Annotated in this window: 211 protein-coding genes and 5 tRNA genes (1 of these 216 cut by a window edge); 122 read left to right on the forward strand and 94 right to left on the reverse strand. The window is 64.4% G+C overall.

Annotation, left to right across the window (positions count from 1 at the left end):
- Together AC1Q5W_RS08985 and AC1Q5W_RS08990 are read left to right on the forward strand one after the other, a co-directional pair.
- The coding region (locus AC1Q5W_RS08985; RefSeq protein WP_492704146.1) for a glycerate kinase type-2 family protein at nt 1-1,116 on the forward strand (1,116 nt) is incomplete at its 5' end.
- An 80-nt stretch (nt 1,117-1,196) separates the two neighbouring features.
- Nucleotides 1,197-1,868 carry a Crp/Fnr family transcriptional regulator gene (locus AC1Q5W_RS08990; RefSeq protein WP_492645284.1) on the forward strand — a complete coding sequence of 224 codons (672 nt, stop codon included), beginning with the start codon at nt 1,197-1,199 and terminating at the stop codon, nt 1,866-1,868.
- 7 nt (nt 1,869-1,875) lie between these two features.
- Here AC1Q5W_RS08990 and AC1Q5W_RS08995 read toward each other — a convergent pair whose 3' ends face one another.
- Genes AC1Q5W_RS08995 through AC1Q5W_RS09005 form a run of 3 tightly spaced genes read right to left on the reverse strand, consistent with a single transcriptional unit; the run spans nt 1,876 to nt 4,672 of the window.
- The gene (locus tag AC1Q5W_RS08995) at nt 1,876-3,174 is read right to left on the reverse strand and encodes a TRAP transporter large permease (protein WP_492645285.1); all 1,299 of its coding nucleotides are present in this window, start codon (nt 3,172-3,174) and stop codon (nt 1,876-1,878) included.
- Between the two features lie 14 nt (nt 3,175-3,188).
- Nucleotides 3,189-3,668: a TRAP transporter small permease gene (locus AC1Q5W_RS09000; RefSeq protein ID WP_492645286.1), complete on the reverse strand. Its 480-nt coding sequence runs from the start codon at nt 3,666-3,668 to the stop codon at nt 3,189-3,191.
- Nucleotides 3,665-4,672: a sialic acid TRAP transporter substrate-binding protein SiaP gene (locus tag AC1Q5W_RS09005; RefSeq protein WP_492645287.1), complete on the reverse strand. Its 1,008-nt coding sequence runs from the start codon at nt 4,670-4,672 to the stop codon at nt 3,665-3,667. The genes AC1Q5W_RS09000 and AC1Q5W_RS09005 overlap by 4 nt, the downstream gene beginning before the upstream one ends.
- A 345-nt stretch (nt 4,673-5,017) precedes the next feature.
- Between AC1Q5W_RS09005 and AC1Q5W_RS09010 the strand changes: the two genes are divergently transcribed.
- A complete protein-coding gene (locus AC1Q5W_RS09010) occupies nt 5,018-5,623 on the forward strand; it encodes a hypothetical protein (RefSeq protein ID WP_492645288.1) in 606 nt (201 codons plus the stop codon).
- Between the two features lie 7 nt (nt 5,624-5,630).
- Nucleotides 5,631-6,356: a hypothetical protein gene (locus AC1Q5W_RS09015; RefSeq protein WP_492645289.1), complete on the forward strand. Its 726-nt coding sequence runs from the start codon at nt 5,631-5,633 to the stop codon at nt 6,354-6,356.
- Nucleotides 6,357-6,476: 120 nt separating this feature from the next.
- On the opposite strand, the gene xdhB is transcribed toward AC1Q5W_RS09015, so the two are convergent.
- Together xdhB and xdhA are read right to left on the reverse strand one after the other, a co-directional pair.
- Nucleotides 6,477-8,798 carry a xanthine dehydrogenase molybdopterin binding subunit gene (xdhB, locus tag AC1Q5W_RS09020; protein WP_492645290.1) on the reverse strand — a complete coding sequence of 774 codons (2,322 nt, stop codon included), beginning with the start codon at nt 8,796-8,798 and terminating at the stop codon, nt 6,477-6,479.
- Entirely contained in the window at nt 8,795-10,279 is a 1,485-nt protein-coding gene (gene xdhA, locus AC1Q5W_RS09025) for a xanthine dehydrogenase small subunit (protein ID WP_492645291.1), read from the reverse strand. The genes xdhB and xdhA overlap by 4 nt, the downstream gene beginning before the upstream one ends.
- A 114-nt stretch (nt 10,280-10,393) precedes the next feature.
- On the opposite strand from xdhA, the gene AC1Q5W_RS09030 reads away from it, so the two are divergent.
- The 4 genes from AC1Q5W_RS09030 to AC1Q5W_RS09045 are packed head-to-tail and all read left to right on the forward strand — an operon-like array spanning nt 10,394 to nt 15,127.
- Complete coding sequence (locus AC1Q5W_RS09030; protein WP_492645292.1) at nt 10,394-11,935, forward strand: ABC transporter ATP-binding protein; 1,542 nt, start codon at nt 10,394-10,396, stop codon at nt 11,933-11,935.
- Nucleotides 11,922-12,992 carry an ABC transporter permease gene (locus tag AC1Q5W_RS09035; protein WP_492645293.1) on the forward strand — a complete coding sequence of 357 codons (1,071 nt, stop codon included), beginning with the start codon at nt 11,922-11,924 and terminating at the stop codon, nt 12,990-12,992. The genes AC1Q5W_RS09030 and AC1Q5W_RS09035 overlap by 14 nt, the downstream gene beginning before the upstream one ends.
- Nucleotides 12,992-13,912, forward strand: coding sequence for an ABC transporter permease (locus tag AC1Q5W_RS09040; RefSeq protein ID WP_492645294.1), 921 nt, complete (start codon nt 12,992-12,994; stop codon nt 13,910-13,912). The genes AC1Q5W_RS09035 and AC1Q5W_RS09040 overlap by 1 nt, the downstream gene beginning before the upstream one ends.
- 60 nt (nt 13,913-13,972) lie before the next feature.
- Nucleotides 13,973-15,127, forward strand: a complete 1,155-nt coding sequence (locus tag AC1Q5W_RS09045) for a BMP family ABC transporter substrate-binding protein (RefSeq protein WP_492645295.1) — start codon at nt 13,973-13,975, stop codon at nt 15,125-15,127.
- Between the two features lie 42 nt (nt 15,128-15,169).
- Here the strand turns inward: AC1Q5W_RS09045 and AC1Q5W_RS09050 are convergent, their stop codons facing one another.
- Together AC1Q5W_RS09050 and AC1Q5W_RS09055 are read right to left on the reverse strand one after the other, a co-directional pair.
- Complete coding sequence (locus AC1Q5W_RS09050) at nt 15,170-17,545, reverse strand: penicillin-binding protein 1A (RefSeq protein WP_492645296.1); 2,376 nt, start codon at nt 17,543-17,545, stop codon at nt 15,170-15,172.
- A 31-nt stretch (nt 17,546-17,576) separates the two neighbouring features.
- A complete protein-coding gene (locus tag AC1Q5W_RS09055) occupies nt 17,577-18,521 on the reverse strand; it encodes a prenyltransferase (protein WP_492645297.1) in 945 nt (314 codons plus the stop codon).
- A 47-nt stretch (nt 18,522-18,568) separates the two neighbouring features.
- On the opposite strand from AC1Q5W_RS09055, the gene AC1Q5W_RS09060 reads away from it, so the two are divergent.
- Together AC1Q5W_RS09060 and AC1Q5W_RS09065 are read left to right on the forward strand one after the other, a co-directional pair.
- The gene (locus AC1Q5W_RS09060) at nt 18,569-19,708 is read left to right on the forward strand and encodes a patatin-like phospholipase family protein (protein WP_492645298.1); all 1,140 of its coding nucleotides are present in this window, start codon (nt 18,569-18,571) and stop codon (nt 19,706-19,708) included.
- A 28-nt stretch (nt 19,709-19,736) separates the two neighbouring features.
- Entirely contained in the window at nt 19,737-20,375 is a 639-nt protein-coding gene (locus tag AC1Q5W_RS09065) for a hypothetical protein (protein ID WP_492645299.1), read from the forward strand.
- A 39-nt stretch (nt 20,376-20,414) separates the two neighbouring features.
- Here AC1Q5W_RS09065 and AC1Q5W_RS09070 read toward each other — a convergent pair whose 3' ends face one another.
- From AC1Q5W_RS09070 to AC1Q5W_RS09100, 7 genes are read right to left on the reverse strand one after another with little or no spacing between them, the layout of a single operon-like run.
- Nucleotides 20,415-21,986 (reverse strand): cytochrome D1 domain-containing protein, encoded by a 1,572-nt coding sequence (locus AC1Q5W_RS09070; RefSeq protein ID WP_492645300.1) that lies wholly within the window; start codon nt 21,984-21,986, stop codon nt 20,415-20,417.
- Nucleotides 21,983-23,140, reverse strand: coding sequence for a heme d1 biosynthesis radical SAM protein NirJ (gene nirJ / locus AC1Q5W_RS09075; protein ID WP_492645301.1), 1,158 nt, complete (start codon nt 23,138-23,140; stop codon nt 21,983-21,985). Before nirJ ends, AC1Q5W_RS09070 begins: the two co-directional genes overlap by 4 nt.
- A 52-nt stretch (nt 23,141-23,192) precedes the next feature.
- Entirely contained in the window at nt 23,193-23,678 is a 486-nt protein-coding gene (gene ahbB, locus AC1Q5W_RS09080; RefSeq protein WP_492645302.1) for a siroheme decarboxylase subunit beta, read from the reverse strand.
- Nucleotides 23,675-24,124, reverse strand: coding sequence for an Lrp/AsnC family transcriptional regulator (locus tag AC1Q5W_RS09085; RefSeq protein ID WP_492645303.1), 450 nt, complete (start codon nt 24,122-24,124; stop codon nt 23,675-23,677). The genes ahbB (AC1Q5W_RS09080) and AC1Q5W_RS09085 overlap by 4 nt, the downstream gene beginning before the upstream one ends.
- A 3-nt stretch (nt 24,125-24,127) precedes the next feature.
- On the reverse strand, nt 24,128-25,177 hold the full coding sequence (ahbB, locus tag AC1Q5W_RS09090) for a siroheme decarboxylase subunit beta (protein WP_492645304.1): 1,050 nt from the start codon (nt 25,175-25,177) through the stop codon (nt 24,128-24,130).
- A 4-nt stretch (nt 25,178-25,181) separates the two neighbouring features.
- On the reverse strand, nt 25,182-26,414 hold the full coding sequence (locus tag AC1Q5W_RS09095) for a cytochrome D1 domain-containing protein (RefSeq protein ID WP_492645305.1): 1,233 nt from the start codon (nt 26,412-26,414) through the stop codon (nt 25,182-25,184).
- Nucleotides 26,372-26,704 (reverse strand): c-type cytochrome, encoded by a 333-nt coding sequence (locus AC1Q5W_RS09100; protein WP_492645306.1) that lies wholly within the window; start codon nt 26,702-26,704, stop codon nt 26,372-26,374. The genes AC1Q5W_RS09095 and AC1Q5W_RS09100 overlap by 43 nt, the downstream gene beginning before the upstream one ends.
- Before the next feature lie 149 nt (nt 26,705-26,853).
- Here AC1Q5W_RS09100 and cobA point away from each other — a divergent pair, with 149 nt between their 5' ends.
- From cobA to dcd, 5 genes are all read left to right on the forward strand, one after another.
- The gene (gene cobA, locus AC1Q5W_RS09105; RefSeq protein ID WP_492645307.1) at nt 26,854-27,666 is read left to right on the forward strand and encodes a uroporphyrinogen-III C-methyltransferase; all 813 of its coding nucleotides are present in this window, start codon (nt 26,854-26,856) and stop codon (nt 27,664-27,666) included.
- Nucleotides 27,667-27,675: 9 nt separating this feature from the next.
- Entirely contained in the window at nt 27,676-28,713 is a 1,038-nt protein-coding gene (locus tag AC1Q5W_RS09110) for an adenosine deaminase (protein WP_492645308.1), read from the forward strand.
- A gap of 94 nt (nt 28,714-28,807) precedes the next feature.
- Nucleotides 28,808-29,911, forward strand: coding sequence for a BMP family ABC transporter substrate-binding protein (locus tag AC1Q5W_RS09115; protein WP_492645309.1), 1,104 nt, complete (start codon nt 28,808-28,810; stop codon nt 29,909-29,911).
- 31 nt (nt 29,912-29,942) lie between these two features.
- Complete coding sequence (guaD, locus tag AC1Q5W_RS09120; protein WP_492645310.1) at nt 29,943-31,265, forward strand: guanine deaminase; 1,323 nt, start codon at nt 29,943-29,945, stop codon at nt 31,263-31,265.
- Between the two features lie 95 nt (nt 31,266-31,360).
- On the forward strand, nt 31,361-31,933 hold the full coding sequence (gene dcd / locus AC1Q5W_RS09125) for a dCTP deaminase (protein ID WP_492645311.1): 573 nt from the start codon (nt 31,361-31,363) through the stop codon (nt 31,931-31,933).
- A gap of 15 nt (nt 31,934-31,948) precedes the next feature.
- Here the strand turns inward: dcd and AC1Q5W_RS09130 are convergent, their stop codons facing one another.
- On the reverse strand, nt 31,949-33,340 hold the full coding sequence (locus AC1Q5W_RS09130; RefSeq protein WP_492645312.1) for an HD-GYP domain-containing protein: 1,392 nt from the start codon (nt 33,338-33,340) through the stop codon (nt 31,949-31,951).
- A 287-nt stretch (nt 33,341-33,627) separates the two neighbouring features.
- Between AC1Q5W_RS09130 and AC1Q5W_RS09135 the strand changes: the two genes are divergently transcribed.
- Entirely contained in the window at nt 33,628-35,097 is a 1,470-nt protein-coding gene (locus AC1Q5W_RS09135; RefSeq protein ID WP_492646165.1) for a DEAD/DEAH box helicase, read from the forward strand.
- On the opposite strand, the gene AC1Q5W_RS09140 is transcribed toward AC1Q5W_RS09135, so the two are convergent.
- Nucleotides 35,089-35,946 (reverse strand): symmetrical bis(5'-nucleosyl)-tetraphosphatase, encoded by an 858-nt coding sequence (locus AC1Q5W_RS09140; RefSeq protein WP_492645313.1) that lies wholly within the window; start codon nt 35,944-35,946, stop codon nt 35,089-35,091. The genes AC1Q5W_RS09135 and AC1Q5W_RS09140 overlap by 9 nt on opposite strands.
- Before the next feature lie 24 nt (nt 35,947-35,970).
- On the opposite strand from AC1Q5W_RS09140, the gene AC1Q5W_RS09145 reads away from it, so the two are divergent.
- Nucleotides 35,971-37,269: a hemolysin family protein gene (locus AC1Q5W_RS09145; protein WP_492645314.1), complete on the forward strand. Its 1,299-nt coding sequence runs from the start codon at nt 35,971-35,973 to the stop codon at nt 37,267-37,269.
- Here the strand turns inward: AC1Q5W_RS09145 and AC1Q5W_RS09150 are convergent.
- A complete protein-coding gene (locus AC1Q5W_RS09150; protein WP_492645315.1) occupies nt 37,253-38,023 on the reverse strand; it encodes a YdcF family protein in 771 nt (256 codons plus the stop codon). The two genes, AC1Q5W_RS09145 and AC1Q5W_RS09150, sit on opposite strands and share 17 nt — an antisense overlap.
- Before the next feature lie 154 nt (nt 38,024-38,177).
- On the opposite strand from AC1Q5W_RS09150, the gene AC1Q5W_RS09155 reads away from it, so the two are divergent.
- From AC1Q5W_RS09155 to AC1Q5W_RS09165, 3 genes are read left to right on the forward strand one after another with little or no spacing between them, the layout of a single operon-like run.
- Nucleotides 38,178-39,182 (forward strand): TRAP transporter substrate-binding protein, encoded by a 1,005-nt coding sequence (locus AC1Q5W_RS09155; protein WP_492645316.1) that lies wholly within the window; start codon nt 38,178-38,180, stop codon nt 39,180-39,182.
- A 13-nt stretch (nt 39,183-39,195) separates the two neighbouring features.
- Nucleotides 39,196-39,792: a TRAP transporter small permease gene (locus tag AC1Q5W_RS09160; RefSeq protein WP_492645317.1), complete on the forward strand. Its 597-nt coding sequence runs from the start codon at nt 39,196-39,198 to the stop codon at nt 39,790-39,792.
- Nucleotides 39,789-41,075, forward strand: coding sequence for a TRAP transporter large permease (locus AC1Q5W_RS09165; protein ID WP_492645318.1), 1,287 nt, complete (start codon nt 39,789-39,791; stop codon nt 41,073-41,075). The genes AC1Q5W_RS09160 and AC1Q5W_RS09165 overlap by 4 nt, the downstream gene beginning before the upstream one ends.
- A 73-nt stretch (nt 41,076-41,148) precedes the next feature.
- Here AC1Q5W_RS09165 and AC1Q5W_RS09170 read toward each other — a convergent pair whose 3' ends face one another.
- Entirely contained in the window at nt 41,149-41,511 is a 363-nt protein-coding gene (locus tag AC1Q5W_RS09170; RefSeq protein WP_492645319.1) for a hypothetical protein, read from the reverse strand.
- A 49-nt stretch (nt 41,512-41,560) separates the two neighbouring features.
- Entirely contained in the window at nt 41,561-42,418 is an 858-nt protein-coding gene (locus AC1Q5W_RS09175) for a DMT family transporter (protein ID WP_492645320.1), read from the reverse strand.
- A 119-nt stretch (nt 42,419-42,537) separates the two neighbouring features.
- Between AC1Q5W_RS09175 and AC1Q5W_RS09180 the strand changes: the two genes are divergently transcribed.
- The 6 genes from AC1Q5W_RS09180 to AC1Q5W_RS09205 all read left to right on the forward strand — a co-directional run bounded on the left by AC1Q5W_RS09180 (nt 42,538) and on the right by AC1Q5W_RS09205 (nt 47,117).
- Entirely contained in the window at nt 42,538-43,257 is a 720-nt protein-coding gene (locus AC1Q5W_RS09180; protein ID WP_492645321.1) for an AzlC family ABC transporter permease, read from the forward strand.
- A complete protein-coding gene (locus tag AC1Q5W_RS09185) occupies nt 43,250-43,582 on the forward strand; it encodes a branched-chain amino acid transporter permease (RefSeq protein ID WP_492645322.1) in 333 nt (110 codons plus the stop codon). Before AC1Q5W_RS09180 ends, AC1Q5W_RS09185 begins: the two co-directional genes overlap by 8 nt.
- 10 nt (nt 43,583-43,592) lie before the next feature.
- A complete protein-coding gene (locus tag AC1Q5W_RS09190) occupies nt 43,593-43,781 on the forward strand; it encodes a hypothetical protein (RefSeq protein WP_492645323.1) in 189 nt (62 codons plus the stop codon).
- Nucleotides 43,782-43,860: 79 nt separating this feature from the next.
- Entirely contained in the window at nt 43,861-44,499 is a 639-nt protein-coding gene (locus AC1Q5W_RS09195; protein ID WP_492645324.1) for a DUF1353 domain-containing protein, read from the forward strand.
- Nucleotides 44,500-44,630: 131 nt separating this feature from the next.
- Nucleotides 44,631-45,476, forward strand: coding sequence for an MBL fold metallo-hydrolase (locus tag AC1Q5W_RS09200; protein ID WP_492645325.1), 846 nt, complete (start codon nt 44,631-44,633; stop codon nt 45,474-45,476).
- A gap of 327 nt (nt 45,477-45,803) precedes the next feature.
- A complete protein-coding gene (locus AC1Q5W_RS09205; RefSeq protein WP_492645326.1) occupies nt 45,804-47,117 on the forward strand; it encodes a tyrosine-type recombinase/integrase in 1,314 nt (437 codons plus the stop codon).
- 513 nt (nt 47,118-47,630) lie between these two features.
- On the opposite strand, the gene AC1Q5W_RS09210 is transcribed toward AC1Q5W_RS09205, so the two are convergent.
- Genes AC1Q5W_RS09210 through AC1Q5W_RS09225 form a run of 4 tightly spaced genes read right to left on the reverse strand, consistent with a single transcriptional unit; the run spans nt 47,631 to nt 49,308 of the window.
- On the reverse strand, nt 47,631-48,620 hold the full coding sequence (locus AC1Q5W_RS09210) for a hypothetical protein (protein WP_492704149.1): 990 nt from the start codon (nt 48,618-48,620) through the stop codon (nt 47,631-47,633).
- Nucleotides 48,621-48,626: 6 nt separating this feature from the next.
- Nucleotides 48,627-48,842 carry a hypothetical protein gene (locus tag AC1Q5W_RS09215; protein WP_492645328.1) on the reverse strand — a complete coding sequence of 72 codons (216 nt, stop codon included), beginning with the start codon at nt 48,840-48,842 and terminating at the stop codon, nt 48,627-48,629.
- A complete protein-coding gene (locus AC1Q5W_RS09220) occupies nt 48,839-49,051 on the reverse strand; it encodes a hypothetical protein (RefSeq protein WP_492645329.1) in 213 nt (70 codons plus the stop codon). The genes AC1Q5W_RS09215 and AC1Q5W_RS09220 overlap by 4 nt, the downstream gene beginning before the upstream one ends.
- Nucleotides 49,048-49,308, reverse strand: a complete 261-nt coding sequence (locus AC1Q5W_RS09225; protein WP_492645330.1) for a hypothetical protein — start codon at nt 49,306-49,308, stop codon at nt 49,048-49,050. The genes AC1Q5W_RS09220 and AC1Q5W_RS09225 overlap by 4 nt, the downstream gene beginning before the upstream one ends.
- Nucleotides 49,309-49,602: 294 nt before the next feature.
- On the opposite strand from AC1Q5W_RS09225, the gene AC1Q5W_RS09230 reads away from it, so the two are divergent.
- The 5 genes from AC1Q5W_RS09230 to AC1Q5W_RS09250 all read left to right on the forward strand — a co-directional run bounded on the left by AC1Q5W_RS09230 (nt 49,603) and on the right by AC1Q5W_RS09250 (nt 54,122).
- Nucleotides 49,603-51,171: a phage/plasmid primase, P4 family gene (locus AC1Q5W_RS09230; protein WP_492645332.1), complete on the forward strand. Its 1,569-nt coding sequence runs from the start codon at nt 49,603-49,605 to the stop codon at nt 51,169-51,171.
- Nucleotides 51,172-51,432: 261 nt separating this feature from the next.
- Entirely contained in the window at nt 51,433-51,690 is a 258-nt protein-coding gene (locus AC1Q5W_RS09235) for a hypothetical protein (RefSeq protein ID WP_492645333.1), read from the forward strand.
- A 222-nt stretch (nt 51,691-51,912) separates the two neighbouring features.
- Nucleotides 51,913-52,986, forward strand: a complete 1,074-nt coding sequence (locus AC1Q5W_RS09240; protein WP_492645334.1) for a phage major capsid protein — start codon at nt 51,913-51,915, stop codon at nt 52,984-52,986.
- Nucleotides 52,987-53,174: 188 nt separating this feature from the next.
- Nucleotides 53,175-53,636, forward strand: a complete 462-nt coding sequence (locus tag AC1Q5W_RS09245; RefSeq protein ID WP_492645335.1) for a terminase small subunit — start codon at nt 53,175-53,177, stop codon at nt 53,634-53,636.
- A gap of 63 nt (nt 53,637-53,699) precedes the next feature.
- On the forward strand, nt 53,700-54,122 hold the full coding sequence (locus tag AC1Q5W_RS09250) for a hypothetical protein (protein WP_492704151.1): 423 nt from the start codon (nt 53,700-53,702) through the stop codon (nt 54,120-54,122).
- Nucleotides 54,123-54,230: 108 nt separating this feature from the next.
- Here AC1Q5W_RS09250 and AC1Q5W_RS09255 read toward each other — a convergent pair.
- From AC1Q5W_RS09255 to AC1Q5W_RS09280, 6 genes are all read right to left on the reverse strand, one after another.
- Nucleotides 54,231-54,306: transfer RNA gene (locus AC1Q5W_RS09255), tRNA-Thr, on the reverse strand.
- 28 nt (nt 54,307-54,334) lie between these two features.
- Entirely contained in the window at nt 54,335-55,354 is a 1,020-nt protein-coding gene (locus tag AC1Q5W_RS09260) for a class 1 fructose-bisphosphatase (protein WP_492645337.1), read from the reverse strand.
- A gap of 22 nt (nt 55,355-55,376) precedes the next feature.
- Nucleotides 55,377-58,082: an aminopeptidase N gene (pepN, locus tag AC1Q5W_RS09265; RefSeq protein WP_492645338.1), complete on the reverse strand. Its 2,706-nt coding sequence runs from the start codon at nt 58,080-58,082 to the stop codon at nt 55,377-55,379.
- Complete coding sequence (locus tag AC1Q5W_RS09270; RefSeq protein ID WP_492646166.1) at nt 58,066-58,752, reverse strand: HAD family hydrolase; 687 nt, start codon at nt 58,750-58,752, stop codon at nt 58,066-58,068. The genes pepN and AC1Q5W_RS09270 overlap by 17 nt, the downstream gene beginning before the upstream one ends.
- 2 nt (nt 58,753-58,754) lie before the next feature.
- Nucleotides 58,755-59,859, reverse strand: a protein-coding gene (gene prfB / locus AC1Q5W_RS09275) for a peptide chain release factor 2 (RefSeq protein WP_492645339.1) whose coding sequence is annotated in 2 segments (ribosomal slippage) — nt 58,755-59,777 and nt 59,779-59,859 — 1,104 coding nt in all. Because the reading frame shifts where the segments join, the coding sequence is not laid out codon by codon here.
- A 79-nt stretch (nt 59,860-59,938) separates the two neighbouring features.
- The gene (locus AC1Q5W_RS09280) at nt 59,939-60,841 is read right to left on the reverse strand and encodes an alpha/beta fold hydrolase (protein WP_492645340.1); all 903 of its coding nucleotides are present in this window, start codon (nt 60,839-60,841) and stop codon (nt 59,939-59,941) included.
- A 26-nt stretch (nt 60,842-60,867) separates the two neighbouring features.
- Between AC1Q5W_RS09280 and AC1Q5W_RS09285 the strand changes: the two genes are divergently transcribed.
- Nucleotides 60,868-62,673, forward strand: a complete 1,806-nt coding sequence (locus AC1Q5W_RS09285) for an acetate--CoA ligase (RefSeq protein WP_492645341.1) — start codon at nt 60,868-60,870, stop codon at nt 62,671-62,673.
- Nucleotides 62,674-62,695: 22 nt separating this feature from the next.
- Nucleotides 62,696-63,760 (forward strand): aldo/keto reductase, encoded by a 1,065-nt coding sequence (locus tag AC1Q5W_RS09290; RefSeq protein ID WP_492645342.1) that lies wholly within the window; start codon nt 62,696-62,698, stop codon nt 63,758-63,760.
- A 13-nt stretch (nt 63,761-63,773) separates the two neighbouring features.
- Here the strand turns inward: AC1Q5W_RS09290 and AC1Q5W_RS09295 are convergent, their stop codons facing one another.
- Nucleotides 63,774-64,706: a LysR family transcriptional regulator gene (locus AC1Q5W_RS09295; protein WP_492645343.1), complete on the reverse strand. Its 933-nt coding sequence runs from the start codon at nt 64,704-64,706 to the stop codon at nt 63,774-63,776.
- Between the two features lie 201 nt (nt 64,707-64,907).
- Between AC1Q5W_RS09295 and AC1Q5W_RS09300 the strand changes: the two genes are divergently transcribed.
- The 3 genes from AC1Q5W_RS09300 to plsY all read left to right on the forward strand — a co-directional run bounded on the left by AC1Q5W_RS09300 (nt 64,908) and on the right by plsY (nt 66,708).
- Nucleotides 64,908-65,453, forward strand: coding sequence for a DUF4148 domain-containing protein (locus AC1Q5W_RS09300; protein ID WP_492645344.1), 546 nt, complete (start codon nt 64,908-64,910; stop codon nt 65,451-65,453).
- Nucleotides 65,454-65,526: 73 nt separating this feature from the next.
- The gene (locus AC1Q5W_RS09305; RefSeq protein WP_492645345.1) at nt 65,527-66,018 is read left to right on the forward strand and encodes an aminoacyl-tRNA deacylase; all 492 of its coding nucleotides are present in this window, start codon (nt 65,527-65,529) and stop codon (nt 66,016-66,018) included.
- A 51-nt stretch (nt 66,019-66,069) separates the two neighbouring features.
- Nucleotides 66,070-66,708, forward strand: coding sequence for a glycerol-3-phosphate 1-O-acyltransferase PlsY (plsY, locus tag AC1Q5W_RS09310; protein ID WP_492645346.1), 639 nt, complete (start codon nt 66,070-66,072; stop codon nt 66,706-66,708).
- A gap of 40 nt (nt 66,709-66,748) precedes the next feature.
- Here the strand turns inward: plsY and AC1Q5W_RS09315 are convergent, their stop codons facing one another.
- Genes AC1Q5W_RS09315 through AC1Q5W_RS09325 form a run of 3 tightly spaced genes read right to left on the reverse strand, consistent with a single transcriptional unit; the run spans nt 66,749 to nt 68,859 of the window.
- On the reverse strand, nt 66,749-67,717 hold the full coding sequence (locus tag AC1Q5W_RS09315) for an HD-GYP domain-containing protein (protein ID WP_492645347.1): 969 nt from the start codon (nt 67,715-67,717) through the stop codon (nt 66,749-66,751).
- Nucleotides 67,718-68,374: a retropepsin-like aspartic protease family protein gene (locus AC1Q5W_RS09320; protein ID WP_492645348.1), complete on the reverse strand. Its 657-nt coding sequence runs from the start codon at nt 68,372-68,374 to the stop codon at nt 67,718-67,720.
- A complete protein-coding gene (locus AC1Q5W_RS09325; protein WP_492645349.1) occupies nt 68,374-68,859 on the reverse strand; it encodes a YajQ family cyclic di-GMP-binding protein in 486 nt (161 codons plus the stop codon). Before AC1Q5W_RS09325 ends, AC1Q5W_RS09320 begins: the two co-directional genes overlap by 1 nt.
- Before the next feature lie 121 nt (nt 68,860-68,980).
- Here AC1Q5W_RS09325 and murB point away from each other — a divergent pair, with 121 nt between their 5' ends.
- Both murB and AC1Q5W_RS09335 read left to right on the forward strand, forming a co-directional pair.
- The gene (murB, locus tag AC1Q5W_RS09330; RefSeq protein WP_492645350.1) at nt 68,981-70,051 is read left to right on the forward strand and encodes a UDP-N-acetylmuramate dehydrogenase; all 1,071 of its coding nucleotides are present in this window, start codon (nt 68,981-68,983) and stop codon (nt 70,049-70,051) included.
- A 44-nt stretch (nt 70,052-70,095) separates the two neighbouring features.
- The gene (locus AC1Q5W_RS09335) at nt 70,096-71,088 is read left to right on the forward strand and encodes a complex I NDUFA9 subunit family protein (protein ID WP_492645351.1); all 993 of its coding nucleotides are present in this window, start codon (nt 70,096-70,098) and stop codon (nt 71,086-71,088) included.
- A gap of 54 nt (nt 71,089-71,142) precedes the next feature.
- Here AC1Q5W_RS09335 and argG read toward each other — a convergent pair whose 3' ends face one another.
- The 3 genes from argG to AC1Q5W_RS09350 all read right to left on the reverse strand — a co-directional run bounded on the left by argG (nt 71,143) and on the right by AC1Q5W_RS09350 (nt 73,274).
- Nucleotides 71,143-72,486, reverse strand: coding sequence for an argininosuccinate synthase (argG, locus tag AC1Q5W_RS09340; protein ID WP_492645352.1), 1,344 nt, complete (start codon nt 72,484-72,486; stop codon nt 71,143-71,145).
- A 73-nt stretch (nt 72,487-72,559) separates the two neighbouring features.
- The gene (gene ppnP / locus AC1Q5W_RS09345; protein ID WP_492645353.1) at nt 72,560-72,886 is read right to left on the reverse strand and encodes a pyrimidine/purine nucleoside phosphorylase; all 327 of its coding nucleotides are present in this window, start codon (nt 72,884-72,886) and stop codon (nt 72,560-72,562) included.
- Between the two features lie 37 nt (nt 72,887-72,923).
- Nucleotides 72,924-73,274: an ArsC family reductase gene (locus AC1Q5W_RS09350; RefSeq protein ID WP_492645354.1), complete on the reverse strand. Its 351-nt coding sequence runs from the start codon at nt 73,272-73,274 to the stop codon at nt 72,924-72,926.
- Between the two features lie 38 nt (nt 73,275-73,312).
- On the opposite strand from AC1Q5W_RS09350, the gene folC reads away from it, so the two are divergent.
- The 10 genes from folC to AC1Q5W_RS09400 all read left to right on the forward strand — a co-directional run bounded on the left by folC (nt 73,313) and on the right by AC1Q5W_RS09400 (nt 81,292).
- On the forward strand, nt 73,313-74,623 hold the full coding sequence (gene folC / locus AC1Q5W_RS09355; RefSeq protein WP_492645355.1) for a bifunctional tetrahydrofolate synthase/dihydrofolate synthase: 1,311 nt from the start codon (nt 73,313-73,315) through the stop codon (nt 74,621-74,623).
- Nucleotides 74,624-74,637: 14 nt separating this feature from the next.
- Nucleotides 74,638-75,414, forward strand: coding sequence for an SPOR domain-containing protein (locus tag AC1Q5W_RS09360; RefSeq protein ID WP_492645356.1), 777 nt, complete (start codon nt 74,638-74,640; stop codon nt 75,412-75,414).
- A gap of 15 nt (nt 75,415-75,429) precedes the next feature.
- A complete protein-coding gene (locus tag AC1Q5W_RS09365; protein WP_492645357.1) occupies nt 75,430-75,915 on the forward strand; it encodes a CvpA family protein in 486 nt (161 codons plus the stop codon).
- A gap of 14 nt (nt 75,916-75,929) precedes the next feature.
- Nucleotides 75,930-77,429, forward strand: coding sequence for an amidophosphoribosyltransferase (gene purF, locus AC1Q5W_RS09370; protein ID WP_492645358.1), 1,500 nt, complete (start codon nt 75,930-75,932; stop codon nt 77,427-77,429).
- A gap of 14 nt (nt 77,430-77,443) precedes the next feature.
- Nucleotides 77,444-78,667, forward strand: a complete 1,224-nt coding sequence (locus tag AC1Q5W_RS09375; RefSeq protein ID WP_492645359.1) for an O-succinylhomoserine sulfhydrylase — start codon at nt 77,444-77,446, stop codon at nt 78,665-78,667.
- Nucleotides 78,667-80,070, forward strand: a complete 1,404-nt coding sequence (gene gltX / locus AC1Q5W_RS09380) for a glutamate--tRNA ligase (RefSeq protein ID WP_492645360.1) — start codon at nt 78,667-78,669, stop codon at nt 80,068-80,070. Before AC1Q5W_RS09375 ends, gltX begins: the two co-directional genes overlap by 1 nt.
- A 63-nt stretch (nt 80,071-80,133) precedes the next feature.
- Nucleotides 80,134-80,209, forward strand: a tRNA-Ala gene (locus AC1Q5W_RS09385).
- 34 nt (nt 80,210-80,243) lie between these two features.
- Nucleotides 80,244-80,319: transfer RNA gene (locus AC1Q5W_RS09390), tRNA-Glu, on the forward strand.
- Between the two features lie 93 nt (nt 80,320-80,412).
- Nucleotides 80,413-80,489: transfer RNA gene (locus AC1Q5W_RS09395), tRNA-Asp, on the forward strand.
- Nucleotides 80,490-80,653: 164 nt separating this feature from the next.
- Nucleotides 80,654-81,292, forward strand: coding sequence for a response regulator (locus AC1Q5W_RS09400; RefSeq protein WP_492645361.1), 639 nt, complete (start codon nt 80,654-80,656; stop codon nt 81,290-81,292).
- A gap of 23 nt (nt 81,293-81,315) precedes the next feature.
- On the opposite strand, the gene AC1Q5W_RS09405 is transcribed toward AC1Q5W_RS09400, so the two are convergent.
- Complete coding sequence (locus tag AC1Q5W_RS09405; RefSeq protein WP_492645362.1) at nt 81,316-83,436, reverse strand: acetyl-CoA hydrolase/transferase C-terminal domain-containing protein; 2,121 nt, start codon at nt 83,434-83,436, stop codon at nt 81,316-81,318.
- Between the two features lie 110 nt (nt 83,437-83,546).
- Between AC1Q5W_RS09405 and AC1Q5W_RS09410 the strand changes: the two genes are divergently transcribed.
- From AC1Q5W_RS09410 to AC1Q5W_RS09440, 7 genes are all read left to right on the forward strand, one after another.
- Nucleotides 83,547-84,845 carry a replication-associated recombination protein A gene (locus AC1Q5W_RS09410; protein ID WP_492645363.1) on the forward strand — a complete coding sequence of 433 codons (1,299 nt, stop codon included), beginning with the start codon at nt 83,547-83,549 and terminating at the stop codon, nt 84,843-84,845.
- Nucleotides 84,846-85,067: 222 nt separating this feature from the next.
- Nucleotides 85,068-85,997: a branched-chain amino acid ABC transporter permease gene (locus tag AC1Q5W_RS09415; protein ID WP_492645364.1), complete on the forward strand. Its 930-nt coding sequence runs from the start codon at nt 85,068-85,070 to the stop codon at nt 85,995-85,997.
- A gap of 13 nt (nt 85,998-86,010) precedes the next feature.
- Nucleotides 86,011-87,093 carry an ABC transporter permease subunit gene (locus AC1Q5W_RS09420; protein ID WP_492645365.1) on the forward strand — a complete coding sequence of 361 codons (1,083 nt, stop codon included), beginning with the start codon at nt 86,011-86,013 and terminating at the stop codon, nt 87,091-87,093.
- 64 nt (nt 87,094-87,157) lie between these two features.
- Entirely contained in the window at nt 87,158-87,928 is a 771-nt protein-coding gene (locus AC1Q5W_RS09425) for an ABC transporter ATP-binding protein (RefSeq protein ID WP_492645366.1), read from the forward strand.
- A gap of 48 nt (nt 87,929-87,976) precedes the next feature.
- On the forward strand, nt 87,977-88,696 hold the full coding sequence (locus AC1Q5W_RS09430) for an ABC transporter ATP-binding protein (RefSeq protein ID WP_492645367.1): 720 nt from the start codon (nt 87,977-87,979) through the stop codon (nt 88,694-88,696).
- Between the two features lie 47 nt (nt 88,697-88,743).
- Nucleotides 88,744-89,601, forward strand: a complete 858-nt coding sequence (locus AC1Q5W_RS09435) for a DMT family transporter (protein ID WP_492645368.1) — start codon at nt 88,744-88,746, stop codon at nt 89,599-89,601.
- A 130-nt stretch (nt 89,602-89,731) separates the two neighbouring features.
- Entirely contained in the window at nt 89,732-90,115 is a 384-nt protein-coding gene (locus AC1Q5W_RS09440; RefSeq protein ID WP_492645369.1) for a hypothetical protein, read from the forward strand.
- Between the two features lie 68 nt (nt 90,116-90,183).
- Here the strand turns inward: AC1Q5W_RS09440 and AC1Q5W_RS09445 are convergent, their stop codons facing one another.
- The gene (locus AC1Q5W_RS09445) at nt 90,184-91,236 is read right to left on the reverse strand and encodes a CDP-6-deoxy-delta-3,4-glucoseen reductase (protein ID WP_492645370.1); all 1,053 of its coding nucleotides are present in this window, start codon (nt 91,234-91,236) and stop codon (nt 90,184-90,186) included.
- Between the two features lie 47 nt (nt 91,237-91,283).
- Here AC1Q5W_RS09445 and AC1Q5W_RS09450 point away from each other — a divergent pair, with 47 nt between their 5' ends.
- Entirely contained in the window at nt 91,284-92,204 is a 921-nt protein-coding gene (locus AC1Q5W_RS09450) for an NAD-dependent epimerase/dehydratase family protein (protein WP_492645371.1), read from the forward strand.
- Here AC1Q5W_RS09450 and AC1Q5W_RS09455 read toward each other — a convergent pair.
- Nucleotides 92,201-92,911, reverse strand: coding sequence for a phosphatase PAP2 family protein (locus AC1Q5W_RS09455; protein ID WP_492645372.1), 711 nt, complete (start codon nt 92,909-92,911; stop codon nt 92,201-92,203). The genes AC1Q5W_RS09450 and AC1Q5W_RS09455 overlap by 4 nt on opposite strands.
- Before the next feature lie 116 nt (nt 92,912-93,027).
- On the opposite strand from AC1Q5W_RS09455, the gene AC1Q5W_RS09460 reads away from it, so the two are divergent.
- Genes AC1Q5W_RS09460 through AC1Q5W_RS09485 form a run of 6 tightly spaced genes read left to right on the forward strand, consistent with a single transcriptional unit; the run spans nt 93,028 to nt 98,086 of the window.
- Entirely contained in the window at nt 93,028-94,131 is a 1,104-nt protein-coding gene (locus AC1Q5W_RS09460) for a nucleotidyltransferase family protein (RefSeq protein ID WP_492645373.1), read from the forward strand.
- Nucleotides 94,132-94,163: 32 nt separating this feature from the next.
- Entirely contained in the window at nt 94,164-95,237 is a 1,074-nt protein-coding gene (gene rfbB / locus AC1Q5W_RS09465; protein WP_492645374.1) for a dTDP-glucose 4,6-dehydratase, read from the forward strand.
- A complete protein-coding gene (gene rfbD, locus AC1Q5W_RS09470) occupies nt 95,234-96,154 on the forward strand; it encodes a dTDP-4-dehydrorhamnose reductase (protein WP_492645375.1) in 921 nt (306 codons plus the stop codon). Before rfbB ends, rfbD begins: the two co-directional genes overlap by 4 nt.
- Nucleotides 96,141-97,049, forward strand: a complete 909-nt coding sequence (gene rfbA / locus AC1Q5W_RS09475) for a glucose-1-phosphate thymidylyltransferase RfbA (RefSeq protein ID WP_492645376.1) — start codon at nt 96,141-96,143, stop codon at nt 97,047-97,049. Before rfbD ends, rfbA begins: the two co-directional genes overlap by 14 nt.
- Nucleotides 97,046-97,594 (forward strand): dTDP-4-dehydrorhamnose 3,5-epimerase, encoded by a 549-nt coding sequence (gene rfbC / locus AC1Q5W_RS09480; protein WP_492645377.1) that lies wholly within the window; start codon nt 97,046-97,048, stop codon nt 97,592-97,594. The genes rfbA and rfbC overlap by 4 nt, the downstream gene beginning before the upstream one ends.
- A gap of 48 nt (nt 97,595-97,642) precedes the next feature.
- Nucleotides 97,643-98,086, forward strand: a complete 444-nt coding sequence (locus tag AC1Q5W_RS09485; RefSeq protein ID WP_492645378.1) for an META domain-containing protein — start codon at nt 97,643-97,645, stop codon at nt 98,084-98,086.
- 14 nt (nt 98,087-98,100) lie between these two features.
- Here the strand turns inward: AC1Q5W_RS09485 and AC1Q5W_RS09490 are convergent, their stop codons facing one another.
- The 3 genes from AC1Q5W_RS09490 to AC1Q5W_RS09500 all read right to left on the reverse strand — a co-directional run bounded on the left by AC1Q5W_RS09490 (nt 98,101) and on the right by AC1Q5W_RS09500 (nt 101,635).
- On the reverse strand, nt 98,101-98,676 hold the full coding sequence (locus tag AC1Q5W_RS09490; RefSeq protein WP_492645379.1) for a hypothetical protein: 576 nt from the start codon (nt 98,674-98,676) through the stop codon (nt 98,101-98,103).
- Between the two features lie 30 nt (nt 98,677-98,706).
- Entirely contained in the window at nt 98,707-101,415 is a 2,709-nt protein-coding gene (mgtA, locus tag AC1Q5W_RS09495) for a magnesium-translocating P-type ATPase (RefSeq protein WP_492645380.1), read from the reverse strand.
- 135 nt (nt 101,416-101,550) lie between these two features.
- Nucleotides 101,551-101,635, reverse strand: a tRNA-Leu gene (locus AC1Q5W_RS09500).
- Nucleotides 101,636-101,677: 42 nt separating this feature from the next.
- Between AC1Q5W_RS09500 and cysM the strand changes: the two genes are divergently transcribed.
- The 3 genes from cysM to AC1Q5W_RS09515 are packed head-to-tail and all read left to right on the forward strand — an operon-like array spanning nt 101,678 to nt 103,337.
- Nucleotides 101,678-102,580, forward strand: a complete 903-nt coding sequence (gene cysM, locus AC1Q5W_RS09505) for a cysteine synthase CysM (protein WP_492645381.1) — start codon at nt 101,678-101,680, stop codon at nt 102,578-102,580.
- Nucleotides 102,577-103,107, forward strand: coding sequence for an NUDIX domain-containing protein (locus AC1Q5W_RS09510; protein WP_492645382.1), 531 nt, complete (start codon nt 102,577-102,579; stop codon nt 103,105-103,107). The genes cysM and AC1Q5W_RS09510 overlap by 4 nt, the downstream gene beginning before the upstream one ends.
- A 2-nt stretch (nt 103,108-103,109) precedes the next feature.
- Nucleotides 103,110-103,337, forward strand: a complete 228-nt coding sequence (locus AC1Q5W_RS09515) for a sulfurtransferase TusA family protein (RefSeq protein ID WP_492645383.1) — start codon at nt 103,110-103,112, stop codon at nt 103,335-103,337.
- 69 nt (nt 103,338-103,406) lie between these two features.
- Here AC1Q5W_RS09515 and AC1Q5W_RS09520 read toward each other — a convergent pair whose 3' ends face one another.
- Nucleotides 103,407-106,289 carry a valine--tRNA ligase gene (locus AC1Q5W_RS09520; protein WP_492645384.1) on the reverse strand — a complete coding sequence of 961 codons (2,883 nt, stop codon included), beginning with the start codon at nt 106,287-106,289 and terminating at the stop codon, nt 103,407-103,409.
- A 185-nt stretch (nt 106,290-106,474) separates the two neighbouring features.
- On the opposite strand from AC1Q5W_RS09520, the gene AC1Q5W_RS09525 reads away from it, so the two are divergent.
- Nucleotides 106,475-106,861 (forward strand): YkvA family protein, encoded by a 387-nt coding sequence (locus tag AC1Q5W_RS09525; protein ID WP_492645385.1) that lies wholly within the window; start codon nt 106,475-106,477, stop codon nt 106,859-106,861.
- Between the two features lie 26 nt (nt 106,862-106,887).
- Nucleotides 106,888-107,280 (forward strand): DUF488 domain-containing protein, encoded by a 393-nt coding sequence (locus tag AC1Q5W_RS09530; RefSeq protein ID WP_492645386.1) that lies wholly within the window; start codon nt 106,888-106,890, stop codon nt 107,278-107,280.
- Here AC1Q5W_RS09530 and AC1Q5W_RS09535 read toward each other — a convergent pair.
- Entirely contained in the window at nt 107,269-108,441 is a 1,173-nt protein-coding gene (locus tag AC1Q5W_RS09535; protein ID WP_492645387.1) for a flavin monoamine oxidase family protein, read from the reverse strand. The genes AC1Q5W_RS09530 and AC1Q5W_RS09535 overlap by 12 nt on opposite strands.
- A 9-nt stretch (nt 108,442-108,450) precedes the next feature.
- Between AC1Q5W_RS09535 and AC1Q5W_RS09540 the strand changes: the two genes are divergently transcribed.
- Nucleotides 108,451-109,176, forward strand: a complete 726-nt coding sequence (locus tag AC1Q5W_RS09540) for a type 2 periplasmic-binding domain-containing protein (RefSeq protein ID WP_492645388.1) — start codon at nt 108,451-108,453, stop codon at nt 109,174-109,176.
- On the opposite strand, the gene AC1Q5W_RS09545 is transcribed toward AC1Q5W_RS09540, so the two are convergent.
- From AC1Q5W_RS09545 to AC1Q5W_RS09585, 9 genes are read right to left on the reverse strand one after another with little or no spacing between them, the layout of a single operon-like run.
- Complete coding sequence (locus tag AC1Q5W_RS09545) at nt 109,173-109,601, reverse strand: hypothetical protein (RefSeq protein WP_492645389.1); 429 nt, start codon at nt 109,599-109,601, stop codon at nt 109,173-109,175. The two genes, AC1Q5W_RS09540 and AC1Q5W_RS09545, sit on opposite strands and share 4 nt — an antisense overlap.
- Complete coding sequence (locus tag AC1Q5W_RS09550) at nt 109,598-109,924, reverse strand: hypothetical protein (RefSeq protein ID WP_492645390.1); 327 nt, start codon at nt 109,922-109,924, stop codon at nt 109,598-109,600. The genes AC1Q5W_RS09545 and AC1Q5W_RS09550 overlap by 4 nt, the downstream gene beginning before the upstream one ends.
- Nucleotides 109,924-110,394: a hypothetical protein gene (locus AC1Q5W_RS09555; protein ID WP_492645391.1), complete on the reverse strand. Its 471-nt coding sequence runs from the start codon at nt 110,392-110,394 to the stop codon at nt 109,924-109,926. The genes AC1Q5W_RS09550 and AC1Q5W_RS09555 overlap by 1 nt, the downstream gene beginning before the upstream one ends.
- Nucleotides 110,391-111,167, reverse strand: a complete 777-nt coding sequence (locus AC1Q5W_RS09560) for a hypothetical protein (RefSeq protein ID WP_492645392.1) — start codon at nt 111,165-111,167, stop codon at nt 110,391-110,393. Before AC1Q5W_RS09560 ends, AC1Q5W_RS09555 begins: the two co-directional genes overlap by 4 nt.
- Before the next feature lie 3 nt (nt 111,168-111,170).
- Nucleotides 111,171-112,358 carry an MFS transporter gene (locus AC1Q5W_RS09565; RefSeq protein WP_492645393.1) on the reverse strand — a complete coding sequence of 396 codons (1,188 nt, stop codon included), beginning with the start codon at nt 112,356-112,358 and terminating at the stop codon, nt 111,171-111,173.
- A 12-nt stretch (nt 112,359-112,370) separates the two neighbouring features.
- Nucleotides 112,371-114,170, reverse strand: a complete 1,800-nt coding sequence (locus tag AC1Q5W_RS09570) for a Vgb family protein (RefSeq protein ID WP_492645394.1) — start codon at nt 114,168-114,170, stop codon at nt 112,371-112,373.
- A 23-nt stretch (nt 114,171-114,193) separates the two neighbouring features.
- Nucleotides 114,194-115,015, reverse strand: coding sequence for an SDR family oxidoreductase (locus tag AC1Q5W_RS09575; protein WP_492645395.1), 822 nt, complete (start codon nt 115,013-115,015; stop codon nt 114,194-114,196).
- A 2-nt stretch (nt 115,016-115,017) separates the two neighbouring features.
- Nucleotides 115,018-115,989, reverse strand: coding sequence for an SDR family oxidoreductase (locus AC1Q5W_RS09580; RefSeq protein WP_492645396.1), 972 nt, complete (start codon nt 115,987-115,989; stop codon nt 115,018-115,020).
- On the reverse strand, nt 115,986-116,912 hold the full coding sequence (locus tag AC1Q5W_RS09585) for a bile acid:sodium symporter family protein (RefSeq protein ID WP_492645397.1): 927 nt from the start codon (nt 116,910-116,912) through the stop codon (nt 115,986-115,988). Before AC1Q5W_RS09585 ends, AC1Q5W_RS09580 begins: the two co-directional genes overlap by 4 nt.
- 168 nt (nt 116,913-117,080) lie before the next feature.
- Here AC1Q5W_RS09585 and AC1Q5W_RS09590 point away from each other — a divergent pair, with 168 nt between their 5' ends.
- Nucleotides 117,081-118,046, forward strand: coding sequence for an AraC family transcriptional regulator (locus tag AC1Q5W_RS09590; protein ID WP_492645398.1), 966 nt, complete (start codon nt 117,081-117,083; stop codon nt 118,044-118,046).
- Nucleotides 118,047-118,115: 69 nt separating this feature from the next.
- A complete protein-coding gene (locus tag AC1Q5W_RS09595; protein WP_492645399.1) occupies nt 118,116-118,547 on the forward strand; it encodes an acyl-CoA thioesterase in 432 nt (143 codons plus the stop codon).
- 21 nt (nt 118,548-118,568) lie between these two features.
- On the opposite strand, the gene AC1Q5W_RS09600 is transcribed toward AC1Q5W_RS09595, so the two are convergent.
- Nucleotides 118,569-118,949, reverse strand: a complete 381-nt coding sequence (locus AC1Q5W_RS09600) for a GNAT family N-acetyltransferase (RefSeq protein WP_492645400.1) — start codon at nt 118,947-118,949, stop codon at nt 118,569-118,571.
- A 143-nt stretch (nt 118,950-119,092) separates the two neighbouring features.
- Here AC1Q5W_RS09600 and prpF point away from each other — a divergent pair, with 143 nt between their 5' ends.
- Nucleotides 119,093-120,268 (forward strand): 2-methylaconitate cis-trans isomerase PrpF, encoded by a 1,176-nt coding sequence (gene prpF / locus AC1Q5W_RS09605; RefSeq protein ID WP_492645401.1) that lies wholly within the window; start codon nt 119,093-119,095, stop codon nt 120,266-120,268.
- 52 nt (nt 120,269-120,320) lie between these two features.
- Entirely contained in the window at nt 120,321-121,025 is a 705-nt protein-coding gene (locus tag AC1Q5W_RS09610; RefSeq protein ID WP_492645402.1) for a histidine phosphatase family protein, read from the forward strand.
- Nucleotides 121,026-121,103: 78 nt separating this feature from the next.
- On the opposite strand, the gene AC1Q5W_RS09615 is transcribed toward AC1Q5W_RS09610, so the two are convergent.
- On the reverse strand, nt 121,104-122,036 hold the full coding sequence (locus AC1Q5W_RS09615; RefSeq protein WP_492645403.1) for a MaoC family dehydratase: 933 nt from the start codon (nt 122,034-122,036) through the stop codon (nt 121,104-121,106).
- A 40-nt stretch (nt 122,037-122,076) separates the two neighbouring features.
- Between AC1Q5W_RS09615 and yaaA the strand changes: the two genes are divergently transcribed.
- The 3 genes from yaaA to queF are packed head-to-tail and all read left to right on the forward strand — an operon-like array spanning nt 122,077 to nt 124,675.
- Nucleotides 122,077-122,865 carry a peroxide stress protein YaaA gene (gene yaaA / locus AC1Q5W_RS09620; RefSeq protein WP_492645404.1) on the forward strand — a complete coding sequence of 263 codons (789 nt, stop codon included), beginning with the start codon at nt 122,077-122,079 and terminating at the stop codon, nt 122,863-122,865.
- A gap of 26 nt (nt 122,866-122,891) precedes the next feature.
- On the forward strand, nt 122,892-123,815 hold the full coding sequence (locus tag AC1Q5W_RS09625; RefSeq protein ID WP_492645405.1) for an alpha/beta fold hydrolase: 924 nt from the start codon (nt 122,892-122,894) through the stop codon (nt 123,813-123,815).
- A 5-nt stretch (nt 123,816-123,820) separates the two neighbouring features.
- Entirely contained in the window at nt 123,821-124,675 is an 855-nt protein-coding gene (gene queF / locus AC1Q5W_RS09630) for an NADPH-dependent 7-cyano-7-deazaguanine reductase QueF (RefSeq protein WP_492645406.1), read from the forward strand.
- 11 nt (nt 124,676-124,686) lie between these two features.
- On the opposite strand, the gene AC1Q5W_RS09635 is transcribed toward queF, so the two are convergent.
- The 3 genes from AC1Q5W_RS09635 to AC1Q5W_RS09645 all read right to left on the reverse strand — a co-directional run bounded on the left by AC1Q5W_RS09635 (nt 124,687) and on the right by AC1Q5W_RS09645 (nt 128,581).
- A complete protein-coding gene (locus AC1Q5W_RS09635) occupies nt 124,687-127,284 on the reverse strand; it encodes a sensor domain-containing protein (RefSeq protein WP_492645407.1) in 2,598 nt (865 codons plus the stop codon).
- A 111-nt stretch (nt 127,285-127,395) separates the two neighbouring features.
- Complete coding sequence (locus AC1Q5W_RS09640) at nt 127,396-128,253, reverse strand: enoyl-CoA hydratase-related protein (RefSeq protein ID WP_492645408.1); 858 nt, start codon at nt 128,251-128,253, stop codon at nt 127,396-127,398.
- 40 nt (nt 128,254-128,293) lie between these two features.
- On the reverse strand, nt 128,294-128,581 hold the full coding sequence (locus AC1Q5W_RS09645) for a hypothetical protein (RefSeq protein ID WP_492645409.1): 288 nt from the start codon (nt 128,579-128,581) through the stop codon (nt 128,294-128,296).
- Between the two features lie 167 nt (nt 128,582-128,748).
- On the opposite strand from AC1Q5W_RS09645, the gene AC1Q5W_RS09650 reads away from it, so the two are divergent.
- Nucleotides 128,749-129,204, forward strand: coding sequence for a DUF1569 domain-containing protein (locus tag AC1Q5W_RS09650; protein ID WP_492645410.1), 456 nt, complete (start codon nt 128,749-128,751; stop codon nt 129,202-129,204).
- 17 nt (nt 129,205-129,221) lie between these two features.
- On the opposite strand, the gene dinB is transcribed toward AC1Q5W_RS09650, so the two are convergent.
- From dinB to AC1Q5W_RS09665, 3 genes are all read right to left on the reverse strand, one after another.
- A complete protein-coding gene (dinB, locus tag AC1Q5W_RS09655) occupies nt 129,222-130,436 on the reverse strand; it encodes a DNA polymerase IV (protein WP_492646167.1) in 1,215 nt (404 codons plus the stop codon).
- A gap of 58 nt (nt 130,437-130,494) precedes the next feature.
- The gene (locus tag AC1Q5W_RS09660; RefSeq protein WP_492645411.1) at nt 130,495-130,974 is read right to left on the reverse strand and encodes an anti-sigma factor; all 480 of its coding nucleotides are present in this window, start codon (nt 130,972-130,974) and stop codon (nt 130,495-130,497) included.
- A 72-nt stretch (nt 130,975-131,046) separates the two neighbouring features.
- Nucleotides 131,047-132,201, reverse strand: coding sequence for an alpha-hydroxy acid oxidase (locus AC1Q5W_RS09665; RefSeq protein WP_492645412.1), 1,155 nt, complete (start codon nt 132,199-132,201; stop codon nt 131,047-131,049).
- A gap of 162 nt (nt 132,202-132,363) precedes the next feature.
- Here AC1Q5W_RS09665 and AC1Q5W_RS09670 point away from each other — a divergent pair, with 162 nt between their 5' ends.
- Nucleotides 132,364-132,693, forward strand: a complete 330-nt coding sequence (locus tag AC1Q5W_RS09670) for a cupredoxin domain-containing protein (protein WP_492645413.1) — start codon at nt 132,364-132,366, stop codon at nt 132,691-132,693.
- A 20-nt stretch (nt 132,694-132,713) separates the two neighbouring features.
- Nucleotides 132,714-133,544 carry an FTR1 family iron permease gene (locus AC1Q5W_RS09675; protein ID WP_492645414.1) on the forward strand — a complete coding sequence of 277 codons (831 nt, stop codon included), beginning with the start codon at nt 132,714-132,716 and terminating at the stop codon, nt 133,542-133,544.
- 19 nt (nt 133,545-133,563) lie between these two features.
- Here the strand turns inward: AC1Q5W_RS09675 and AC1Q5W_RS09680 are convergent, their stop codons facing one another.
- Nucleotides 133,564-133,812, reverse strand: a complete 249-nt coding sequence (locus AC1Q5W_RS09680) for a DUF6566 family protein (protein WP_492645415.1) — start codon at nt 133,810-133,812, stop codon at nt 133,564-133,566.
- A 160-nt stretch (nt 133,813-133,972) separates the two neighbouring features.
- Between AC1Q5W_RS09680 and AC1Q5W_RS09685 the strand changes: the two genes are divergently transcribed.
- A complete protein-coding gene (locus AC1Q5W_RS09685) occupies nt 133,973-134,365 on the forward strand; it encodes a universal stress protein (protein ID WP_492645416.1) in 393 nt (130 codons plus the stop codon).
- A gap of 33 nt (nt 134,366-134,398) precedes the next feature.
- Here the strand turns inward: AC1Q5W_RS09685 and pbpC are convergent, their stop codons facing one another.
- Complete coding sequence (gene pbpC / locus AC1Q5W_RS09690) at nt 134,399-136,645, reverse strand: penicillin-binding protein 1C (protein ID WP_492646168.1); 2,247 nt, start codon at nt 136,643-136,645, stop codon at nt 134,399-134,401.
- A 124-nt stretch (nt 136,646-136,769) separates the two neighbouring features.
- Here pbpC and AC1Q5W_RS09695 point away from each other — a divergent pair, with 124 nt between their 5' ends.
- Complete coding sequence (locus AC1Q5W_RS09695) at nt 136,770-137,870, forward strand: NADH:flavin oxidoreductase (RefSeq protein WP_492645417.1); 1,101 nt, start codon at nt 136,770-136,772, stop codon at nt 137,868-137,870.
- A gap of 26 nt (nt 137,871-137,896) precedes the next feature.
- On the opposite strand, the gene AC1Q5W_RS09700 is transcribed toward AC1Q5W_RS09695, so the two are convergent.
- Nucleotides 137,897-138,256, reverse strand: coding sequence for a DUF1304 domain-containing protein (locus AC1Q5W_RS09700; RefSeq protein ID WP_492645418.1), 360 nt, complete (start codon nt 138,254-138,256; stop codon nt 137,897-137,899).
- An 84-nt stretch (nt 138,257-138,340) separates the two neighbouring features.
- On the opposite strand from AC1Q5W_RS09700, the gene AC1Q5W_RS09705 reads away from it, so the two are divergent.
- Complete coding sequence (locus AC1Q5W_RS09705; RefSeq protein ID WP_492645419.1) at nt 138,341-138,997, forward strand: TetR/AcrR family transcriptional regulator; 657 nt, start codon at nt 138,341-138,343, stop codon at nt 138,995-138,997.
- Here the strand turns inward: AC1Q5W_RS09705 and AC1Q5W_RS09710 are convergent.
- A complete protein-coding gene (locus AC1Q5W_RS09710) occupies nt 138,968-144,937 on the reverse strand; it encodes an alpha-2-macroglobulin family protein (RefSeq protein WP_492645420.1) in 5,970 nt (1,989 codons plus the stop codon). The two genes, AC1Q5W_RS09705 and AC1Q5W_RS09710, sit on opposite strands and share 30 nt — an antisense overlap.
- 172 nt (nt 144,938-145,109) lie before the next feature.
- Nucleotides 145,110-146,561: an argininosuccinate lyase gene (argH, locus tag AC1Q5W_RS09715; protein WP_492645421.1), complete on the reverse strand. Its 1,452-nt coding sequence runs from the start codon at nt 146,559-146,561 to the stop codon at nt 145,110-145,112.
- A 38-nt stretch (nt 146,562-146,599) separates the two neighbouring features.
- Between argH and AC1Q5W_RS09720 the strand changes: the two genes are divergently transcribed.
- On the forward strand, nt 146,600-147,643 hold the full coding sequence (locus AC1Q5W_RS09720) for a histidine kinase (protein ID WP_492645422.1): 1,044 nt from the start codon (nt 146,600-146,602) through the stop codon (nt 147,641-147,643).
- A complete protein-coding gene (locus AC1Q5W_RS09725; protein WP_492645423.1) occupies nt 147,640-148,404 on the forward strand; it encodes a LytR/AlgR family response regulator transcription factor in 765 nt (254 codons plus the stop codon). The genes AC1Q5W_RS09720 and AC1Q5W_RS09725 overlap by 4 nt, the downstream gene beginning before the upstream one ends.
- A 12-nt stretch (nt 148,405-148,416) precedes the next feature.
- Here the strand turns inward: AC1Q5W_RS09725 and ppc are convergent, their stop codons facing one another.
- Nucleotides 148,417-151,239: a phosphoenolpyruvate carboxylase gene (gene ppc, locus AC1Q5W_RS09730; RefSeq protein ID WP_492645424.1), complete on the reverse strand. Its 2,823-nt coding sequence runs from the start codon at nt 151,237-151,239 to the stop codon at nt 148,417-148,419.
- 61 nt (nt 151,240-151,300) lie between these two features.
- Here ppc and hemC point away from each other — a divergent pair, with 61 nt between their 5' ends.
- From hemC to AC1Q5W_RS09755, 5 genes are read left to right on the forward strand one after another with little or no spacing between them, the layout of a single operon-like run.
- Nucleotides 151,301-152,227, forward strand: a complete 927-nt coding sequence (hemC, locus tag AC1Q5W_RS09735) for a hydroxymethylbilane synthase (RefSeq protein ID WP_492645425.1) — start codon at nt 151,301-151,303, stop codon at nt 152,225-152,227.
- A 10-nt stretch (nt 152,228-152,237) separates the two neighbouring features.
- A complete protein-coding gene (locus tag AC1Q5W_RS09740) occupies nt 152,238-153,035 on the forward strand; it encodes a uroporphyrinogen-III synthase (RefSeq protein WP_492645426.1) in 798 nt (265 codons plus the stop codon).
- A complete protein-coding gene (locus AC1Q5W_RS09745; RefSeq protein ID WP_492645427.1) occupies nt 153,032-154,090 on the forward strand; it encodes a uroporphyrinogen-III C-methyltransferase in 1,059 nt (352 codons plus the stop codon). The genes AC1Q5W_RS09740 and AC1Q5W_RS09745 overlap by 4 nt, the downstream gene beginning before the upstream one ends.
- Nucleotides 154,091-154,092: 2 nt before the next feature.
- Nucleotides 154,093-155,370: a heme biosynthesis protein HemY gene (locus AC1Q5W_RS09750; protein ID WP_492645428.1), complete on the forward strand. Its 1,278-nt coding sequence runs from the start codon at nt 154,093-154,095 to the stop codon at nt 155,368-155,370.
- A 30-nt stretch (nt 155,371-155,400) separates the two neighbouring features.
- Complete coding sequence (locus AC1Q5W_RS09755) at nt 155,401-156,480, forward strand: GGDEF domain-containing protein (protein WP_492645429.1); 1,080 nt, start codon at nt 155,401-155,403, stop codon at nt 156,478-156,480.
- Nucleotides 156,481-156,567: 87 nt separating this feature from the next.
- Here AC1Q5W_RS09755 and AC1Q5W_RS09760 read toward each other — a convergent pair whose 3' ends face one another.
- Nucleotides 156,568-159,537 carry an Rne/Rng family ribonuclease gene (locus AC1Q5W_RS09760; RefSeq protein WP_492645430.1) on the reverse strand — a complete coding sequence of 990 codons (2,970 nt, stop codon included), beginning with the start codon at nt 159,535-159,537 and terminating at the stop codon, nt 156,568-156,570.
- A 541-nt stretch (nt 159,538-160,078) separates the two neighbouring features.
- Here AC1Q5W_RS09760 and AC1Q5W_RS09765 point away from each other — a divergent pair.
- The 4 genes from AC1Q5W_RS09765 to AC1Q5W_RS09780 are packed head-to-tail and all read left to right on the forward strand — an operon-like array spanning nt 160,079 to nt 163,238.
- Nucleotides 160,079-161,092 carry an RluA family pseudouridine synthase gene (locus tag AC1Q5W_RS09765; protein ID WP_492645431.1) on the forward strand — a complete coding sequence of 338 codons (1,014 nt, stop codon included), beginning with the start codon at nt 160,079-160,081 and terminating at the stop codon, nt 161,090-161,092.
- A 36-nt stretch (nt 161,093-161,128) separates the two neighbouring features.
- The gene (locus tag AC1Q5W_RS09770) at nt 161,129-161,809 is read left to right on the forward strand and encodes an HAD family hydrolase (protein ID WP_492645432.1); all 681 of its coding nucleotides are present in this window, start codon (nt 161,129-161,131) and stop codon (nt 161,807-161,809) included.
- A 15-nt stretch (nt 161,810-161,824) separates the two neighbouring features.
- Nucleotides 161,825-162,199, forward strand: coding sequence for a Rieske (2Fe-2S) protein (locus AC1Q5W_RS09775; RefSeq protein ID WP_492645433.1), 375 nt, complete (start codon nt 161,825-161,827; stop codon nt 162,197-162,199).
- Between the two features lies 1 nt (nt 162,200).
- The gene (locus AC1Q5W_RS09780; protein ID WP_492645434.1) at nt 162,201-163,238 is read left to right on the forward strand and encodes a S49 family peptidase; all 1,038 of its coding nucleotides are present in this window, start codon (nt 162,201-162,203) and stop codon (nt 163,236-163,238) included.
- 37 nt (nt 163,239-163,275) lie between these two features.
- On the opposite strand, the gene AC1Q5W_RS09785 is transcribed toward AC1Q5W_RS09780, so the two are convergent.
- Nucleotides 163,276-164,070 carry an SAM-dependent methyltransferase gene (locus tag AC1Q5W_RS09785; RefSeq protein WP_492645435.1) on the reverse strand — a complete coding sequence of 265 codons (795 nt, stop codon included), beginning with the start codon at nt 164,068-164,070 and terminating at the stop codon, nt 163,276-163,278.
- Complete coding sequence (locus AC1Q5W_RS09790) at nt 164,067-164,681, reverse strand: Maf family nucleotide pyrophosphatase (RefSeq protein ID WP_492645436.1); 615 nt, start codon at nt 164,679-164,681, stop codon at nt 164,067-164,069. Before AC1Q5W_RS09790 ends, AC1Q5W_RS09785 begins: the two co-directional genes overlap by 4 nt.
- A gap of 25 nt (nt 164,682-164,706) precedes the next feature.
- Between AC1Q5W_RS09790 and AC1Q5W_RS09795 the strand changes: the two genes are divergently transcribed.
- The 22 genes from AC1Q5W_RS09795 to nagZ all read left to right on the forward strand — a co-directional run bounded on the left by AC1Q5W_RS09795 (nt 164,707) and on the right by nagZ (nt 183,903).
- Nucleotides 164,707-165,255 (forward strand): YceD family protein, encoded by a 549-nt coding sequence (locus tag AC1Q5W_RS09795; RefSeq protein WP_492645437.1) that lies wholly within the window; start codon nt 164,707-164,709, stop codon nt 165,253-165,255.
- 108 nt (nt 165,256-165,363) lie between these two features.
- The gene (gene rpmF / locus AC1Q5W_RS09800) at nt 165,364-165,546 is read left to right on the forward strand and encodes a 50S ribosomal protein L32 (protein ID WP_007873878.1); all 183 of its coding nucleotides are present in this window, start codon (nt 165,364-165,366) and stop codon (nt 165,544-165,546) included.
- Between the two features lie 110 nt (nt 165,547-165,656).
- On the forward strand, nt 165,657-166,682 hold the full coding sequence (gene plsX, locus AC1Q5W_RS09805; protein WP_492645438.1) for a phosphate acyltransferase PlsX: 1,026 nt from the start codon (nt 165,657-165,659) through the stop codon (nt 166,680-166,682).
- A gap of 27 nt (nt 166,683-166,709) precedes the next feature.
- Complete coding sequence (locus tag AC1Q5W_RS09810) at nt 166,710-167,687, forward strand: beta-ketoacyl-ACP synthase III (RefSeq protein WP_492645439.1); 978 nt, start codon at nt 166,710-166,712, stop codon at nt 167,685-167,687.
- A 54-nt stretch (nt 167,688-167,741) separates the two neighbouring features.
- The gene (gene fabD, locus AC1Q5W_RS09815; RefSeq protein ID WP_492645440.1) at nt 167,742-168,692 is read left to right on the forward strand and encodes an ACP S-malonyltransferase; all 951 of its coding nucleotides are present in this window, start codon (nt 167,742-167,744) and stop codon (nt 168,690-168,692) included.
- On the forward strand, nt 168,689-169,435 hold the full coding sequence (gene fabG, locus AC1Q5W_RS09820; protein ID WP_492645441.1) for a 3-oxoacyl-ACP reductase FabG: 747 nt from the start codon (nt 168,689-168,691) through the stop codon (nt 169,433-169,435). Before fabD ends, fabG begins: the two co-directional genes overlap by 4 nt.
- Nucleotides 169,436-169,539: 104 nt before the next feature.
- Nucleotides 169,540-169,779, forward strand: a complete 240-nt coding sequence (gene acpP / locus AC1Q5W_RS09825; protein WP_087496857.1) for an acyl carrier protein — start codon at nt 169,540-169,542, stop codon at nt 169,777-169,779.
- Between the two features lie 135 nt (nt 169,780-169,914).
- Nucleotides 169,915-171,159 carry a beta-ketoacyl-ACP synthase II gene (fabF, locus tag AC1Q5W_RS09830; RefSeq protein WP_492645442.1) on the forward strand — a complete coding sequence of 415 codons (1,245 nt, stop codon included), beginning with the start codon at nt 169,915-169,917 and terminating at the stop codon, nt 171,157-171,159.
- Between the two features lie 23 nt (nt 171,160-171,182).
- Nucleotides 171,183-171,647 carry a hypothetical protein gene (locus AC1Q5W_RS09835; protein WP_492645443.1) on the forward strand — a complete coding sequence of 155 codons (465 nt, stop codon included), beginning with the start codon at nt 171,183-171,185 and terminating at the stop codon, nt 171,645-171,647.
- Nucleotides 171,644-172,267 (forward strand): RNA polymerase sigma factor RpoE, encoded by a 624-nt coding sequence (gene rpoE / locus AC1Q5W_RS09840; protein WP_492645444.1) that lies wholly within the window; start codon nt 171,644-171,646, stop codon nt 172,265-172,267. The genes AC1Q5W_RS09835 and rpoE overlap by 4 nt, the downstream gene beginning before the upstream one ends.
- Before the next feature lie 11 nt (nt 172,268-172,278).
- Nucleotides 172,279-172,896, forward strand: a complete 618-nt coding sequence (locus AC1Q5W_RS09845; protein WP_492645445.1) for a sigma-E factor negative regulatory protein — start codon at nt 172,279-172,281, stop codon at nt 172,894-172,896.
- The gene (locus tag AC1Q5W_RS09850) at nt 172,893-173,897 is read left to right on the forward strand and encodes a MucB/RseB C-terminal domain-containing protein (RefSeq protein ID WP_492645446.1); all 1,005 of its coding nucleotides are present in this window, start codon (nt 172,893-172,895) and stop codon (nt 173,895-173,897) included. Before AC1Q5W_RS09845 ends, AC1Q5W_RS09850 begins: the two co-directional genes overlap by 4 nt.
- Nucleotides 173,898-174,010: 113 nt before the next feature.
- The gene (locus AC1Q5W_RS09855) at nt 174,011-175,438 is read left to right on the forward strand and encodes a Do family serine endopeptidase (RefSeq protein WP_492645447.1); all 1,428 of its coding nucleotides are present in this window, start codon (nt 174,011-174,013) and stop codon (nt 175,436-175,438) included.
- 484 nt (nt 175,439-175,922) lie between these two features.
- A complete protein-coding gene (gene lepA, locus AC1Q5W_RS09860; RefSeq protein ID WP_492645448.1) occupies nt 175,923-177,731 on the forward strand; it encodes a translation elongation factor 4 in 1,809 nt (602 codons plus the stop codon).
- Complete coding sequence (gene lepB, locus AC1Q5W_RS09865; protein ID WP_492645449.1) at nt 177,731-178,696, forward strand: signal peptidase I; 966 nt, start codon at nt 177,731-177,733, stop codon at nt 178,694-178,696. Before lepA ends, lepB begins: the two co-directional genes overlap by 1 nt.
- Nucleotides 178,697-178,709: 13 nt before the next feature.
- Entirely contained in the window at nt 178,710-179,063 is a 354-nt protein-coding gene (locus AC1Q5W_RS09870; RefSeq protein WP_492645450.1) for a DUF4845 domain-containing protein, read from the forward strand.
- A gap of 16 nt (nt 179,064-179,079) precedes the next feature.
- Nucleotides 179,080-179,751 (forward strand): ribonuclease III, encoded by a 672-nt coding sequence (gene rnc, locus AC1Q5W_RS09875; protein WP_492645451.1) that lies wholly within the window; start codon nt 179,080-179,082, stop codon nt 179,749-179,751.
- Between the two features lie 80 nt (nt 179,752-179,831).
- A complete protein-coding gene (gene era, locus AC1Q5W_RS09880) occupies nt 179,832-180,791 on the forward strand; it encodes a GTPase Era (protein WP_492646169.1) in 960 nt (319 codons plus the stop codon).
- On the forward strand, nt 180,778-181,530 hold the full coding sequence (recO, locus tag AC1Q5W_RS09885; protein WP_492645452.1) for a DNA repair protein RecO: 753 nt from the start codon (nt 180,778-180,780) through the stop codon (nt 181,528-181,530). Before era ends, recO begins: the two co-directional genes overlap by 14 nt.
- A gap of 2 nt (nt 181,531-181,532) precedes the next feature.
- Complete coding sequence (locus AC1Q5W_RS09890) at nt 181,533-182,279, forward strand: pyridoxine 5'-phosphate synthase (RefSeq protein ID WP_492645453.1); 747 nt, start codon at nt 181,533-181,535, stop codon at nt 182,277-182,279.
- Nucleotides 182,276-182,707: a holo-ACP synthase gene (gene acpS, locus AC1Q5W_RS09895; RefSeq protein ID WP_492645454.1), complete on the forward strand. Its 432-nt coding sequence runs from the start codon at nt 182,276-182,278 to the stop codon at nt 182,705-182,707. Before AC1Q5W_RS09890 ends, acpS begins: the two co-directional genes overlap by 4 nt.
- Nucleotides 182,708-182,799: 92 nt before the next feature.
- A complete protein-coding gene (gene nagZ / locus AC1Q5W_RS09900) occupies nt 182,800-183,903 on the forward strand; it encodes a beta-N-acetylhexosaminidase (RefSeq protein ID WP_492645455.1) in 1,104 nt (367 codons plus the stop codon).
- On the opposite strand, the gene AC1Q5W_RS09905 is transcribed toward nagZ, so the two are convergent.
- The 4 genes from AC1Q5W_RS09905 to AC1Q5W_RS09920 form a co-directional block, all read right to left on the reverse strand.
- A complete protein-coding gene (locus AC1Q5W_RS09905; RefSeq protein ID WP_492704155.1) occupies nt 183,873-184,496 on the reverse strand; it encodes a 4'-phosphopantetheinyl transferase family protein in 624 nt (207 codons plus the stop codon). The genes nagZ and AC1Q5W_RS09905 overlap by 31 nt on opposite strands.
- A gap of 25 nt (nt 184,497-184,521) precedes the next feature.
- Entirely contained in the window at nt 184,522-188,556 is a 4,035-nt protein-coding gene (locus tag AC1Q5W_RS09910; protein WP_492645457.1) for a Pls/PosA family non-ribosomal peptide synthetase, read from the reverse strand.
- Nucleotides 188,557-188,562: 6 nt separating this feature from the next.
- Nucleotides 188,563-188,790 carry a hypothetical protein gene (locus AC1Q5W_RS09915; RefSeq protein ID WP_492645458.1) on the reverse strand — a complete coding sequence of 76 codons (228 nt, stop codon included), beginning with the start codon at nt 188,788-188,790 and terminating at the stop codon, nt 188,563-188,565.
- Nucleotides 188,791-188,922: 132 nt separating this feature from the next.
- Nucleotides 188,923-189,519 (reverse strand): hypothetical protein, encoded by a 597-nt coding sequence (locus AC1Q5W_RS09920; protein WP_492645459.1) that lies wholly within the window; start codon nt 189,517-189,519, stop codon nt 188,923-188,925.
- Nucleotides 189,520-189,658: 139 nt separating this feature from the next.
- Between AC1Q5W_RS09920 and AC1Q5W_RS09925 the strand changes: the two genes are divergently transcribed.
- The gene (locus AC1Q5W_RS09925; RefSeq protein ID WP_492645460.1) at nt 189,659-189,871 is read left to right on the forward strand and encodes a DUF3820 family protein; all 213 of its coding nucleotides are present in this window, start codon (nt 189,659-189,661) and stop codon (nt 189,869-189,871) included.
- Nucleotides 189,872-189,895: 24 nt separating this feature from the next.
- On the opposite strand, the gene AC1Q5W_RS09930 is transcribed toward AC1Q5W_RS09925, so the two are convergent.
- The 3 genes from AC1Q5W_RS09930 to lysS all read right to left on the reverse strand — a co-directional run bounded on the left by AC1Q5W_RS09930 (nt 189,896) and on the right by lysS (nt 195,380).
- A complete protein-coding gene (locus tag AC1Q5W_RS09930) occupies nt 189,896-193,189 on the reverse strand; it encodes a PAS domain S-box protein (RefSeq protein WP_492645461.1) in 3,294 nt (1,097 codons plus the stop codon).
- Nucleotides 193,190-193,250: 61 nt separating this feature from the next.
- Nucleotides 193,251-193,790, reverse strand: coding sequence for a YgjP-like metallopeptidase domain-containing protein (locus AC1Q5W_RS09935; RefSeq protein ID WP_492645462.1), 540 nt, complete (start codon nt 193,788-193,790; stop codon nt 193,251-193,253).
- Nucleotides 193,791-193,832: 42 nt separating this feature from the next.
- Entirely contained in the window at nt 193,833-195,380 is a 1,548-nt protein-coding gene (gene lysS, locus AC1Q5W_RS09940) for a lysine--tRNA ligase (protein ID WP_492645463.1), read from the reverse strand.
- Nucleotides 195,381-195,532: 152 nt separating this feature from the next.
- Here lysS and AC1Q5W_RS09945 point away from each other — a divergent pair, with 152 nt between their 5' ends.
- Entirely contained in the window at nt 195,533-196,099 is a 567-nt protein-coding gene (locus AC1Q5W_RS09945; protein ID WP_492645464.1) for a YggT family protein, read from the forward strand.
- Nucleotides 196,100-196,118: 19 nt separating this feature from the next.
- Here the strand turns inward: AC1Q5W_RS09945 and accD are convergent, their stop codons facing one another.
- From accD to AC1Q5W_RS10030, 17 genes are all read right to left on the reverse strand, one after another.
- Nucleotides 196,119-196,991, reverse strand: coding sequence for an acetyl-CoA carboxylase, carboxyltransferase subunit beta (gene accD / locus AC1Q5W_RS09950; RefSeq protein ID WP_492645465.1), 873 nt, complete (start codon nt 196,989-196,991; stop codon nt 196,119-196,121).
- Nucleotides 196,992-197,018: 27 nt separating this feature from the next.
- Complete coding sequence (trpA, locus tag AC1Q5W_RS09955) at nt 197,019-197,843, reverse strand: tryptophan synthase subunit alpha (RefSeq protein ID WP_492645466.1); 825 nt, start codon at nt 197,841-197,843, stop codon at nt 197,019-197,021.
- 2 nt (nt 197,844-197,845) lie between these two features.
- Nucleotides 197,846-199,105: a tryptophan synthase subunit beta gene (gene trpB, locus AC1Q5W_RS09960; protein WP_492645467.1), complete on the reverse strand. Its 1,260-nt coding sequence runs from the start codon at nt 199,103-199,105 to the stop codon at nt 197,846-197,848.
- 3 nt (nt 199,106-199,108) lie between these two features.
- Entirely contained in the window at nt 199,109-199,807 is a 699-nt protein-coding gene (locus AC1Q5W_RS09965) for a phosphoribosylanthranilate isomerase (protein WP_492645468.1), read from the reverse strand.
- A complete protein-coding gene (gene truA, locus AC1Q5W_RS09970; RefSeq protein WP_492645469.1) occupies nt 199,804-200,586 on the reverse strand; it encodes a tRNA pseudouridine(38-40) synthase TruA in 783 nt (260 codons plus the stop codon). Before truA ends, AC1Q5W_RS09965 begins: the two co-directional genes overlap by 4 nt.
- 46 nt (nt 200,587-200,632) lie before the next feature.
- Nucleotides 200,633-203,275 (reverse strand): motility hub landmark protein FimV, encoded by a 2,643-nt coding sequence (locus AC1Q5W_RS09975; RefSeq protein WP_492645470.1) that lies wholly within the window; start codon nt 203,273-203,275, stop codon nt 200,633-200,635.
- 205 nt (nt 203,276-203,480) lie between these two features.
- The gene (asd, locus tag AC1Q5W_RS09980) at nt 203,481-204,617 is read right to left on the reverse strand and encodes an aspartate-semialdehyde dehydrogenase (RefSeq protein WP_492645471.1); all 1,137 of its coding nucleotides are present in this window, start codon (nt 204,615-204,617) and stop codon (nt 203,481-203,483) included.
- 95 nt (nt 204,618-204,712) lie between these two features.
- Complete coding sequence (gene leuB, locus AC1Q5W_RS09985) at nt 204,713-205,783, reverse strand: 3-isopropylmalate dehydrogenase (RefSeq protein WP_492645472.1); 1,071 nt, start codon at nt 205,781-205,783, stop codon at nt 204,713-204,715.
- A 34-nt stretch (nt 205,784-205,817) separates the two neighbouring features.
- A complete protein-coding gene (gene leuD / locus AC1Q5W_RS09990) occupies nt 205,818-206,468 on the reverse strand; it encodes a 3-isopropylmalate dehydratase small subunit (protein ID WP_492645473.1) in 651 nt (216 codons plus the stop codon).
- Nucleotides 206,469-206,473: 5 nt separating this feature from the next.
- Entirely contained in the window at nt 206,474-207,922 is a 1,449-nt protein-coding gene (leuC, locus tag AC1Q5W_RS09995) for a 3-isopropylmalate dehydratase large subunit (protein ID WP_492645474.1), read from the reverse strand.
- Between the two features lie 109 nt (nt 207,923-208,031).
- Nucleotides 208,032-209,342, reverse strand: coding sequence for a citrate synthase (gltA, locus tag AC1Q5W_RS10000; protein ID WP_492645475.1), 1,311 nt, complete (start codon nt 209,340-209,342; stop codon nt 208,032-208,034).
- A 10-nt stretch (nt 209,343-209,352) separates the two neighbouring features.
- Complete coding sequence (locus AC1Q5W_RS10005; RefSeq protein ID WP_492645476.1) at nt 209,353-209,637, reverse strand: FAD assembly factor SdhE; 285 nt, start codon at nt 209,635-209,637, stop codon at nt 209,353-209,355.
- A gap of 12 nt (nt 209,638-209,649) precedes the next feature.
- The gene (locus tag AC1Q5W_RS10010) at nt 209,650-210,354 is read right to left on the reverse strand and encodes a succinate dehydrogenase iron-sulfur subunit (protein ID WP_492645477.1); all 705 of its coding nucleotides are present in this window, start codon (nt 210,352-210,354) and stop codon (nt 209,650-209,652) included.
- Between the two features lie 25 nt (nt 210,355-210,379).
- On the reverse strand, nt 210,380-212,188 hold the full coding sequence (gene sdhA, locus AC1Q5W_RS10015; RefSeq protein ID WP_492645478.1) for a succinate dehydrogenase flavoprotein subunit: 1,809 nt from the start codon (nt 212,186-212,188) through the stop codon (nt 210,380-210,382).
- A gap of 36 nt (nt 212,189-212,224) precedes the next feature.
- A complete protein-coding gene (gene sdhD / locus AC1Q5W_RS10020) occupies nt 212,225-212,590 on the reverse strand; it encodes a succinate dehydrogenase, hydrophobic membrane anchor protein (RefSeq protein WP_492645479.1) in 366 nt (121 codons plus the stop codon).
- 52 nt (nt 212,591-212,642) lie between these two features.
- Nucleotides 212,643-213,086 carry a succinate dehydrogenase, cytochrome b556 subunit gene (gene sdhC, locus AC1Q5W_RS10025; RefSeq protein ID WP_492645480.1) on the reverse strand — a complete coding sequence of 148 codons (444 nt, stop codon included), beginning with the start codon at nt 213,084-213,086 and terminating at the stop codon, nt 212,643-212,645.
- Nucleotides 213,087-213,190: 104 nt separating this feature from the next.
- The gene (locus AC1Q5W_RS10030; protein ID WP_492645481.1) at nt 213,191-213,997 is read right to left on the reverse strand and encodes a GntR family transcriptional regulator; all 807 of its coding nucleotides are present in this window, start codon (nt 213,995-213,997) and stop codon (nt 213,191-213,193) included.
- A 190-nt stretch (nt 213,998-214,187) separates the two neighbouring features.
- Between AC1Q5W_RS10030 and AC1Q5W_RS10035 the strand changes: the two genes are divergently transcribed.
- The 6 genes from AC1Q5W_RS10035 to AC1Q5W_RS10060 form a co-directional block, all read left to right on the forward strand.
- Nucleotides 214,188-215,174 (forward strand): malate dehydrogenase, encoded by a 987-nt coding sequence (locus AC1Q5W_RS10035; RefSeq protein ID WP_492645482.1) that lies wholly within the window; start codon nt 214,188-214,190, stop codon nt 215,172-215,174.
- Nucleotides 215,175-215,177: 3 nt separating this feature from the next.
- Nucleotides 215,178-216,233, forward strand: coding sequence for an HpcH/HpaI aldolase/citrate lyase family protein (locus tag AC1Q5W_RS10040; RefSeq protein ID WP_492645483.1), 1,056 nt, complete (start codon nt 215,178-215,180; stop codon nt 216,231-216,233).
- Nucleotides 216,234-216,248: 15 nt separating this feature from the next.
- Nucleotides 216,249-216,824, forward strand: coding sequence for a hypothetical protein (locus tag AC1Q5W_RS10045; RefSeq protein WP_492645484.1), 576 nt, complete (start codon nt 216,249-216,251; stop codon nt 216,822-216,824).
- A gap of 64 nt (nt 216,825-216,888) precedes the next feature.
- Nucleotides 216,889-219,486, forward strand: a complete 2,598-nt coding sequence (acnB, locus tag AC1Q5W_RS10050; RefSeq protein WP_492645485.1) for a bifunctional aconitate hydratase 2/2-methylisocitrate dehydratase — start codon at nt 216,889-216,891, stop codon at nt 219,484-219,486.
- A gap of 87 nt (nt 219,487-219,573) precedes the next feature.
- Complete coding sequence (locus AC1Q5W_RS10055; protein ID WP_492645486.1) at nt 219,574-219,942, forward strand: DMT family protein; 369 nt, start codon at nt 219,574-219,576, stop codon at nt 219,940-219,942.
- Between the two features lie 90 nt (nt 219,943-220,032).
- A protein-coding gene (locus tag AC1Q5W_RS10060) for a DUF47 domain-containing protein (protein ID WP_492645487.1) crosses the window boundary here: on the forward strand, nt 220,033-220,453 show its 5' portion. The gene runs 227 nt beyond the window's last position; 421 of the gene's 648 nt are visible here — the first part of the coding sequence; its start codon is at nt 220,033-220,035; the stop codon falls past the right edge of the window.

Genomic DNA, 220,453 nt, shown 5'->3' on the forward strand with positions numbered 1-220,453 from the left:
GTGGTCACCCGCTACGGGCACACGCCGCCGCGCCCGGCCGGTGCGCCGGCGCCGCGCATCGAGATCGTGGAGGCGGCCCACCCGGTGCCGGATGCGGCCGGTCTGGCGGCAGCCCAGCGCATGCTCGCCCTGACCCGGGGGCTGCGCGCGCACGACCTGGTGATCTGCCTGATCTCGGGTGGCGGCTCTTCCCTGCTGACGCTGCCGGCGCAGTGGGAGGGGGGCGGCGTGTCGCTGGAAGACAAGCAGCACATCAACCAGGCCTTGCTGGCCAGCGGCGCCACCATTGCCGAGATCAACTGCGTGCGCAAGCACCTGTCCGGCATCAAGGGTGGGCGCCTGGCGCAGGCCTGTGCCCCGGCGCGGATGGTGACGTTGCTGATCAGCGATGTGCCGGGCGACGACCCGTCGGTCATCGCCAGCGGCCCCACGGTGCCCGACCCGACGACTTGCGCGCAGGCCCTGCAGATCCTGCAGCGCTACGGTATTGCGCTGACGCCCGACGTGCTGCAGCACCTGCAAAGCGGCGCGCTGGAAACCCCCAAACCGGGCGACGCCCACTTTGCCGACAACAGCGTGCACCTGATCGCCACGCCCCTGCAGTCGCTGCAAGCCGCTGCCGAGGCCGCCCGTGCCGCCGGTTTGCCCGCGCACATCCTGAGCGACGAGATGGAAGGCGAGTCCCGCGAGGTAGGGCGGGTGCATGCGGCGCTGGCGCGCGCGGTGGCGCAGCACGGACAGCCGTTTGCCAGACCCTGTGTGATCCTCAGTGGTGGCGAAACCACAGTGACCCTGCGGCCGCTGCCGGCGGGGGCCCCCAAGGGGCGGGGGGGCCGCGCGGGCGAATTCTGCATGGGACTGGCGCAGGCCCTGCAAGGCCAGGCCGGGGTGTATGCCCTGGCGGCCGACACCGATGGCATTGACGGCGTGGAAGACAACGCCGGCGCCCGGGTGGCACCCGACACGCTGACGCGCGCGCAGGCGCTGGGCCTGACGGTCGACAGCTGCCTGGACCGCAACGACGCCTGCGGCTACTTCGGCCCCCTGGGCGACCTGTTCACCACCGGTCCCACGCACACCAATGTCAATGATTTCCGGGCCATTCTGGTGCTGTAGAGGCCGGGGGCCGGTGTCCGTTAGTGAAGTTTGATCTTGCTCAAAGTCAATTGGGGGCGGCCGCGGCACAGTGTCCGACCATGAGCGCCATACAAACTCTCCTGTCCAGCTGCCCCGTTGAAACGGCCGCCAAGGGTACGGTATTGCGGCGGCGTACCGTCGAACTCGACGATGTGCTGTACATCGAGTCTGGCCGCGTGCTGACGGGCGTGATTGGTGAAGGTGATGAAGCCGACCTGATGGAGCACCAGTTGGGCGCTACGGAAGGCCCCAAATGGCTGAGCCTGCCGGCAGCCGTGCTGGATCGGCCCAGCGTGGTGGACGCCGTGGCCCAGACACCGGTGCAGTTCCGCCGGGTGCCGGTGGCGCAGTTCCGCGCCTGCCTGGATACCTGTGCCGAGAGTGCGCGCTCCATTCTGGGCGCCATGGCCCTGGCCCACCGCCAGCAAATCGAGCTCGCCGTCAGTCGCCTGGCCAAGGACGCCGAGGCACGCTGTGCCGAGTGGTTGCTGAGCCAGGCCCAGGACAGTGACAAGGGCGGCTGCTCGGTGCACCTGCAGCAGCGCAAGCGGGCCATTGCGGCCCATCTGGGCATTGCCCCGGAAACCCTCTCCCGCGTGCTGCGCCACATGCGCGAGCGCAGCCTCATCAGCGGCTCCGGCCGGGTGGTGAATCTGGTGGACCCCCGCGGCCTGCGCGCGCTGGCGGGCATCAGCGCGGCGCCCGCCCCCTGCGGCTGCGGCCTGGCCTGACTCCCGGTTACAGGGTCTTGTAGCCCATCGTCTGCGGCAGCCACAGCACGATCTGTGGGAACACCGTCATGGCGAGCAGCAACAGCAGCAGCATCACCAGGAAGGGCCAGCCCTCCTTCAGCATCTCGCCAATGGGAATGCCGGTGAGCGCCTTGGTGACGAACAGCAGCATGCCAAAGGGCGGGTGAATCAGCCCGATCATCATGTTGAGCACCACCAGCACGCCAAAGTGCACCAGGTCCACGCCCAGCAGCCGTGCCGCTGGCAGCAGCATGGGCACGAATACCAGCAGCAGCACCGAGACGTCCAGAAAACAGCCCAGCACCAGAAACATCACGTTCACCAGCAGCAGGAACTTGAGCTGCGACAGCTGCATGCTGTCGACCCACTGCGCCATGGCCTGCGGCACGCCCTCGGCGGTGAAGGCGTAGTTGAGCATGAAGGAGCCCGCCAGGATCAGGGTGATGACCGCACTGGCGCGGGTGGACTCCAGCACCACGTTCCAGAAGCTGCGCCAGCTCAGGGCCCGAAAGACCAGGGCCGCCAGGATCAGCGCATGCAGGGCCGCCACGGCCGCCGCTTCGGTGGGCGTGAAGATGCCGGAGTAAATGCCGCCCAGCAGCACGATGGGCATGGACAGTGGCAGCGCGCCGCGAAACACCAGGCCGGCCCACTCCGAGCGGGGCACCGGCTCGTCGCGCGGCATGTTGCGCCGCACGGCAATCACCTGCACCACGCCCATCATCAGCGCGGCCATCAGGAAGCCCGGCACCACGCCGCCCAGGAACAGGGCGCCCACGGAGGCCCCGGACACCAGCGCATAGATCACCATCGGAATGCTGGGAGGGATGATAGGCCCCAGCGTGGCGCTGGCCACCACCACGGCGCCGGCAAAACCGCGGGTGTATTCCGGCTTCTTGAGCATCTGGCGGATGGTCACCAGCCCCGGGCCGGCGGCATCGGCAATGGCGCTGCCGCTCATGCCGGAGAAGATCACGCTGACCAGAATGTCCACTTGCGCCAGGCCACCGCGCAGGCGCCCCACCAGGATGCGGCAGAAGTCGAACAGGCGCTCGCTCACGGTGCCGGCATTCATGATGTTGGCGGCAAACACAAACAGCGGGACGGCCAGCAGCACGTAGCTGTTGTACAGGCCGTTGCTGACCTGCTCGGCCACCAGGCCCAGATCCTGGTGCTTGACCAGCAGGTAGGCAAAGCCCGAGGCCAGCATGGAAAAGCCGATGGGCATGCGCAGCAGCATGCCTGCCACCAGCACGCAGACGAGAACGGTAATACCAAGGGTCATAGCAGCTTCAAAGATCAGAGTCGCAGTTCGGCGTCCAGTCCGACGCCGCGCACGGCCTGCCAGATGGCCCAGGCACTGCGCACCACCAGGGCGGCCATCAGCAGCACAAAGGGCAGGTACACCCACATCAGCGGCACGCCCAGCACCGGCGTGCCCTCACGGGCCATGAAATGCACGTAGTCCCAGCTGGCGGGCAGCCCCACCAGGGCCAGGCCGCCAATGAGCCCGTTGCCCACGATCTGCATGGCCTGGCGGGTGCGCCGGCCCACGCTGTTCCACACCAGGTCAAAGACCACGTGCTCGCGCTCGGGCACCATGACCGCGGCGGCCCAGAGGATGACCCAGATGTAGAGCACGACGGCCGCCTCGTCGGTCCAGGGCAGCGGCTGGTTGAAGCCGAAGCGCGCCGCGATCTGGATGATGAAGACGACAAACAGTGCCAGGAACAGGCCGCCGCCAACCGCGTTGGCAGCGCGTTGCAGCCAGCGGGTCATGAGCGGGTGGCGTTGATGCGCTCGACCAGGCCCTTGGGCCAGACCTTGGCGTAGTCCGAAGCCTGGTAGGTGGCCTGCACCGATTTGCGGAAGGCTTCCACATCGGGCACCGTGACTTTCAGGCCTTCCTTCTTGAAGAAGTCCACCAGCTGCGATTCTTCCTTGATGCGGTTCTCGTTGTTGTACACGGCGGCGGCCTGGGCCGCGGCGCTCACCTTCTGCCGCTGCGCCGGCGTCAGGGCGTGCAGACTCCGGTTCGAGATGGCAATGAACAGGCTGTCGACCAGGTGGCTGGTCAGCACGATCTGCTGCGTCACCTCGTAGAACTTGGCGGCGCGCACGCTGGGCAGCGGGTTGTCCTGGCCGTCAATGGTGCCGGTCTTCAGGCCCAGGTACACCTCGCCAAACGCCAGCGGCGTGGCGGTGGCGCCCAGGGCATTGCCCAGGAACAGCCATTCCTTGGAGCCCGGCATGCGCAGCTTGATGCCCTTGAGATCCGCCGGGGTCTTGACCGTGCGGGCCTCGCGCAGGTTGACCTGGCGGGTGCCCAGGTAGCAGGTGGACAGGGGGGTGATGTCCATCTTGTCGGCCACCGTCTTGAACAGCTCGGCGCCAATGGGGCCGTTGAACACCTTTTGCTGGTGCGCCGGGTCGCGCACCATGTAGCCGGCGGTGAACACCGAGAACTCGGGCACCAGCTTGGCAATGTCGAATGCCGAGACCGAGGTCAGCTCCAGATTGCCGCGCGCCATGGCGGTGGGTTCGGTACCCTGCTTGAACAGCGCACCGTTGAGGTTGATCTGCACGTCGAATTCGCCTGGCGCGCTTTTCTCCAGCGTGTCCTTGAACACGGTCCACATCTTGGCATGCCAGTCGTCCGGCACGGCCGGCGTGGAGATGCGCAGCACGGTCTTGGTCTGGGCGACCGCGGGCAGCGCCAGGGTGCTGAGGGCAGCAGCAGCGCCCAGCAGGGTGCGGCGCTTCAAGGAACGGGACGTTGGCATAGGGGGTCTCGGTGCAAAGGCGAGCGCACGGCGCACGCCGAAAACGAAACCCGCAGTGTATTACCGTTGGCTGACGGGGCAGCGGAAGCTGGCAATCCACAAGCTCACCCAATTGGGGGATAGGCAGGGCCTGTTTGAGCCGTCAAAATTGCGTGCAGCTAACTGCGGAGTTAGCTGGTTTATACCTGTATGCATTTCAGGCAGAACCGACGCACGCGAGGCAGCACGTGCCTTTCAGGGGGATGGAATGACCGGAATATCGAGTACGCGCCAGTTTATCGAGCAGATATTGCTCTACGCATTACGTTAAACGCTGAGCTAACCATCGGCAAAAAGGAGAGGTAAATGACAGAGCAGGTAAAGATTTCAATTAGTCTATCGTCGGGTGAAGTCACCATTGAGGCTCCCGCCTCGGCTTTAAGTGAAGTGTTTGATCGACTTGAGTCATTTGTTCCCCGTTTGCGTGAAATTGCAGAGAGCGCCCGGGAGCATGAAGAACCGCTGCCAGAAGCTACAAATATTTCAAGGGCAACTACCGAACCTCCGGCATCAAGCGTGGGAACGGAGACTACTAAGCAGGCGTCGCCAAAAAGACAAAAGGGTGGCAGCGGAAAGAATGAATCGTACAAGGCTGCAGATCTTGGCTTAACGCCAGAGCAGAGGACTGCTTTCAAGGAGTTCTACACATCCAAGGCGCCAGACAATCAAAGCGATCAGGTACTCGTGGTCATTTACTGGCTAATTCAAAATACTAGCCGCGAAAAGGTGACAATGGACGAGATATTCACTGGGCTGAGGACTGTGGGGGAGAAAATTCCTAAGCGAATCTCCTCTGTTCTTTCAAATCTTGCAATCGCAGCTCACATTTCCAAGGAGAGCAACGAGCCCCGACTTCTGCATGTTGGAGAAGATCACGTAATGCACAACCTCCCGAAACCAAAGAAAGGTTGAGCTGAATATGACCCGCGATGATCTTAAGGACATTCTTCATAATCCTAAATTGTCGCGTCTAGAGGTATTGGTAATACTCTTATCCGTCGATTCAGGCGACGTCCGTTCAGTTAAAGAACTCAAGGAGCTTGCCGCCTACGGTGGCCTTAGAAAAGCATCCGGATGGAATATTTCTGACATTCTTTCGCGTTCGAAAGGTGTCGCCGTCAGAACAAATGACGGCTGGGAACTTACGAAAGAAGGAAAGTCACTTGCTGCGTCGCTAGGTGCTGACTCTGGTCCGGTAGTGACCGCAAACGCCAGTCTTCGGAAGTGCCTATCATCAATTTCTTCACTGGAAGCTAAGGAGTTCATCGAGGAGGCAGTGAAGTGTCTAGAGGCTAGATACCTTCGTGCCGCTGTTGTGCTCTCATGGGTCGGGGCAGTTTCAGTTCTTCAACAGTATGTCGTATCAAACAAGTTGGTCGAGTTCAACGCTGAGGCGCTACGCAGGAATCCTGATTGGAAAGCTGCAAAAACCGCTGACGACATCGGAAAGATGAAGGAGGCAATCTTTCTAATGGTTCTCGAGACGATATCGGTCGTTGGGAAGAACACCAAGCAAGAACTCGAGGAGTGCTTGAAGTTAAGAAACGCTACTGGTCATCCAACCTCGTTGAGGTATGGTGAAAGCAGAGTGGCATCTCATATTGAGATACTCATTCTCAATGTCTTCTCCAAGTTCAGCGTCTAACAATTCGCTGCAGGTGCGACGGCCCTGACGGATCGCGGTCTGAGCTCAAACGTTAGCCCTAGGTTGAGTGTTCATTTGAAGCGGAACAAAAGACCATAATCAGTCGGTCCTGACCTCACCTCACCCCGCCAGCGCCCGCAACACATTCTCCGCAGTAGCCGGCGCCGTCAGCCGCACCGGCCTGCCATCTCCTACCGACGCAATCGCGTCGCGCAGCGCCTCGTACACGCTGATGGCCAGCATGAAGGGCGGCTCGCCCACGGCCTTGCTGCCAAACACGTTGTCCTCGCGGTTGGGCTCGGACCAGAGGTCGATCTTGAAGTGTTCCGGCACGTCGCCCGCCGTGGGGATCTTGTAGGTGCTGGGCGCGTGGGTGGTCAGCAGGCCCTGGTCGTTCCACACCAGCTGCTCGGTGGTGAGCCAGCCCATGCCCTGCACGAAGCCGCCTTCGATCTGGCCGATGTCGATGGCCGGATTGATGCTGTGGCCCACGTCGTGCAGGATGTCCACCGTGAGCACGCGGCTCTCGCCGGTGAGGGTGTCGATGGCCACCTCGGTGCAGGCGGCGCCGTAGGCGAAGTAGTAGAACGGCCGCCCGGTCAGGGTGGTCTTGTCGTAGTGGATCTTGGGCGTGCGGTAGAAACCGTCGCTCCAGAGCTGGATGCGGTTGGCGTAGGCCTGGGCCACCACGTCGTCGAAGCGGCGGGTGGTCTTGGGCGAGATGACCTGGCCGTCGTGGAAGCGGATGGCACCGGCGCCGCAGCCGTCCAGCCCGCACACAAACGCGGCCAGGTTGTCGCGCACGTGGCGCGCGGCAAACTGGGCGGCACGGCCGTTGAGGTCGGTGCCGCTGGAGGCGGCCGTGGCCGATGCGTTGGGCACCTTGCCGGTGTCGCTGGCCGTGCACAGCACGCGTGCGAACGGCACGCCCAGTTCGTCGGCCACGATCTGTGCCACCTTGGTGTTCAGGCCCTGGCCCATCTCGGTGCCGCCATGGTTCACCTGCACGCTGCCGTCGGTGTACACATGTACCAGCGCGCCGGCCTGGTTGAACAGCGTGGCGGTGAAGCTGATGCCGAACTTGACCGGCGTGATGGCAATGCCGCGCTTGAGCACCGGGCTTGTCAAATTCCATGCCGAAATGGCCTCTACACGGCTGCGGTACTGCGCAGACAGCTCCAGTTTTGATAGCAGAGGCTGAAGGATGTTGTCTTCTACCGGCATCTGGTAGTGGGTGGTGTCGCGCCGGGCGCCGGACCCCGGGATGGCCTCGTCGCTGTACAGGTTGCGCAGGCGCACATCCAGCGGGTCCATGTCCAGCGCACGGGCGATGTCGCCCATGATGGTCTCGATCACGATCACGCCCTGCGGCCCGCCAAAGCCGCGAAACGCGGTCTGGCTCTGGGTGTTCGTCTTGCAGCGGTAGGAGGCAATTTCCACGTCCGACAGGTAGTAGGCGTTGTCGGCATGGAAGAGGGCGCGGTCGGCCACCGGCCCGGAGAGGTCGGCACTGAAGCCGCAGTTGGCGGCCATCACCAGCTTGAGCGCGGTCAGGCGTCCGGTGGCGTCAAAGCCAGCGGTGTAGTCAAAGGTGAAGGGGTGGCGTTTGCCGGTGATGAGGAAGTCGTCGTCGCGGTCCAGCCGCAGCTTCACCGGGCAGTGCAGCTTGTGCGCGGCAACGGCGGCCCACACCGCCAGGTGCCCGGCCTGTGTTTCCTTGCCGCCAAAGCCGCCGCCCATGCGCCGGCACTCCACGCGCACGGCGTGGTTGTCCAACCCCAGGGCGTGGGCTACCCAGTGCTGCACTTCGCCGGGGTGCTGCGTGCTGCTGTGAATGAGCCACTGGTTCTGTTCCTGCGGCAGGGCGTACGCCACCTGGCCTTCTAGGTAGAAGTGCTCCTGGCCCCCCACTTCCAGCGTGCCGTCCAGGCGGTGCGGCGCGCCAGCCAGGGCGGCGCTGGCGTCGCCCCGGCGCACGAACACCGGGGGCAGCACATAGCTCTGGGCCGTGAGCGCGTCCCGTACGGTCAGGATGGCGGGCAGGGCTTCGATGCGCAGCGCAACTGCGCGTGCAGCGCGGCGCGCCTGCACCAGGCTGCGGGCGACCACCAGGCCGATGACCTGGCCAACGTACTGCACGGTGTCGACGGCAAACACCGGCTCGTCGCCGGCAAAGGCGGCCAGCATGGGGTCGCCCGGAATGTCGGCGGCCAGCACCACGTCCACCACGTCAGGCAGGGCCCGCGCGGCGGCGGTGTCCACGTCCAGCAGGCGGCCATGCGCCACCGTGGACAGGATGGGCGCAGCGTGCAGCGTGCCGCGCAGCTCGGGAATGTCGTCCACGTAGCGGGCGCTGCCGGCCACGTGCGCGGTGGCGCTCTCGTGCGCCAGGGCGGTGCCGCTGGCACCCCGGTGGAGTGGGGAAGCCGGGCGGGCCGTCATGGGGTGGCCTCCTGCGCCGTGGCGCAGGGGTGGAGTTGCTGCAGGTCGGTGGCAACCGTGCCCTGGCTTTCCAGCCAGAAGCGTTGCAGCAGGTTGCCCAGCACCGTGCGACGGTAGGCGCTGGAAGCGCGCATGTCGGACAGCGGGGTGAACTCTGCGCGCAGCACCTGCAGGGCGTGGTCCACCGTGGCCTGGGTCCAGGGCTGGCCCAACAGCGCAGCCTCGGTCTGGCGGGCGCGTGCCGGCGTGGCCGCCACGCCGCCGGCGCCGATGGAGGCGCGCCTCACCACGCCCTGGTCGATGTGCAGCGCCAGCGCCAGGCAGACGGCCGAAATGTCGTCTTCCCGCCGCTTGGACACCTTGTACACCCGCGCATATTCCGACGCCGTGGCCCTGGGTACCTTGACCCAGGCCAGCACCTCGTCGGGGCGCATCACGTTCTGGCGGTAGCCGGTGTAGAGGTTTTCCAGCGCCAGTTCACGGTGCCGCGGGCCTGCCGGGCTGTGGCGCATCAGCACCACGCTGGCGCCCAGGGCAACCAGCAGGGGCATGGAGTCGCCAATGGGCGAGCCGTTGGCCACGTTGCCGCCCAGCGTGCCGCTGTTGCGCACCGGCAGGCCGGCAAAGCGGTGGGCAAATTCGGCCAGCTGGGGCCGGTCGGCCACCAGGGCGGCAAAGGCGTCGGTCAGGGTGACGGCGGCGCCGATGGCGATGTGGTGCGGGTACTGCTCCACGCGGCGCAGCTCGGCCACGCGGGTCAGGTCCAGCACACGCCCGAATTGCCGCAGCTGCTTGGTGACCCACAGGCCGACATCGGTGCTGCCGGCCACCAGTTGGGCTTCGGGGTGGCCGGCGCGGGCGGCCAGCAGCTCGGGCAGTGTGCGGGGAGAAATATAGGCCGAATCGGCCTCCGATGCCCGCCCTTCCTGCGCAAGCAGCTGCAGTTTTGATAGCACTTCGGCCTCGTTGACGGGTGCGGCGGGCAGCGCCTGCATGGCCTGCGCGGCGTCCAGGATGGGGCGGTAGCCGGTGCAGCGGCACAGATTGCCCGACAGCGCCTCCTGGGCCTGCTCGCGGCTGATGGCCGTGCCGACGTGGTTCTGGTACAGGCCAAACAGGCTCATCACAAAGCCGGGGGTGCAGAAGCCGCACTGCGAGCCGTGGCCGTCCACCAGGGCCTGCTGCGCGGGGTGCAGCGTGCCGTCGGCAGCGGCTAGGTCTTCGGCGGTCCAGATGGCCAGGCCATCCACCGAATGCGCCAGCCGGATGCAGCTGTTGACGGCGCGGTACTGCAACCGGTCGCCGTGGGGCTCGGCGACCACCACGGTGCAGGCGCCGCAGTCGCCCTCGTTGCAGCCCTCCTTGGTGCCAGTGCAGTGCAGGTCTTCGCGCAGCACTTCCAGCAGGGTGCGCTGGGGGGCGACGGCGGGCAGGGTCACGACCTGGCCATGGCGTACGAATCGCAGGGGTTGTGTATCCATGGGCACTAGCATAGAGCACAATTTCACCCCTTGCAGGGGCTGGCCGGTGTGACCGGCATGAGCGTGTACAGTGAGCGCCTGCAACCCAAAACAACGAGCAGAATTTCCTCCAGCATGGCAATCCCCAGACTCCAATTAACGGGCATCACCAAGGCGTACCCCGGCGTGGTGGCCAACAGCGACGTGTCGCTGACCGTCATGCCCGGCGAAATCCATGCCGTGCTGGGCGAGAACGGCGCCGGCAAATCGACCCTGATGAAAATCATCTACGGCGCCGTCAAGCCCGATGCCGGCGAGGTGCGCATCAACGGCCAGGTGATGCAGATCCGCAACCCCAAGGAAGCGCGGGCCAACGGCATCAACATGGTGTTCCAGCACTTCAACCTGTTCGACACCATGACTGTGGCCGAGAACGTGTGGCTGGGGCTGACGCGCAGCTCGCTGGAGCAGGTCAGCGCCGCCATCCAGGGCAAGGCCGCCGAATACGGGCTGGACGTGGACCCGGCGCGCCCGGTGCATACGCTCAGCGTGGGTGAGATGCAGCGGGTGGAGATCATCCGCGCCCTGCTGACCCGCCCGGAGCTGCTGATTCTGGACGAGCCCACCTCGGTGCTCACGCCCCAGGCGGTGGAGAAACTCTTTGTGGTGCTCAGGAAGCTCGCCAGCGAGGGCTGCAGCATCCTCTATATCAGCCACAAGCTGCATGAAATCCGCGCGCTGTGCACCGCCTGCACCGTGCTGCGCGGCGGCAAGGTCACGGGGGTGTGCGATCCATCGCAGGAATCCAATGCCTCGCTGTCGCGCCTGATGATCGGTGCCGAGCCGCCCTTGCTGGAGCGCCGGGTGCGCCAGGCCGGTGCGCCGGTGCTGACGGTCAAGGGCTTGAGCTTGCCGCGCGAGGACCAGTTTGGTGTGGACCTGGACGGCATCGACCTGCAGGTGCGTGCCGGCGAGGTGGTCGGTGTGGCCGGCGTGTCCGGCAACGGCCAGAAGGAGTTGCTGTATGCCCTGTCGGGCGAGGACACGCGCGCGCCCCGGGGCAGCGTGCATGTGGGTGCGGTGGACGTGGCCGCGCTGCACCCGGGTCAGCGGCGCCAGCTGGGCCTGCACTTCGTGCCCGAGGAGCGGCTGGGGCGCGGCGCGGTGCCTACGCTGAGCCTGGCCCACAACCTGCTGCTCACGCGCACCGAGTCCGTTTCCATGCCCCGTTTTGCCGGTGGCTGGATCCGGCTGCGCCGGCTGGAGGCGCATGCGGCGCGCATCATCAAGCAGTTCATGGTCAAGGCGAGCGGGCCACAATCGGCCGCCCGTGCGCTGTCGGGCGGCAACCTGCAGAAGTTCATCGTGGGCCGCGAGATCGATGCCCAGCCCACACTGCTCATCGTGTCGCAGCCCACCTGGGGGGTGGATGTGGGCGCTGCAGCCCAGATCCGGGGGGAACTGCTGGCCCTGCGCGACGCCGGTTGCGCCGTGCTGATCGTGAGCGAAGAACTGGACGAATTGTTTGAAGTGTGCGACCGGCTGCACGTGATTGCACGTGGGCGGCTGTCGCCGTCGGTACCGGTGGCCGAAGCATCGGTGGAAAAAATGGGGGAATGGATGAGTGGTTTGTGGACGGCGGCCGATCAGGGCGGGGTGCAACATGCTCAAGCTTGAATCCCGGCCCCAACCTTCGCGCCTGTGGAGCTACGCCTCGCCTGTGCTGGCGTTGGCGTGCACAGTCGTCATCGGCGTGGTGCTGTTTGCGCTGCTGGGCAAGGACCCGGTGCGCGGCCTGCAGATCTTCTTCTGGGAGCCCATCCGCAGCGGCTATGCGCTCGGTGAGCTGGTGGTCAAGGCCACGCCGTTGCTGCTGATCGCGCTGGGCCTGGCGGTGTGCTTTCGCTCCAATGTGTGGAACATCGGCGCCGAGGGCCAGTACATCCTGGGCGCCATTGCCGCCAGCGGCATTGCCCTGCAGGCCGACAGCAGCACCGGGGGCTGGATTGTGGTGCCCGTGCTGTTGGCCGGTGTGCTGGGCGGCATGGTGTGGGCCGGCATCACCGCGCTGCTGCGCGACCGTTTCAACGCCAATGAAATCCTGGTGAGCCTGATGCTGGTGTACGTGGCCGTGCAGGTGCTGGGGTATCTGGTGTTCGGTCCCTGGAAAGACCCGATGGGCTACAACTTCCCCCAGACCAAGAGCTTCGAAGCCGTTACCCGCATTCCCCGCCTGTTTACCGGTTCGCGCATGAACATTGGGCTGGTGTTCGCCCTGCTGGGTGTGGCTGGCATCTGGGTGTTCCTGTTTCGCACCCGTGCCGGCTTTGCCCTGCAGGTGGGCGGGCTGGCACCGGCGGCGGCGCGCTACGCCGGGTTTTCCTCGCGCCGCGCCCTGTGGACGGCCCTGCTGATCTCCGGGGGCATGGCGGGCCTGGCCGGCGCGCTGGAGGTGGCCGGCCCCATCGGTCAGCTCACACCCTATGTGCCGGCGGGCTATGGTTTCGCCGCCATCATCGTGGCCTACGTGGGGCGCCTGCACCCGGTGGGCATGGTGTTCTCGGCCATTCTCATGAGCATGTTCTACATCGGCGGTGAGCTGGCGCAGTCGCGCCTGGGCCTGCCCAAATCGCTCACGGGCGTGTTCCAGGGGTTGCTGCTGTTTACCCTGCTGGCCTGCGACACCCTGGTGAACTACCGGCTGCGCTGGCTGGCCGATGGAGGAAAGAAATAATGGAAGCCTACGCATTGCTGATTGCGTCCACCCTCAATGCCGGCACCGTGCTGGCCATCGCCGCGCTGGGGCTGCTGATCAACGAGAAGGCCGGCATCGTCAACCTGGGCGCCGAAGGCATGATGCTGTGCGCGGCCATCGCCGGCTTTGCCACGGTGGTGCACACCGGCAGCGACAGCCTGGGTTTCGTGGCCGGTCTGGCCGCCGGGGCGCTCATGGCGGCGATATTCGGGGGGCTGGTGATCTGGCTCAACACCAACCAGTACGCCACCGGGCTGGCACTGAGCCTGTTTGGTGCTGGCTTTTCCGCCTTTGCCGGCATTGGTTACGTGCAGGCCAAGATTCCCGAGCGTCCCAGCTTTGCCGTGCCGTTCCTGTCCGACATTCCGCTGGTCGGCCCGGCGCTGTTTCGCCAGCATCCGCTGGTGTACCTGACCATGGCGCTCGTGGCGGGCCTAATCTGGTTCCTGTACCGCACCCGCTCCGGCCTGGTGCTGCGCAGCGTGGGCGAGAACCCGGAGTCCGCCCATGCGCTGGGCTACCCGGTGCGCTGGATTCGCTTGGGCGCCGTGGTGGTGGGCGGTGCGCTGTGCGGCCTGGCGGGTGCCTACATCTCCATCGTGTACACACCGCTGTGGACGGAGGGCATGGTGGCGGGCAAGGGCTGGATTGCGCTGGCCCTCACCACCTTTGCCACCTGGCGCCCGGCACGGGTCTTGCTGGGTGCGTACCTGTTCGGGGGCGTCACCATGCTGCAATTCCATTTGCAGGGCATTGGCGTGGAAATGCCCAGCCAGTTTCTGACCATGTTGCCTTACCTCGCCACCATCGTGGTGCTGGCCCTGATCTCGCGCAATCCGCGCTGGATTCGGATTAACATGCCAGCTTCGATTGGAAGGCCGTTTTACCCTGGCACCTAGACTTGTGGAATGCTGCCCCGGATTTTTCGTCCTTAACTGACCTTTCTAGAAGGAACTGACATGACCGATTTGCAAAAACGTGCGCTGCTGAAAGTGGCAGCGCTGACCGCTGTGGCCAGCGCTGCGCTGGTGGGTTGCGGCAAGAAGGAAGAGCCGGCACCGGCGCCCGCTCCCGCACCGGCTGCTTCGGCACCCGCGCCCAAGCCGGCACCGCTGAAAATTGCGTTTGCCTACGTGGGCCCGGTGGGCGACGGCGGCTGGAGCTTCGCCCACGACAACGGCCGCAAGGCGGTGGAGAAGGAATTTGGTGACAAGGTTGCCACAACCTTTGTGGAAAGCGTGGCCGAGTCGGCCGACGCCGAGCGCGTGTTCCGCGACATGGTGGGCCAGGGCAACAAGCTGATTTTCGGCACCACGTTTGGCTACATGGAGCCCATGCTCAAGGTCGCGGCCGACAACAAGGATGTGCATTTCGAGCACGCTACCGGCTACAAGACCGCCGAGAACATGAGCACCTATGACAGCCGCACCTACGAAGGCGCGTACATGGCAGGCGTGATTGCCGGCAAGATGAGCAAGACCGGCACGCTGGGCGTGGTGGCCTCGGTGCCAATTCCCGAAGTGATCCGCAACATCAACAGCTTCACGCTGGGTGCCCAGAGCAGCAACCCCAAGATCAAGACCAAGGTGGTGTGGGTCAATGAGTGGTTCAACCCGCCCAAGGAAACCGAAGCCGCCACCAGCCTGATCAACGGCGGTGCCGACGTGCTGTTCCAGAACACCGACTCGCCGGCCGTGCTCAAGACCGCGCAGGACAAGGGCAAGCGCGCCTTCGGCTGGGATTCCGACATGACCGCCTACGGTCCCAAGGCCCACCTGGCGTCTTCCATCATCAACTGGGGCCCCTACTACATCAAGACCGTCAAGGACGCGCTGGATGGCAAGTCGGTGAGCGGCCAGAGCTGGTGGGGCGTGAAGGAAGGCGCTATTGACATCGTGTCCATTGCCGACGACGTGCCGGCCGAAACCAAGGCCAAGGTCGACGAGGTGAAGGCTGGTCTGAAGGACGGCAGCTTCGTCATCTGGAAGGGCCCGATCGTGGACAACACCGGCAAGGTGCAGATTGCCAAGGACGCCGTGGCGGACGACAAGTTCCTGGGCGGCCTGAACTTCTACGTCAAGGGCGTGGAAGGCAAGATCCCCGGCGGCAAGTAAGCCGTACCGCGTCGCAAAAAAGGCCGCTTTCGAGCGGCCTTTTCATTGGGCGGACGGTGACCCTTGGGGGCGGATGTCCGGTGGCTCGGCCGGGGCGGCGTCGGCCTCGGGGGTGCTGGTTTCCTGTTGCAGCAGCTGGTCTATTTTTTCCTGCAGGGGATCGGGTTCGGTGGGCAGTTCGGGCGCAGCGGGTGCCGACGCCGGCGGCTGCGCAGCGCGCGGCGGTGCGGGGGCCTGGGCCGGGGGGCTGGCAAAGAGGTCCGCGATCCAGGCGCGGAATTGCCGCAACCAGCGCCGCAACGGGTTGCTGTCGGGTGGCTCCTCGAAGCGGGCGCGCGGATCGATGAGGCGTGCGTGCAGCGCCTTGCCGAAGAAGTCACCCACCATGGGCAGCGCGCTGTGGGCACCCTGGCCCCAGTAGTCGCTGCGCAGCGTGATGCGGCTGTCATCGAACCCGACCCAGGCGCCGGCCACGAGCTGCGGGTGCATCAGGATGAACCAGCCGTCGGCGTTGTCCTGCGTGGTGCCGGTCTTGCCGGCGACATCGGCACGGATGCCAAAGCGGCGGCGGATGTCGGCTCCGGTGCCGCGGTCAATGACACCCCGCAGGGTGTCCAGCAGGGTGTAGGTCACGTCCGGCGGGAGGGCCGGCTCCGGGGTGGGCGGGGCAAAGGCTTCGATCACCCGGCCGTTGCGGTCCTCGATGCGGGTGACCAGCACCGGTTCGGTGTAGCTGCCGCCGTTGGCAATGGTGCCGTAGGCCGCGACCATTTCCTTCAGGGTGACCGGGCTGGTGCCCAACGCGAGCGAGGGCACCTCTTCCAGTCTGCTCTGGCGCACGCCCATGGCGCGGGCGAGGCGGGCCACCTTGGCCGGGCCGGTTTCCTGCATCAGCTGGGCGGTAATGGTGTTCTTTGACTGGGCCAGTGCGTCGCGCAGGCGCGTCGCCTGACCACTGGGGGGCGTGCTGTCGCCGGGCCGCCAGATCTCACCCCCGCCAACGGCGATCTCCACGGCCTGGTCGACCAGGGTGTCGTCCGGGCTCTTGCCTTGGCGGAAGGCTTCGCCGTACACGAAGGGCTTGAAGGTCGAACCGGGCTGGCGGCGTGCCTGCTGGACATGGTCAAAGGCGCTTTGCTCGAAGTCGCGGCTGCCGACCCAGGCCTTGACCTGGCCGTTGCGCGGGTCCAGCGCCAGAAAGCCGGCCTGCACCAGGGTCTTCTGCTGGCGCAGCGTGCGCAGGAAGGACGCGTCGGTCTGCAGCTGCTGCAGGGCCTGTTCGTCCGTCAGCCCGGTGGCACGGGCAGCGCGGTAGGGCGCCGACTCGCGCAGAAAGGCCTGGACCAGGCTGCTGCTGGCGCTCCACGCCGAGCGCGAGGCCCATGCGCCGTTGGCCACGTTCTGCAGGAGCCGGCCCTGGCGCGCCACGGCCTGGTTGGCCAGGGCTTGCAGCCGGGAGTCCAGGGTGGTGTACACGACCAGCCCGTCGTTGTAGATGTTGTAGTCGTTACGGTCGGCCCAGGCGATCAGCCATTTGCGCACCTGCTGGGCGAAATGGGGGGCGGGCCCCGCCGGCTCGGTCTGCCGTTCAAAGTCGATGTTCAGGGGCTTCTTGCGCAGCGATTCGTACTGGGCCGGCGCCAGCTTCTCGCGCTTGACCAGCTGCGCGAGCACGGTGTTGCGGCGCTGCAGGGCGCGTTCAGGGTTCAGCACCGGGTTGTAGTAGCTGTTGCCCTTGAGCATGCCGATGAGGGTGGCGCTTTCCAGCACGTCCAGCGCGTGGGCCGAGGTGCCGAAATAGGTGCGCGCTGCCATCTCGATGCCGTAGGCGTTGTAGAGAAAGGGAACCGTGTTGAGGTAGGTCTCCAGGATTTCGTCCTTGGAGTAGACGAATTCGATCTTCAGCGCGGTGATGGCTTCCTTGATCTTGCGCGTGAGGGTGGGCGAGCGGCCAATGTCTTCGGGGTACAGGTTGCGTGCCAGCTGCTGGGTCAGGGTGGAGCCGCCCTGGCGGGTGCCGCCAAAGGTGCTGAGCAGCGCCGCTCCGGTGCGGCGCCAGTCCAGACCGTGGTGCGTGTAGAAGCGGTGGTCTTCCGTGGCGATCAGGGCGTCGATCACATGCGGCGAAACGTCGGACAGTGCCACCCATTCGCGGTTGGACGGCTTGAACTCGGCCAGCAGCTTGCCGTCGGCCGAGAGGATGTGCGCCGGCTGCTCCGTGGCCACTTTGCGGATGTCGCGGATGCTGGGGGTAAACGGAATCAGCACCAGCACATACACCAGCACCAGGGCCGGCACGGCCAGCAGCACATGGGCCACTTCCCGGCGGGAGGCGTTGCGCACACGGGCCAGCACCGGGGCCAGGCGGGCTGCTGCGGCGCGCAACGCCTGCGGGATGGCAGAGAGTGGGGTTGGCATGGAAGGCACGGAGGCGGGACAGGGGCGCCGCTCAGGACCGGTGGCTCAGGGCCAGCGCCAGTGCCATCAGCAAGCCGTTGGCGTTGGCGGCGGCAATGGTGGCCTGGATGGCCGGTGTCAGCCGTGCCGGCTGGTCGGCGTGGCGCAGCAGCCTGCGGCATGCGATGAACGATAGTGCGGCGGGCAACAGGCCCAGCGCACACAGCGCTGGCAAAGCCCCCGCCACCAGCGCCAGCGCCAGCCAGAGGTAGGCCGCGCCGGTCAGCAGCGGGTAGCCCCAGCGCGCCGTTTGTGTGCCCAGGCGCACGATCAGCGTGCGTTTGCCGGCCGCGGCATCGGCCAGCCGGTCCGGAAACTGGTTGAGGTACAGGATGGCGCCCACCAGCAGCGCAAACGGCAGGCCGGCCACCAGGGGCAGGGCCGCAAACGCCCCGCGCTGCACGAAATCCGTTCCCAGCACCACCAGCAGCCAGCCGCCCACAATGGCCAGCTCCCCGACGCCGCGGGCCATCAGCTGCAGCGGTGGGGCCGAGTAGGCCCAGGCAATCAGCAGTCCGGCCAAGCCGATCAGCAGGAGCCCGCTGGCCGAGTGGGCGGTCAGCCACAGCCCGGCGGGAATTACCGCGGCCAGCAAGGTGTAGCCAAACAGCCGGGTGGCCTGCAGGCTCAGCACGCCGTTCTGGATGAAGCGGCTGCCACCGGTGAAGGGGAACAGGCGCTCCTGGTTGGCTGCATCCGTGCCGCTGAGCGCATCGTAGTAGTCGTTGACCACGTTGGCGCCGGCGTGGGCCATCAGGGCGAAGAGCACGGTGAGCACGGCCTTGGTCAAGTCGATCGCCAGGCCACCGGCGCTGGCGGCGCCCAGGCCGATCAGGACGCCGGCCAGCGTGACGCTGAGAAATGCGGGCCGGGTGGCGGCGAAGTAGGTGGCAAAGGGGTGGCTGGCGTGCAGCAGACTGGGTTCGCGTGGATTCATGGGGTAATCATGCCAGTTCGGTAACGGGAATTTGCTACCCTTGCGGCATGAGCACACCCCCACTGGAACGCGCGACGCACGCCGCCGATGGCTCCGCCAACCGGCTCAACCTGGCCTTGCAGGGGGGCGGCTCGCATGGTGCCTTCACCTGGGGGGTGCTCGACGCCCTGCTGGAAGATGGCCGCATTGCCCTGGAAGGCATCAGCGGCACCAGTGCCGGAGCCATGAATGCGGTGGCGCTGGCCCATGGCTTTGCGCAGAGCCTGGGCAAGCCGCAGGCCGATGCTCGCGAGGCCGCCCGGGAATCGCTGGCCAATTTCTGGAACGGGATTGTGGCCATGGGGGTGCTGGGGCAGGCGCAGCGCGCGCCGTTTGACCTGCTGTTTGGCCAGTTGGGTGGCAGCAGCAACCCGACGGCGCTGTGGGCCGACGCCATGACGCGGGCCTGGTCCAGCACGCTGTCGCCGTACCAGAGCAATCCGTTTGACCTCAATCCGCTGAAGAATTTTCTGGAAAGCCAGGTGGATTTTGAACGTCTGGCCGATCTCCAGGCACTCAAGGTGTTTGTGGTGGCCACCCGTGTGACGACCGGCAAGGCCGAGGTATTTTCGGGCCGGCGGCTGACGGCCAAGGCTGTCATGGCCTCGGCGTGCCTGCCCATGGTGTTCCAGGCGGTGGAGATCGAGGGCGACCATTTCTGGGACGGAGGCTACTCGGGCAATCCCGCCATCCACCCGCTGATCTACCAGTGCGCCAGCCGCGACATCATGCTGGTGCAGATCAATCCCATCCGCCGCGACAAGTTGCCCACCAACGCCAGCGACATCATGGACCGCCTGAATGAAATCACGTTCAACGCCGCGCTCATTGCGGAAATGCGGGCCATTGATTTCGTCAAGCGCCTGCTGAAAGAGGGCAAGCTTGATCCCACCCATTACAAGGATGTGCTGATGCACCGCATTGACGGTGGCCAGGCCCTGGAGCAGTTCAGCGCCTCCACCAAGACCTCGACCGATGCCAAGCTGATCAAGTCCCTGCACGAACTGGGGCGGGACTGCGCCCGGGAGTGGATGAGCCGGCACCACGCATCGCTCGGCGTGGCCGGTACCGTCAACATTGCCCGGGATTACCTGGACGACCTGCGCATGCCGGTGCAGGCGAGTGCCGATGGCCCGGCCGCGGCGTGAGCAGACAATGGTGTACTGGAGATCAACCATGAGACAAGGCCTATCCATGCAGACCCGTTCCTTCCGATCCTGGGCCGTTGCCGGTCTGGTGTGCCTGGCGCCGCTGGCGGCCCTGGCGGAATTGCCCCGGCGTGACCTCACGGTGGAGTTGCGTCAGGTGCAGGAGGGAGACGAGTCGGGAGGCTATTCCGTCGGCACGACGCCGCGCGAGGCGGGGTTTGCCCCGCAGCAGGTCCGGGTTCGCAATGGCGAAAAAGCCCGCCTGCAGATGACCCAGTCCATGCCCGTGCTGTGGGCGCAAAAGGTGGAGGGGCAGACGTCGTCATTGAACGTCGGTGGCGCCACCGCCAGCAGCAGCGGCGGTGGGGTGACACAGGCGGTGACCTGGATGGAGGCCGGGCAGAGTCTGGCGGTGACGCCCCGCTGGCCGGGCGGCAAGCAGCCGGCGCGTGTGGAGGTGGAGGTGCAGACGGCCGCGGTGGATGAGCGCACCGGTTCGGAGCTGCCAGCCACGGGGCGCCAGCAGCTGGTCACTACCGTGACCGCACCGCTGCGCCAGTGGGTCACGATCGCAACCAGCGGCAGTGCGGCGCAACCGGGGGTCTACAGCAGCACGGCCAACGCCAGCCGCCGCCGGCTGCTGCAGATCCGGGTACTGGACAACTGAAACTCCAGGCACGGCACGGCACGGGCCGTGCCTCGGGGCTCAGTGGCTGGTGCCCTCGGAGCGGCTGATCTTGTTCCAGACGTTGTATTTGCCGATGGGCTTGTTCATGGGCAGGCGTTTGACTTCCTGCAGCGTCTGCGCGTCGTAGACGATGATGGCGCCATCGGTCTCCATCAGGCTGGCCAGCGCATAGCGCCCGTCGCGGGTGAACTCCATGTGGGCAAACGTCTTGCCGGGCACGGGGCGCAGCCGGGCGGCAATGGCCAGGGTGTCCTTGTCGATGGCGATCAGGGTGTCCTTGGCGGTGGGGCTCATCATGGCGTCGGCAAAGGCGTAGCGGGATTTTTCATGGCTGCGCAGGAAGAAGCCCGGGCCCAGGGTGGTGACGCTACCGACGGTTTTCCAGTCCTTGGTGTCGATGAGGCTGATCACGCCTTCCTTCAGGTTGGGCGTGGCCATGACGCGGCGGCCTTTCCAGTCGAATGCGATGCCGGAGCCCAGGTGGGGCATGCCCGGGAGGTCCAGGTCGGCAATCTTGCGCCGGGCATTGAGGTTGACCACCTGCCCCTTGCCTACGCCGTTGCCGTCGGGGCGGGTGGCGCCGAACACATTGGCATAGCTGTCGTCAAAAAAGAAGTCATCCAGGATGTCTTCCAGCGGCGTGCGCCGCGGGTTGAGGAAACCGGGCTTGGCAATGGCCTCCTTCATCTTGTAGTCGTGCACGTAGCCGTCGTAGATGGGCTCGGCGTTGGGGTCGTAGCTGACTTCCCACAACTCAGGAATGTCCTTGAGCGCCACGATGAAACTCTTGCGCGGGGCAGCGTCGTACACGGCAGACACCCGGGAGCTGTGCTTGCCGTCCAGACTGGTGGTGGGGATGGATTTGACGAAGTTCAGTTCTGCGTCCAGCACCACCACGGAATGGGGCAGGTAGTTGCCCACCAGAACCCATTTGCCGTCGTTCGACACCGCCACGTTGCGGGCGTTGATGCCGGCGCGCACCTCGACGACGGTCTTCAGGTTCCAGAGGTCATATTTGGACACCCAGCCGTCACGCGAGCCGAAGTACACGTAGCGGCCGTCGGGCGAAAACTTCGGTCCGCCGTGCAGGGCAAAGCGTGTTGGCGTGCGACCGATCACTTCCAGCTTGTCGCCGTCGAGCACGCTGACGTGGTGGTCACCGGCTTCCACCACCACAAACAGGTTGAGCGGGTCGGCCTTGAAGGCGGGGTGGTCGGGCAAGGTGCCGGGGGCATGGTGCACAACGCGCGAGGCCCGGATTTCGGCCTCGTTCCACACCGGTTGCGGGGTGACGGGTGTGTAGATCCAGGCGGCCAGCGCCTGGATTTCGGCATCACCCAGCACGCCCTGGAAGCCGGCCATCTGCGTGGCGGTGCGGCCTTCGCGGATGACGCGCAGGGCCTCGGGGCGGCGCAGACGTTCCAGGTTTTCCGGCAGCAGCGCGGGCCCGGTTCCGCCCAGTCGGTCGGCGCCATGGCAGGAGGCGCAGCGCTGCTGGAAGACGGCGGAGGCATCCACCGTGTCGGCGGCCAAGACGGGTCCGCTGATGGCGATCAGCAGCGTGAGCAGGGTCAGGGGTAGCCACTTCATGCTGGCACCACCGAGGTGATGCCGATTTCAGCGTCGGTCAGGTAGCAGCCCGGGTCCTCCGCCCAGAAGTCGCCCGTGGTCTGGTGCGCCCGCACGCGGGTGTTGCCGTTGCAGATGCTGAAATAGGCGCATTCTCCGCAGCGCCCCGTCACCGTGCGCGGCTTGGCCTTGAGCCCGGCCATCAGCGGGTCCGAGACATCATTCCAGATCTGCGAGAACGGCCGCTCGCGCACGTTGCCCAGCGTGTGGTGCCACCACATGGTGTCGGGGTGCACCTTGCCCAGGTTGTCGATGTTGGCCACGTTCACGCCGCTGGAGTTTCCGCCCCATTGCTCCAGCTTCTGGCGCAGGTGGGGCACCGATTCGGGGAACCGCTTTTGTGCCCACTGCAGCAGGTACACGCCGTCAGCGTCGTTGTTGCCGGTCACCAGCTCGCGCGGGGTGCTGGATGCGTTCCAGCGCAGGCCGGTTTCGAACAGCAGGTCCATGGCATCGCGGGTGGTGCGGTAGTGGGCATCGGTGTCGCGGTTTTTCTTGCCACGGCCGGCGTAGTTGAGGTGCGAGAAATAGAACTTGTCGATGTCCTCGTCTTCGGTGAGTTGCAGCAGGTTGGGCAGGTCATGGGCGTTGTCCTGCGTCATGGTGTAGCGCACGCCCACCTTGACGTCAATGGCGCGCAACTCGCGGATGGCATTCAGGGAGAGATCAAATGCGCCCTCCTTGCGACGAAAGAGATCGTGCGTCTTGGAGATGCCGTCCAGGCTGATGCCCACGTAGTTGAAGCCCACCGCGGCGATGCGCTTGGCCATGGGCGCATCGATCAGGGTGCCGTTGGTGGACAGGCCGACATAGAAGCCCATGGCTTTGGCCTCGTTGGCAATCTCGAAAATGTCCGGGCGCAGCAGCGGTTCGCCACCGGACAGGATCAAGACCGGAACGCCATAGGTCTTCAGGTCTTTCATCACCGTGGTGACTTCCGCGTGGCTCAACTCGTTGGGGAAATCCTTGTCGGTCGAGATGGAGTAGCAGTGCAGGCAGGTCAGGTTGCAGCGGCGGATCAGGTTCCAGATGACCACCGGGCCGGTGGGCTGGTGGCCACGTCCCATGGGGGTGGGGTTGGTGATTTCCTTGAGGTACTGGGAGATGCGAAACATGGGGTCTACTCCGGTTGGGATCTGGGATGGACGGTTGTAGGGGCGGGCGGCGTCACGCCGCCAGGCGCAGGCCGGTTTTCTTGAGAATCTGGGTGGAGAACAGGATGTCGTGCTGGCGGCAATGGGGGCCCAGCAGGGCCGCAATCTGCCCGGCCTGGTTGCGCACCTCTTCGCGGGTGGCGCCGTGCAGCATGGCAAACAGGTTGTAGGGCCAGGCAGGCAGGTGGCGTGGCCGGCGGTAGCTGTGGGTCACGAAGGCCAGGGCGCCCACCTGTTCGCCCAGGCGGTCGACCTGCTCGTCGGCCACGTCCCATACGCTCATGCCGTTGGCGGCATAGCCGATGGCGTAATGGTTGGGAACGGCGCCGATGCGCCGGATGATGCCGCGGTCGAGCAGGCCCTGCAGGCGCTGCAGCACTTCGGCTTCACTCAGGCCCAGCTGTTCGGCAACGGCCTGGTAGGGGTGTGCCACCAGCGGCAGGCCACCCTGCGTGGCGACAATCAGCCTTTGGTCGGTTGCGTCCAGTGCGTGTGTCATGTGATCACCGGCAATTTCATTTCAACAAAGTACTCGCGCTCCTTGGGAAACGCGTAGACCGTGAGCTGGGTGGCGGCCTCAATTTTCCGGATGGTGGCCGCAATGTCCTGCGGCGTGCGGGTAGCCAGCACGAACCACATGTTGAGGGCGTGCTCGCGCCGGTAGTTGTGGGCAACCTCGGCAAAGGCGTTGACGGCCTGGTTGACTTCCTCAAACCGCTCTTCGGGCACCTGCAGGGCCGCCAGGACAAAGGCGCCGCCCATGCGTTCGACCTGGAACATGGGGCCAAAGCGGGTGAGAACCCGGGTGTCGAGCAAGTGCTGCAGGCGCGCCAGCAGGGTGGCTTCGTCGATGCCTATTTTTTCGGCAACCTGTGCGTAGGGCGACGGGCACAGCGGAAACCCGCCCTGCAGGTTGTCGATGATGGCGCGGTCTATGGCATCCATGGGTCAGGCTGCCAGGGTGTTGGGTTGCGGGTCCGCGGGGGTGGCATTGGCATAGTAGGCGCCTTGCTGCTTGTAGCGGGTACGTGAAAAAAGCACCGCGTGCGGGTAGCCCTGCAAGGCATGGCGGGCGCGCAATTCTGCAATCTGTTGCTCAACTACGTTGCGGTCGCGGCCATGCACCATGCAGAACAGGTTGTAGGGCCAATCCGGCGCCACGCGCGGGCGCCGGTAGCACAGGGTCACGCCAGGGTGCTGCCCCAGCTGCCGGCCCAGCTCGGAAACCAGGGCATCGGGAATGTCGTGCACCACCATGGCGTTGGCGGTGTAGCCCAGCTCGTGGTGGCGGACCACGACGCCGAAGCGTTTCAGGATGCCTAGGTCCAGCCAGGACGCGAGTTGCTCCAGAACCTGCTGCTCGGTACAGTGCAGTTGCCGGGCCAGCTGGCGGTAGGGCTGCGGCACCAACGGCAAACCGCCTTGCAGGGCATTGACCAGGGCCTGTCCATCGGTGTCCAGTGCCACGGCGTTCGCGGGGCTGGCGGGTGCGTGGGCGGGTTTGGGCGTGGCCACGCCCGTGGGCGCACAGGTGCCGTCGTGTTCCAGCCGGAACCCCAGATCGATGTGGTATTCCTCTTCCAGCGGCAGGCGCAACACGGGCGACTGGCATTGGGCCTCGATCTCGGCGAGCACGCAGGCCAGTCGCTGCGCCGAGCTGGCCGTCACCACGAACCACAGGTTGTAGCGGTGCTCACGTTCGTAGTTGTGGTTGACCTCCGGGAACCGGCTGACCGTGGCGGCCACCTCTGCCAGGCGCTCGGGCGGCACACAGAGGGCGGCCAGGGTGCTGGCGCCGATGCGCCGGGGCGCGAAGACCGCACCCACGCGGGAAATGCGGCCCTCCTGCTGCAAGCTGGCACAGGCGGCCAGTACGGCGGCCTCGGTGCTCTCTAGTTCCTGCGCTATGCGGGCAAAGGGCGCGCTGCACAGCGGAAAGCCGCGCTGGTACTCGTTGAGTACCCGGAATTCCAGCGGCGACGCGGCGGCGTTGGGCATGGCGTCAGAAACCGGTGCGACCGGCGCGCACCGTGAACAGGATGCCCGAGGGCGACTCCGCCGGCAGCTCGGTAATCGGGCGGTGGGTGCGCGTGTCCATCACGACGACCTTGTTGTCGTCCCGGGCACTGATCCACACGGCTTCGCCCCGGGGTGTGAACTCCATGTGCAGGACGACCTTGCCCGGCTCCAGGTTGTGGGTGATTTTCTGGGTCAGGGTGTCAATGACCTGTACGTGGCTGTTGTCCGGGTGGGCAAAGTTGACCCAGATTTCGCGCCCGTCCGGGCGCGCCATGACAAACACGGGCTGGCCCTTGACGGCGATGCGCCCCACCTCCTGCCAGGTGCGGGTGTCCACCACCAGCACCTCATGCCGGCCGATGGCTGGCAGGTAGAGGCGACCGTCCGCCATGGCCCAGCCGCGCAGGTGCGGCATCTTGTACACCGGCAAGGGTTCTTCGCCGCGGCCGTAGCCGGCCAGCACCTTGCGCACGCCGCGCTGGGGTTGCCACAGGTCGAGCATGGCCAGGCCGTCCTCGCCGAACAGCCCGGCCAGGTAGTAGCGGCCGTCGGGGGTGATCAGGCCGTCATACGGCTGCTTGCCAATCCCGGTATAGCGGGTGATGGTGGGGTGGGCCGGGTCCGCGGAGAGGTCTGCCACCCAGATTTCCCCGGCCTCGAACAGCGAAAAGACGAATCCGACGCCCGGGGCGTCGGCCAAGCCGACCACCTTGGAGGTCTGCCCCGCGTCGCCGTAGCGGGCGGGAATGTCGGCCACCGGCGCCAGTGTCTGGGCATCAAAAATGCGTACGCCGCCGGGCTCGTAGTTTTGCGCGGCCACAAAGCGGCCGTCCTGCGAGATGGCGCCTCCGATGGAGTTGCCGGCCTGGACTACACGCCGCACCAGCGTGGCGGTCAGCAGGTCAATTTTGGACAGGCCGCCGTCGCGGCCAAAAACGTAGGCATAGCGGCCATCGCGGGAGAAGACGGCCGATGCGTGGGAGAGGTCCCCCAGCCCGGCGACCGTGGCAATGCGGGTGCGGGCGGTGGTGTCGACAATCTGGACCTGGCCGATGGCGCGTTCAATGACGATTCCCAGGTCGCCGGTGCCCCGCAACACGGGTTGCGGCTCGGCCGCCTGGGCGGTTGGGGCCAGCAAAGCGGCGCTGGCCAGCGTGGCGCCCAGCAGGGCGGCTACTCGGTGGGAAATCCGGCTTGCAAATGTTCGACGATCCATTGAGCTTCCTGTTCTGTTAACAGCCCGCGCCAGGGGGGCATGGGGGTGCCCTTTCGGCCATCCAGGATGGTGGCTACCAGGGACGATGCGGGTTTCCCTTCCAGGTCCTGGGGAAGCAGCGGGGAGCCCAGCCCGCCGGTCAGGCGCAGGCCGTGGCAGGACCCGCAGTCCTGCCGGACCAGGCGCACCAGCTGGGAGGCGTGCTCGGGCGAAATCTCGCCGGCGTTGCACAACGACAGCGAGAAAATGCTCCAGCACACGCCCAGACCCAGGGCGAAGCCACGCTTCATGTTGCTCTCCTCCAGAGGGTGGATTGATGTGGCATAGTAACAATTTTGACGGGTGACTTTGGATTGGCTTTGACCTGAGTCAATATTCGTGGACCATTGATGCAATTAAATTGCATCTTATAAATACAGGACAAGCAAAGGTGAACGTCATGAATGCCACGGTTCCTACATCCATATTGCTTGAGCCATCCGAAGGCACAGGCGCGGCCGGGCGGGTCAGCCTGGTGGGAGCCGGCCCTGGCGACCCCGATCTGTTGACGCTGAAGGCGGCGCGCCGCCTGGCGGAGGCCGACGTCGTGGTCTACGACAACCTGGTAGGCGCCGGGGTGCTGGCCCTGATTCCCGACCACGTGGAGCGCATTTACGTGGGCAAGGAGTCGTCCAACCATTCGGTCCCACAAGATGAAATCACCCTGCTGCTCATTGCCCAGGCCCAGCGGGGCCGGCGGGTGGTGCGCCTCAAGGGGGGGGACCCCTTTGTCTTCGGGCGTGGCGGCGAGGAACTCAGTGTGATTGTTGCCGCGGGGGTGCCCGCGGAGGTGGTGCCCGGAATTACGGCGGCACTGGGCGCGTGCGCCGATACCGGCATTCCGCTGACGCACCGGGATTTTGCCCAGAGCTGCGTGTTCGTGACCGGCCACCGCAAGGACGGATCGATCGGGCTGGACTGGCCCATGCTGGCCCGCCCGTTCCAGACCGTGGTGATCTACATGGGGGTTGGCGGGCTGGCCGGCATTGCCGAACAGCTGGAGCTGCACGGCATGCCGGCGGACACGCCGGTGGCGCTGGTGCGCAATGCCACCCGCGCCGACCAGCAGACGGTGGTGGGCACGTTGGACACCATTGTCGACGTCGCCGCTCGCCACCGCATCCAGGCTCCGGCCCTGATCATCGTGGGCGCGGTCGTTTCGCTGTATGACCCGGTGCTGGCCCATGGCCTGCAGGCCATTTCCCGTTCCTGAGCGAGTTCCATGCCCTACCGAGCTATTTCCCCGGAGCGCCTGCCCGAACTGCTGCGGCGCATGCCCAAGGCCGAGTTGCACATGCACATCGAAGGTTCGCTGGAGCCCGAGCTGCTGTTTGCCATGGGCCAGCGCAATGGGGTGGCGCTGGCCTACCCCAGCGTGGAGGCGCTGCGCCAGGCCTACGTGTTCGACAACCTGCAGAGTTTCCTGGACATCTACCACGCCGGCACCACGGTGCTCAAGACGGAGCAGGACTTTTTCGACATGACCTGCGCCTACCTGGAGCGCGCGCAGGCCGACAACGTGGTGCACACCGAGATTTTCTTCGACACCCAGACCCACACGGGCCATGGCCTGAGCACCGAGACCGTCATCAACGGGCTGTACCGCGCCTGTGAAGAGGCGCCGGCCCGCTATGGCCTGTCGGCCTCGCTGATCCTCTGCTTTTTGCGGCACCTCAGCGAGCGCGAAGCCTTCGAGTGCCTGGAGCAGGCCTTGCCGCTGCGTGACAAGCTGGTGGGCATTGGCCTGGCCTCAAGTGAGGTCGGACATCCGCCCGAAAAGTTCGCCCGCGTGTTCGCGCGCGCCCGGGAGCTGGGTTTCCGGCAGGTGGCCCACGCCGGCGAGGAGGCCCCGCCAGCCTACATCTGGAGTGCGCTGGATGTGCTCAAGGTCGAGCGCATCGACCACGGCGTGCAGGCCATCCACGACGCGGCGCTCATGCAGCGCCTGGTGGCCGAACGCATGCCGCTGACCGTGTGCCCGCTGTCCAATCTCAAGCTGCGGGTGTTTCCCACGCTGGAGCAGCACACGCTCAAGCGCATGCTGGACGCTGGCATTGTGGCCACCGTCAATTCCGATGATCCGGCCTACTTTGGCGGCTACATCAACGAGAACTTCACCCAGACCTTTGCCGCCCTGGGGATGACGGCGCAGCACGCCTACCAGCTGGCGCGCAACAGCTTTGACGCCAGCTTCATCGGAGAGGCCCGGCGCAAGCAGTATGTGGAGCGCCTGGACGCGGTGTTCGAGACCTTCGAGTAGCCCGCGATGGGCGGCAACGGTTAAAATCCGTCCCAAGGCCCGCTGCTCCGGCGGGCCTTGTTTTTTGTGTACCGGAGCCATGTAGAGGACCACCATGTACAAAAACCTCGCAGCCACGTTCGTGGCGGCCTGTGCTTTCTCGCTCGCACCTGTGGGTGCCTATTCCCAGACCCCGGACACGCCCCCAGCCGCACCGTTGAAGGTCGGCTTTGTGTACGTTACGCCCCTGACCGACGCCGGCTGGGTGCGCCAGCACGAGCAGGGGCGCCTGGCCCTGGAGGCCGCCCTGGGCAAGGCTGTGCAGACCCGCTACGTGGAAAACGTGGCCGAAGGGCCGGACGCCGAGCGTGTCATCCGCGACCTGGCACGCCAGGGCTACACACTCATCTTCACGCCCAGCTTTGGCTACATGGAGCCCACGCTCACAGTGGCGCAGGAGTTCCCGGACGTGAAGTTCGAGTCCATCACCGGCTACAAGACAGCGCCCAACGTAGCCGCCGCCAATGCGCGCTATTACGAGGGACGCTACCTGGCCGGCATTGCCGCCGGGCGCATGACCCGCAGCAATCTGGCGGGGTATGTGGCGGGTTTCCCCATTCCCGAAGTGCTGCAGGGCATCAACGCCTTCACGCTGGGCATGCGCTCGGTCAATCCCCAGGCGCAGGTCAAGGTGGTGTGGCTCAACGAGTGGTTCAACCCCACCCGTGAGCGGGATGCGGCCATGACCCTGTTCAACCAGGACGTGGACGTGATCGCCTTCCACACCGGCTCCACCGCCGTCATGGCCGCTGCCCAGGAGCGCGGCAAGCTGGCCGTGGCCTACCACTCCGACATGCGCAAGATCGCGCCCGATGCCCAGATCGTGGCCGTCACCCACCAGTGGGGCGACTACTACATCCGGCGCGCCCGCGCCGTGCTGGCCGGTACCTGGAAAAGCGGCACCGTGTGGGGTGGCGTGCGCGAGGGCATGATCCGCGTGGGTGACTTTGGCTCCAAAGTACCCAAGGCCGTGCAGGCGGAGGTGCTGGCACGCCAGAAAGACATTGCCCGGGGCACCTTGCACCCGTTTCACGCCACCCAGGTGGTGCGGGACAACGAAGGTCACCCGGTGATCGAAAAGGGCCAGACGCTGAGCGACGCCCAGATTCTGGGCATGAACTGGCTGGTGGAGGGTGTGCAGGGAAAACCCGGCCATTAGCCCGGTTCAAGCCCGGTTTAAGCTTGGGTCCATGAAAGCCTACCGCGCCTGCCTTCTCTGGTTTGCCCCGCACAGCGAGGGGCCGGCCCGTGCGTTGCTGGAGGAAGACGGCCTGCTGGTGGTGGGCCCCAATGCGGCGGGCGTGCAGGTGGTGCAGGCGGTGGGCGCCTGGCGCGACCTGGCGGGGCGCTACCCGGACGTGCCGGTGGAGCACTTCCCGGGGCGCATCATCGCGCCGGGTTTCGTGGATCTGCATACCCATTACCCGCAGACCAACGTGATTGGGTCTCCCGCCGAGGGGCTTCTGCCCTGGCTGGAACACTACACATTTCCAGAGGAAAAACGCTTTGCAGCGCCCGACTACTGTGCGCAAGCAGCTACGTTTTTCATAGCAGAACTGCTGCGCAACGGTGTGACGACGGCGTTTGCCTTCGCCACCTCGCACCCCGCATCGGTCGACGCCCTGTTCAGTGCGGCCCAGGCCCGGCACCTGCGCCTGGTCACCGGCCTGTGCCTGATGGACCGCCACGCCCCGGCGGAGCTGCTGAACCAGCCCGTGGCGGGTGCAGCGGCCGATGCCACCGAGCAGAGCCTGCTGGACTCCGAGGCCCTGATCCAGCGCTGGCACGGCCAGGGCCGCCTGGGTTACGCCATCACACCCCGTTTCGCACCCACCAGCACCGACGCCCAGCTGCGCGGCGCGGGAGCACTGGCGGCGCGCTACCCGGACGTGTGGGTCCAGTCCCACGTGGCCGAGAACCGGCAGGAAATTGCCTGGGCGCGTACGCTGTTTCCTGCTTCGCGCAGCTACCTGGCCACGTATGCCGATTTCGGCCTGATGCGCCCGCGCGCCCTCTACGCCCACTGCATCCACTTCGACGATGACGATCGTGCTCTGATGCGCGACACCGGGGCGGCGGCGGCGGTGAGCCCTACCAGCAACCTGTTCCTGGGCAGCGGCTTCTTCGACTATGCCGGGGCGGACCGCGCAGGCTTTGCGTACGGCCTGGCCAGCGACGTGGGCGCCGGCACCTCGTTCAGCCCGTTTCACACCATGCTGGGGGCCTACTACGTGGGGCGCGAGGGGCAGACCAAGCCGGGCGTATCCCTGCGCCCGCAGCAGCTGTGGTGGCAGCACACGGCCGGCGCCGCGCGCGCTGCGGGGCTGGACGGCGTGGTGGGCAATCTGCTGCCGGGCTGCGAGGCCGACTTTGTGGTGCTCAATCCGCAGGCCACGCCCTTGCTGGCGCGCAAGACCGCCCTGGCTGCGAATCTGGACGAACTGCTGTTCGCCCTGATCGTGCTGGGCGACGACCGGGTGGTGGAACGCACGGTGATTTCACAAGCCTTTTAGGCCTCCAGCGCCCGCATTCATTGCGCAGACAGCTCTTCTTTTGATAGCGTTTGCGGCCTGCTTACAATCACCCCCAACTTAGGAGTTGAGTTCCCATGAGCATCAAAAGCGACAAATGGATTCGCCGTATGGCCGAGCAGCACGGCATGATCGAGCCGTTCGAGCCGGGCCAGATCCGCCAGCACGATGGCAAGAAGATCATTAGCTACGGCACCAGCAGCTACGGTTACGACATCCGCTGCGCGCCCGAGTTCAAGGTGTTCACCAACATCCACAGCACCGTGGTCGACCCCAAGAACTTCGACGAAAAGAGTTTTGTCGATTTCCACGACGACGTCTGCATCATCCCGCCCAACAGCTTTGCGCTGGCCCGCACCATGGAGTACTTCCGCATCCCGCGCAATGTGCTCACGGTCTGCCTGGGCAAGAGCACCTATGCGCGCTGCGGCATCATCGTCAACGTGACCCCGTTCGAACCCGAATGGGAAGGCTACGTGACCCTGGAGTTTTCCAACACCACGCCGCTGCCGGCCAAGATCTACGCCGGCGAGGGCTGCGCCCAGGTGCTGTTCTTCGAGAGCGACAAGGACGACGTCTGCGAAGTGTCCTACAAGGACCGCGGCGGCAAGTACCAGGGTCAGGTGGGCGTGACGCTGCCCAAGGCCTGAGCCTCGAAAGTCTGCTCAGGCCGCCTTGGGCAGGTCTTCGGCCTGCAAGCGTGCCATGGCGGCCTTCAGGGCTTCGAAGCAGCGCGGGTCCAGTGCCGTGCCAACGGTCTTGGCCATCATTTCCAGCGTCTGCGGAATCGGTACCGCGCCGCGGTAGGGGCGCTCGGCCGTGATGGCGTCAAAAATATCCGCCGTGGTGATGATGCGGGTTTCCAGATGGATGTCTTCGGCCATGAGGCCCCGCGGGTAGCCACGGCCGTCGAGCCGTTCATGGTGCGCGCCGGCCACGCGGGCCAGTTCGCTGAAAGCATGTATCTTGGACAGGATGGATTCCGTCAGGCGCGCATGGTCGCGCACCGCCGCCCATTCGGCTTCGTCGAGCTTGCCGGCCTTGTCCAGCACACTGTTGCTGACCCCCAGCTTGCCCACGTCGTGCAGGAGTGCACCGCGCTTGAGCCAGCGCCGGCGCTCCAGGCTCAGGCCCAGCGCTTCGGCGATCAGGTCGGTGTACAGGGCCACGCGGGCGCTGTGGCCGCTGGTGTAGGGGCTTTTGGAGTCCACCACCTGGCCGAAGGCGGCGGCTATGTCGTCCAGGTAATCCTCGTCCAGCGGCACCACATGGGCGGCGGGTTCCAGGGCCAGGACGGCGGTTTCGATGCCGGCCGAACCCAGGGTGGACCAGAAGGCGTCGTTCGTTGCCACCGCTTCCATCGCGGCGGCCAGGGCCGGATCGAACCATTGGCCGGCGCGCCTGCGCACCTCGTCCATGGCCGCTTCGCGCCCGTCGGCCGTGTGGAAAACGTCCACCACCTGGGCCAGCAGGGCGATGCGGGCATAGATGGGAATGGCCTCGCCCTGCAGCTGGTCGGGCTTGCCCTGGCCATTCCAGTGCTCGTCCAGGCTGTAGATGCCGGCGGCGACGCCTTCGGAGAAGCGAAGTAGGCGCGCGATCTCGGCGCCGCGCTGGCATCGCGTCTGGATCAACTCCTGCGAATATTCGGGTCCGTTGCGGAAGATGTTGAGTACGCTGCGAAAGCGCTCGGCCAGGCCCGACTTCAGGCCGGTGTGCTGCAGCACGAAGCGCACCACCTGGGGCAGGCTGTCGCCCACGTGTTTGAAGTCGCGCTTGAAATCCAGGTCGTCAGTCAGGTACAGCTCGCAGATGCGGGCCGCGTTGCTGCTGCAGCCCAGGTCCTTGAGCAGCAGGGTGTAGTACAGCTCCCACTGCTGGGCCTCGCTGAGGCCGATGGACCGGCCGATGTGCATGCCAATCCAGCAACAGCGCACGCAGTGCCCCTCGGGCTGGCCTTCGGTGATGTCCAGCGCGTGGCTGAGCGCGCTGATGAGCTCGGCCAGCTTGAGCCCGGCGGCAATGGGGCTGGGGTCAACCAGGGTTCGTTGGAGCATGGAGCGAGTTTAGGCAGCCCGGGGTGGTCGTTCCGGATCTAGGGGTATTGGGGGAGGGCCGGCTTGCCGGGGGGGCAGGAAACGGCCGCATCCGGGCCTGCAATACCGCGGCCCTACCACCCAACGTGAGACTAGGGGATAATACGGGGCTGCCCCCAGCGTTGGGAGGCAGTCAGCTATCGGATGGATAGCACCTCCTTTTGCTATGCATGACCGATTTGAATACTGAACTCACCCCCCCCGTTTCCCCCGAAGTTTCCAATGCGCTGACGGCGGATACGCCGCCGATGGCCTTTGCCCAGCTGCAACTGGCCGCACCGATTGCCCGCGCCGTGGCCGAAATGGGGTACGAGAGCATGACGCCCATCCAGGCGCAGGCCATCCCGGTGGTCTTGACCGGCAAGGATGTGATGGGCGCGGCCCAGACCGGCACCGGCAAGACGGCCGCTTTCGCACTGCCCTTGTTGCAGCGCATGATGAAGCACGAAAACGCCTCCACCTCGCCCGCCCGCCATCCGGTGCGCGCGCTGGTGCTGCTGCCCACCCGCGAACTGGCCGACCAGGTTGCCCAGCAGGTGAAGCTGTACGCCAAGTACACCAACCTGCGCAGTGCGGTGGTGTTTGGTGGCATGGACATGAAGCCCCAGACCCTGGAGCTGAAAAAAGGCGTGGAAGTGCTGGTAGCCACCCCAGGCCGTCTGCTGGACCACATCGAAGCCAAGAACGCCGTCTTGAACCAGGTGGAATACGTGGTGCTGGACGAAGCCGACCGCATGCTGGACATCGGTTTCCTGCCGGACCTGCAACGCATCCTGTCCTACCTGCCCAAGCAGCGCACCACGCTCCTGTTCTCGGCCACCTTCTCGCCGGAAATCAAGCGCCTGGCCAACAGCTACCTGCAGAACCCGGTCACCATCGAAGTGGCGCGGTCCAACGCCACGGCGTCGACGGTGGAGCAGCATTTTTACAGTGTTCCCGAAGACGAGAAGCGCCACGCCCTGCACCAGATCCTGAAATCGCGCGGCATGAAACAGGCCTTTGTGTTTGTGAACAGCAAGCTCGGTTGCGCCCGTCTGGCGCGTTCGCTGGAGCGCGAGGGCCTCAAGACCGCTGCCCTGCACGGTGACAAGAGCCAGGACGAGCGCCTGAAGGCGCTGGACGCGTTCAAGAAGGGCGAGGTCGACCTGCTGGTGTGCACCGACGTGGCTGCGCGCGGCCTGGACATCAAGGACGTGCCGGCGGTGTTCAACTTCGACATCCCGTTCAATGCCGAAGACTATGTGCACCGCATCGGCCGTACCGGCCGCGCCGGCGCATCCGGCCTGGCGGTCAGCTTTGTGGGCGGCAACAACGACGCCCGTCTGGTGGCCGACATCGAAAAGCTCATCAAGACCAAGATCGAGCTGGAGGCGGTGGAGTTCGACGAGAACAGCCCCGACATCCGCCGTCAGGGCCGCATCAACGACGGCCGGCGCATGTATGCTGAAGATGGTGGCGACAATGGCCGCAGCGGCGGACGCGGCGAGCGTCGTCCGTCACGTGACGAAGCGCCCCGCGCGCCGCGGCCCCCACGCAGCGACTACAGCCGCCCCGCGCAGGCCTCACGCGACCCCTTCTTCGACAAACCGTACGAAGCCCCTGCGGCGCAGGAAGCGGCGACACCGTCCTGGGAAGCCAGCGCACGTCCGGCAACGCGCAGCATCTCCGCCAACATCAAGCCCAAGGTCAAGGTCGCAGCGCTGTTCAAGTCACAGTGATTTGCCGGGCTGCTGTGCCGCCTGGCAGGCAACCTGGATGAGTTCCTGGGTCCAGGCACCCGCCTGGCTGCCAATGCGCAGGGCGCTCAGGGCGCCGCCCCACACGCAGCCCGTGTCCAGTGACAGCACGTCGCTGCGGCCCAGCCAGCCCAGCGTGGACCAGTGGCCGAACGCCACCGCCACGTCGGCCGTGCGTCGACCCGGCACCTCAAACCAGGGCAGATAGCCCGCCGGTGCACTGCCGGAGCTGTCCTTGGTGTCGAATTCCATCTTCCCCTTCGGCGTGCAGAACCGCAGGCGGGTCAGTGCGTTGACCACCACGCGCAACCGGTCGACGCCGGTGAGGGAGTCTTTCCAGCGCGCGGGTTCGTTGCCATACATCTGGTGCAAAAAATCCACCAGATCCGGCCCGCGCAACACCACTTCCACTTCTGCTGCCAGCTCCAGGGTTTGCCAGGCCGTCCACTGGGGCAGCACGCCCGCATGCACCATCAGCAGGTCGCGTGTGCCAATGCTTTCAAACAGGGCCATGTTCTGCTGGCACAGCCAGGCCAGCATGGCGGAGCGGTCCGGCGCGTTCAGAATGCCGTCCAGGGTGTCCGTGCGGTGGGGCTTGCGCACGCCATGCGCCACGGTGAGCAGGTGCAGGTCGTGGTTGCCCAGCAGGCAGCGGGCGGCGGTGCCGTAGCCCATCAGGCGGCGCAGCACGGCGGCCGAGTCGGGGCCGCGGTTGACCAGGTCACCGAGCAGGTAGATGGTGTCGCGACTGGGGGAAAAATCCAGGGTGTCGAGCAGGCGCTGCAGCGCGGTGTCGCAGCCTTGGACATCGCCAATAAGGTAAAGTGCCATGCTGTTTATTCTCGCTTGGGTTTCATGGAATTTGTTCTGATCGTGCTGCTCACGCTGCTCAACGGCGTTTTTGCCATGTCGGAGCTGGCGTTGACGGCCAGTCGCAAGGTGCGTTTGCAGACCATGGCCGACACGGGCGACCGGGGGGCCCAGGCCGCGCTGACCCTGCTGGAGAACCCGACCCAGTTCCTCTCTTCGGTGCAGGTGGGCGTTACCTCCATCGGCATGCTCAACGGTATTGTGGGCGAGGCGGCTTTCAGTGATGGTGTGGCCCGCTGGCTGGAATCCAGCCTGCACATTGCACACCGGGCGTCTGAAATTTCAGCGACTGCACTGGTGGTGACCCTCATCACGTTCGTCACCATCCTGTTCGGCGAGCTGGTACCCAAGCGCATTGGGCAACTGTATCCGGAGCCGGTGGCGCGGGTGCTGTCGCGTCCCATGACCTGGTTTGCCACCGGTGCCAAGCCCTTTGTGCGCCTGTTGTCCGTGTGCACGCACGGCACCTTGAAGCTCCTGCGCATTGACGCCACCGACAACCGCGCGGTGACCGAGGCCGAGATCTCCGCCAGCCTGGAGGAGGGGGTGGATGCCGGCATCATCGAGCAACATGAGCACCAGATGGTGCGCAACGTGTTCAGTCTGGACGACCGGCCCCTGACGTCCGTCATGCTGCCGCGTTCCGACATCGAGTGGCTGGACGCCGCTTCCTCCGTGGCGCAATGCCTGGAGCAGGCTAGTACCGGTGGCAGCAAGGGTGCGCACTCCTGGTACCCGGTGTGCCGCGGGTCTCTGGATCACGTGGTGGGGCTGATCAGTGTGGCGCGCCTGCTGGAACTCGGGCCCGGGCACCCGGGCAGCGTCGGGGCGCTGATGGAACCCGCTGTGTTTGTGCCCGAAACGCTGAGTGGCATGGAGTTGATCGAGCAGTTCCGCATCAAGGCCGCGCGCATGGTGTTTGTAGTGGACGAGTACGGTGTCGTCCAGGGCCTGCTCACACCCCATGACCTGCTCGAAGCCATTACCGGCGAGCTCAAACCCGACGCACAAACCCAGGCCTGGGCCACCCAGCAGCCGGACGGTTCCTGGCAGCTCGACGGCCTGATGCCGGTAGGCGAACTCAAGGCCCGCCTGGATATCGACGAGCTGCCCCAGGAGGACCGGGGCCGCTACAACACGCTGGCTGGGCTGCTGATGGCCGTGTCAGGCCATTTGCCCGCCGTGGGTGAGTGCATTGAGTGTGCGCAGTGGCAGTTCCAGGTGACGGGCCTGGAGGGCAAACGCATTGACAAGGTGCGGGCCGTGCCTACAGCCGCCCACTGAGCCGGTAGGCCAGCAGCCCCAGCCCCTCGTGCAGCACCAGCTGCCAGCGCACAATGCCGCCCTCTAGCGAGTATTCGGTCCAGGGGGTGTCCGTGCCCGTGCGAAAGTCCACCGGATAGGCCGTGACATTCCAGCCTGCCTTGGCAAAGGTCGCCATGGCACGCGGCATATGCCAGGCCGACGTGACCAGCAGCCAGGGCTGGGCGATGTTCACCCCCGGCAATTGCGCCGTCAGCACGGCGTTTTCGTAGGTGTTGCGCGATGCCGCTTCGTATTCGATCGGCGGCTCGCTGGGTCCCAGGCTGTCAAAGAAGTTGCGCGCCCGTTCGGCTTCCGTAGGGCCGCTGCCCAGCAGGCTGCCTTCGCCGCCGGTGAACACCACGCGCAGGTGTGGGTTGCGCAGGCGGCTGGCCAGGGGCGCGGTCATGCGTTCGGCTGCATCCGTGAGCAGGGGTTGGGTGTGGGCCAGTGCCACGTGTCCCGACTCCAGTGCACCCCCCAGCACCACCATGCCCACGTAGCCACGCAGATCGGCCTGCGGAGGAATCTCGGCATACTGGGCTTCCAGCCGCCGGATCAGCAGGTCCGGTAAGGGTTGCCAGCCCGCGGCCAACAGCACCGCCAGGGCACTCCCTGTCAGGCGGCGACCCAGGGCCGGACGGCGCCGCAACACCAGCAGGCCCCCCAGCAGGAGGGCGGCCACCCAGGCCAATGGCTGGGTCAGAAGGGCGAGAATTTTGGCGGCAAGAAACATGGCTAGGGGTACGCTTGGTGTCGTGAAACAGGTCGGGATGGTAAGTGATGTGGCATGCGTGCCGGGTTATCCCCTAGTGGATGTCCACAATGGTGCAATCTTGGGATTCGACTAATCTTGACCGTAACGTCATCACTTCCACGGGTCGCTCACCATGAATATTCGCGCCATTGCACTGGGTCTGGTTGCCGGGTGTTTTTCCTTCGCCGCGCTCGCCCAGGCGCCCATTGTCATCAAGTTCAGCCACGTGGTGGCCAACGACACGCCCAAGGGCCATGCCGCCGAGTTCTTCAAGAAAAAGGCAGAAGAGCTCACCAAGGGCCGGGTCAAGGTGGAGGTGTACGCCAACAGCACCCTCTACAAGGACAAGGAAGAAATGGAGGCGTTGCAGATTGGCGCCGTGCAGATGCTGGCGCCCTCCCTGGCCAAGTTTGGCCCGCTGGGCGTGAAGGAGTTCGAGGTCTTTGATCTGCCCTACATCTTCGACGGGTACGAAGATTTGCACAAAGTCACGCAGGGCCCGGTGGGGCGCATGCTGCTGGACAAGCTCGATGCCAAGGGCGTGAAAGGTCTGGCCTATTGGGACAATGGTTTCAAATCGTTCTCAGCCAACAGGCCTCTGAAATCCCCGGCGGATTTCAAGGGCCTGAAGATGCGTATCCAGTCTTCCAAGGTGCTGGAGTCGCAAATGCGCTCCCTGGGCAGCTTGCCGCAGGTGCTGGCGTTCTCCGAGGTCTACCAGGCCCTGCAGACCGGTGTGGTGGACGGTACCGAAAACCCCATTTCCAACCTCTACACCCAGAAAATGCACGAAGTGCAGAAGAACCTGACGCTGACTGAACACGGTTACCTGGGTTATGCGGTCATCACCAACAAGAAGTTCTGGGACGGCCTGCCTGCAGACATCCGCAAGCAGCTCGACGACGCCCTGGACCAGGCCACCCGCTACGCCAACCAGATTGCCAAGCTGGAAAACGACAAGGCGCTCGATGCCGTCAGGAAGTCTGGAAGGACCGAGGTCTACACCCCTACGGCCCAGGAGAAGCTGGCTTTCAAGAAGGCCATGATCAAGACCCACACCGAGATGGAGTCGCGCATTGGCAAGGACCTGATCCGGAGCATTTACAAGGAAACCGGTTTCGACCCCAGCAAGCTGTAATCCGGACTGATTTGTGAAGTTTCTTGATCACCTGGAGGAAGGGATCATCACCTTCCTCATGGGGGCGGCAACCCTGGTCATTTTTGTCGCCGTCATCCACCGCTACGCCTCGGGAATTTCCATCCCGGTGGTGCAAGACTGGCTGCTGTCCATCAACATGGGCTGGGCGCAGGAGCTGTGCATCATCATGTTTGTCTGGATGGCCAAATTTGGTGCGGCGTATGGTGTGCGCACTGGCATTCACGTGGGGGTGGACGTGCTGATCAACCGGCTGCCGGACAGCCGCCGCCGCAAGTTCATTGTTTTTGGCTTGCTGGCCGGGGCGCTGTTCACCGGCGTCGTCGGTACGCTGGGCCTGCGTTTCGTGTGGGAGAACGGCATGCACTACGCGGTTTTTTCCGCCATGGGCATGGCGCCGGGCGATGTGTTTGAAGGCCCGACAACACCCGACCTGGAGTGGCCGACCTGGATGGTGTACTCCGCCATTCCCATGGGTTCTTACCTCATGTGCTTTCGCTTTCTGCAGGTTGCCGTCCGCTTCGTGCGCACGGGTGAGCTTCCCCACCATGACCATGGCCATGTGGATGGCCTGGACGGGGCGCAGCCATGAACACGCTCATCATTCTGAGCCTTCTGGTGGTGCTGATGCTCACGGGCATGCCCATCTCCATCTCGCTGGGCCTGACGGTACTCTCGTTCCTGTTCTTCATGACCGAGGTGCCTATCGAGTCGGTGGCGCTCAAGCTATTCACCGGCATCGAGAAGTTCGAGATCATGGCCATCCCGTTCTTCATCCTGGCGGGCAACTTCCTCACCCATGGCGGTGTGGCCCGGCGCATGATTGCTTTTGCCACCTCCATGGTGGGCCACTGGCATGGAGGACTGGGCTTGGGCGGGGTATTGGCCTGTGCCCTGTTTGCCGCGGTGTCGGGCTCCAGCCCGGCCACGGTGGTGGCCATCGGCTCCATCCTCATGCCCGCCATGGTGAAGGCGGGCTTTCCCAGGAGCTTTGGCGCCGGTGTCATCACCACGTCGGGTGCGCTGGGCATCCTGATTCCCCCATCCATCGTGATGGTGATGTACTCGGTCTCCACCAACACCTCGGTGGGAGCCTTGTTCATGGCGGGTGTCGTGCCGGGTCTGCTGCTGGCCCTTTCCCTGGGGCTCACCACCTGGTACCTGGCCAAGAAGAACAACTACCCATGCCAGCCCAAGGCAAGCTGGGCGCAGCGCTGGGACGCGTTTCGCAAGGCGATATGGGGGTTGCTGCTGATTGTGGTGGTCATGGGCGGCATTTACACCGGTGTCTTCACGCCCACCGAGGCCGCCGCCATGAGTGCCGTGTACGCGTTCTTTGTCGCCGTGTTTGTGTACAAGGACATGGGGCTGCGAGACGTGCCGCGCGTGCTGCTGTCGTCAGCCAACATGAGTGCCATGCTGCTGTACATCATCACCAACGCGGTGTTGTTCTCGTTCCTGCTGACGCACGAGAACATTCCGCAGCAAATGGCCGACCAGATGATCGGCACCGGTGTGGGCGTCATCGGTTTCCTGCTGATTTCCAACGTGCTGCTGCTGGTGGCGGGCAACTTCATGGAGCCTTCGTCCATCGTCCTGATTCTGGCGCCCATCCTGTTTCCCATTGCCATGAAGCTGGGCATTGACCCGGTGCATTTCGGCATCATCATGGTGGTGAATATGGAGGTGGGCATGTGCCATCCCCCGGTGGGCCTGAATCTCTATGTGGCCTCGGGCATTACAAAGATGGGCATCACCGAACTGACCGTGGCGGTATGGCCCTGGCTGCTCACCATGCTGGGCTTCCTGGTTCTGGTGACCTACTGGCCCCAACTCTCGCTGTGGTTACCGCGCCTGATGGGCATGGTGCCGTAGCATCCAATGCCACGCCCATGAAAAAATCCCCTGCTATCGGAACGGTAGCAGGGGATTTTTTATTGGGGGAGATTCAGTAACTGGCAGCAGCCACTTTCCTGGTCTTGCCGTGCTTGGCTTTCTTGGTCTTCAGGTGTTGGACCTTTTTGACTTTTGCGTGCTTGGCCTTCTTGGCTTTCGCGTGCTTTACCTTGGCAGCTTTGGAGGCCTTGGAGGCCTTGGGGGCCTTGGCGTGCCGGGCATTTTTGGCTTGCGCTGGCTGACGGGTGTTGTCGGCGTAAGGCTTGATCGCCTCACCGTTCGCCGGCGCGGTTGCATAAGAAGGCGACCAATTGTTGGAAATGGGCGCTGGCTTGGGTGCGTCTGCGGTTTGCGCAAAAGTGAATGCCGCAACGCTGGAAAGGCAGGCGGCTGCAATGAGGTGCTTGATCTTCAAGATAATCTTCTTTCAATGAATGTCGACTGTCGCCGGGTTAGTTTACGTGCTATTTGCGTGCCAGATAAACGCCCCAGACGGCCAGTGTCATGCCGAACAGCGCAAGCCCCGAAAACGTGTCGCCGAACAGCAACCAGGCAAACAGTGCGGTGCAGGGTGGTACCAGGTAAAACAGGCTGGCCACATTGACCGCGCTGCTGTGGCGGATCAGCCAGTTCAGCAGGCTGATGGCGCCAATGGAGAGCACCAGCACCAGCCAACCCACCGCAAAAATCAACTCGCCTACCCACTCCACGCGAAAATGCTCGGTCAGAGAGGCCGCCAGCAGCGTGACCACGGCGGTGGGCAGAAACTGTGCCACCGAGCCGGTCCGCCAGTCAAAGGCAGGGCAGAATCGCTTCTGGTACAGCGTGCCTGCGGTGATGCCCAGCAGCGCAACAACGGCAGGCAGTATGGCGTGGGCGGCGAACTCCGTTCCCAGCTTGCCCGCCACGACCAGCCCCACGCCCACAAGGCCCAGCACCAGACCGCTCCATTGCCTGCGGGATACGGTGGCCCCCAGCAACCACCCTGCGCCCACGGCCGTGAGCAGCGGCTGCACCCCCACCACCAGGCTGGTCACGCCGGCGGGTAGTCCCTGTGAAATAGCAATGAACACGCCCCCCAGGTACACGCCATGCACCAGCAGGCCCGCCACGCCAATGTGTAGCCACTCGCGGGCAGACTGGGGCCAGGGGGCCCGGGTGAGAACGGCAATCAGCGTCATGCAGCACAGGACGGCAGCGTAGCGAATGAGCAGAAAGGTCAGCGGCTCCGTATGCGGCAAGCCGAGCCGGGCGCCAATGAAGCCGGTAGACCAGAGCACGACGAACAGAAGGGGAAAGATGCGTGCTTGGCGAGGGGTCATCGGTGGTGGCGCGGTGGGTTGTGCCGCGAGCTTACCGGATGGTTGCGTGGCGTGCAGGGGCAGGGTCTTCACCTGCTATCCTCCGGGGCTCCCTGCCATGGCCGCCGCCTGCTTTTTTCATGTCCCGTTACGCTCGTTCTGACTCCGGTCCTGCAAGCCACCCGCTGGCGGTGCTGCGCCTCACCGCGCCCGTTGCCATGGGCTACATCCCCTTGGGCACCGTGTTTGGCTTCCTGTTCGTGCAGGCGGGTGCCGCCTGGTGGCTGGCCATCGCGGCCAGCGTCGTGGTGTATGCCGGTGCGGCGCAGTACATGATGATCCCGATGCTCGCTGCCGGCATGTCTTGGGGCACCATCGCGCTGGCCACCCTCATCGTCAACCTGCGGCACATTTTTTACGGCCTCTCGCTGCTGCACCAGTTTCCCAAGGGAACGTTGCTGCGCTGGTACATGGCATTCGGGCTGACCGACGAGACCTATTCGGTTCTTACCACCGTGCCAAAGGCGACCAGCCACCGGCAGATGGCCCTGGTTGTCTTGCTCAACCACGGCTGGTGGGTGCTGGGAACCACCCTGGGGGCCGTGATCGGTGCTCAGGCCCAGATTCACCTGCGCGGCCTGGACTTTGTTCTTGCCGCCCTGTTTGCGGTGCTGGCAGTCGAACAGTGGCGCACCCGCCATAGCCCGGCGCCCCTGTGGGTCGCGCTCATGGCATACGCCGTGGCCTATCCGCTGGCGCCCCAGCATGCCCTGGTCATTTCCATTGTGCTGACTCTGGTGGCGGGAGTGCTCTGGCAATCCCGCTCTGGCGCAGCGACCCGGGAGTCTGCTCATGATTGAGGCGGGGTATGTGCTCGGCGTGATTGGCGCCATGGCGCTGGTCACGTTCGCGCTGCGCGCGCTGCCGTTTGTGGCCGCGCAATGGCTGGCCAAACATGCGCTGGTGCAGCGCATCGGGGAGTTCCTGCCGCTGGCCATCATGGTCCTGCTGCTGGTGCACTCGGTGGTCGGCTCCGCCCGCGAACATGCCGCCGGTCCGTGGCCGGAGCTGCTGGCCGTGGCCATCGTTGTGGTCTTGCAGTGGCGCAGCCGCAACCCGCTGCTCAGCATTCTGGCGGGCACACTGGTGTATGTGCTGCTGCGTAACATTCCCTTGACGAACTAAGGAGCCAGACGTGAGAGTAGGGCAGATACCCAAATGCGGTTGCGGCAAGAGCAAGCACCCGGACATGCTGTGTGACGGCAGCCACTCGCAACTGACCGCAGAAGAACTGCAGCGCTTGCGGGAAGCCAAGGCGGGCCAGGGCGCGCTCGGGCCCAAGAACAAGCCGGCCGGCCCCCCCAACCGCGGCAAGCCCCGCTAGCCGCGGGACCCCGGCAAGGGGATTGCATCGCGCGGTGGGTTGCTCCAGAATGGGCCGCTAACCGATAAGGGGGCTATCCATGGACCTGCACAACCGGCGCACATTTCTGGGCTACGCCGCCTGGCCCGTGGTCTTGCCCCCCATCGCCTTGCAGACGGTTGGCGCCCACGCCCAGACGGCGTCCGGAGCATCGTCTGCCTCCGTCGACCCCGCCGTGGTGGACCGCTGGATGCGCGCGTGGATGGACAACAAGGCCCTGGTCGGGCGCCTGTTCCTGTCGCGTTTCGTGGAGCCGGTTTACTTTCTGCTGGAGCCCATCGTCTGGGAACCCAACCCAGGATCGCAGGACTTGCCCACCGTGCAGGTCCCCCGGGGGTTTGTGACCGATTTCGCCAGCATTCCCCGCATCTTCTGGTCTGTGCTGCGCCCGGATGGCGAATACGCCCATGCGGCGGTCATCCACGACTACCTGTACTGGTCGCAGACGACTCCCAAGGCGGTCGCCGATTCCATCTTCAAGCGGGCCATGGAGGATTTGAAAGTCGCGCCTGCAACCGTCGCAACGCTCTACAACGCCGTGAAACTTTTCGGCGATCAGGCATGGCAGGAAAATGCCCGTCTGAAAGACCAAGGTGAAAAACGCGTTCTGAAGCGTTTTCCGGATGACCCGACGGCCCGCTGGGCGGATTGGAAAACAAGGCCAGACGTGTTGCAGTGAGACGCTGGATGGGAGCTAACTTTCACTGGACCCAAGGACAAACCTGAGGGGGCGTTGATTATTGTCACGAATGCAGTCCTGAGCAATGACTAACGTGTGACAAGCGACGGTTTGTTTGTAACGGGGGGCATATGAAGGTCACAGCGCTTGTCGAAAACACACGCATTCAAGGGATGGAGAATCTCACGGCAGAGCACGGTCTGTCCCTGTACGTCGAACACAATGGCAAGCACATATTGTTTGACACAGGCGCATCGGGCGTATTTGCCGATAACGCCATTCAGCTTGGGATTGATATTCAGTCCGTAGATTGTGTCGTTTTATCTCACCACCACTATGACCATGGAGGTGGACTGCGGCGATTTTTGCAGTTGAACCAGCAGGCCCCAATCTACCTCCGCGGGCCGGTGGTCAGTGAGTGTTATGGGAAGTTTTTGTGGTTTGAAAAGTACGTGGGGATCGATCAGGAACTGTTCCGCGAGCATCGTGACAGATTCGTCTTTGTCAATGAACGAACGGCGATCTTCCCGGGGGTTTCCATACTCACTGAAGTGGGGCGAGTGCACCCCATGCCGCGTGGCAACCGATCCATTTTTGTCAAGGAAAACGGAAAGCTTGAACTGGACAACTTCTCGCACGAGCTGGTGCTGGTGATTGAAGAGGCGGACGGATTGGGTGTGTTCACGGGTTGCGCGCATCAAGGCGTATTGAACATGGTTCAAGCAGTCACCCATGCGTTCCCAGGCATTCCTATCAAGGCGGTTTTCGGGGGCATGCACTTCATGGCCATGCCGCCTTTCAACTTTATGTCGGGCAGCAAGGAAGAGGTGGCGCAAATAGGGAAAAGGCTTCTGGAATTCCCGCTCAATCGCGTGTACACATGCCACTGTACCGGCTCACATGCTTATCCGGTTCTCAAGGGCGCCATGGGAGAGAAGCTCGAATACATCGGGACCGGGCGCAGCGTATCTGTTTAATCGGAGATTGCGGCAACGGAGCCCCGATTTCGAAAGGCCAATGCCGTGAAGTACTGGGCACATGCGCAGCACATTAAAAAACCCGCAGTCCTTTCGAACTGCGGGTTTCAAGAGTGGTGCCGGAGAGATGAATCGAACACCCGACCTTCTCATTACGAATGAGGGGAAAGCTGTATTTGCCCTCGTTGATTGGCGCTGATAGAATCTATATAAATCAACACGTTACAGCTATATCAATGGATTGATGTACAGTTTGAGTGTTGATTGAAATGTGGCAATTTCTAGCAATTTTGCCTACAGATTGCCTACAGATTCCAAAGGGGTGCCATGAGCAGGCTACAAAACCGCGTGAGGCTGACCGCTGGCCGGGTTGACGCCTTCGCCTGCCCGGCTGGTAAATCCCAGGCTTTCCTATGGGACACCGAAGCCCCCGCCCTGGCGTTGCGCGTGACGCCCACGTCCCGCAAAACCTACGTGTTTGAATCGCGCCTGAACGGGGCAACCCTGCGCGTGAACATCGGCACCGCCGCCGATTGGCCGATTGAAAAGGCACGGGGCGAGGCGCAGCGCCTAAAAGTGCTGGTGGACAGTGGGCAAGACCCACGCGAGATTGAGCGCCAGAAACTGGCAGACAAGGCCGCAGCAAAGGCTGCAGCGACTGCCAAAGCCCTGGCTGTGGGCGATGTGTGGCCGCTGTATTTGGAGAACGGCAAGCCCAAGCGTAAGGACGCATGGAAGCCCCGCTACCGTTCCGACCTTGAGGCGATGGCCGCGCCCGGTGGCGAAAAGAAAAAGCGTGGGCAGGGGCTGACAAGGCCGGGACCGCTTTACCCGCTGTTGGCGCTGCCATTGGCCGCTGTGAACGAGGACACGCTGAAAAGCTGGTACGACCGCGAAGCCGTGGCAGGTAAGCACCAAGCCGCCCGAGCCCTGATGATGTTCCGGGGCTTTCTGCGCTGGTGTGCTGCCCGCCCTGAGTATCGGAACCTGACAGACCGCGATGCAGGCAAGGCAGCCGCCATCGTGGAGAACCTGCCCAGCAACACCCGCCGCACCGATGCCCTGGAAGCCGCTCAGGTGCCGGGCTGGTGGGCTGGTGTGGAACAACTGAGCAACCGCACTGCAAGCGCCTACCTGCGCGCCTTGCTGCTGACCGGCGCACGTCGTGAGGAACTGGCAGCCCTGACATGGACGAACGTGGATTTTCAGTGGCGCAAGCTGACTATTGCCGACAAGGTGGAAAGCACCCGCACCATTCCCCTGAGCCCATATCTTGCGCAACTGTTGGCAACGCTGCCCAGGGTGGGGCCGTTCGTGTTTGCCAGCACAGGCAAGGCAGGGCGCATTACAGACACTCGCGCAAGCCATGCCAAGGCCCTGCAAAGCGCTGCAATCGAGGGGCTGACTATCCACGGGCTGCGCCGTTCTTTCTCGCTGCTGGGAGAGGCTGCCGGGGCGCCTGCTGGGGCCATCGCGCAAGTGATGGGGCATCGGCCAAGCGCAACAGCCGAGGGCTACAGGCCGCGCAGTGTTGACGCCCTGCGCCCGTTTTTGGAGCGCATTGAAGCCCATATTCTTGATGTGGCCGGTGTGCAGTTTGATGCCCAGGCTGAGCCGGGCAAGCTACACGCAGTAAATTGAAGTTTCGCCCCAGCTAGGCAGGGCCGCAATCCTGCCGAAAAGTCGGACACCTTCACCGACCTGCCGGGGCACCTTATGAAGGCTGCACTTTGAAGGGGTGCTATGTCCAAGGTTCAATATTCTCTGCCCATGTTTGCGCGCCTGGAGCCCCGCACGCCGTGGGCTGGTGGCCGTATGGTTGACACCGATGTTTTGACGCTGGCAGACGCCGCAAGCATGGCGACAAAGCACGCCGGGGAGCCCGTCACCATTGGCGATTTTCTGCGAGCTGCTGCCCGTGGCGAAATAACGCTAAGGGCCATTGTTCACCGCACAGCGAAGGTGCAAAAACACGACGGGGGTGTTTATTGCAATGGAGGGCAGGAAAACGAAAACAAGGTTCCTGCTGGTGCCATCGCAACATTGCCGCTTACCGCTTGCCAACACCTGGCAGGCGCAGGCCGGGCAAGCTGGCGCACATTTGATGGGTTCGAGATGGTTGAAGGCGTTTTGCAGCGCTACACAAAAGGCCGGTTAGTCGCTGGTGAGCCTGATTTTGAAACCGTGCCGGATGATTGCCGCGTGGTGGGCTATGACGTTCACGCCCTGGCAGATGAATACACCGCGCCGGATGCAGCACAAGCCGAGCCCCAGGCCGCGCCCATAGTGGCAGAGAGCGCCAGCAACGCGCCAGCATGGACGGTTGCCAAACCCCAGCGATACAACGGCTATACCGCGCCCCTGCATCGTTTGATTGTCGCTGCGCATCGTGAAGGCAAAGCTCGCACGGCTGCCAAAGGCTGCGGCAGCACTGCGAGAGGCTAGGGCTCGGCGAATCAGCTCTGCGTCATCGGTCGGGCCACGCCACTCGGGCACAGGCGCAGTGCTGAGTTCAAAGCTGCCGGCACTCGCGGAACCGGACGGAGGAAAGTAGTTCTCTACCAGCCACTCAAGTGCCTGCGTGTGGTCACTTCCGGCATCACCTTGGGGATTAATGAGGCCAAGGGCTGCGAACCTCTTTTCTGTGTAGAGCTCGATGCCCAAGGCGCTGTTGCGCGTGCCGTGTGGAGGGCACACGCCGCGCCCAATGATGTGCAGCCCTTTACCTGACTGAGACACTTCGACATAGGCGCCAGGGAAGGCTGCGCATAGCTTTTGGGCAATAGGGGACCACTCTTTTCCATCCCATGCTCCATCAATGTCAATAAAGAAAAAGCCACTGTCGGCGGTGAACACAAACGCAAGCCCGTTGCCGACAGGCGATGCCAGTGCGGTCGCAGCGCCGCACCAATGCTGTGGATCGTGCGCGTCAACCACACTCCCCGTGCGCGGCGAGACGGGCAGCTTGTCCATTTTCCCTTGGCGGGTTTTTGATGGAACTAAGACGTATCGCAAGAATTGCGGATATTGCGTAAGTGCGGCTAGCGGTTTGCCTATTTTTCCAGCGCCTGCGACAATTGGCTCGGGTTTCTCACACACTTGCCCGGCCTCTGCACCGGGCTCTTTTTTTGGTTCGTGGTTCATAGTTTTTCATCCATGTGAATTGGTGCAGGTCGGCAAGCTCACGGCGCGTGCGGCCAGCAATCCCGCGGCGAATTTCTCCAAGGCGTCCAGGTCCGGGCACAGCACAACCACAGTGACGCTTCGAATAGCGAAGCTCCCGTCATCGATCACACCCAGCGTGTAGCCCTTCAATGCGAGCCGCGCTTTCAGCGTCTCAACGGTCTTGCGGTCTTTCGGGTTCATGTCTTCGCTCCAAGGTTTGTGGCGTACTGTTCCAGCGCACTGAGGTCGCTCAGGTGGACCATCACGCCGGCGCTTCGAACGGCATAGCTGCCGGTATCCAGGGCCTCAATTGCGAGTCCTCGGCGTGACAGGCGCACGCGCAGCGCGTTCAGCCGCTCGCGGTCACTGGGCTCAGACTGCGGCGGCGTGGAGTGGGGGAGGTTGCTCATTTGCCGACCCCCAACACAGCGCGGATGCCGGTAACAGGCCACGCCAAACGGCCATTGATCCGCAGCGGGCGAAGTCCCTCAAGGCCGGTTTCGGAACAAGCCCAGCCGCGCAATGTCTGCGGGCGGCGGTTCAAGTAGTGCGCGGCCTGTTCGGTCGGCACCGTGGGTCGGTTTACTAGTTCCAGCGGGGGGTATTGCTGGGGGTCGGTTGCGACGCGGCGAGTGTCGGCGCTGTGTTGGGTGGCGGTGGTTTTCATCGGTTTGCACGTCAAGAAGTTGATGTGCAGCGATGATTTTTCGGAGGTGTATGTTTCCCCTATCGTGGCGGCTCTAGCGGGCGCTTATCGGGCGCTTGTCATCCGTCCGATTGCCTTGCGAATTGCTTCAAGGTCGGCTGTTTTTGTGTCGCCTTTGGCGTCGTAGTAATCGAACCCATCAGGCAGCACCTTTGCAATTTCGGCGGGTGCGTTGATGCGCCATGTTTCCACCACATCGCGGGCAGTTGGGCACGGGTTGCCGATCTGTGGGAGTGCAACACCGAGCGCCTGCGTGTGGCCTTCCCAGACCCTGCGCGGCCCTACGATGAATCCGCCGCCGATGCTGCGCTGGCCTCACACTTGAGCTACTGGACGGGAAAAAATGGCGAGCGCATTGAGCGCCTGATGCGTCAGTCCGCGCTGGCCCGGGAAAAGTGGTCGAGGGGCGATTACCTCAAGCGCACTATTGCGAACGTGGTCGCCCGGGGTGGCGATGTGCTCAAGGACAAGCCGCCCGCACCCGTGGGAGGCATGACACTGCAAGGTGTGGATGCCACGCTGATGCAACTTGGGACACAAGACGCTGTGGCCCAAATCTTTGCCCGCCAAATGGACGGCAAGATGCTTTTCAACCACAAGCGAGGAAAGTGGCTGGAGTGGGACGGCACCCGCTGGCAGATCGAGGAAACCGAGAAGGCGCTGAACTTCGCACGCGACCTGGCGCGATCTGTGAACTATGACGGCAGCCGTGCGCTCGGGTCGGCTTCCTTTTGTGCCGGCGTCGAGCAGCTAGCCAAAGCCGATCCAGTGCTGTCCGCAACAGGTGCGGAATTTGATGGCGACAACTATCTGTTGAATACGCCTGGCGGCACGTTCGACCTTCGCACCAATACTCTGCGACCCCATGAGCCAGCGGACCGCATAACGATGCGCACGTCCGTCACGCCCTGTCCGGATGGCGATGCGGACTTCGACAAGTTCATGGATGAAGTAACTATGGGCGACCATGAGCTTGCCGAGTTCCATCAAGTTTCCCTGGGCGCGTGCCTATCCGGGGCCGTGGAGGCACATTGGATGCTTTTCTGGATCGGTACTGGCCGCAACGGCAAGAACACGCTTGGCGACCTCGTGCAGGATGCAATGGGTGACTATGCCCGCAAGGTGCCGACCTCGACCTTGATGGCAAAAGCGCACGAGAGCCATCCAACAGACATTGCGAACCTGCAAGGCATACGCCTGGCTGTGTCCTCAGAAATCAACGATGGCGAGCATTGGCACGAGGCCCGCATTAACGAGGTGACCGGGGATGCGACCCTGAGCGCCAGATTCATGCGCCAAGATTTGTTCACCTTTCGGCGGACCCACAAACATCTAATCTACGGAAACCATAGGCCCCAACTGAGGACTGTGGGCAACGCCATCATGGCCCGCATCAAGATCGTGCCGTTCAAGGCGTCATTCCTTGGGCGCGAGGACGCGGACCTGCCCCGCCGCCTGCGTGAAAACCTCGGGTACGTGCTGGCCTGGCTGATCGACGGCCACCGCAAGTGGCTGGCAGCCGGTAAGCGGCTTCCCGCATGTAAGGCCGTCGAGGACGAGAGCGCCGACTACTTCGCCGCGCAGTCCACGCCGGAGATGTGGCTTGCAGAGCGCGTGCAAATCTTGAATCCTGATCTGCGCCCGAGCCACCAGTGCCCAAAGTCATCCGACCTCTACCGGGACTACAGCGATTGGAAAAAAGCACGACAGGAACAACCCATAGGCCACACACGCTTGGCTGAATTCATGGGTCGGAAGTTCAAGAAGGAAACCTCCAACGGCGTGCGGTATCGGGGCCTTGTGCTTTTGCCACATGTCTTCTAGCCCCTTTTGGAACCCTTGGAACCCTTTCCGGTTTATCGCATAGAGCCGCCAAAAACTAAAGGGAGTTACCGGAAAGGGTTCCAAGGGTTCCAAACCTGTAACCGCTACTACTGCACATATACACGTACTAGGAAATCGAAATGCTGAAACTTCATCTCCGTCATATCCGCCGCCGTGTGGTCGAACGCCTGGCGCACAAGCTGGGCCTATCCCTCAAGCGATCCAAGCAACTCGCACGCTATGTGCCATAAGGAGAACAACATGCAACCGCAAGAACTTGCCAAGACCGCCACGCAGGCGATTCACTCTGCTCAAACGCTAGTCAGCACGATGCTGGATGCCTGCACGCCTGAGATGCTGCAAGACCTGGAAATCGCCTTGCGTGGTGGCAGCCGTGTGGTCGTGCAGATCGAGCTGATGCCGACCGCAGCTATCAATGTCGTGCTGATTGAGCCGGAGGGGCGGACCTGCACATTGGCAGCACTGGCGACTACGCACGACTTGCAATCTTCGCATTGATGTGATAACCTGCGCACAGATCGCGCATTCAAAACGCAGCGCGATTCTTCATTAAGTCAAGTTGCCACGGGGATCCTGGTTTTCTTGCTCTTGATGATTGCGAAGTAGGTTTGGCGGTGAGAGACCGCGTGGACTGAAACGGCAGCGTGGAGTTTCCCGGGGGGAGCCCGGTGGGGCTGAACGTAGCAACCGCGTCGTTTCAATCATCCAAAGGACTCCATCATGTCTGACCTCTCCGAAATCACAGGCCTCATGAAGGCCCAAGCCGATACTCATGGCAAGCTGCTGGGCACTGTGGGCGAACTCCAAGAACGCATGTTCGCTATTGAGCGCAAGGCCGCCGACCACTCTGGCGACCCTGCTGGCATGCAGCAGGGCGCATCGAACTCCATCGGATCGCAGTTCGTCGCGAAGTTCAAAGAGCACGGCGACATGTTCGCCAAGACCAAATCGCTGCGGCTGGAAGTCAAAGCTGCCGGCGATTTGATCTCTACCACCAGTGGCCGCACCATCGTCTCGGGTGGCGTTGGCGCACCGTCTGCCAATGTTCTGGGCTTTCACAATGCGCTGCCTGGGCGGCGTGTCTTCGCGACTACTGCCGTCGAGTACGCGAGGTTCACCGGCACGCAAGGCGCTGCGGCTGTGCAGGGTTCCGAGGGCGCTGCCAAGGCTGCCGTTCGCCCCGACCATACGCTGATCACGCAGGCAGGACTGACCATCGCCGGTTACGCCAAGATGTCCAAGCAGGCGCTGAACGACAGTGCGGAACTCAAGACTGCCATTGATACCACGCTGATGCGCTCGGTCGGGGCTGCCCTTGACGCTGCCCTCGTGAATGGCGCTACCGGCTTCACGGGCGGATTTGAGGGCCTGGCGACCGCGTACACATCGCTGGTGTACACGTCCCTCGTGGATGCGATCAGCGAAGGCGTGGCGACGATGCAGACCGCTGGCTTTGTACCCGATGTGGTCGCGCTGACGCCTGCGGACTGGCTGGCCATCACAACCGCCCGGGGCACTGCCAATGACCATTATTTGTCGGGCCAATATTTGGGCTCCCTGCCATCGGAGATGCGTGGCCTGCGCGTCGTGCTGAGTCCCTCGGTGGATTCCGGCAAGGCGCTGCTGCTGGACAGCCTGCACTCCGAACTGCTGGTCGTGGAGGATTTCACCGTCGAGCTGGGTACTGAGCACGATGAATTTACCAAGAACATCGTGACCTGCCTCGGAGAAATGAGAGTTATTCCCGTAATGAGAAGCATCGGCAGCGCACGCCTGATCACGCCCAAGGCGTAAAGGATCCCTGCAAGGGTGAGCGGACGTCGGGCAACCGACAGCCGGTGGGGGTTTGGTTCACCCCGCGACCGGCACCTATTCGTTATCGAGTGGGGTAGGGGCGGTGCAAAAGTCTAGGACGGTTGCCCGCCGCAACCACCATGTTCCGCATTCCTGGACTAAATCCTCTCGGGAAAGGCCATTGACCAATGGAAATCGCACCGAAACTCACGGATTTGCAGCGCCGATTCGTTGAGGCGTACCTTGCGTTGCCCGCCGACACTCGTGGTCGCCCTGGCAAAGCGGCCATCGCTGCCGGGTACTCGGAGAAACACGCGACTGTCACAGGTTGTAGGTTGCTCAAGCACGCCGGCATTGTGGCCGCGATTGAGTTCGCCCGCAATTCTGGCGGCACGCTGCCGGAACCACCTGCGCTACCTGTCACCAATGACCCGAAGGTGTGGCTACACGCGCTCATGAATGACCCGACCGCAACGCCGCGCCAGCGTCTCGATGCGGCCAAGGCCCTGCTGCCATACGAGCATGCCCGCATGGATGACCGAGGCAAGAAAGAGGTGCAGGCCGAGCGAGCCGCAAAGCAGGGCAGCAGCACGAGATTCCGTCCGACCCCGCACCCTGGGTTGCGCGTGGTGCGTGGTGAGGGGAATTGACGCAAAGGTGTTACTCATGTCAAATGGCCCGCTGATGGTCGTCAACAAGGGGAGGCATCGGGTATGAGAGTTGCGATTTTCTACGCGTGCTTGTGCGCTTTCCTGGCTGGATGTGCTGCACCTGTCAGTCGGCCACCAAAAGAACCTGCTGTTGCAAAAACAGTTGCTCCGCAGTGCAATAACAAACGCCAGTGCGAAGCCATGTGGGCGAATGCTCAGGAGTCGATTGGCATGGCGACTGGTATGCGGAACCGAATCATTACGGACACGCGCATCGAGACTTTCGCGGCAAATGGCTACGGTCGGATGACCGGAGTCGTTACGAAAACACCAGTCGGCGCGGAGGCATACAAGATCGAGGCCCGTTTCGAGTGCTACCGTTACACCACATGCGACGATCTTCGGGTTTCGGCTACGGACATGTTTAACACGCTTGTCGAGGGCGCGGGCATTACCTTCAGGCAGGATGATCGGACCAGCAAGTAGCCTCAGGCATCGGGGCAGTCTTCCTCAATTTGCCTACAGATTGCCTACAACCCCACAAAAGAAAAAGGGTTCACTGCTATTTTGATAGCAATGAACCCTTATCTGTATTGGTGCCGGAGAGATGAATCGAACACCCGACCTTCTCATTACGAATGAGCTGCTCTACCGACTGAGCTACACCGGCTGGTAAGCCTGAGATTATATCCGGCTCGTTACCCTTCTGTGTGGTAGCGGGTGACGCGTTCCACTTCATTTTTTGAACCCAGGATCACGCTCACGCGTTCATGCAGCTGGGTGGGCTGGATGCCCAGAATGCGCTCGCGGCCGTTGGTGGCGGCGCCACCGGCCTGTTCCACCAGCCAGCTCATGGGATTGGCCTCGTACATCAGGCGCAGTTTGCCCGGCTTGTTCGGCTCGCGCTTGTCCCACGGGTACATGAAGATGCCGCCCCGGGTGAGGATGCGGTGTACGTCGGCCACCATGCTGGCAATCCAGCGCATGTTGAAGTCCTTGCCGCGTGGGCCTTCCACGCCGGCCAAGCACTCGTCCACATAGCGCTTCACCGGGGCGTCCCAGTGGCGCATGTTGCTCATGTTGATGGCGAATTCCTTGGTGTCTTCGGGGATCTTGACGTGTTCTTCCGTCAGCACGAAGGAGCCCTGCTCGCGGTCCAGGGTGAACATGGCCACGCCGTCGCCCACGGTCAGCACCAGCGTGGTCTGCGGGCCGTAGACGCAGTAGCCGGCGGCCACCTGCTGGCAGCCCTTTTGCAGGAAGTCCTGCTCGCAGACGGGTTCGATCGCCGTGGGGTCGTCGTTACCCTTCTTGAGCACCGAGAAGATGGTGCCGATGCTGACGTTGACGTCGATGTTGCTGGAGCCGTCCAGGGGATCAAACAGCAGCAGGTATTCGCCCTTTGGGTAGCGGTTGGGCACGGCGTAGATGCTGTCCATTTCCTCGGACGCCATGGCCGCCAGGTGACCGCCCCATTCGTTGGCCTCGATCAGCACCTCGTTGGCAATGATGTCGAGCTTTTTCTGTACTTCGCCCTGCACGTTCTCGCTGCCGGCGCTGCCCAGCACGCCGCCCAGGGCGCCTTTGTTGACGGCCTGGCTGATGCTCTTGCAGGCGCGGGCCACCACTTCGAGCAGCAGGCGCAGCTCGGACGGAATGTGCCCGTCCACGCGCTGCTGCTCCACAAGGTAGCGGGTGAGGGAGATTTTGGGTGCCATATCGGTGCTCCTTGTTGGGTGTTCAGTCTGCCAGTGCGCGGTCGACGACTTCGCGCACGTCATTGCTCAGGTCGGCCTTGGCGGCCACGCGGGCCAGGGCCTCGCGGGCGGCGCTGCGGTAGGGCTCGGCCAGCCGCTTCCAGCGGTCCAGGGCGCGGGCCAGGCGGGCGGCAACCTGCGGGTTGATGCTGTCGAGTTCGATCACGCGTTCGGCCCAGAACACATAGCCGGCCGCATCCGGGCGGTGGAAGCCACCGGGGTTGGCACTGCAGTAGCTGAAGATGACGCTGCGCGCCCGGTTGGGGTTGCGGATGTGGAAGTCTGGGTGGGTAAGCAGCTGGCGCACGGCCGGCAGCACCTGGCCATTGCGGTCGGGGGCGCCGGCCTGCAGGGCAAACCACTTGTCCAGCACCAGCTCCTCGTTCCTGAACAGGGCGTGGAACTGGGCCAGCGCCGGTGTGGCCAGGGCGTGGCCGCTGGCCACCAGCGCTTGCAGGGCGTTGAAGCGGTCGGTCATGTTGGCCGCAAGCTCGAAGCGCTGCAGCGCCTTGCCGGGCCAGACGGCATCGCCCGTCTCGCTGGCGGCCAGGCACAGGAAGTTGAGCGCCATGCCGGCCAGCGCGCGCCGGCCGGCCGAGACGGCGTCGGGGCGGTAGCCGCCGGTGTCCTGGTGGGCGTCAAACGCCCATTGCCAGTCGGCCTGCAGTTGCACGGCCAGTTGCAGGCGCATGGACTCGCGCACCGCGTGGATGCGCTGGGGGTCGACCACCTCCAGCTGCTCGGCGATGTAGGTCTCGCTGGGCAGGGTCAGCACCAGCTCCTTGAAGGCGGCGTCCAGCGTGGGGCTGCGCAGCACGCTGCGCATGGCTTCGATATAGGCATCATTCAGCACGCCAGACACCGCAGAACCTGCGTCGACAGCTATTGAATTGATAGCGCTGCGCAGCGCTAGGCGTTGCCCGGCTTCCCAGCGGTTGAACGGGTCGGGGTCGTTGGCCAGCAGGGTCAGCAGCTGGGCGTCGGTGTAGTCGAACTCCAGCACCACCGGGGCGCTGAAGCCGCGCAGGATGGAGGGAACGGGCTCTTCGTCCACCTGGGTAAAGGTGATGCTTTCGTCTTCGCCGGTCATCACCAGCAGGTGGCTGCCGGTGGCGGCCGCATCACGGCCTTGCAGCGTGAGGGGCAGGGCCGCGCCGCTGGTGCCGACCAGGCCCAGGCTGATCGGGATGACAAACGGTTCCTTGACCGTCTGGCCAGGTGTGGGCGCGCAGTGCTGGCGCAGGCGCAGGGTGTAGGTGCGCGCTGCCGCATCGAACTGGCCGCTGGCCTGCACGTGGGGCGTGCCGGCCTGGCTGTACCAGCGCTTGAACTGGGGCAGCAGGCGCGCCAGTTCGGAGGCTGGGTTGGCGTCGGCAATGGTCTGGGCAAAGTCGTCGCAGGTCACGGCCTGGCCATCAAAGCGTTCGAAGTACAGCTTCATGCCCCGGGCGAAGCCGTCGCGGCCCACCAGGGTCTGCATCATGCGCACCACCTCGGCACCTTTTTCGTAGATGGTGACGGTGTAGAAGTTGTTGATTTCGATGTAGCTGTCCGGGCGCACGGGGTGGGCCATGGGGCCGGCGTCTTCGGGAAACTGGGCGGTACGCAGCACGCGCACGTCTTCAATGCGCTTGACGGCGCGGGCGCTGGGCTCGGCGCACAGGTCCTGGCTGAATTCCTGGTCGCGGAACACGGTCAGGCCTTCCTTCAGGCTGAGCTGGAACCAGTCGCGGCAGGTGACGCGGTTGCCGGTCCAGTTGTGGAAGTACTCGTGGCCCACCACGCTTTCGATGTTGGAGTAATCCACATCGGTGGCCGTGGCCTGGTTGGCCAGCACGTACTTGGTGTTGAAGATGTTCAGGCCCTTGTTCTCCATGGCGCCCATGTTGAAGTCGCTGGTGGCGACGATCATGAAGCGCTCCAAGTCCAGCGAGAGGCCAAAGCGGGCCTCGTCCCAGGCCACGCTGGCCATGAGCGAATGCATGGCGTGCTCGGTCTTGTCCAGGTCGCCGGGGCGCACATAGACCTGCAGCAGGTGCTCCTTGCCGGCGCGGCTGGTGATGCGCTGCTCGCGTGCCACCAGCTGACCGGCCACCAGGGCAAACAGGTAGCTGGGCTTCTTGTGCGGATCGACCCACTTGGCGAAGTGGCGGCCGTCTTCCAGCGTGCCCTGTTCCACCAGGTTGCCGTTGGAGAGCAGCACCGGGTACTTGGCCTGGTCGGCGCGCAGCGTCACGGTGTAGCTGGCCATCACATCGGGGCGGTCCAGGAAGTAGGTGATGCGGCGGAAACCCTCGGCCTCGCACTGCGTGAAGAACGAGTCCTGGCTGACGTACAGGCCCGAGAGCTTGGTGTTCTTGACCGGGGCGCAGGTGGTGAAGATTTCCAAATCGAAGGGCTCCAGCCCTTCGGGCAGGTTTTCCAGCACCAGCTGGCTGCCCTCCATCTTGAAGGAGGTGCCCTGGCCGTTGACCAGCACGCGGGCCAGGTTGAGCTCTTCACCGTCGAGCTTCAGGGCTTGCGCGGCCACGTCGGGGTTGCGGCGCAGGCGCATCTTGTTGAGCACGCGGGTCTTGGCCGGGTCCAGGTCAAAGGTCAGATCAACGGTGTCAATCCGATAGGCGGGTGCCGTGTAGTCACCGCGGTGGATTACCGTGGCAGGGCCTTCGTTTTCACGCAGTTGCAACATGCAAGCTCTCCAGAAATTTTGATTCGAACAATTCGTTGTAGTCCCGCACATGGGCTAGCACGTGTGGCCCGTCCAGCTCGTGTGCGCTGTGGCCGCTGCAGATGGCCACGGCGCGCATGCCGGCGCGCCGCGCCGCTTCGATGCCAAAGGGCGCGTCTTCAAACACCACGCAGGCGCTGGCCGGCACACCGATGCGCCGGGCCACTTCCAGGAAAATTGCGGGTTCGGGCTTGCCGGGTAGGCCCTCGTCGCCGCCCACGACCGCTTGTGGCGGAACGGGCATCTTGAGGCGCGACAGCACGAAGGCAATGTTGGCCTGGTCCCCCGCGGTGCCCACGCCCATTTTCAGGCCGCGTGCCACGGCCTGTTCCGAGAAGGCGCCAAAGCCGGCCACCTCGGAAAAAACCGGTGCAAACAGCTCACGGTAGATCACCTCTTTTTCGTGGATGAGGGCCCAGGCCGCATCGTCATCCATCTCGCGCTGGAACAGCTCGCGGATGCATTCGGCGCCGTTGCGCCCGGTGGTGCGGCGCATCAGGTCGGGCAGGTCCAGATCGAGGCCGTGGCGGCGCGTGAACTCCACCCAGCTCTGGGCGTGCCAGGGCATGGAGTCGACCATGGTGCCGTCCATGTCAAAGATGAAGGCCTCGACCGGCCCGGTGCCCTGCATGCTCACACGCCCTGCTTCAGCGAGGCTTCGATGAACACGTCCAGGTCGCCGTCCAGCACCTTCTGCGTGGCCGAGACTTCGACGTTGGTGCGCAGGTCCTTGATGCGGCTGTTGTCCAGCACGTACGAGCGGATCTGGTGGCCCCAGCCCACGTCGGTCTTCGTGTCTTCCAGCTTTTGCTGCGCTTCCTGCTGCTTGCGCAACTCGAAGTCGTACAGGCGGCTACGCAAACGCTTCCAGGCCACGTCGCGGTTGCTGTGCTGGCTGCGTCCGTCCTGGCATTGCACCACGATGCCGGTGGGGATGTGGGTCAGGCGCACGGCCGAGTCGGTCTTGTTGATGTGCTGGCCGCCGGCGCCGCTGGCGCGGAAGGTGTCGGTGCGCACGTCCGACGGGTTGATCTCGATCTCGATCGAGTCGTCGATCTCGGGGTAGACAAACACGCTGGCAAAGCTGGTGTGGCGTCCGCCGGACGAATCGAACGGGCTCTTGCGCACCAGGCGGTGCACGCCAGTCTCGGTGCGCAGCAGGCCGAAGGCGTATTCGCCCTCGATCTTGATGGTGGCGCCCTTGATGCCGGCGGTGTCGCCTGCGGTCTCGTCTTCAATGGTGGTCTTGAAGCCCTTGCGCTCGGCGTATTTCAGATACTGGCGCAGCAGCATGCTGGCCCAGTCGCAGGCCTCGGTGCCGCCGGCGCCGGCCTGGATGTCCAGGAAGCAGTTCAGCGGGTCCGCCGGGTTGTTGAACATGCGGCGGAATTCCAGGTCCTTGATGATGGCGGCCAGCTTCCCGGTCTCGCCTTCGATGGTCATCAGGCCGGCTTCGTCGCCGTCCTCCTTGCTCATCTCAAACAGTTCGCTGTTGTCGGCCAGTTCGCTTTCCAGCGTGTTGAGCGTGACGACCACGCCGTCGAGCAGCTTCTTTTCCTTGCCCAGTTCCTGGGCGCGCTTGGGGTCGTTCCAGACTGTGGGGTCTTCTAGCGACGCGTTGACCGTGCGCAGGCGTTCGGCTTTGGCATCGTAGTCAAAGATACCCCCGTAACTCTTGGGCCCTGGCGCTCAGGTCCGCGAGGGTGGTGCCAATGAGGTTGATGCGTTCTGCTTCCATGGTGCGGGTCCTAAACAAGAGGTATTCGAATAACCCGCTATTTTCTCATGCCGGGCCCCCGGCCGCTGCGGGGGCCTGTTCAGGCAATAAAGCGCTCGATCAGCGCCGCCAGGACCTCGGGCTGGTCGTGGTGCATCATGTGGCCGGCGTCGGGAATCAGGGCGATTTCCACGTCGGGCACCGCTCGGATGCGCTCGTGGTACTGGGCCAGGGTGTACTTGCCTTTCCACCACATGTCCAGGCTGTTGTCGGAGGCCTCCACGGCCAGCACAGGCATGCTCAGGCGCCGGTAGTGCGCCAGGGCTTCTTCCACGTGGTACAGGTGCGCGCTGGTGATCTTGTGCGCCGGCTGGCCCATGATGGCCCACTGGCCCTGCACGGTTTCCTGGGCCCAGTGCCGCGCCAGCCATTCGGCCTTGTCCGGGCTCAGGCGGGGGTTGGTCTTCATCAGCCGGCGGGCCACGCCGCTGACAGCGTCGTAGGCCTTGAGGTCCATCTCGCCGCGGTGCAGCTTCTTGAGCTCGTCCATCCACGTGGCGTAGCGCAGCGGGGCCTGCTCGGGCAGGGTGGCGGGCAGGCCAAAGCCTTCCAGGTTGACCAGCCGGCGGATGCGCTCGGGGCGCACGCCGGCGTACATCATCACCACGTTGCCGCCCAGGCTGTGTCCCACCAGGTTGACGGGTTGGTCGGGCGCGTAGTGGTCCAGCAGGAAATCCAGGTCCGCCATGTAGTCGGGGAACCAGAAGGCATCCACCCCGCCCGAGGGGGTGCGGCCGTAGCCGCGCCAGTCGGGGGCAATGATGTAGTGATCCTGCGAGAAGGCGTCCACCACGAACTGGTAGCTGGCCGCCACGTCCATCCAGCCGTGGACCATGACCAGGGGAATCTTGTCGGGGGCGGGTTCGCCCCAGACCTGCACGTGGTATTGCAGCGTGCGTATAGGTACAAACTCGCTACGGAAAACTCTTTTGACTTGGTACATTGACACACATCATACGGAGGTGCCTTGTGAGCGTGAGTCAAAGCAGTGACAGGACGGTGCTGGCGCAGCCGCCCGCCGCATACACCCGGCTGCATGCCGCATTCCGCTGGGCGGTTCCCGAGGCGTTCAACATCGCCCAGGTTTGCTGCGCGCGTTGGGCGGCGCAGGCGGATGCTACAAAAAAAATAGCTATCTGCGCATATTCCACGGACGCTGAACCCGTTTTCTATACCTATGCGCAGCTGCAGGAGCAGGCCAACCGCCTGTCGGGTGTGCTGGCTGTGTTGGGCGTGCAACGGGGCGACCGGGTGGCCATTGTCATGCCCCAGTGCTTCGAGACCGCGGTGGCCTACATGGCCGTGTTGCAGATGGGTGCGGTAGCCATGCCCCTGTCGCTGCTGTTTGGCCCCGACGCCCTGGAGTACCGGCTGCACGACAGCGAGGCGGTGCTGGCCATTGGCGACGCCAGCGCACTGGACAGCCTGCAGACCGTGCGCGACAACTGCCCCCTGCTGCGCACCGTGCTGGGTGTGGGCGATCTGGACGCCACGCGGGGGCGGGCCGACCTCAATTTCGCTGCCGCGCTGGCGCAGGAGCGCGCCCATTTCGCACCGGTGCCCACGCTGGCGGACGACCCCGCCGTGCTGATCTACACCAGCGGCACCACCGGCAACCCCAAAGGCGCGCTGATTCCGCACCGGGCGCTCATCGGCAACCTGCCGGGCTTTGTGGCCAGCCAGAACTGGTTTGGCTTTGACGGCCGGGACAACCGGGAAACCGAAGCCGTCTTCTGGTCGCCGGCCGACTGGGCCTGGACCGGCGGGCTGATGGACGCCCTGCTGCCCACCCTGTACTTCGGGCGGCCCATCGTGGCGTACAACGGCCGCTTCAGCCCGCAGACGGCGCTGGCGCTGATGGGGCAGTGCGGGGTCACGCACACCTTTCTGTTCCCCACTGCGCTCAAGGCCATGATGAAGGCCTACCCGGGTTCGCCCCGGCGCACGGTGGCGCAGCAGTTCGGGCTCAGGCTGCAGGCCATCATGAGCGCGGGCGAGGCGGTGGGCGACGCCGTGTTCGCCTACTGCCAGCGGCAGCTGGGCGTGGCGCCCAACGAGATGTTCGGCCAGACCGAGATCAACTACATCGTGGGCAACTGCAATACCCTGTGGCCCTCCAAGCCCGGCAGCATGGGCATGGGCTACCCCGGCCACCGGGTGGCGGTGATCGATGACGACGGGCAGGAGTGCCCGGTGGGCGTGCCGGGCGATGTGGCCCTGCACCGCCTGGACGTGCACGGCCAGCCGGACCCCATCTTCTTCCTGGGCTACTGGAAGAACGAGGCTGCCACCCGGGCCAAGTTCACCGAAAGGAATGGCGAGGGGGAGTGGTGCCGTACCGGCGACCTGGCGGTGCGCGACGCCGAGGGCTACCTCTGGTACCAGGGCCGTTCGGACGACGTGTTCAAGGCCGCGGGCTACCGCATCGGCCCGGGCGAGATCGAGAATTGCCTGGTCAAGCACCCCGCGGTTATGAACGCCGCCGTGGTGCCCAAACCCGACCCCGAGCGCGGCGCGCTGGTCAAGGCCTATGTGGTGATTGCTCCTGATTTCATAGCTGTCTGCGCAGGCAATACGGTCGCTTTGGAGCAATTGAAGACCAAATTGGTGACCGAGCTGCAGGTCCATGTGAAGGGCCTGCTGGCGCCCTACGAGTACCCCAAGGAGATCGAGTTCCTGGACGCGCTGCCCATGACGACCACCGGCAAGGTGCAGCGGCGCGTGCTGCGCCTGCAGGAAGAGGAGAGAGCCCGTAAACTCGTTGCTCCCTCCTGATTCCTTCCTTTTCAAGCGTCTTATGAAACCTGTTCAACTTGGCCAGAGCGATCTGCGCGTACCCCCCATCTGTCTGGGCACCATGACCTTTGGCGAGCAGGTCGATGAACCCACGGCCTTTGCCATCATGGACCGTGCGGTGGAGCGCGGTGTCACCTTTTTTGACACTGCGGAGATGTACGCCGTGCCGCCCCGGGCCGAAACTTTCAACGCCACGGAGAAGATCATGGGCCACTGGCTGGCCCAGCGCCCCGGCCTGCGCGAGAAACTGGTCATTGCCACCAAGGTGGCAGGGCCCTCCCGCGGCATGCCGTGGATACGTGGCGGCAAGGCCGACCTGACGGCGCGCGACATCGTGGAGGCCTGCGACGGCAGCCTGCAGCGCCTGGGGACCGATGTGATCGACCTGTACCAGATCCACTGGCCCACCCGCGCAGTGCCCATGTTCGGCGCCCTGTACTACAACCCCGCGCACGACCGGCCGGTGACCAGCATCCACGAACAGCTCGAGGCGCTGGGTCAGCTCGTCAAGGCGGGCAAGGTTCGCGCGGTGGGCCTGTCCAACGAAACCCCCTACGGCGTGCACGAATTCGTGCGGCTGGCCGAGCAGCACAACCTGCCGCGCGTGGCCACGGTGCAGAACGTCTACAGCCTGATCAGCCGCGGGCTGGAAAACGCGCTGGACGAAACCATGCACCGCCTGGGCGTGTCGCTGCTGGCCTACTCGCCGCTGGCCTTCGGGCTGCTGACCGGCAAGTACGACGCGAGCGGCATTGACGGGCCGACCGCGCCCAAGGAGGCTCGCATTGCCAAGTTCGAGTCGGTGCGCAAGCAGCGCTGGGGCCGCAAGGAGTCGTTTGCCGCCGCCGTGCGCTACAACGCCCTGGCGCGGGACCACGGCATGACGCCGGCGCAGATGGCGTTGGCCTTTTGCTACACCAAGTGGCAGGTGGCCAGCACCATCATCGGCGTGACTTCGGTGGCGCAACTCGACGAAGACATCAACGCCTGGGGCACGCAGCTGTCGCCCGAGGTGCTGGCCGCCATCGACGCCATCCGCTGGGAAATCCGCGACCCCGCCGTTTGACGGCTGGGCCGCTTCAGCAGTTTTCGCAGGCGTTCAGCGCGGACGACACCTGCAGGCGGGTCTGCTCCGTCAGGTAGTCCAGAAAGACCCGTGTGCGCTGCGGCAGGAACTTGCGGCTGGGCAGCGCGGCGTACATGGTGAGCTGCCCGCTGATCCAGGGCCGCAGCACTCGCACCAGGGCACCACTGGCCAGGTGCACCGCGGCCAGGTCCACCGACGTGGACGTGATGCCGGCCCCGTCCAGGGCGGCTTGCAGCAGGGTGTCGGTGTGGTTGGCCCAGATCACCGGCTCCACTTCCAGGTCCCGGTATTCCTGCGGGTTGTCGGCCTGGAACAGGTGCCAGATGCGCGGGCGCAGGCCGGGCGCCTTCAGGCGCAGGCAGTCGTGCTGGGCCAGTTCCTCGGGCGCCATGGGCGTGCCCCGGCGTTTCAGGTAGGCAGGCGAGGCCACCAGAATGGCTTCGGTCGAAACCACCTTGCGCGCGATCACGTCGCCGTCAAAATTCGCGCCAGCAGCCAGCAGGGTGATGTCGTAATCCTCGATGGGCGGCTCGTTGAACGTCTCGACGTCGATGTCGAGCCGGATCTTGGGGTACAGCTGGCGAAAGCCCGCCATCAGCGGCGCCAGCACATAGGTGGCCAGCACCGGTGGCGCCAGCAGGCGCAGCACGCCGGCGAGTTCGTGCGTGTGCGAGCTGGCCATCTGGTCGGCTTCGTCGATGTCCTGCAAGATGGCACGCACCCGGCCCAGGTAGGTCTCGCCGGCATCGCTGAGCGACAGGCGGCGCGTGGTGCGGTGCAACAGGCGGGTGCCCAGGTGGTCTTCCAGGTCGGCAACCAGGCGGGTCACCACGGCAGGGGACATGTCCAGGGCCCGTGCGGCAGCGGCAAAACCGCCTTCATCGATCACCCGCTGGAATACCCGCATCGACATTAATCGGTCCATAGAGCCTTTGAGTAGCGATTCAAGACCTTGATTATTTCTTATTTGGCAACGTATCGGTGACTAAATGGGTATTTCTCTCTGTCGATGGAAATTTTAAAGTTCACTCCATCGACGAGACGCATCTTTAAACGCCCCATCGATGCCGTTCAAACAACCGCCGGTTGCCCGAACGGGATCTTCAACTTTAAAAGGATACTCATCATGAAAAAGAATGCATACGCTGCCGCCATCGCTCTGGCTATCACCACTTTGGCTGCCGGCCAGGTTCTGGCTGCTGATACTTCCGTCCAAGGCAAGACCCGCGACCAGGTGCGTGCTGAACTGGCTGAAGCCCAGCGCACCGGCGACATCGTCGTGGGCAAGAGCGGCGACGAACTGGGCGTGGGCCGCAAGCTCAACGAAGTGGCTCCCGCCAGCTACCCGGCCAAGGCTGTGGTCCAGGGCAAGACCCGCGCCCAGGTGAAGGCTGAGCTGGCTGAAGCCCAGCGCACCGGTGACATCGTCGTGAGCGCCAATGCCGGCGACGAGCTGGGTGTGGGCCGCAAGCTCAACGAAGTGGCCCCCGCAAGCTACACGGCTGCCAAGGCTGACCCCCAGGGCAAGACCCGCGCCCAAGTGAAGGCCGAACTGGCTCAAGCCCAACGCAACGGTGACATCGTGGTGGGCAACAGCGGTGACGAACTGGGCGTAGGCCGCAAGCTCAACCAAGTGTTCCCCGGCCGCTACGCTGCCAAAGCCGTCAACTAATCGACGGTACATCCAGAAAAAGGGACTTCGGTCCCTTTTTTCATGGCTGGGCGGGCAGTGGAAAATACCGCCCATGGCCAAAAAAGAACATGTCAGCGAAACCCCTGCCACCCAGATGCTCAAGGCGCACCGGGTGGCGTTTACCGAGCATCCGTACGAGTACCTGGAACACGGGGGCGCCCAGCACAGCGCCGCGGTGCTGGGTTTTGACCCGTTCACGGTGGTCAAGACGCTCATCATGCAGGACCAGGATGCCAAACCCCTGGTGATTCTGATGCACGGCAACCGCAAGGTGTCCACCAAGAACCTGGCACGCCAGATCGGCGCCAAGTCGGTCGAGCCCTGCGCCCCCGAGGTGGCCAACCGCCACAGCGGCTACCTGGTGGGGGGAACGTCGCCCTTTGGCACCCGGCGGGCCATGCCGGTCTATATCGAGGAAAGCATCCTGACTCTGCCCACAATCCTGATCAACGGCGGGCGCCGGGGCTACCTGGTGGGAATCGACCCGGCGGTGTGCGTGCAATTGCTGGCGGCAAAAGCGGTACAGTGCGCACTGGCCGAATGAGGCCTGCACCGCTGGCGCTGGGCTGGCGGTGTGCTGTCAGGAGAACTGGTTTTGGATTCCCTCGTTTCTTTTTTCCCCTTGCTGGCCACGGTGGTCGCGTATCTGGTGGGCTCGCTGTCGTTTGCGGTCATTGTGAGTCGCGCCATGGGTCTCAATGACCCGCGCACCTATGGCAGCAAGAACCCCGGTGCCACCAACGTGCTGCGCTCTGGCAGCAAGGCCGCCGCCGTGGTGACCCTGTTGCTCGACGCCTTCAAGGGCTGGTTGCCGGTGATGCTGGTCAAGTGGTTTGGCGAGCCCTATGGCCTGGGCGATGGCACCGTGGCCCTGGTGGGGCTGGCGGCCTTTGTGGGGCATCTGTTTCCGGTGTTTTTCCGCTTTGTGGGCGGCAAGGGTGTGGCCACCGCGCTGGGCGTGCTGCTGGCCATCAGCGGGATACTGGGCCTGGCGACTGCCGCGACCTGGCTGGTGGTGGCCTACGCTTTCCGCTATTCGTCGCTGGCATCCCTGGTGGCGGCCCTGTTTGCCCCCGTGTATTACATCTTTGGCGACGGCGTGGCCTGGGCTATGGACAAGAGCATTCTGCTGGCGATTGCGGTCATGTCCCTGCTGCTGGTCTGGCGCCATGCCGAAAACATTGCGCGCCTGGTCAAGGGCACCGAGTCCCGGCTGGGCAAGAAGAAAGCCTGATTCCCCGCCATCCCGCCCCCCAGTTGCGTGGGGGCCGGGCCTACAGCGTCTGCGCGGCGAAGCTGCCCAGTTGCAGGATGTGGAAATGGTTCAACCGGGCGCGCACGGCGGAGGCCGTCAGGGCCGACCGGATGCGCAGGTTGTTGTCGGCCGTGCGGTGCAGGCGGGGTGTGGGAATCAGCTCGCCGTTGGCCTTGCCGACAATGGCCACGTAGGGCAGGTTGTGCTTGCTGCTGCGGCGCACCACCACTGCCAGTTCGTCGTTGTCCATCCGCACATAGGTGCCGGGCGGGCAAAGCCCCACGGCGCGCACCAGGGCGTGGCCGATCTCGTCGCTTTTTTCCGAGGCATTGGCCAGCACGGTCCGCGCCGATTCGGCCGCACTGCGCCCCGAGCGGGACAAGCGCGGGCTGATCATGGCCGCGTAGCGGTCCACCACCTTGAGGATGCGGGCCAGCCGCGTGGCCGGGGGGCTGAGGCGCGGGTCCTGGCGCTCCAGGACTTCGTCGTGGTGGGCGGTCACGATGTCGAGCCACTGGGTGTCCAGCACTCCCAGGTTGGCCAGCATCATGGCGCCCTTGATGGCGTGGGCGCGAATGATGGCCTGCTGCTCGGGCGTGGGTTTTTCCGTCTGGTTGGCCAGTTCGTTCTGCAACGCCGTCATGGCGATGTTCATGGTCAGGGCGGCGCGCACCAGGCTGTCACGCTCGCTGGGAGACACGCCCAGCTCGGACGCAACGACGTGGCACAGGGTGGCGCACACCAGTGCGTGCGATGCGCTGTAGCCCACCGGGGAGTTGCTGGCGAGCTGGAACAGCAAATACAGTCCCACATCCGGGTCGCGCTGCATCAGGCCCTGCATCCAGCGGTCGTACTGCACCACGCGGTGTGCAAACTCCTGGGTGCTGCCCGGGTTGTTCAGGATGACGGACAGGCCTGACTCGAGGTCAGACCACTGCCCCAGCATGTCCTCGTACTCGTATTCGTTATGGATGGTCACGGCCGGCATTCAATAGCGTTTGTCAAGGACCATCTGGTCGTTGGTGCGTGTCATCTGGAAGTGTGTCAGGAAGCTGTTGCCCAGCAGCACGAAGGGCATGGAGGCCGGGGACACCACGGCGTCCACGCCGTACACCACCACGTCGCCCACGCGCACCGACGCCACCTTGACCAGCCAGGCGGGTACGACACCGTTGGCCGTGCCCAGCTGGGTGGGCTGCCCGGCCTTGTAGTTGATGCCCATGCGCTCTGCCTCGGCCACGCTCATGGCCACTTTGGTAGCGCCGGTGTCCACCATGAACTGGACCGAGCGGCCATTGATCTGGCCCTGGGTCAGGAAGTGGCCGCCGGACCCCGCCGTCAGTACCACCCGGCTGCCGCCGGCGTCGCCCCCGGCAGACGCACTGCCCACGCTGGCAGGGGCGTCACCCACGCGCAGCGTGTGCCGCTTGCCGGCTATCTCGACCACGGCCTGGTCGCCCTGGGTGGAGACGATCTTGACACCCCGGTAGGTCTCGCCGGCCGCCACGGACTTGGGCGCAGCCCCGTCCACAATGACCAGCGCCTTGCCGCCCAGCATTCCCGAGAGGGCCACGGTCTGGGCCAGCGCCACGGTGCCACTGGTGAGAGCGGCGGTCAGCAGGAGGGACAAAACGGCGGTTTTCATCAGTCGCGGAAGTTGTTGAAATCCAGCGGCACGTCGGTGATTTCCTTGCGCAGCAGGGCCATGGTGGCCTGCAGGTCGTCACGCTTGGCGCCGGTGACGCGCACTTTCTCTTCCTGGATGGCGGCCTGGACCTTGATCTTGCTGTCCTTGATCAGGCGCTGGATCTTCTTGGCCAGTTCGGACTCGATGCCGTTGCGCACCTTGACCACGCGCTTGACCTTGTCGCCGCCCATCTTCTGCATGTCGCCCACGTCCAGGAAGCGGACATCGACCTTCTGCTTGGTGAGCTTGTTGCGCAGCACGTCCAGGATCTGTTCCAGCTGGAAGTCCGCATCACCGATGACCGTGATTTCCTTGTCCTTGATCTCAATGGAGGCAGACGTGCCTTTGAAGTCAAAGCGGGTGGCGATTTCCTTGGCGGAATTTTCCACACCGTTCTTGACGTTGACCATATCGGCTTCGCAGACGGTATCAAAAGAAGGCATATTTTTTAGCAATAGTTGGTTCGCCACCCATGTCGGTCCCGGGTTGCGCGTTTCGAACGACAAGGCCATGACCGACCCGGCCTGCGCGGGGTGCCTGGCACCCCAATGCGACAATCCTGCCATGTTAGTCGAGAAAAACGTCCCGCTCCAGCCCTTCAACACCTTCCATATCGTGGCCAAGGCTCATGCCCTGGTGCGCGTCGGCAGCGAGGCCGATGTGCGGGAGCTGCTGGCCGACCCCGAATGGGGCGGTACGCCGAAATTTGTGCTCGGCGGCGGCAGCAACGTGGTATTCACCGGTGACGTGAAGCCGGTGGTGCTCAAGGTGGAGGTCAAGGGGCGGCGCCTGGTAGCGGAAACCGACAAAGCCTTCATCGTGGAGGCGGGTGGGGGCGAGATCTGGCACGACTTTGTCGCCTGGACGCTGGCGCAGGGCTATCCGGGGCTGGAAAACATGGCCCTGATTCCCGGCACGGTGGGGGCATCTCCGGTGCAAAACGTGGGTGCCTACGGTGTGGAGCTGCAGGACCGCTTCGATTCGCTGGATGCGGTGGACCTGCAGACCGGCCAGCTATTCACGCTCAATGCCGCCCAATGTGCCTTTGGCTACCGCGACTCGGTGTTCAAACACGGTGGCACCGTGCAGTCCGGTGGCCACCAGGTACTGGGGCTGAAGGACCGGGCCCTGATCCTGCGCGTGCGCTTTGCCCTGCCCAAGGCCTGGAAGCCGGTCCTGGGCTACGCCGACATCGAGAAAAAGATGGCCGAACAGGGCTGCACCCAGCCCACGGCGCAGCAGCTGTTTGACTGGGTGTGCGCCATTCGCCGCGCCAAGCTGCCTGATCCGGCCGTCATTGGCAACGCCGGCAGCTTCTTCAAGAACCCCACGGTCACCCCCGAGCAGTGCGCCGACATCATCGCCCGCGACCCCAAGGTGGTGCACTACCACCTGGCCGATGGCTCGGTGAAGCTGGCCGCTGGCTGGCTGATTGACTCCTGTGGTTGGAAGGGCAAGTCGGTCGGCCAGGCCGGGGTCTACGAAAAGCAGGCCCTGGTGCTGGTGAACCGGGGGGCGGGCACCGACGGCAACGGCGCCACCGGGGGCGAGGTCATGACACTGGCCAAGGCGATCCAGACCAGCGTGTACGAACGCTTCGGTATCCTGCTGGAGCCCGAGCCGGTGGTGGTGTAGGTAAAGATTTGCACGACTGCGCGCGCATGCGGTAGATTGCGGCCATGAACAACATTCTGGTTTTGGGTGGCACGGGGTTTATCGGTGCCCATGTGTGCGAAAAGCTGGTACGCCAGGGGTGGAACGTCACGGTTCCCACCCGCCGGCGCAGCAACGCCAACCACCTGCAGCACCTGCCGTCGCTCACCGTGCTGGAGCTGGACGTGCACAACGAAGCCGCCCTGACCCATGCCATGCAGGGGCAGGATGCCGTCGTCAACCTGGTTGCCATCCTGCACGGAACACCTGCCGCGTTCGACAAGGTCCATGTGATCCTGCCGCAAAAGCTGGCCCGCGCCTGCCAGGCGCAGCGGGTGCGCCAGCTGGTGCACATCAGCGCGCTGGGTGCGGACCACCAGCGCCCGGGAACCGCGCCGTCCGAATACCTGCGCAGCAAGGGGCGGGGCGAAGCGGTGTTGCGGACGGCCGCCGCCGAGTCGGGGATGGAGCTGACGGTTCTGCGGCCCAGCGTGGTCTTTGGCCCGGAGGACCAGTTTCTCAACCTGTTTGCGCGGCTGCAGAAAACCTGGCCGGTCATGCCACTGGCCGGCGCCCGGGCGCGTTTCCAGCCGGTGTGGGTGGAAGACGTGGCAACGGCCGTGGTGCGCAGCTTGGAGCGCCGTGTAGGTCCTGGGCTGCGCAGCCCCTCCGTGCGCACGCTGGAGGCCTGCGGCCCGGAAGTGTTCACCCTGGCCGATCTGGTGCGCCTTGCGGCACGGCTCAGCGGTGTCAACCAGGGCCGGGGGCGCCCGATCGTGCCACTGCCCGATTGGCTGGGACGCTTGCAGGCCTTGCTGCTGGAGTGGGCGCCCGGTGGGCCGCTGATGAGCCGGGACAACCTCGACTCCATGCGCGTCGACAACGTGGCCACGGGGCAGGTGCCGGGGCTGCAGGCGCTGGGGATTACGCCGTCGGCACTGCAACCCATTGCCGCGGACTACCTGACCCGCAACCAGCCGGGGCAGGGGTTGTTGCGTCTGCGCCAGCGGCTGCGTTAGCGCGCCCATGAAAAAGGGCCGCACGCAGCGGCCCTTGGCTTTTTGCAGCGCGCGTTACTTCTTGGTCGCGTGGTGCAGGTTGAGGAAGTCGCCGTCCTGTCCCATGGTCAGCAGGCCGCTCTGGGCATAGATGCCCAGCTTGGCGCGGGTGTCCTTGATGTCCAGGTTGCGCATGGTCAGCTGGCCGATGCGGTCCAGCGGGCTGAAGGGCGCGTCTTCCACCTTTTCCATCGACAGGCGCTCGGGTGCGTAGGTCAGGTTGGGGCTTTCGGTGTTGAGCAGCGAGTAGTCGTTGCCGCGACGCAATTCCAGCGTGACCGTGCCGGTGATGGCGCGAGCCACCCAGCGCTGGGCGGTTTCGCGCAGCATGATGGCCTGGCTGTCGAACCAGCGGCCCTGGTACAGCAGGCGGCCTAGCTTGCGGCCGCTGTCGCGGTACTGCTCGATGGTGTCTTCGTTGTGGATGCCGGTGACCAGGCGCTCGTAGGCGATGAACAGCAGCGCCAGGCCCGGGGCTTCGTAGATGCCGCGGCTCTTGGCTTCGATGATGCGGTTCTCGATCTGGTCGCTCATGCCCAGGCCGTGGCGGCCACCGATGCGGTTGGCTTCCAGGAACAGGCTCACCAGGTCGGGGTATTCCACGCCGTTGAGTGCCACGGGGCGGCCTTCTTCAAAGGTGACGCTCACCTCCTCGGCCTTCACCACGCAGTCGTCCTTCCAGAAGGGAACGCCCATGATGGGGTTGACGATCCGGATGCCGGAGTTCAGGTTCTCCAGATCCTTGGCCTCGTGCGTGGCGCCCAGCATGTTGCTGTCGGTGGAGTACGCCTTTTCGGCCGACATCTTGTAGCCAAAGCCGTGGGCCGTCATGAAGGCCGACATTTCGGCGCGGCCGCCCAGCTCGTCGATGAAGGCCTGGTCCAGCCAGGGCTTGTAGATTTTCAGGCTGGGGTTGGTGAGCAGGCCATAGCGGTAGAAACGCTCGATGTCGTTGCCCTTGAAGGTGGAGCCGTCACCCCAGATGTTGACATCGTCTTCCTTCATGGCCGACACCAGCATGGTGCCGGTCACGGCGCGGCCCAGCGGCGTGGTGTTGAAGTAGGTCACGCCAGCGGTGGAGATGTGGAAGGCGCCCGACTGCAGGGCCGCCAGACCTTCGGCCGCCAGTTGCGGGCGGCAGTCGACCAGGCGGGCTTTCTCGGCGCCGTATTCCATGGCCTTGCGGGGGATTTCGTCATAGTCCGCTTCGTCGGGCTGGCCCAGGTTGGCGGTGTAGGCGTAGGGCACGGCGCCCTTGAGCTTCATCCAGTGCAGGGCGGCGCTGGTGTCCAGGCCGCCGGAAAAGGCGATGCCGACCTTCTGGCCGACGGGAATTTTTTGGAGGATGGTATTGGACATGAATGTGGCCTCTAGCCCGCGTGGAATATGCGCAAGCAGCTATGGAAAAAGGAGCAACTTGGAGCTGGCTGGATCAGCCGAAGTGGCAGATGTAGTGGTAGGGCTCGGTGACGCGGATGTCGAACGAGGAATTGCCCGGCACACTGAACTTCTCACCGGCGCTGGACTTGACCCAGGCGTCGCTGTCCTTGAGCTTGTACTCGCAGCTGCCGACCACGCATTCCATGATCTCGGGTGCGCCGGTGTTGAAGGTCAGGGTGGCGGGTAGTACCACGCCCACGGACTTCTTCGTGCCATCGGGGAAAGTGATGCCGTGGCTGACGCATTTTCCGTCGAAGTAGACGCTGGCTTGGGTGGTGACGGACACGCCGTCGATCCGTGCGGTGGGGGTGGTGCTCATGGGGTCAGGGTAGTGAAATGCGGTTGGAGGGGGGATTTTAGGGCAGGCGGGCCGCAAAGCCGTCGGGCGTGAAGCCGACCGTCACGCGGCCGTCGGGCCATTCGACCACCGGGCGCTTGATGACGCTGGGTTGGAGCAGCACCAGGGCCCGTGCGCTGGCGGTGTCGGTGACGGCCGCTTTGGCGGCGTCATCGAGCGTGCGCCAGGTGGTGCCTTTGCGGTTGACCAGCGTTTCCCAGCCCACGGCGGCCAGCCAGGCGTCGAGCTGCGGCTCGGGCACGCCCTGCTTCTTGAAGTCGTGGAACCGGTAGTCCTGGCCATGGTCGATGAGCCAGGTGCGGGCTTTTTTGACGGTGTCGCAGTTGGGAATGCCGTAAAGGGTGGTCATGGCAGGGATTTTGGCATGTGCGCGACAATCGGGTCCGTATGGAATCACTTACCACCCTTGAAGACTGGCTGGCGCATTGCGAGCGCCTGCATCCCACCACCATAGACCTGGGCCTGGAGCGCGTGCGCACCGTGGCGGACCGCATGGCCATCCGTTTCGAATGCCCGGTGATCACCGTGGCCGGCACCAACGGCAAGGGTTCCACCTGCGCCATGCTGGAAGCCATTCTGGGGCAGGCCGGTTACCGCACCGGGGTGTACACCTCGCCCCATCTGGTGCGCTTCGAGGAGCGGCTGCGCCTGTTGGGGGAAGCGGTGGATGCTAGCCATTTGATAGCAGGCTTCGCAGCCGTCGAGCGGGCCAGAACCCAAAATGGTGCTGAAATATCGCTGACCTATTTTGAGTTCTCCACCCTCGCCATTCTGGATGTGATGGCGCGCAGCGGCCTGGACGCCGTGATTCTGGAAGTGGGTCTGGGTGGGCGGCTGGACGCGGTCAACATCATTGATCCCGACTGCGCCATCATCACCAGCGTCGATCTGGACCACATGGAATTCCTGGGCAACGACCGCGAAAGCATTGGGCGGGAGAAGGCCGGCATCATGCGTACCGATCGCCCGGTGGTGGTGAGCGATCCCATGCCGCCCCAAAGCGTGTTGGACCATGCGCTGGAGGTCGGTGCCGACCTGTGGCGCTTTGGCGTGGATTTCAATTTCTCGGGCGACAAGCAACAGTGGGGCTGGGCCGGCCGCGGTCGGCGTTACAGCGGGCTGGCCTATCCGGCCCTGCGCGGCGCCAACCAGCTGGTCAACGCCAGCGGCGTGCTGGCCGCGCTCACCGCCTTGCGTGAGCAACTGCCGGTCACCGCGCAGGCGGTGCGCAACGGGCTGGCCTTTGTGGAGCTGCCGGGGCGTTTCCAGATCGTTCCGGGGCAGCCCACGCTGGTGTTGGATGTGGCGCACAACCCGCATTCGGTGGCGGCACTGGCGGCCAATCTGGACGCCATGGGCTATTTTCCCACCACGCACGCCATTTTTGGCGCCATGGCCGACAAGGATCTGGCTCCCATGTTTGCCAAGGTCGCTCCGCTGATCGACCGCTGGTATTTCACCGATCTACCCACGCCGCGTGCCGCGACGGGCGCGGCCCTGCAGGCGCAGTGGCAGGCCCAGAATACGCGTAAGGACACGGCGGCGCTGGCGTTTGCCGACCCCATGCAGGCGCTGCAGGCGGCCATCGATGCCGCAGACCCCACTGATAGAATCATCGTCTTTGGATCGTTCTATACCGTGGGTGGCGTGCTGCAACAGGGCGTACCGCGGCTGCATGCCAAACACCTGAACTCCTGAGTCACCCCACACACATGGCTTTCTTCAAGTTTCGCAAAGGCGGCGACGACCAAACTGCCGCACCGCCACCTCCCGCCCCCGAGAGCGTGGAGGCCATGCGCAAGCGTGCCCGGCACCGCCTGATCGGCGCGTCTGTGCTGGTGCTGCTGGGGGTCATCGGTTTTCCGCTGCTGTTTGACAGCCAGCCGCGCCCCATTGCCGTCGATATTCCCATCGAGATTCCCGACAAGGGCAAGGTCAAGCCGCTGGGCAATGCCCCGGTGGTGGCGCCTGGCGCACAGGTTCGCGGCGCCATTGATGCCGGCCCGGCTACCGCCCCTGCGGCATCGGCCGCATCGGCCCCGGTGACGGCTCGCCCGGCGGTTGCCGTGGTGCCCCCGGCTCCCGCGTCGGCACCGGTGACCAAGCCGGAGAGCAAACCGGAAAGCAAGCCCGAAACCAAGGCCGACAGCAAGCCCGCCGACAAGGCTGCGGCCAAGGCTGGCGCCAGCGCACAGGACGGGGCCAAGGCCCAGGCTTTGCTGGACGGCAAGACCGCAGAGCCCAAACCCGCTGCCGCAGCCGGCCGGTTCGTGGTGCAGGTGGGGGCCTTTGCCGACGTGGCCAAGGCCCGCGAAGCGCGCCTCAAGCTGGAAAAGGCGGGCCTGAAGACCTATACGCAAGTCGTGCAGGCCAAGGACGGACGGCGTGTGCGCGTGCGCGTGGGGCCGTATGAATCGAAGGCAGCCGCCGACAAGGCGGCGCAAAAAATCAAGAAGCTGGACTTGCCTGCAGCCATTCTGGAACTGTAAGAACGGCCCGCACCCATGCCCGCGCTGGACTGGATTTTTTTGGCTGTGTTGCTGGTGTCGCTGACGGTGGGCGCCTGGCGCGGCCTGGTGTATGAGGTGCTGTCGGTGTTGAGCTGGATTGCGGCCTTTGTGCTGGCGCAATGGTTTGCTCCGGATGCGGCGCGGTGGTTGCCCATGTCGGGCGCCACGGAGATGATCCGCTACGCCGCCGGCTTCGTGCTGGTGTTCGTGGCGGCGGTATTCCTGGGCGGCTTGGTGGCATTTCTGGTGAAGAAATTGGTGACCGCCGTGGGCTTGCGACCGATAGACCGCCTGCTGGGTGCCGCGTTTGGCGTGGTGCGCGGGCTCATCGTATTGCTGGCGCTGACGGTGGTGGCGGGCATGACGCCCGTGCACACGGCCTCCTGGTGGGAAGAGGCAACCGGCCCCCGGGTGGCGACCGTGGTCTTGCAGGGCGTCAAGCCCGTGCTGCCGCAGGAGTTTGGAAAATATCTACCTTGAATGAGTGAACATCTATGTGCGGAATAGTGGGCGTTGTCAGTAATGAGCCGGTCAATCAACTGATTTATGACGCGTTGCTGCTGTTGCAGCACCGTGGGCAGGACGCCGCGGGGATCGTGACCCAGCAGGAGCGCAAGTTCTTCATGCACAAGGCCAAAGGCATGGTGCGCGATGTGTTTCGCACCCGCAACATGCGCTCCTTGCCGGGCAACTGCGGGCTGGGCCAGGTGCGCTACCCCACGGCAGGCAATGCCTTCAGCGAAGAGGAAGCCCAACCGTTCTACGTGAACGCGCCCTTTGGCATCGTGCTGGTGCACAACGGCAACCTGACCAACGCCCACGCGCTCAAGGCCGAGCTGTTTACCACCGACCACCGCCACATCAACACCGAGAGCGATTCCGAAGTGCTGCTCAACGTGCTGGCGCACGAGATCGAGAAGACCACGCGCGGCTCCACGTTGCAGATCCCCGACCTGTTTGCCGCCGTGCGCAATGTGCACCGGCGCATCAAGGGTTCGTACGCCGTGATTGCGCTGATTGCCGGACACGGCGTGCTGGCTTTCCGCGACCCCTTTGGCATCCGCCCGTTGTGCATTGGCCGCAACGACGGCAGTTCCGTGGTGGCCAGCGAGTCGGTCGCCTTGGAGGGTATCGGCTACCACTTCGAGCGCAACATCGACCCGGGTGAGGCGGTGTTCATCGACCTCGATGGCAAGGTGCATGCGCAGCAGTGTGCCGATGCACCCCAGTTGCACCCCTGCATTTTTGAATTTGTGTACCTGGCCCGCCCGGACTCGGTCATGGACAACATCTCGGTGTACCAGGCCCGTCTGAACCTGGGCGAGTCGCTGGCCAAGCGGGTGATTTCCACGGTGCCGCCCAACGAAATCGACGTCGTGATTCCGATCCCCGAATCCAGCCGCCCCAGTGCCGCGCAGCTGGCGCATTTGCTGGGCTTGCCCTACCGCGAGGGGTTCGTGAAGAACCGCTACGTGGGCCGCACGTTCATCATGCCGGGGCAGTCGGTGCGCAAGAAGTCGGTGCGCCAGAAACTCAATGCCATCGCCAGCGAGTTCAAGGGACGCAATGTGCTGCTGGTGGACGATTCCATCGTGCGCGGCACCACCTCCAAGGAAATTGTGCAGATGGCGCGCGACGCCGGTGCCCGCAAGGTGTACCTGGCCAGCGCCGCGCCGCCGGTGCGTTACCCCAATGTGTATGGCATCGACATGCCCACCAGCAGCGAGCTGGTGGCCCATGGCCGCACTGTGGAAGAAATTCGCCAGTTGATTGGCTGCGATGCGCTGATCTACCAGGATGTCGACGGCATGAAGAAGGCCATCGGCGCCCTCAACGCCAACATCAAGGGCTTTGATGCCTCGTGCTTTGACGGTGTGTACGTCACCGGCGACATCACCTCGGACGACATTGCCCGCCTGAATGAAAAACGGGTGGGGGGTGAAGAAGGGCAGGAAGACAACTCCCGCCTGGCGCTGCCGAACCCGGCCGACTGAAAACCGGAATGCCCATGATCGAGAAAACCTTGCCTGACAACCTGCATCCGGACACGCTGGCGGTGCGCATGGCTCTGGAGAAAAGCCAGTACGGCGAAAACTCGGAGGCGCTGTACCTGACCTCCAGTTTTGTCCAGCCCGATGCGGCCACCGCCGCGCGCCGCTTTGCCATGGAGGAAGACGGCTACACCTACACCCGTGTGGGCAATCCGACGGTATCCAGCATGGAGCTGCGACTGGCAGCGCTGGAAGGCACGGAGGCGGCCATTGCCACCTCCAGCGGCATGGCGGCCATTTTGTTGCTGGGCATGGGGTTGCTGCGAAATGGCGACCACGTGGTGTGTTCGCAGTCTGTCTTTGGTTCCACCATCCGGCTGTTTGCCGGTGAGTTTTCCAAGTGGGGCATTTCCACCAGCTTCGTGTCGCAAACCGATGTGCAGCAGTGGAAGGAGGCGATCCGCCCTAACACCAAGCTGCTGTTCGCCGAAACCCCCACCAACCCGCTGACGGACATCTGCGACATCCAGGCCCTGGCCGATCTGGCCCACAACGCCGGCGCCTTGCTGGCCGTGGACAACTGCTTTTGCAGCCCGGCCCTGCAGCAACCCAAGCGCTTCGGCGCCGACTTCATCATCCACTCGGGCACCAAATACCTGGACGGTCAGGGGCGTGTGATGGCCGGTGCCATCTGCTGCGACCAGCGCCACGTGGACGAACTGTTTCTGCCAGTGACCCGCACCGCGGGCATGGTGCTGTCGCCCTTCAACGCCTGGGTGGTACTCAAGGGTATGGAAACCCTGGGCATTCGCATGCAGGCGCAGTCGGAGCGCGCGCTGGCCGTGGCCCAATGGCTGCAAGCCCATCCGCAGGTGAAGAATGTGTACTACCCCGGTCTGCCCAGCCACCCGCAGCACGCGCTGGCCATGCGCCAGCAGTCGGCCAGCGGCCGGGGGTTGGGAGCGGCCGTGGTGTCGTTCGATGTGCGGGGGGCAGATCCTGAGGCGCTGCGCCGCAACGCCTTTGCCGCCATTGACGCCGTGCGCGTCTGCTCCATCACCACCAACCTGGGCGACACCAAGACCACCATCAGCCATCCGGCCAGCACGTCGCATGGACGCCTCACGGAAGTGCAGCGCCAGGCAGCGGGCATTGGCCAGGGGTTGATCCGCCTGGCCGTGGGCCTGGAGCATATTGAAGACTTGAAGGCCGACCTCGCACGTGGCCTGGACACCCTGTAATGACCCAAAAAATTCGCACCCGCATCGCGCCGTCTCCCACCGGTTTTCTGCACCTGGGCACGGCCCGCACCGCCCTGTATTCGTGGGCCTATGCCCGTCACTTTGGCGGCACGTTCGTGCTGCGCATCGAAGACACCGACGTGGCACGCTCCACGCAGAATTCGGTCGACCAGATTCTGGAATCCATGCGCTGGCTGGGGCTGGACTATGACGAAGGCCCCATCTACCAGATGCAGCGCTTGGAGCGCTACAAGGAAGTGGTCGACCGCCTGATTGCCGAAGGCAAGGCCTATTACTGCTACAGCACCCCCGAAGAGTTGGAAGCCACCCGGGAAGCCAAGCGCGCGAAGGGCGAGAAGACGCTGTACGACGGCCGCTGGCGCCCGGCTCCCGGCAAAACCCTGCCGCCGGTTCCACAGGGCGTGCAGCCGGTGGTGCGTTTCTGCAACCCGGCGGACGGCGAGGTGAGCTGGAACGATCTGGTCAAAGGCCCCATCACCATCAGCAACCGCGAGATTGACGACCTCATCATCGTGCGCACCGACGGCATTCCCACCTATAACTTTGCCGTGGTGGTGGACGACTGGGACATGCAGATCACCCACGTGTTCCGGGGTGATGAGCACATCAACAACACGCCGTGGCAGATCAACATCTTCAACGCGCTGGGTGCACCCCTGCCGCTGTTCGGGCACTGCCCGGTGATCCTGGGAGACGACGGACAGAAGCTGTCCAAGCGCCGCGGCGCGGTCAGCGTGACGGCGTACGAAGACGGCGGCTACCTGCCCGAGGCCATGCTCAACTACCTGGCGCGCCTGGGGTGGAGCCATGGTGATGAAGAGCTGTTCACCCGCGAGCAACTGGTGTCGTGGTTTGACGGCACCCACCTCAACAAGAGCCCGGCCCAGTGGGACCCGGTGAAGCTGCTGTGGGTCAACGCGCAGTACATGAAGCAGGCCGACAACCAGCGGCTGGCGGTCCTGGTGGCGCAGCAGCTGGCGAAACAGAACATGGTGCTCGACGCCGCGCTGGTCGAGGGCCACCTATCCAAGGTCTGCGCCCTGTTCAAGGATCGGTGCGACACCACGGTGGCGCTGGCTGCCTGGGCCGCCAAGTTCTACGGTGATGTAGTGCCCGATGCCGCCGAGAAGGCCCAGCATGTGACTGAAGCGGTGAAACCCGCTCTGCAAATGCTGGCGGACAAACTGGTAACGTGTGCCTGGGACAAGGCCAGCATTGCGGCGGCGATCAAGGAAGTGCTGACTGCCACGGGCTTGAAGATGCCGCAGTTGGCCATGCCGGTGCGTGTGTTGGTGGTGGGCACGGCCCAGACGCCATCGCTGGATGCGGTGCTGGAATTGTGCGGAAAAGAAAAAGTAATCACAAGATTGGCCGCAACCTGAATTTCTACGCTATAATTTGAGGCTCGGGAATTGAGAATGTTAGATAAAACATTCTCCGGTTTTGGGGGTATAGCTCAGCTGGGAGAGCGCTTGCATGGCATGCAAGAGGTCAGCGGTTCGATCCCGCTTACCTCCACCAAAAATTTCTCGAGAACGGATTAGTCCAAGGTTTTGACCCCATCGTCTAGAGGCCTAGGACATCACCCTTTCACGGTGAGTACCGGGGTTCGAATCCCCGTGGGGTCGCCAAGATTCATCGCAAGATGATCGAAGCGCAAGTTGGCAACAGCAAGTCCGCAAGGAATTGCACTTGGCTCGCAAGAGCAAACGTTGTCGCTACCAGGAGTGGTAGTTCAGTTGGTTAGAATACCGGCCTGTCACGCCGGGGGTCGCGGGTTCGAGTCCCGTCCACTCCGCCAAAATGCTGAAGCCTTGCAGGTCATTGACCTGCAAGGCTTTTTGCATTGCGTTCTACAGATGGTGCACCTTGCCAGCGCTCGCATGCCGGTCAACCTGTCCCCAGCCATCCAGCTTATTGATAAATTCAGAAAGTGCGGAATAATCAAAAGCGTATTGAGGCTGTATGCGCAAAATTTCTGCCAATGATGAACTGATGACCACCCGCGAAGCGGGAGAGACGCTGGGCGTTGCCGTGCGCACCATTCAGTTGTGGGTGGAGTCCGGGGTGCTGCCGGCCTGGCGCACGGCCGGAGGCCACCGGCGCATTGCCCGCAGCGCGGTTGAGAAGTTGATGCAAGAGCGCGCCAAGGTGCTGGCGCCGGCCCCCCCCGCTACCAGTGAGTCGCCCATGCCGGCCAACGCCCTGCGATTGTTGCTGGTGGAAGACGATGCCAACCTGCGGCTCCTGTTTTCGATGGTGGTTGAGGGCTGGGATTTTCCGGTTGAACTGGTAACCGCCAACAACGGCTTTGATGGGCTCATCCGCATCGGCAAGGTGCAGCCCGACATGGTGATCACCGATCTCAATATGCCGGGGATGGATGGTTTCCAGATGGTGCGCTCTCTCAAGAAGAAAGACTCCGGCTATGAGGAGCTCAATCTGGTCGTGGTGACGGCGTTGAGCAAGGAGTCCATCAAGGATCGCGGCGGATTGCCACCGGGAATTGCTGTTTTCCAGAAGCCGGTGGATTTTGGCAAGCTGGAAATCCTGGCGCGCAAACTGCTGGTGCAAAAAGCCCACACGGGGGCGGTGCAGACCTGATTTCGCAGGCCGTCGCCGCGGGATCACATATTGCCCGCGAGCAGGCGGCGCAGTATGGTGTCCTTGAAGCTGTGGGCATCCGCCAGACCCAGGCGCTCCAGATAGGTCTGGGGCAGGGCCTTGTCTTCCCAAAAGCTCTTGACGGCCAGGGCCAGCAGTTCGGTGGGGTGCTCGCTGGCGTGCTTGAGTTTCTTGAGGGCCCGCACGATGTTGAGTTCGTCGGCGGTGAGATCGGTGCCGAAGGGAAAGCCCGGCAGCAAGCCCGCAGCGCCCCAGGGGTGCAGTTTTTGCTCCAGCACCTGGGGCAGGTTGTGGCGGTAGCGCTCGGGTACCTCGTAATGTGCGTCCAGCTTGCCGTGTGCCTTGGCTTGCCGGACCAGTTCGTCCTGGAAGCGTGAATCGGCCACGGCAACCAGGCGCTTGATGACCTCACCGTCCGGCTGGCCACGCAATTCCGCCACCCCATACTCGGTAATGACAATGTCCCGCAGATGGCGCGGGATGGTGACGTGGCCGTAATTCCAGACGATGCTGCTTCTCAGCCCGTCCTTGTTGTCGTGTGTGGCGCGCAGCATCATGACCAGTCGCGCATCGGGCAGCGCGTGGGCCATGGCGACAAAGTTGTACTGGCCGCCCACGCCGCTGACCACCTGGCCGGATTCCAGTGCGTCACTGGCCGCTGCGCCCAGCAGCGTGACGATCATGGTGGTGTTCATGAAGCGGGCGTTGCGACGCTGGGCGCGCTTGAGTTCTTCCTGGCCGTACAGCTGGTTGATGAAGTCGATGCGCGTCATGTCGATTTTGGCCAGCTCCTGCGCCGGCATGCTGCGCAGGCGTTCGTAGAAGTCGCGTGGCCCCAGGAAAAACCCCCCGGTCATGAAAATGCCGCCCAGCAGGCGGGAGCCCAGCATGTGTTGGCACACGCTGTCAAAGGCCTCTTCCTGCAGGAGGTCGGCACTGCAGCGCTGCGTGCCCAGCACGAGTTGTTCCCCGTCGAGTCGCACTTCGGGGTGCAGGACGCCAAAGCGCTGCAGAAAGGCCAGGTCGTCCTCGGCCACGGGTGTGCGCACACGGCCGGCGTCCAGCAGGGCGCGCAAGGTTTGCGGGGTGACGGTCTCATCCGCGATGGTGCCCTGGTTCAGCAGCTGTTGCAGCGTGACATCGCCGAACACCTCGCGGCGGATGATGCCGGCCTCGATGAGCTTGAGAAAGCCGTTGACAAACATTTCCGAGCAGCCATACAGCCCCTGGTTGAAGCGTCCCAGGTTACGGTCGGCAACGCCGTCGGCACACAGGGATTCCAGAATGCTCCGGTACTCGGTGCTGTGCCGGTCACGCACGATCAGTGCCTGGGCAATGGCATCGCCCAGGGAACCGATTCCGATCTGGAGCGTGCCGCCGTCGGCGACCAGGCTGGAGGCGTGCAGGCCAATGGCGTAGTCGGGCAGGCTGACCTTGTTGTTGGGGGGTGCAAAAATCGTGTGGGTTCCCGCCGGATCGGTGACGACCAGATCGAAAAAATCGGGTGCTACATCGGCCGTGTTGGGCATGAACGGCATGTGCTGGTTGATGACGCCGACGGCCGTGATCTTGTGGTGCGAGGCGCGGAATTTGTCCATGACTTCGAGCACGACGTCCGGGTTGCTGGAGAGGCTCAGGCGTAGGCCGCGTGCGTCCTGTCTGGCGCCCACTGCCTGGGCGATGACATTCATGCCTTGCAATGCCATGTCCCGTGCGATGTGGGTGTAGTTGGTGGACATGTAGCTCTGCTGCGCCACGGTATTGCCCAGGTAGTCACCGGTCTTCATGAACACTTCGCAGACTTCGATGTTGGGGGGCAGGCCGGGGCCCCGCAGGTCCTTCACGTACTCCAGGTCCGGGTAATCGGCAAATACCCGCTCCACCAGGGGAGCCAGAAAGTTCCGCTCCAGATCGCTCTTGCCGACCGGCTTTTCGAGCGACAGCGCGGTAATGATCTTCAGCTTGCGCGCCGGGTTGGCCTTGATGCGGTGGTAAAGCGCATTCACGAACGGGTTGGGTTTGCCCACCCCCAGGGGAATGCCCAGCACGATGTCGCCTGGCGTGGTGTCCAGCACGTGGTCCACGGCAGCGGTGATGGAATCCATCATCAAGGGAGTTGGCATGGGGGTGTCTCCGGATCGTGTCTTGTTGTGTACTCAGGGCGAGGGCACCACGCTGCATGCGCACTTTCGGGCGCGTTTACACTGCGGGTTCCGCATTATTCAGTCTTCCTGTGTCTGCCGCTGCTTCTCCTTCCCATCAGCCCCTGGCCGAACGCCTGCGCCCCCGGCATTTGAGCGAGGTGATAGGTCAGCAACACCTGCTGGGCGACGGCATGCCGCTGCGCATCGCATTCGAGTCGGGGCAGCCGCACAGCTGCATTCTGTGGGGGCCGCCCGGCGTGGGCAAGACCACCATTGCGCGGCTCATGGCCGATGCGTTCGATGCGCAGTTCATCAGTATCAGTGCGGTGCTGGGTGGCGTCAAGGACATCCGCGAGGCGGTGGAGCAGGCGCAGGTTGCACTGGGGCAGGGACGTCGCACCATCGTGTTTGTGGACGAGGTACACCGTTTCAACAAGAGCCAGCAGGACGCCTTTTTGGCGCACGTGGAAAGTGGCCTGTTCACCTTTATTGGCGCGACCACCGAAAACCCTTCGTTTGAGGTCAATTCGGCGCTGCTGTCCCGTGCCGCTGTGTACGTGCTGCAGCCATTGGGTACGGAGGATTTGAAGCTGATTGTGGCCAGAGCCCAGGCGGATGCTGCGTTACCAGCTATTGAAAGCATAGCGGTTGACCGTTTGGTAGCCTATGCCGACGGTGATGCGCGCAGACTCCTGAATACGCTGGAAACCCTGGCGGTGGCAGCCCGGCAGGAGCGACTGGAGCAGGTCACTGATGTGTGGCTGCTTAAGGTGCTGGGGGAGCGCTTGCGCCGTTACGACAAGGGTGGCGAGCAGTTCTACGACACCATCAGTGCGCTGCACAAGTCGGTGCGCGGTTCTGACCCCAACGCCGCGCTCTACTGGCTGGTGCGCATGCTCGATGGCGGGGCCGATCCGCGCTATCTGGCGCGGCGGCTGATTCGCATGGCCAGCGAAGACATCGGTTTGGCGGATCCCCGGGCGCTGCGGTTGGCGCTGGATGCTGCCGAGGTGTACGAGCGCCTGGGCAGCCCTGAAGGTGAGTTGACGCTGGCCGAGTGCGTGGTGTACCTCGCAGTCGCACCCAAATCGAATGCCGTTTACAAGGCGTTCAATGAAGCACGGGCGTTGGTGAAGAAAGACGGGTCCCGACCCGTACCCCTGCATTTGCGCAACGCGCCGACGCGCTTGATGAAGCAGCTCGATTACGGCAAGGACTACCGTTACGCCCACGACGAGCCCGATGCTTTTGCGGCGGGGGAGCGCTATGTGCCCGATGGCTTGCCGGAGCCAGACTTCTACCGCCCGGTGGAGCGGGGGCTGGAAATTCGCATAGCAGAAAAGATGCGCGCGCTCAAGGCGCAGAACCAAAAAAAGCAGCTTCCTTGACTCCGGTGGAATGCGGGTTGACGCAAGGGTAAACCCCGCAGAATCAGCACGTATTTATAGCCGTGCCCTCGTTACAATCCCACCCACTTGCCTGCCGCACACCAAACTTGGCGGGCTTTTTGCTTAAGAACAGGTACAGCTCATAAGGCCGCACCGCTCGTCAATCAATTGCGGGTTCCCCCATTGCTGACTTATGCGCCGGCCAAAAATCGGAGAAGTTTTATGGATATTTTGTTGCAGCAGATCATCAATGGTCTGGTGTTGGGCAGCATGTATGCGCTCATAGCACTGGGCTACACCATGGTGTACGGCATCATCAACCTGATCAATTTCGCCCATGGCGAAGTCATGATGGTCGGGGCCCTGACGAGCTGGACCATCATCGGATTGATGCAGGATTCAATGCCCGGCACGCCCGGTTTTGTGATTTTGATCATTGCGCTGGTCATTGCCTGCGTGGTCGCCGCATCGCTCAACTTCGTGATCGAGAAAGTGGCTTACCGCCCCTTGCGCAACAGCCCCAAGCTTGCACCCCTGATCACGGCCATCGGCATGTCGATCCTGTTGCAGACGCTGGCCATGATCATCTGGAAACCCAACTACAAGTCGTACCCTACGCTGCTGCCCAACACGCCGATTGATATTGCCGGGGCAGTCATTACGCCCACCCAGATCATGATTTTGGGATTCACCGCGGTGTCGCTGGCGGTGCTGATGTGGCTGGTGAATTACACCAAACTGGGGCGTGCCATGCGCGCTACCGCCGAGAACCCCCGTGTGGCCGGCCTGATGGGGGTCAAGCCGGACATGGTGATTTCGGCCACGTTCATTATTGGTGCCGTCCTGGCCGCCATTGCCGGCGTGATGTACGCCTCCAATTACGGAACGGTCCAACATGCCATGGGATTCCTGCCTGGCTTGAAGGCCTTTACGGCGGCCGTGTTCGGTGGCATCGGCAACCTGGGTGGCGCCGTGGTAGGGGCAATCCTGCTGGGCCTGATCGAATCCATCGGTGCCGGCTACATCGGCGCCCTGACTGGTGGCGTGCTGGGCAGCCACTATTCCGATATTTTTGCGTTCATTGTCTTGATCGTTGTGTTGACACTGCGCCCCTCCGGTCTGCTGGGTGAACGCGTGGCTGATCGCGCCTGAGGAGCACCTATTCATGAAGCAACAAAAAATCGTCGTCTTCCTGCTGGCCGCCGTGGGGCTGCTGGTATTGCCCCTGGCGCTGCAGAGTTTTGGCAACGCCTGGGTGCGCATTGCGGACATGGCGTTGCTCTACGTCCTGCTGTCGCTGGGACTGAACATCGTGGTGGGGTATGCCGGTCTGCTGGACCTGGGCTACGTGGCGTTCTTTGCCATCGGGGCCTACATGTTCGGTCTGCTGGGGTCGCCGCACCTGACGGATACCTTTCCGGTTATTGCAGCCATGTTCCCTCAGGGGATGCACACGCCTCTATGGGTCGTATTGCCGTTGGCGGCCGGTCTGGCCGGGGTGTTTGGCATCCTGCTGGGTGCGCCGACCCTGCGTTTGCGGGGGGATTACCTGGCGATCGTGACGCTGGGGTTTGGCGAGATCATCCGGGTGTTTCTCAATAATCTGGATTACCCCGTCAACATCACCAACGGCCCCAAAGGGGTGAGCCAGATTGATTCCCTGCACTTTTTTGGCCTGGACCTGGGCAAGAAAGTTTCCATCGGCGGTTTCGATCTGATGTCGGTTTCGTTGTACTACTACCTGTTTCTGGTGCTGGTGGTGGTCAGTGTCGTGATCTGCCACCGGTTGGAGCTCTCGCGGGTGGGACGTGCCTGGATGGCAATTCGTGAAGACGAGATTGCTGCCAAGGCCATGGGCATCAACACCCGCAACCTGAAGTTGCTGGCCTTCGGCATGGGTGCCACTTTTGGCGGCGTATCCGGCGCGATGTTCGCCGCGTTCCAGGGTTTTATTTCGCCAGAATCGTTCAGTCTGATGGAGTCGGTCATGATCGTCGCCATGGTGGTGCTGGGCGGTGTCGGTTATCTGCCGGGCGTCATTCTGGGTGCTGTGCTGCTGTCGGCCTTGCCGGAGGTGCTGCGCTATGTGGCGGGTCCTTTGCAGGCGATGACAGGAGGGCGGCTGGACTCGGCCATCCTGCGGCAGCTGTTGATTGCGCTGGCCATGATCAGCATCATGCTGCTGCGTCCGCGCGGTCTGTGGCCTTCGCCGGAGCACGGCAAATCCCTGGCGAACGCTAAAACCTGAACTGTGCAGGGCGCGCAGCCGGTTTCAGAACCTGTGCGCGGGCCCTCAACCGAGTGGAATCAACATGACTGAAACTGTACTGAACGTCTCCGGCGTTTCCAAGCGATTCGGTGGCCTGCAGGCCCTGAGCGATGTGGGCATCAAGATCCAGCGGGGCCAGGTGTATGGCCTGATTGGACCCAACGGCGCCGGAAAGACCACCTTTTTCAATGTGCTCACCGGGCTGTACACACCCGACAGCGGCACGTTTGAGCTGGCGGAAAAGCCCTACGAACCTACGGCGGTGCACGCGGTGGCCAAGGCCGGCATTGCGCGCACCTTCCAGAACATCCGTCTGTTTTCCGAGATGACGGCGCTGGAGAACGTGATGGTGGGGCGGCACATTCGCACCCATTCGGGTTTGTTGGGTGCCATTTTCCGAACCGCGAGTTTTAAGGCCGAAGAAAAGGCCATCGCCCAGCGTGCGCAGGAGTTGCTGGACTATGTGGGCATTGGCAAGTTCGCGCCCTACAAGGCCCGGACCTTGAGCTATGGCGACCAGCGGCGCCTGGAAATCGCCCGGGCGTTGGCAACCGATCCCCAGTTGATTGCACTGGACGAACCGGCGGCGGGCATGAATGCGACCGAGAAGGTCATGCTGCGCGAATTGATTGACCGCATCCGCAAGGACAACCGCACCATTTTGCTCATTGAGCACGATGTCAAGCTGGTCATGGGCTTGTGCGATCGGGTTACCGTGCTGGACTACGGCAAGCAGATTGCCGAAGGCACGCCGGCCGAAGTGCAGAAGAACGAAAAAGTGATTGAAGCCTACCTGGGTACCAGCGGCCACTAACCTGAATCAGTTGGGGCAGGGCCGCAGCCCTGTTCCGCGAGGAAACACATGAATACAAACACTTTGCTCAAAGTAACCGGACTGAAGGTTTCCTACGGAGGAATCCAGGCGGTCAAGGGTGTGGATTTTGAAGTGCATGAAGGCGAACTGGTGTCCCTGATCGGCTCCAACGGGGCGGGCAAGACCACCACCATGAAAGCCATTACGGGAACACTGCCCATCAACGCCGGTGACATCGAGTACCTGGGCAAGAGCATACGCGGGCAGGGTCCCTGGGATCTGGTCAAGCAGGGCCTGGCCATGGTGCCCGAGGGTCGTGGCGTATTCACCCGCATGACCATCCTGGAAAACCTGCAGATGGGTGCCTACATCCGCGCGGACAAGGACGGCATTGATGCCGACATCGACAAGATGTTTTCCATCTTCCCCCGCCTCAAGGAGCGGCGTGACCAGCTGGCAGGCACCATGTCGGGTGGTGAGCAGCAGATGCTGGCCATGGGGCGCGCGCTGATGAGCCGGCCCAAGGTGCTGTTGCTGGACGAGCCGTCGATGGGGTTGTCGCCCATCATGGTGGACAAGATATTCGAAGTGGTGCGTGACGTGTATGCCCAGGGCGTGACGGTGCTGCTGGTGGAGCAGAACGCCAGCCGGGCCCTGTCCATCGCGGACCGGGGATATGTCATGGAGTCGGGCATCGTCACCATGTCCGGCGATGCCACCCAGATGCTCAACGATCCGCGGGTTCGGGCCGCTTACCTGGGCGAATAAGGCGGGGGCGCACAGCGCCCGTGCCGTGCGGCGGCGGATTGGTCTTTGTGAATTTTCACGTTCTTGTTCTTCTGTTTGTCACCCTGGTGTGGGGGGCCACATTTCCGGTCCTCAAGCTGGCGACGGCCCATTTGAGTGGCGTGGAGGTTTCGGCCCTGCGCTTCCTGATTGCGGCGCTGTGCATGGCACCGCTGGCGTGGCGGGCACCCCGGCGCACCTGGGCGGATGGCGCTCTGTTGGGCGCCCTGGTGCTGGTGTCCTATGTGGCACAGGCGTTCGGGCTGGAGTTCATTTCGTCCAACCGCAGTGCGTTCCTGACCAGTCTCAATGTATTGATGGTGCCTCTGCTGGGCATCGCCTTTGGCGCCAGGCCGTCCCTACTCGTTCTGGGCTGCGCTGTCCTGGCCTGCGGCGGCATTGGCTTGATGTCCTGGGAGGGCGGCGCTGACCTGGTGGCCGATGCGGCAACTGTATTTGGCGCGCTGGCCTATGCCCTGTATGTGATTTTCCTGTCGCAGTGGTCTTCGCGCCATGTGACCCGGCAACTGGCGGCCACGCAGATCGTCTGGATGGCCTTGTTGGGCAGCTTGTGGATGGTGTTTGATGCCCAGGGAACCGACAAGCTGTCCACCCTGGTGGCGCGGGTTGACGGCCCGCGCCTGGCAGGGCTGGCGTACCTGGGCATTGTGGCGACGGCGGGAATGCTGTTTTTGCAGGCGTTGGCGCAGCGCCATGTTTCTGCAAACAAGGCGGCGCTGGTGTATGCGATGGAGCCGGTCTTTGCGGCGCTGTTTTCCTGGTTGTGGCTGGCGGAGGTGTTGACGCTGCAGGCCGCTGTGGGGGGCGCCCTGGTGGTCTTCGCCGTGGTGCTCAGTGATTGGAAGGGCAGCAAACAGCCTGCATGACATCCGCCTTGGCACGTTCCGGCGTCACAACTGTTTACATCTGTTTGCCATTGGTATGTCGATCCGGGGAGGTGGGGGAGCCGTTACAGGCACATGGAGATTTTCCATGCCCTACTCGACAGGAAGTACTATGAAAATTCAGACTGCGTTGATGACTTTGGTTTTGGCGGCCGGCGGTACGGTATTTGCACAAACGGCGGCGCCCGCGCCCAAGGATCCCCTGGCAACGCCCCGGATCGATCAGCGCGAAGCCAACCAGAACAAGCGGATTGAGCAAGGTGCGGAATCGGGACAGCTGACACGACGGGAGGAACGCCGTTTGAAGATGGGCGAGGCGCGCATCCAGAATGCCGAAGCCCGGGCCAAGGCCGATGGCACAGTGACACCCCAGGAGCGCAAGCACCTGGTGCGGATGGAGAACAAGGAAAGCAAGGCGATTTACCAGCAAAAGCATGACCGGCAGCGTGACATGAACCACGATGGCAAACGGGATCGTGCGCACGCCACCCGGTAAGCCAGCTGGCGTCCGCGAACCCGAAGGCCCGGCATGCCGGGCCTTCTTGCATGCGAAGCCTGCCGTGCTCAGGCTGGGGTCTTGTCCGCTTCTGAAGTGAAAGCGTCGGCAAAGAAATCATCGGGGGCCAGCCCGGCCTTGGCACAGAAGTCCCGCTGTGCCGATGCCACCACGATGGGGGATCCGCAGGCGTACACCTGATGGCCGCTCAGGTCGGCAAAGTCTTCCAGCACCGCATGGTGTACGAAACCGGTGCGACCGGCCCAGTGGTCTTCGGCTGTGGCGTCCGACACCACGGGCACGTAGCGCAGGTTGTGCATGGACTGGAGCTGTTCACGCGCCCAGGTATCCATGTACAGATCGGCCGGTCGCCGTGCACCCCAGTACAGGGTGGTCGGGCGTTCGATTTTCAGGTGCTGCATGTGCTCGAGCATGGCTTTCAGAGGGGCGAATCCGGTTCCCGATGCCAGCAGGACAAGGGGCTTGACCGAGTCTTCCCGCAGGAAGAAGCTGCCGAACGGGCCTTCCATGCGCAAGATTTCCTTTTCCTTCATATCCCCAAAGACGTGGTCCGTGAATTTTCCGCCAGGCATGTGGCGGATGTGCAATTCAATGTTCGGTCCCAGATGGGGGGCGTTGGCCATGGAATAGCTGCGCCGCGTGCCATCGCGCAGGATGAATTCCACGTACTGTCCGGCGCGGTAGGCGAAGTTCTCGTTGGCCGGCAGCTGCAGCTGCAGCACCATGACATCGGGCGACTTCTGAACCATGCTGCTGACCCGGGTGGGCATCTTCTTGACCGGCAATGCTCCCAGTTCGGTGACCTGGCGGGACTCCAGCACCAGATCGGATTGCGGCAGTGCACAGCAAGTCAGAATCAGGCCGCCCGCCTCCTCTTCAGAGCTGAGAGCCTTGCTCTGGTGCGTGCCATGGACCACGGAGCCCGAGAGCAAGCGGCATTTGCAGGATCCACAGGCGCCGTCCTTGCAGCCATAGGGCAAGCCGACGCCCTGGCGGATGCCCGCGGGCAAGATGGCTTCGTCCGCCGGGACGCTGAATGTGCGCCCACTGGGTTGCACCACAACGGAAAAAAGTGGGGTGCCTGCAGTACTTGCCGTCATCTTGTGGGTATCCTTGGAACTCGAATTTTTTGAAAGAAGCTGCGATTTTGCCTTCAAACCAGAACCCCCTTGGTGCCCTGCCAGCCCGTTTCCGGCGGGAACGTGTACTCATTGTTGGCTGCGGCGATGTGGGTTTGCGGGTGGCTGCGCACATGCGGGGCCGGGTGCGGGTGTTGGCAACGACCTCCACGCCCGCACGGGTGGCTGAATTGCGTGCCGCCGGTGTGACGCCGTTGGTGGGGAATCTGGATGCACGCCTTACCTTGCAGCGCCTTGCTGGCCTGGCGACTCGGGTGTTGCATCTTGCCCCACCCCCGTCAGAGGGGTGGACCGACCCGCGTTCCCGGGCTCTGGTGCGGGCGTTGCGGCGGCGAAGCGCACCTGACAGCGTTGTCTATGGCTCCACCAGCGGCGTGTACGGAGATTGCCGGGGTGACTGGGTGCGTGAAACCCGGGCGGTGCATGCAGACACGCCACGGGCCCACCGGCGGGTGGATGCGGAGGCGCAGTTGCGGTTTTGGGGGCGGGCGTCCGGTGTGCGCGCCAGCATTCTGCGCATCCCGGGCATCTATGCCGCGGATCGGGAGGGCGGAACCCCCCGAGCCCGGTTGTTGAAGGCGGTTCCTGTTTTGCGTGCCGAGGACGATGTGTATACCAACCACATCCACGCCGATGATCTGGCGCGTGCCTGCTGCCGGGCGTTGTGGCGGGGAGCTTCACAACGGGTCTACAACATCAATGACGACAGCGGCTTGAAGATGGGGGACTATTTTGATCTGGCTGCTGACCTGTATGGCCTGCCCCGGCCGCCCCGCATTGCCCGGGACAGTGCGTCGGAACAACTTCCGCTGATGTTGCTGAGTTTCATGAACGAATCGCGTCGCATGGACAACACCCGGATGAAACGGGAACTGGGATTGCGCTTGCGCCACCCGACGGTGCGTACCGGTCTGCAGGACGCGTGCTAAGCCGGGCTGCCGGGCGGGTTCTTGGACAGACGCAACAGGATTTTCCAGACGACCCAGCTGCATGCCAGTGTGACCGGGCTGGCCCACAGGACATCGCTGAGCCAGTGCGCGCCATCGGACATGCGGGCGAATCCGATGATCCACCCGGCGGCCAGTCCGCTGATGGCCCACAGGCGCTGGCGTTTGCGATCCACCAGCATCAGGGACACCAGAAAGAAACCGCAGGCCACGTGCCCGCTGACAAAGGAGCAGTTGTTGTTGCACTGGTCGGAAATGACCGCTGCGCGTGTGAACTGCTGCGTGCCGCCAAAGGCTTCGACTTGGTAGGGGCGAGCCCGTTGCCAGTTTTCCTTGAAGCCGGAGTTGACCAGTATGCCTGGCCCCAGCGTGACTGCCAGTACGACGAAAGCCAGTGGCAGCCGCCACGGTTTGCCACGGCGGCTCCAGGTGGCGTATAGCCAGCCAGCGAGGGCCAGCAGCACGATATAGCGGAACACGGTGGGTATATAGAGGTTGATGAGTTCGACCCACCACCAGGACACCGATTGCAGTTGCGCTGATGGCCCGATAAAAATGCCCGCAGCGTATAGGTCCAGAGCCGTCCAGATGGTGGGAATCAATGCCAGTGCCACGGAGGTGCCCAGAATCCACCAAAACAGCGGGGGTGTCTGGTTGGGGGAGGGGGTGTCGGTCGGAAGGGTTTGCATGGAAGCGGGCAGGCGAGAAAGGAAGGCAGTCCTTATTGTCTGCGATTTAAACTAGCCGCTACACTTTGGCCCTGGCGGCACGCCTGTGCCGAGACCAATCCACCGGGACAACGACAATGACCAAAGGCATGATTCTGGCTGCGGGGCAGGGCACCCGGGTGCGTCCGCTGACCCGGGACTTGCCCAAACCGATGGTGCCCATCCTGGGCAAGCCGGTCATGGAGTACCTCGTCGAGCACATGGCGCGCCACGGAGTGACGCAGATCATGGTCAATGTGGCTTACCACCACCGAAAAATCGAAGAGTATTTTGGCGATGGTCATCGCTGGGATGTGGAAATCGGTTACTCCTACGAAGGGGTGCTGGAACACGGTGAAATTGTGCCGCGCCCCATGGGTTCAGCCGGCGGCATGCGCCACATCCAGGATTTCAGCGGTTTTTTTGATGAAACAACGCTGGTGTTGTGTGGTGATGCCCTGATTGACCTCGACATCACCGCCGCCCTGCAGGAGCACCGGGCCCAGGGAGCGGTGGCCAGCGTGGTAGCACTGGAGGTGCCACGTGAGCAGGTGCACAACTATGGTGTGGTGGTGGCGGATGCCGCAGGACGGGTGCAGTCCTTTCAGGAGAAGCCCACGCCCGCTCAGGCCCGGTCAACCTTGGCCAGCTCGGGTATCTACATTTTTGAGCCCGAGGTGCTTACACTGGTTCCCAGCGGGCAGAACTTTGATATTGGCGCGCAGCTGTTCCCGTTGCTGGTCGAACAGCAACGGCCTTTCTTTGTGCAGAACCGGGTGTTCAACTGGATCGATATCGGCCGGGTGAGTGATTACTGGTCGGTGCTGCAACGTGTGTTGCGCGGAGACGTGGCGCGGATGTCCATGCCGGGGCGTGAGGTGCGTCCGGGCGTGTGGGTGGGGCTCAACACCCGCATTGATTGGGAGCGTGTCACCATCGAGGGGCCGGTGTATATCGGCTCCAGCGTGCAGGTCGAACCCGGCGCGACCATCATTGGACCGGCCTGGATTGGCCACGGCAGCCATATCCGCGCCGGGGCTACCGTCACGCGCAGCATTTTGTTTGAGTACACCCGCATCGGCGCGGCTATGAACTTTAGCGAAATGATCGTGTCGCCCCATTACTGCGTGGATCGGACCGGGGAGACCGTGTACCGGGGGGATGACAATAGTCCCCTGCGCTGGAGCGATGCCCGCGCATAAGCGCACGTTTTGATCTTCAGCATATTCAACCCATGACCATTCTTGTCACCGGCGGCGCCGGATTCATTGGCTCCAACTATGTGCTGGACTGGCTCGCGCAGTCGGATGAGACCGTGGTCAATCTGGACAAGCTCAGCTATGCCGGCAATCTGCAAAATCTGGCCAGCCTGAAGGGTGATCCGCGCCACGTGTTCATCCATGGCGACATTGGCGACGCCAAGCGGGTGCCCGAACTCCTGGCCAAGTACCAGCCGCGCGCCGTGGTGAACTTCGCCGCCGAGTCCCATGTGGACCGTTCCATCCACGGCCCCGGCGAATTTGTGCAGAACAACATCGTGGGTACCTACCAGTTGCTGGAATCCGTGCGTGCCTACTGGGCTGCCTTGCCGGCGTCTGCGAAAGCGGCCTTCCGCTTTCTGCATATATCCACCGACGAGGTCTATGGGTCCCTGGACAAGAACGATCCGGCATTCACCGAGTCCCATGCCTACGCCCCAAACAGTCCTTACAGCGCCAGCAAGGCCGCCAGCGACCACCTGGTGCGTGCCTGGCACCACACCTATGGTTTGCCGGTTCTGACGACCAATTGCTCCAACAACTACGGCCCCTACCACTTCCCGGAAAAGCTGATTCCCCTGGTCATTGTCAACGCCCTGGCCGGCAAGACCCTGCCGGTGTACGGTGACGGACAGCAGATCCGCGACTGGCTCTATGTCAAGGACCATTGCAGCGCCATCCGCCGCGTCTTGGAGGCCGGCAAGCCGGGCGAGACCTACAACGTGGGCGGCTGGAACGAAAAGGCCAACTTGGACATCGTGCGCACTATCTGTGGCTTGCTGGATGGCCTGCGGTCGCGGGTCGACGGCAAGTCCTATGCCGACCAGATCGCCTTTGTGACCGATCGCCCGGGACACGACCGCCGCTACGCCATCGATGCCCGCAAGATCGAGCGCGAACTGGGCTGGAAACCGGCCGAGTCGTTTGACACCGGCATCGCCAAGACGGTGCAGTGGTACCTCTCCAACCAGGTTTGGGTGGCCAATGTGCAAAGCGGCGCCTACCGGGACTGGATGGCCGCCCAATACGGCGCCACGGTCGCGGCATGAAGATCCTGCTCTTGGGTTGCGATGGTCAGGTGGGCTGGGAGCTGCAGCGTAGTCTGGCACCGCTGGGTGAGCTGGTGGCGTTGGGTCGCGATGCCACCGGCAATCCCCATGGCCTGTGTGGTGACCTCACCCAGCTGGATGCCCTGGCGCAGACCGTGCGCACGGTCCGCCCGGACGTGATCGTCAACGCCGCCGCACACACGGCGGTGGACCAGGCCGAGAGCGAGCCGGACCTGGCGCGCACCCTCAACGCGGAGGCGCCCGGCGTGCTGGCCGACGAGGCCCAGGCCCTTGGCGCCTGGCTGGTGCACTACAGTACCGACTACGTCTTCAACGGCAGCGGTACCCAGCCGTGGAAAGAAGGCGATGCCACCGGTCCCTTGAGCGTCTATGGCTGCACCAAGCTCGAAGGCGAGCAAGCCGTGCAGCAGCGCTGCCAGCGCCACTTGATCTTTCGCACCAGTTGGGTCTATGCGGCACGCGGCAGCAACTTTGCCAGGACCATGCTGCGCCTGGCCCAGACACGTGAAACCCTGCAGGTCATCGACGATCAGCTGGGGGCGCCCACGGGTGCCGAACTGGTGGCCGATGTGACGGCGCACGCCATTCGCCAGGCGGTGGCGGCACGGGCGTCGGACCTGTCCGGCATCTACCACCTGGTCGCCAGCGGTTGCACCAGTTGGTACGAGTATGCGAAATACGTGATAAACCTCATGGATGCTGCGCAACCAGCTATTAAAAGAGTAGCGGCAGAAATCAAACCGGTGCCCACGACGGCCTTCCCCACACCGGCCAAACGCCCTTACAACTCGCGGCTGGACACTACCAAGCTGCAAACCACCTTTGGCCTGGTGCTGCCCGCGTGGCAGACCGGCATCACCCGCATGCTGAACGAGATTGACCATGGGCGCATCTAGTACCACCGCATCGTCCCGCAAGGGCCTCATCCTGGCCGGGGGCTCGGGCACCCGGTTGCACCCGGCCACGCTGGCCATGAGCAAGCAACTGCTGCCGGTGTACGACAAGCCCATGATCTACTACCCGCTGAGCACGCTGATGCTGGCCGGCATGCGCGACATCCTCATCATCAGCACACCGCAGGACACGCCGCGTTTCACCCAGTTGCTGGGTGACGGCAGCCAGTGGGGCATGAACCTGCAGTACGCGGTGCAGCCTAGCCCGGACGGCTTGGCGCAGGCCTTCATCATCGGCGACCAGTTCATCGGCAACCATGACAGTGCCCTCATCCTGGGCGACAACATCTTCTATGGCCATGACCTGCAGGTCTTGCTGGGCAGGGCCGATCGGCAGCCAGACGGTGCGACGGTGTTCGCCTACCACGTGCAGGATCCCGAGCGCTATGGCGTGGTGGCTTTCGATGCTGAGGGCCGCGCCCGCAGCATCGAGGAAAAGCCGGCGCATCCCCAAAGCAGCTACGCGGTGACTGGCCTGTATTTTTACGACCGGCAGGTGGTTGATATCGCCAAGGACGTGAAGCCCAGTGCGCGGGGTGAGCTGGAAATCACGGCGGTGAACCAGGCCTATCTGGAAAGGGGGCAGCTGAATGTGCAGATCATGCAGCGTGGCTACGCCTGGCTGGACACGGGAACCCATGACAGCCTGCTGGAGGCCGGGCAGTTCATTGCCACGCTGGAGCGGCGCCAGGGCCTAAAAATTGCCTGTATCGAGGAAATTGCCTGGCGCAGCGGCTTTATTGGCGACGAGCAGCTCGCGCGGCTGGCCCAGCCGCTGGCGAAGAATGGTTACGGCCAGTATTTGCAGGGTTTGCTCAAGGACGGAGGAACGCTGTGAAGGCGACACCGACAGCCATTCCCGATGTGCTGCTGATCGAACCGCGGGTCTTTGGCGATGCGCGTGGTTTTTTCTTTGAGAGTTTCAATCAGCGCGACTTTGCGCAGGCCACCGGCGTCCATGCGGCTTTTGTGCAGGATAACCATTCCCGCTCCGCCCGCGGGGTGTTGCGAGGCCTGCATTACCAGATTCGGCAACCCCAGGGCAAGTTGGTGCGGGTGGTGGCGGGTACGGTTTTTGATGTGGCCGTCGACTTGCGCCGCGCCTCCCCCTCGTTTGGGCAATGGGTGTGCGCCGTTCTGTCCGAGGACAACAAGACCCAGCTCTGGATCCCTCCGGGATGCGCGCACGGTTTCGTGGTGCTGTCGGAATCCGCCGATTTCTTGTACAAGACCACCGACTATTACGCGCCGGAACATGAGCGTTGTATTGCCTGGAACGATCCGACATTGAATATCGACTGGCCGGATCTGGGGCAGGCACCTGTGCTGTCGGCGAAGGATGCGGCCGGTGTTTCTTGGGCCGATGCGCTCTTTTTTGAATAATCGCCTTTCACAGCGTCCGCTTTGTGCGGCGCCTCACAGGAGAATCCCATGGTTTTGAAAATGCGACCCGCGGTGCTTGGTTCGTTGCTTATGGTGGCCGTGCTGGGCGGTTGTGCGGCTCTGGAGTCGGTGCCTGCAGCAGTTCCCGTCACGTCGACGGAGTTGGTGGCAGGGGAATGGGTGGCGTTCGCCGTCGACGGGGTGGACGAGGTGGTATCCCCCAAGCCCAAACTGCGCTGGACGGGAGCGGAGCAGGTGTCGGGAACGGGCGGATGCAATGCATTTGCGGGCCGGGCGGTGGCTGGCCCGCAGGGGCTGCGCATCGGACCCTTGAGGGCCCTGGGCAAGCCGTGTCTGACCTTGCCTGGGGGGCAGGAAGACCGCTTTTTCCAGGCGCTAGAGCAAACCCGCACAGCCCGTCTGGAGCAAGACCAACTGGTTCTCGTGGATGCCGCAGGGAAAACGCTGGCCCGCCTGTTGAAGGCCCGCTGAACGGGGGCGGCCCGTTAGCGGCTGGTCACAACCGCCGGCCCCATGTCCTGGAATGGACCCAGCGGGTTGGTATTGACGTCTACCTCGTTGACCACGGGCTGACCGCCCCAGGCCCGGTAGACCACCACGTCGTTGACCATCAGGATCAGCGCGTTGAAGCGCCAGCCGGTGGTTTCGGTGCGCCGTTTGAAGTTGAGGAAATCGGCCCAGAAATTGCCCGTGCGCGCCTTGGCGATGCGCGCCACGTTTACCTCCCAACCCCGGCAGGCATCGCGGGCATCGAGGCAGGTCACGATACCGGGGTCCAGGTCTTCCTTGGTGAGCACACTGCCATTCACCACTTTGCGCACAATGTCCGAATGGGTGAGGATGAGGGTGTTGGGCTGTTTGGCGGGTGAAATGCCGATGTCCGAGAGGGTGGCCAGGTTGCTTTTCTTGGGCTGCAGCGATTCGATGGCCTTGCGCGCGTCATCAAAGTTCTGGAACGTGGGGGATTCGCTCAGCGACTTGGGCAGCATGGACGAGCAGCCCCCCAGCAGCAAAGCCAGCGAGAGGGCACAACCAAAATGGACGATGCGGCGCTGAATCACGTGGAAGATCTCCTGGCTGAACTGGGCACCTTACTGCCACCCAAATCGACGAATGTAGAAGCGCTTCATGTGTGTTGTCAGTAAGGCATAGCATAGCAAGATACCGAGCAACCACGGGAAAAAAGCCGGTGGCAATGCCTGCAGCTTGAAGGCGTCCGCCAGTGGCCCCATCGGCAGGAAAATACCCAGGGCCATGACCAGCAGCGTCATGGCCGTCAGGGGCCACGCAGCACGGCTCTGGATAACGGGAATTTTGGGCGTGCGGATCATGTGCACGATCAGCGTCTGCGTGAGCAGACCCACCACAAACCAGCCGGACTGGAACAAGGCTTGCTGGTCAACGGACTGGGTTTTGAATACCTGCCACATCACGACAAAGGTAGTGATGTCAAACAGCGAGCTGATGGGCCCGAAGAACACCATAAATCGACCGATGCCGTCTGGATTCCACTGCAAGGGCGCCTTCAGCTGCTCGGCGTCGACCGCGTCAAACGGTATGGCGATCTGCGACACGTCGTATAGCAGGTTCTGTACCAGCAGTTGCAGGGGAAGCATGGGCAGGAAGGGCAGAAAAATGCTGGCGACCAGCACCGAGAACACGTTGCCGAAATTGGAGCTGGCCGTCATGCGGATGTACTTCAGCATGTTGCTGAAGGTCTTGCGCCCTTCAAGCACCCCTTCGGCCAGCACCATCAAACTGCGTTCCAGCAGGATGATGTCGGCGGCTTCCTTGGCAATGTCCACCGCGGTGTCCACTGAAATGCCGATGTCGGCCGCCCGCAGGGCCGGCGCGTCATTGATGCCGTCGCCCATGAAGCCGACGACATCCCCGTTGCTGCGCAGCGCGCGCACAATGCGTTCCTTGCTCAGGGGTGAGAGCTTGGCAAAGATGGTGTTGGCCTCCACCGCCAGGGCCAATGCCTTGTCGTCCATTCGGTCAATCTGGGCGCCCATGACGACGCCTCCCACGGCAAGACCTACTTGGCGGCAGACCTCGGACGTCACCAGTTCGCTGTCACCGGTCAGTACCTTGACTGTGACACCGTTGTCGGCGAGCGCCCTGAGCGCTGGGGCTGCGGACTCCTTCGGCGGGTCCAGGAAGGCGATGTACCCGATCAAGGTCAGTTCCGCCTCATCGGCGACCGAGTACACCAGCTGGCTCGGTGGCAGCTCCTTCATAGCAACGGCCACCACGCGCAGCCCTTGTGCGTTCAGTTCCCGTGTGACGTGAAGCACGCGCTCCAGCATGGGGCCGTCCAGCGGGACGTCCCGCTGGCCGTCGCGAACCTGGGTGCAGGCTGCCATGATCTCCTCGACGGCGCCCTTGCAAATCAGCTCATGGTGGTGCTCGCGTTCCGACACCACCACCGACATGCGCCGGCGCTGGAAATCGAAGGGGATTTCGTCGATCTTCTGGTAGTTGCGCGTCAGTTCCAGGGCTTCGTGGACCTCCGTGTGATCCAGTACGGCATGGTCCAGCAGGTTCTTCAGACCGGTCTGGTAGAAGCTGTTGAGGTATGCGAATTCGAGCACCAAGTCCGACTCGTTCCCGAACACGTCGGTGTGGCGCGCCAGGGCAATTTTGTCCTGCGTGAGGGTGCCCGTCTTGTCCGTGCACAGCACATTCATGGCGCCGAAGTTCTGGATGGCATCCAGCCGCTTGACGATGACTTTCTTGCGCGACAACAGCACGGCGCCCTTGGCCAGCGTCGAGGTCACGATCATGGGCAGCATCTCCGGTGTCAATCCGACGGCAACGGACAGCGCAAACAGAAAGGCTTCCGGCCAGTTGCCCTTGGTGAAGCCGTTGATCAGGAAGACCAGCGGCACCATGACGGCTGCAAAACGGATCAGCAGCCAGCTGACCTGGTTCACCCCGGCCTGGAAGGCGGTGACACCCTCGCCATTGGCCGTTGCCCGGATCGCGACCGTGCCGAAGTAGGTCCGGTTGCCCGTGGCCAGAATGAGCGCCGTGGCCGAGCCCGACACCACATTGGTGCCCATGAATACCAGATTGCGCGTTTCCAGCGGTCCGTCCTGCGGGGGCGATGCCACGGGGAATTTCTCGACCGGCAAGGATTCCCCAGTCATGGCCGACTGGCTGACAAACAGGTCCTTTGCCGTCAGTATCCGGCCGTCGGCCGGGATCATGTCGCCGGCGGACAGCAGCACGATGTCTCCCGGGACCAGTTGCCGGATCGGAATGTCTTCCGGTGGCAGGGGCGCGCTGGAGGTGCCTCGCCGGATCACGCTGGCATGGTTGCTGACCAGGTCCTTCAGGTTTTGGGCGGCCCGGCTGGAGCGCCACTCCTGGACAAAACGCAGCACCGTCGAGAGTGCCACCATGCTGCCAATCACCACGGCCGCCTTGGTGTCCCGGGTGAGCCAGGACACCAAGGCCAGGGTGGACAGCAGCAGGTTGAAGGGATTCTTGTAACTGAGCCACAGGTGCAGCCACCAGGGCGCCGGCCTTTCGTGCTCCACCTCGTTGGGTCCCGCTTGCGCACGGATGGCCTCCACTTCGGCGTTGCTCAGGCCCTCGTTGCAGGCGTGAAGCCGCGCCAGCACCGTTGCCAGATCGTCCGTTGCATCGCGCGTCAGCTGCCGGGCCAGCGTGTCCGGCACCGCCCTGGCCGCGTGTTCGGCAGAAAGGGATTCAAAAAGGACCCGGCGGTGGAAAAAATGCCCCGCGCGGCGTGACAGGAAAAATCCCCAAAACCGATGTCGGAAGAAATGCATGGCCCTGTTCCTTGGCTTCCTTCGCCTGCTGCAACGCATGGCAACGACGCACGCTGCGCAGAGAACGAGAGGAAGAGAAAGGCCATTTTGACAGCGAATGTGCCCAATGCCAGCTAAAACCACAGCAGGATGCCGTGGTGCCCGGGGCCGGAATCGAACCGGCACGCCTTGCGGCGGCGGATTTTGAGTCCGCTGCGTCTACCAATTCCACCACCCGGGCGACGCTAAAAACCAAGACGCAAATTATGGCACATTTAAGGGCATGAAATACCCAACGATTGAAGACGCCATCGGGAAGACTCCTCTGGTAGCCCTGCAGCGCATTGGCGCCCAGGAACACGCGGCACGCAACACCGTGGTGCTGGGCAAGCTCGAGGGCAACAACCCGGCTGGCTCCGTCAAGGACCGACCGGCCCTCTCGATGATCCAGCGTGCGCAGGAGCGCGGAGAGGTTCGGCCTGGCGACACGCTGATCGAGGCCACCTCGGGCAACACCGGCATCGCGCTGGCCATGGCCGCGGCCATCAAGGGTTACCGCATGGTGCTTGTCATGCCGGAAGACCTGTCCATCGAGCGCGTCCAGACCATGAAAGCCTTTGGCGCCGAGCTCATCCTCACGCCCAAGAGCGGCGGCATGGAGTACGCGCGTGACCTGGCCGAACAGATGCAGCGTGACGGCAAGGGGCGGGTGCTGGACCAGTTTGCCAACGCCGACAACCCCCGCGCCCATTACGAAACCACAGGCCCCGAGATCTGGGCCGACACGCAGGGGAAGGTCACCCATTTCGTCAGCGCCATGGGCACCACGGGCACCATCACCGGCGTGTCGAAGTTTCTGAAGGAAAAGAACCCGGCCATCCGCATCGTGGGTGCCCAGCCGTCAGAAGGTTCCCGCATTCCCGGCATCCGCAAATGGCCGCAGGAATACATGCCCAAGATCTACGACCCGTCCCACGTGGACGAGCTGGTGTACGTGAGCCAGTCCGATGCCGAGGACATGTGCCGCCGCCTGGCCCGCGAAGAGGGCATATTCGCCGGCATTTCGGCCGCCGGCGCATGCTGGGTGGCCCAGGAAATCGCGCGGCGCGAAGCCAATGCCACCGTTGTCTTCATTGTGTGCGACCGGGGTGACCGTTACCTGTCCACGGGGGTGTTCCCGGCATGATGCAAGCCTTCACCTATTGCCCCCAGTGCGCCACGCCGCTGGCGCGCATCACCCGTGCGGAGGACGGCGGCGACAAGGAGCGCTTGCGCTGCCCGGCCTGCGACTTCACCCACTGGAACAACCCCACGCCGGTATTGGCCGCGGTCATCGAGTACGACGGCAAGATCCTGTTGGCCCGCAACGCGGCCTGGCCGGGCAAGGTCTATGCGCTGATCACCGGCTTCATGGAAGCAGGCGAGACGCCACAGGAAGGCATTGCCCGCGAAATTGCGGAAGAAACCAACCTGGCGACGCAGTCGCTGGACCTGATCGGTGTGTACGATTTCCAGCGCATGAACCAGATCATCGTGGCCTACCACGCGGTGTGCCACGGCGAGATTCGCCTGTCCCCCGAACTGGTGGACTACCGGCTGTTTGCGCCCGCCGACGTGAAATGCTGGCCGGCGGGCACCGGCTATGCGCTGGCCGACTGGTTGACGGCCCGTGGCCACACGCCCACTTTCATCGAATTCCCCAAGCGCGACTGAGTATGCTGATCGACAAAGAAATTGATACCCGCGGCCTGCATTGCCCCTTGCCCATCCTCAAGGCCAAAAAGGCCCTGGCCGACATGGAGAGCGGTCAGACGCTCAAGGTGGTGTCCACCGACGCGGGCTCCCTGCGCGACTTCCAGGCCTTTGCCAAGCAGACCGGCAACACCCTGCTCGAGCAGCAAACCGAGGGCGCTGAATTCATCCACGTGCTGCGTCGGCGCTAAGTTTTTTGCCAACGCTTGCCAAAACAAAGGCCACCCGAGGGTGGCCTTTTTTACTGGGGAAAGGGCCCATCAGCCCAGGCGCTTGAGTTGCTCGCGCACCTTTTCCAGCGTGGATCCAAAGTCGGCCACGCGCTTGCGCTCCTGCTCCAGCACGGCCGCAGGTGCCTTGGCCACAAAGGCTTCGTTGCCGAGCTTGGCATTGGCCTTGGTGATCTGTTCTTCCAAACGTGCCACTTCCTTGCCCAGGCGCAGTTTCTCGGCCGCCACGTCCACTTCCACAAAGAGGCATACGCGGGCTTCGCCCACCACGGCCACGGGGGCCGACTGGGCGGCTGCCTGCCAGGCCGCTTCGTTGTCGAACAGCTTGACTTCACTGAGCTTGGCAAGGGCTTGCAGCACCGCGGCGGACGATTGCAGGAAGGCACCCTCGGCGGCGGTTTGCGCCACCACGAACAGGGGCAACCGGGCGGCGGGGGAGACATTCATCTCGCCGCGCAGGTTGCGGCAGGCGTCCACCAATCCTTTTAGCTTGGCCACGTGGGCAAGGGACGCCTCGTCAATGCGCTCCGGCTGGCAGACGGGGTAGGCGGCCACCGCCACCGATGGACCGGCACGCCCGGCCACCGGTGCCACCTTCTGCCACAGCTCTTCGGTGATGAAGGGCGTGATGGGGTGGGCCAGGCGCAGGATGGTTTCCAGCGTGCGGATCAGGGTGCGGCGGGTGGCGCGCTTTTGCGCGTCGCTGCCGGTCTGGATCTGCACCTTGGCGATCTCCAGATACCAGTCGCAGAACTCGTTCCAGACAAAGTCGTAGATGGTGTTGGCCACGTTGTCCAGGCGGTAGTCGGCAAAGCCCTGGGCCACCTCGGCTTCTGTCTTCTGCAGCAGAGAGACAATCCAGCGGTCGGGCGCACTGAAGTCCAGCACGGCGGTGTCGCACTGGGTGCCGTCCTGCAGGCCGCAGTCCTGGCCCTCGCAGTTCATCAGCACAAAGCGCGTGGCGTTCCACAGCTTGTTGCAGAAATTGCGGTAACCCTCGCAACGCTTGCTGTCGAAGTTGATGGAGCGGCCCAGCGAGGCCAGCGCGGCGAAGGTGAAGCGCAGGGCATCGGCGCCGTAGGCGGGAATGCCTTCGGGGAATTCCTTTTCGGTGTTCTTGCGCACGGCGGGTGCGGTCTCGGGCTTGCGCAGGCCGGTGGTGCGCTTGTCCAGCAGGGGGCCAAGCGCAATGCCGTCGATCAGGTCCACCGGGTCGAGCACGTTGCCCTCGGACTTGCTCATCTTCTTGCCCTGGGCGTCGCGCACCAGGCCGTGGATGTACACATGCTTGAACGGCACACGCCCGGTGAAGTGCGTGGTCATCATGATCATGCGGGCGACCCAGAAGAAGATGATGTCGTAGCCGGTGACCAGCACGCTGGAGGGCAGGTACAGGTTGTAGTCGTCGGTGGCGCTGTCCGTCTGCTGGGGCCAGCCCATGGTGCTGAAGGGCACCAGGGCAGAGGAGTACCAGGTGTCGAGCACGTCCTCGTCGCGGCGCAGGGTCTTGCCCGGGGCCTTGGCCTGCGCCTCGGCTTCGTTGCGTGCCACATAGACCTTGCCGTCTTCGTCGTACCAGGCAGGAATCTGGTGACCCCACCACAGCTGGCGGCTGATGCACCAGTCCTGGATGTTGTTCATCCACTGGTTGTAGGTGTTGATCCAGTTCTCGGGCACGAACTTCACCTCGCCCGACTGCACGGCGTCGATGGCCTTTTGCGTGATGGACTTGCCCGTGGTGTCACCCTTGCCGACTTGGTTCATGGCGACAAACCATTGATCGGTGAGCATGGGCTCGATGATCTGGCCGGTGCGGGCGCAGCGCGGCACCATCAGCTTGTGCTTCTTCACCTCCACCAGGAAGCCACCGGCTTCCAGATCGGCGACGACCTTCTTGCGTGCCACGAAGCGGTCCAGGCCCTGGTAGGCGGCGGGGGCGTTCTCGTTGATCTTGGCGTCCAGCGTCAGCACGCAGATCATGGGCAGCTTGTGGCGCTGGCCTACCTGGTAGTCGTTCTGGTCGTGGGCGGGGGTCACCTTCACCACACCGGTGCCAAAGGCCTTGTCCACGTAGTCGTCGGCAATCACGGGAATGGTGCGGTTGCACAGGGGCAGGGTGACCTGCTTGCCGATCAGCGCCGTGTAGCGTTCGTCTTCCGGGTGCACCATCACGGCCACGTCGCCCAGCATGGTCTCGGGGCGCGTGGTGGCCACGGTAATGTCGCCGGAACCGTCGGCCAGGGGGTAGCGGATGTGCCACAGCGAGCCGTCTTCCTCTTCGCTCTCCACCTCCAGGTCGGACACCGCGCTTTGCAGGACGGGGTCCCAGTTGACCAGGCGCTTGCCGCGGTAGATCAGGCCTTGCTCATACAGCTGCACAAAGGTTTCGGTCACCGTCTTGGACAGCTTCTCGTCCATGGTGAAGTACTCGCGGCTCCAGTCCACGGTATCGCCCATGCGGCGCATCTGGGTGGTGATGGTGTTGCCGCTCTTTTCCTTCCACTCCCACACTTTCTTCACGAAGGCGTCGCGGCCCAGGTCGTGGCGGCTGACCTTCTGGTCCTGCAACTGGCGCTCCACCACGATCTGCGTGGCAATGCCGGCATGGTCGGTGCCCGGAATCCATGCCGTGTTGTGGCCCAGCATGCGGTGGTAGCGCGTCAGGCTGTCCATGATGGTCTGGTTGAACGCATGGCCCATGTGCAGCGTGCCGGTCACGTTGGGTGGGGGCAGCTGGATGGCAAAGGCCGGCTGGCCTGCCTGGGGGGCTTGCGTGCCGCGGTAGCCGGCCACGCCGTAGCCGCGCTTTTCCCACTCGGGGCCCCAGTGGGCTTCCAGCGCGGCGGGCTCGAACGATTTGGAGAGGGATTGCAGGCCGGGCTGTGCGGGAGGGGTGGAAGCGGTGTCGGTCATGGTGGCATCAGTTCTGTCAGAGCAGGCGATTTTACCGGGGCACGGGCGCGTGCCGGCTATTGCTACTGTTTTCATAGCTGTCTGCGCAGGCAATGCGGTGCCTGCAGGCACTTTTCATGCCTAAATTCGGGGTTGAAATGGGGCGGACGCACGGGCGGGGCCCGTTCGGGATTACAGTGAACCCCATGTCGCCATTCACCACCGCCAAAGACTGGGCACGCCGCATCAAGCGGGATGCGGTCGCGGTCTACTTTGCGGCCCGGGACGCCCGCACCCCGGCGTATCTGCGGATACTGGCCGTGGCCATTGCCGCGTATGCGCTCAGCCCGATCGATCTCATCCCGGACTTCATCCCCGTGCTCGGGTACCTGGACGATGTGCTACTGCTTCCGCTGGGCATCTGGCTGGTGGTGCGGCTGCTGCCCGTGCCCGTGCTGCAGGAATCCCGCGCCAAGGCCGATGCGGTCCTGGAACGGCCCCGCAGCATGGCGGCGGCCGGGGTGGTCGTGGCGCTGTGGGTCGTGGGCGCCGGCCTTGTGGGTTACTGGCTGTTGCAGAGGGCGGGTACCTGAGCGGCCCTTCACAGGAGAAAGCAAGCATGAGCATTCGCATTGTCCGACTCGGCACTCCGCGCGCACCCAACGAGGGCTTGCGCATGGGAACCGTGCGCCGCCCGCCGCGCGGCGTTCCCAAGTCGGAGTTCGCGTCCCAGAACTGGTATGACGTCTGGTACCCCAACCTGGCACCGTCGGTCGAGACCATGAAGCTGGCGCAACAGGCCGAAAGCCCCAAGGACTGGGCAGCGTTTGGCAAGGCGTACAGGGCCGAGATGGCCACGCCGGAGAACAGCCGGACCCTGCAACTGCTGGCGGCGCTGTCCCACCAGACCAACTTTTCCATGGGCTGCTATTGCGAGGTGGAGAGCCGGTGCCACCGCTCCCTGCTGCGGTCGCTGCTGGAAGACAACGGCGCCGATCTGTCAGCGTCCTGAACCGCTGCTGCGTGCGTGCCCGTCGTGTGCGAGCAGCGCCTGCACGGCCTGTTCGGCCGATGCCAGTGCGCCCTCCTGCCACCCGTTGAGGGGAGACAGCGCATCGCTGGCCCAGAAGACAGGGGGCAGGCCCCGTTGCAGTTGCTCCAGGGTCTGGGTGGCAGCGGCGTGCAGGCGCGCTGCTGCGCCACCCGCAAAAGGCATGCGGGACCACTGCACCACCAGCGGGTGGTGCCAGTCCTGTACGGCCAGCCGGGCTGCGGGGCGCACCAACTGGCGGGCGCGTGCAATCTGCTGGGCGCGCGAGCCGGTGAACGTGTGGGCGATAGCCGGGCCGTTGCCATACACGCAGGCAATCCGCTGGGGCACGGGAGTGCTTCCGCAGGGGGGCAGGATGAGGTGCTGCCCGCCCGGGGTGTTGGGCCCGGCCCAGGTGCCGTCCGTTTCGAACGCGATCTTGATCGCATCGGCAGTCTGCACCGCCTGCAGATCCTGTTGCATCCCGCGTGGCAATTCCAGTTCCAGAGCCGCCAGCTGGCCCAGCGGCAGGGCCAGCACGGCGTAGTCGGCTTCCAGCCGTTCGGTGCGCACTCCGCAGCGCGCCCATACGACGACCCCTTTCTGGCCGGTCAGCCCGGTGCGCTGGATGCCCAGCGCGCTGGTGGCGGTGCGCACCGGGGCGCGCAGCGCCTGCGCCAGGGCCCGGGGCAGCGCTTCCATGCCGCCAGCGGGTTGCAGGGCCGTGGCATCGCCGAGGTTGGGGTCGGCGCACAGCGGCTCCAGTGCAACGCCGTGGCGGGTGGCGCATTGCAGCACCCGGTGGTGCCAGGGCAGGATGCGCCAGGCGCCGGCATTGAGGTATTGCCCCTCGGAAAAGGTGCAGCGCTGGAGCTGCCCCTGCAAGTCGGGCACCACATCACCGGTGCGCACGGTCCAGTTGCGTCCGCCAACGCGCGTGCTGGCCTCCAGCACGGTGACGTGCCAGCCGGCCTGCTCCAGAGCCCAGGCGGTTGACAGGCCGGCCATGCCGGCACCGACGACGATCACCCGGCGCTCGGGTGCGTGCGTCTGCGCCAGGGCCCCGGCACCCAGGGCGCCGCAGGCCACGGCACCCAGCAGCAGGTTGCGGCGCGGCAGGTGAGGGGGTGGATGTGCAGCCATAATTTGCGCATGCCATTAAGCCATACGCTGCGCGTTTTTCTGCTGTTCATCGTCCTGTGCGCGGGGGCCTCGGCGGGGCATGCCGGAACACGCCTGGACGCCCTGCGCCAGCAGGGGCAACTGGTGTGCGGCGTGGCCCCCCAGGACCCGGGGTTTTCCCAGCGCCAGCCCGACGGCAGTTTCCAGGGACTGGAGATCGACCTGTGCCGCGCCGTGGCCGCAGCCGTGCTCGGGTCGTCCTCGCAGGTGCGCTTCGTGGCGCTGGACACGGTGCACGAGTTCCTGGCCGATCCGCGCATCGACCTCGTGTTCCACCGGCTGAGCTGGGCCCTGACACGGGAGGCGCCGGGACAGCTGGAGTTTGGCCCGGTGTATTTCCTGGAGGCACCAGCGAACAACCGCCTGGAGCCGCTGGCACCGTTGTTGCGCAGCGATGACGCGGACTTTGCCCGCATCGTGCGCTGGGCCGTCTACGCGCTGCTGGATGCCGAGCATGCGGGCGTCGACCACACCACGGCGGAGCAGGCGGGCGTGCGCGGACAATGGCCAGCGGGCGAAACGGGCGCGGCACTGGGCCTGCCGCCGGACTGGGCCAACCGTATGGTGGCGCAGGTGGGCAACTATGCGGAAATCTATGAACGCAACCTCGGTGTTCGGGGTGCACGGCCACTGCCCCGCGGCCCCAACCGCCTGTGGCGCGATGGGGGGCTGATCGTGCCCCTTTTGCTGCACTAGTTGCCGGTGGGCTGGAGCACGATGTCCACCGAATGGACTCCGCTGATGCGCCGCGGAATGGCCACCGGCCGGGCTAGCACGTAGCCGCGCTTGCGGATGTCGATGCGGATTTTTTCCGGGTTGACCTTGCCACCCAGGTTTTCAATCCAGCCATGCACATCGGGCGTGCGGTAGTGGCCCGGGCGGTCGTTGCGGACCGGAATCGTCATGCCCAGGTCCTCCGCGATCACCAGGATCTGCACGTCATCCACATAGCGGCCCTGCGTGTCCTTGATGTTGCCGGCATACACCAGGGCATTGGGGCTGTTGGCGTCGCTGCGGCCCTGGGGAAAGAAGAAGGGCGTGCCATTGGCCCAAGCGCCCAGCGCGGTGGCGCACAGCAGGCCCATGGCCCCGCGCCGCAGGAGTGTGTGAAGGTGGGTCATTTCAGAAACCAGTGGCTCTCATGCACGCAGACCACGGCGGCCAGCAGCAGTGCGCCCACCCACACGGTATCGTCTGGCAGGCGATTCGTCCAGCGGCGGGGCAGCAACAGCGCGGCGCCGCCTGCCAGCAGGCCGATGGCCTTCCAGCCGTAGTAGGTGATGCGCGGTCCCAGCGCCTCGCCCTGGGGCTGCCAGTGCCACTCGCCCACCATGGGGTAGTAGAAGAACAGCGTGAGGTCCTGCGAATACGCCAGCACGTAGGCCGCGCCGGCCACCAGTGCGGCCAGTGTCCAGCGCCCCAGGGGAGAAGGGGTGTGCTCCATCAGAATCCCACGCCTTTCAGGTTGTTGAGCAGATGGCCGGCCACGAGCGCGTACCACACGATGGTGGCCAGTGCGGTGGTGAGCAGGCGCCGGCTGCGCGCCTGTGCGGCGTCCAGCGGAAGCCGCCACAGCACCAGGTAGGGCCCCAGCAGGAAGAAACCCAGCGCCACGAGGTGTTCCTTGATCTCGAACACGCCGTTCCAGGGCCACAGTTGTAGGTCGAACAGCATGGTTTTCACGTCCACGCGGTACGGCCCGTACACCACGTCGCCCAGCACCATGGTGAGCACGTAGCTGATGGCAATGGCCCGCGCATACAACGGTGCGCGGACCGCGGCAAAACCGGCAACCACCCCCGCGGGGCGTCCCGTCGCCGGCGCCCGGCGCCAGGTGGCCGCGGCCTGGTGGCTGAGCGCACCCACCAGAAAGAGGGAACACACGGCATGCAGCAGCAGAGCCAGGATCATCATGGTGTCGGACCTCCAGACCCGGGCTGCACCGGAGTCGTCAGGCGGTAGGCGTTACCCTGCGGCTGGCTCGCGTACAGCGTGGCAAGAAAATGCTGCAGCATGCCCACCTCCTCGATCTGGTGGCGCTCCCAGTGCCGGAGCATGGCCTCGGGGTACATGGCGCGGCGGATGGCCCAGTTGACCATTCCGCCCACCACCGGCCACTCCACGCCGATGGTGCTGACCACCCGGTACTGGGTGCCGGTGGGGGTGGCATCGAAAAGATGGTCGATTTCGCCAAACCGCAGGCCGGCCACTTCGGGAACGACCGTCATGCCGGTGGCATCCAGCCGGGTCACGCGCCCGGCGCCCTTGCTGTCGAACGGGCCGAACCATTCCTCGCGTTCGACCAGGGCCCCGACTCCCATGCCCGGCTGGCCGTCCAGTGCGGGTTCCACCACCCGGATGCGGCCGTGCTCGGTGGGGTGGAACACATGGTAGAACGGGTAGCGCACGCCACCAATGTCAACCGTGGAAATGGGCAGCTTGCGGTACCACCAGGCCAGCATCTCGGGGCGAATGCCGGTCAGCGGCAGGTGTGTGATCTCGATGCGCAGGCGGCCATCGGGCAACACCCGGTGCGAGGCCTGGGCGGGCCGGTAGTCGGGCACCGTCCAGGGCAGGGTTCTTGGCGCGTCGTGCTGCAGGCCGTGGCCGGACAGGCGCCACCCCAGCACTGCGCCGGCCAGCAGCACCAGCAGGAAGAGGGTCAGACCACGTTTCGGGGCACGCATGGCTCAGGCACGCAGGCGGCGCAGATGCGGCATGGCCAGCGCGGCCAGCAACGCCATGGTGGCCAGCCCCACGCCCGCCGCGGCGATGGCACTGGTGGTGCCGGTGGCGCGCACCAGCGCGCCGGCGGCCACGCCCGAGGCAGCGGGAACCACCTGGGAAATGATGGAGTAGATGCCCATGATGCGTCCGCGCAGGGCCTCGGGTGCTTGGCCCTGGATGCCGGCAATGACGAAGCTGATCACCATGCCGCCCAGCAGGCCCATGCCACCGAGCGCCGTGGCCGAGACCGCCGCGCTGCTCCAGCAGGCCAGGGACGCAAACAGCAGGCTGGCGGCGACGGTGCCGGCAAAGATGGCGGCACCGTGGCGCACATGCTTGCCCAGCAGCAGGGCCGAGACGCCGCCCAGGATCAGCGTCAGCGCCATCAGGCCCAGGTAGATGCCACGCTGCAGTTCCGACAGGCCCAGCACCTCGCGCGCCAGTTTGGGCAGCAGGATCTGCATGGGCCCGGTCATGGCGTAGGCCAGGATGGCCGCCCCGATGAGCTGGCTCAGCAAGGGGTTGGCGCGCACGGCGGCAAAGCCCTCGCGCAGTTCGCGTGCCACGCCCTGGCTGGGGCGGTCACTGCCGTGCGTGCGGGTGCCCAGCAGCAGGAGCGAGGAGGCGGCAAACAGGGCCATGCCGGTGGCAAACACCGCCGGCCAGCCGTAGTGGCTGCGCACCACGCCAATGACCACGGGTGCCAGGCCAAAGCCCAGCAGCACCTGCAGGTTGAAGATGATGGTGGCCGGCTTGAGCCGGTCCGCGGGGGCAATCTGCCCCAGGGTGGCGAGCCGGGCCGGGCCGACAAACGACCACGCCAGCCCGCCCAGAAAGGCCGAGCACAGGGTCCACACCACGCGGGCGGTTCCGGTGGCGCCTGCATCGGTCCACCACAGACCGGCCAGGCACAGCAGGAACAGGGCCTGGGCGGCGTGGATCACGCGCGCCGGGGCGATGCGGTCGCACAGGACGCCGGCGAACCAGCCAAACACGATGGAGCTGCCGAACGACAGGCCAAAGCCAATGCCCGAGAGCCAGTCCGACCCCACCTTCTCCTGCAGGTACAGGATGACGGTGTAGTTGACCATGTGCCCGCCGGTGAAGGCCAACAGGCAGGAGAGGTAGAAGCGGGGCATGGAGATCTGCATGGCCGGTGGCGCTCAGCGTGGGGTGATTTCGATCAGCGTGGGCTGGCCATCCTCGATGTGCCAGCTGGGGAAGGACGCGCTGGTCACGTACACCTGGCCCTTGGGCGAGATCTCCACGTCGCGGGTGAAGGTCACATGGCGCTGCATGGGGAACATGCTCCAGGTCTGTGTGGCGATGTCATAGCGGTAGACCGAATCGGAGTTGGTGCCGTTGACCCACACCTGGTGGCGCGCCTTGTCCACGTTGAGGGAGTAGGGCGTGTCACTGCCCTTGGGCACGACGGGCAGGTCCAGGCGCAGGAACTCGCCGGTGCTGGGGGTGTAGCGCACGATCTGCGACTCGTTGAACGCCACGATCCACAGGTTGCCGTCCTTGTCGCTGCGCAGGCGCCGGGGACCCTTGAACGGGGTCTTGATCATGGTCACCGTGCCGGTGTCCGGGTCGATCGATGCAATTTCATCGGTGTGCAGTCGCGCGATCCAGGCCTTGCCATCGGGCGTGATGTCAATGCCGTAGGGCAGGGGCACGCCGGTGGAGACATGGTCGACCTTGACGTAGTTGGCAATGGGAATGCCCCATCCCAGCAGCTTGAAGATGAAGGGCGTGAGCTTGACGGTTATGCGCTCCATCAGGCTGCGAAACGGCAGGTCGTACAGGGTGTATTTCTGGGTGGCCCGGTCGTACATGCCCACCTGGTTGGAGAGCGCCAGCGTGAACCAGACCCGGTCCTTGGCATCGAAGCGCACGGTGTGCGGGTAGAAGCCGCCGTCCATGTCGTGGTAGGTGAAAGCCTTGGTTTGCGGATCGAACTCGATCAGGCGCCGCTGGTACGAAGGCGTGATGAAGATGTGGTGGTCCTTGGGCGACTCGGCCAGGGAGTGGATGCCCTGGTAGGTCTCGTGTTTGGGAAAATCGTGCAGGCGCCCCGCCAGCAGGCCGCCGAGCTGCTCGCCCGGTCGGGGCGCGATCTTGTAGACAGTGTACTTTCCGGTGGCGGGGTCCACTTCATAGACCCGGTCCTGCAGGTTGTCGCCCACGTACACCATGCCATTGGAGTGCAGCAGCAGGTCGTGCATCTGCGACATGCTGTCGCCAATGGGCAGTTCGCGGATGGTGGCCTTGGCCAGGGCCGGGGCCCAGGGCGTGCCGGCAGGCACCAGTGCCGGGTTGGCGTGGATCTTCTTCCAGTGGGCTTCCAGCAGGGCCGGAATCTCCTTCTGCCCTTCGCTGGACAGGCGGGCGCCGTAGCGCACCATGCGCTTGATGGCAGCGCTCCACTCGTCGGCCGAGCGCTCCCGGCGCAGCAAGGGGCCACCTTGCTGGTGGCAGAAGTTGCACTGCAACATGAATTCCTTCTTCAGATCCACGTTGCCAAAGTCGATGGTGGACGACCACGCGTTGGCCGGCTGCTGCGCGGCCAGCGCGGCAGCATCGTGTTCGGGAGCCATCACGAGCGCCTTGCTGCCCAGGTCCGACGCCATGACGGTGAGGTCTTGGTAACCGGGCTTGCGCAGGCGGATTTTCCAGGGGTGCTCGGCCGGCGGAATGTCGGCGTGCCCCTGCGCGTCGGTAAAGCGGGCCAGCTCGATGTAGGCCTGCTGCGGCCGGCCGCTGGTCGGATAGCCGTTATCCGAGGTATCCACCACCGCGGGCTTGACCGGCTGGCGGCTCACCATGACGGTGGGGACCGGCTTGCCCTCAGGGTCCTTGACGGTGATGGGTACTGCGCCGGCCGGTGAGGCCAGCAGTGCCACTGCGAGCGCGCCGGCCCAGAGGATGCCGGCCCTTCGTTGCGGTGTGCGTGCGTGCATGGTGGGGTCTCCTTGTGTTTTTATCAGGATTCAAATTCGGCGCGTACGCGACGCTGCATGGTGCGCGCGTAAAAGCGCGGTGCCAGCTTGCTGACCCACCAGGCCAGGCGCGAGGTGCGGTCGGGCAGCAGCTGCGTCTGGCCGTGCGCCAGCGCGTTCAGGATCTGCCGGGCAATGTCCTCGGGGGCCGACTCGCCCCCGGTGGTGATGCGCGGGGACGTAGCCGACGTGCCGGAGCCGCCCAGCGCGGCCGCGCCGATGCCGGTGGCAATGAAGGACGGGCTGACGAGCGTGACCTGCACGCCCAGGTCCTGCACCTCGGTGCGCAGGGTGTCGAAGAAGCCGTGCAGGGCGTGCTTGCTGGCGCAGTAGCCGGTGCGCCCCATCAGCGGCGCGAAACCGGCCACGCTGGAGACGGCCGCCACTACGCCGTGGCGGGCCACGATGTGGGGCAGGGCGGCATGGGTCATGTGCACGGCGCCGAAGAAATTCACCTCCATCACCCGGCGGATGACGGCGGGGTCGGTCTGGGCGAACAGGCTGCGGTGGGAAATGCCGGCGTTGTTGATCAGCACATCGACACCGCCCCAGAGGGCCACGGCCTGGGCGATGGCGTCATCGCAGGCGTGGGGCTGGGTGATGTCACAGACGGCGGTGACCAGTGCGGGGGCATCGCTTCTCGCACCGCGGGTGGGCGCGGGGCGTGGCAAGGCGTCCAGCGCCGCGGCGTTGCGGTCCAGCGCCAGCACCTGCGCACCGGCCTGCAGAAAGGCCGCTACCAGCGCCTGCCCCAGGCCACCGGCGGCACCGGTGATGACGACACTGCGCCCGGCAAACGTGCGCATGGTCAGACGCTCCCGGTGGCGGCCTGGGACCGTGCCTGGCGGTACAGCTCGAACACCTCGGCCGAGGTGTAGGTGGGCGTGTAGCCAAACGCCGTCTTGAGCTTGGTGTTCAGCAGTACGGGGCGGTAGCGCAGGAAGTCCAGTTGCTCGGGGCCGTACTGGGTCAGCCCCAGTGGCTTGAGCACGGCCAGCGCGGCCTGGAGCAGCCAGGCGGGCAGCTGCAGCGTGGGCTTGCCCAGGCGCTGGGCAATCTGGTGGATGGTGAGCGCGCCGTCGCCCGCCACGTTGTAGATGCCCGGCGGGCCGTCGGAAACGGCGCGCAGGATGATGCCCACCACGTCCTGGTCCCAGATGAACACAAAGGGGCTGTCGGAGCCCCGGATGGCCAGCAGGCGGGGTTTCTCGAACAGGTCGGTGATCTGGTTGCGCACGGTGGCGCCCAGGATGGTGCCAATGCGCAGCACCACCTGCTGCAGCTGGGGGTGGGTCTTGCGGTAGCTGGCCAGCATTTCTTCCACCAGCCGCTTGTGGTGCGCGTAGGCAAACACCTCGTTGCCACGCACCGGCATGTCTTCGGTCAGCCAGGCGGCGTTGTCCGCGTGGTAGCCATAGGCGGCGCCACTGCTGGACACCACGATGCGTTTGACGCCGTGGCGCACGCAGGCTTCCAGCACGTTGTGGGTGCCGTTCACGTCCACGTCGTATTCAAAGGCCCGGTTGCTGCCCTTGCCCGGCGTCACGATGGACGCCAGATGCACGACCGTGTCGATACCGTACGCGCCGATGATGTCGGCCATCTCGGGCGCGCGGATGTCGACTACGGCGTATTCCACGCCGGGCAGGCGTGTCTTGGGTTCCCGAATGTCATGCGACACGATCACGGCCGGGCGCTGGGCCGCCGGCAATGCCGCCAGCCGCGCCACCAGCTGGCTGCCGAGGTAACCGCCGCCACCAGTGATGAGGACGCGGCTCATGCCTGTGCTCCTGCAGCCAGCGCGGGCTGCGGCGGGCGGTTCTTCCAGAAGGTGGCCAGGCTCATGCCCGCTACGATGTGCCAGATGCCCCACCAGGCCGTGACGATGGCCATGCCGCCCAGGCCGTCGAAGAAGTTGAAGATCAGGATCAGCCCCAGGCCCGAGTTCTGGATACCCATCTCGAAAGTGATCGCGCGGCGGTCGCGCTCGGGCAGGCCGATCAGGGTGGACAGGCCATAACCCGTTCCCAGTGCCATCAGGTTGTGCACAAACACCACGCCCACCACCAGCTGGATGTAGGCGATGAAGTGCTGGAAGTTGGCCGCCAGCGCACCGCCGATGAAGCCCAGCAGAATCAGCAGCGACAGGATTTTCATGGGCTTTTGCAGCTTGTGCGCCAAAGCCGGGTACTGGCGCGCCACCCACATGCCCAGCACCAGCGGCACGCCCAGCAGCATCACGATCACTTCCAGCATTTCCCACGGGCTCATGGCCACCTGCTTCATCAGTCCGGCCGTGATGGGGTGCAGGTTGCCCCAGAAGGCGAAGTTCAGCGGGGTCATGAACAGGGCCACTACCGTGGACAGTGCGCTCACGCTGACCGACAGCGCCGTGTTGCCCTTGGAGAGGTGGACCAGAAAGTTGGAGATGTGCCCGGCCGGACAGGCGGACACCAGGATCATGCCCAGCGCGATGCTGGGTTCGGGCCGCAGGATCCAGATCAGCCCGTAGGTCATGGCCGGGAACAGCACATGGTGGCCGAGCAGACCCAGTGCCAGGGCCTTGGGGGTGCGCAGTGCGGTCTTGAAATCGTCCACGCGCAGTTCAAGGGCCACGCCGAACATCACCAGCCCGAGTACCGCGTTGAGTACGCTCAGAGTCTGCGGGTTGAAGCTCAGGTGGACCTGGTCAATGGGTACCATGGGGGTGTCTCCTCGTTCAGCATGGGTCCGGGTGGGCCCCAGCGACGCTGCTGCCCCCCGATCCTCGGATATGGCGGAACTTTAGGGCAAACTTGGCGCTTCGTCCCATTCCATTTGGGACAGCGCGCACGTCCATTCGGGACAGGCCCGCCACCGCCGTTGACCGCCATGCAAGACCACTTCAGTGTTACCGCCCGATTCACCCAGGCCATCCTGGAAGCCGCCCAGCGCCACGGCGTCAGCGTGCCCAATGACCTGCGCCAGGCGCTGACCCACAATGCCCGCGTGCCCATGGCCCAGCAGGACGCCCTGTGGGCCCTGTTCGCCAATGCCACGGTCGATCCGCTGGCGGCGCTGCGCGCGGGGACCGACCTGCAGGCCGGCCACCTGGACATCGTGGGCATGCTGCTGCTCAGCTGCGACACGCTGGGCGATGCGCTGGAGGTGCTTACCGAGTACGCCCCCATCGTGGGTGACAACGCCCGCTTCGAGACCCAGGCCAGTCCGGGCACCATGCTGCTGCGCTACCAGCCCGAGTACACGGTGTGCCGCGACCAACGGGTGGAGGCGGCGCTGGGCTGCGTGGTGAGTCTGGCGCGCTGGATGACCAACGGGCGGTTTCACCCGCGCGAGGTGCTGTTCATGCATGCCCCCCGCGCCGACGTGGCGGCGTACGAAGCGCTGCTGGGTTGCCCGGTGCGGTTCGGCCAACCCTGCAACGGCGTCAGCATGGACGCCGCCGAGCTGGGCCACAGCCTCATCGAGGCTGGCCAGTCGCTGCACGCGCACCTGCGCAGGCTGGCCGATGACATGCTGGCATCGCTGGCGCAGGGCAGCGTATCGGCGCAGGTGCAGCAGTTGATCCGGGCCAACCCGCGCTGGGGCAAGGAGCGCATTGGCGAGCAGCTGGGCATGAGCGGGCGCAACCTCAACCGCAAGCTGGCGGCCGAGGCCATTTCCTTCAAGGGCTTGCGCGAGGCGCTGCTGTACGACATGGCGGCGCAGGCGCTGCGTGGCGGCCAGGCGGTGGCGGCGGTGGGCGAGCGGCTGGGTTTTTCGGATGAAAACGCCTTTTCCCGGGCCTTTCGGCGCTGGAGCGGCCAGACGCCCGCGCAGTTTGCGCGGACCGCCTAGGGCGCGCGGGTACAGTCCGGGGTGGGCCGTTGTGCGCCCGTTGTCATTCCTTTTTTACATTTCGCTCCCATGCCACGCATCCAGCTCACCCCGGCACCCCGTTACAGCTTCGCAACGGAAATGGCCATCTACATCAGCCACGTCAACCAGGGCGGGCATCTGGACAACGCGCAACTGCTGACGCTGGTGTCGGAGGCGCGGGTGCGCTTCTTCAAGTCGCTGGGCTATTTCGAGTCGGGGGTGGAGGGCGCGCTCATCGTCGTGGGCGACATCGTGGCGCAGTACAAGTCCGAGGGTTTCCATGGCGAGACCATGCGCGTGGAAATGCTCCCGGCCGATTTCAACAAGTACGGCTTTGACCTGCAGTTCCGCATGAGCGAACTGGCAACCGGCCGCGAAGTGGCGCTGGGCAAGATCGGCATCGTCTTTATTGCCCCCCAGGACCGCAAGGTGACGCCGGTGCCGCCGGCCTTCCTGGCCCGGCTGCCTGCGACTGCGTGAGCGCGGTGGCCGGGAGCCCGTTCAGAGCGTGAGCCGGTAATCGGCATGGCCCCCGGGTTTGCCGGGCGGCAGGGCCACGGCGCCAAAGCTCTGGTAGACGGCGATGGCTTCGGGGTTGTTCGGTGAGACGTCTTCCAGCGTGAAGGTGGTGCAGCGCCGGGCCCTGGCCGCCCCGATCAGCGTGCCCACCACCGTCGTGCAGAACCCCCGTTGGCGGTAGGCGGGGTGGGTCTTGATGTTGCACAGCCGAAAGTCGGTGCCCCGGATTTCCCCGAAGCCTTCCAGCGCCGTCTGGTCTTCGGTCACCAGTTTCACGGTGAACGAGGGCGCCCCCGCATCGCCCCAGAAGTCCAGCTGGATGTCGATCTTGTCGGGGCCCTCTGTCTGCGTAAATGGCCACATGCGCACGCTCCCGGGGTGTCCAGTGGGCGCCAGTGTAGGGCAAAGGGTTGGGCTTGCCCAGTGCGGGTGCCGCTGCGCCGGAGCAGAGATGTGAGAGCATTCCGCCTGCGGCGCAGTGGTCGCCGCAGTGATGAGGGCTTGACGTGACACAACTCAGAATTCCCGCCGTCTACATGCGCGGCGGCACCAGCAAGGGCGTTTTCTTCCACGCGCCCGATCTGCCGGCAGACTCTGCCGAGCGCGACCGCCTGCTGTTGCGGGTCATCGGCAGCCCGGACCCCTATGCCAAGCAGATCGACGGCATGGGCGGCGCCACGTCCAGCACGAGCAAGGTGGTCATCGTGGCCAAGTCCCTGCGTGCCGACTGCGATGTGGATTACTGGTTCGGCGCCGTGGCCGTGGGCCAGCCGGTCATCGACTGGTCGGGCAACTGCGGCAACCTGAGTGCGGCCGTGGGGCCGTTTGCCATCAGCAGCGGTCTGGTGGCAGCCCCCGCCGACGGGGTGGCAACGGTGCGCATCTGGCAGGCCAACATCGGCAAGCAGATCGTGGCCCATGTGCCCATGGCCGGTGGGGCGGTGCAGGAGGAGGGCGATTTCATGCTCGATGGTGTGGCTTTTCCTGCGGCCGAAATCCGGCTGGAATTCATGGACCCGGCGTCCGGTGCGCAGCCGGGCGCGGGTGCTGCCCTGTTTCCCACGGGCCAGCGTGTGGACCTGCTGGATGTGCCCGGGGTCGGGGTGGTGGAGGCAACCCTGATCAACGCGGGCAACCCCACTGTGTTTATCGCGGCGGCTACCCTGGGCCTGCGCGGCACGGAGCTGCAGGGCGATGTCAATGGCAACGCCGACCTGCTGGCGCGGGCCGAGGCCATCCGCGCCCGCGCCGCCGTGGCCATGGGCCTGGCAGCCAGTGCGCAGGAGGCCAGCGCGCTGCGGCCGCACACCCCCAAGCTTGCGCTGGTGGCCAGTCCGGCCACCTATACGGCGTCCGATGGCCGGGTGGTGGACGGCGCGTCCATCCACCTGCTGGCGCGCATTTTTTCCATGGGCCAGTTGCACCACGCCATGACGGGAACCGGGGCCGTGGCCCTTGCCGTGGCGGCTGCCATTCCCGGAACACTGGTGCACCGGGTGGCGCCGGCGGGCGCCGACGGGCAGGTGCGTTTTGGCCACCCTTCCGGACGCCTGGAGGTGGGGGCGCAGGCCCAGGAGGTGCACGGCCAGTGGCAGGTGCACAAGGCGCTGATGAGCCGCTCGGCGCGCCGCATCATGGAAGGCTGGGTGCGGGTGCCCGGTGGGCCCGGCGCCTGCGTGTAAACCCCGACGCAACGCCGCCCCACGACCGCGCATTTGGGCGCACACTGGTGGCATGGCTGCGCAGTTGTCCACCGGGGTCGCTGAAACAGGCCAGCGCCGCGGAGCGCCGGGGCCTGGCGACGGGCTGCATGGGCGCGCTGGCGGGGTGCCGGCGGCGCACCTCTGCATCGCCCGCCACGGCGAAACCGACTGGAACAAAAAGGGCGTTCTGCAAGGCTGGCTGGACGTGCCCATCAACGCACTGGGGCGCCAGCAGGCCCATGCCATGGCGCAACCGCTGGCCGAAGCCGGGTTCTCGGCGATCTGGAGCAGTCCGTTGGTGCGGGCGCGGGAAACCGCCGAAATCGTGGCGGCGGCGCTGGGTCTGCCATCGCCGTCCTGCCATGAAGGGCTCAAGGAAAAACACTTTGGCGCCGTGCAGGGCATTCCCAAGCAGGAGTTGGCCGAGTTGAACCCGGTGCTGCTGGAGCAGATTCTGCGGCGCAACCCGGCCGCCGAATTTGCCGGCGGCGAGACCATGGACGAATTCGCGGACCGCGTGCTGGGCGCCTTCGACACCATCGGCCAGCACCATCCCGGCCAGCGCGTGCTGGTCATCACCCACGGGTGGGTCATGGATGTGGTGACCCGCCACATCCAGGGGCTGGCGCGCACAGCCGTCCTGCACATGAAGCGCAAGAACGGCGAGTGCGTCTGGGTAGAGGTGGCGCAGCAGGCCCAGGCCTTCGCGCTCCAGCCGCGTGCGTGGCACCCTTGACAGCCGGTCAGGTCGCGTGGTGTCTTGCTATTGAATTGGTAGCTGTCTGCGCAGGTGTGGCGGGCGTCAGCGGCTGATTCAGCCCTGAAAAACACCTTCAATATGCGGCTCGCCCGTGGGCTGCACGCGCAGCACGAACCGGGTGGCAGGGCCTTCGGGCGCGGTGTGCAGCGCCACCGATCCGGGAATCAGCAGCGGGCGCTTGAAGCGCAGGTCCAGCGTCACGGGGTGGCCGGCCGGCCGGTCGGCCTGCAGCAGCTCCAGGCAGCGCGCCGCGCTGAACAGACCGTGGGCAATGGCGCGCGGGTAGCCAAACAGGCGGGCCGTGAAGGCGCTCACATGGATGGGGTTCCAGTCGCCCGAGGGGCCGGCGAAGCGCCGTCCGGCGTTGGCTGCAACCGGCCATTGCGCCACGGGGGCGCCCCAGTCGGGCTCCGGCACTTCGCTGGCCGGGCGGGCCTTGGTTGCAGGGTCCGATTTTCTTTTGGCCAGGGGCGACAGGAAGGTGCTGACTTCCCGCCACACGACGGCGCCCTGCACGCGGGCGGTGGTGTGCAGGCTGAACGACTGGCCGCGCTCGGTGGGCGTGATGCCGTTGAGCGTGCACTCCAGCGACAGCACCGCGTCGTTGGCGACCGGCTGCAGGGATTCGATCCGGTTGCTCCAGTGCACCAGTCCCAGGAGGCGCAGCGGAAATGCGGGGTGGCTCAGGATGGCCATGTGCAGCGGCATGGCCAGGGCGTGCAGGTACAGCAAGGGTAGGGCGGGGCCCGCAGGCAGGTCGCACACCGTGCGGTAGCGCGCCAGCTGTGCTGGCCGGGCGCGCACGCCGTTCCACTGGGCATGAAAGCGCACCCCCAGCGCCTCGGCCGGGGCCTGCGCCGGGCGGCGCGCCAGCAGGCTACCGAGCAGACCGCTGCCGTTGGACGGGGGGCGGTCAAAGTGCAGCTGCACCACGGCGCGGGGCGCAGCCGGGGGGGCGGATGGGGTGGAGTGTGTGGGTATGGCCATGGCGCAGTGATTATGGGGCAGGCTTTCAGGATAATGCGGCATGCTCTTTCTTCTCTCGCCCGCCAAGTCGCTCGACTATGAAACCCCTCTGGGGCCACTTCCCCACACACCGCCGCTGTTTGTCAAGCAGTCGCAGGCCCTGATTGCGCTGCTGCGCACGCAGTCGCCGCAGCAGATTGCCTCGCTCATGTCGCTGAGCGACAAGCTCGCCGCGCTCAATGTGGCGCGCTACCTGGCGTGGTCGCCCAAGGCCACGGAGCAGAACGCCCGCCAGGCGCTGATGGCGTTCAATGGGGATGTGTACGAGGGGCTGGACGCCCGCACCCTGAGCCCGCAGGACCTGGCCTGGACGCAGGACCATGTGTGCATCCTCAGCGGCCTGTACGGCGTGCTGCGCCCCATGGACCTGATGCAGCCCTACCGGCTGGAGATGGGCACCCGCCTGGCCAACCCGCAGGGGCGCAACCTCTACGCGTACTGGGGCACGCAGATTTCCGATTACCTCAACACCCGCCTGCAGGCCGACATCAGCCCGGTGGTCATCAACCTGGCCTCGCAGGAGTATTTCAAGGCGGTCGACACCGGGGCGCTGAAGGCGCGGGTGGTGGAGTGCGTGTTCGAGGAATTCAAGAGCGGCCAGTACAAGGTCATCAGCTTCATGGCCAAGCGTGCGCGCGGGTTGATGGCGCGGTTTGCCGCCACCCACCAGGTGGTCAAGCCCGAGGACCTGCGGGCGTTCGCCATGGAGGGGTATGCGTGGAGCCAGGCCCTGTCAACGCACGACCGGTATGTGTTCCGGCGCGACAATCAGAGCCAAAAAGGCCTGTAGCCTGCGTACAGCCTGCGCAGACAGCTATGAAAATCAGAGCAAACGGCATCGATATTGAAGTGGAGGACTCGGCCGCGGACCCGGCGGTGGATACCGGCGCCCCAAGCCGCCCCGTGGTGCTGCTCATCATGGGCCTGGGCATGCAGCTCGTGGCCTGGCCGGGCGAACTGGTGCAGGCGCTGGTGGACGCCGGCTTTCGCGTCATCCGCATGGACAACCGCGATGCGGGCCTGAGCCAGTCCTTCGACCACCTGGGCACGCCCAGCCTGCTGTGGGCCGGGCTCCAGCACAAGCTGGGGCTGGTGCCGCGGGCACCTTACACGCTGACCGACATGGCGGCCGATGCCCTGGGCGTGCTCGACGCCCTGGGCGTGGAGCGCGCGCACGTGGTGGGCGCCAGCATGGGCGGCATGGTTGCGCAGCGCGTGGCCATTGCGGCGCCCCGGCGCACCCTGAGCCTGACCAGCATCATGAGCAGCAGCGGCGCCAAGGGCCTGCCGCAGGCGCGCCCCGAGGTGGTGCGGGCCCTGCTGCGCCGCCCGGCCAGCCGGCAGCCGCAGGCGGTGGTGGACCATTTCGTCCAGCTGTTCCGGGTCATCGGCAGCCCTGCCTACCCCACGCCCGAACCGGAGCTGCGCGCGCGCATTCTGGAAGGCGTGCAGCGCAGCTTCCATCCGGCCGGCACGGCGCGCCAGATGCTGGCCATCCTGTCCGACGTGACCCGCGCGGCGCAGCTGGCGCGCATCAGCAGCCCCACACTGGTGCTGCACGGCCGGGCCGACCCGCTGGTGCCCTATGCCCATGGCGAGGACACGGCGCGGCGCATTGCCGGCGCGCAGCTGGTGGGCATTGACGGCATGGGCCATGACCTGCCCCCGGAGCCCGTGGCGCAGATGCTTGGTGTGCTGATTCCCCATTTACAGGCGGCCGGGCAACCGGCTGCGGCGTGACCCCCATGAACACTCCTGAACAATCCCAGCTCGGCAAGGCCTCGGCCTACCAGGATCATTACGATGCGTCGCTGCTGTTTCCCATTCCCCGGGCCGGCAAGCGCGCCGAGATCGGCATCGACGGTGCGGCGCCGTTCTTTGGCGCCGACATGTGGACAGCGTTCGAGCTGAGCTGGCTCAACCTGCGCGGCAAGCCCCAGGTGGCGCTGGCGCATTTCACCGTGCCCTGCGAGTCGGTCAACATCGTGGAGAGCAAGTCGTTCAAGCTCTACCTCAACAGCTTCAACAACACGCCGTTTGCCGACGCCAATGCCGTGCGCGAGCGTCTGCGGGCCGACATCACCGAAGCGGTGTGGCGCAACGCGCCCGATCCGGCCCGGGCGGCGTCCATCGGTGTCACGCTGGTGGGCCCCGAGATGTTCGACCGCGAACCCCTGCAGGAGCTCGACGGCCTGAACCTGGACCGGCTCGACATCGAATGCACCCGCTACACGCCGGCGCCCGATCTGCTCACGGTGACGCCGGGTGAAGCGCCCGTGTCGGAAGTGCTGACCAGCAACCTGCTCAAGAGCAACTGCCTGGTGACCGGCCAGCCCGACTGGGGCAGCGTGCAGATCAGCTACACCGGCGACCAGATTGAGCAGGGCGGCCTGCTGCAGTACCTGGTGAGCTTTCGCAACCACAACGAGTTCCACGAGCAGTGTGTGGAGCGCATCTTCATGGACATCTGGACGCGCTGCAAGCCGCTGAAGCTGGCGGTGTATGCGCGCTACACGCGCCGCGGCGGGCTGGACATCAACCCGTTTCGCACCAGCCACCCGCAGCGCCTGCCGGCCAACGTCCGCAATGCGCGGCAGTAGGGCGCGGCGGCTCAGTGGTGGGTGAGCTCGCCCGCGGGGGTGGGTCGGCCGAAGTAATAGCCCTGGAAGGCGTCGCAGCCCAGGTCGGCCAGCAGGTTGCGCTGCCCGGCGGTCTCCACGCCTTCGGCAATGACGGTCAGGCCCAGGCTGTGGCCCAGCGCAACCACCGAGCGCGCCACCGAGGCCTCGCCGCGGTGCGCCAGCAGGTCGTGCACGAACGACTGGTCGATCTTGAGCTGGTCCAGCGGCAGCTGCTGCAGGTGCAGCAGGGACGAGTAGCCGGTGCCGAAGTCGTCCAGCGACAGGCGCACGCCCAGGGCCTTGAGGGCGTTCATCTTGACCCGGGTGTCATCCGGGTGGTCCATCACGATGCGTTCGGTCAGCTCCAGCGTCAGCCGCTGGGGGCTGGCCTCCGATTGGCGCAGCGCCGATGCGACCTGCGCCACGAAGTCGGCCTGCGCAAACTGGGAGGCGCTCACGTTGACCGCCAGCGTCCAGTGCCGGGTGACGGGTTGATCGGCCCATACCCGCAGCTGGTTGCAGGCGGATTCCAGCACCCACCGGCCCAGCGCCAGCCCCATGCCGGACTCTTCGGCCAGGGGAATGAACTGCGCCGGTGACACCATGCCCTGCGTGGGGTGGTTCCAGCGCAGCAGCGCCTCGGCTCCGGTGGGCATGCCGTGGACGTCCACCTGGAACTGGTACAGCAGCATGAATTCGTGCCGGGCCAGGCCGCGGCGCATGTCGTGCGCCAGTGCCGCGTGGGCGTTGACTGACGCCTGCATGGCCGGATCGAAGAACCGCACCGTGTTGCGCCCGGCGGCCTTGGCCTGGTACATGGCCACGTCGGCCTTCTTGAGCAGGTCGTCCGTGCCCTCGTTGTCGCCCAGGTACACGGCAATGCCCACGCTGGGCGTGCTGTTGCAGACGAGGCCGCGCAGGTTGTAGGGCTGGCCCAGGGCGCTTTGGATCTTGCTGGCGACCAGTTCGGCGTGGGTGGCGCTGTCCACCACCGACGGGCTCAGGTTTTCCAGCAGCACCACGAACTCGTCGCCCCCCAGGCGCGCCACACTGTCACCCTCGCGCACGCAGGTCCGCAGGCGGATGGCTACCTGCTGCAGCAACAGGTCGCCGGCGTCGTGGCCATGGGTGTCATTGAGCTGCTTGAAGTTGTCCAGGTCCAGGAACATCACGGCACCGTGCTGTCCGGTGCGCGCGGAGGTCACCATGGCCTGCTGGAGCCGGTCGGTCAGCAGGCGCCGGTTGGGCAATTCGGTCAGCGGGTCGTAGAAGGCCAACCGCCGGATCTCCTGCTCACTCTGGCGGCGCAGGGTGATGTCGCGGATCACGCCAATGAACAGGGGTTGTCCGGCATGGGTGATCTTGGACACCGACAGGCTGATGGGGAACACGGTGCCGTCCTTGCGCTGCCCCTGTGCTTCGCGCTGCGTGCCGACGAAGTCGGCCGGGCCGGTGCGGGTGTGGCGCCGCAGCAGGCTGTCCTGGCGGTTGCGCAGGCCTTCGGGCAGCAGGATGCCCAGGCTGCTGCCCAGCACCTCTTCGGGCTGGTAGCCAAAGATGGTGGCGGCCGCCTTGTTGAAGGACTGGATCACACCCTGCTGGCTGACGGTGACGACGCCGTCAAGGATGTTGTCCAGGATGGTGCGGGTGTGCAGCACCGCTTCGTGCAGGGCCTCCTGGTCGGCCTGGCGTTGTCGCTCGGCGGCGTGGTGGCCCATGGCCAGGCCGGCCATGTAGGCGCCGCGCTGGATGGCCTGCAGCTCTTCAGCGCGGGGTGTGCGCCGCGTGGCGTGGTAGACCGCAAACGTGCCCCACACCTGGCCTTTGGACGACACGATGGGGGCGCACCAGCAGGCGTGCAGGCCGTGCGCCAGCGCCAGGTCCCGGTGGTCCTGCCACAGGGGGTCGGTGGCGATGTCGGATACCACGGTGTCTTGCGGCGGGGGCACGGCGGTGCCGCCAAAGCCCAGGTGCGGGCCTGCAGCCCGGCGCTCCATGGCCTGGCAATAGGCCGCCGGCAGGCTGGGGGCGGCGCCGTGGCGCAGGTGCATGCCGTCGGCATCGAACAGCAGGATCGCGCACAGCATGCCGGAAAAGGTTGCTTCGTAGCTGCGGGCATAGGTGTCCAGGATGTCCGGCAACGGTGCGTTGCGGGCCATCATTTCCAGCAGGGTGCGTTCGCCGTCGAGCAGTTGCTGCAGCTGCTTTTGTGCGTGGATGTCGACCGTCGTGCCCATGAGGTACAGCGGGTGGCCCTGCGCGTCGTAGACCGGCTTGAGGGAGGTCTGCCCCCAGCGGCATTGCCCGTGCTGGGCGTTCCAGTAGTGGGTCTCGTAGCGCACGGTGCGTCCCGACGCCAGGGATTCCTGGATCTTTTCCTGGGTGCGGGTGAGTTGCTCGGGGGTGTAGTACGCGTCGCCCCGGGTGCCGCGCAGGTCTTCGAAGGGCACCCCCAGCACGTCTTCGCAGGTCTTGTTGACCAGCAGCAGGCGGCTGTCCAGGTCCTTGACAAAGAACGCCACCGGCAGCGTGTCCACGACCGACTGCAGGTTTTGCAGGCTCAACGGCGTTGGCTGGGGGGTGGACATGGGGTGGGGTTCGTGCAGATCGGTGACGCCTGCATCACACCACGAATCTCCCTTTTTTTCTATCCCCCGAACGGGGGATAAGGCGTTGCAGCGGGCGTTGTCGCCCGGGCTTCAGGCGCCGATGTCCTTGAACGGCTGCAGGGGCGTCAGCGCCGGGAAATCGCCAGGGCGCTTGGACTTCATGGCCATGACGGCTTCCATGACGTGGCGGTTGCTCCAGATGGCGCCCTGCAGCCAGCCCATCTGCTTGAGCGCGTCGTCCACCGCGTGGTCGCGGGCGTAATGCAGGGCCTGCTTGGTGCCCCAGATGGCCACCGGGGGTTTGGAGGCGATCTCCCGCGCGCACTGCAGGGCGGCTTGCAGCATGGCGTCCTCGGTGTCGAACACGGCGTTGACCAGCCCGTACTGCAGGGCCTGGCTGGCGGGCATGCGCCGGCCGGTGTAGGCCAGTTCCTTCACCACTGCCAGGGGGATGAGCTTGGGCAGGCGTTGCAGCGTGCCCACGTCGGCCACCATGCCGATGTTGATTTCCTGGATGCAGAAGAAGGTCTGCTCCGTGGCGTAGCGGATGCAGCAGGCGCTGACCATGTCCACCGCGCCGCCGATGCAGCCCCCCTGGATGGCCACAATGACCGGGACGCGCAAGGTCTCCAGCTTGGTGAAGGTTGCCTGCATGTCGGTCAGCAGGTCAAACACGGCCGCCCGGCCTTCGGGGCTCTGGTCGTCCATCTGGATGGCGCCGGCAAAGGTGTCCAGCGCCATGCCGGCGCTGAAGTGCTTGCCTGTGCTGCTGATGACCAGCGCGCGGGCGGCGCCTTCCAGGTGCAGTTGCGTCAGCACCGCGTCCAGCTCGCGCCAGAAGGTCGGGTGCATGGTGTTCATGGCCTCGGGCTTGTTGAGCACCAGATGGGCCACGTGGTTTTCCGTGGTGAGGGAAAAGCAGGTGAGTGGTGTGGCGGGTGTGTTCATGCGGCCGACTGTAATGCAGGCCGGCGGGCCCGCCAGTCACCTAGGGCACCCGCAGCCAGTCGCACCGCAGGCGATGCTGGGCGTGGGCGCGGGCCCGCCAGCCCACGTACAGGCCGGGCGCGAGCATGCCCAGCACGCAGGGCACTGCGGCCCACCAGGCATCCAGCGCCCAGGTGGGCAGCCAGCCCACCCACCCCATGAGCCAGGAGGTCAGCACGGCGTCCCACAGCTGGTACTCCAGCGGGTGGTCGTGCGCATGCGCCACGTGCCATCGTCGGATGCGGTGAAGCTCGGACAAGGGAACCGCCTGCAGGAGCTGTGGAACCATGGCAACCTCCTATCGTGGGGTTGAACTGTAAGTTCGATGTAAGTGATTTTCAAGCTGGAACGCAAAATAAACCGCACGGCCCGGGTGATGGGAAGGCACCTATCATCGGTCCCATGAAACGCCGAGATTTTTTGGTTGTGCAAGGTAGCTTATTGACAGGAGGCGCTATGGCCGATGCCCACCAGGTGCAGTCGCTGGACGACGTATTGCAATGGCTTGACCGTCTGGAGCGCGCCAGACAGGTGCAAAGCACCAGTGAATGGACGATGCCGGCGGTGCTGGAGCACATGGCCCAGAGCATCGACATGAGCATCGATGGTTTTCCCCAACCCAAAAGCGCACTGTTCCAGTCCACGCTGGGCGCTGCGGCTTTTGCCGTGTTTCGCTGGCGCGGGCGCATGCGCCACGGCTTGACGGAGCCCATTCCGGGAGCGCCCGCCTTGCCCCAGGGCAGTGACTGGAAGCCCGGCGTGGTCCGCCTTCGCACGGCGGTGCAGCGCTTTCAGGGCCATACTGGCCCCCTGGCGCCGCATTTCGCTTACGGGGCGCTCAGCCGCGCCGACTTTGCCCTGGCCCACACCCTGCACATCGCCAACCACCAGGATGCCATCCTTGTGCAGTGAGGCGAGGCGTGCAAGGGCTAGAAAAGCTGCCCGGTCAGCGGGTCGTCTGCTCCTGAATGGATAGCTGTCTGCGCAGGTTTCACGAGGGGTGAACCCCGATTTTTATCGGAATTCAATACCGCGTCTGCAGGCAGCAGGGCGCCCACCCGCACGCCCAGCAGCCGCAGTTTCTTCTGCAGCGGTGCGCGCTTGAGACACTGGCCGGCCACGCGGCGAATGGTTTGGGCGTCCGCCGTGTACTGGTCCACCGTCAGGTCGCGCGTCACGGCCTGGAAGTCGTCGTAGCGCAGCTTGATGCCGATGGTCTTGCCTACGTAGCCCTTGCGCTGCAGGTCGGCCGCCACCTGCTCGCACAGGCGGGTGAATACCGCGCCCAGTTCCGCCCGGTCGCGCACGGCATGCAGGTCGCGGTCAAACGTGGTTTCGCGGCTCATGCTCACGGGTTCGCTCTCCAGCACCACGGGGCGGTTGTCGCGGCCGTGGGCCGCGTCATGCAGCCAGGCGCCGGTCTTGGGGCCAAATGTCTGCATCAGCCAGGCTAGGTCGCGGGCTGCGAGCTGGCCGATGGTCTCGATCCCAAAGCTTCGGAGTTTTTCGTCCGCCTTGGGGCCGATGCCGTTGATCTTGCGGCAGGCCAGGGGCCAGATCAGGGTCTGCAGATCGTCCGGTTGCACGATGGCAATGCCATTGGGCTTGTTGAACTCGCTGGCCATCTTGGCCAGCAGCTTGTTGGGGGCGACGCCGACCGAGCAGGTCAGGCCGGTGGCGTCAAAAATGCTTTTCTGCAGCAGCCGCGCCAGCACGCGACCGCCCTCGCGCTGGCCGCCGGGGACTTCGGTGAAGTCGATGTAGACCTCGTCCACGCCGCGGTCTTCCATGAGCGGCGCGATCTCGGTGATGACGCCTTTGAAGAGGCGCGAGTATTTGCGGTATTCGTCAAAGTCCACCGGCAGCAGAATGGCTTGCGGGCACAGCTTGGCGGCCTTCATCAACCCCATGGCAGAGCCCACGCCGAACTGGCGCGCGGCATAGGTCGCGGTGGTGATGACGCCGCGGCCGGCGTACCCCTGCAGGGTGGGAAACCGGTCGACCGGTATCTTGTGCAGCGGCACGTCGGCATAGGCGGCCAGCAGGGCGTCGTCCAGCCGGCGGCGCCCTCCGCCAATGACCACGGGCAGCCCCTTGAGCTGCGGGTAGCGCAGCAACTCCACCGACGCGTAGAACGCGTCCATGTCCAGGTGGGCAATGCGGCGGGCCGGCGGCGGCGCAGAGGCGTTCACCACGGCAGGCTCACAGTGCTTTTTGCACCACCGTTCCCTTGAACAGATAGGGCAGGCGGGGCCCGCGGCTCTCGGGGACACCGCCTTTGTCCTCCACGCTGATGGCCAGCTGGGACACGTTGGCCAGGGTGGCGTCATTGGCGCTCAGGCGCAGGGTCTTGCCCTTGCTCTCCAGCACGCCCAGCGAGCGCGGCTGGCCGCTGGCCGGCAGGGCCCACAGCTGCATGCTGTCTTCGCGGCCTTCGCTCACGGCGTTGAGGCGCTGGATCTGCAGGGCGCCTTCGTGCGGGTCCAGCGTGACCAGCATGGCCGGCGCGTGCTTGTCGTCATTGAGCACGGCAATGTATTTGATTTGCGACGTGTCTTTGAGCTTGACTTGCAGGTGCTGGATCTGCGCCTTGAACTGCTCGAACATGCTCATGCTGGTGGCAACGCCAAGGGCCAGGGCCAGCAGGCTGCCGATGGCGGTGGCGCGCCACCAGGCGCTCACGCCGCATGTCACCGGGGTTGCGGCAGCGGGGGGGACTGAAAGGTTTTCGGGTAGGGACATGCTGCTACTGGTTCAGGTGGGGTAGGTTCCGGGCAGCAGAATGCGCTTGTCCACGGTTTCGATCTGGGTATGGCCGGCAAAGGCCATGGTCAGGTCCAGTTCGCGGTGGATGATCTCCAGTGCCTTGGTCACACCTTCTTCACCCATGGCGCCCAGACCGTACAGGAAGGCCCGGCCAATGTAGGTGCCCTGGGCGCCCAGGGCGCGGGCCTTGAGCACGTCCTGGCCGCTACGGATGCCGCCGTCCATGTGGACCTCGATCTGCTGGCCCACGGCATCGACGATGGCGGGCAGGGCGCGGATGGAGGACTCTGCGCCGTCGAGCTGGCGTCCGCCGTGGTTGGACACGATAAGCGCATCGGCACCGCTGGCCACGGCCAGCTTGGCGTCTTCCACGTCCTGGATGCCCTTGAGGATGAGCTTGCCGCCCCAGCGTTTCTTGATCCACTCCACGTCGCCCCAGTTCAGTGCCGGGTCGAACTGCTGGGCGGTCCAGGCGCCCAGGTTGCCCATGTCGTCCACGCCCTTGACGTGGCCCACGATGTTGCCGAACTGGCGTCGCCGGGTGCCCAGCATGCCCATGCACCAGCGCAGCTTGGTGGCCAGGTTGACCATGTTGGCCAGCGTGGGCTTGGGCGGAGCCGAGAGGCCGTTTTTCAGGTCCTTGTGGCGCTGGCCGAGAATCTGCAAGTCCAGCGTGAGCACCAGTGCGGAGCAGTTGGCGGCCTTGGCGCGGTCGATCAGGCGTTCGATGAAGTCACGGTCCTTCATCACGTACAGCTGGAACCAGAACGGATGGCCACCGGTTTCCTGGGCCACGTCTTCAATGGAGCAGATGCTCATGGTGGACAGCGTGAAGGGAATACCAAACTTCTTGGCGGCGCGGGCTGCCAGAATTTCGCCGTCGGCATGCTGCATGCCGGTCAGCCCCGTGGGGGCAATGGCCACCGGCATGGCCACTTTCTGGCCGATCATGGTTGTGGCGGTGCTGCGGTTTTCCATGTTCACGGCGACGCGCTGGCGCAGCTTGATGCTCTGGAAATCGCTTTCGTTGGCACGGTAGGTGCTTTCGGTCCACGAGCCGGAGTCGGCGTAGTCGTAGAACATGCGGGGCACGCGCTTCTGGGCGAGCACGCGCAGGTCTTCGATGTTGGTGATCACGGGCATGGTTGTCTCCTGTAAGGGCTAGATGGTAGGGGAAGGCGGAGGGTTCCCGCGTGACATCAGCCGATTGGGTCTGGAAATTAATGGCACTACGGATTTTCCGGGATACTTGCATCATTCAATGAGAATCATTATCATTGAGTTTTTAATCAACAGGATCGAACCATGAAACGCCTTTTGTCCATTGCCCTGCTGTCTTTTGTTGTCGGCCATGCGGTTGCGGCCCCGGACGAATTCACGCTCACCATCCAGAACCACGCGTTTGAACCCAAGGAAATCAAGCTGCCTGCCGGCAAGAAGGTCCTGCTGGTGGTGGTCAACAAGGACGCCACGCCGGCCGAGTTTGAAAGCAAGCCGCTGGGGCGCGAGAAGGTGATCCCGGGCAACGCCAGCACCACCATCAAACTGGGCCCCCTGAAACCCGGCCGTTACCCCTTCGTCGAGGAATACCACGAGACCGAGGCAGCCGCCCAAGGCACGATCATCGTCGAATAAACCACGGAAACCGAACCGCCATGTTTGCTGCTGCCCTCATTGTCTTTCGTGAATCGCTGGAAGCGTCGCTGATCATCAGCATCATGGTCGCGGCCACGCGGGGCATTCCCCAGCGCGCGCGCTGGATCGTCGGGGGGGTGGTAGCCGGATTGGTCGGCGCCGCCCTGGTGGCCTCCAGCATGGAGGCGATTTCCAACCTGGCCAGCGGGATGGGGCAGGAGCTGTTTCAGGCCGGTGTGCTCGCGCTGGCCGTGGGCATGCTGGCGTGGCACAACATCTGGATGTCTGCCCACGGCAGGGAAATGGCGGCGCAGGCACAAAACGCCGCGCGTGCCGTCAGCGAGGGAACGCGGACGCGGTCGGTCATTTTCATCGTGGTGGCACTGGCGGTGTTGCGGGAAGGGTCTGAAACGGTCCTGTTCCTCTACAGCCTGGCCACCAGCGGCGAGGGCGGTCTGCGCACCACCATTGCGGGTGGCGCAAGCGGACTGGCTGCGGGTGTGCTGGTGGGGGCGTTGCTGTACGCCGGCTTGCTGCGCATTCCCTTGCGCTGGTTCTTCTCGATCACCGGCATTCTCGTACTGTTGCTGGCCGCCAGCATGGCGTCGCAGGCAGCGCGCTTCCTGATCCAGGCGGACCTGTTGCCCAGCCTGGGCGCGCCGCTGTGGGACACGTCGGCCGTGTTGTCGCAATCGTCGGCCGTGGGCACCTTGCTGCACGGACTGATGGGTTACGACCCGCAACCGGCCGGCATGCAGCTGCTGTTCTACGTGACCGTCCTGGTGGCCATTGCCTGCGGCATGTTCTGGGTGTCCCGGCGTGGGCAGGGCGGCAGGAAGCTGGCGGCCTGACCGGGAACCCCGCCGCGGCTCAGGCCCGCGGCGCCGCCTGTCCCTTGGCGATCAACTCACGGGCAAATTCATAGGCCGCCAGCACGGCCTTTTCCTCGGTAGGGTAGTCGTTGGGCACCCGCTGGGGTGCGCCGGCATGGTTTTTCAAGCGGGCGTAGTCGCTGTCGCGTTCAAAGTGCACCCAAGACATCCACCGGCCCGTGGGTTCCTTCTGGGTTGATACGGATGCATAGCAGCCATCCTGTTCCACAACGGGGTAGCCAGACATATTTGCCTCCTTTTCCGTCGATCACTCTGGCATAACCTTAGTCATCTGCCCGCCAGATTGCAAGTGCCGCCCGGGGAGTCAGCGGCGGTTGTGCGGGCAGGATTTGACCCGCTCTGGCGGTTTTGGTAGGCTCGTTCAAACAACCAGAGGAAACACCCGTATGACCATACTCGTAGCTTATGCACCCCGCCCCGAAGGGCAAGCGGCGCTGGACAAGGGCATTGAAATTGCGAAACGCCGCAATGAGCGTCTGATGGTGGTCAACGCCGGTCCTGGCGGCAGAAAGGACGACGATTCGCTGTCCGATGCGCAGGACGTGGAGCGGGTGGAGGAGCTGCTGCGCAACACTGGCCTGGACGCCGAATTCAAGAAATTCGTGCGGGGCATGAATGCGGTGGAGGAAATTAACGCCCTGGTCGAAGCCCTGCAGCCCTATGTGCTCATCATTGGCTTGCGCAAACGCTCCCCGGTGGGGAAACTCATCCTGGGCAGCGTCGCCCAGGAGATCCTGCTGACCGTCTCCTGCCCCGTGCTGGCCGTCAAGGCCAGCTGATCACGCCAGCCGCGTTCGGTGAGCCGCGCAGGCTCAGGGCTTCGTGCCCGTCTTTCTCGAGGGACGGGGCGGTTCGATGGGGAGAACCCCTGCGCCCCGTACTTCCAGCCGCACTTCGTCCAGCACCTCACCCCGCGCGTTGGTGAGCCGGATCAGGTGCCGCCCCGGCCAAGGCAGCCATTGGGCGCTGGGGCCTTTCGCCAGCGGCTTGCCGTCCATTAGCCAGCGCAGGTTGGCGCCTTCGGCCTGCAGGCTCAGGCGCTGGCGATTGGGCGGGATGTCGGGGTCCAGCGCGATGATGGTCCCGTTGGCGGGTGTGGTGATGCGGGCAGTGGGTGCTACGCCATTTTTCATGTCTTTTTGGCCTGCAACCCGCATGGAGCCTGCGTGAGTAGCTCCTGTATCCATAGCAAAACTGGCCTGCTGGGTGCCATTGATAAACCACTCACTGCGCGGTGCTTCGGTGTTGGGCGCGCTGGAGGACGGGGCGCTGGTGTTGGCCGCAAACTGTACCGGCTTTTGCACCACGCCCACCGGTGGCTTGGGCGCACGGCTGGGCTGCGTCTGGTGCAGGTAGTTCATCACCGCGACCCAGATGGGTGCGGCACCGGTGGTGCCGCTCACGTCCCACATGGGCGCGCCGCTGGCGTTGCCAACCCATACGCCCACGGTGTAGCGCTGCGACCAGCCCAGCGCCCAGTTGTCGCGCATGTCCTTGCTGGTACCGGTTTTGACCGCGCTCCAGAAGCGCGTAGCCAGCACGCTGTCGGTGCCGAAAGTGCGGGCCCGGGCGTTGGTGTCAGACAGTACATCGCCCACGATGAAGGCGGCGCGTGGGTCCAGAGCCGCGCGCCATGTGGGCTTGGCGTTGGGCGTCAGTGATGTAGGGCTATAGCGCCCGCCGTTGCCCAGGGCGCGGTAGGCGTTGGCCAGGTCGAGTAGCGAGACCTCGGCACTGCCCAGCGCCAGGCTGTAGCCGTAGTAGTCGCCACTTTCCCTGAGCGGCAGCCCAAACTTGATGAGTTGCTTGTGGAAGGCATCGGGCGACACCATCACCAGCGTGCGCACGGCGGGTACATTGAGCGAAGCCGCCAGCGCGGTGCGGGCCGATACCCAGCCCTTGAACTGGCGGTCGTAATTTTGCGGAATGTAGAGCCCGCCGCTGGTGGGAATTTGCGCGCTGGAGTCTTCCAACAGCGACGCGGCGGTGATGCGCCGCTCGGCAATCGCCTGTCCGTACAAGAAAGGCTTGAGCGTGGAGCCGGGCTGGCGCAGCGCGGCGACGCCATCGACTTCGGCTGCACCGCTGAGTTCGCCCGACGAGCCGACCCAGGCCAGCACCTCGCCCGTGGCGTTGTCCAGCACCACCACCGCGCCGTCTTCCACGTGGCGCCCGGCGAGCTCGCGCAGGTGTTGCTGCAGTGTTTGCACTGCAAAGCGCTGCAGCGGTGCGCGCAGCGCGGTGGTGATGGTGGGCGGTGCGGGACGAGAGGCGGACAGGGCGTTGCGTACCAACTGCCGTGCCACGTGCGGCGCAATGCCTTCGCTGGCCGCAAAGTCGCGCCGTTGCAGCGCACTGGTGACCAGCAGGTCTAGCGCGTCACAGCGGGCGGTACCGGGCTCCAGGGTTTTGAGCACGCTGCAGGCGCGCTGTGTCACTTGGTTGGGGCTGGCGTTGGGCGCGCGTACCAGCGCGGTGGCAATGGCGGCCTCGCTGTGGTCCAGCCCGTGGGCGGACTTGCCAAACAGGGTTTGGCTCATGGCGTCTATGCCTACCAACTCACCGCGAAACGGCACCAGGTTCAGGTAGGCCTCCAGGATCTGGTCTTTGCGCCAGCCGCGCTCCAGGTTCTTGGCCGACAGTGTTTGTCCCAGCTTCTGTACCACGCTGCGTCCGTTTGAGCCGCGCTTCAAATCGTCGTCCAGCAAGCCTGCCAGCTGCATGGTGATGGTGGAGGCACCGCGTGTCTTGCTGTTCCACAGGTTGGCCCACGCCGCGCTGGAGACGGCCTGCCAGTCCACCCCACTGTGCTCAAAAAAACGGCGGTCTTCCGAAAGCACCAGTGCCGTGCGCAGCGCCGGCGACATATCGGCCAGCGCCACCCACTGGCCACGGCGCACGCTGGCGTCGGTGCGCAGGCGGTGGAGCAGGGTGCCGCTGCGGTCCAAAATCAAGGTTTCAGATGATCGATAGGCTGCCTTTACTTCATTGAAAGTGGTTGCAGCTCCCGTGGAAACTGCGCAAACAGCTAGCAAAAATATAGCAGCGGAGCCGGCCATGCCGCGCCGTGCTGCTGGCGCGCGCACCACGGCCAGGCCTGTAGCCTTGGTGACCTTGCAGCCGCATTGGCTGGGCTGGGCCCCGTAAACTGGTTCCATCTGCAACTTTTCCATTCCTGCCTGTATGTCCAACGCTGCGCCGCTGTTTCAACCGTTTTCCTTCAAGGGCTTGCACCTTGCCAACCGCATTGTCATGGCACCCATGACACGGTCGTTTTCGCCCAACGGAGTGCCCACCGAAAAGGTCAGTGAGTATTACCGCAAGCGGGCCGCCGCCGCCGTGGGCCTCATCGTGTCGGAAGGCACCGTGGTGCAGCGCCCGTCCGCCGCCAATGACCCCAATGTGCCGCACTTTTGGGGCGACGACGCCTTGGCCGCATGGCAGCACGTGATCAACACCGTGCATGGCGCAGGCGGCGTGATGGCGCCCCAGCTTTGGCATGTGGGCGCAGCGCGCAACCGCAATACCGACTGGACAGCGCCGCCACCGGTCGATTCGCCCTCGGGCCTATCGCGCCCCGGAAAACCGTTTGGCGAGCCCATGACCGATGCGGCCATTGCCGACACGATTGCCGCCTTTGCCAAAGCCGCCGGCGCCGCCAAGCGCCTGGGCTTTGATTGCATCGAGCTGCACGGCGCGCACGGCTATTTGATCGACCAATTTTTCTGGGACGGCACCAACCAGCGCACCGACAAATACGGTGGCAACCTGGTAGCGCGCGGCGTGTTTGCTGCCGAGATTTTGAAAGCCGTGCGCGCCGAGGTAGGGCCAGATTACCCCGTCATCATCCGCCTCTCGCAGTGGAAGCAGCAAGACTACGCGGCCCGCATTGCGCAGACGCCCGACGAAATGGCCGCCTGGTTGCAGCCCCTGGCCGATGCGGGTGCCGACATCTTCCACTGCTCGCAACGCCGCTTCTGGGAGCCGGAGTTTGATGGTTCGGACTTGAACTTTGCCGGCTGGGCCAAGAAGCTCACCGGCCGCCCCACCATTACCGTAGGCTCGGTGGGTCTGAGCGGTGAGTTCATCGCCGCCTTTGGTGGCGAGAGCTCCAAGCCTGCGTCGCTGGACGAACTGCTGCGCCGCTTTGACCGCGGCGACTTCGACTTGGTGGCCGTGGGCCGCGCGCTGATCAGCGACCCGGACTGGGCGCTGAAGGTGCGCGACGGGCGCATGGCTGAGCTGTCGGACTTTTCGCCGGCGGCGCTGGGTACGCTGGTCTAAGCCGTTTGGTCAGCCGGGGTGGTGCTTTACAGCACGTAGAGCGCCGCCAATCCCAGCATGGCGGGTACGGTCTGGATGTACAGAATGCGCACCATCACTGTGGCTGCGCCCCAGATGCCCGCCACCGCCACACAGGCCAGGCCAAAAGTGGCAAAGGCCTTGGCGATCGCCGGGTCGGGGTACAGCAGGCCCAGCAGCAGGGCGGCGGCCAAAAAGCCGTTGTAGCAACCCTGGTTGGACATGGCCGCTTTGCGCATGGCCACTTCGGCTTGCGGAATGCCAAACACCTTGACCCCGCGCGATTCAAACAGCACCGTTTCCAGCAGGAAGATGTAGACGTGGATCAGGCAGACCACGGCGATGAGGACTTGGGCGGCAATGTGCATGGAAGCGTCCGGTTGATAAGGTGGGACAGAGAATACATAATCTCGTTATGTTTGTAAAGAAAACGGTTGTCGCCCACGTTACCCATGACTGAAACTCCCACCAAACGTGACGGTCGCAAGGAAAACGCCAGCGCCACGCAGGCCGCGCTGCAAATGGCTGCGCTGCGCTGGTTCAGCGAGCAAGGCTTTGAGAAAGCACCGGTGGGCAGCATCTGCGCCGATGCCGGCGTGACCGTAGGCGCGCTGTACCACCATTACGGTGACAAAAAAGGCCTGTTTGCCGCAGTGGTGGAACAGGTGGATGCGCAGCTGGTGCAGCAGGCCTTGGCCGCGCGCACTGCTGTTGTGGAGGCGGGCGGTTCGCCATGGGATGCGTTTCTGGCCTCCATCAACGCAGTGCTGCAAGCCGGTACCAACGCGCCGCTACGTCGCCTGATGCTGGTGGATGCGCCCGCTGTGCTGGGTGCGCAGGTGTGGGGCGACATCCGGCAGCGCCAGGGGCTTGGCGCCATGCGCGCCCAGATCGACGTGTTGCAGGTGCATGGCATTTTTGCGGGGCACGATGCGGAGCGGCTGGCGCGCATCGTGTTGGGTGCGCTGTATGGCGGCATGGATTCGCTGCCTGCGTCGGATGCCGACGTGCACGAAGCGTTGACAGACATTCAACAATCTCTCGTGGCCATGCTCGAAGGTCTGCGTTTCAAGGAGGCTTCACTCGACCTTAACCTTCGCATTCGGTGATTCCCCAAACATTTCCGGCGCGTACAAAGCTTCCACCCGTGAAGGCGGCAGCGAAAACTCCCCGACGTTGTTGAGGCGGATGGTGTATTCCATCTTCACCACGCCCTTGGGCAGGTACTGGTAGTAGCTGCGGAAGGATTCGAAGCTGCGTTCTTCAAACGCGGCCCAGCCATAGCCTTCTTTCTTTTCGCCTTGTGTGGCGATCTCGCTGTCGCGGCCCAGGCCGCTGCCCAGAATCGTCGCTCCGCCGGGCACGGGGTCGGTGATGGCCACCCAGGTCATGTCGGCGCTGGCGTTCACCTCGATGCTGATGCGCAGCACGTCACCGCGCGTGTAGCTGCCAGCGGGCAGGCTCTTGTTGGCTTGCTCGACGGGGGTGATGGTTTTCTTGATCTGGTAGCCGGCGGAGAAGGGCGCCTTGAGCTGCACGGCCGCCACCGACTGCAAGGTGAGCCAGGGCTTGCCTGCGCCCTGGTGGGTCACGTTGAGTGTGTCTTTGGCTGCCGTATTGCTCCAAGGCAAGAACATGCTGTTGTTCTTCAGGTTGCCCGGCGCAGCGGGTGCACCGAACCAGGTGGTCTGGTGGGCGGCACCCGACGTATCGGTCGTCTTGATGCGCTCGACCTTGCTCCAGTCGACGCTCGCACTGCCAGTGCCCATGCTGGCTTTGGTGCTGCCCGCCACCGGCACGGCTTCAAACTTGGCGCTGAATTTCTCCAGTGCCAGGCCGCCCCACAGGTTGGCCGTGGTGGTGTGCCAGGCGCCGTTCTGCTGGCGGCTGATGAAGCCGTTGGCCAGGCGGCCCATGTCGTCCTTCCAGGCCGGGTCGTCCAGCACGGCCAGGATCAGGCGTGCGGTGTTCACGTCGCCGTTTTGCATCAACCACCACCAGTAATCGTCCTTCTCACTGCTGAAGATCATCTTGGTGCCCTGGTAGCTGATGCGGCTGCGCAGGATCTGGTTGGCTTCGGCGATGCGCTTGTCACGGTCGGGCACATCGGTCACGCGCTTCAAGATGTTGAGCCAGTCGATCACCGCGTGGGTGGGCCACTGGTTGGGCGCAAGGGTAATGCTGCCCAGCATGCGGCCCTGCGCCTTGCCGTAGCGCGACAGGGCTTCGATGGCGGCGAGCTTGCGCACATCCAGGTCGTTGCGCGGGCTCCAGAACTTGCGCTGAATGCGACCTTCCACAAACGCGATGAGGCCGCGCTCCATGGGGGCACGCACTTCGTCGCTGAGCGCAAACGCCGGGTTGAGGCTGGCGGCCTCATGCGTTGCGGCCAGCAGGTAGGCGGTGAGGGTGTCACTGCCATGGCCGGCCTCGCCATCACGCGGCGGGAAGTAGCTGGCCAGGCCATCGCTGTCCAGGTAGCTCGGGATTTGCGTGGCAACGGTCTGCCACAGCTTGCCGTCGCGCAGGCCGACCGACTTGCTGGTCTTTTGCTCCAGGCAGGCGAAGGGGTAGTTGGCAAACCAGTCTTTCACGCCCGGCAAGCCTTCGGCCAGCTTGGGTTGCAGCGACATTTTCAAACCACCCCGACCCGGGATCGCGTCGGCGGGGGCTTTTACGTCCAGCGTGAGCGGACCGTCAATCTGCACCAGCGTCGCCTGCTGCACGGTGAGCGGTACGGCGGGGATGATGCGCTGGCGTGCCTTGAGCGCATCTCTGGCGCCGCTGATGGTGTCTTTGGCCTCGATCTCCCACAGGATGGATTCAAAGCGGCTTTGTGCCAGTTGCGCCGGGGCCGTTACGCTCCAGGCCACTTCACGGGCGTCACCCGCAGGAATGTCCACGGTCTGGGGCTTCAGGTCCAGCAGCGTGGCGCGCGGTGTCACCAGCACCTTCATGGCCTGTTTGGTGGTGTTGCGCAGGGTCAATTGCGCGCGGTACCGGTCGTCCTCGCGCACCAGTGGCGGCAGGCCGCTGATGATCTGCAAGTCTTGCGTGGCGCGGATGCTGGTGCTGCCGGTGCCAAACAGGCCGGTGGACGCGTCGGCCACGGCCACAATCTTGAAGGTGGTGAGAGCATCGTTGAGCGGCACCGTCACGGTGGCGCTGCCATTGGCGTCCAGCTTTACGCTGGGGTTCCACAGCAGCAGGGTCTCCAGCAGCTCACGCGCACCGCTGTGGCCACCGCCGCCACCGGCTGCCACGGCCTTGCGGCCATAGTGGCGCCGGCCGATGATTTCCATTTGCGCGGTGGACGTCTCTACCCCCCAGGCGCGGCGCTGCAGCATGGCGCCCAGCAGGTCCCAGCTGGTGTTGGGCATCAGTTCCAGCAGGGCCTGGTCCACGGCGGCCAGTGCTACTTCGGCATTCGCCGCAGGCTGGCCGTTGGGCAGCTTTACCTGGATGGTGACCTTGGCCTGGCTGCGCACGGCATAGCTTTCCTTGTCGGCTTTCACGCGCACATCCAGCTGGTGGGCTTTGGTGTCCACGCGGATTTCGGTCACACCCAAACGGAAGGCGGGCTTGCTCAGGTCCACCAGGGCGGTGGGTGCCACGTACTCACGTCCCTCGTACCAGAAGCTGGTCCACCACTCGCGCGGTGCCTTGTAGCCCCAGGTGAAGAAGCTGTACCAGGGCACCTCGCGCAGGCGCCCGCGCAGGGCCAGCACGCTCACGTACACATTGGGCCCCCAGCCCTCCTTGATCTTGAGCTCGATGGTGGGGTCCTGGCCGTTGAGTTGCACCACCCGGGTTTCGATGATGCCTTCGCGCTCCACCGACACCAGGGCCGTGGCAAAGCGAAAGGGCATGCGCACCTGGAACCTGGCGGTCTCGCCGAGTTGGTAACTCTTCTTCTCGGGCAGCAGGTCGATGCGGTCGGTGTTCTCGCCGCCAAACCAGAGCTCGCCTTGCTTGGTGACGTACACGCTGCTGGCAGCCTGGATGCTGTTGCCGCTGCTGTCTTTGGCGGTCACCACCAACTCCACTTCACCCGGCTCACTCAGCGATGTTTCGCATAGCAGCAGGCCGCGCGCATCGCTCTTGCCGCTGCACACGCTGCCCAGCTCCTTGACGCTGGTCTTGTTGTCGTAGGTATAGAAGCCGCCCACCATGCGCTTGCGCGTGGTGGTGACGATGCGGGCCGTGGCTTTCACGTCCAGTGCCACATCCGCCTGCGGTTTGCCGGAGAGGTCCAGCGCCAGGGCCTGGAACTTGATTTTCTGGCTGCGCCCACCGGACAAGCTGACCCAGCCCTCGGTCTTGATGCCGGCCACCACGGCGGCTGGCCAGAGCGTTTGCGTGCTGCGGATGGTCTGTACCTCGCCGTTGGGGTCGGAGTAGGTGGCTTCCAGCAACAGGTCCTGCGGTTGGCGGCTGGCGGGCACCTTGTCTACCGTGACCTTGCCGGCGCCATTGCGGTCCAGGCTGAGAGGCAGCTTGTCGGCAATCACGCGGGCGTCCTGCCCGGCGTTGAATTCTTCCTCGCCTTCGCTGGTGGTCCCGCGCTGGCCGCGTGGGCTCTGGAAGCTGAATTCGGAAAAGTCGGCGTAGTTCAGGGTCTTGCCGCGCACCAGGGCCGACACACGCACCGGCAGGTTGGCTGCGCCGCCACCGGACACGTAGTTGATTTGCACGTCCACCGGCACGGCCGCCACGTTCACCAGCGCCTTTTTGTCGGCGGGCGTGACGCGGCCTTCGAGCACGGGCAGGCGGAACTCCTCGACGCGGAACTGGCCGGTGTAGAAGTTGCTGTGCCGCGCATCAGCGCTCCGCAGTTCCACCTGGTAGACGCCCAGCTTGGCGCCAGGTGGAATGGCAAAGCTGCTTTCTGCGCTCTGACCACCGGTGGCGGTCTTGCGCCAGACCAGTGGCTGGGTGTATTGCTGGCCGCTGCCGACATGGGTGATCGCCAGCGTGGCCGGTTGCTGCGGTGCCAGTCCAAAACCCTGCGATGTTTCTGTGCGCAGGATGTGCTTCATGGACACCGTCTCGCCGGCCCGGAACAGGGTGCGGTCAAAGATGGTGTGGGCGCGCTCGTCGGGCTGCACCGTCTGGCTGGTGGGCAGGTTGAAGCGCCAGGGTTCAATGCCGCGATTCCAGTCGCTCCAGGTGAAGGCCATGTCGTCCACCGTGCCCTTGCCGTCGCTGGCGGGTTGCGGGGCGCGGGCGCTGACAAAGTAGGCGCGGGTGTAGTTGTACTCGCTGTTGCAGACCGGGGCCTGCGGTGACACGCCCGTGAGTGTGGCAATGCCCTGTGCGTTGGTGCTGCCGGTGGCAACTTCCCGGCCCCGGCAGTCCGACACGCGCACCACGGCGTTGGGCACGGGCTTGCCCTTGTCCAGCGTGGTCACCCAAGCCAGCGCGTTCTCGCGGCCCAGCTTGAAGTGCACGCCCAGATTGGTGACCAGGGTGGAGGTGCGGACGTACATGGTGCGGCCGGCGCCGTACCGTGCGTCCAGCAGTGAGCTGCCCAGCTTCTGCGAGGCAATTTCCAGCACATGAAAGCCCGGCGTGAGGGGGATGCCCACCACCTCAAACGGGCGCGGGTCATCGCTGACGGGTTTGGGCAGATCCAGTGTCTTGACGCCGCTCTGGCCTTGCAGCAGTGACAGCATGCGGCTTTGCACATACTCCCGGTCCTGAGACTCCAGCGCCGTGGGCAGAGGGCCCTTTACGTCCTGCGCAGCCTTGCGGCGGGATACGGAAAAATTATCGTAGCGCTGGACTTTTGCGAACCAGGCAATGATGTCAGCGTCTGTTGTGGGCGCGAAGTCGCTGACCTTGCCGGCCGCAGCGGTCTCCACATTGCGCAGGGTCACGGGCAGCATGGCCACGCCATCGGGTTCGGCAAAGCGCTCCACGATGCCAAAGGGCGCCGCAGCAAACTTGGCCAGCGGCGGCATGGCTCCGGTGGCCAGCTTGAGCGGAAAGCTGTCGGCGTTGCGCAGCGTGCGGCCGGAGGCATCCTTGAAGCCCCTGGGCAGCTCCAGGGTGAACTGCGCCTCTTCGGCGAAGGGGGCGTTGAAGGTCACGCCGTTGAGCACATGGTCTTCGTCATCGGACGCGTCGCTGGCGCCGTCCAGTGTGGGCTTGTAGCTATTCTTGCCGGCTTTGAGGCGTATGGCTTCCAGCAGCTTGGCCGCCACCGGGGCATTGAAGCCCAGGTGCATGGGGCGGATCGGCAGACAGGCCGACTGGGCGTTTTCGCGTTCGCAAGTGAAGGTGGCGGCAAAAGGCTCGCGCACCTGGAAGGCAAAGCGTTTTTCCACCGAGTTGGCCACGCCAAGGGCATTGCTGCCCGACGCGGGCGTGCGCACCCCTGTGCCCCACACCAGTTGTACTTTGGCGGAAGGGGTCAGGCGCCGGTTGCAAGCCAGGGTCACGATGGCCAGGGGCGCCTTGGCCGCTGCGGCCTCCAGTCCCTGCGCCTGGAGCAGGGCGGCGCGGTCCTTGCCGTCAATCAGGCGCACCGCCACGCGCTCGCCCAGGCCTTCCACCGAACACCATACGTTGGCTTGCACGCTGGCCAAGGTGGCGGGGCCATTGAGGCGCAGGGTGAAGTACTGTTCCTCGTCAATCCGGTTGCCGGAGTAGGGCTGCAGGCTTTGCACAAAGGGGCCGCCGCTATTGAATTGGTAGCTGCGTGCGCCCGTCAGCTCTGCGCCTTTGGCCGATTTGAGGCCTGAACGCAGGTTCAGGCGGCAGGAAACACCGGGCGGCAGGTCGTTCTCGAACTCAAAGGCCCAGGCGCGGTCCGTCACCCAGCGGCCGGAGCCTTTGGTCACTTGCGCATCGCTGCAGGCCAGGGTCAGCGGCGCCTCGGCCTTGGGGTCACCAAAACTGACGGCACTGTCGTCAAACTTGACCACCACCTGGCGGATACGGGCGACTTCGCCTTGCGGTGAGAGGCTGGTGACCTGGAATGCCTGTGCCTGCAAAGCGGCTGCAGCCAGCAGCGCAGCGCATGTTCGGATGATGGTGTGCCCCACTTTGATTCCTCCCTGGAATGCGCAAGCGTAGCCGATTTGAAAACGGCTTTGGGCCGCCTCTGTCAGCGGTCGGTTCGTGGCGCCACAGAGTGAAACACCGACGTCTCCCTCATTTCCATCTGTGAATCATGGAATAAAAACCGGCCGCTGTTAGCCCCACGGGAATGGGGCTTTACGCCAGCCGTGCCCGGTGCCGCGCGATTTGCGTCAGCACCTGCGCGGGTGCCGTGCCGCCCAGCGTGCTGCGGGCGTTGAGCGAGCCGCGCAGACTCAAGCACTCGTACACGTCTTTCTCGATGCCGGGGTTGAACTCCTGCAGCACGCTCAAGGGCAGTTCCGACAGGTCCACCTGGTGGCTGGTGGCGGCTTTCACCGCGTGGGCCACCACCTCGTGCGCATCGCGGAAGGGCAGGCCCTTCTTGACCAGGTAGTCGGCCAGGTCGGTGGCGGTGGCGTAGCCCCTGAGTGCCGCCTGTTCCATGGGAACCGGGTTGACGGTGATGCCGCCTTCCTTCTGGCCGGTGACGGGGTTGAGCTGGCCGCCCACCATTTCGCTGAAGATGCGCAGCGTGTCCTTCAGGGTGTCCACGGTGTCGAACAGCGGCTCCTTGTCTTCCTGGTTGTCCTTGTTGTAGGCCAGGGGCTGGCCCTTCATCAGGGTGATCAGGCCCATCAGGTGACCGACCACGCGGCCGGTCTTGCCGCGCGCGAGTTCGGGCACATCGGGGTTTTTCTTCTGCGGCATGATCGACGAGCCCGTGGTGAAGCGGTCGGCAATCTTGATGAAGCCGAAGTTCTGGCTCATCCACAGGATCAGCTCTTCGCTCATGCGGCTCACATGCACCATGCACAGGGAAGCAGCGGCGGTGAACTCGATGGCGAAGTCGCGGTCGCTCACGGCGTCCAGGCTGTTCTGGCAGACCTGCGGGTTGCCGGTGGCATCCACCATGCCCAGGGTGCGGGCCACGCGCTCGCGGTCCAGTGGGTAGCTCGTTCCCGCAAGGGCGGCTGACCCCAGGGGCAGGCGGTTGGTGCGGGCGCGCACCTCGGCGAAGCGTTCGGCATCGCGGCTGAACATTTCCACGTAGGCCAGCATGTGATGGCCAAAGCTCACCGGCTGGGCCACCTGCAGGTGGGTGAAGCCGGGCAGGATCACGTCCACATTCTTCTCGGCAATGTCTACCAGGGATTTCTGCAGGTCCACCAGCAACTCGCCAATCAGGTCGATCTCGCCGCGCAGCCACAGGCGCACGTCGGTGGCGACCTGGTCGTTGCGGCTGCGCCCGGTGTGCAGGCGCTTGCCGGCGTCGCCCACCAGCTGGGTCAGGCGGGCTTCGATGTTGAGGTGCACGTCTTCCAGGTCCAGCTTCCATTCGAAGGCGCCGGACGCGATGTCGGCCGTGATCTGCGCCATGCCGCGCACGATGGCGGCGTGGTCGTCAGCGCCGATGATCTTTTGTGCAGCCAGCATCTCGGCGTGGGCCAGACTGCCGGTGATGTCGGCCTGCCACAGGCGCTTGTCGAAAAACACGCTGGAGGTGTAGCGCTTGACCAGATCGCTCATGGGCTCCGAGAACAGGGCCGACCACGCTTGGGATTTTTTATCGAGTTGGTTTTGTGACATGGGGAGCGATGCAGGTAATGGAGTCAAAATCCGGTTTCATGAAAGACACCCAAATATTATCGGCGTTCCAGGATCCCATCTCCGGGCTGGACCCCATTGCGCCGCCGCAGGTGCCGGCTTTGGTGTTTGACGCCTGCCAGACGGGGGTGGTGCTGCGTGCGGTACTGTTTGTGGAGCTGGCAGTGGCTGTGGGGGCAACGTTTGCCTCGGCGGGCTTCATGGACTGGGTGCTGCGGGTCTCGCTGGTGACCGGCGCGGCGCTGCCCGCGACCCTGGTCTGGCTGCTGACGGCGTGCGCCAGCAAGCGCCTGCTGGCCCGCGTGGCGCCCCTGCTGCAGTATGCGGTGGGCGTGGTGTTGGGCACGTTGGCGGGCCTGTACGGGTGCGCCATGCTGGCCGTCACCGGCCTGCTGGAGGTGCCGCCCTGGGTGGCCAGCGCCAGCACCGGGGCGCTGCTGTCGGCGATTCTGGTGGCGGCGCTGGTGATGCGGGCCAAGGGCCGCATGCCGGCCGACACCTCGGCGCGCCTGGCCGAATTGCAGTCGCGCATCCGCCCGCATTTCCTGTTCAACACGCTCAACAGCGCCATCGCCCTCGTACGGGCCGAGCCCGCCAAGGCCGAGATGCTGCTGGAGGACCTGAGCGACCTGTTTCGCCACGCACTCAAGGACGCGGGGGAGTCCGTGACCCTGGGCGAGGAAATTGCCCTGGCGCAGCGCTACCTGGCCATCGAGCAGGTGCGTTTTGGTGACCGGCTGCGGGTGCAATGGGCGCTGGACCCGGCGGCCGATGCGGCTCGCCTGCCGTCCCTGCTGCTGCAGCCGCTGGTGGAAAATGCCGTGCTACACGGCGTGGAACCCAGTGCAACGGGCGCGCAGGTGAAAATATCCACCCAACTTCGGGGGTCTACGGTGCTGATCAAAGTAACGAATACGGTTCCGGCGGGCCAGGGCACGCAGGGCCATGGCCTGGCGCTGCGCAATGTGCGTGACCGCCTGGGGCTGCTGCACGATGTACAGGGCCAGTTTCGCAGCGGATTGAAAGATGGCGTGTACCAAGTCCGCATCGAGGTGCCGCTGTGAGCGCGCTCCCTACGCCGACCGGCGTGCTCCAGGTCTTGGTGGTGGACGACGAGCAACTGGCGCGCGCGCGCATGCGCACGCTGCTGGCGGACTGCAAATCCCCTCTGCTGGCCCTGGCCGGCGAGGCAGCGAATGCCGTGCAGGCCATGGAGCTGCTGCAGCGCCAGCATTTTGACGTCGCGCTGCTCGACATTCACATGCCCGGTGCCGATGGCCTGGCCCTGGCGCGCACCCTGCAAACCATGGCAGAGGCACCCGCGCTGATTTTTGTCACGGCCCATGCCGAACATGCGGTGGAAGCCTTTGAGCTGGAGGCACTGGATTACCTGACCAAGCCGGTGCGGCTGGAACGCCTGCAGCAGGCGCTACAAAAAGTGGAGCGGCTCAGGCAGTTCTCACGCGGGCTGGATGCCGATTTGCCGCAGGAAATGCTGGTCATCCAGGAGCGCGGCCGGACCGAGCGCGTGCCGCTGCAGCAGGTGATCTATTTCAAGGCGGAGCAGAAGTACCTCACGGTGCGCACGGCGGCGCGCAGCTACATCCTGGACGGTTCCCTCAACGACGTGGAAGAGCGGTACAAGGAGCATTTCTTCCGTATCCACCGCAACGCCCTCATCGCCCGACGCGCTGTGCGGGCGCTGGAAAAGCATTTCGACCCGGAAGAGGGCGAGGGCTGGGCGGTGCGCCTGAAGGGCGTCGACGAGCTGCTGGCGGTGTCGCGCCGCCAGCTGGCCGCTGTGCGCGAGCTGGTGAAAAGCTGAAGGGCGGCGGGATTAGCCCGTGTTGCGCAAGCCCGCGGCAATGCCGTTGATCGAGATGTGGATGCCGCGCTGGACGCGGTCGTCCGATTGGCCTTCGCGGTAGCGCCGGATCAGCTCGACCTGCAGGTGGTGCAGGGGGTCGATGTAGGGAAAGCGGTGCCGGATGGAACGCTGCAGCGCGGCGTTGTTGGCCAGGCGGTTCTTCTCACCGGTGATCGTGGCCAGCGCCTGGGCCGTGCTGTGCCACTCCAGTTCGATGGCGGCAAAGATCTTCTTGCGCAGCCGCGTGTCGGCCACCAGTTCGGAGTAGCGCGAGGCCAGCGCCAGATCGCTCTTGGCCATCACCATGTCCATGTTGGAAAGCAGCGTCTTGAAGAACGGCCACTGGCGGTACATCTTCTGCAGCAGCGCGGTGCGCTCCTTCTGCATCGCGGGGGTGCCGGTCTTGGTGAAGGCGTGGATGGCTGAACCGAAGCCGTACCAGCCCGGCAGCGTCAGGCGGCACTGGCCCCAACTGAAGCCCCAGGGAATGGCGCGCAGGTCTTCGATTTTCTGCGAGGCCTTGCGGGACGCCGGGCGCGAGCCGATGTTGAGTTCGGCAATCTCCCGTATCGGGGTGGAGCCGAAGAAGTATTCGGTAAAGCCGGGGGTCTCGTACACCAGCGCGCGGTAGGCGGCCATGCTGGCCTGCGACAGCTCCGCTGCCGCTTCCAGAAAGGCCTTGGTGGCGGGCTTGGTGGGCTGCAGGAGCGTGGCCTCCAGCGTGGCGGCCACCAGGGTCTCCAGGTTGCGCCGGCCGATCTCGGGGTTGGCGTACTTGGAGCCAATCACCTCGCCCTGTTCGGTCAGCCGGATCTGTCCGCGCACGGTGCCGGGGGGTTGCGCCAGGATGGCCTGGTAGCTGGGGCCGCCGCCACGCCCCACCGTGCCGCCGCGGCCGTGGAACATGCGCAACTGGATCTTGTGCGAGTGGGTCAGTTCGTCAAACAGTTCGACCAGCGCAATCTCGGCGCGGTACAGCTCCCAGTTGCTGGTGAAAATGCCGCCGTCCTTGTTGCTGTCGGAGTAGCCCAGCATGATGTCCTGCTCGCCGCCGCTGCGCTTGACCATGTCGGCAATGCCGGGCAGGGCGTAGAACGCCCGCATGATGGGGGCCGCGTTGCGCAGATCTTCAATGGTTTCAAACAGGGGCACCACAATCAGGTCGTTGCGGGCCTGGGCGTCCAGGGTGCCCTGGAGCATGCCCACTTCCTTTTGCAGCAGCAGCACTTCCAGCAGATCGCTCACATTTTCGGTGTGGCTGATGATGTAGTGGCGAATGGCCTGCGCGCCAAAGGTCTCGCGCAACTCACGGGCCATGGCGAAAATGGCCAGCTCGCTGCGGGTGTGGTCCGAGTAGGCGGCGCCGTGTACCCGCAGGTCCCGGGCGTCATTGAGCAGGCCCATGAGCAGCGTGCGCTTGGCCGCTTCGTCCAGGCGGCTGTAGCCGGGCTCGATGCGCGCGGTGGCCAGCAGTTCGGCCACCACTTCCTCGTGCTGGTCCGAGCTCTGGCGCAGATCCACGGTGGCCAGATGGAAGCCAAAGACGTCCACCGCCCGGATCAGCGGGTGCAGGCGCTGGGCAACCAGCGCTGCGCCGTGGTTGGCCTTTAGGGACGCCTCCAGGGTGCGCAGGTCGGCGGCAAAGTCCTGGGCCGACAGATAGGGGTTTTGCGGCGCCACGGCGTGGCGGGCGGCCTCGGTGCCCGTCAGGCTCTTGAGGGTGGCGGCCAGCCGGGCGTACACGCCGGTCAACGCGCGGCGGTAGGGTTCGTCCATGCGATGGACGTTGTGGTCGGGCGAGCGCTCGGCCAGCGCCTGCATCTCGGGTGTGCACTGCGTCAGCCGGGCCGACAGCGACAGTTCGCCGCCCAGGTAGTGCACCTCGGTCAGGTAGTGGCGCAGGGCGACTTCGGCCTGGCGGCGCAGCGCGTATTCCAGGGTCTGGGCGCTCACGTTGGGGTTGCCGTCGCGGTCGCCGCCGATCCACTGGCCCATGCGCAGGAAACTGTGCACGGGCTGGTTGCCCAGCAACTGCTCCAGGTCGGCGTACAGCCGGGGAATTTCGCGCAGGAAGGTGGACTCGTAGTAGCTCAGCGCGTTTTCAATCTCATCGGCAACCGTGAGCTTGCTGAAGCGCAGCAGGCGGGTCTGCCACAGCTGCATGACGCGGGCGCGGATCTGGGCCTCGTTGGCCGCCAGCTCGCGTGGCGTCAGCGCGTCCTTCTTGCTGTCAAACGCCGCGGCGCGCATCTTGATCTCGTCGCGCGCGGTCAGCAGCAGGGCAATGTCGCGCTCGGCGTCCAGAATGCTCTTGCGCTGCACTTCGGTGGGGTGGGCCGTCAAGACCGGCGAGACAAAGCTGTGCGCCAGCATTTGCGCAATGGTCCGGGGTGCGATGCCCGCCCAGCGCAGGCGCGACAGGGCCACGTCCAGGCTGCCTTCCTGGGTATCGCCGGCCCGTTCGTGGATGGCGCGGCGGCGGATGTGGTGCCGGTCTTCGGCCAGGTTCGCCAGGTGCGAGAAATAGGTGAAGGCGCGGATGACGCTGACGGTTTGGTCACCGCTGAGGCTCTTGAGCAGCTTCTTGAGCGCCTTGTCGGCTTCCTGGTCGGCATCGCGGCGAAACGCCACCGACAGGGTGCGGATCTGCTCGATCAGTTCATAGGCCTCCACGCCTTCCTTTTCGCGAATGACATCGCCCAGCATCCGGCCCAGCAAGCGGATGTCTTCCACCAGCGGGCGTTCGTTGTCTTTGGTGCGTTTGGCGGGTGGCGTGGCGGATGAATGCTTCATACTGCCCATGCTAGCATTGAAGACTATCAACCGATTACCAGCGGGTTACCACACACGGGCCATGACAGCGCACACATTAACTATCGCCACACGGGAGAGCCGCCTCGCACTTTGGCAGGCGGAGCACGTCAAAGCCCTGCTGGAGCAGCAGGGCCATACCGTCAGTCTGCTGGGCATGACCACCCGGGGTGACCAGATTCTGGACCGCTCGCTCAGCAAAGTGGGCGGCAAGGGCCTGTTCGTCAAGGAGCTGGAGACGGCGCTGGAAGACGGGCAGGCGGATCTCGCGGTGCATTCCCTGAAAGACGTTCCCATGGAGCTGCCGCCCGGTTTCAGCCTGGCCTGCGTCATGGAACGCGAAGACCCGCGCGATGCCTGGGTGTCGGGTCGCTACGCCACGCTGGACGAACTGCCGCAGGGCGCGGTGGTGGGCACTTCCAGCCTGCGTCGCATGGCGCTGTTGCGCGCACTGCGCCCGGACCTGAAGATCGAAGCCCTGCGCGGCAATCTGGATACGCGCCTGAAGAAGCTCGACGACGGCCTGTACGACGGCATCGTGCTGGCCGCAGCCGGCCTCAAGCGGCTGGGGCTGGCTTCCCGCATCCGCGCCACGTTCGATCCGCAGCAGATGCTGCCGGCCGCCGGGCAGGGCGCGTTGGGCATTGAAGTGCGTTCGGACCGGCCGGACGTGGTGCAGGTATTGGGAACCCTGCTGCACACGCCGACCTGGCTGGCCGTCTCCGCCGAGCGGGCCGTCAGCCGGGTCATGGGCGGCAGCTGTTCCATGCCCCTGGCGGCCTACGCCACGCTGGACGGCGACGCTTTGCACATCCGCGCGGTGTGGGGCGATCCCCAAGGGGTTTTGCCGCTGGTGCACGCCCAGGCCCGTGCCAGCGTGACCGATGTGGGTGCCGCTACCCGGCTGGGCGAGCAGGTGGCCCGGCAACTGCAGGAAGGCGTGCGCGCCCAGACCACCCCGGGGGGCTGAAACGGTGCGCGTGATCGTCACCCGGCCGCAGCAGGATGCCGGGCCGTGGGTGACCGCCCTGGCGGAGGCCGGCCACGACGCCGTGGCCCTGCCGCTGCTGGGGGTGGGGCCACCTCCCGATCCGGCGGCCGTGGTCGCCGCGTGGGGGCGCATGGCAGCCTTTGATGCCGTGATGTTCGTCAGCGGCAATGCCGTAGCCCAATTTTTTGCATTGAAACCGGCTGCAGCCTCCGCATTCACTGCGCAGGCAGCTATCAAAACAAGAGCATTCGTGGTGGGCCCCGGCAGTATGGCTGCCTTGCTGCGCGCCGGTGCGGAGCACGCGTACATCGACGCGCCTTCCCCCCAGGCCGGCCAGTTTGATTCGGAAGCCTTGTGGGCCGTGGTGGGGCACCGTGTGTGCTCCGGCTACCGGGTGCTGCTGGTGCGCGGTGCCGACAGTGCCCGTGCGGCCGGCGCCGGGGTGGGCAATGGTGCGGGCCGCGACTGGTTTGCCAATCAGGTGCTGGCGGCCGGCGGCAGCGTGGAGTATGTGGTGGCGTACCAGCGCCGGGCTCCCGCCCTGCGGGATTCCGAGCGTGCGCTGGCACAGCAGGCGGCGCAGGACGGCTCCGTGTGGCTGTTCAGCAGTTCGGAGGCCATTGGCAACCTGGTGGCGGCCTGTGGCCGCCAGTCCTGGCAGCGGGCCCGGGCCGTGGCGACCCACCCGCGCATCGCGCAGGCGGCCCGCGCGGCCGGCTTTGCCGTGGTGTGCGAATCCCGCCCGACGCTGGCAGCGGTGCTGGCCTCGATAGAATCGCTCCAATGAACACAGAGTCCACTGTTACCGTGCCGCCGCCGTCTGCGCAGGAGGCTTCCACCGCACTGCCCGTGCCCCCGGCGCGCCCGCTGGGCCAGCGCCTGCCATGGGCCCTGGGTGTGCTGGCGTTGGTCGCGCTGCTGGTCAGCGGGCTGTTGTGGCAGAAACTCGCGTCCATCCAGGAGCAGCTGGCACGCCAGAGCGCGGATGCCGGTGCCCAGGCCAACCAGGCCGTGGCCGTGGCCAAGCAGGCGCAGGCACTGGCACTGGAGACCGCCGCCAAGCTGGCGGTGACGGAAGCCCGGTTGAGCGAGGTGTCGCTGCAGCGCACCCAGCTGGAAGAGCTGATGCAGAGCCTGTCGCGTTCGCGGGACGAAAACCTGGTGGTCGATATCGAGGCGGCGGTGCGTATGGCGCAGCAGCAGGCCCAGCTGACCGGCAGCGTGGAACCTTTGCTGGCGGCTCTCAAGAGTGCAGAGGTGCGCATCAACCGCGCCGCGCAGCCCCGCCTGACCCCTTTGCAGCGCGCGCTGGCACGGGATATTGCCCGCATCAAGGCCACGGCCCTGGCCGATACGCCGGCGCTGCTGGTGCGGCTCGACGAACTGGTGCAGCTCGCCGATGACCTGCCGGTAGCCAATGCCGTGGCGGCACCCCGGCCCGCTGATTCGCTGCGGCGCAAACCGGAAGAAGCCGTTGCCACCTGGTGGATGCGTCTGGGGCTGGTCGTGCGCGACGAGCTGCGCAACCTGGTGCGCGTCAGCCGCCTGGAAGATCCGCAGGCTGCCTTGCTGTCGCCCGAACAGTCGTTCTTCCTGCGCGAGAACCTCAAGCTCAAGCTGCTCAATGCCCGTCTGGGGCTGCTGTCGCGCCAGATCGATTCGGTGCGCTCCGACCTGGCCACCGCAGCGGTTTCCATGGGACGCTATTTCGACACCTCCTCGCGCAGGACCCAGACCGCCCTGGCCTTGCTGAACCAGGTGCAGGGCCAGCTCAAGGCGCTGGAGCTGCCGCGCGTGGATGACACGCTGGCGGCCCTGTCTACTGCCGCGGCCGGACGCTGACCATGCGCGTTGCACTCTGGCTCACGGCCCTGTTCGCCATCGCGGTGGCGAGTGCCCTGTTTGCGGGCAACAACCACAACATGGTCACGGTGTTCTGGGCGCCGTACCGGGTGGACTTGTCGCTCAACCTGGCGCTGTTGGTGCTGGCGGTCAGCTTTGTCGTGTTGCACTTTGCCCTGCGGGCCCTGTCGGCGTTGTTGAGCATCCCCCATCAGGCGCGCAAATGGCGCTTGCTGCAGAAGGAGCGGGCCATCCATACAGCCCTGCTCGACTCACTGGCCCACCTGGTGGCCGGGCGATTTGTGCGTGCGCGCAAGGCCGCCGAGCTGGTGGTGTCGCTGGAAGATTCGGTGGAGCACGGCGGCGAACACCTGGCGTATGCGGGGCGTCTGCGCACGCTGGTGCACCTGCTGGCTGCTGAGAGCGCGCATGCCTTGCAGGACCGTCCGGTGCGGGATGCGCACTTTCAGCTCGCCCTGGAACAGGCCGCCAGCCGGGAGGCGCAGGACGCCCGCGACGGGGTCCAGCTGCGGGCGGCCCGCTGGGCGCTGGAGGACCGCGACGCTAGCGCCGCCCTGCAATGGCTGGACCAGCTGCCCCAGGGCGCTGCGCGCCGGACCATGGCCTTGCGCCTGCGTTTCAAGGCTGCCCGTCTGGCGGGCCAGCCGCGGGCGGCCCTGGAGACGGCACGTCTGCTCACCAAACACCGGGCCTTTTCCCAGGTGGCGGGCAGCAGCATGGCCCGGGGCCTGTCCATCGAGCTGATCCAGGCCGCGCACGATCCGGTGCAGATTCAGCGCGCCTGGGAAACACTGGAACGCGCCGAACAGCAGATGCCCGACGTTGCCATCGAGGCAGCCGAACGCCTGCTGGCGCACGGGGGCGAGGTTGCGCTTGCGCGCCAGTGGCTGCTGCCGGTGTGGGACGCCATGGTGCAACGCCGCGATGCCCTGACGCTGGCGCAGCGCGTGCGATTGACGCAAGTCCTGGAGCGCGGGTTCAGCGCGGCCGAGGGCGCGCCCGACGCCGCCTGGCTGACCCGCATTGAGACGGCGCAAATGGAGCATCCGGGCGATGCCGTGCTGCAGTACCTGGCCGGCGTGGTGTGCATGCGCCTGCGGTTGTGGGGCAAGGCGCAGCAGATGCTCAAGCAGTCGCTGTCGACCCTGCCGGACGCCGAACTCCGGCGCGCAGCGTGGCTTGCGCTGGCCCAGATGGCCGAGCAGCGGCAGGATGCCAGTGCCGCCACGGACGCCTACCGCGAGGCGGCCAAAAGATGACGGCGCCCTGATTCGTGTTTATTATGTGCCATGGCCACACTCATTGAGCACATCATCAAGCTGACCGATCACCGGGATCGGGACCTTCTGGAATTGACCCTGGCCAAGGCCCTCATCGATCTGCTGCCGATCCAGCGCATCGTGGTGGCGAAGGTGGTCAGCGAAGAGGGCATCCGGCGCTGGCTGGATATCGTGTCGATGGATGCCCGGGGCGGTGGCAAGGTGGTCGATCCCCTGCGGGTGGATTTTCAGACCTTGCGCCCGGTCGAGGACGCCAAGGACCGTTTCCATTGCCTGGAGAGCGCAAGCCAGGTGGAAGTGGCGTGGGCGGGCGAGGCGGGCCCGCGCATCACCTACCTGCCGCTGTACCCCAACAACGCCCACCACGACGAAGCGGGAGTGGTGGAAATCCATTCCGGCGCATCCCTGACCAGCGAGCAGTCGCAGGTTTTCGAGGTGCTGCACCGCGTGTTCCTGAACATGTACCGCCTGCTGGCCTACAGCGACCGCGATGCCCTGACCGGCTTGCTCAACCGCAAGGCGCTGGACCACACGTTTTACAGCGCCGTGCTGGAGGAAATGGACCACGGCCTGGAAGGGGAGACGCGCGTGCTGGAAGCCGATGTGCTGCCCGTGTCCGAGCGTCGCCACCGCGTGCCGCCCAATTACTGGCTGGGCACCGTGCAGGTGGACGGTTTTGAGGCCATCGGCGACAAGAAAGGGCCTCTGATTGCCGAAGAAGTGCTGCTGCTGGTGGCGCGGATCATGAACAACACCTTCCGGACCTATGACCGTCTGTACCGACTGGGAGGCGACCAGTTTGCGGTGCTGATGCACTGCCCCAACGAAGCCCTGGTGCTGGCCGCGTTCGAGCGCTTCCGCTCCAACATGGAGAAGTTCAACTTTCCCCAGGTAGGCCGAGTGACGGCCTGTGCCGGCTTCACCCGCGTCACGGCCGACGATTCGCCCGACACCACGCTGGAGCGCGCCGCGCGGGCAGTGGAATACGCCCAGCACAACGGCCCCAACCGGGTAATCAGCCATGGCGACCTGGAGCGCCAGGGGCTGTTGGCCGAGCTGCCCGCAACGGGTTTTGTCGAATTGCTCTGATCAACAGAGGTAGCGGACCCACCATGAAAAAAGGGGCGTAAACGCCCCTTTTGTCGTTGCAGCCCCCGCGTGGCGGGGGCCGGTCGGTCAAGCCGACGGAGTCTGCTCGAACGGCAGCGCCATGTCGCGCAGATCGCGCTTGGTTTCCACCAGGATCAGCGGACCGGTATCCATGACCACCGGTGCGGGCCGCTCGCGGGGCACGTGCACCGGCTTGGGCTCGGCGGCAATGGCGGCTTGCACCGCTGCAATCCGGTCGGCATCGGAATTGACCCATTGCAGTCCGCTGTCCTGGGCCACCTTCAGCAGATCGTCGGTGGGCAGCACATAGGTCGTGACGGCTGGCATGCGGGTTGCGGCAGCGGGTGCCGGTGCTGCAGCCGCAGGTGCTGCGGTGGCCACGGGTGCGGGTGCCACTTCCGGCGTGGGTGTGGACACGGGGGCGTCGCCAACGGCTGCCACGTGCGCGGGAGGAATGCGCAGGTCCGGACGCTCTTCGCCTTCGCGGTCACCGCGGGGTGTGCGTTCGCGGCCGTAACGGTCCCGTGAACGCTTCTCGCGTGGGGCGTCGTTTTCCGCGCGCGGTGCGGCGGGCTGGGCCTCACCGTCCTGCACCGGCTGCGGTGCTGCGGACGCGTCGGCCGGAGCGCTGTTGACATGGGCAAAGTAGGAGCGGGGTGCTTGCTGACCTTCGTCGGCTGCACCGCTCAGTTCGCCGTCCTGGCGCGGGGCCCGGTCGGACCGGCCACGGCCACCCCGGCTCCGGCCTTCGCGGCCTTCACGACCTTCACGCGGCTGTCCCTCGTTGCGGCCTTCGCCACCCTCGGGCAGGGCGCTGGCGTCGCTGCGGCCTTCGCCACGCGGCTCACCGCGTTCTCCGTTTTCGTTGCGTTCACCGCGCTCGCCGCCGCGGCCATTGCGCTCACCGCCGCGGCCACCGCGGTCATTGCGCGGGCCGCGTTCAGCGCGCGGCTCCTGGCGTGCCGTGTCTGCTCCGGCGTTGACTTGCACGCCCACTTCGGGCGCCAGGGGTTTGCCTTCGGCGTCGAAGCGTTCGCGCTGTGCGCCGCCCTGGCGTTCACCGCCACGGCCGCCGCGACCACCGCGGCCACCGCGTCCGTCGCCACGGCCTTCACCGCGGGGACCACGGCCCTCGCCGCGTGGCTCGTTACGGCCTTCACCACGGCCTTCGCCGTTGCGTCCACCGTTGCGGTTGCCATCGCGGCCGCGGCCTTCACGGGCCTCTTGCGGCTTGGCAGCGGGGGCTGGTGCGGGCTTGACCGGTGCTGCAGGCGTTTCGCCGGCAAACAGGCGCTTGAGCCAGCCGAAGAAGCCTTTTTCTGCGGGGGCTGCAGCGGCTGCGGGGCGTGCACCACCGGTGCGCGGTGCGTGCTGCGGTGCAGTGGCCTTGGCCTGCGGTGCCGTCTCGGGGCGGGGCACGGCGACCGGTGCCGGCGCATCGGGCAGCACGCCCTTGATGATGGGCGTCTGCTTGTTGGTGGGCTCCTGCGAGCGGCGAGTCACGCTGGTTGGGTCTTCGATTTCATCGGCCATCTTGTAGCTGGCTTCGATGTTGTCCAGACGAGGGTCGTCGTGCTTCAGGCGTTCCAGACGGTAGTTGGGCGTTTCCAGCGTCTTGTTGGGCACCAGCAGCACATTGATGCGTTGCTTGAGCTCAATCTTGGCGATCTCGGAGCGCTTTTCGTTGAGCAGGAACGATGCGACATCGACCGGCACCTGGCACAGCACGGAGGCGGTGCTGTCCTTGAGCGACTCTTCCTGGATCACGCGCAGGATCTGCAGCGCCGAGCTTTCGGTGTCGCGGATGTGGCCGGAGCCGCCGCAGCGCGGGCAGGGAATGGAAGCACCTTCGGAAAGGGCCGGGCGCAGGCGCTGGCGGCTCATTTCCATGAGGCCGAACTTGCTGATGGTGCCGAACTGCACGCGGGCACGGTCCTGGCGCAGGGCGTCGCGCAGGCGGTTTTCGACGTCGCGGCGGTTGCGACTCTCTTCCATGTCGATGAAGTCGATGACGATCAGGCCACCGAGGTCGCGCAGACGCATCTGGCGCGCCACTTCGTCGGCGGCTTCCAGGTTGGTGCGGGTGGCGGTTTCCTCGATGTCGCCGCCCTTGATGGCGCGAGCCGAGTTCACGTCCACCGACACCAGGGCTTCGGTATGGTCGATCACGATGGCGCCGCCGGACGGCAGCTGCACCGTGCGGGCGTACGCGGATTCGATCTGGTGCTCGATCTGGAAGCGGCTGAACAGCGGGGCGTCGTCACGGTAGCGCTTCACGCGGGCGGCGTGCTCGGGCATGACGTGGGCCATGAACTGCTGGGCCTGCTCGTACACGTCGTCGGTGTCGATCAGGATGTCGCCGATGTCGTGGTTGAAGTAGTCGCGGATGGCGCGGATCACCAGGCTGGATTCCTGGTAGATCAGGTAGGCACCCTTGCCGCCCTTGGCGGCACCGTCGATGGCCGACCAGAGCTTCAACAGGTAGTTCAGGTCCCACTGCAGTTCCGGGGCGCTGCGGCCAATGCCGGCGGTGCGGGCGATGATGGACATGCCGTTGGGGTATTCCAGCTGGTCCAGCGCCTCTTTCAGTTCGGCACGGTCTTCGCCCTCGATGCGGCGGCTCACGCCACCGCCCCGGGGGTTGTTGGGCATCAGCACCACATAGCGGCCGGCCAGCGAAACGAAGGTGGTCAGGGCCGCGCCCTTGTTGCCACGTTCTTCCTTTTCGACCTGAACCAGCAGTTCCTGGCCTTCCTTGATGGCGTCCTGGATGCGTGCCTGCGAAGCCGACACGCCTTCCTTGAAGTACATCTTGGAGATTTCCTTGAACGGCAGGAAGCCGTGGCGGTCTTCGCCGTAGTCGACGAAACAGGCTTCCAGCGACGGCTCGACGCGGGTGACGACGGCCTTGTAGATGTTGCCCTTGCGCTGTTCGCGCCCTTCGATCTCAATTTCGTAGTCGAGGAGTTTTTGTCCGTCGACAATGGCCAGGCGGCGTTCTTCAGCCTGCGTGGCGTTGATCAGCATCCGTTTCATGGATTGCATCCTTCATCAGTAGTACATGCCCAAAGCGGGCGTTGATACCTGAACTGACGAACCGAAACGAGGTGGAATTGCCGGAGAACTTCCACTCACATGCGTGAGCGAAGCGTAGGCGCGTGGAGGGGAGCGAGGGGATGCGTTTGCGAATTTGCTACTAAAACAATAGCTGGTTGCGCCCGATCTACGGGGGCTGACGGCCGATTGATGCCAACAAACGGCGCGCAAACGCACCGCAGGCATAGGTTAATCAGGCTCATCAACACAAACATCTCGCTTCATTCCGTTCACAGACCGGGAGGGTCTGCGAACTTTGGGTATTCCGTATCAGTGTTTCAATTCGTCGGCTTGACCGCGTCCTCTGCAGGCCATCACAGGCATTTGGCGTGTGATTTGCGTGCAGGACAACGCGGCGGCATCGACCTTCCAGCGCGGCTGTGTATGGCGTGTGGACTAAACTCCAGACAAATCAACCACTTACAGCGCGTCGCTAGTGAAACACATTATAGGGGGCAATCCTCAGACCCCACATCCGCTGGTGCAATCGGTTACCGTTGACGAGAACGGCGCCGGCCAGCGGCTGGACAATTTCCTCCTGCGCCACCTCAAGGGCGTGCCCAAAACCCATATCTACCGCATCATCCGCAGCGGCGAGGTGCGGGTCAACAAGGGGCGCGCCAGTGCCGACACCCGGCTCAATGCCGGCGATGTGCTCCGGCTGCCGCCGGTGCGGGTGTCCGAACGGGCGGCGGAAAAAGCACAGGCCATGGCCCGGCAGGTGGCCAGCCACGCGCCGGCCCGGGATTTCACCGTCCTGTACGAGGATGAGAGTTTCCTGGCTATCAATAAACCGGCTGGCGTGGCGGTGCACGGCGGTTCGGGTGTCAGTTTTGGCGTGATCGAGCAACTGCGCATGGCCCGGCCGCAGGCCAAGTTCCTGGAACTGGTGCACCGGCTGGACCGCGAGACCAGCGGCATCCTGCTGGTGGCCAAGAAGCGCAGCGCCCTGAAGAACCTGCAGGACCAGTTCCGCGAGCGGGAAACCGGCAAGACCTACCTGGCCCTGGCGCTGGGGCAGTGGCCGGCCAACAAGAAAGTGCTGGACAAGCCCCTGCACAAATACCTGTTGCCCGACGGCGAGCGCCGGGTCAAGGTGGTGTCCAAGGATGACACCGACGGCATGCCGTCATTGACCTTGGTCAAGGTGCGGGCGGCAGGGGGCGTGGTTCCGGCGGCCGTCCAGCACCTGGCCGGCGCCCAGCAGGGGTTTTCCTTGCTGGAAGTCACCATCAAGACCGGCCGCACGCACCAGATCCGGGTGCACCTGGCGTCCGAGGGCATGCCGATTGTGGGCGATGACAAGTACGGCGACTTTGAATGCAACAAGGCCTTGGCCCGCGCCAGCGGTGCCCTGTCGCTCAAGCGCATGTTTTTGCACGCCTGGCGATTACAGTGCAACCATCCTGCCACCGGCGTGCGTCTGGAATTGAAAGCCGAGCTGCCCGACGAGTTGGCGCAGTTCCTGGTGCAGGTGCTGCCGCAGGCGGCCTGACAGCCAGCCCCCTTCTGTTGAACCACGACCTTTGCCATGCCAGACCCTTCGTTGACGTCCGCTTCCCGCCAGTTTGATCTGATTGCCTTTGACTGGGACGGGACCCTGTTTGACTCCACGGCCATCATCGTGCGCTGCATCCAGCGGGCGGTGGTGGATGTGGGCGGGCGCCAGCCCAGCGACCAGGCCGCAGCCTACGTCATCGGCCTGGGACTGATGCAGGCGCTGGCCCATGCGGCACCCGACGTGCCGCCGGAGAAATACCCGGAACTGGGCGCGCGCTACAAGCACCACTACCTTGCGCACCAGAACGACATCAGCCTGTTTGCCGGCGTGCTGCCCCTGCTGGCGGATTTGAAGGCACGCAACCACTGGCTGGCCGTGGCCACCGGAAAGAGCCGACGCGGGCTGGATGAGGCCCTGCAGGCGGTGGAGTTGCGGGGCATGTTCGACAGCTCCCGCACCGCCGACGAGACCGCCGGCAAGCCCCACCCCCTGATGCTGCAGGAATTGATGCAGGAGTTCGGTGTGGAGCCGCACCGGGTGCTGATGATTGGCGACACCACGCACGACCTGCAAATGGCCCTGAACGCGGGCGTGCCCAGCGTGGGTGTGAGCTACGGCGCCCACGAGCCCGAAGCCTTTGCCGCGCTCGGCCCCCTGCACGTGGCGCACTCGGTGGCCGAGCTGCACACCTGGCTGCGCGCGCACGCCTGACGGGGAGGACGGACCATGACGGATCTGCAAACGGCCATTCCCCTGTGCAACTCCCGCGATCTGGTGGACCGTGGTGACGCGGTTCCCTTCGACGTGCTCTACGCCGGGCGCACTGCGCGCGGCTTTGCCATTCGCTACCAGGGGCAGGTGTATGCCTACCTCAACCAGTGCGGCCACATTCCCATGGAAATGGACTACCAGCCCAACCAGTTCTTCGACCACAGCGGCCAGTGGCTGATGTGCGCCACCCATGGTGCGATCTACCGGCCGGAAACCGGCGAATGCCGCGGCGGCCCCTGCCGCACCGGTTTGATCAAGATCGAACTGACCGAGCAGGACGGTGTCGTGCACTGGCATACTGCCCCTAACCTGAAACCTCTTGAGTTCTGACATGACTGACTCCCATACCCCCAGCGGACCCGATACGGAAAATATGTATGCAGCCCCCGTGGAGTCTGCGCAGACAGCTACAAAAAAAGGAGCAAATCCGGATGCCGGCAACGCCCCCGGCTGGGAGCGCGCCACCCTGGAAAAGCTGGCCATGGCAGCGCTCACCGAGCAGCGCCAGGCCCGGCGCTGGCGCAACGGCATCCGGCTCGGTTGGCTGGTGTTTCTGGTGCTGCTGGTGTGGTTTGGCATGGAACGCGGGGGAACCAGCGCCGATATCTCCACGCCGCACACGGCGGTGGTGAAGATCCAGGGGGAAATTGCCTCGGGCTCCGAGGCCAGTGCCGAACTGGTGGTGGCGGCCATGCACAGCGCGTTCGAAGACAAGGGCGCCCAGGCCGTGGTGCTGCTGATCAACTCTCCGGGTGGCAGTCCGGTGCAGGCCGGCATCATCAACGACGAGATCCGCCGCCTCAAGGCCCAGTACAAGAAACCCATTTACGCCGTGGTGGAAGAAACCTGTGCCTCGGCCGCCTATTACATCGCGGTGGGTGCCGACCAGATCTTTGTCGACAAGGCCAGCGTGGTGGGCAGCATTGGCGTGCTGATGGACGGTTTTGGCTTCACCGGCCTGATGGACAAGCTGGGTGTTGAGCGCCGCCTGATGACGGCCGGCGAAAACAAGGGTTTCATGGACCCGTTCAGCCCCCAGACCGAGAAGCAGCGCGCGTTTGCCCAGGGCATGCTGGACCAGATTCACCAGCAGTTCATTGCGGTCGTCAAGGACGGCCGGGGCACGCGCCTGAAGGAAACGCCGGAAATCTTCAGCGGTTTGTTCTGGACCGGTCAGCAGGCCGTCGACATGGGGCTGGCCGACCACCTGGGCAACCTGGACTATGTGGCCCGTGAAATCGTCAAGGCCGAGGACTTGGTGGACTACACCCGCAAGGACAATGTGGCCGAACGCCTGGTCAAGCGCTTTGGCGCGTCCATGGGCGAAGGCGCTGTGCGCGCCATCCGCTCCCTTCCCGCGCTGCACTGATGCACAGGGGCCGCACCGGCGCACGCCGGTGGCGGTGTCACCGGCCGATGGCAAACACCGTGGGCGTGGCGTTGTCCAGCGCCCAGGGTTTGTGCTTCCAGTTCTTGACCAGGTCGCTGTGGCAGGTCGCCTGCGCCAGCGTCAGCCCGCTGGACGTGGCCAGGCGGGTGCCGGGCTGCAGAGTCTGCAGCAGCGCCTGCAGCAGCGCGGTGTTGCGGTACGGGGTTTCAATCAGCAGCTGGGTCTGTCCCGTTTTCACGGCCAGGGCCTCCAGCTCCCGGATGCGTCGGCTGCGCTCGTCCGGCGCGCTGGGTACATAGCCCACGAAGGCAAAACTCTGGCCATTGAGGCCGCTGGCGGCCAGCGCCAGCAGCAGCGACACCGGCCCGACCAGCGGCACCACGCGCAGGCCCAGATCGTGCGCGGCACGCACCACGGAGGAGCCCGGGTCGGCCACCGCCGGCATGCCGGCCTCGCTGACCAGGCCGATATCGGCACCCTGCAAGGCGGCCTGGAGCAGCGGGCGGGCGTCGAAGTCGCCCTGATGGTCCCCTTTCTTGTGGACGGCATGCGGCAGTTCCTGCAGCTGCATGGACTGCAGCGGCACGCACAGCGGGTGGTGTTCGCCGATGCGTTTGAGGTAGGCGCGGGTGGATTTGGCGTTTTCGCACACCCAGTGCTGCAGCGTTGCCGCAATTTCCAGGGTGCCTGACGGCATCACCCGGTCCAGGGGCGCCTGGGTGCTGCAGCCAAAGTCCAGCGGGGCGGGGACCAGATAGAGGGTGCCCCGTTGCGGGCCGCGCGTGGTGTCCGGGGCGGCGGTGTGGCTCATGCTGGCGCCCGGGTGGTATGCAGCAGGTCCATGCCGGCGGCGCGCAGCATCTGGCAGGTGCGGATCAGGGGCAAGCCCACCAGGGCGGTGGGGTCGTCGTTTTCGATGGCGCTCAGCAGGGAGATGCCCAGCCCCTCGCTTTTGGCGCTGCCGGCACAGTCGTAGGGCTGTTCCGCCCGCAGGTAACTCTCAATTTCGACGTCATCGAGCTCCCGAAACGTCACCTTGACCGGCGCCAGGGCCTCCTGGCTAAAGCCGCTGTCCAGGCACACCACCGCCACGGCGGTCTGGAAAATGACTGTCTTGCCGCGCATCTGGCGCAGCTGTGCCACGGCGCGGTCATGGTTGCCGGGCTTGCCCAGTGCCTGCCCGTCCAGGTCGGCCACCTGGTCCGAACCGATCACCACGCAGTCGGGAAAGCGGGCTGCCACTGCCTGTGCCTTGGCCAAGGCCAGGCGGCGGGCCAGCGCGGCGGGGTGCTCGCCGGGCAGGGGGGTTTCGTCCACATGGGGCGATTCGGTGGAAAACGGAATGCGCAGGCGCTCCAGCAGTTCACGCCGGTAGGCCGAGGTGGATCCCAGGATGAGTTTTCGGTTCGGAATGTCAGACATGGTGCGATTCTCTTACACTGCGCGCATGAAACATGACTACGACGCCGAACACCTCAATATTGCCGCTTTTGCCCGCGCGTCGGGCGCCTGGGAGGGGCAGGCGCCCCTGGCGCAGTTCGCGCGGCTGATGGAGGAAACCCGTGGGCAGGGGGGCGAAACGGCCGTCCGCTACGGGGTGCGGGGCGAGATGCGCGCCGATGGTGCCGGCGTGGAGGAAGCTTGGCTGCACCTGACTGCGCAGACGGCATTGCCCCTGACCTGCCAGCGCTGCCTGGGCCCCGTGGAGGTACCGGTAGCTTTTGAGCGGGAGTTCCGCTTTGTGGCCACGGAGGAGCTGGCGGCCGTGGAGGACGAAGAATCCGAAGAGGATGTCCTGGTGCTGAGCCGCGATTTCAATGTGCTTGAACTGGTTGAGGACGAGTTGCTGATGGAGTTGCCCGTGGCGCCCAAGCACCCGGTGTGCCCCGTGGCGGTAAAATTGCACGCAGCCGACCCGAATTTCGTCGATGCGCCGGCCGAAAAGCCGAACCCCTTTGCGGTGCTGCAGCAGCTCAAGAAGAAGGGCGCACCCTGAAACGGGTGCTTTAGGCTATAATGTGAGGCTTCGCGCGGTAAAGCAGTCGCGATTTTCACCAACCCAACGTGTTGCAACCTGTGCAGCACCTTTGCCCAGGAGCCAATCATGGCCGTTCAACAAAACAAAAAGTCTCCTTCCAAGCGCGGTATGCACCGCTCGCACAATGCCTTGACCGTTCCTGGCATTGCTGTGGAATCCACAACCGGCGAAACCCATTTGCGCCATCACATCAGTCCCACCGGTTTCTACCGTGGTCGCAAGGTGTTGAAGACCAAATCCGAAGCCTGAGCCAGGTTTTTCGCGTAAAGCCCGAAGCTACACACCCTGTAGCGACGGGCTTTTGTCTTTTCTGGCTTCTGGCGCGCGCCTGATGCCATTCATTTTTGGCTAGCTATCCCATGACCACAATTGCCGTTGACTGCATGGGGGGTGACCACGGGCCCCAAGTCACGCTGCCTGCCTGCAGGCATTTTCTTGATACGCACGCCGATGCGTCCCTGATTCTGGTGGGGTTGCCCGACCAGGTGGGCGGATTTTCCCATCCGCGTGCCACCGTGGTGACGGCCAGCGAGGTGGTGACCATGGACGACCCGCTGGAGATCGCGCTGCGTCGCAAGAAAGACTCCTCCATGCGCGTGGCCGTTCAGCAGGTGAAGGACGGCAAGGCCCAGGCCGCCGTTTCGGCCGGCAACACGGGGGCGCTGATGGCAATTTCCCGCTATCTGCTCAAGACGGTGGACGGTATCGAGCGTCCCGCCATTGCGGGGCAGATTCCCAATGCCACGGGTGGTGCCACCACCGTGCTGGACCTGGGGGCCAACGTGGATTGCTCGGCCGAACACCTGCTGCAATTTGCCGTCATGGGCGCAGCCCTGGTTTCCGTGCTCAACAACAAAGAGGCACCCACGGTGGGGTTGCTCAATATTGGCGAAGAAGTCATTAAAGGCAACGATGTAATCAAAAAAGCGGGCGAACTGCTGCGTTCTGCTGCCAAAACTGGTGATCTGAATTTTGTGGGCAACGTTGAAGGCAACGATATCTTCAAGGGCGTGGTGGATATCGTGGTGTGTGACGGCTTCGTCGGCAACGTAGCGCTGAAGACCAGCGAAGGCCTGGCCTCCATGTTTGGCACTTTTTTGAAGGCAGAGTTCTCCCGCAACATCTTCACCAAAATGGCCGCAATTGCGGCTTACTCGGTGCTAAATGCATTCAAGAGCCGATTTGACCATCGGCGGTACAACGGTGCGGCCCTGCTGGGCCTGCGCGGTCTGGTGTTCAAGAGCCATGGTTCGGCCGATGCGCTGTCCTTCGGGAACGCGCTGAACCGGGCGTATGATGCAGCCCGAAACAACTTGCTTGACCGTGTTCAGGTTCGCATCGCGCACGCAGCACCGCTTTTGGTGTCTGCAGACAGCCTGCAATAACCTCTACGGGTGTCACCAACCCCAACCATGAAACGATATTCGCGCATTTCCGGCACCGGAAGTTATTTGCCGCCGCACAGGTTAACGAATGCCGACCTGGTCGCCGATCTGGCGGCCAAAGGGGTCGAAACATCCCATGAGTGGATTGTGGAGCGCACGGGCATTCACGCCCGGCATTTCGCGGATGACGGGGTGTTCAGCAGTGACCTGGGTCTGGCGGCCGCCAAAAACGCGCTGCAGGCCGCTGGCTGCACGGCACAGGATATCGACCTCATCATCGTTGCCACTTCGACGCCGGACATGGTGTTTCCGTCCACGGCGTGCATTCTGCAGAACAAGCTGGGGGCCAACGGCTGCGCCGCTTTCGATGTGCAGGCTGTCTGCAGCGGATTCATTTATGCCCTGACGGTTGCCGATTCCATGATCAAGACCGGCGCAGCCAACCGGGCGCTGGTGGTGGGGGCGGAGGTGTTTTCCCGCATCCTGGATTTCAAGGACCGCACGACCTGCGTGCTGTTTGGTGACGGCGCGGGCGCCGTGGTGCTGGAGGCGTCGGACACACCGGGCATTCTGGCCAGCGACCTGCACGCGGACGGCAAGTACGTGGATATCCTGTGTGTGCCCGGCCATGTCTCGGGTGGCGCCATCCTGGGCGACCCCTTGCTGAAGATGGACGGCCAGGCCGTGTTCAAGCTGGCAGTGGGCCTGCTGGAAAGTGCGGCGCGCGCCACCTTGACCAAGGCCAACATGACCGATGCCGATATCGACTGGCTGGTGCCGCACCAGGCCAACATCCGCATCATGCAAAGCACGGCGCGCAAGCTCAAGCTGTCCATGGACAAGGTGGTGGTCACGGTGGACCAACATGGCAACACCTCGGCCGCGTCCATTCCGCTGGCGCTGGACTTCGCCGTTCGGTCCGGGCAGGTCAAACCGGGCGAAACTCTGTTGCTCGAAGGCGTGGGCGGTGGTTTCACCTGGGGTGCTGTGCTCCTGAATTTGTAGCTGCCTGCGCAGTGTTTGCGCGGGTTTGATGTCTTTTTTGGTACAAATACGGCCATGAAAAAATTTGCTTTTGTATTTCCGGGGCAAGGATCGCAGTCGGTCGGCATGCTCGATGCCTGGGGTGACCACCCGGTGGTGGCGGAAACGCTGCGGGAGGCGTCCGAGGCGCTTGGCGAAGACGTCGCGAAACTGATTCACGAAGGCCCCAAGGAAGCCCTGGCGCTGACGACCAATACCCAGCCCGTCATGCTGGTTGCCGGTGTGGCGGCCTACCGGGTCTGGATGTCCGAGGTGGGCGTTGCCCCCGCGGCGGTGGCGGGTCATTCGCTGGGCGAATACACCGCGCTGGTTGCCGCCGGTGCGCTGACGCTGGCGCAGGCGGCGCCACTGGTGCGGTTGCGGGCAAAGGCCATGCAGGAAGCGGTACCCGTCGGCATGGGCGCCATGGCGGCCATCCTGGGCATGGAGGCCGCCCGCGTGTCGGCCGGCTGCCTGGAGGCGACCCAGTCTTTTGGCCCCGGTTCCAGCGAAATCGTGGAGGCCGTCAATTTCAATGATCCCGCCCAGACGGTGATTGCGGGCAGCAAGGCGGCGGTCGACAAGGCTTGCGAGCTGCTCAAGGCCAATGGCGCCAAGCGGGCCCTGCCGCTGCCGGTATCGGCGCCGTTTCACTCCCGGCTGATGCAGCCGGCAGCCGAGAAGCTCAAGGAGCGCTTGGAGAGCATTGAGTTTGAAGTGCCCCAGATGGCGCTGATCAACAATATCGACGTGGCGGTGGAGGTCGAGGCCGACCGGATCCGCGACGCCCTGTACCGCCAGGCTTTCGGCCCGGTGCGTTGGGTGGAGTGCGTGCAGGCCATCAAGGCCCACGGTTTGACTACACTGGTGGAGTGCGGTCCGGGCAAGGTGCTGGCCGGCATGGTCAAGCGCATCGACCCGGAGTTGACGGGCTTGGCGCTGTTTGATCCGGCCAGCCTGCAAGAGTTGAAAGGTGCATTGGCATGAGCGAAGTGAAATTTGAAGGACAGGTTGCGCTGGTGACCGGCGCCTCGCGCGGCATTGGTGCCGCCATTGCTCTGGAGTTGGCCCGCAAGGGACTGAAAGTCATCGGCACGGCCACCACCGACGCGGGTGCCGCAAAGATCGGTGAAGCACTGGCGGCCTTTCCCGGCTGCGCAGGGCGCACCCTGGATGTGACCCAGGGCCCCGCTGGCGAAGCGCTGATTGACGCCGTCGTCAAGGAATACGGTGGATTGCAGGTGCTGGTCAACAACGCCGGCATCACGCGTGACAACCTGGCCATGCGCATGAAGGATGAAGAGTGGGACGCCGTGATGGAGGCCAACCTCAAGGGCGTGTTCCGCATGAGCCGCGCCGTGATGCGGACCATGATGAAGCAGCGCTATGGCCGCATCATCAGCATCACCTCCGTGGTGGGTGCCTCGGGCAACCCCGGCCAGGCCAATTACGCCGCCGCTAAGGCCGGTGTGGCCGGCATGACCCGCGCACTGGCGCGGGAGCTGGGTTCGCGCAATATCACCGTCAACTGCATCGCCCCCGGGTTTATCGAGACCGACATGACCGCCAGCCTGCAGGAAGAGCAGCAAAAAGCCCTGTTGGGGCAGATTCCGTTGGGTCATCTGGGCAAACCCGCCGACATTGCGCATGCTGTTGCATACTTGGCGTCTCCCGGCGCCAGTTACGTGACGGGGCAGGAGCTGCACGTCAACGGCGGCATGTACATGTAACGCACGAAAATCCAGCCGATTTGTCCGTTCGGCCGCCCGGTTAGAGTCAAGGCCCTAAGCCCGGGTAAAATTACGGATTCTTTTACAACCCTTAGAGGGAAGCCATGAGCGATATCGAAGTCCGCGTCAAAAAAATCATTGCCGAGCAACTCGGAGTGGAAGAGTCTCAAGTCACCAACGAAAAAGCCTTCGTGGCCGATCTGGGTGCCGATTCTCTGGACACCGTGGAACTGGTGATGGCGTTGGAAGACGAGTTCGGAATTGAAATTCCCGACGAAGACGCGGAAAAAATCACCACGGTCCAAAATGCGATTGACTACGCCAATACGCACAAAAAGGCCTGATGGGGTCTTGGCGGCACTGCGGTGTCGCCCCGCACGGGTTGCGACGGGCACGGTGGAAACACTGCTGCCTGCCGGCCCGACACTTTGCCGTTCCATGCGGCATTTTTTTTGACAAATTCCTGAAAACTGATTGCTATGTCCCGTCGCCGCGTTGTTGTCACTGGTTTGGGTTGTGTCAGTCCCGTAGGAAATACGGTCTCAGAGGCGTGGTCAAATTTGATCGCCGGCAAATCTGGCATTGACCTGATCACCAAATTTGATGCGTCCGCCTTTGCCTGCAAGATTGCAGGCGAGGTACGTAATTTCGATCTCGAGTCCTATATCAGTGCCAAAGACGCACGGGCCATGGACACGTTCATTCATTACGGCATCGCCGCCGCCGTGCAGGCCGTGGCGGATGCCGGATTGCCCACGGGTGATGCCCTGGGTGAGGAAGAGGCGACGCGCATTGGCTGCGTGATCGGCTCGGGTATTGGCGGTTTGCCCATGATCGAGGGCATGCACACCGAGTACGCCAACCGGGGACCGCGCCGCATTTCGCCGTTTTTCGTACCGGCGACCATCATCAACATGACCGCCGGTCATGTGTCCATGCGTTATGGTTTCAAGGGCCCGAACATCGCGATCGTCACCGCGTGCACCACCGGCTTGCACTGCATCGGTGAGGCCGGCCGCATGATCGAGTACGGCGATGCCGATGTCATGGTGGCGGGTGGTTCCGAAGCCACGGTATCTCCCTTGGGCATTGGCGGTTTTGCCGCCATGCGTGCCCTGAGCACGCGCAACGACGATCCCGCTACGGCATCACGCCCCTGGGACAAGGATCGCGATGGTTTTGTCCTGGGTGAAGGCGGTGGCGTGATGGTGCTCGAGGAGTACGAGCACGCCAAGGCGCGGGGCGCCAAGATTTACGCCGAGCTGGCCGGTTTCGGCATGAGTGCCGATGCGGGGCACATGACCGCTCCCAACATGGATGGCCCCCGTCGTGCCATGTTGAACGCCCTGCGCAATGCCGGTGTCAATGCCGATCAGGTGGATTATCTGAACGCGCATGGCACGTCCACGCCGCTGGGTGACCTGAACGAAACCAACGCGATCAAGGCGGCGCTGGGCGACCACGCCAAGAAGATCGTGGTGAATTCCACCAAGTCCATGACCGGCCACTTGCTGGGCGGTGCGGGCGGGGTGGAGTCGGTGTTTACTGTTTTGGCGTTGCACCACCAGAAGAGCCCGCCCACGATCAACATCTTCAATCAGGATCCGGAGTGCGATCTGGATTACTGCGCCAACACGGCCCGCGACGTGCGCATCGATGTGGCCGTCAAGAACAACTTTGGCTTCGGCGGGACCAACGGCACCCTGGTGTTCAAACGCATCTGAGGGGGGCGTGTCCCTGACAGCCCATGCACAGCGCCCCGGCGGTTAGTGTCACAGTAGCCCGGTCAGGGTGGCACTTGCGGGCCATCGGGGGGCTGGGTGTACTGGCGGGGCTTGCTGCCGGCGCACTGGCACCCGGTCTGCCACAGGCGCAGGCGCTTGGGCTGGTGGGCGTACTGCTGGCAACCGGCGCCACGGCGCTGGCGGGTTGGTACCGGTCTCCTGCCGGCTGTTTGCAGTGGGATGGCCGCCACTGGCACTGGCCGGTTTTCTCCGATACGCCGGACTGCCAGCTGACCCTGCACCTGGATTTCCAGCGCGTGATGGTGGTCTCCCTGAGCCATCCGTCACGGCGCACGGTCTGGCTGTGGCTGGAATCCGCATCGGGTGATGCGCGCTGGATGGCCTTGCGCCGCGCGGTGGTCGCCAGCCGGCGACTGGCGGCAACCGGAGATGGCGCAGCATCCCTGCAAGATGGAGGTTGCGCGTGAGTGCGCCACCGCCCGCGCCGGACCAGGATACCGATCTGCTGCTGGTGCAGCGCACCGTGGCGGGGGACCAGCGTGCCTATGGCTTGCTGGTGTTGAAGTACCAGCGGCGCATCCAGCGGCTGATCGGGCGCATGGTGCGCGACACCGATCTGGTTGAAGACATTGCCCAGGAGACCTTTGTCCGGGCGTACCGCGCCCTGCACCAGTTCCGGGGCGAGGCGCAGTTCTACACCTGGCTGTACCGCATTGCCGTCAATACGGCCAAGAAATTCCTGCTCGAACTCAAGCGCGACCCGACGGTTTCCGAGAGTTTCCTGGCGACGGACGATGAGGATGAAACTTCCTGGCGAAAACAGGAACCAATAGCCGGAGAGACACCGGAATCCCTTCTGGCGGCCAAGGAAATCGCGTCCGTGGTGAATGCGGCCATGGAGGATCTGCCGGAGGACTTGAAGGAAGCGATCACTTTGCGGGAGATCGAAGGTTTGAGTTACGAGGAAATTGCCGCCGTGATGGATTGCCCCATCGGAACCGTGCGCTCGCGGATTTTCCGGGCGCGGGAGGCCATTTCTGCCAAGGTCAAACCTTTGCTGGAAAAACAAATGGGTAAACGCTGGTGAGGTATGCGCACATGAACGAATTGACCCCCTTGTCTGGTGAACGCCTTTCTGCTCTGGCAGACGGGGGCTTGCGGGGCGACGAGTGCGCCCAGGCCCTGGGCCTCTTGCTGTCCCAGCCGCAGGCCATGCAAACCTGGCATGCCTACCATGTGGTGGGGGATGTGCTGCGCAGCGGGGAACTGGCGCCCACCACCGATGATTTTGCATTCTGGGAAACGCTGGAGCGCCGGTTGGCGCAGCAGCCGCAGCGCCCCAGTGGGTTGGAGGAGGGGGTGAGTCCCCTGGTCTCGGATAGCCGCACGGGTGCGGCGTTCAGGGCTGCGACCGACGGGGCCAATGCCCCCGTCTTCCGCTGGAAGCTGGTCGCCGGTCTGGCTTGCACGGCGCTGGTGGGGGTCGTGGGTTTGAACCTGTGGGGCACGGTGGCGCAATCCGGTGGCGCGCAGGTGGCGGCGGCGCCAGTTGCCGCACCCCAGGTGGTCGTTGCCGACACCAGTGCGGGGCCCATGCTCCGTGACCCGGATCTGGACGCGCTCATGGCGGCCCACCAGCAGTTGGGCGGCCATTCGGCCTTGCAGGTGCCGGCGGGGTTCTTGCGCAACGCGACGTATGAGGGGCCCGGGCGGTGAAGCGGTGGGCGCGCGCAGGCGCCGCTGCCGCGGTCACCGTGGTGCTGTGGGCGGCACAGGGGCCGGCCGTGGCGCAGGCGACCGCGCAGGACGCGGTTTCGGTGAACGCCTGGCTGATGCGCGTGCACCAGGCCTCGCGCCTGGGGGCGTATACCGGAACGTTCGTGGTGTCCGCCGGCGGCAGCATGGCCAGCGCCAAGATCTGGCATGTTTGCGAAGGCAACCAGCAGATGGAACGGGTGGAGTCCCTGAGCGGTGTGCCCCGTTCAACGTTCCGGCGCAACGACCAGGTGGTCACCTTTTTCCCCGAATCCAAGGTGGCCATTGCGGAGAGCCGCGAATCGCTGGGCCTGTTTCCCAGCCTGCTCAAATCCAGCGATTCGGCCATTGGTGATTTTTACCAGCTCAAGCCACAGGCCGGCGACCGCATTGCCGGCTTTGATGCCGATGTGGTGCAACTGGTCCCCCGCGACCGCCTGCGCTACGGTTACCGCGTGTGGAGCGAGAAGAAAACCGGGCTGGTGATCCAGTTGCAGACACTGGACCTGGATGGCCGGGTGCTGGAGCAGGCCGCTTTTTCGGAGTTGCAGCTGGACGCCCCGGTGAGCATGGGCAAGCTGTCGCAGATGATGGACCGCACCGAAGGTTACCGGGTCGAGCACCCTGACCTGCAGAAAACCAGCGCAGACGCGCAAGGGTGGGCGTTGCGCAAGCCGGTTGCGGGCTTCAAGCCCATGGGCTGCTACCGGCGTCCGGCAGCGGCGGCTGCGGGGCGGCGCGAGGACACCATGCAATGGGCCTTCTCGGACGGACTGGCAACGGTTTCGCTGTTTGTGGAGGCCTTCGACGCTCGCCGCCATGTGCGTGAGGGGGGCACGGACTTTGGGGGGGCGACCCACACCCTGACGCGCCGCCTGGCAGGTTGGTGGGTCACCGCGGTCGGCGAAGTGCCCCTGTCCACGTTGAATGCCTTTGTTCAGGAACTTGAACGCAAGAAATGAGTCTTCCACCAGACGCCTGTGACGGGCGTTTGTGTGGAAGTCCTGACGATGATTCTTTGAATGGAAGAACGACGATGACATCGATTGCAAAGCAACCCATGCGGACATTTTTCATGGCATTGGCCCTCACCGGGGCAACCCTGGCGGCGACCGTCATGCCGCTGCAGCCGGCTATGGCGCAGGTGCGCGCCCTGCCGGATTTCACGGAACTGGTCGACCAGGTGGGCCCCTCGGTGGTCAATATCCGGACGCTGGAGAAACTCAGCAACCGGGTGCCCACAGGGGCGCCGGGTGAGGAGGAAATGCTGGAGTTCTTCAAGCGCTTCGGCCTTCCCATGCCGAACATCCCGCGCCAGGCACCCCGCCAGAACCGCCCGCAGCAGGAAGAAGAACAGCCTCGTGGCGTAGGCTCCGGCTTCATTCTCACACCCGATGGATTCATCATGACCAATGCCCACGTGGTCGATGGAGCCGATGAGGTGCTGGTAACGCTGACGGACAAGCGCGAGTTCAAGGCCCGGATTGTGGGAGCGGACAAGCGCAGTGACGTAGCGGTGGTGAAAATCGAGGCCACGGGGCTGCCCGCGGTCCGGGTTGGCGACGTGAGCCGCCTGCGGGTGGGTGAATGGGTCATGGCCATCGGCTCGCCCTTCGGGCTGGAGAACTCGGTGACGGCGGGCATCGTCAGCGCCAAGCAGCGCGACACGGGAGACTATTTGCCTTTGATCCAGACCGATGTCGCCATCAATCCCGGCAATTCGGGGGGGCCGCTGATCAACATGCGCGGTGAGGTGGTTGGCATCAACAGCCAGATCTATTCCCGCTCCGGTGGCTACATGGGCATTTCGTTTGCCATCCCGATGGACGAGGCCATGCGTGTGAGCGACCAGCTGCGCAGCAGCGGGCGTGTGTCACGTGGACGCATCGGCGTGCAGATTGAGCAGGTGAGCAAGGAGGTGGCCGAGTCCATCGGTCTGGGCAAGCCGGTGGGCGCATTGGTGCGCGGGGTGGAAAGTGGCTCGCCTGCGGAGAAGGCCGGGGTGGAAGCCGGCGACATCATCACCCGGTTCGATGGCAAGGCGATTGAAAAATCCACCGACCTGCCTCGCCTGGTGGGCGGCACCAAGCCTGGCAGCCGCAGCACGCTCACGGTGTTCCGCCGGGGTGCCACCAGGGACCTGAGCATCGTCATTGCCGAAGTCGAGGCCGACAAACCCACCGCCAGGGCATCCGGGCGCGAGGAAAAATCCAAGGCTTCAGCCGCAGGACAGGCCTTTGGGCTGGCCGTCAGCGAAATTACCGATGCCCAGAAGAAAGAACTCAAGATCCGGGGCGGCGTGAAGGTCGATGCAGCGGTGGATGCGGCAGCACGTGCCGGTTTGCGCGAAGGAGACATCCTGCTGGCGCTGGCCAATGTGGAGGTGGTTTCGGTCAAGGACTTTGAGGCCGTCCTGTCCAAACACGACAAGAGCAAGCCCCTGAATGTGCTGTTTCGCCGCGGAGAGTGGACCCAGTACGCCATCATTCGTCCCGTCCGCTGAACGGGAATAGCGGCAAACAACCCTAAAACCGGCTGGGTTTTGGGGTTGTTGTGCGGCGTGCACTATCTTATTTTTTTCTGCCGAGTGCGCTGCACGATGTGGGCGCCCGCTAACTTTCTCGACCCATTTCGGGTTTTGGTTAGAATACGGGGTCTGTGCAGCGCATTCTGCGTATATGCAGGAAGCAAAAGTCCATGATATGGGATGCCCGGGAGTACCCCACAGCTGCTCCACAGATCACCCACATGTTGTCCAGAGCCTTCCCTTTTAAATTGTTGATAACCTGTGTACAAAATGACTGTTGTTGAGTCGCAACGACACCGGAATCCGATTTTTGGGGCTTTGCTCTCGGGGATTTTTGCCTACAATGAAGCTCCAACCTTCGCAGTTGCCAATGATTGTTGGTTCAGGGCGCGTCATTACCAGACGCGCCCTTTTTTCTTGCCCCTGCCGTTTTAATTCAACCACTTAAGCGTTTCCGTTGATGAATCACATCAGAAATTTTTCGATCATCGCCCACATTGATCATGGCAAATCGACACTCGCGGATCGCCTGATCCAGCGTTGCGGCGGGCTGGAAGCGCGCGAGATGGAAGCACAGGTTCTGGATTCGATGGACATCGAGAAAGAGCGTGGGATAACCATCAAGGCACAGACCGCCGCACTGCAATACAAGGCCAAGGATGGACAGGTCTACAACCTCAATCTGATCGACACCCCGGGGCATGTGGACTTCTCGTATGAAGTGAGCCGTTCGCTCTCTGCCTGCGAAGGTGCGCTGCTGGTGGTGGATGCATCGCAGGGCGTGGAAGCGCAAACCGTGGCCAACTGCTACACGGCACTGGACCTGGGCGTGGAAGTGCTGCCGGTGCTCAACAAGATTGATTTGCCCAATGCCGACCTGGACAACGCCCGATCGGAGATTGAGGACGTCATCGGCATTGATGCCACGGAGGCGATTCCCTGCTCGGCCAAGACGGGTGTGGGCATCGACGAGATCCTGGAAGCCATCGTGGCCAAGATTCCGGCGCCCCGCGGCAATCCCGATGCGCCACTGCGCGCCATGATCATCGATAGCTGGTTTGACAGCTATGTCGGCGTGGTGATGCTGGTGCGTGTGGTGGACGGTCGCCTGGTCAAGGGGGAACGCATCAAGATGATGGCCTCGGGCGCTGCCTACAACGCCGACAACCTGGGCGTCTTCACGCCCGCCAACCAGCCACGGGCTTCGCTGGAGGCCGGTGAGGTGGGCTACATCATCGCCGGCATCAAGGAATTGCAGGCGGCCAAGGTGGGCGACACCGTGACGCTGGAAAAGAAGCTCCCCAATAACCTGGGACCTGCCACGGAGGCGCTGCCCGGTTTCAAGGAAATCCAGCCCCAGGTGTTTGCCGGCCTGTACCCCACCGAGGCCAGCGAGTACGACTCCCTGCGCGACGCGCTGGAAAAGCTCAAGCTCAACGACGCCTCGCTGCACTATGAACCCGAAGTCTCGCAGGCCCTGGGCTTTGGTTTCCGCTGCGGCTTCCTGGGCCTCCTGCACATGGAGATCGTGCAGGAACGCCTGGAGCGCGAATTCGACCAGGACCTGATCACCACCGCACCCAGCGTGGTGTACGAGGTGGTGAAGAGCGACGGTGAGGTCATCATGGTCGAGAATCCCTCCAAGATGCCCGAGATCGGCAAGACGGCGGAAATCCGTGAGCCCATCGTCACGGTGCATTTGTACATGCCCCAGGAATACGTCGGCGTGGTCATGACCCTGGCCAACCAGAAGCGCGGCATCCAGATGAACATGGCCTACAAGGGCCGCCAGGTGGTGCTGACCTACGAAATGCCCCTGGGCGAGATCGTGCTGGATTTCTTCGACAAGTTGAAGAGCGTTAGCCGCGGTTATGCCTCCATGGACTATGAGTTCAAGGAGTTCCGGGCCTCGGATGTGGTCAAGGTTGACATCCTGCTCAACAGCGAGAAGGTTGATGCCCTGTCCATCATCGTGCACCGCAGCCAGTCGCAATACCGCGGCCGTGCCGTCGTGGCCAAAATGCGCGAAATCATCTCCCGCCAGATGTACGACGTCGCCATCCAGGCGGCCATCGGGGCCAACATCATTGCGCGTGAGACAATCAAGGCCCTGCGCAAGAACGTGCTGGCCAAGTGTTATGGCGGCGATATCTCGCGCAAGCGCAAACTCCTCGAAAAACAAAAAGCAGGCAAGAAACGCATGAAGCAAATCGGTTCCGTGGAAGTTCCACAAGAGGCCTTCCTGGCCATTTTGCAGGTGGAAGACTGATGCAGGCCATTACTTCAGTCATTCTGGCGGCTTTCGGGCTGTACGCGGCGTCCTGGTACTTTGGGCTGGTGGAAGGCAACTTTGCCTTGCTGCTGCTGCTGGCCACCGTGGTGACCGGCGTGTACTGGCTGGCAGAGCGCTTTTATTTCCTGCCACAACGCCAGAAGGCCGCAGCCTTGCTGGAAGCCAACGACCTCCAGCGCCGGGAAGAGCTGGGCAAGCAGGGCATCAGCCAGGTCGACGGCAATATCGCCGAAGCCAAGGTCCGTTTGCTCATGCAGCCCTGGTGGCTGGACTGGACGGCGGGTCTGTTCCCGGTGATCATCGTGGTGTTTCTGCTCCGTTCCTTCCTGTTCGAGCCGTTCAAGATCCCGTCGGGTTCCATGGTTCCGACCCTGCTGGTGGGGGACCTGATTCTGGTGAACAAGTACACCTACGGCCTGCGCCTGCCGGTGCTCAACACCAAGATCACCGCGGGCACGCCGCCCCAGCGCGGCGACGTTATGGTGTTTCGCTACCCTCCCAAACCCAGCCTGGATTACATCAAGCGGGTGGTTGGCGTGCCGGGCGATACGGTGGCCTACCTGAACAAGCGCCTGACCATCAACGGCCAGCCGGTTGCCACGACGGCCGTGCCGGAGTTCTTTGACGAAGAAGCCATGCGCTACTTCAAGCAGTTCGAGGAAACCCTGGGTGGCAAGAAGCACCGCCTGCTCAATGACGACGACCGCCCCGCATTCGTGCCCGGCGCTGACAACTTTGAAGGGCGCGACGGCTGCAGCTATACCGTGGAAGGCGTGACCTGCAAGGTGCCGGCCGGCCACTACTTCATGATGGGTGACAATCGCGATAATTCGCTGGATTCCCGCTATTGGGGCTTTGTTCCGGAAAAGAACATAGTCGGCAAGGCGTTTTTTGTCTGGATGAATTTTGGCAATCCCAAACGGATTGGTTCTTTTGATTGACAAGGGAAACAACATGACAGTGCAACGCAGGTCCCGGCAGCGCGGAATCACTTTTTTCGGCCTGATCTTTGTCGGCGCCGTGCTGGCCATCACCGGGGTGGTGGCGGCACAGGTGTTCCCAACGGTTCTGGAGTACCAGACGGTGGTCAAGGCCGTGAACAAGGCCAGTGAAGGCGCAACGGTTGCCGAGGTCCGCATGATTTTTGACAAGGCGGCTGCCATTGACAATATCAGCTCCATTGCCGGTGGTGACCTGGAAGTCACCAAAGACGGTGACAAGGTGGTGGTGAGTTTTGCCTACCAGCGTGAAATCCATCTGGCCGGTCCCGCGTACCTCACGCTGAAATACGCCGGCCGTTCCCGATAACGTGGCAGATGGTCTGATGGAGTTGCAGCGGCGCCTGCAACATGAATTTTCCAATGTCTCCCTGCTGACCCGGGCGCTGACCCACCGCAGCTTCTCCAGCGACCATTACGAGCGCCTGGAGTTTCTCGGGGATTCGGTCCTCAACCTGGCGGTGTCCGATCTCCTGTATGCTCGGCTGGGCTCCCTGCCGGAGGGAGACTTGTCCCGCGTGCGGGCCAATCTGGTCAAGCAGGAAACGCTGCACCAGCTCGCCGTGGGGCTGGGTCTGCCCGAGGTGATCCGGCTGGGGGAGGGCGAAGTGCGCTCCGGCGGCCAGAAGCGGCCGTCCATTCTGGCCGACACGCTGGAGGCCATCATCGGGGCCGTCTACCTGGACGCCGGTTTTGCCGCCGCCCAGACCCTGGTGCACCGCCTGTTCAACGCGGTGGAGATCACGCCGCAGATGGACGCCATTGGCAAGGATGCCAAGACCGAGTTGCAGGAGTGGCTGCAGGGTCGCAGAATGAAGCTTCCGGTGTACAAGGTGGTGGGCACCATCGGGGCGGCCCACAAGCAAAGCTTTGACGTGGAGTGCGAGATTCCCGAGCTGCAGCTGACCGAGCGCGGCATTGGCGGTTCGCGTCGATCCGGGGAACAGGCCGCAGCCGCCGCCATGCTGCAAACAATCAAGGCAAGAATCAAACCATGAGTGCTCCTAAAAAAATAGCTGCCAACGCAGAACCCTCGGGGGCTGGTAGCCGGCTAGAGCCGCAAACCGATCTGGACAGCATGCTGGAGGGCCTGCTCAAGAGCACGCCCAAGCTGGCCCAGCCCGGCACCGTCGCGGCAGGGCAGCGCTGTGGCCTGGTGGCCATTGTGGGCAAGCCCAACGTGGGCAAGTCCACGCTGCTCAATGCCCTGGTGGGGCAGAAGATCAGCATCACCTCGCGCAAGGCCCAGACCACGCGCCACCGCATCACCGGCATGCACACGCGCGGCGCGACCCAGTTCGTGTTCGTGGACACGCCGGGCTTTCAGACCCTGCACGCCAACGCACTCAACAAGTCGCTGAACAAGACCGTGCAGGGCGCGGTGGCCGACGTGGACCTGATCCTGTTCGTGGTCGAGGCGGGCAGCTTCACGCCGGCTGATGCCCGCGTGCTGGCACTGCTGGGCAAGAACATTCCCACTCTGTTGGTGGCCAACAAGCTAGACAACGTGCACCGCCGGGGCGACATTGCCCCCTGGCTGCAGACCATGCAGGAGAAGCACGCCTTTGCCGAGTTTGTGCCCATGTCGGCCAAGAACCCGAAGGACGTGGACCGCCTGCTGGGCATCTGCGAGCAATACCTGCCCGAGCAGGCCTGGTGGTATTCGGAAGACGAACTTACCGACCGCAGCGAGAAATTCCTGGCCAGCGAACTGGTGCGCGAAAAGCTGTTCCGCCTGACGGGCGACGAGCTGCCCTACACCTCCACCGTGGTCATCGACAAGTTCGAGGAAGAGCCGCCGCAGAAGAAGGGGCAGAAGCGCCTGTTGCGCATTGCCGCCACCATCGTGGTGGAGCGCGATCAGCACAAGGCCATGGTGATTGGCGACAAGGGCGAGCGCATCAAGCGCATCGGCATGGAAACCCGCGTCGAGCTCGAGAAGCTGGCCGACGCCAAGGTATTCCTGGAGCTGTGGGTGAAAGTGCGCTCCGGCTGGGCCGACGACGAAGCGCGGGTGCGCAGCTTTGGCTACGAATAAGCGCATCTCTGACGAGCCTGCCTATGTGCTGCACCGCTACGATTGGAGCGAGTCCAGCCTGATCCTGGAAGTGTTCACCCGCCACCACGGCCGCATTGCCCTGGTGGCCAAGGGTGCCAAGCGGCCCAGCTCCAGCTTTCGGCCCGTGCTGCTGCCGCTGCAGATGCTGCATGTGGCCTTTGGCGGCGACGCCGAAATTCGCACTCTCAAGAGCGCCGAGTGGCAGGGCGGCCACGTCATGCCCACGGGAGACGCGCTGCTCTCGGGCTACTACCTCAACGAACTGCTCCTGACCCTGCTGGCGCGCGACGATCCGCATCCGGTGTTGTTTGACGTCTATGCCAACGTGGTGCGCGTGCTCGCCAGCGAGCACGGCGAAGTCCTGCAGGCGGCGCTGCGCACGTACGAGTTGCTGTTGCTGCGCGAAATCGGCCTGCTGCCGCAGCTGGATCTGCAGACCATGACGCTGGGTGCACTGGATGCCGGTGCGCGCTACACCCTGGTGCCCGAAGGCGGCCTGCGCCAGGCCCACGCGGACGACCGTGCCAGCCTTACCGGTGCGCAGTGGACCGCGTTGCAGGCAGCGCTGGAGGACGGCGCCCCCTTTACCACCACGTTGCGCGCCTGTGCGGCCGTGATGGGCGAGCTCAAGCCCCAGCTGCGTACGCTGTTGCACTACCATTGCGGTGTCAAAACCCTGCGCACGCGGCAGATGATGATCGATATACAGGCGTTATAGACATGACCACGCACCTCTCCGTCAATCTCAACAAAGTGGCCTTGGTGCGCAATACCCGCCACCTCGGCATACCCAGCGTCACCCGTGCGGCCACCCTGTGCCTGCAGGCTGGCGCGGCCGGCATCACGGTGCACCCGCGCCCCGATGCGCGCCATATCCGCGCCGATGACGTAACCGATCTGGCAGCGCTCCTGAAAGACTGGCCCGACCGCGAATTCAATGTGGAAGGCAACCCCTTCCACAACTTGATGGACTGCGTGCGTGACCTGCTAGACCGCAAACTGCCGGTGCACCAGGTGACGTTTGTGCCCGATTCCGAAGGCCAGTTCACCAGCGACCATGGTTGGAACTTTCCCCAGGACGCCAACCGCCTGCGCCCGCTCGTTGCGCACGCCAAGGCCTGGGGCCTGCGCGTCAGCCTGTTCATGGACGCCGACCCGGCGGCGATGCAGGCCGCCAAAGACGTCGGCGCGGACCGTGTGGAGCTGTACACTGAGCCCTACGCCGCCGCTTGGGGCACGCCCCGGCAGGCCGTGCAGCTGGAGCGTTTTGCCCAAGCTGCCCGTGCGGCGCTCAAGGTCGGTCTGGGCATCAACGCCGGCCATGATCTGAACCGCGACAACCTGGCCGCCTTTGTGCAGCAGGTCCCGGGGGTGCAAGAGGTTTCCATTGGCCACGCGCTGATCTCGGATGCGCTGGAGCTGGGTTACGCCGCCACGGTCAAGGCCTATTTGGATTGCTTGAAGTGATCTACGGCATCGGCACCGACATCTGCGACGTGCGCCGCATGCGCGCGAGCCTGGAGCGCCACGGGGAACGCTTTGCCGCCAAGGTGCTGAGTGACGCGGAATATGCCGTCTGGAAGACCCGCAGCGCGCGCTGGCCCGAGCGGGGCGTGCGCTACCTGGCGACCCGTTTCTCCGCCAAGGAGGCGTTCAGCAAGGCCATTGGCCTGGGTATGCACATGCCCATGACCTGGAAGTCTTGCGAGATCGCCAACCAGCCCCTGGGCCACCCCCAGGCCGGGCAGCCCTACGTGGTGCTGCACGGCACGCTGAAAGACTGGTTCGAGGCGCGCCAGCTCCAGGTGCATGTGAGCGTGACCGACGAGACCGACTACGCCGCCAGTTATTGCGTCGTCGAGTTTCAGGGTGAAACAGGGCGCAAAGCCCCGTAAAATATGCGCAAACAGCTATTAAATATGTAGCATACTGAAAGCCCGCACGTCTGGCCTCCGGATGTGTGTCTTCCCACTTTCCCGCATCTGCCATGACCTTCCACGCCCCCCTCATCATCGACATTGCCGGCTTGACCCTGTCCAAGGTCGACCGCAAGCGCCTCAAGCACCCGCTGGTCGGCGGCCTGATCCTGTTTGCCCGCAACTGGCAGGACCGCGCACAGCTCACGACGCTGTGCCACGACATCAAGAAAGTGCGATCGGACCTGCTGATCTGCGTGGACCACGAAGGCGGGCGCGTGCAGCGCTTCAAGACCGATGGCTTTACCCATCTGCCGCCCATGCGTGCCCTGGGCGAGATGTGGATGGCGCCGCCCAGCGCCACCACCGCCAGCAAAAAAGCCGGCCCCCTGGATGCCACCAACGCCGCCACGGCCTGCGGCTATGTGCTGGGCGCCGAGCTGCGGGCCTGCGGCGTGGACCTGAGCTTTACCCCGGTGCTCGATCTGGACCATGGCGAGAGCGGCGTCATCGGCGACCGCGCCTTTGCCCGCGACCCGCGCGTGGTGAGCCTGCTGGCCAAGAGCCTGATGCATGGCCTGCTGCAAAGCGGCATGGCCAACTGTGGCAAGCATTTCCCCGGCCACGGCTTCGTCAAGGCGGACTCTCACACCGACATCCCGGTGGATACGCGCAGCCTCAAGACCATCCTGGCCGACGACGCGGCACCCTACCGCTGGCTCAACACCGTGACCACCAGCGTGATGCCGGCGCACGTGATCTACCCGAAGGTGGACGCCCGCCCGGCCGGTTTCTCCAGCACCTGGTTGGGCGACATCCTGCGCGGGCAACTGGGCTTTGACGGTGCCATCTTCAGCGACGACCTCTCCATGGCGGGTGCCCGCCTGATCGACGGCCAGCCGGTGAGCTACACCGAAGCGGCGGTGGTCGCGCTGAACGCGGGCTGCGACATGGTGCTGTTGTGCAACCAGTCGACGCCCAACAGCGAAGGCGGTGGCCGCGCGGTGGACGAGCTGATCGACGGCCTGACGGAAGCCCAGCTCAAGGGCCACTGGCAGGCCCTGGAGGCCAGCGAGGCGCGCCGCCGCGCCTTGCTGCCCCGCGCGCCGGCGCCGCATTGGGACGCGCTGATGGTGAGCCCGGCCTACATGCAGGCGCTGGACTGGCTGCCCTGATCGCCCGGCACGGCCACGGCGCCACACCAGCCGGGTAGTACATCCAACGCCGTGACCGTGCACGTGGCCAGGCGCTGCTCCAGCGCCGGGGTCCACTCGGTGAGCGCCAACCCCAGGCATTTGAGACGGGCTTCGTGCGCCGTCCATGCGCGGGCAAATGCCAAAGCCTGTTGACCGGGCGTTGCCTGGGCGATGCGGCGCTGCGCCGCTGGTCCGAGGTAGTCCCGTGCCACTGTCTCCCAGTCGGGCATCCCGTCCGCCCCGTCCCCTGTGCGCATGACATCCACGCCAACGGCCCCGTGCCGGTGCACCGCCGCCACACTGAGTCCGGGGGCATGGCTCACCGACAGGCCGATGCGCGTGCCGGGCTGGTCCAGCATCAGTGCCTGTCCCGGCTGTGAGACCAGCGGCAGCGTTCCCGCCGGTTGCTGCAGAACCGCCGCCAGCAGGTCGCGCACGGCGGCACGCGTGTGTGCACGGGCTGCTTGCCGCATCTCGGTGTCGGGCGTGGCGATGCGGATGACGGCGAGCGCCGGCGTGGCGCGCAGCGCCGCTAGCGCGCAGGCAGTAGCCTGGGGCCAGGCATGTGTCATTACGGAGGCACCCATGTGACTGGGGTCAGTGGCGCCGGGGCGCTGCCGGGCAGCCGCGCCAGCTGCTGGCCGGGGGAATGAACTCGCCTTTCATTACCAGCGTCAAGGTGCCCAGCTGGGCGTGGTCGCCGACCACCGCGCCGTACAGCACCGCGCTGCGCGGCCCCATGGTGACGCGCTGGCCAATCGTGACGTGGTCGATCTTCATGACGCGGTCTTCGAACAGATGGGTTTGCGGGCAGGCCAGCGCGTTGAGTTCGCTGTAATCCCCGATGGTGACGCAGTCAAATTCGGTAATGTCGGTGGTGTCTATGTACACCCCTTTGCCAATGCGGCTGCCCAGAATGTTCAAGGCCAGGGGCAACCAGGGTGTGCCGCGCAGGTAGCGCATGAAATTGGGAACGGCAATGCCTTCGTACAGGTTGGTCACCCCTTCGGACAACCACACAAACGGTGTCCACATCGGCACGCTGCAGGGGCGGTAGCGCCGGATCAGCAGCCATTTGAGAAGGACGATGCAGATGAAGGTGCCCACGCCATACAGCAGGCCCGCAGCCGTGAGGTAGCTGATGACGTCGACCCAGCGCCCCTCACCCGCCATCGGCATCACGTTGAGTACGATGGTGTAGCCGACCGAAATCACAATGGCGTGCGGTGCGATGATGCGAAAGGCCTCAATCAGGCCACGCGCCAGCCGGCGAAACGGGGAAGGGTGGTAGGTCAGGTGTTCGGCAAAGCCCGTGGTCTGTTCCCGCGCCGGCAGATGGATGGGGGGCGAGCCCAGCCACGTGTCGCCATTGCGCATCCGGTCGTTGACCGGCACGCTGGAGTGCACGCCGATCAGCACGTTCTCGGGCAGGGTGGTGCCGTCGGGCACGTAGGCGCCGTTGCCGACAAAGCTGCGTTTGGAGACCACGGTAGGGCGCATGGTCATCCAGCCGCCGTCGATGTGCTCATCCCCCAGCATCACCGCATCGGCAATGAAGGTTTCATCGCCCAGTGTGAGCATGTCGGGAACCAGGCCCAGCGCGGTCGAGATCTCGGCATCACGCCCGACCTTGGCGCCGAGCAGCCGGTACCAGTACGGCGCATAAATGGTGGCATACACGCCGTGCAGCACGTGCAGGCTGGACTCCTGAATCTGGTTGACCAGCCACTTGGCGCAGTACAGGTTGCTGTGCACTGGCGAGCTGCCCGGCTTGAGGCGCGGCAGCACCACCCAGCGGATGCCCGCAGACGCCAGTGCGGTGCAGACCACCAGCACCCCGGCCGCCGGAAAGGCCAGCACAAAGTACTTGGCCATCTGGAACGACAGGTCGTTGCTGGCCAGCATGGGAAACCGGTCCACGTCGTCAATCCAGTCGATCAGGATGAAGCTGGGGAACACCGGCAGGAAGAACAGCGTGGCGATCAGCAAGGCACCGAGGAAAAAATACACTGCCTCGCCGGCCGCGCGCCGGCGCGACAGCGGCGGGCGTGGCGGGTTGGTGCCCGTATCGAAGGCTCCGGTGTCGCGCCCCGGTGAGCCGCTCCAGATGCGCCCTGGCCCCACCGACTCGCCGTCGCCCAGTGCCGACTGGCCCTCCACGTGACCGTAGGCACCGACCGCGGTGTTGCCTTCCAGAATGGCATAGGAGCCGATGCAGGCGTCCGGGCCGATGTGGATCGTGCCGAGCAGCAACTCGCCATGCTCCACCCGGGCGTTCTCGAAGTTGGCGGCGTTGCCGATGCTGGTGCCGTCGCCAATGGACAGCAGGTCCGCCGCGCGCAAGGTCAGCGATCCGATGGTGACGTTACGCCCGACCCGGGCCCCCAGTGCCCGCAGCCACCAGGCGTACAGGGAGGAGCCGCTGAGCAGGTACGTGGGCGCGGATTCCACCAGCCGGTCCGCCAGCCACCAGCGGTAGTACATCACGCCCCACAGCGGGTAGCGCCCGGCCCGCAGGCGACCGACGATCAGCCATTTGCCCGCAATCGCCACGCCAAATTCCAGCAACGTGGCCAGCAAAAAAGCCCCCACCGATGCGGCGATGGCCAGCGCCAGGGAGTCGCCGGGCTCGCCGGTGAAGAAATGGTAGGTGAAGAAAGGGGCCAGCCACTGCGCCATGCGTATGGCCACCAGACCTGGCACGGCGGCAGCCTGGGCGGCGCCGCAGACCCAGCGCTTGAGGGCGGAGGGTGGGGTCCAGCCGGTGTCGACCACCGGGCCTGCCGCCGGGGGCGCATCCAGCACCTGGGCGATCAGGCCCACGGTGCGGTGGTGGTAGATGTCGCGCACCGTGATGTGGGCAAAGCGCGGGTCGCTGCGCAGGGCGGAGGCAAGCCGCGCCGCAAACAGGGAGTGACCGCCGAGGTCCGAGAAGAAATCGGCACTGCGAACGATCGCCTCCCCGGGAAAGAGCTTGGCCAGAGCCGCAAACAGGGCTTCCTCGGCCGGGCTCTGGGGCGCATCGGACGGGGCGGCGGCGTTGCCGGCTGCCACCGCCAGCGGGCGCGCCTTCAAGGCGTTGCGGTCAATCTTGCCGGAGGTCAGGCGCGGCATTTCCGCCAGCGGCTCAAAATGGCCGGGCACCATGTAGGACGGCAGCAATTCGGCCAGAGCCGCGCGCAGGATGACCCCGGAGACGGCGGTGCTGCCATCGGCCACGAAGAAGGCGATCAACTGGTCAATGCCTTCTTCCTGGCGCAGGATGACGGCTACGGTGCCTATGCCGGGCTGGTGGGCCAAGGCGGCCTCGATCTCTCCCAGCTCCACCCGGAACCCGCGGATCTTCACCTGGTCATCGGTGCGGCCCAGGCACTGCACGCATCCGTCGGCATCGATGCGCGCCAGGTCCCCGGTGCGGTACAGGCGGGCGTCGTGGGCATGGCGGCTCCAGGGGTTGGGCAGGAATTTTTCCGCCGTCAGATCGGGGCGGCCCAGGTAGCCGACCGCCACGCCCGGACCGGTGATGCACAGCTCGCCGACTTCGCCGCGCGGCACCAGTTCCAGACCGTTTTCCAAGGCGGTATGGATGACGAGCAGGCCGTAGTTGGGCAGGGGCCGCCCGATGGTGACGGGCGCGTGGGCGTGGAGCTCGGCCAGACTGGCCGATACGGTGGCTTCGGTGGGGCCGTAGGTGTTGAAGACCTGGCGGCCCGGCGTGGCCCAGCGGTCCGCCAGCGCTTGCGGGCACATTTCGCCGCCCAGGTTGACCAGACGCAGCGTCGGCACGTCCTGGCTGAACAGGGCCAGCAGGGTGGGCACGGCGTGCAGCACGGTGACGTGGTGGTCGGCCAGCGCCAGCGGCAGAAGCTCCGGATCGGAGGCGATCTCCTGGGGTGCGATCCACAGCGTGGCGCCGACCAGGTAGCTGATCCAGATCTCCTCGAATGACATGTCGAAGGCGACCGAAAACCCCTGGTACACGCGGTCATCGCCGCGGATGCCCAGCAGGGCGTTTTCGCTGCGCAGAAAGTGGCAGATGCTGCCCTGGCTGATCGCTATGCCCTTGGGCTTGCCTGTGGAGCCCGAGGTGTAGATCACGTAGGCCGGGTGCGTGGGCAGGGCCCCGGCGCGGCGCGGTGCGTCGTGTGGCGCGGGCAGGGGGGTGTGCAGCTGCTCTGCCGTCCAGATGCCGGTGCCGGGGTGGGGCAGCTGGGGCGCGAACGCCGCGCACGTCACGATGCCCACGGCGTGGGCGTCTTCCAGGCACACCGCAATGCGCTCCACCGGCGTGCCGGCATCGAAGGGCAGCCAGGCGGCGCCCGTTTTGGCAATCCCGGCCTGCATCACCAGCAGGTCGATGCCGCGGGGCAGCCACAGGCCCACAATGTGTCCGGGCCGCACACCGGCGTGGATCAGGTGGGCGGCCACGCGATCGGCCTGCGCGTTCAGCGCCGCATAGCTTAGCTGCTGTTCGCCATAAATCAGGGCCAGCTGGTGCGGAACGCGGTGGGCTGTTGCTTCCAGCAGATCGGCCAGGACTTCGGTGCGAATCAGCTCTGGCTGAAGCGGACCTGGCAGGATGTCGGGGTGGTCGGTAGAGGTTGGCAGAGGGGTCACCGCAATGGAATCCATTCCCTTTCAGGGCGAGCGGTGCAAGCGGGGCGAGGACAGCGCCACGATCTGGTCGTTGGAGGCCGCATCCACATTGGGGTGGCGTGCCAGCAGCTTGGCGGCCGACAGCAGGGCGCGCAGCTGCTGCACGTCGCGCACGGTGGGTGCCACCTTGATCTGGGCTATTGCGGCGTCGCTATTGCCGCTCTGGACCAGAGCGGCTACCTTGGTAGCCCAAACGCTTTGACGGGACATGGCAGGTTTTCTGAATGCAGGTTGATGGGCAGGCTATTTTCGCACAAAGCCCTGCAACTACTGCGCAAACAGCTATGAAAAATATAGCAAAGAAACCGGTGCCATAGTAAACCGCGTCAGCGTGGGCAGGGCTTAGCGGATCTTGACATCCCCGGGTGGAACCCCTTTCACCAAGTAGGTGTCGAATTTGTCGTCATCCCAGCGCATGATCTGGATGCTCAGGTTGGCGTTGTCTTTGGCGATGAAAACCAGGTAGTTGAATTCCTGGGTGGATGTTTTGTCGCCATCGCGTTCAAACACGCCTTCGTCCGACTCGGCGTTGGCGTACAGAAAAGTTGCGCCCTCATACGCCAGCTCTCCCTTTTCGGTCTCTTCGACCGCATCCAGGAACTTGCGTGGGCGGTCCACCAGGTTTCTGAGGGCCAATTTCTTGATGGTGGCTTCAATCTTGGGCGGAGTGGTCGTGAAATCCGCGTACAGCATCCCCTCCTTGCCATCGCCGTAGTTGCCCTCAATTTGGTACCAGACGGCGCCATCGGCACGGATCGAGTGCACGTGGGTGATGGTCATTTCCTGCAGGGGCGCCCCTGCGGCCGGGGCCGCAATGGTCAGCACGGTGCCGGCCTTCAATTTGGGAATGTCGGAGCTGTCCAGGGCGTAACACGGCGCAAAGGCCATCCAGCAGCCCAGCAGCAGCAGGGAGCGTTTCAGGAAGGGATGCAGGACCATGGGGGGCTCTCCTCGAAAATTTTGCGGGAAATTCCATCATAGCCGCGCAGGGGATGGCGCAAAAAAGAGCCGATCGACTGTTTGCCACCGTCCGCCGGTCCCCGACAATCAGGCACTCTCCCATTCCGTTTGCGTCACCATGAAACCCGAAGACCTGCAGCTGCTGGTAACCCGCACCATGCCTTTTGGCAAACACCAGGGCACGTTGATTGCCGATTTGCCGGGAAACTACCTGAACTGGTTTGCACGCGAAGGCTTTCCCAAGGGCGAGATCGGGCGCCTGCTGGCGCTGATGCACGAGATCGACCACAACGGCCTGTCCGACCTGCTCACGCCCCTGCGCCCGCGCTGATCCGGTGCCGCCCCGGGCCTGTCACTACATCGGGATCTGGTACTGCTTCTCCCGGATCAGGTGCAGCACCGCATCCACGACCGTGGCGTCGAACCAGGTGCCGCGGTGTGTTTCTAGTTCCCGGGTGGCGGCCTCAATGCCCAGCGAGGGGCGGTAGGGCCGGTGGGAGGCCATGGACTCCAGTACGTCGGCCACGGCCAGGATGCGCGCCTCGGGGAGGATTTCTTCTGCCTTCAAGCCGCGCGGGTAGCCGCTGCCGTCCATGCGCTCGTGGTGCTCACGAATGATCTCGGCGATGGGCAGGGGGAACTCCACGTCCTTGAGGATTTCGTAGCCTTTTTCGGCGTGGCCTTTGATCATCTCGTATTCCAGCGGCGTGAGCCGTGTGGGCTTGGAGAGGATTTCGGCCGGGATGGCGATCTTGCCGATGTCGTGCACCAGCCCGATCAGCTGCAGGTTCTGGCACCGGTCCTCGCTCCAGCCCATTTCGCGTGCAATGTCGGCGGCAATTATGCCCACGCGCCGCTCGTGGCCCGAGGTGTAGGGGTCGCGCAGGTCGACCATGTTGGCCACGGCCTGCAGGGTACCGCGCATGGTGCCCTCCAGTTGCTTGACGTAGGCCGCAATTTTCTCGGCGGCCCGCTGGCGCTCCGTCAGGTCCAGGGCCATCACCATGATGGCCGGCGCTTCGTTCCACGAGCCCAGATTGCCCTGCATGCCCAGCTCAATTTTCCGGCCGTCCTTGCAGGTGAACGGCACGGTGAGCAGCACACCCGGTTCACCGGCCTGAATACGGTTGCGCTCGCTGACCACCTTCTGCCTGGTCTCCGGGGCGTCGCCAAAGAACGCGATGGAATCCTGGCCGAGCAGTTCGTCCTGGTTCCAGCTGACGATGTCACAGAACTTCGGGTTCACATACACAATCCGGTCGTTCTGCGTCAGGTAGATGCCGGCAATGTTTTGCTCGATCATGCTGCGAAAGCGCCGCGCGTCGGCCAGCAACTGTTCTTCGGCCAGCTTGATGTCGGTGAGATCTTCCCATTGGACGATGATGTCGTCGCCCACCACGCTCATGAAGCCCCGCACCACCCGGGTGCTGCCGTCTTTGCAGCGCAGGGCCACCTCGGGCGACTGCACCACCGTTTCGGGACCGCCGGCTATGGCCTGCGGAAGCGATTGCTGCTCCCACACGGCCTGCAGGCGGGCGCGCAGGTCGGGGTCGGGGTAGACGTGCGCAAACCAGGCCGCTTCGTCTGCAATGTCGGCAGCCTCGTAGCCGAACGTGCGCTTGTACGCCTTGTTGACACCGCGCAGGCGCCGGCTGGCGTACGAGAAGATCTGCATGGGCGCCGGTGACGCGTCGAACACGCGTGCGAAGCGCTCTTCGCTCTGTGCATGCGCCTGTTCCGCGTCCACGGCCTGCAGAGCCAGTGACACATACCGGGCGGTCTCCTCCAGGAGCGTGCGCATTTCCGCATCGAAATAATTTTTCTGACCGGCGTAGAACGTGAGTGCGGCGACTGCCTGGCCGGATATGAAAATGGGCACTGCCGCCGACGCGTGGATGCCGTGTTCCCGGCCCAGGGCGTGCCAGGGCTGGGTGCGGCTGTCGTTCTGGAAATCATCGGTGTAGTGGATCGTTCCTTCCACCATGCTCATGCGCGTGGGGCCATGGCTGGTGGGCAAGGCGGGGTCGATGGTGATGACCAGGGACTTGATGTATTCGGTGGCCGCGCCGTACGCCGCCGCGGGCTGCACGCGGCCGGCGGCGGCGTCGAGCACGCCAGCCCAGGCCAGGATGAAGCCGCCATCGCGCACCGCGCCTTCGCACACCGCTTCCAGGATTTCGTCGCGCGTGTCGAGGTTGAAGATGGCGGCGTTGACGTGGCTGAGGAAGACATAGAAACTTTGCAGGCGTTCGATGCGCTGCAGGCTGTTGCGCTCCGGACCGATGTCGCGCACAAAGGCCTGGAAGGTGCCGCCCTTGGGAGCGGCCACGTAGGTCGCGCTGACCTGGAGGTCGATGATGTGCCCGTCCTTGTGCCGCCACTGGGTCAGGAAGCGGGCCGCTTCGGACTGCCGGTATTCCGACAGTTTCTGGACCACCTGCTGTGGTGACAGCTGAGCCTCCAGATCGGCAATGTACTTGCGGTATAGCTCCCGGTGGCTGTATCCGGTCATGCGCACCAGTGCGTCGTTGACCTCGACGATGCGGCCGATATCGTCCAGCACCAGGTAGCCGTCGATGGAGGCCTGTGCCGCCGCCACGTAGCGGGCATCCTGGCGCAGGCGCTCGGCCGTGTTTTCCATCTGCCGGGCGTGCCACAGCAGCCGGGCGCCGATGAGCAGCAGCATGCCCAGCAACCCGCCGCTGAGCAGGCGGGTAATCCGCAGGGCGCTGACGGGTTCGTTCACTTCGTCGTAGTCAACCTTGACCACCATGATCCAGTTGGTGCCTTCGATCGGAACGGAGGCGGCAATCACACGGACCTGGCGGTAATCGTTGCGCTCGATGAGGGGGGGCTGGTTGGAGGGGGGCTCTGCCGGGCTGGCGTAGTTCACGTCGCGGGCGGGCCCGCGAATGCTCAAGGGCCCGTTCGTTGCCGGTGCAAACCGCAGGGGACTCAGGTAGACCACCTCATCGCCTTCGCGGCGCAGCAACAGGGACTCGGCGCTCTGCGATGCCACCGGCCACCGCGTCAGGCGGGGGTACAGCCCGGTGGTCGCGTCCATCTCCAGGTAGGCCAGCCCCACCACGGCGCGCGTCGGGTCACCCCGTGCGAAGACGGGGTGCACCACGCCGAAGTTGGGCTTGCCGTCGGGCGACACGTGCATGTCCACGAAGGCGCTGCGCCGGGTTTCGAGTGCCGCCTGCAGGGCGACCCGCTCCAGGGGGTGCAGGGGTTCGTCCATCTGGCCGGCCACCCGGCGCAGTGCGGTATTGAACAGGGTGATGTTGCGGTAACCGTAGGCGTCGCGGGTCTGGCGCAGTGTCAGGTCCAGCAGGGGCTTGAGCTCCGGTGACTGGACGGGGCCGCCCCGGGCATCCAGGAACTGCCAGACGGGCGCACGCGCCACCAGCAGGCCGGCGTCGCCGTGGCGCTCCTGGATGAAACTCTCGACCTGCTCCTTCTTGGCGATGGCGATGGCCTGCAGGTCGTTGTGTGCCTTGCGTTTGATGACACCGGAGTAGTGCTCAAACGCCATGATGGAGGCCAGCACGCCGATTGCGAACAGCACCAGCCAGCCGACGACAATGGTCTTGGTGTTTTTCGCTGCCGGATGAAGGTCAGGCGAAGCCTCAGCCTGGCTGGTCATGGACGAATTCCCTGGTTTTTTCGGCATGCACGGTGGTGGTGCTGCCATCGTAGCGGCTTATTCAGTTTGGCGCCACCGGCCCCCACAGGCGCGTGCCGCCACCGTCCAGGTGGGTCAGGTACATGCGCACTTCAAACTCGAGCTGGTGGTAGGCCGGCTCCATGTAGGTGCACAGTTGGTAGAAGGCCTTGTCATGGGCGCGTTCGCGCAGGTGGGCCAGTTCGTGAACCGCAATCATCTTCAGGAATTCGGGCGGGGCGTCCCTGAACAGTGCCGCGATGCGGATCTCGCGCTTGGACTTGAGCTTGGCGCCCTGCACGCGCGACACCGTGGTGTGCGTGCCCAGCGCGTGCTGCACCACCTGCAGCTTGCTGTCGTAGGCCACCTTGGCCAGCGGTTCAGCGCCGCGCAGGTAATCCTGCCTGAGGGCTTGCACGTAGTCGTACAGGGCGCGGTCGGTGCGCAACCCGTGGGCCTCGGGGTACTTGCGCGCCAGCCAGGCGCCTATGCGCTGGCCATCCTGCATCTCCTGCACCTGCGCCAGCGTGTCATCCGGATAGCCTTGCAGGAATTTCAGCTGCGCGCGTGCTCCTGATTTCATAGCTGTCTGCGCAGGTTCTGCAAGGTTTCTGGGATGTTTTGCTTATATTTCCCGGCGCAGGGCCGGGAACAGGATGACGTCGCGGATGCTGGGGCTGTCGGTCAGCAACATCATCAGGCGGTCGATGCCGATGCCGCAGCCGCCGGTGGGGGGCATGCCGTACTCCAGCGCGCGCACAAAGTCGTGGTCGAAGTACATGGCCTCGTCGTCGCCGTTGTCCTTGGCGGCCACCTGGCCGTGGAAGCGCGCGGCCTGGTCCTCGGCGTCGTTGAGCTCCGAGAAGCCGTTGCCGAACTCGCGCCCGGTGATGTAGAGCTCAAAGCGCTCGGTGACGCCGGGGTTGGTGTCGCTGGCACGGGCCAGCGGGGAAATTTCCACCGGATGCTCGCAGATGAAGGTGGGTTGCCACAGCTGCTCCTCCACCGTTTCCTCGAAGTACATCACCTGCAGACTGGCCAGACTGCGGGTGGAGAGCTGGTTCTTGGCCTCGGTCAGGCCGAGCTTGAGCAGGGCCTGCTTGAGCCACTCGGCATCGTTCACATGGGGGCCGGCACCGGTGTACTTGGCAATGGCCTGCACGATGGTCAGGCGCTCGAACGGCTGCGACAGGTCCACCGGCTTGCCGCCGTAGGTCAGCTGCAGGCTGTCGCCGGCCTTGATGGCGGCATCGCGCACCAGTTGCTCGGTGAAGGTCATCAGGTCCTGGTAGTTCCAGTAGGCCGCGTAGAACTCCATCATGGTGAACTCGGGGTTGTGGCGTACCGAGATACCTTCGTTGCGGAAGTTGCGGTTGATCTCGAACACGCGCTCGAAGCCACCCACGATCAGGCGCTTGAGGTACAGCTCGGGCGCAATGCGCAAGAACATCTGCTGGTCCAGCGCGTTGTGGTGCGTGGTGAAGGGCTTGGCGTTGGCGCCACCGGGAATGGGGTGCAGCATGGGCGTCTCCACCTCCAGAAAGCCGTGCTGCACCATGAATTCGCGCATGCCGCTCACCGCCTTGCTGCGCGCCACAAAACGCTTGCGGGCAGCCTCGTCGGTCATCAGGTCGACGTAGCGCTGGCGGTATTTCACTTCCTGGTCGGCAATGCCGTGGAACTTGTCCGGCATGGGGCGCAGGCTCTTGGTGAGCAGACGCACGCGGGTGGCGTGGATGGAGAGTTCGCCGGTCTTGGTCTTGAACACCGTGCCCTCGGCGGCCACGATGTCACCCAGGTCCCAGTGCTTGAAGGAGGCGTACAGCTCGTCGCCCACGTCCTCGCCCTTGACGTAGATCTGGATGCGCCCGCCGGTGCTGCCGAAAGACGCATCCTGCAGGGTGCAGAAGCTGGCCTTGCCCATGACGCGCTTGAGCATCATGCGGCCCGCCACCTTGGCGGTGGCACCCAGGGCCGCCAGTTCCTCGGTGCTCATGCCCTCGTATGCCGCAAACAGCTCGGCCGCCTGGTGGGTGGGCTTGAAGTCGTTGGGGAACGCGACGCCGTGCCCGTCCAGCTGACGCTGGCGGATGGCTTTGAGTTTTTCCCGGCGTTCGAGAATGAGTTGGCCTTCGTCCTGGAGAGCATGAGCGGGGGTGTGTTGGTCAGACATGGGGTGCGCAGATTGGAATCGGTTGGCGGCCATTGCAATAGGCCATAACCCTCCATTCTAAGTTTTTGCGGGCGTACTGGTGCAAGCCGCAAGCGATTGTTTCGCATCCGGTGCCGCTGCGGCTATGATGCATCGCTTATTTCCTGCCCACCATGCTTTACCAAATTGTCTCCCTGTTGCTGGAAGTGGTCGCTGGCCTGATCAGCGGCACCTGCCTGCTGCGCCTGTACATGCAGTACCAGCGCATCCCCCTGTCCACCCGTTCCGGCAATCCGCTGGGCGGCTTCATCTTTGCCCTGACGGACTGGCTGGTGCTGCCCTTGCGCCGCGTGGTGCCGGCTGCCGGGCGTTGGGACCTGGCCAGCCTGGTGGGGGCGTTGGTGATTCAGCTGGCCGAGTTTGGCGTGCTCTGGGTGCTGACCGGCATGGCCGCCAGTCTGGCGTCGGTCGTGGTGCTGGCGGTTTTCGGCGTGGTGCGCATGGCCATTTCCGGCTTGACCGGGCTGGTGATCGTGTATGCCGTGCTGTCGTGGGTGCAAGCCCGCTCAGTGGCCGCGGACTTGCTGGAGCGTCTGGTCATGCCGGTTCTGGCACCCATACGGCGCGTGCTGCCCCTGCTTGGTGGGGTGGATCTGTCACCCCTGGCCTTGCTGCTGTTGCTGCAGGTGGCCGTGATCGTGCTCGGGCACCTGCAGGCCGGGGTGCTGGGCGCCCTGTAGGCGCCCTTGCGGGCAGGGTTTAAATGACCGCGTCGGCCGGCTGCCGTTGCAGCATGGCCAGCGTGTCGGCCACGGTCTTGCGCAGTTCGCGCCGGTCGCAGATCAGGTCCACAGCGCCCTTGGCTTGCAGGAACTCGGCGCGCTGGAACCCCTCGGGCAGGGTGACCCGCACGGTGGATTCGATCACGCGGGGGCCGGCAAAGCCGATCAGGGCCTTGGGCTCGGCGATCACCACGTCTCCCAGGAACGCGAAACCGGCGCTGACGCCACCCATGGTCGGGTCGGTCAGCACGCTGATGTAGGGCAACCCTTTTTTCGCCAGACGGGTCAATGCGGCATTGGTCTTGGCCATTTGCATGAGGGAGAGCAGGCCCTCCTGCATGCGGGCACCGCCGGTGGCCGTAAAGCACAGGAAGGGCACTTTCTGCTCGATGGCGGTTTCCACGCCGCGCACAAAGCGCTCGCCCACCACCGAACCCATGGAGCCGCCCATGAAGTCAAACTCGAAGCAGGCCGCCACCAGGCTGATGCCGTGCACGGCGCCGCCCATGACCACCAGTGCATCGGTCTCGCCCGTGTTTTCCAGGGCTTCCTTCAGGCGTTCGGGGTACTTGCGACTGTCCTTGAACTTGAGGGGGTCGACCGGCAGCACTTCCTGGCCGATTTCGAAGCGTCCCTCGTTGTCCAGAAAAGCGTTCAGGCGCACACGCGCGCCAATGCGGTGGTGGTGGCTGCAGGTGGGGCAGACGTTCTGGTTCTGCTCCAGGTCGGTCTTGTAGAGCACGGTCTCGCAGCTTGGGCACTTGATCCACAGGCCCTCGGGCATGCTGCGCCGGTCAGCGCGGTCGCTTTGTTGAATTTTCGGGGGTAGCAGTTTTTCAAGCCAGCTCATAGAGGGTCTCCAACGGTCAGGACGGGATTATGAATCCAAAGCGGTACGAATCTCCCGCAGGAAATTCTGGGCGGTGGCGGCCACCTGGGCGCGCGGCTGGTCTTCCAGCAATTGGATGATCTTGCTGCCGATGACCACGGCGTCGGCCACCCGGGAAATGGTTTTGGCCGTGGCCGCGTCGCGGATGCCGAAACCCACGCCCACGGGCGTGCGGATGTGCTGGCGGATGCGGGGCAGCATGGCCTCCACCGCACCGGTGTCCAGGGCGCCCGAACCGGTTACGCCCTTGAGCGACACATAGTACACATAGCCGCTGGCCACGCGGGCCACCTGCTGCATGCGCTGCTCGGTGCTGGTGGGAGCCAGCAGGAAGATCAGGTCCATGCCATGGGCGCGCAGGTCGGCGGCAAAGGTTTCGCACTCCTCCGGGGGGTAGTCCACGATGAGCACCCCATCCACGCCAGCGACGGCGGCGTCGCGCACGAAGGCGCTGCCGGGGGTGGCCGGGTTGCTGCGTTTCTGGTCGTAGCGCTCCACCGGATTGGCGTACCCCATGAGCACGATGGGGGTGGTCTGGTCGGTCGTGCGGAAGGTGCGCACCATCTCCAGTATCTGCACCAGGCCTATGCCGAAGGCCAGCGCCTTGTCGCCGGCCTTCTGGATGACGGGGCCGTCCGCGCTGGGGTCGGAGAAGGGGACGCCCAGTTCAATCACGTCGGCACCACCGGCGACCATGGCGTGCATCAGCTCGGGTGTCACGTCGGCGTAAGGGTAGCCGGCGGTGACAAAGGGAATCAGCGCCTTGCGGCCCTGGGCTTTCAGCGCGGAGAAGGTGGCATCAATTCGGCTCATGCTCAGGCTCCCTTCACCACGTGGCCGCGCATGGAGGGGCGGTCGTAGACGTCGTCGCCCGACAGGTCGGCCACGGTGCCGATGTCCTTGTCGCCGCGGCCCGAGAGGTTGACCAGGATGGACTGGTCCGGGCGCATGGTTGGGGCCAGCTTCTTGGCGTAGGCCACGGCGTGGCTCGATTCCAGCGCCGGGATGATGCCTTCGGTGCGGCACAGGTAGTGGAAGGCGGCCAGCGCCTCGGTGTCGGTGATGCCCACGTACTCGGCGCGGCCCGTGTCGTGCAGGAAGGCGTGCTCGGGGCCCACGCCGGGGTAGTCCAGGCCGGCGCTGATGCTGTGCGTCTCGGTCACTTGGCCGTTGTCGTCCTGCAGCACGTAGGTGCGGTTGCCGTGCAGCACGCCGGGGCTGCCGCGCTGGATGGAGGCCGAATGCTTGTCGGTGTCCATGCCGGCGCCCGCCGCCTCCACGCCGATCAGGCGGGTTCTTGCGTGCGGGATGTAGGGGTAGAAGATGCCCATGGCGTTGGAGCCGCCGCCCACGCAGGCTATGACGGCATCGGGCTGTTCGCCCTGGCACCCTGCGGCGCTCAGCATCTCCGGCATCTGCACCAGGCATTCGTTGCCGATGACGCTCTGGAAGTCGCGCACCATCATGGGGTAGGGGTGCGGGCCCGCCACGGTGCCGATGATGTAAAAGGTGTTGTCCACATTGGCCACCCAGTCGCGCATGGCTTCGTTGAGGGCGTCCTTGAGGGTTTTGCTGCCGGACTCCACGGGGACCACGGTGGCGCCCAGCAGCTTCATGCGGTAGACATTGGGGCTTTGGCGCTTGACGTCTTCGCTGCCCATGTAGACCACGCACTCCAGGCCGTAGCGGGCGCAGATGGTGGCGGTGGCCACGCCGTGCTGGCCGGCACCGGTCTCGGCAATCACGCGTGGCTTGCCCATACGCCGGGCCAGCATGGCCTGGCCGATGGTGTTGTTGATCTTGTGCGCGCCGGTGTGGTTCAGGTCTTCACGCTTGAGGAAGATCTGCGCACCACCCATTTCGCGACTCATGCGCGCGGCGTGATAGACCGGCGAGGGGCGGCCGACAAAATGGGCCAGTTCGTACTGGAACTCGGCCATGAAAGCCGGGTCGTGCTGGTACTTGGCGTAGGCGTCCTTCAGTTCGTTGATGGCGTGGGTCAGCGTCTCGGAAGCGAAGCTGCCGCCGTAGGGGCCGAAGTGGCCGCTCGCGTCGGGTTGTTGGTAGGAATCCATGGTTCAGTCAATTTCTGCAAGATGTCGGTCTGCCGCGCGCACGGCGGCGACAAACTGGTTGATCTTCTCGGGGTCTTTGATGCCCTTGAGTGGGACGCCGGCGGCGTCGCAGGCCTCCACCCCGGAGCTGACGTCGACGGCCAGCGTCTTACCGCGTGGCCGTACCTGGGCGATTCCGTCGCCCACATTTGCAGGTGTGAGTCCACCACTCAAGACGAGGTGAGCGTTGACGCTTGGAGGAAGAAGTGACCAATTGAATGCCTTGCCGCCACCGCCAAAACCGTCGACATGGGCGTCGAGCAGAATGGCCTGGGCGTGTGAGTAATCCTGGGCGTATTTTACGAGGTCGAAGGCTGGCGCGCCATCGCCCAGCGGAATGCGGGCCGCGCGTAACCAAGGGCGGTGGTTGCCCAGGGTGGCTGCTGCGCAATCCTGCGGTGTTTCGTCACCATGAAACTGGACGGTAGCCCCCGCAATCATTGCGCAGGCCGCTATTATTTCTGTAGCTGGTGCGTTGACGAACAGCAGCACTGGCGTGATGAACGGGGGCAGACGCCGGGCCAGTTCAGCGGCACGCGCCGCGGTGACGACGCGCGGGCTCTTGGCGTACAGCACGAAGCCGATGGCATCGGCGCCGGCCGCCACGGCGGCGTCCACATCCTGCTCGCGGGTCAGGCCGCAGATCTTGATTCGGGTTCTCATGGGAGGCCATCATACGCAGGCGTGCGGTCTGGCATGCCCCAGTGGGTGTCGTAGCGGGGGCCTAGGAAATACAGGCCATCGGGCGAAAAGGTGGGGGCGGCGGCCCGGCGGTCGCGGGCCGCCAGGACCTCCAGTATCCACTCAGGGGGCTTCTTGCCCTGGCCGATCTGAACCAGGCAGCCCATGATGTTGCGGATCATGTGGTGCAGAAAGGCATTGGCCTCGAATTCAATGCGCCAATAGGCGCCGCGCTGGTGGATGTCGATGGCCAGCATGTTCTTGACCGGGCTCAGCGCCTGGCATTGCGATGCGCGAAAGGACGTGAAGTCGTGCTCGCCCAGCAGGTAGCTGGCGGCTTGGCGCATGGCCTGCACGTCCAGTGGCCGGAAAGACCAGCCGACACGCCCGGCTTCCACACTGGGGCGGATGGGAGACGTCAGCAGGACGTAGGCATAGCGCCGCGAGGTCGCACAGGCCCGGCAGTGGAAGGCCTCGGTGGTCAGCACGGCCCATTGCACGGCAATGTCGCGCGGCAGGTTGGCATTGGTGCCCCGGGTCCAGGCGTGGGCGTCGCGCTGGCGGTCGGTGTCAAAGTGCACCACCTGCATCAGTGCATGCACGCCGGCATCGGTGCGGCCCGCACACAGCGTGGAGATGCGCTGGGAGGTGAATTTGCCCAACGCGGCCTCCAGCTTGTCCTGCACGGTCTGGCCCGAAGGCTGGCTTTGCCAGCCCTGGTAGGCCTGCCCGTTGTAGCTGACGCCTAACGCAACCCTCACGACGATATCAAACCTGTGTCAAAGCGCCGAAGGCACCTGCAAGGGATCAGCTCAACTTCGCCAGCGTGCGTTGGGCCTTGGCGCGCATGTCACCGCTGGATTCCGAGATCACCTCTTCAATCAGCGAACGGGCGCCATCTTCGTCGCCGATGGAGATGAACTCCTCGGCCAGTGCCAGCTTGGTTTCCAGCGGGTCTTCCTGGGTGTCCAGGGGCGACTGGGTTGGCACCTCGCTGGGGGTGTCGAGGTCCAGAGACAGGGAGCCCAGGTCGAATTCCAGCATGCCAGAGTCGTTCCCGGCGGCTGGCAGGGGTGTTTCCTGCTGCACGGCCATGGGGGCGGTAGCATCGAAATGGAGCGCAGTGCCCGCGTCCGTACCCAGGGAGAGGGAAATCTCGGGCAGCGGGGCTGGGGCAGCCTGGACGGGCGGGGCGGTTGGCGCGTCGTCGGACAGGTCGAAGTCCATGGACATGTCCGTTGGGGCGCCCGCGCCCATGGCTTCCATCTTGACGGTGGGCTCGGGTTGGGTTTGCGGGATGCTGCCACCGGTGATGTCGCTGATGGCACTGACGGGTTCGTCATCCAGCGAGAAGTCCAGATCCAGGTCCAGGTCCATCCCGGGCACGGGTGCGGGTGCGGCTACCTCTGCGCGGGTGGGTTGGGGAACGGTGCTGCTGGCAAACGCGGGCATTTCGGGTGCCGCAGCCACGGGCTCAGCGGCGCCGTTGTCGGGCACGCCGCCAGGGTGGTACATGGCATTGCCGGGATCGAAGGACAATCCCATTTCGCAAATGCGGGTCCATTCGGGGCTGTTGGCATTGGTCAGCTTGTAGGCCTGCGCCGCGGTGGCTTCGAAGCTCTTGGCGTCGCGCCGCTTGGCAAAGATTTCCAGCAGCTTGGTGTGAATGGCCAGGCGACCGGGGTTGGTGCGCACGGCTTCCTTGAGGATTTCTTCCGCTTGCAGGTCACGTCCATAGGCCAGGTAGACATCGGCCTCCGCCACGGGGTCGACATCGTCCGCCGCATCCAGCTGGCTGGCCGAGTACACCATGGACGAGCCGGTGGCATTCCCTTCGTTGGCGGTGTCGATGCGCTGGCCGCCGCTGGCACCGAAGAACGAATCGGGCTGCAGACGGCTTTCCAGGAAGGAGCTGTCCATGTCGGAGGGGCTCTTCTTGCGCTGACGCATCCGGTAGAAGCCAAAGCTGCCCAACAGCGCGAGCAGGCCGATGCCGCCAGCGGGGATCAGGGGGTTTTCCAGCAGGTCATCCATCAGGCTGGGCGGCTCCACCGGGGCCACCACGGGCGCAACCTTGGGCTTGGGCTTGGCCACTGCCGATGCGGGCGCTGCTGCAGCAGATGCCACTGCAGCGGGGGCGGAAGCGACTGCTGCCGGAGCCGATGCAACGGGCGCAGGGGCAGAAGCGACCGCTGCGGCCGGGGCCGCCACTGCCGGTACCACGGCGGGTTGGGCGGTCGAGGCCGCCGCAGCGGGCGCCGCGGCCGGCGGGGCAATGGCTGCACCAACCTTCTTCAGGTCGGTGATGTTTTTGGTAATTTCGGCGGCCCGTGCAGCCGCTTCCTTGTCGGCCCGCTCCTTGGCGATCTTGGCGTCATCGGCCTTGGCCTGAACGGCACCCTTGGACAGCGTCAGCTTGTCCGGCGTCGCGGCGGCGGGTTTCTTGTCTTCGACCCGGGCCGTCACGGTGCCACTGGCCTTGCGGTCGGCTGCACCAACAGCGGCTACCGGGGCGCTGGATGCCAAATGGCGGCGGAAATCGTTGAAGTCCTTGCTTTGCGCCACCACGGTTTGTGAAGCTTCGGCCGCGGAGATGGCCTGTGCCTGCTCTGCGCTGGGCACAGCCATGACCGCACCCGCACGGATGCGGTTGATGTTGTCGTTGACGAAGGCGTCGGGGTTGGCGCGCAACAGGGCGACGAGCATCTGGTCCAGCGAAACACCGGCAGGCTTGAGGTTAGCGGCAATCTTGCTGGCGGTTTCGCCGCTCTTGACCACCACGCGCTGGGCATCGGTTGCCGTGGCCTTGGCTTCGGTGGACGCCTTGCTGGCGGCCTTGGCCGGGGCGGTGCGTGTCGTGCGGGCTGGAGCGGCGGGTGCCGGTTCCGCCGCTGGCGTTGCCGACGCAGCGGGTGTCTGCACCGGCGCCGACACCGCGGCGCCAGAGGGCGTTCCGCTGGTTTGCGGCAGGGTGGGCGCAGGGGCTGTCTTGCTGCGCAGCACCGGCGGATCAAACAGCATGGTGTAGTCGCGGGTGACGCGTCCGGATGACCACGTGGCCTCCAGGATCACGTCGACAAACGGGTCGTTGATGGTGCGGTCACTGCTCAGGCGGATGTACGCGCGCCCGTCAGGGCGGCGTTGCAGTGTGGCCTGCAGCGTGGTCATGGCCGGGTTGTAGTCCAGGCCGGCGGCCGTGAAGGCCTCGGGGGCGGCAACGCGCGTTTTCAGGGAGGCGGCTTCTTCGGCATTGATCTCCGGCACGTCGATTTCGGCGCGCAGGGGTTCGCCCAAAGCTGACTGGACCGTCATGCGGCCGAGCGAAAGCGCGAAAGCCCCGGTTCCGGACAGGCCGAGTAGCGCTACGGCTGCAGCCGCTACAGCGGTCTTTTGCCAACGATGTGACTTAGCAATCAATTTACAGGCCTCCGGTGCACACGCGAGTGGCAATTATTTCTCATTTTCCGGCCCAAAAAGCCGACTCAAAAAACGCAAAAAGTACCATAACATCAATGTCTTAGGCTGACAAGCTAAGAAAGCTTTTAACTTTGTAAGCGTTGGTTGCGAAAACGCATTACACGCTCCAAATGTTGCCAGCCGACAACGGCCCGGAGGCACCCGCCCCGGAGGGGGCAAGGGGTTCCATCGTCCGCCCTCAGGCGGCGAGCAGAATGCGCAGCATGCGGCGCAGGGGCTCGGCAGCGCCCCACAGCAGCTGGTCGCCCACGGTAAAGGCGCCCACGTACTCTGGCCCCATGGCCAGCTTGCGGATGCGGCCTACCGGAATGGTCATGGTGCCGGTCACGGCCACGGGCGTCAGGTCCTTGATGGTGGCTTCGCGGGTGTTGGGGACAACCTTGACCCACTGGTTGTCGGCGGCGATCATGGCCTCGATGTCGGCCACGGGCACGTCCTTTTTCAGCTTGAAGGTCAGGGCCTGGCTGTGGCAGCGCATGGCGCCCACGCGCACGCAGAAACCGTCCACGGGGATGGCGGCAGAGCCAAAGCCCTCGCCCAGACCCATGATCTTGTTGGTCTCGGCCATGCCCTTCCACTCTTCCTTGGACTGGCCATTGCCCAGATCCTTGTCGATCCAGGGGATCAGCGAGCCGCCCAGGGGCACGCCGAAGTTGGCGGTCTCGGCGCCGGTCAGGGTGCGCTGCTTGGCGATGACCTTGCGGTCGATTTCCAGGATGGCGCTCTTGGGATCGTCCAGCAGGGCCTTCACCTCGGCATTCAGGGTGCCGTACTGCGTCAGCAGCTCGCGCATGTGCTGCGCGCCGCCACCGGAGGCCGCCTGGTAGGTCTGGGTGCTCATCCACTCCACCAGACCGGCCTTGTACAGGGCGCCCACGCCCATGAGCATGCAGCTCACGGTGCAATTGCCGCCCACCCAGTTCTTGCCGCCGTTTGCCATGGCGTTCTGGATCACTGGCATGTTGACCGGGTCCAGGATGATGACGGCGTCTTTTTCCATGCGCAGGGTGGATGCTGCATCGATCCAGTGGCCATTCCAGCCGGCGGCACGTAACTTGGGGAACACCTCGGTGGTGTAGTCACCGCCCTGGGCGCTGATGATGATGTCGCAGCGCTTGAGGGCGTCGATGTTGAAGGCGTCCTGCAGCGTGGTCTCGTTCTTGGCCTGCGCCGGGGCTTTGCCACCGGCGTTCGAGGTCGAGAAGAACACGGGTTCGATCAACGCAAAGTCGCCTTCGGCTTCCATGCGGTCCATCAGGACCGATCCGACCATACCGCGCCAGCCGACGAGACCGACCAAGTTTCCTGTTTTCATGATGTTGACCTTTCAGATTGTCCAAACATTGAGTGCTGTACCTGCCTGGCTCGTCAGGCCGGCAGGGGCGGGACGAATCAGGCGTTGGGGTGTTCCTATTTCAGGGCTTTGATGACGGCATCACCCATCTCCAGCGTGCTGACGCGGGTCGTGCCGGCGCTGTAGATGTCGGCCGTGCGCAGGCCCTGCGCCAGCACGGTCTGCACGGCGGCTTCGATGCGCTGGGCGTCGGCCTCGCGGTTCAGGCTGAAGCGCAGCATCATGGCGGCGCTCAGAATGGTCGCCAGTGGATTGGCAATGCCCTTGCCGGCGATGTCGGGTGCGCTGCCGTGGCTGGGCTCATAGAGGCCCTGGCCCTTGCTGTTGAGGCTGGCCGAGGGCAGCATGCCGATGGAGCCGGTCAGCATGGAGGCTTCGTCCGACAGGATGTCACCGAACATGTTGCCGGTGACCACCACGTCAAAGCGCTTGGGTTCCTTCACCAGCTGCATGGCGGCATTGTCCACGTACATGTGGTCCAGCGCCACGTCCGGATACTCCTTGCCGACCTCGGTGACCACGTCTTTCCAGAACTGGAAGGTTTCCAGCACATTGGCCTTGTCCACGCTGGTGACGCGCTTGCTGCGCTTGCGGGCCGCCTGGAAGGCGACGTGGGCAATGCGCTCGATCTCGGGGCGGCTGTAGCGCATGGTGTCGAAGGCTTCTTCGCTGCCGGGAAAGTGTCCGTCGGTGGCCGTGCGGCGGCCGCGCGGCTGGCCAAAGTAGATATCCCCCGTCAGCTCGCGGATGATCAAAATGTCCAGACCCGAAATCAGCTCGGGCTTCAGGCTGGACGCATCCACCAGTTGTTCGTAGCAGATGGCGGGGCGGAAATTGGCGAACAGACCCAGGTTCTTGCGCAGGCCCAGGATGGCCTGCTCGGGGCGCAGCGGACGGTCGAGTTTGTCGTACTTCCAGTCGCCCACGGCGCCAAACAGCACGGCGTCGGCCTGCTGGGCCAGCTTGAGGGTGGATTCAGGCAGCGGGTGGCCGTGGGCCTCGTAGGCGGCGCCGCCGACCAGGGCGGTTTCCATCTCCAGCGGAAGCTCCAGGGCGTTCAGGACCCGGACGGCCTGCGCTACGATTTCGGTACCGATGCCGTCGCCCGGCAACACTGCAATTTTCATGGTGTCCTTGATATGCTATGAAATGTGTAGCTGCTTACGCAATCATGGCGTGGGCTAGCCACGGTTTTTGTGCCAAACGCTGGGCCTCGAAAGCCTTGATCTTGTCGGCGTGGCGCAGGGTGAGGCCAATGTCGTCAAAGCCGTTGAGCAGGCAGTATTTGCGGAACGCCTGGACTTCGAAAGGGATTTCCTCCCCTTGTGGTTTGACAATGACCTGGCGTTCCAGATCCACCGTCAGGGCATAGCCCGGGAAGGCGGCGGCTTCGTTGAACAGCTGGTCGATCTGGGCTTCGCTGAGCACGATGGGCAGCAGGCCGTTCTTGAAACTGTTGTTGAAGAAAATGTCGGCATAGCTGGGTGCGATCAGCACCCGGAAACCGAATTGCTCCAGCGCCCACGGCGCGTGCTCGCGCGACGAACCGCAGCCGAAATTTTTGCGCGCCAGCAGAATGGAGGCGCCCTGGTAGCGGGGCTGGTTCAGCACGAAATCCGGGTTGGGGCGGCGGCTGGCCGGGTCCTGGCCGGGGTAGCCTGCGTCCAGGTAGCGCCACTCGTCAAACAGGTTCTGGCCAAAGCCGGTGCGGCGGATGGATTTGAGGAACTGCTTGGGAATGATGGCATCGGTGTCCACATTCTCGCGGTCCATGGGGGCCACCAGGCCCTGGTGTACGGTAAAGGGTTTCATTTTGATCAGCTGAATTTGCGGACATCAACAAAGTGGCCGTGGATGGCTGCCGCAGCGGCCATGGCGGGGCTCACCAGGTGGGTGCGCCCACCGGCACCCTGGCGGCCTTCAAAGTTGCGGTTGCTGGTGGAGGCGCAGCGCTCGCCGGGCTCCAGCCGATCGGCATTCATGGCCAGGCACATGGAGCAGCCCGGCTCGCGCCACTCGAAGCCGGCTGCCTTGAAGATCTCGTGCAGGCCTTCGCGCTCGGCCTGTTCCTTGACCAGACCGGAGCCGGGAACCACCATGGCCAGCTTGACGTTCTTGGCCACTTTCTGGCCCAGCTTCTTGACGATGGCGGCGGCCTCGCGCATGTCTTCAATGCGGCTGTTGGTGCAGGAGCCAATGAATACCTTGTCAATGAACAGGTCGTTCAGCGCCTTGCCGGGCTCCAGGCCCATGTACACCAGCGCCCGTTCGATGGCGCCGCGCTTGTTGGCGTCTTTTTCCTTCTCGGGATCGGGCACGCGGGCGTCGATGCCCAGCACCATTTCCGGCGATGTTCCCCAGGTGACCTGGGGCACGATCTGCGAAGCATCCAGTTCGACGACGGCATCAAAGTGGGCGTCCGCGTCGGAATGCAGGGTCTTCCAGTACGCAACGGCCTGGTCCCATTCCACGGCGGCCGCGTCGCCGCTGGTTGCGTTGTGTCCGGGCGCCAGGGGACGGCCACGGACGTATTCGATGGTTTTTTCGTCCACAGCCACCAGGCCGGCGCGGGCACCCGCCTCAATGGCCATGTTGCAGACCGTCATGCGGCCTTCCATGCTCAGGGCGCGGATGGCCGAGCCGCCGAATTCGATGGTGTAGCCCGTGCCTCCCGCCGTGCCGATTTTTCCGATGATGGCCAGCACGATGTCCTTGGCGGTGCAGCCGCGCGACAACGTACCCTCCACCTTGACGAGCATGTTCTTTGCCTTCTTGGCCAGCAGGGTTTGCGTGGCCATGACGTGCTCCACCTCGCTGGTGCCAATGCCGTGCGCCAGTGCGCCAAAGGCACCGTGCGTGGAGGTGTGCGAGTCGCCGCAGACCACCGTCATGCCGGGCAGGGTGGCGCCGTTCTCGGGGCCGATGACGTGGACGATGCCTTGCCGCCGGGACAGGAACGGAAAATACGCCGCCGAACCAAACTCGCGGATGTTGCTGTCCAGCGTGACGACCTGCTCCTTGCTGGTGGGGTCGGTAATTCCATCGTAGCCGCGTTCCCAGCCGGTGGTGGGCGTGTTGTGGTCGGCGGTGGCGACGATCGAGCTGACGCGCCAGACCTTGCGACCCGCCTGGCGCAGCCCCTCAAAAGCCTGCGGGCTGGTCACTTCATGCACCAGATGGCGGTCGATGTACAGCACGGCCGTGCCGTCGTCTTCGGTGTGGACGACGTGTTCGTCCCAGAGCTTGTCGTAGAGGGTGTGTCCCATGGGGGTAATTCCTTGGCAATCCTAGATTTTATGCGCCATGCGATTGGGCTGCTGCAAACAAAAAACCCGCCGACGTTGCCGTGCGGCGGGTGTTGGGGTTCAAGGCAAATCAGCGTTTTGCAATGGGCAGCACATCACGTCGCTCGGAGCCCGTGAACAGCTGACGCGGACGGCCGATCTTGTACTCGGGGTCGCCAATCATTTCGTTGAGCTGAGCGATCCAGCCGACGGTGCGAGCCAGCGCGAAGATGGCGGTGAACAGGCTTACGGGGATGCCGATGGCGCGCTGCACGATGCCGGAGTAGAAGTCCACGTTCGGGTAGAGCTTGCGCTGCACGAAGTAGTCGTCTTCCAGGGCGATCTTTTCCAGAGCCATGGCCAGCTTGAACAGCGGGTCGTTTTCTAGGCCCAGGGCGGTCAGCACTTCCTTGCAGGTTTCCTGCATCAGCTTGGCGCGCGGGTCGTAGTTCTTGTACACGCGGTGACCAAAGCCCATGAGCTTGACGCCGGAGTTCTTGTCCTTGACCTTCTCCATGAACTCGCCGACCTTGCTGATGCCGCCCATTTTCTGGATGTCTTCCAGCATGTTCAGGCAGGCTTCGTTGGCGCCACCGTGGGAAGGACCCCACAGGCAGGCTACGCCAGCGGCAATGGCTGCGAAGGGGTTGGTACCCGACGAGCCGCACAGGCGCACCGTGGAGGTGGAGGCGTTTTGCTCGTGGTCGGCGTGCAGCGTGAAAATGCGGTCCAGCGCGCGCTCGATGACGGGGTTGACCACGTACTCTTCGCACGGCGTAGCAAACATCATGTGCATGAAGTTGCCGGCGTAGCTCAGGTTGTTCTTGGGGTACATGAACGGCTGGCCGACGCTGTACTTGTAGGCCATGGCCACCAGCGTGGGCATCTTGGCGATCAGGCGGATGGCTGCAATCTCGCGGTGCTCGGGGTTGTTGATGTCCGTGCTGTCATGGTAGAAGGCCGACAGGGCGCCGACCAGGCCGGTCATGATGGCCATGGGGTGGGCATCGCGGCGGAAACCGCGCAGGAAGAACTGCATCTGCTCGTTGACCATGGTGTGGTTGGACACACGCTTGGTGAACTCGGCCTTGCCGGCTGCATTGGGCAGGTTTCCGTACAGCAACAGGTGGCAGGTTTCCAGGAAGTCGCAGTTGGTGGCCAGCTGCTCGATGGGGTAGCCGCGGTACAGCAGCTCGCCCTTGTCGCCGTCGATGTAGGTGATGGCAGACTGGCAGGACGCTGTGGACAGGAAGCCCGGGTCATAGGTAAACATGCCGGTTTGGGCATACAGCTTGCGGATGTCGACGACATCCGGGCCGACGCTGCCTTGGTAAACCGGCAGTTCGACGCTGGGGCTGCCGTTACTGAACGACAGGGTGGCTTTGTTGTCAGCTAACTTCATTTTCGACCTTTCAACGGATTTCTCTCAACATACTTACTATTTCTGCCACATCGTCGCGGACCAGGTCCGGGTTGACTTGTGCCAGTGTCTTGCGTGCCAGATGGAGGTCCAGCAAATCGTAATCACTCAGGTCCATCAGCAAGCCCAGCGCGCCGGCCTGGCGGACGGTCAGCGTCTCGGCGTAGCGCTCGAAAAACCGCTCCACATAGAGGTCGTTTTCGAGCAGCCCCCGGCGGCACCGCCATCTGAGCTTGCTCAGGCTCCGCTCATCCAGCAGCTGGTTTTCGTCTTGCATGAGTGGCGTGCGTCAGATGGTCCGGTGGACCATCATTTCCTTGATCTTGCCAATGGCCTTGGTGGGGTTCAAACCCTTGGGGCACACATCGACGCAATTCATGATGCTGTGGCAGCGGAACAGCCGGTACGGATCTTCCAGGTTGTCCAGACGCGCGCCGGTGGCTTCGTCGCGGCTGTCCGCCAGGAAGCGGTAGGCCTGCAGCAGGCCGGCAGGGCCCACGAACTTGTCGGGGTTCCACCAGAAGCTCGGGCAGCTGGTGGAGCAACTGGCGCACAGAATGCACTCGTACAGGCCGTTGAGCTCTTCGCGCTCTTCAGGCGACTGCAGGCGCTCCTTCTCGGGCGGCAGGCTGTCGTTGATGAGGTAGGGCTTGATCGAGTTGTACTGCTTGAAGAACTGGGTCATGTCCACGATCAGGTCGCGGATGACCGGCAGGCCGGGCAGGGGCTTGAGAACGATCGTGCCGGGCAGCGTGTTCATGTTGGTCAGGCAGGCCAGACCGTTTTTGCCATTGATGTTCATGGCGTCCGAACCGCACACGCCTTCGCGGCAGGAGCGGCGGTACGAAATGGTGGGGTCCAGCTCCTTGAGCTTGAGCAGGGCGTCCAGCAGCATGCGCTCATGGCCGTCGAGTTCGATCTCGATGGTCTGCATGTAGGGCTTGGCGTCCTTGTCCGGATCGTAGCGGTAGATTTGGAATGTGCGTTTTTGCATGTTTCTTCTCTCGTGGGGCTACGGTTTAGAACGTCCGGACCTTGGGTGGGACGCTGTCCACCGTCAGGGGCTTGAGGTTGACGGGCTTGTAATCCAGGCGGCTGTCTTCGCTGTACCACAGGGTGTGCTTGAGCCACTCCTTGTCGTTGCGGCCGAGCGGGAACTCGGCGTGGTCCGCGTCGTGTTCGTAGTCGTACACAGTGTGGGCGCCGCGGCATTCCGTGCGGGCAGCAGCGGACACCATGGTGGCCTGGGCCACTTCGATCAGGTTGTCGACTTCCAGCGCTTCGATGCGGGCGGTGTTGAACACCTTGGACTTGTCTTGCAGGGTCACACCGGCCACGCGTTCGCGCAGGGCGGCGATTTTCTTCACACCTTCGTCCATGCTGGCCTGGGTGCGGAACACGCCGGCGTGCTGCTGCATGGTCGAGCGGATGTCGCCGGCCAGGGATTGCGAGTAGGTTCCGCCGGTCGATTTGTCCAGCTGGTTCAGGCGCTCCAGCGTGCGGTCGGCAGCGTCGGCCGGGAGCGGCTTGTGCTCCTTGTTCTTGTTGTTGAACTCGACGATGTGGCGGCCGGCGGCCTTGCCGAACACCAGCAGGTCCAGCAGCGAGTTGGTGCCCAGGCGGTTGGCGCCGTGCACGCTCACGCAGGCGCATTCACCAACGGCGTACAAGCCATTGATCACTGCGTTGTGCACGCCGTTGGCCTGGGTCACAACCTGACCGTTGATGTTGGTGGGAACGCCGCCCATCTGGTAGTGGATGGTGGGCACCACGGGGATCGGCTCCCGGGTGATGTCCACGTTGGCGAAGTTGACACCGATTTCGTACACGGACGGCAGGCGCTTGTGGATGGTCTCTGCGCCCAGGTGGTCGAGCTTGAGCAGCACGTAGTCCTTGTTCGGACCGCAGCCGCGGCCTTCCTTGATTTCCTGGTCCATGGAGCGGGAAACGAAGTCGCGCGGTGCCAGGTCCTTCAGGGTGGGCGCGTAGCGCTCCATGAAGCGTTCACCATTGCTGTTGAGCAGGATGGCGCCTTCGCCGCGGCAGCCTTCGGTCAGCAGCACGCCGGCACCGGCCACGCCGGTGGGGTGGAACTGCCAGAATTCCATGTCCTGCAGCGGAATGCCGGCGCGTGCCGCCATGCCCAGGCCGTCGCCGGTGTTGATGAAGGCGTTGGTCGAGGCGGCGAAGATGCGGCCGGCACCACCGGTGGCCAGCAGCACGGTCTTGGCTTCCAGCACGTACAGGTCGCCAGTTTCCATTTCAATGGCGGTCACACCCACCACGTCGCCGTCGGCGTCACGGATCAGGTCCAGTGCCATCCACTCGACAAAGAAGTTGGTCTTGGCCTTGACGTTCTGCTGGTACAGCGTGTGCAGCATGGCGTGGCCGGTGCGGTCGGCTGCGGCGCAGGCGCGCTGCACGGGCTTCTCGCCGTAGTTGGCGGTGTGGCCGCCGAACGGGCGCTGGTAGATGGTGCCATCGGGGTTGCGGTCAAACGGCATGCCGAAGTGTTCCAGCTCGTACACGACCTTGGGCGCTTCGCGGCACATGAATTCGATGGCATCCTGGTCGCCGAGCCAGTCGGAGCCCTTGATGGTGTCGTAGAAGTGGTAGTGCCAGTTGTCTTCGGACATGTTGCCCAGCGAAGCGCTGACGCCGCCCTGCGCTGCCACGGTGTGCGAGCGGGTGGGGAACACTTTGGACAGCGAGGCCACGTTGAGGCCGGCGTTGGAGAGTTCGAGTGCGGCGCGCATGCCGGAGCCGCCGGCGCCGACGATGACGACGTCGAACTTGCGCTTGGTGATATTGGCTTTGGTGTAGGTCATGGTGGTATCAGTCTTGTGTGTCGGGTAGCGTCAGGCTCAAAGGCGCCACAGGACTTGAATGGCCCAGCCCGCGCAACCCACGAGCCAGACGATGGAAAAAACTTGCAGCGCCAGGCGCACGGAAACCGGCTTGATGTAGTCCATCAGGATTTCGCGCAGGCCGACCCAGGCGTGGTAGAGCAGGGAGATGATGACGACGAAGGTCAGGGTCTTCATCCACTGGGCAGAGAAAATGCCGGCCCATTTCGCGTAGCCGATGGCACCCTTGGTGAAGATCACCTGGGCCAGAACGATCAGGGTGAAGAGGGCCATCAGAACGCCGGTGACGCGCTGGGCGAGCCAATCGCGCAGACCGTAGTGCGCACCGACGACGAGGCGCTTGGAGCCATAGTTAACAGACATGATCAGTTCCTGGAAAAATTAAACGGGACGGATTGCTTTGCGCTGGGGCCGTTCAGTACAGACCGAACAGCTTGGCGCCAAGAACCACGGTCAGGGTCAGGCTCAACACGAGGACCAGGCGGGCCGTCTTGAAGCCGGCTTCCTTGCTGACGGTGTGGAAAATGTCCATGCGGATGTGGCGCATGCCGGCGAAGAAGTGGTGCAGGTAGGCCCAGATCAGCGCGAGAGCCACCAGCTTGACGAGTACGCCCGGAATGAAGCCGACGCCGGCGTTGAAGGCCGAGGTGAAGCGCGCGAAGGAAATTTCCGAACTCAGCGAAGTATCAAACATCCAGATGATGAAGGGCATCAGCAGGAACATGATGAGACCGCTGGCGCGGTGCATGCCGGAAACCAGGGATGCCAGCGGCCAACGGTAGCTGGGCAGATCCTTGAAGGCATTGAGGTTGCGAAACTCAGGTCGCTTGGACCGGGAGGAGGAGCTAAGCTCTGTCATGGGTGGGCTTTCTAGGATGATTTTGTTTTGTAATTATTGACGCTACGGGCCAAAATTCTATTGCACCGCAACAGTCTGACGCTGGACTTGCATCAACAAACCGCTCAATTTAGCGCATTTCGGTAGTAATGTGTGTTGGTGAGGTATAAACCGCGCCGCATTTCCATGGGCGCGTCGTTGTAGGTGTAGGCAATGCGTTCCACGCTGAGCAGTGGTGTCTGGGGGGCAATCTTCAGCAGTTCGCACTGCTCGGTTTCGGGCAGCACGGCCCGCAGTTTCTCTTCGGCGCGCACCATGCGCACGCCGAATTCGGTTTCAAACAGCGCGTACATCGGGCCGTCGTAGTCGGTGAGCCGTTCGGCCGTCAGCCCCTTGAAGGGGGCGGCCGGCAGCCAGAGGTCTTCCAGAATGGTGGGAACGCCGGCAAACGACAGCACGCGGCGTACCTGCAGCACGGCGTCTCCCGCACGCAGGGCCAGCGCGCGGGCCACATCGGCGGAGGCACGGCAGCGTTTGCAGTCGATGATCCGGCGTTGCGCGGGCCCTTCGCTGTTGGGGTCGCCGTTGTCGGGAATCAGCTTGAGAAAACGGTATTGGACGTGATGCTCGGCGTGGGTGGCCACAAAGGTACCTTTGCCCTGGCGACGCACTAGCAGGTTTTCCGCCGCCAGTTCGTCAATGGCTTTGCGCACCGTCCCCTGGCTGACTTTGAAGCGTGTCGCCAGCTCGATTTCGCTGGGGATGGCGGCGCTGGGTTTCCATTCGCCCGACTGCAGGCTCTGCAGCATCAGGACCTTGATCTGCTGGTACAGCGGACTGAAGGCCGGCGTTGCTTGCACAGCCACCGGCGCGCCGGCATCCCCGCTGGAGGCGGGGGCGCTGTCGCTGAAGGATGAGGGCGTTGCAGACATGAAAATGGGATCAAAAAGTCAGCTTCGAGTCAGTCTCAAATTGATGACGAATCATATCTTATATAAGACATAAGACAAATTGACTTGGCGGCAATTTCAAGGGTACACTCGCCCGCATTCTGCGTGACCTGGTCTTTCGCCCGGGTTCCCGGACCGACACCGTTTTCACAACCTTCCTGGAGTTCTTACCATGAGCAAAAAACCCGTTCGCGTTGCCGTTACCGGCGCCGCTGGTCAAATCGGATACGCCATCCTGTTCCGCATCGCTTCCGGCGAAATGCTGGGCAAGGACCAGCCCATCGTTCTGAGTCTGCTCGAAGTGCCGGTAGAGAAGGCCCAGCAAGCCCTGCAAGGCGTGATCATGGAGCTGCAAGATTGCGCGTTCCCCCTGCTGGTGGGCATCGAAGCCCACAGCGATCCCATGACCGCATTCAAGGATGTGGACTACGCGTTGCTGATCGGTTCGCGTCCCCGTGGCCCCGGCATGGAGCGTGCCGAGCTGCTGGCTGTCAATGCAGAGATTTTCACGGCCCAGGGCAAGGCACTGAACGCCGTGGCCAGCCGCAATGTCAAGGTGCTGGTGGTCGGCAACCCCGCCAACACCAATGCCTACATCGCCATGAAGAGCGCGCCTGATCTGCCCCGCAAGAACTTCACCGCCATGCTGCGCCTGGACCACAACCGTGCCCTGAGCCAGTTGGCCGACAAGACCGGCAAGGCCGTGGCCGACATCGAGAAGATGGCCGTCTGGGGCAACCACTCGCCCACCATGTACGCTGACTACCGCTTTGCCACCATCAACGGCCAAAGCGTGAAGGACATGATCAACGACGCTGACTGGAATGCCAACACCTTCCTGCCTACCGTGGGCAAGCGTGGTGCTGCCATCATCGCCGCCCGTGGCGTGTCCTCCGCCGCATCCGCTGCCAATGCAGCCATCGACCACATGCGCGACTGGGCCCTGGGCACCAACGGCAAGTGGGTCACCATGGGCATTCCGTCGGACGGCCAGTACGGCATCCCCAAGGACACCATGTTCGGTTTTGCAGTGACCTGCGAAGGCGGCGAATACAAGCTGGTCGAAGGCCTGCCTGTTGACGCGTTCAGCCAGGAATGCATCAACAAGACCCTGAAAGAACTGCAAGACGAGCAAGCGGGCGTCGCCCACCTGCTGTAAGCCGTGACACATCCGCGCGACGTACTGCTGGGTGCCCAAGGTGCTTCGGGCTTGCTGCCCGTTTGCGACCACTACAGCGGCGTCGAGGCACGGATGGTCAAGAGTCTGCAACTGCAGGCTGAGATGACAGAGGAGTTCGGGGTCTGCGTCTTTGACGTGACCCTGGACTGCGAAGATGGCGCCCCTGTGGGGGGCGAAGAAGAGCAGGCCCATCGAGTCTGCGCCCTTGCCAATGCTGCGCAGGCAGCTACAAATTCAATAGCAGATGCCCCGTTGCGCCGGGTGGGTGCCCGGCTCCATGCGGTGGACCATGCGGCGTTTGAGGCGGATGCCGAAATCGTCGTGGGTGGTGCCGCGCGGGCGCTGAGCTACGTCATGATTCCCAAGGTGGAGTCCCGCGCCGACGTCGACCGTGCGGTGGCGGCGGTGGACGCCGCCTGTCGGGTCGCGGGGCACGCGGCGCCGCTGCCCTTGCATGTGCTGATCGAGTCGCCCGCGGCGGTGCACCGGGCGCACGATATTGCGGCCCATCCCCGGGTGCAGTCTTTGAGCTTTGGTCTGATGGATTTTGTGTCCGCGCATGCGGGGGCCATTCCCTCGGCGGCCATGGGCCTGCGTCCGCTGGATGACCACCATACGCTGGACCAGTTCCACCACCCCCTGGTGGTGCGTGCCAAGATGGAAATCGCCAGTGCCGCCCACGCCTATGGCAAAGTCCCTTCGCACTGTGTGGTGACCGAATTGCGCGATGCTGCACGCACGGAGCATGCCGCCAGGACTGCCGCCACGGCGTTGGGGTACACCCGCATGTGGAGCATTCATCCGGACCAGATTCGCCCCATTGTGCGGGCCTTTACCCCGGCCACCGAAGAGGTGGAGCTGGCGGCGGACATTGTGCTGCAAGCCGTCCGCCAGGAGTGGGCGCCGATCGTGGTGCAGGGTAAGCTGCATGACCGGGCGAGCTTCCGGTATTTCTGGCAGGTTCTGGAGCGCGCGCACCAAACGGGGTGTGTGCTGCCGGAGCCGGTACGTGTCTATTTCCCGACCCGGGTTCACTAAACGAGGACTATGACCATGTTGAAACAGGCATTGATGGGTTTGCTGCTGCTGGCAGCCGTTGCGGCACAGGCCCAAACGCAGGTGGCCAAGGTAGACACCAAGGCGCGTGCCAAGGTGGTGCGCCACTCCGCCAAGGCACCGGTTCACACGGCGCCCGCCGCAGAAGAGCTGGCGCCCGTGGCTTTGTCGCCCGAGCAGATGGCCGTTGCCAGCAAGGTGCTGGTTGGCAAGATCCCGTGCGAGTTGTCGGTGAACATCACCATGACCCCGGATGTCCGCTCGGCGGGGCGCTTCCTGCTGGAGATGGGGCACGACAAATACGTGATGACTCCGGTGGTGACCACGACCGGCGCGGTGCGGCTGGAAGATGCCGCATCGGGGGCGGTGTGGATCCAGGTGGCCAACAAATCCATGTTGATGAACCAGAAGCTGGGCAAGCGCCTGGCCGATGCCTGCACGCATCCGGAGCAGCTGCTGGTGGCGCAGGCCATGGAGCGCTCTCCGGTGCCTGGCCTGCTGGATGATCCCAAAGCCGCTCCCGTGGTGACCACCGCGCCGGTGCGGAAAGTTGTTGCTGCTGCTACTAAATAAATAGCATCCTACGCCCTGTTTGCGGGGCTCAATGAATTCTTATTGCCTAAAAAAGGAGTTAACCATGTTGCAAACCTACCGTGACCATGTGGCCGAACGTGCTGCATTGGGCATCCCACCCTTGCCGCTGTCTGCCACGCAGACGGCTGCGCTGATCGAGCTGCTGAAGAACCCGCCCAAAGGTGAAGAAGCCACCCTGGTGGAACTGATCACCCACCGCGTGCCCGCTGGCGTGGACGACGCCGCCAAGGTCAAGGCCAGCTACCTGGCTGCCGTGGCCCATGGCACCGAGAAGTGCGCCTTGATCTCGCGTGAGCGCGCCACCGAACTGCTGGGCACCATGCTGGGCGGCTACAACATCAGCCCGCTGGTGGACCTGCTGGACGATGCCGCGGTGGCGGCCCAGGCTGCCGAAGGCCTGAAGAAAACCCTGCTGATGTTCGACCAGTTCCACGACGTGAAGGAAAAGGCCGACAAGGGCAATGCCCACGCCAAGGCCGTGCTGCAAAGCTGGGCCGATGCCGAGTGGTTCACCAGCCGCCCCGAAGTGCCCAAGAGCATCACCGTCACCATCCTGAAGGTGACCGGCGAAACCAACACCGACGACCTGTCGCCCGCTCCGGACGCCTGGAGCCGCCCCGACATTCCACTGCACGCCCTGGCGATGCTGAAGAACAAGCGCGACGGCATCACGCCCGAGGAAGACGGCAAGCGCGGCCCGGTCAAGTTCATCGAAGACCTGCGCGCCCGTGGCAACCTGGTGGCCTATGTGGGCGACGTGGTCGGTACCGGCTCCAGCCGCAAGTCCGCCACCAACTCCGTGCTGTGGTTCACCGGCGAAGACATTCCCTATGTGCCCAACAAGCGCTTCGGCGGTGTCTGCCTGGGCACCAAGATCGCCCCCATCTTCTACAACACCATGGAAGACGCCGGTGCGCTGCCCATCGAGCTGGACGTGGGCCAGATGAACATGGGCGACGTGGTCGAACTGCGCCCCTACGACGGCAAGGCCTTCAAGGACGGCAAGGAAATCGCCTCCTTCCAGGTCAAGAGCGACGTGCTGTTTGACGAAGTGCGCGCCGGCGGCCGCATTCCCCTGATCATCGGCCGTGGCCTGACCGCCAAGGCCCGCGAAGCCCTGGGTCTGAAGCCTTCCACCCTGTTCCGCCTGCCGCAGAACCCCGCTGACACCAAGAAGGGTTTCAGCCTGGCACAGAAGATGGTCGGCCGTGCCTGCGGCCTGCCCGAAGGCCAGGGCGTGCGCCCCGGTACCTACTGCGAGCCCAAGATGACCTCGGTCGGTTCGCAAGACACCACCGGCCCCATGACCCGCGACGAGCTGAAAGACCTGGCCTGCCTGGGTTTCAGCGCCGATCTGGTGATGCAATCCTTCTGCCACACGGCCGCTTACCCCAAGCCCGTGGACGTGAAGATGCACCACGAACTGCCCGAGTTCATCAGCACCCGTGGCGGCGTGGCCCTGCGCCCCGGTGATGGTGTGATCCACTCCTGGCTCAACCGCCTGCTGTTGCCCGACACCGTGGGCACCGGCGGCGATAGCCACACCCGTTTCCCCATCGGCATCAGCTTCCCCGCCGGCTCCGGCCTGGTGGCGTTTGCGGCCGCCACTGGCGTCATGCCGCTGGACATGCCCGAGTCGGTGCTGGTGCGCTTCAAGGGCAAGATGCAAAACGGCATCACCCTGCGCGACCTGGTCAACGCCATTCCGTTGTACGCCATCAAGGCGGGTCTGCTGACCGTCGAGAAGAAGGGCAAGAAGAACATCTTCTCCGGCCGTATCCTCGAAATCGAAGGTCTGCCCGACCTGAAGGTGGAGCAGGCGTTCGAGTTGTCCGACGCGTCGGCCGAGCGTTCCGCTGCCGGTTGCACCGTGCACCTGAACAAGGAACCGATCATCGAGTACATCAACAGCAACATCACCATGATGAAGTGGATGATTGCCAATGGTTACTCCGATGCCCGCACCCTGGCCCGCCGCATTGCTGCGCAGGAAGCCTGGCTGAAGGATCCTCAGTTGCTCAAGGGCGATGCCGACGCTGATTACGCCGCCGTGATCGAGATCGACCTAGCCGACATCCACGAGCCTATCCTGGCCTGCCCCAATGATCCGGACGATGTGAAGACGTTGGCCGAAGTCGCCGGCACCAAGATCGACGAAGTGTTCATCGGTTCCTGCATGACCAACATCGGCCACTTCCGTGCCGCTTCCAAGCTGATGGAAGGCAAGCGCGACATCCCGGTCAAGCTGTGGATTGCACCGCCCACCAAGATGGACGCCAAGCAGCTGAGCGACGAAGGCCACTACGGCGTGCTCGGCGGTGCCGGTGCCCGCATGGAAATGCCGGGCTGCAGCCTGTGCATGGGCAACCAGGCGCAGGTGAAGCAGGGTGCGACCGTGTTCTCCACCTCCACGCGCAACTTCCCCAACCGTCTGGGCAAGGACAGCAATGTGTACCTGGGTTCCGCCGAACTGGCCGCCATCTGCTCCAAGCTGGGCCGCATCCCCACCAAGGCCGAATACCTGGCCGACATGGGTGTGCTGACCGCCGCCAGCGACAAGGTGTACCAGTACCTGAACTTCGACAAGATCGAAGACTACACGGAAGCCGCCGCCACGGTGAAGGGTGGCGTCGCCGCCTGAACCGCCAGGCGGTCACGCGCCTGACGAAGGGCTCCGCAGCGGCTGCTGCGGGGCCTTTTTTTATGGGCACTCGCCGATAATTGCGGCATGCACTTCCTGTCCACTCTCCCTTTTTCCCTGCAGACCGTGTGCCTGCTGATCGCCAGCAACGTCTTCATGACCTTCGCCTGGTACGGGCATCTCAAGAACATGGCCACGGCACCGTGGTACCTGGCTGCCCTGGCCAGCTGGGGGATTGCGTTGTTTGAATACCTGCTGCAGGTGCCGGGCAACCGGATCGGCTTCCAGCAGGCCGGGTTCTCCGTCGCGCAGCTCAAGATCACGCAGGAAGTCATCACTCTGAGCGTATTTGTGCCGTTTGCCATGGTGTACCTGGGGGAGCCGCTCAAACTGGATTACCTGTGGGCCGGGCTGTGCATGGTGGGCGCGGTGTACTTTATTTTCAGAAGTGGCTGAGCTCCCCGGCGACGGGGTGGGTACGGGCGGTTAAACTTCGGCGTCTTGAAAACGTCAAGACGTGTTGGTACTTCGGTTCAGGAGAATGAAATGTTGTTTGGGAAACTTTTGCCGCGCGAGGGCAATTTTTTTGAGATGTTCAACCAGCACGCTGATCGCATTGTGGAAGCCGCACAGGCGTTTTCCAAGCTGGTGGCCAATTACAACGATCTGGATTTGCGGGCCAAGTACAACCAGGAAGTGGACGATGCCGAACGCGCCGCTGACCGTGTGACGCACGAGTGCAACAAGGCGATCCACATCACCTTCATCACGCCCATCGACCGCGAGCAGATCCACTCGCTGATCAACACCATGGACGATGTGGCCGACCTGATCCAGGACTCCGCCGAGACCATGGCACTGTACGACGTGCACCACATGACCGAGGAGATCACCCGCCTGACTGACCTGAGCGTCAAGTGCTGCGAACGCCTGCGCGATGCGGTCAAGTTGCTGGGCCATATTGCGG

Source organism: Rhodoferax sp. MLSD5-FHT05B10, assembly GCF_058793415.1.

What these genes read in the sequence shown, in the direction of transcription:
- dcd (WP_492645311.1), top strand. Translation starts at nt 31,361, where the DNA reads ATGAGCATCAAAAGCGACAAATGGATTCGCCGTATGGCCGAGCAGCAC.
- AC1Q5W_RS09560 (WP_492645392.1), bottom strand. Translation starts at nt 111,167, where the DNA reads ATGCGTGCCCCGAAACGTGGTCTGACCCTCTTCCTGCTGGTGCTGCTG.
- AC1Q5W_RS09070 (WP_492645300.1), bottom strand. Translation starts at nt 21,986, where the DNA reads ATGAAGTGGCTACCCCTGACCCTGCTCACGCTGCTGATCGCCATCAGC.
- AC1Q5W_RS09835 (WP_492645443.1), top strand. Translation starts at nt 171,183, where the DNA reads ATGCACAGCGCCCCGGCGGTTAGTGTCACAGTAGCCCGGTCAGGGTGG.
- AC1Q5W_RS09780 (WP_492645434.1), top strand. Translation starts at nt 162,201, where the DNA reads ATGACTGACTCCCATACCCCCAGCGGACCCGATACGGAAAATATGTAT.
- AC1Q5W_RS09570 (WP_492645394.1), bottom strand. Translation starts at nt 114,170, where the DNA reads ATGCACGCACGCACACCGCAACGAAGGGCCGGCATCCTCTGGGCCGGC.
- AC1Q5W_RS09890 (WP_492645453.1), top strand. Translation starts at nt 181,533, where the DNA reads ATGACCACGCACCTCTCCGTCAATCTCAACAAAGTGGCCTTGGTGCGC.
- AC1Q5W_RS09040 (WP_492645294.1), top strand. Translation starts at nt 12,992, where the DNA reads ATGGAAGCCTACGCATTGCTGATTGCGTCCACCCTCAATGCCGGCACC.
- rfbD (WP_492645375.1), top strand. Translation starts at nt 95,234, where the DNA reads ATGAAGATCCTGCTCTTGGGTTGCGATGGTCAGGTGGGCTGGGAGCTG.
- AC1Q5W_RS09295 (WP_492645343.1), bottom strand. Translation starts at nt 64,706, where the DNA reads ATGGACCGATTAATGTCGATGCGGGTATTCCAGCGGGTGATCGATGAA.
- AC1Q5W_RS09270 (WP_492646166.1), bottom strand. Translation starts at nt 58,752, where the DNA reads ATGCAGGGCACCGGGCCGGTCGAGGCCTTCATCTTTGACATGGACGGC.
- AC1Q5W_RS09540 (WP_492645388.1), top strand. Translation starts at nt 108,451, where the DNA reads ATGCCATTAAGCCATACGCTGCGCGTTTTTCTGCTGTTCATCGTCCTG.
- era (WP_492646169.1), top strand. Translation starts at nt 179,832, where the DNA reads ATGCTGGAGGGCCTGCTCAAGAGCACGCCCAAGCTGGCCCAGCCCGGC.
- yaaA (WP_492645404.1), top strand. Translation starts at nt 122,077, where the DNA reads ATGCTCTTTCTTCTCTCGCCCGCCAAGTCGCTCGACTATGAAACCCCT.
- AC1Q5W_RS09430 (WP_492645367.1), top strand. Translation starts at nt 87,977, where the DNA reads ATGAATACAAACACTTTGCTCAAAGTAACCGGACTGAAGGTTTCCTAC.
- AC1Q5W_RS09400 (WP_492645361.1), top strand. Translation starts at nt 80,654, where the DNA reads ATGCGCAAAATTTCTGCCAATGATGAACTGATGACCACCCGCGAAGCG.
- AC1Q5W_RS10030 (WP_492645481.1), bottom strand. Translation starts at nt 213,997, where the DNA reads ATGTCTGCAACGCCCTCATCCTTCAGCGACAGCGCCCCCGCCTCCAGC.
- AC1Q5W_RS09545 (WP_492645389.1), bottom strand. Translation starts at nt 109,601, where the DNA reads ATGACCCACCTTCACACACTCCTGCGGCGCGGGGCCATGGGCCTGCTG.
- fabG (WP_492645441.1), top strand. Translation starts at nt 168,689, where the DNA reads ATGAGCGAAGTGAAATTTGAAGGACAGGTTGCGCTGGTGACCGGCGCC.
- lepB (WP_492645449.1), top strand. Translation starts at nt 177,731, where the DNA reads ATGCAGGCCATTACTTCAGTCATTCTGGCGGCTTTCGGGCTGTACGCG.
- AC1Q5W_RS09575 (WP_492645395.1), bottom strand. Translation starts at nt 115,015, where the DNA reads ATGCGCACGTTTGCCGGGCGCAGTGTCGTCATCACCGGTGCCGCCGGT.
- AC1Q5W_RS09200 (WP_492645325.1), top strand. Translation starts at nt 44,631, where the DNA reads ATGAAGGTCACAGCGCTTGTCGAAAACACACGCATTCAAGGGATGGAG.
- fabD (WP_492645440.1), top strand. Translation starts at nt 167,742, where the DNA reads ATGAAAAAATTTGCTTTTGTATTTCCGGGGCAAGGATCGCAGTCGGTC.
- AC1Q5W_RS09760 (WP_492645430.1), bottom strand. Translation starts at nt 159,537, where the DNA reads ATGAAACGGATGCTGATCAACGCCACGCAGGCTGAAGAACGCCGCCTG.
- AC1Q5W_RS09695 (WP_492645417.1), top strand. Translation starts at nt 136,770, where the DNA reads ATGTCCAACGCTGCGCCGCTGTTTCAACCGTTTTCCTTCAAGGGCTTG.
- AC1Q5W_RS09110 (WP_492645308.1), top strand. Translation starts at nt 27,676, where the DNA reads ATGCCCTACCGAGCTATTTCCCCGGAGCGCCTGCCCGAACTGCTGCGG.
- AC1Q5W_RS09315 (WP_492645347.1), bottom strand. Translation starts at nt 67,717, where the DNA reads ATGCCGGCCGTGACCATCCATAACGAATACGAGTACGAGGACATGCTG.
- rpmF (WP_007873878.1), top strand. Translation starts at nt 165,364, where the DNA reads ATGGCCGTTCAACAAAACAAAAAGTCTCCTTCCAAGCGCGGTATGCAC.
- AC1Q5W_RS09745 (WP_492645427.1), top strand. Translation starts at nt 153,032, where the DNA reads ATGAACACAGAGTCCACTGTTACCGTGCCGCCGCCGTCTGCGCAGGAG.
- AC1Q5W_RS09260 (WP_492645337.1), bottom strand. Translation starts at nt 55,354, where the DNA reads ATGGCACCCAAAATCTCCCTCACCCGCTACCTTGTGGAGCAGCAGCGC.
- AC1Q5W_RS09530 (WP_492645386.1), top strand. Translation starts at nt 106,888, where the DNA reads ATGAGCATTCGCATTGTCCGACTCGGCACTCCGCGCGCACCCAACGAG.
- AC1Q5W_RS09755 (WP_492645429.1), top strand. Translation starts at nt 155,401, where the DNA reads ATGGCCACACTCATTGAGCACATCATCAAGCTGACCGATCACCGGGAT.
- AC1Q5W_RS09405 (WP_492645362.1), bottom strand. Translation starts at nt 83,436, where the DNA reads ATGCCAACTCCCTTGATGATGGATTCCATCACCGCTGCCGTGGACCAC.
- AC1Q5W_RS09375 (WP_492645359.1), top strand. Translation starts at nt 77,444, where the DNA reads ATGATCGAGAAAACCTTGCCTGACAACCTGCATCCGGACACGCTGGCG.
- AC1Q5W_RS09140 (WP_492645313.1), bottom strand. Translation starts at nt 35,946, where the DNA reads ATGGCACTTTACCTTATTGGCGATGTCCAAGGCTGCGACACCGCGCTG.
- AC1Q5W_RS09095 (WP_492645305.1), bottom strand. Translation starts at nt 26,414, where the DNA reads ATGGATCGTCGAACATTTGCAAGCCGGATTTCCCACCGAGTAGCCGCC.
- AC1Q5W_RS09425 (WP_492645366.1), top strand. Translation starts at nt 87,158, where the DNA reads ATGACTGAAACTGTACTGAACGTCTCCGGCGTTTCCAAGCGATTCGGT.
- gltX (WP_492645360.1), top strand. Translation starts at nt 78,667, where the DNA reads ATGACCCAAAAAATTCGCACCCGCATCGCGCCGTCTCCCACCGGTTTT.
- AC1Q5W_RS09665 (WP_492645412.1), bottom strand. Translation starts at nt 132,201, where the DNA reads ATGCCCGTGATCACCAACATCGAAGACCTGCGCGTGCTCGCCCAGAAG.
- AC1Q5W_RS09015 (WP_492645289.1), top strand. Translation starts at nt 5,631, where the DNA reads ATGACCCGCGATGATCTTAAGGACATTCTTCATAATCCTAAATTGTCG.
- xdhB (WP_492645290.1), bottom strand. Translation starts at nt 8,798, where the DNA reads ATGACGGCCCGCCCGGCTTCCCCACTCCACCGGGGTGCCAGCGGCACC.
- AC1Q5W_RS09585 (WP_492645397.1), bottom strand. Translation starts at nt 116,912, where the DNA reads ATGGTACCCATTGACCAGGTCCACCTGAGCTTCAACCCGCAGACTCTG.
- AC1Q5W_RS09335 (WP_492645351.1), top strand. Translation starts at nt 70,096, where the DNA reads ATGAACAACATTCTGGTTTTGGGTGGCACGGGGTTTATCGGTGCCCAT.
- AC1Q5W_RS09005 (WP_492645287.1), bottom strand. Translation starts at nt 4,672, where the DNA reads ATGCCAACGTCCCGTTCCTTGAAGCGCCGCACCCTGCTGGGCGCTGCT.
- AC1Q5W_RS10045 (WP_492645484.1), top strand. Translation starts at nt 216,249, where the DNA reads ATGTTGAAACAGGCATTGATGGGTTTGCTGCTGCTGGCAGCCGTTGCG.
- AC1Q5W_RS09225 (WP_492645330.1), bottom strand. Translation starts at nt 49,308, where the DNA reads ATGAAAACCACCGCCACCCAACACAGCGCCGACACTCGCCGCGTCGCA.
- AC1Q5W_RS10035 (WP_492645482.1), top strand. Translation starts at nt 214,188, where the DNA reads ATGAGCAAAAAACCCGTTCGCGTTGCCGTTACCGGCGCCGCTGGTCAA.
- rfbA (WP_492645376.1), top strand. Translation starts at nt 96,141, where the DNA reads ATGGGCGCATCTAGTACCACCGCATCGTCCCGCAAGGGCCTCATCCTG.
- AC1Q5W_RS09210 (WP_492704149.1), bottom strand. Translation starts at nt 48,620, where the DNA reads ATGAACCACGAACCAAAAAAAGAGCCCGGTGCAGAGGCCGGGCAAGTG.
- AC1Q5W_RS10010 (WP_492645477.1), bottom strand. Translation starts at nt 210,354, where the DNA reads ATGCAAAAACGCACATTCCAAATCTACCGCTACGATCCGGACAAGGAC.
- AC1Q5W_RS09680 (WP_492645415.1), bottom strand. Translation starts at nt 133,812, where the DNA reads ATGTCTGGCTACCCCGTTGTGGAACAGGATGGCTGCTATGCATCCGTA.
- argG (WP_492645352.1), bottom strand. Translation starts at nt 72,486, where the DNA reads ATGTCCAATACCATCCTCCAAAAAATTCCCGTCGGCCAGAAGGTCGGC.
- AC1Q5W_RS09415 (WP_492645364.1), top strand. Translation starts at nt 85,068, where the DNA reads ATGGATATTTTGTTGCAGCAGATCATCAATGGTCTGGTGTTGGGCAGC.
- AC1Q5W_RS09220 (WP_492645329.1), bottom strand. Translation starts at nt 49,051, where the DNA reads ATGAGCAACCTCCCCCACTCCACGCCGCCGCAGTCTGAGCCCAGTGAC.
- AC1Q5W_RS08990 (WP_492645284.1), top strand. Translation starts at nt 1,197, where the DNA reads ATGAGCGCCATACAAACTCTCCTGTCCAGCTGCCCCGTTGAAACGGCC.
- AC1Q5W_RS10005 (WP_492645476.1), bottom strand. Translation starts at nt 209,637, where the DNA reads ATGCAAGACGAAAACCAGCTGCTGGATGAGCGGAGCCTGAGCAAGCTC.
- AC1Q5W_RS09365 (WP_492645357.1), top strand. Translation starts at nt 75,430, where the DNA reads ATGCCCGCGCTGGACTGGATTTTTTTGGCTGTGTTGCTGGTGTCGCTG.
- AC1Q5W_RS09350 (WP_492645354.1), bottom strand. Translation starts at nt 73,274, where the DNA reads ATGACCACCCTTTACGGCATTCCCAACTGCGACACCGTCAAAAAAGCC.
- AC1Q5W_RS09325 (WP_492645349.1), bottom strand. Translation starts at nt 68,859, where the DNA reads ATGCCTTCTTTTGATACCGTCTGCGAAGCCGATATGGTCAACGTCAAG.
- AC1Q5W_RS09485 (WP_492645378.1), top strand. Translation starts at nt 97,643, where the DNA reads ATGGTTTTGAAAATGCGACCCGCGGTGCTTGGTTCGTTGCTTATGGTG.
- hemC (WP_492645425.1), top strand. Translation starts at nt 151,301, where the DNA reads ATGACAGCGCACACATTAACTATCGCCACACGGGAGAGCCGCCTCGCA.
- AC1Q5W_RS09705 (WP_492645419.1), top strand. Translation starts at nt 138,341, where the DNA reads ATGACTGAAACTCCCACCAAACGTGACGGTCGCAAGGAAAACGCCAGC.
- AC1Q5W_RS09155 (WP_492645316.1), top strand. Translation starts at nt 38,178, where the DNA reads ATGAATATTCGCGCCATTGCACTGGGTCTGGTTGCCGGGTGTTTTTCC.
- AC1Q5W_RS09640 (WP_492645408.1), bottom strand. Translation starts at nt 128,253, where the DNA reads ATGAACACACCCGCCACACCACTCACCTGCTTTTCCCTCACCACGGAA.
- AC1Q5W_RS09675 (WP_492645414.1), top strand. Translation starts at nt 132,714, where the DNA reads ATGTTTGCTGCTGCCCTCATTGTCTTTCGTGAATCGCTGGAAGCGTCG.
- AC1Q5W_RS09635 (WP_492645407.1), bottom strand. Translation starts at nt 127,284, where the DNA reads ATGTCCACCCCCCAGCCAACGCCGTTGAGCCTGCAAAACCTGCAGTCG.
- AC1Q5W_RS09525 (WP_492645385.1), top strand. Translation starts at nt 106,475, where the DNA reads ATGTCGCCATTCACCACCGCCAAAGACTGGGCACGCCGCATCAAGCGG.
- AC1Q5W_RS09720 (WP_492645422.1), top strand. Translation starts at nt 146,600, where the DNA reads ATGAAAGACACCCAAATATTATCGGCGTTCCAGGATCCCATCTCCGGG.
- leuC (WP_492645474.1), bottom strand. Translation starts at nt 207,922, where the DNA reads ATGGGACACACCCTCTACGACAAGCTCTGGGACGAACACGTCGTCCAC.
- AC1Q5W_RS09245 (WP_492645335.1), top strand. Translation starts at nt 53,175, where the DNA reads ATGGAAATCGCACCGAAACTCACGGATTTGCAGCGCCGATTCGTTGAG.
- ahbB (WP_492645304.1), bottom strand. Translation starts at nt 25,177, where the DNA reads ATGCCCAACGCCGCCGCGTCGCCGCTGGAATTCCGGGTACTCAACGAG.
- murB (WP_492645350.1), top strand. Translation starts at nt 68,981, where the DNA reads ATGTTAGTCGAGAAAAACGTCCCGCTCCAGCCCTTCAACACCTTCCAT.
- AC1Q5W_RS09175 (WP_492645320.1), bottom strand. Translation starts at nt 42,418, where the DNA reads ATGACCCCTCGCCAAGCACGCATCTTTCCCCTTCTGTTCGTCGTGCTC.
- trpA (WP_492645466.1), bottom strand. Translation starts at nt 197,843, where the DNA reads ATGAGCCGAATTGATGCCACCTTCTCCGCGCTGAAAGCCCAGGGCCGC.
- guaD (WP_492645310.1), top strand. Translation starts at nt 29,943, where the DNA reads ATGAAAGCCTACCGCGCCTGCCTTCTCTGGTTTGCCCCGCACAGCGAG.
- argH (WP_492645421.1), bottom strand. Translation starts at nt 146,561, where the DNA reads ATGTCACAAAACCAACTCGATAAAAAATCCCAAGCGTGGTCGGCCCTG.
- AC1Q5W_RS09460 (WP_492645373.1), top strand. Translation starts at nt 93,028, where the DNA reads ATGACCAAAGGCATGATTCTGGCTGCGGGGCAGGGCACCCGGGTGCGT.
- AC1Q5W_RS09910 (WP_492645457.1), bottom strand. Translation starts at nt 188,556, where the DNA reads ATGGATTCCATTGCGGTGACCCCTCTGCCAACCTCTACCGACCACCCC.
- AC1Q5W_RS09590 (WP_492645398.1), top strand. Translation starts at nt 117,081, where the DNA reads ATGCAAGACCACTTCAGTGTTACCGCCCGATTCACCCAGGCCATCCTG.
- purF (WP_492645358.1), top strand. Translation starts at nt 75,930, where the DNA reads ATGTGCGGAATAGTGGGCGTTGTCAGTAATGAGCCGGTCAATCAACTG.
- ppc (WP_492645424.1), bottom strand. Translation starts at nt 151,239, where the DNA reads ATGAAGCATTCATCCGCCACGCCACCCGCCAAACGCACCAAAGACAAC.
- AC1Q5W_RS09610 (WP_492645402.1), top strand. Translation starts at nt 120,321, where the DNA reads ATGGCTGCGCAGTTGTCCACCGGGGTCGCTGAAACAGGCCAGCGCCGC.
- AC1Q5W_RS09205 (WP_492645326.1), top strand. Translation starts at nt 45,804, where the DNA reads ATGAGCAGGCTACAAAACCGCGTGAGGCTGACCGCTGGCCGGGTTGAC.
- AC1Q5W_RS09195 (WP_492645324.1), top strand. Translation starts at nt 43,861, where the DNA reads ATGGACCTGCACAACCGGCGCACATTTCTGGGCTACGCCGCCTGGCCC.
- AC1Q5W_RS09770 (WP_492645432.1), top strand. Translation starts at nt 161,129, where the DNA reads ATGCCAGACCCTTCGTTGACGTCCGCTTCCCGCCAGTTTGATCTGATT.
- asd (WP_492645471.1), bottom strand. Translation starts at nt 204,617, where the DNA reads ATGAAAACAGGAAACTTGGTCGGTCTCGTCGGCTGGCGCGGTATGGTC.
- AC1Q5W_RS09945 (WP_492645464.1), top strand. Translation starts at nt 195,533, where the DNA reads ATGCTTTACCAAATTGTCTCCCTGTTGCTGGAAGTGGTCGCTGGCCTG.
- AC1Q5W_RS09185 (WP_492645322.1), top strand. Translation starts at nt 43,250, where the DNA reads ATGATTGAGGCGGGGTATGTGCTCGGCGTGATTGGCGCCATGGCGCTG.
- AC1Q5W_RS09455 (WP_492645372.1), bottom strand. Translation starts at nt 92,911, where the DNA reads ATGCAAACCCTTCCGACCGACACCCCCTCCCCCAACCAGACACCCCCG.
- AC1Q5W_RS09280 (WP_492645340.1), bottom strand. Translation starts at nt 60,841, where the DNA reads ATGTACCAAGTCAAAAGAGTTTTCCGTAGCGAGTTTGTACCTATACGC.
- AC1Q5W_RS09035 (WP_492645293.1), top strand. Translation starts at nt 11,922, where the DNA reads ATGCTCAAGCTTGAATCCCGGCCCCAACCTTCGCGCCTGTGGAGCTAC.
- ahbB (WP_492645302.1), bottom strand. Translation starts at nt 23,678, where the DNA reads ATGACACACGCACTGGACGCAACCGACCAAAGGCTGATTGTCGCCACG.
- leuD (WP_492645473.1), bottom strand. Translation starts at nt 206,468, where the DNA reads ATGAAACCCTTTACCGTACACCAGGGCCTGGTGGCCCCCATGGACCGC.
- AC1Q5W_RS09550 (WP_492645390.1), bottom strand. Translation starts at nt 109,924, where the DNA reads ATGGAGCACACCCCTTCTCCCCTGGGGCGCTGGACACTGGCCGCACTG.
- AC1Q5W_RS09520 (WP_492645384.1), bottom strand. Translation starts at nt 106,289, where the DNA reads ATGACCGACACCGCTTCCACCCCTCCCGCACAGCCCGGCCTGCAATCC.
- ppnP (WP_492645353.1), bottom strand. Translation starts at nt 72,886, where the DNA reads ATGAGCACCACCCCCACCGCACGGATCGACGGCGTGTCCGTCACCACC.
- AC1Q5W_RS09925 (WP_492645460.1), top strand. Translation starts at nt 189,659, where the DNA reads ATGAAACCCGAAGACCTGCAGCTGCTGGTAACCCGCACCATGCCTTTT.
- AC1Q5W_RS09320 (WP_492645348.1), bottom strand. Translation starts at nt 68,374, where the DNA reads ATGAAAACCGCCGTTTTGTCCCTCCTGCTGACCGCCGCTCTCACCAGT.
- AC1Q5W_RS09615 (WP_492645403.1), bottom strand. Translation starts at nt 122,036, where the DNA reads ATGGCCATACCCACACACTCCACCCCATCCGCCCCCCCGGCTGCGCCC.
- AC1Q5W_RS09045 (WP_492645295.1), top strand. Translation starts at nt 13,973, where the DNA reads ATGACCGATTTGCAAAAACGTGCGCTGCTGAAAGTGGCAGCGCTGACC.
- gltA (WP_492645475.1), bottom strand. Translation starts at nt 209,342, where the DNA reads ATGAAGTTAGCTGACAACAAAGCCACCCTGTCGTTCAGTAACGGCAGC.
- nirJ (WP_492645301.1), bottom strand. Translation starts at nt 23,140, where the DNA reads ATGTTTCGCATCTCCCAGTACCTCAAGGAAATCACCAACCCCACCCCC.
- AC1Q5W_RS09905 (WP_492704155.1), bottom strand. Translation starts at nt 184,496, where the DNA reads ATGACACATGCCTGGCCCCAGGCTACTGCCTGCGCGCTAGCGGCGCTG.
- cysM (WP_492645381.1), top strand. Translation starts at nt 101,678, where the DNA reads ATGAAATACCCAACGATTGAAGACGCCATCGGGAAGACTCCTCTGGTA.
- AC1Q5W_RS09870 (WP_492645450.1), top strand. Translation starts at nt 178,710, where the DNA reads ATGACAGTGCAACGCAGGTCCCGGCAGCGCGGAATCACTTTTTTCGGC.
- mgtA (WP_492645380.1), bottom strand. Translation starts at nt 101,415, where the DNA reads ATGCATTTCTTCCGACATCGGTTTTGGGGATTTTTCCTGTCACGCCGC.
- AC1Q5W_RS09445 (WP_492645370.1), bottom strand. Translation starts at nt 91,236, where the DNA reads ATGACGGCAAGTACTGCAGGCACCCCACTTTTTTCCGTTGTGGTGCAA.
- AC1Q5W_RS10055 (WP_492645486.1), top strand. Translation starts at nt 219,574, where the DNA reads ATGCACTTCCTGTCCACTCTCCCTTTTTCCCTGCAGACCGTGTGCCTG.
- AC1Q5W_RS09135 (WP_492646165.1), top strand. Translation starts at nt 33,628, where the DNA reads ATGGCCTTTGCCCAGCTGCAACTGGCCGCACCGATTGCCCGCGCCGTG.
- AC1Q5W_RS09150 (WP_492645315.1), bottom strand. Translation starts at nt 38,023, where the DNA reads ATGTTTCTTGCCGCCAAAATTCTCGCCCTTCTGACCCAGCCATTGGCC.
- leuB (WP_492645472.1), bottom strand. Translation starts at nt 205,783, where the DNA reads ATGAAAATTGCAGTGTTGCCGGGCGACGGCATCGGTACCGAAATCGTA.
- xdhA (WP_492645291.1), bottom strand. Translation starts at nt 10,279, where the DNA reads ATGGATACACAACCCCTGCGATTCGTACGCCATGGCCAGGTCGTGACC.
- plsX (WP_492645438.1), top strand. Translation starts at nt 165,657, where the DNA reads ATGACCACAATTGCCGTTGACTGCATGGGGGGTGACCACGGGCCCCAA.
- AC1Q5W_RS09930 (WP_492645461.1), bottom strand. Translation starts at nt 193,189, where the DNA reads ATGACCAGCCAGGCTGAGGCTTCGCCTGACCTTCATCCGGCAGCGAAA.
- AC1Q5W_RS09810 (WP_492645439.1), top strand. Translation starts at nt 166,710, where the DNA reads ATGAAACGATATTCGCGCATTTCCGGCACCGGAAGTTATTTGCCGCCG.
- AC1Q5W_RS09300 (WP_492645344.1), top strand. Translation starts at nt 64,908, where the DNA reads ATGAAAAAGAATGCATACGCTGCCGCCATCGCTCTGGCTATCACCACT.
- AC1Q5W_RS09010 (WP_492645288.1), top strand. Translation starts at nt 5,018, where the DNA reads ATGACAGAGCAGGTAAAGATTTCAATTAGTCTATCGTCGGGTGAAGTC.
- fabF (WP_492645442.1), top strand. Translation starts at nt 169,915, where the DNA reads ATGTCCCGTCGCCGCGTTGTTGTCACTGGTTTGGGTTGTGTCAGTCCC.
- rnc (WP_492645451.1), top strand. Translation starts at nt 179,080, where the DNA reads ATGGAGTTGCAGCGGCGCCTGCAACATGAATTTTCCAATGTCTCCCTG.
- AC1Q5W_RS09000 (WP_492645286.1), bottom strand. Translation starts at nt 3,668, where the DNA reads ATGACCCGCTGGCTGCAACGCGCTGCCAACGCGGTTGGCGGCGGCCTG.
- AC1Q5W_RS09165 (WP_492645318.1), top strand. Translation starts at nt 39,789, where the DNA reads ATGAACACGCTCATCATTCTGAGCCTTCTGGTGGTGCTGATGCTCACG.
- AC1Q5W_RS09855 (WP_492645447.1), top strand. Translation starts at nt 174,011, where the DNA reads ATGGCATTGGCCCTCACCGGGGCAACCCTGGCGGCGACCGTCATGCCG.
- AC1Q5W_RS09535 (WP_492645387.1), bottom strand. Translation starts at nt 108,441, where the DNA reads ATGGCTGCACATCCACCCCCTCACCTGCCGCGCCGCAACCTGCTGCTG.
- AC1Q5W_RS09360 (WP_492645356.1), top strand. Translation starts at nt 74,638, where the DNA reads ATGGCTTTCTTCAAGTTTCGCAAAGGCGGCGACGACCAAACTGCCGCA.
- AC1Q5W_RS09215 (WP_492645328.1), bottom strand. Translation starts at nt 48,842, where the DNA reads ATGAACCCGAAAGACCGCAAGACCGTTGAGACGCTGAAAGCGCGGCTC.
- AC1Q5W_RS09290 (WP_492645342.1), top strand. Translation starts at nt 62,696, where the DNA reads ATGAAACCTGTTCAACTTGGCCAGAGCGATCTGCGCGTACCCCCCATC.
- AC1Q5W_RS09065 (WP_492645299.1), top strand. Translation starts at nt 19,737, where the DNA reads ATGAGACAAGGCCTATCCATGCAGACCCGTTCCTTCCGATCCTGGGCC.
- AC1Q5W_RS09670 (WP_492645413.1), top strand. Translation starts at nt 132,364, where the DNA reads ATGAAACGCCTTTTGTCCATTGCCCTGCTGTCTTTTGTTGTCGGCCAT.
- AC1Q5W_RS09845 (WP_492645445.1), top strand. Translation starts at nt 172,279, where the DNA reads ATGAACGAATTGACCCCCTTGTCTGGTGAACGCCTTTCTGCTCTGGCA.
- dinB (WP_492646167.1), bottom strand. Translation starts at nt 130,436, where the DNA reads ATGGACGCGTTCTACGCGTCGGTGGAGTTGCTGCGCTACCCGCAGCTC.
- AC1Q5W_RS09130 (WP_492645312.1), bottom strand. Translation starts at nt 33,340, where the DNA reads ATGCTCCAACGAACCCTGGTTGACCCCAGCCCCATTGCCGCCGGGCTC.
- AC1Q5W_RS09060 (WP_492645298.1), top strand. Translation starts at nt 18,569, where the DNA reads ATGAGCACACCCCCACTGGAACGCGCGACGCACGCCGCCGATGGCTCC.
- AC1Q5W_RS09645 (WP_492645409.1), bottom strand. Translation starts at nt 128,581, where the DNA reads ATGGTTCCACAGCTCCTGCAGGCGGTTCCCTTGTCCGAGCTTCACCGC.
- AC1Q5W_RS09920 (WP_492645459.1), bottom strand. Translation starts at nt 189,519, where the DNA reads ATGGTCCTGCATCCCTTCCTGAAACGCTCCCTGCTGCTGCTGGGCTGC.
- lysS (WP_492645463.1), bottom strand. Translation starts at nt 195,380, where the DNA reads ATGTCTGACCAACACACCCCCGCTCATGCTCTCCAGGACGAAGGCCAA.
- AC1Q5W_RS09030 (WP_492645292.1), top strand. Translation starts at nt 10,394, where the DNA reads ATGGCAATCCCCAGACTCCAATTAACGGGCATCACCAAGGCGTACCCC.
- AC1Q5W_RS09055 (WP_492645297.1), bottom strand. Translation starts at nt 18,521, where the DNA reads ATGAATCCACGCGAACCCAGTCTGCTGCACGCCAGCCACCCCTTTGCC.
- AC1Q5W_RS09935 (WP_492645462.1), bottom strand. Translation starts at nt 193,790, where the DNA reads ATGAAATCAGGAGCACGCGCGCAGCTGAAATTCCTGCAAGGCTATCCG.
- sdhA (WP_492645478.1), bottom strand. Translation starts at nt 212,188, where the DNA reads ATGACCTACACCAAAGCCAATATCACCAAGCGCAAGTTCGACGTCGTC.
- trpB (WP_492645467.1), bottom strand. Translation starts at nt 199,105, where the DNA reads ATGGATTCCTACCAACAACCCGACGCGAGCGGCCACTTCGGCCCCTAC.
- AC1Q5W_RS09600 (WP_492645400.1), bottom strand. Translation starts at nt 118,949, where the DNA reads ATGTGGCCATTTACGCAGACAGAGGGCCCCGACAAGATCGACATCCAG.
- cobA (WP_492645307.1), top strand. Translation starts at nt 26,854, where the DNA reads ATGAATGCCACGGTTCCTACATCCATATTGCTTGAGCCATCCGAAGGC.
- acpP (WP_087496857.1), top strand. Translation starts at nt 169,540, where the DNA reads ATGAGCGATATCGAAGTCCGCGTCAAAAAAATCATTGCCGAGCAACTC.
- AC1Q5W_RS09250 (WP_492704151.1), top strand. Translation starts at nt 53,700, where the DNA reads ATGAGAGTTGCGATTTTCTACGCGTGCTTGTGCGCTTTCCTGGCTGGA.
- AC1Q5W_RS09775 (WP_492645433.1), top strand. Translation starts at nt 161,825, where the DNA reads ATGACGGATCTGCAAACGGCCATTCCCCTGTGCAACTCCCGCGATCTG.
- AC1Q5W_RS09420 (WP_492645365.1), top strand. Translation starts at nt 86,011, where the DNA reads ATGAAGCAACAAAAAATCGTCGTCTTCCTGCTGGCCGCCGTGGGGCTG.
- AC1Q5W_RS09700 (WP_492645418.1), bottom strand. Translation starts at nt 138,256, where the DNA reads ATGCACATTGCCGCCCAAGTCCTCATCGCCGTGGTCTGCCTGATCCAC.
- sdhC (WP_492645480.1), bottom strand. Translation starts at nt 213,086, where the DNA reads ATGACAGAGCTTAGCTCCTCCTCCCGGTCCAAGCGACCTGAGTTTCGC.
- AC1Q5W_RS09685 (WP_492645416.1), top strand. Translation starts at nt 133,973, where the DNA reads ATGACCATACTCGTAGCTTATGCACCCCGCCCCGAAGGGCAAGCGGCG.
- rfbB (WP_492645374.1), top strand. Translation starts at nt 94,164, where the DNA reads ATGACCATTCTTGTCACCGGCGGCGCCGGATTCATTGGCTCCAACTAT.
- AC1Q5W_RS09115 (WP_492645309.1), top strand. Translation starts at nt 28,808, where the DNA reads ATGTACAAAAACCTCGCAGCCACGTTCGTGGCGGCCTGTGCTTTCTCG.
- AC1Q5W_RS09650 (WP_492645410.1), top strand. Translation starts at nt 128,749, where the DNA reads ATGGCCGATGCCCACCAGGTGCAGTCGCTGGACGACGTATTGCAATGG.
- AC1Q5W_RS09180 (WP_492645321.1), top strand. Translation starts at nt 42,538, where the DNA reads ATGTCCCGTTACGCTCGTTCTGACTCCGGTCCTGCAAGCCACCCGCTG.
- AC1Q5W_RS09795 (WP_492645437.1), top strand. Translation starts at nt 164,707, where the DNA reads ATGAAACATGACTACGACGCCGAACACCTCAATATTGCCGCTTTTGCC.
- AC1Q5W_RS09785 (WP_492645435.1), bottom strand. Translation starts at nt 164,070, where the DNA reads ATGAGCCACACCGCCGCCCCGGACACCACGCGCGGCCCGCAACGGGGC.
- acnB (WP_492645485.1), top strand. Translation starts at nt 216,889, where the DNA reads ATGTTGCAAACCTACCGTGACCATGTGGCCGAACGTGCTGCATTGGGC.
- AC1Q5W_RS08995 (WP_492645285.1), bottom strand. Translation starts at nt 3,174, where the DNA reads ATGACCCTTGGTATTACCGTTCTCGTCTGCGTGCTGGTGGCAGGCATG.
- AC1Q5W_RS09240 (WP_492645334.1), top strand. Translation starts at nt 51,913, where the DNA reads ATGTCTGACCTCTCCGAAATCACAGGCCTCATGAAGGCCCAAGCCGAT.
- queF (WP_492645406.1), top strand. Translation starts at nt 123,821, where the DNA reads ATGAACACTCCTGAACAATCCCAGCTCGGCAAGGCCTCGGCCTACCAG.
- AC1Q5W_RS09965 (WP_492645468.1), bottom strand. Translation starts at nt 199,807, where the DNA reads ATGAGAACCCGAATCAAGATCTGCGGCCTGACCCGCGAGCAGGATGTG.
- AC1Q5W_RS09625 (WP_492645405.1), top strand. Translation starts at nt 122,892, where the DNA reads ATGAAAATCAGAGCAAACGGCATCGATATTGAAGTGGAGGACTCGGCC.
- sdhD (WP_492645479.1), bottom strand. Translation starts at nt 212,590, where the DNA reads ATGTCTGTTAACTATGGCTCCAAGCGCCTCGTCGTCGGTGCGCACTAC.
- folC (WP_492645355.1), top strand. Translation starts at nt 73,313, where the DNA reads ATGGAATCACTTACCACCCTTGAAGACTGGCTGGCGCATTGCGAGCGC.
- AC1Q5W_RS09580 (WP_492645396.1), bottom strand. Translation starts at nt 115,989, where the DNA reads ATGAGCCGCGTCCTCATCACTGGTGGCGGCGGTTACCTCGGCAGCCAG.
- AC1Q5W_RS09750 (WP_492645428.1), top strand. Translation starts at nt 154,093, where the DNA reads ATGCGCGTTGCACTCTGGCTCACGGCCCTGTTCGCCATCGCGGTGGCG.
- accD (WP_492645465.1), bottom strand. Translation starts at nt 196,991, where the DNA reads ATGAGCTGGCTTGAAAAACTGCTACCCCCGAAAATTCAACAAAGCGAC.
- lepA (WP_492645448.1), top strand. Translation starts at nt 175,923, where the DNA reads ATGAATCACATCAGAAATTTTTCGATCATCGCCCACATTGATCATGGC.
- AC1Q5W_RS09915 (WP_492645458.1), bottom strand. Translation starts at nt 188,790, where the DNA reads ATGTCCCGTCAAAGCGTTTGGGCTACCAAGGTAGCCGCTCTGGTCCAG.
- pbpC (WP_492646168.1), bottom strand. Translation starts at nt 136,645, where the DNA reads ATGGCCGGCTCCGCTGCTATATTTTTGCTAGCTGTTTGCGCAGTTTCC.
- nagZ (WP_492645455.1), top strand. Translation starts at nt 182,800, where the DNA reads ATGACCTTCCACGCCCCCCTCATCATCGACATTGCCGGCTTGACCCTG.
- AC1Q5W_RS09145 (WP_492645314.1), top strand. Translation starts at nt 35,971, where the DNA reads ATGGAATTTGTTCTGATCGTGCTGCTCACGCTGCTCAACGGCGTTTTT.
- AC1Q5W_RS09085 (WP_492645303.1), bottom strand. Translation starts at nt 24,124, where the DNA reads ATGGATGCCATAGACCGCGCCATCATCGACAACCTGCAGGGCGGGTTT.
- AC1Q5W_RS09515 (WP_492645383.1), top strand. Translation starts at nt 103,110, where the DNA reads ATGCTGATCGACAAAGAAATTGATACCCGCGGCCTGCATTGCCCCTTG.
- AC1Q5W_RS09790 (WP_492645436.1), bottom strand. Translation starts at nt 164,681, where the DNA reads ATGTCTGACATTCCGAACCGAAAACTCATCCTGGGATCCACCTCGGCC.
- AC1Q5W_RS09565 (WP_492645393.1), bottom strand. Translation starts at nt 112,358, where the DNA reads ATGCAGATCTCCATGCCCCGCTTCTACCTCTCCTGCCTGTTGGCCTTC.
- AC1Q5W_RS09100 (WP_492645306.1), bottom strand. Translation starts at nt 26,704, where the DNA reads ATGAAGCGTGGCTTCGCCCTGGGTCTGGGCGTGTGCTGGAGCATTTTC.
- AC1Q5W_RS09595 (WP_492645399.1), top strand. Translation starts at nt 118,116, where the DNA reads ATGCCACGCATCCAGCTCACCCCGGCACCCCGTTACAGCTTCGCAACG.
- AC1Q5W_RS09305 (WP_492645345.1), top strand. Translation starts at nt 65,527, where the DNA reads ATGGCCAAAAAAGAACATGTCAGCGAAACCCCTGCCACCCAGATGCTC.
- AC1Q5W_RS09235 (WP_492645333.1), top strand. Translation starts at nt 51,433, where the DNA reads ATGCAACCGCAAGAACTTGCCAAGACCGCCACGCAGGCGATTCACTCT.
- AC1Q5W_RS09050 (WP_492645296.1), bottom strand. Translation starts at nt 17,545, where the DNA reads ATGCCAACCCCACTCTCTGCCATCCCGCAGGCGTTGCGCGCCGCAGCA.
- AC1Q5W_RS09510 (WP_492645382.1), top strand. Translation starts at nt 102,577, where the DNA reads ATGATGCAAGCCTTCACCTATTGCCCCCAGTGCGCCACGCCGCTGGCG.
- AC1Q5W_RS09555 (WP_492645391.1), bottom strand. Translation starts at nt 110,394, where the DNA reads ATGATGATCCTGGCTCTGCTGCTGCATGCCGTGTGTTCCCTCTTTCTG.
- AC1Q5W_RS09440 (WP_492645369.1), top strand. Translation starts at nt 89,732, where the DNA reads ATGAAAATTCAGACTGCGTTGATGACTTTGGTTTTGGCGGCCGGCGGT.
- pepN (WP_492645338.1), bottom strand. Translation starts at nt 58,082, where the DNA reads ATGTTGCAACTGCGTGAAAACGAAGGCCCTGCCACGGTAATCCACCGC.